Here is a 226,291-nt window from a genome sequence, read left to right as displayed (position 1 = left end):
TTTGGCGCCGTGGCGCGGGCCTTCAACCGCCTGCTGGTGCAGCTGCAAGACTACCGCACCTCCACGCTGGCCCAGCTGCTGGCCGAGCGCAACCGCATGGTTAGCCTCGTGAACAACCTCGACGAAGGCCTGCTGCTAGTGGATGAAAACCGCCGCCTGATTCTGGCCAATCCCGTGGCCCAGCAACTCCTAGCCCTACCCCCGAGCAACTCCTGAACCGCCCCGCCGAGGAAATAGCCCAGCAAAACGACCTGTTCCGGGAGTTGCTGCGCCACCTCGATACGCCCGCCGCCCAGCGCCCCACCGAAGCCGCTCCCGTGCTCACCCTGGCCCAGCACGACGAGGAAGCCTACTACCGCGTCAGCGTGAACGATGTGGTGAGTTTCAACGAAGCCCTGGATAAGATGGAGTTCGTGGGCTCCATTCTGACGCTGCGCAATGTGTCGGAGTACAAGAAGCTGGACCAAGCCAAGTCGAACTTCCTGGCTACGGTATCGCACGAGCTGAAAACGCCCTTGTCGAGCATCAATTTCAGCTTGAAGCTGCTGCAAAACGGCAAGGTCGGCCCCGTGAATGAGGAGCAGCAGAACATTCTGGCCACTATTAAGCAGGAAAACCAGCGCCTACTGCGGCTGGTAGGGGAGTTGATTGATGTGTCAAGGCTGGAGTCGGGCAATATCCAGCTCAACTTTCAGGCGGCCCGCGTGACTGAGGTAGTGCAGTTTGCCGCCGCTACCATTCAGCTGCAGCTCCAACCCAAGCAGCTCACCCTCGACATCCAGATTGCCGACACGCTACCTGCCGTGCGCGCCGACATCGAGAAAACGACTTGGGTGCTACTCAACCTGCTGGCCAACGCCATCCGCTACTCCCCGGAGCAGGCGCAAATTCATATTCGGGCGGCTCTTACCACCGAGGCCCAGCCCCAGGTCCGCATCAGCGTGCAGGACCACGGCCCCGGCATTGCCCCGCAGTATCAGGAGAAGATATTCCAGCGCTTCGTCCAGATTCCCGACAAAAACGGCTACAAAGGTGGTTCGGGCCTGGGTCTGAGCATCGCCCGCGAGTTTATCGGGAGCCAGGGCGGGCAGCTGTGGGTAGAAAGTGAGCTGGGCAGCGGCAGCACCTTCAGCTTCACACTACCGCTAGCACGGCCAGAGTAATCCAGGCTTCTTAAATAGCCATTCATTTACAAGTCAAGTCATAAAAAAAGCCCCATGCTAGTAGAAGCAAGGGGCTTTTTTATGAGCGGGAAACGAGGCTCGAACTCGCGACCCTCAGCTTGGGAAGCTTTGGGTTGTCTTATAAAAATGGCTTTAAATAGCGTTTTAGGCTGTTTTATGTTGCTAAAATGGCCTGTTTAACTACTTTTGTTTAAACCAACGTTTAAACCGGCGCTGGTTTAAACTGTATGGCAAGAACAACTGATTTCAAAGAAGGAAAAGCAACGGTTAAAGCCGTCTACTACACTAGCAAGACCTTAGCTGATGGTTCACACCCTTTTATGGTTCGGATTACCAAGGACCGTAAACTGAAATACATTGCCACTGGCCTTTCACTTCACCCTAAGTACTGGAATGAAAAGAAAGGAGAAATTCGGAAGAGCTACCCTGGCGACAGCAAAGCGTTGTGGAAAAAGCTGAAAGCCCAGGAAGCCAAATTTGAAGCAGCAGCGGAGGCGTTAGCCGAGGACGATAGAGTTCATGACCCTGAAATAGTAGCTGTAAAAGCAAACGAGTTACGAAAGAAGCTACGCCGAGTCGGAATACTAGCCTACACAGAAGAGTTAGCGCAAAGTATGTCAGCAGCCGGTCAAATTGGTAACGCTGGCGTATATCGTGACCTTGCGAACCAGTTAGCGAAATTTATTGCGTCTGAATGTGGCGCTTCGGAACCGCCAACTGGAAAGGGTAAAGAAAAAGACTGGCTCGAATGGGTGAAGCTCTACGACATTCCTTTCGATAGGGCAGACGTCGCCTTTTGTAACGAGTGGGAAATGGCACTTCGGGCTACTGGTGCAGCTGAAATTACCCTCTCACTTCGCTTTCGTACACTTCGGGCAGTTTTAAATAAAGCTATTGCTAATGGAGTAGCTAAAGCTAGTACTTATCCTTTCGCTCGTAATGTGGCAGAAAGACATAAGTTTAGCGTAGGCAAATTTGACGTTACCACTAGCAAAAGGGCCATTACCAGAGAAGATATTAGGCTCTTAGAGGATTCGCTACCCGATACGGATAGAATGCGTCTCGCCAAAAATGTGTTCTTATTCTCCTTTTACTGTGGCGGAATCAACTTTGTGGACTTAGCTCAACTTCGCTGGCGTGACTTACATGGTAGTGAAAATGGTTTACCACAGCGTTTACAGTACACTCGCCAGAAGACCAGGGGTAAGTTTTCCCTTCGGCTGTTGGCTCCTGCCCTCAACATAGTTGCAGCATACGAAGGGTTGACCCGCACTACTCAGGATAGCTACATATTCCCTGTTCTTAACTCTAATCTGCACCAAACGCCAACGCAGATAAAGAATAGACTGCACAAAGTGTTGGGGCAAGTGAACAAGGACCTAAAGGTGTTGGGGGAATCGGTAGGAATAACTACTCCTATTACTACTTATGTAGCCCGTCATTCATTTGCGACCAATTTGAAGCAATTTGGGGTAGCTACTGCTGTAATCAGTGAGGCAATGGGCCATAAGTCCGAGGCAGTTACCGCCGTGTACTTGGATTCTTTTGCCTCAAATACAGTTGACTCGGCTTTTGAACACTTGCTGTAAGATACCAGGTGGTAAACTCTACTTCTTTACATACGGCTACTGACTCCTAAGTTTGATTCGGCCTTAGATATGTCGGACACGAACCCCGACAACTAGCCTTCAAAAGTGTTAGAAGGACTAGTTATAGAAACTACTCTCTCAACTACTGGCCTTTTCTTTGCGCATATATAGAGCAGAACAATAGAAAAGTGCCTCTCTCCTTAAATATGTGTCATTTGTGCAGATTACTTTGTCTTAGAACAGCAATTATGCAAAGACCCTTATACGTGAGGCACATATCTAAGGAACGCCATACTATGCTGCTTGCTGGGTAGAACCTAAAGCATCGACTTTGTAGCGAACATTCATAACTACTCCCTTATTCCGAAGCACCTCAATCATCAACTTTTGGATGGCTTGCGCGTCGGAGGCTGGCACGAGGAACGAGTCATGCTTACTGAATAATACGTACCCCTTTTCCTTTGCTATCGGGTAAATGTGGTTAATCATCAAGTCGGCTTCAAACCGTTGCAGGTACACAGCTAAATTGAGCTTTTGGTCTTCTCCTTTCTTCATTTTGAGAATCTTTTTGACCTGCTTCACCCACTTGACTACGTCCTCGTACCGTTTGTACAGAGCAGAGTCTCGCTTAGGGTTGTATCCAGCACCACTAAAAAGCCAAAGAATGATTTCAGCTTTGGCAGCGTCACGGTCATTGCCAAAAATGAGGCTAGCTAGTTTATCGTAAATGACCCCTCTTCTAGCTTCACTTTGAAACCGGGCAGTGGACATTGTCTCCGGTACGGACGGGAGTTCAAACCCAAGACCAAGTACGTCTCCATGTTGCATGACGTGGGCTAACAAAGCTACCTGACTGTTGGAAATGTCTACCTCTACCAGTGGTTCACCATTCAATGTGACGAATGGTAAGAGCTTTTTTGGCAGTTCGGTCAGATTATGGTGTAGGCGGTTGTTCGTGGTTGATTGCCTAGTCCAGTACTCTTTGTTTTCCAGCTTCCGAATGACATGGTTGTAATGGAAGAGGATAGTCTTCCTCTTTCGCATTAGAAATTCTTTGGGGTAGCCACTACGTACCCTTTGCTTAATTTAAATAATTCCTTGCCGGGGTGGAGGCGTCGCAGTTCGTCAACGAGGTATTTCGCTCGGTTAATTTCTCTTTCATTAAATGATTTAACGCTGTCGAGATTTTGACGTACATTTTTTAAGCGAATATTATTCCGGTATTCGGGGAAGTTTTATTGATTATCCACTCCGAAATATCAAGGTTTTCAACGTGCCATTCTAACCATTGCTGCGCACCAATACTATCAACTTCAATATAGCGAAGGTCTGTTATAGTATGATTGTTGTGGAATTCGGAAGTTGTGACCTTGTTGAGTACACTTTTCATTACGTTAACTTCAACATGGCTGTATCCACCTTCCAATAAAATAGGATTGAAGCAGTACGCTTTACATTCTCTTCGTTTGATACTGAATGCCGGTTTTCCGTCGCCGTTGAGAACCGGATAAAGGACCTCAGCAGCAATTAACTTATTTAATGACTTGCTATAATTTTTATCTAGTTTCCGGAAGTAGTTGCTCGGTATCTGAACAGGGCATGAAGTAGCCCCACCTTACGCACCAAAGAAGTTAGGATGCGTTCACAGATGAGGACGGCAACAGCGTATTGCTTGTCGGAGAGTCTTAGGTGCGGTGCCAGAGACTGTTTTAGGGCCAGAAGCCGGGTAAGTAATGGAGTAGGTAGTTCGGTGGTGTAGAGTATGCGAGGGGAGGGTGTCATGGTGTGCTGAAAGAAGCAGTGGAAGTATCTTTTGTTCTGCAAATTTCAGTTCAAACCCTGCAAATGAAAGAAGGATTTTGAATGTTTTTTTAAATATTTTGGCGCGAATAATGATTAAATTATTTAATGTATAAAAAGACATATGTGGTTGATTAAATAATTTAATGGCAAGACTTGTTTTCGGTTCTTATGAGGGCCAATATCAGGTAATTTGGGATGCCAAGAATGATTAAATGATTTTTTTATGGATAGGTTGAGCTTGATGGGCCTTTTTTAGAAATATTGATGGTTCAAAGCTTTTTTTTAGACTAGCCGTTAAAAGTTGACTCCGTCAACTACTGCTTCGCAGATTATTTTTTTTATCTGAATTGAATGTTTAACCAGTCTTATCAAAAAGTCATGTTGAAAAGACTTATTGAAAAGGATATGTTGTCCTATGATATCCGTAAGGAATAGTGCAAGAGTGTATTGGATATATTAAAATAATAGGGTCTTTCAAAACCTTACAGGTAGGAGTAATGCCTACTTAGGCAGAGGCCATATACTTTCAGAGCAAGCCTGTGGTATTACTATCTCAGGTAAGCTCCTAAATATGCCAATTTAGGGAGCTTTGAGGTAGCTAAATTCTCTGAAACAGCCCTTTGAAGCTAAGCAAAGGGGTAAAGTGGTGTTCAGCTATTCTGAAAGATAGAAGTGCGTGTAGCAGGGCTAAAATCGTGGATATTTGAAAGCTGGTTAGCCGCATACTGTCGCCATTGTGGTGGACAGAGTAGCCCCTATCCAAAATTGCCCTCAACTAGTCTGTATTGTCCTTAACTATGCCCGAAGCCTTAACATTATTTAGCGCCGTCAAAGGTCTGGTAGGTCCCTTCGGCTCTATCGGAAAGGAAATCATAAAACGATTTAATCAGCCAAAGCTTGCCTGTTGGATGCCCCTCACAACTGGCCGTCATATGCCAGCGGGAGACATTCCACCGGACCAAGGCTTTAGTCGTGCTTATCGGGTAGAAGATGAAATCCTCTGGCAATACAAGCTAACTATTACCAACAACTCGCTTCATACGGCTTACAAGCTCCGGTTAGTTGAACCTGAGTCTACCCACTTGGAGCAGATAATGGATTATACAGTCCCGTTAGAGGGTCATAAGAGCGTGACGTATGCCTTTACTGTTATAGGGGCCTTTGACAGCTCCGAAGAAGCAGGAATAGCACAGTTCGATTACTGCCCTTATGAAGAATTTAGAATTGAATACGAAAATGCAAGCGGGCGACGCTTTTACACATTGTTTAAGCCAAATGAATTTAAGATAGAGCTGCGTAATGAATATGGAAGCGTAAAATAGACTTTGATTAAATAATTTAATTAAAAATAAGAAAGCCAATCTCATGTGAGGCTGGCTTTCTTCATTATACAAGATTGTTATACTTCGTCTAGTTTTTCGAGGTCTGGAATATCTACCAAGTCTCGCACAGTGACATTTAGCCCCCTTGCTAATGAAACGAGTAAGTCTAAAGTAGGGGTGGCTTTTGCTGTCTCTACTCGAAAGAGAGTCGGTTTAGCCACATTTGATTCATCTGCAAGCATTTGAAGGCTTAGGCCACGGTCTTCACGCAGCTTCCGTAGATGCTGCCCAAACGCGCTAATGCTTGCCGGGTTCTTCACAGCGGCAAGCTCAGACAGCTTAAAAAAAATATTGTTATCGTATACGATTACAATGGCGTTTATTTTCTATAATTGTACGGAATAAATTGTTGTGCCCATGAAAATAAAATTGTCTCTACTCCTTCTTGTGTCATTAACCTTAGTAAGCTGCGAAGAATTTAAGCGCAAGATATTCGGAGACACTATTGAAGGTATATATCGTAGTAAGGATAATCAGCAGGTAGAAATTACCGCTAGTAAGGTAATTATGACTGATGTTAGTGAAGATAAAGTTAAAACTCCGCCTTTGATATTTGATTATAAGCACGAGGGAAGCCACGTTTTTCTTGAAAATCGCTCAAATGTAGGTGGCTTACAGTCCATGATTATGTCCGTTACCAGTATAGAGTTTCAAGTAATAGACGATAACACTGTAAAAATGGTATCAACCGGTCTTCTCGGTGGAAAGACAAACACCTTCAGGCGAGTTGCTCAACAGTAGCTCTGCATATACCCACTCAGTCCATTCACTCCTTTCAAGCTTCGTCGTATGATACGCGTTGACCCGTTAAGAATCAGGTTTTAGTGTCAGTCAGTCAACAAGAGCCAGCTTACACAATTGATTTGGCCTCTTTAGGAGACGTTATTGATTGGCCAGTATTTGGGCCGTGGTTTGACATTGTCTTCCCCGAGTTTCACGTTGGGTACAGCATTTAGAATCAACTAGACCCGTAACACCAGCATTGATGAAAGAGCTAGTCACTGTCATTCAAAAACACGCACCACAAAGCGCTATTGATTGGGACGCAACAAACAAAGCCGTCGAACTCTACCGTGAATACATGAACTTAACACATCCAGCTGAAGAGCAGGAACCATACACCGCAATATCAAAAGGTATGGATGCTAGAATGAAAAGGAGGGAAGCGGCTGTGCAGGTTTTGATTGAGAAATACAGTTTAGATGCTTAGTAAAAAGACGCCTCACAGGGCGTCTTTTTGTTTATGCCTATGGTTCTCCTTGCCTAGTTGCAGAAGTGAGCGTGACGGGGCTAAAATCGTAATAAAAGGAGTTGTAAGCTGTTACTACGAAGTCGTAGTAGAAGCTACCCACCAGGTAAAAAATAAGCTGCCTAGAAAAGCGCAGGCTAAGTGTACAGCGAGGGAGAGCTTCAACACGTTTAACGGCTCTGCCCATGTTGCTGCTCTGTTCCACAATTTGATTCCTAGACTTAGCAGCACAATGCCTAGGGTTAGCACACTACCGAATAGGGCAAAGCCAACAAAACGTCGTAGGCAAATACCAATTAGCCCTTCTTCCCGAATCATGTTCTGTGCTGATTCTTCGGAGCCAATGTAGAAAACGCTTGCACAGAGTAGCGTGAATACACCACTTACCCCAATAAGCAGCCAGTAGCCGGAATGCAGCTGATACTTACTGTTTGCAGTAGACATAGACAAACGGATTTTTTGCGCTCACTATTAAGAGTTTATGCGCCGCTACTTGGTAGTTATGAATTTTATGTATTCCCTCATTGTCTCTCCGATAGTACCTGCCCTTGCCTTGAACACTTCCTGTCGATTAGCTAACCAAGCTAACAGAAGTTCCTTATCCTGAAGGCTGACAGTTGACTGCTGATAAGAGAGTGAGTACACGAAAAACTCTGCAGGCTCTTCCAGAATACGTCCAGTGAAATATAGGTGTCGCTTGTATATCTGGTCCATAAAGTCTCGCAACACCTTACTTAATTGTGTTGAGTCGAGTTCTTTGTCAAATACAACTTCAAATAGCACGCCCTTTGAGAGTTGTAACGGGTTTTATGGCTCTGTTTTATAAACCGTAACAGCTTTGGCATAATGAGGAATTCATAACGACGCAGAGGTACAGAGAGGTAGATTCCTTGCCTACTTGCCGAAGTGCCTGTGACGGGCTTAAAATTAAAGCGTAATGAACTTCTGTTATCCTGTTTGGCAACTGTGTACACACTCCAGTATTCAGAATACTGGACCGTAATAATTAATGGTATGCGACACTGGTTCCCCTTTAATGGCATCAATTATGACTACGTCTACTTCTCCTTGGGGCAACTTCCCATAGTATGAGGTGACGGTCAGGTAGCTGTGAACGGTCCAGAGAAAAGTCTTCGATTCTGGATTGTACTCCAAGTAAGCCGTGACTGGCTTGTACCCCGGTTTGATACCTGCTGCTTTGGCAATGGCAATAGCCTGTGCCTGTGACATGATACCACAAGTCTGTTTTTGCCAGTAGAAATCAGGTACAAAATCCAAATACGGGGGTTCTACTAGTCGCAGATACTGGTTGAATTTAAAAGAACTCTGGCCACTTATTGTATCGTACGCTGGACAGGCAGCGTATGGAATAGCTACGACATAACGCATATCAATTTTTACAAATCGACCCTTCGTCCGCTTGCCTTTGTTCAAACGCTGCCACCGTGTGCGTCCGAATAGATTGACGTACTCGTAGTAGGTATGCGGTTCGTAGGAACAATATTTGAAAGCGTCGGCTCCGATATGACTTTTCAGGACACTATCTGCTTTTGACCTGATACTGGCCGTGGTATAACGCTGGCCCACACAAATATTCGGAGCAATCAAAAGGGCAAAGGCTGTAAGTGCTATACCTACCCCAATGAGTTGTTGCTTCCGAGGAATCTTGGTGGGTAGTACAAATAATAGGTAGTAGTAAGTGAAAGCAAAAAGGCAGAAAAACAACAGGTTCATACAAGGATAAGGCCAATAGAGTAAGGATAGTAAGGTATGTCTTTCCGCGCCGCTACTTGGCTGTTATGAGCGAAGGGCAAGAGCTAATTGGTTACTGGACTTTGCGGGTGGACCTTTTCAGATTATGCAGCAGCTCAAGGGAAAGTCATAACAACGTCCTATGTTGTTCAGCCGCATACCCGCTCCCCGCTAATCAGGTGCTTGGCCCACCCATTCCCAACCAAAATGCACGAGAATGCAGGGCTCGCCTTCTTCCGTCATTCCACGCGTATAGGGTCTGTTTGCCACCCATGTAGCAGCCTGCTCAAACTCTTCGGGCGTGTAAGAACCTAACCGGGGGTACGCTCGCCAGGTGAGAGTTTCAATTCCAGGCACTGTCATGTATTCCAGGGGCAACGGAATATCGTGGGCCACCCCGAACCTGTTCTCGTAAAGCTGCCGCCGCTCATTTACAGCAACCATTAGTCGGGAGTGACAAAAATCATCGGCTGTAGGCTCATACAGCCAAACAGCTAGGTAAAAGGTCGGATACCGACTCTTCAACTGCGCGTACCAATGCGGAAAGGTGCGTACAAAACGCTCCACCCAGAGGGTTCGAAACTCCTGCTTGTGAGGCACGTCTTTACAGCAGGCCCAGGGTCGGCAATTACCTTGTGGTAGGTCTGTTGATAGCGGGCGAGCCAAGTTAAATCTACCAGCCGCATCAGGCTTGGCCTCTTCGCCTGTTGCCGCAAACTGCGGTAATGTCGCCGTAGGCCCCGAATTCGTTTACGTCCCCACTTCATGTATGACTTAATAATAGACCTTGCACTACGTGGTGAGGCATTCTACAAACTAGCAGGTGGATAATGTCTCACCTCCTGAATTCGGATAGAGGTCAGTCAGGCACCGTAGCGCACTATAAGCTTATTTCCACTGAGCGCTGCAAGATAAAGTAGTAGACAGTTAGTAGTCTGAAAAGCATCTTTTATATCAAATAGGGGCTTGCAGCAGTGACTTGACTTTGCATATCAGGTAGTAGCAAGTATAAGTCCCCTTTAAGCTGGCACCTTGCTCACTTACTGCTATCCGTGAAGCTTGAATAGTGGTCCCCCAATTTCAGCCAATAGGCCCCGGTGAACTTCACCACGCCCGCTAGGAAAGCGTTTTGAATTCTTAATAGGGCATGGTGGCTCATATAATAGCTCACGCTGGAAGAAGGACCATTTGTTACTTCCTCCAAGGACATGTTCAAGTAGCAGAAGCAGGGTAGGTCCTCCTTGTCAATGTACTGCGTCAACTCATTCAGATTCAGGCAGGAAATGGTAATGCGTTCCTCTTAGGTTGTCGCCGAAGGCCGGTACTTGTCGAAGTGCCCTTTTTAAATTTAAAGTTTGGCTTGACGGAGGCTGGTGTAGTTAGTCACTTTGCAAATGGTCGTTTTTAAAACGACTAACTAAGTCAATAAGCCGGACCAATAATGACGAAGCCACCTGAGCCGCAAAAAGGGTCGTAGAAGCTACTAGCAAGGTTTGGTGCATATTTGCAACAAATTCTTGTAGCGGTTAACCAAATTTTACGTAGAATTGGTTAACCATAAAAACAAAGAACCCCGCCTTCCGAGGGCGAGGTCCTTTGCTTTCGAGACTAGTTTAGTCGTTCCAGTCGTGAAAGATACGGACGACGTTAACTAGGAAATTAAGGGCGGAGAAGACTTTTGACCAGTTGTCTCCGGAAGGTTTTTGTTTCATACAATCTGCGCTGTACGCCGCGCCTGCGTTGGAGAAATGATGGCCGTAGAATGAGGGGAGGCTGTTTCCGAGGCAGCGTCCCTTTTTCTTTGGCCTTAATTTGAGGTTAGAAGTAAGGCACTGTTTTACATTGGAGTCGGACGGTTTAGAAGTAAGATATTGGTTGGTGGAGACAAAGCTCCGAAGTGGTGTTAGTTTATTTCTTTGATAGCGACATGCCAGTACGTAGTGCTGGCTTTTCTACTCCTATCACGGGCGTACCCCCGTTTCGTCCCACTGCGCAAGCAAGGCCCTCTCTATAAAATACAACAAGTTCGGTAGAAGTCCTAGTCCTTATAGGAGTAAATACGCGCTCAGGTAGTGGGCTTGAAGTCATTGGGGCTAGTTAAGAGAAGTTTCTCATGGGTTTGTCTGAACTATGAGGAAGTTGTGTCTATGTGTATAAATACGCTGCCCAACGTCGAGCTGGAAAAGCAAAGAGCAGGTTGGAGAGGTGGTAAAGCATATCCTTTACCCATAATCGGTAGAACCCCGATTTTGTCCCAAACTATTTCGAGCACATACCCAAAGTATCCTCTACCTAACCTAGTGTTGCAGTTAGGGGAAGACGAATTCCCCTGAGGCTAAGGGGCAAGATTAGAGTGTCCAAAAAGGTGGTGTGAAGTGTACATACTCTTAAAAGGTAAAAGGTCGGTTTTGTGACACGCTACGAAGTTCATAGCCTATAGATATTTCGTAAAGAACAGAAAGAAGCCCTCGTTCAGACCCCAGTAAGTAGTGCAGCTAATGCAGTCCAACACGAATTGTCAGCGACCAAGCAGAATATTTTTCAAGGCTGCTTGAGCAGGGCGGAAGGCGAGACGATAAACTTCATGTTGGAAGGCCGTTTGAGGAAGTGTAGGTGGTACCCACAAGTTACGGCGACCTAGTGAGGCCATTATTCATTTCAAAGAGCTTTCGGGTATGTAGACAGGGAATTTGAATAAGGTAAGCCTCGGACCCCGGATTTGTTACTATGGGGTAAAGCAGGTAAAGGCATTCTGCCTATTGTATTACTATTAAGAGGAATTGCTACCTATCTGGACAAAAAAGCCCACCTATACAAGTGAGCTTTCCTTACATATTTTAATAATTTGAAGTTATAGTGGGTAAAAGTGCATACTACTTCGGTTATAGTAACCCTTGCTGTTAATTGTCTATAAATCATGGCATTATATAATATGAGTTGTCACTTCTAGTACTATTGCCAGTCAGCTTAGGAATAAAGTCATAAAGTGTTGTTTATCTACACTTTGTATTTTGTTTGGTTAAATTTTTTAGTAATTATACGCTCAATGCACGAGGTTGTGCAGTAATCCTAACGCTCTTAGCCTCATGGCAAAGAACCTAACCCCCGGTATCCCGGCTCCAAAGAGCGGGCAATACCAAATTGTAGGCCCTCGGGGAGGCCAAGGCCCTGAAAGGACTTCTACAAAGGGCAATCCTTTACCACCAACCCCTAAACCAGGCTCAACTTATAAATTGGTTGATGCTACAAAGACTAAATAAGCCTATGTGAAGAAGAGAATTGCATTGCAATTCTCTTCTTTTTTTATGCTTGTACATTGATTGCGAAGGTTATGTAACTTGGTCCTTGCTGCAATAGAGGTGACTAGAATATATTATCTGTCAACTCATTGAACAATTGCTAAAAAATTGAGTATATTTAAAATAGCTTCCAAAATGAGTAGTAAAGGTGTATCCACCAAGGACGTGTTACAGGACCACTCACAAGCGAAAGTCAAGCTATACACTGACTACCTGTCATTGTATTTGAGCATTCTTGGCAATACACCTCACTTAGAGAGAATATGGTTGTTTGACGTGCTTTGTGGAGAAGGTAAATATAAAGATGGTGCAGAGGGAAGCGCACTAAGAGGGTTACGAACGGTTCTAGCTTATTTCACCTCGACACCGAGAACTAAGGTAAAGCTGAATGTTCGCCTCAATGATTGGGGCCAGTCGGACGTAGACCCGAAGCAGAAAAAAATCCAAAGAGTAGAAGAATATGCTTCTACTATTCCTCTACCACAGGACAAAGTGACTGTGCGGTATTCATGCTCCGAGTATGACACAATGCTTGAAGAGGTATGTACCACATTAAAATCTATAAAGTCCACCGAAAAATCGTTAGTTTTTATAGACCCTTGGGGTTATAAATCCATTAAGCCACAAAAGCTTATGGATTTGTTTTCTTGCAATCGTTGCGAAATCCTTTTGTTCTTACCGACTACGCATATGTATCGGTTCGCTAATGCCGCTACTATAGATATTGCAGAGGAAAAGGTGCCAGCCTGTTTCCTTCCCTTAAAGTCTCTTCTGCAAGAATTATTCGACAATGCGGTGCCTCGTTTCCAACGGTTCGAAGAATTTGAATCAGAACTTTTACAGCGACTACAAGAAAAGATTGGAGCAGGGTATAAATCTTCCTTTATGCTGGAGACAGCAAGTCGAAATAAGTATTCACTATTCTTTTTTACTCCACATGTGAAAGGCTTAGATGCTTTCAATCAAGCTTGCTGGAACTTGGATAAGGAGGCAGGCAAAGGTCATATACACCGCAAGAACCCAGGGCAGCTAACTTTGTCGTTCAATGGCTCAGAGGTTGAGCATATCAATCAACTTAGGTCATTCATCAAGTTAGGTCAAGCAACGAACCGGCAGATATACGAGTTCGGTGTGGTGAATAGACGTTTGACAAAATCAACGCACGCTGCCTTAAATCATTTAAGAGAAAGGGGAGAGGTTACTGTCGAAGCCCAAGATGGAAAACCTGTCCCGAAAAACGCGAACTACTTGGACTACAAGCCCAAGAGAGAAGTGTTATTTAAGTACACTGGATAATGGCACAGTCAAGTATTGAATGGACAGAAATGACTTGGAACCCTACTACAGGGTGCGACAAGCTTTCTGCGGGCTGTAAGTTCTGCTATGCTGAAGTAATGTCTAAACGACTTAAAGCTATGGGTATTGAGAAATACGCTGACGGCTTCAAAGTCATTAGAACACATGAATCAGAGCTCTCTCGCCCTTTTACGTGGAAAAAGCCAACTACTGTATTCGTCAATTCAATGAGTGACTTGTTCCATGTAAACGTGCCTTTAGTCTTTATTAAGAAGGTATTTGCTACTATGAATCAGTGCCCTCAACACAAGTTCCAAGTACTTACTAAACGTGCGGAACTGTTGGAGAACTTCTCTACAGAACTCACTTGGACTGACAATATTTGGATGGGAGTGTCAGTTGAAGACAGTCGGGTGCGTCATAGAATAGAGGGACTACGTAATAGTGGGGCAAAAACTAAGTTTCTTTCTTTAGAACCATTACTAGGACCTCTACCAGATTTAGACCTGACTGGTATTCACTGGGTAATAGTAGGGGGAGAATCAGGGCAAAATCCTCGTCCAATGAAAGAAGAATGGGTACAAGATATCCTACGGCAATGTGAAGCCGCTGGTGTAGCCTTCTTCTTTAAACAATGGGGTGGGAAGAATAAAAAGGCCGCTGGACGTCAACTTAATGGACGCACTTACGACGAAATGCCTGCTGAGCCAAGCATGAGGCAAGAACAGGTATTGGTATAAGTAGTCTCCTTTTGGAGTTTCTGATTCTTTATTTAAGCGCTGCTAGAATTGTTGTAACAGCCTTACACACAGCTTTTTAAAAGGTATAATATAGGTGGCTGTCCGCAATAACAGGTGGTAAGTGTGTTAGGAGACGTAATAGTTCAATGCTGGTGAATATCCTTTGTATAGGGCATCACAGTATTTTGGCTCAACCACTAACGCCTTCTGTCAATAACTTTTACCTAGGCCGCAATGAGAAATGAGTAGAAATCGGCCGACTGGAAAAGGCTGCTAAGTCGTTTTTTACTTAACTAAAACTTAATTCTTGCACTCATAAACTCAATTTGCAATGTTATTAGCAGCCATAAAGTCTTTAACTGCCAAAACCTTTGATTAATAATTCGTTAGGCATGTCTCTATAGCCTTGAACGCATCCACAGGTGCAAGGCCGACTGTGAAAAGATATTCCCGAGCCGTGGAGTTTCCCGGCACGAAGGGCATTGTTAAGGGCACCAACTGCTTCACTAAACATATCAATACTAGGCGCATTTGGTCTTTGCCGTTTAGGGTTGTCAATAACTATTTTTTTCAGATAAGGAAGAATCCTAACGCTTCCTCCGACATTTCTCAGTACAGCATGTTGCCTAAAGGCGAAGCGGTCATATTGACTAGACAATTCATCCATTGAATTGAACCACCGCTCATTAGAAGGGGTAGTGGCAGTCCAGCGTATGGGGTTATCTTTTGTCACCCAAATTGTTGGGGCCCAATCTTGTTCTAGTATTTCTAGGTCAAAGCACAGTAATACAGGGCCATATTTATTGTAACTGCTGCTCCTTTCATGAATGTCGCACGAATCAAAAAACAAGTCGTACCAAATACCAAGCTTTCTGTCAAGTCTATCCGACGACTGAGAAGTTTGGTCGAGTTCTCTTTCATGGGCTGATCCGCGAGCCAAGAGGTGGCCTGTTCGGAAGAAGGTACATGCTGTACGAACAGTATTAGCATGATATAAATATTCTACGCCCTTCTCACGCATCAACGCTACCACTTCTTTGCTTGGCAGTTCCATTAGCTTAAATTCTAGTTGTAATATTGAACGCCCTAATATCCAGATTGTTAGGCAGGGAATTAGTATGATTTAAAGGCTATTACTTAGGGCTATAAACTAGAAAACTTACAAGTCGCTGATTGCCTTTTGCATTGCGGCTTTTCGGTTCTCAACCCTATCCATTTTAGAACGAGCAATTTGTGGCTTGCTTACAATTGTGAGTGTAAGGACTGGTTCTTTGGACCCCTCTTCCTTTTTTACCTCTGCACTCATTTTTACTCGTTCTCCATTCCATTCAGCTTCATTCACTCCTTCATAAGGACGCTTTCCAGTCCCATAGGCCGCATATAGAGTTTCCGAGAAGCTAATGATATTCTCGCGTCCCTTAACAGTTACAGTAATAACTGCTAATGCGTCTTTGTAGAAAGTATACTGAATCTTGTCTAATGAGGCTGTTCCCACTTTTAACACATCAGTAGTACGGGTATAGCATTTAACACCAGCTTCAGAGCTCCCGCAGTATTCGTCAACTAAATGGCCGAATGAACTGACATTGCTTTCGAGCTTTGCGTCTTTGAAACCGTTCTTTTCATCCAGCTTAGCAATTGAGCCCTGAGCCAACGTAGGTAGATAAAAACTCAATGAGAAGAGGATAGTGAGAGTAGTGCGAGTTACGAGGCCTAGCATCCGAAATTAGTCTTAGAGGTATTTTAACCCGGCGCTGTGTTAGAGCCCGAGCTTGTCAGTTGTAAAGCTAAGCACGACATATGTAGCTATCCACCTGTTTAAACCAACGTTTAAACCAAAAGCAAAACAGCCACCCGTCTCTAAAGACAAGTGGCTGATTTACAATGAGCGGGAAACGAGGCTCGAACTCGCGACCCTCAGCTTGGGAAGCTGATGCTCTACCAACTGAGCTACTCCCGCGTGGTAAAGCAAAAGTACGCGGGGAAAATCAAATTCCAACTGCCTGCGTATCCTTCAGCTCCCTCCATTTGGTATTGTTTTTATTAGCGGCGCCCGGGCGCCGGATTCAACTGCTGCTTGCTTATGTCCTGGCCTCTTCCGCCTACTACCCGCCGCCTGGTTGGCTGGCTGTTCCTGATTGCTGGCTTTTTGCTGCTACTTGGTGTTGGCCTACGGCTCGGGGTGGTCTACTACGAATATGAGCGGCTGGGCCCGGATGTCCTGAGTTCAGGTCGGATTGTGATAAGCCTGACGATGCTGGTAGCGGCTGTAATGATGCTGCGCTACGGCTGGCGCGAACGGCGCGGCAACGATACCGTGGATTAGGAGCCTTACCTTTGCCGCTCTTCTTTGATCTGGTTTCCCTATTATGACCTCTCCGCTCCGTATTCTGGTAGCCAAGCGCAATGCGGCTACGGCTGCCCAATTAGCTGAGCTAGGCCAGCGCCTGTTTCATGAAACGTACGTGGCCCACAATACCCCCGAGGATATGGCAGCTTACGAGGCCGCTACCTTCGGCCCGGAGCAGCAATTACGTGAGCTACAGGACCCTGATACCGTTTTTCTGTTGGCTCAGCTGGTGCAGGAAGTCGTAGGCTACGCGAAGCTGAAGCTGCACTCAACCCTGGGCCTCGACCCTGAGAAAACACCCGAAGACCGGTTGGAAGTTGAGCGGTTGTACGTGAGCGAGGATTGGATTAGTACGGGGCTGGGCGCGGCCCTTATGCGCCGCGCTATTGAGGAGGCTCGTCAGCAAGGAAGCCGGGCCGTTGTGCTGGGAGTTTGGGAGAAAAATACCCGGGCCCTGGAGTTCTACCGCCGCTTCGGGTTCCGACAGATTGGCACTCACCTGTTTACGGTAGGCTCCGACGAGCAGACCGACCTGATTCTGCGTAAAGGATTACAGTAAACAGTGCCTGTATTCGCTCTTGCGTGGGGTTCAAGGTAGAGAAGAGTTGTCCCGCCTATCTTCTAACCATGTCCGCGTACCTTTAGCTTGTCGTCTACCTATCCTGCTTCCGTTGAAACTACTACGGCCTGTTTGTTCTCTTGCCTCTGCTGCGGTGTGGAGCCTTCCGCTGCTGCTGGCCGCGTGCTCCAGTGATGCGGGCGGAAACGAACAAGCCCAAGTGTCGCTGCCCACCGGCCACTACGAGGGGCCGGTTAGCTACCAGGGCAGCGAGTTGCGGGTAAGCCTAGATTTGCGCGAAGTTGCTCCGGGTAAGCTCCAGGCCGATATAAGCTTTCCGCAGCTGCCAGGGCTGGAGTTTGAAGCTGGCCGTCTGGCATACCAGGAGCCGCAGTTGCGGCTGGAGCAACAAGCCGGGCAAGCAGGCGGCATAAGTATTCAGGCCGTGCGAGAAGGCGACTTTCTGCGCGGTTTGTTGACTATAGACAGTGTGCGGGCTGATTTTGTCTGGGTGCGCCGGGGCGAGGCGGCCCCGCGGGGCTTCCGGGAGCAGGGCCTGACTGTTCGTTACGCCGGCCGCGCCCAGGCTGCGCGCCTCCTCCTCCCCGACGATACCCTGCGGCTACATCCTGCCATAGCACTGCTGGCCGTACCCCGCACGCAGGCCGCTGCCCAAACCCGAGCAGCTTACCTGGCCCGCCGCGGCTTCGTTACCCTGGTCCTAACCGCTCCGGCCCCGACTGATGCCGCAGACTCCAGCGCGTATTATGCCACGGCGGCGGCTTTAAGCACGTTGCGCCACCAGGCTGCGGTTGATTCCGGGCGGGTAGGGTGCTGGGGCCGCGGCTCCGTGGGGCCGCAGGTAGCCGGGGCCGCCGCCCGCGCCCGGCCGGCCGCTGCTTTTGTTGTCTTGGAATCGGTGGCGGCCGCTACCCGTGACGAAGCCAGCCATTACCAACCGCTCAGCCAGCAGCGCATTCCGGTGCTGGCGCTGTACGCCGGCCTCGATACAAGCGTGAACGTGCGCGAAAGTGCCCGACGCTTGCGCCTCGTACTTGGAAATCGTCGCGGAACGCAGATTCGCACGTATCCGCAAGCCGCCGCCGACTTTGTTCAGCCCGGCCGCTTAAGCGCCGATGGTCAGTGGCAGTGGCCCAAGCCAGCGGCCGGTTACTGGGAAGGCCTCACTGAATGGCTGCGTGAAGTCACAAAGTAGTTTTGACAAGTAGAATCCTCGGGGTTCGGTGTCGAAGGAAATGACTCTACTTATTCGGCAGTTAGGCTGCGTTAGTCAAGAATAAGCACGGCTAAGCCCCACTCAAGGCCTGCAAAAGGCTGCACGCTTAGTTATCGCCGGCAAGCTTTGAGGTGCCTTATTACAGTACCAATAACCCCTTTTCGCGCAGCAGCTGCCAACCCGGTGACAACAGAAACTGCTCCCAAGGTTGGCTGGCTGCGGCGGGGTAGGAGGTAGCCGCGTCTTTCAGCAGAATCTTGGTATCGTAGTCGGTAGCCAGGGTAGTGAGCAGCTCGAGTAACCAAGGGCCCAGTACTGCCGGTACGGTTACCTCAAAATCCTCGGCCTGTTCGTAGAAAGTCAGAATGGCCCGCTGTCCTTTTTTGGCCGGCTCATACCGCAGCTCCGGCGCATTGCCTAGCCAAAATAGGCGGTTGTTGGGCCGGGCGCCGTCGGGTTTGGCGGGCTCCTGCAGGGCCTGCTGAATCAGGTGGCGCGGCACGGTGGGCTTCGGTGTCCGGAAGTCAAACCAGAAGCTAAGCGGCTCGGTCAGGGCTACCCCGTGCAGGTAGTTGTACAAGGCCTTGGCCAGGCCCGGCCCGAAGGCCTCGTGGTCGGTGCCGGTGGGGTCTTCGTGCCACAGGTCGTTCCAGGCAAAGGCACCTTGCTCCGGTCCAATAGCTGCTACCTTATACTTCGCCGGGTTTTTACCCACGGGCGAGTGAGCCGTCATGGAGAAGCGGTGCCAGTAGCCACTCTGCACGATGCCTGCCTGAAACAGCTGCCGCACCACTTCCAGGGAGTCCACAGTTTCCTGGGTGGTTTGGGTTGGGAAGCCGTACATGAGGTAGGCGTGCACCATAATGCCCGCCTGCGTGAAGCCATCCGTCACGCGGGCCACTTGGGCAATGGTCACACCCTTCTCCATGAGAGCCAGCAGGCGGTCCGAAGCCACCTCTAGGCCCCGCTCACGGCTATGCAGCCGCTGGCGGCCAGGAGGCGACACAGGTCGGGGGTAAAGGTCTTTTCGAAGCGAATGTTGCCCCACCACGTAATGCTTACGCGCCGCTTGAGTAGCTCAATGGCTAAGTCGCGCAGGGCCAGGGGCGGGGCCGCCTCATCCACAAAATGGAAGCCGGTTTGGCCAGTCTGGGCAATGATTTGCTCGATTCGGTCCACGAGTAGGGTGCTCGGGGCGGTTTCGTAGCGCGAGATGTAGTCCAGGGTTACGTCGCAGAAAGAGCAGCGCTTCCAGTAGCAGCCGTGGGCTACTGTCAGCTTGTTCCAGCGTCCGTCGCTCCAGAGCCGGTGCATGGGATTGAGCACCTCGATTACGGAGAGATACTCCGTGAGTGGTAAATCGGAATAGTCGGGCGTGCCTACTTCAGGGTGGGGTACATCCGGAAATGGCTGATTGATGTATTCCACTTCGCCCGCCACATTCCGCAGGAAAGTGCGCTGAAATGGTAAATTTTGCGCTTCCACCGCGCCTTGCAGCACGGAGTGCACCATCTCAACCGCTGCCGCGCTACTGCCACTACCTACTCCCGTGGCGAGATATTCCGCCTCAACTGCTGCCTGATGCTCCACGAACTCAGCAGCCCTATTGCCCTTACCCAGCCATTCCAGTAGCCGCAGCCAGGGCCCTTCGCCGTCGTCCAGGGTCAGGAAGTCGATGTAGTCGAAGAAGCGCGGCTCGCGCAGATTGCGTAACTCGGTGTTGGGGTAGCCGCCGCCCATCAGCGTTTTAGTAGCCGGACTGATCTGCTTAACACGACCCGCCAAGCGTAGGGCCCCGTACAAGTTGCCCGGAAACGGCACCGTAAAACCCACCACATTGGGCTGTACCCGCGCTACTAACTCATCCAGCAGCTCCACTAGCATCTGGTCGAGCAGGTTGGGAGCCGCTTGCAGAGCCTCGTGCAATCCGTCGAAGGAGGTAGCCGACATGGCTAGCTTTTCGGCGTAGCGCGAAAAGCCAAACTGGGGCCCCACCGTTTCCTTGATTAGGTCGCCGAGGTCTTCTAGGTAGAGGGTGGCTAGGTGGCGGGCCTGGTCGGTGAGGCCCATGGTACCGAAAGCTGTTTCCAGGTCGGCAATATTGTCGAAGCGGCTGGCTTCGGGCAAGAACCGCGAGTGGCAAATGCGCGGGGCCAGCGTGTTGTCCTTGTTTTGCAGGAAGCGAATGACCGGCCCGATGGTGCTCAGGTAGCTCTGCTTCAGGCGCAGCATGCGACGGGCGTTGTCGGTGAGCGAGTAAGCGCCAGCCTCAATTTCGGCGAATACCCGGCCCAAGCCCTCTTTCGAGAACAGCTTCAGCACCAGCTCTAGCCCCAGGTCGGCCTGAGTTACCTGGTAGCCGCGCCCGCCCAGAAAACCCTTGAGGTAGGCCGTAGCCGGGTAGGGCGTGTTGAGCTGGGTGAGCGGCGGGGTAATGAGCAGGATGCGAAGCGAAGCGGACACGGCAGCACGGGGTCAGAAGCGGACAACAAAGATACGATGCCAGAGGTGCCCGTAACCGCCTTCACCCTACCCCTAGTTCCGGAGAGGTAATGCTACAAAAGCGCAGGCCGCTCCTTTTTCCCTGATAGGAAAAGTGAGCGGCCTGCACTTTTGCTTGTGCCTGGAGGTAGCCTACGCCAGCTGATCCAGCGAGAGACGCTTGGGCATCAAGTCGCGGCGGAATTCACTGACGGAACGGCCGGTTACCTGACGGAATTGATTGCTTAGATGCTGCCCGGAGCTGTAACGCATCTGCTCAGCAATTTCGCTGAGGGTCATTTCATTATAGCTCAGCATTTCCTTTACCCGTTCAATTTTCAGGCGGATCAGGTATTTCTCAATGGTGAGGTTGGCCGTGCGCGAGAATACCTTGCTCAGGTGAGAGTAGGTAGCCGCAAACCGGTCGGTGAGGAAGGCCGAGGTAGTTAGGGGCATGCGGGCAGTGCGCAAATGCTCCAGGTACTCTACCAGGGCGCTTTTGATTTGCTCGGTTAGCTGATCGGCGCGGCCCATCAGCACATCGAAACCCGCCTCGCGCAGCATGGGCGCCACGGAAGCCGGATCAGCCGGCGTGCTTTGATCAAGTTGCGCCTGGCCCAGCGTTACGTCGGTAGGATGGTAGCCAGCTTGTTCGAGAAGGCTGCGCACGGCTTCGATGCAACGTGGGCAAACCATGTTCTTGATGTGGAGAAGCGTCGTTTTCACGGATGTTGGGTTGAGTTCAGCCGCGTTGCGGTCCGCGTGGGTTTACGAGTAGTAGCCGCCTTTGGATTAGGCCGAGGGCGCCGCGTGGGTTCCGTCGGCGCTTCGGCCCATTCCTGACCAAACCAGTTGGCAGCCGCCCAGTTTACAAAGGGCACTACACCCAGGAACGTTACGGCCAGTAGCCAGAAAAATACGAAAAAAGCACTGAACAGCCGGCCAAAGAAGTGGTCCTGCACCCCAAACAAATAGCCTACCAGCGCCAGCGCCAGTAGAAAGCTAATTCCCGCCAGCATGGCGGCCCGCCGCAGGAGGGGAGTAGAGGCAAAAGCAGGAAGCGTTGGACGGGTCATGGCAGCGGCAAAAGGTAGACAAAGATACACGTCCGTCCTATTCAGTAGCCAGTAGCGGCCGGCGTAGGGTAGCCGTCAGGTGTAACAACAAGACATGGGAGAGGCGGGTTTTGGCGGTGGAACAAGGGTAGCAAGCGTAGGAAATACTCATACGCAAAAACTAGTGGCTCGGTCAGCCGTACAGGCCAAAATAGTATACGTCTTACTTCTCTTCCTAACCTGACCCATGAAAACCGCTGCTTTCCTCCGTGCAATGGCCGCTGCTGTGCTGCTCACTACTTCCCTCACTGCCTGTAATACCGGCGACAAAGCCGGGGATACCAACGTTGAGCGCAGCGAGGCTAAGGATCCGGGAATGGATACCAACATGCCCAGCCAAAACCCCGGTGCCGACTCCGCTACCTCGGGCACAGACCGAAATACCAAGAAAACCCCCACGGGCCGCGAGGTGTACGAAGATGGCGCCAACCGCAAAGACAGAAACAACGACGGCCTCGCCGACTAAGCTCAGGCCATTCTGAAGCCCTTAAACACAACAGCGCCGGCTCTCCTTGAGGAGGCCCGGCGCTGTTGTATTGGGTAGAATCCGTCTGCTAGAACTCTCGGTTAAGAGCCCAGAGCCAGGTTAGTAGAACACGAATCCGTTGGGGCCGATGCCGACCGTGAACGAGTCAATGGCGGCACCGGTGCTGCGGTAGCGGATTACCTTATCGGCGGCCGTGAAGGAGCCGATGCCGCCGTAAATCGTATTATCCTGCGGATCAACGCCGAGCCCGTAAAAGCTGCGCCGGATAAGCGGGGTAGTCGGCAGCTTGTCGTCGCCGATGGCCAGGGTGTACACGCCGCCCCGGTAAACGTAGTACAGCTGGTCGCGGCGACCATTAATGGTCAGGCGGCCCGGGGAGCTGGTATTGACCTCCACTTCCCGGGTTTTGGCCGTGAGTTGGCCGGGCGTAATCTGCGAGAGGCTGCCCTTGGTAGTGCGGGTAAAGTCGATGGTGTAGTTGGGGTTATATACCACCTTGCCTCCGCTCAGCACCCATACGTTGTTGTTGCGGTCCACCACCACGCTGTTCGGCGAGTCGCCTACCGGAATAGTGCCTTCCACGGCATCGGTGGTAGTGTTGATGACGGTAACGGTGTTTTCGCCGCTGTTGGTCACGTAAAGGCGGTTGCCAACTACGGCTAGCCGCTCGGGCTGGATGCCCACCGGAATGGTTTTGGTAACCGTGTTGGTCTTCAGGTTGATAACCGAAACCTGACCAGCGCTACCATACGCCACCGTTTCGGTAACGTACCCTTTCTCAGCGGAAGCGGCCGCGAAGTAACGGGGCAGTTTCAGGCTGCTGATGGTTGCTTTCGAGCGGAAGCTAGCCAGCGAGACGACCTCCAGCTTGTTGCTGTTGTTGACCACAATGTAGCCCAGCGAGTCCTGAATGGCCATGCTTTGGGCCACGTCGCCCAAGGCGCGTTTGTTGACGGTAGTAAACAGCAGAGGGTTCTTGATGGAGTTGCTCTCCTTGCTGAACAGGCTGATGTCAGAGTTCGACCGCAGGAAGTTTCCCTCGTTTACCACGAATACGCTCTTGGTAATGATTGGCGCTTCCGTGGGCGTTGGGTCGTTGTTGGGGTCGCAGGCCAGCAGGCTCAGCGTGGCGGCACTACCCAGCAGCATCCGGCTAGGTAAGCTGCTGAGGGCGGAAAATGGCTTCATAAAAAGGAGTTAAGGAAAAGATGACGGGTTAGTGCCACAGCACGCGCAGGCTCAGGGCCCCGTGCCGCAGGGGCATGGCGCGATTCTGGTAGCTCTGGTAGCTGCGGTTGGTGAGGTTGTAGCCCTGGGCCAGCACCAGCAGTTTCCAGCTTGGGCCCACGGCCAGCGTGCGGCCCGCAGTGGCGTTTAGCAGCAGGTAGGAGGGCAAAAAGCTGGTAGCCGAGGCATCGGTATAGCGGTAGCCAGTGAAGGTGAGCGTGGTGGTAAGCTGCCAGCCCCGCCACTGCTGATCGGCACTCAGGGCGGCCGTGTGCAGGGGCACGAACGGTAGTTGCCGGCCCACGGGGTCGGAGTCGGAGGCCGCACCCTGGGTTTTCTGCGAGTGGGTGAAGGCGTAAGAAGCCCGAGCTGCCAGCTGATAGGCTCCCGGCTGCCAGCTAAGCTGACTGCTGGCCTCCAGGCCCTGGGCCCGCACCTGCCGCAGGTTGCGCGGCGACCAGTACGAGGCGCCCGGCGTCCATTGCACCCAGTTGTCTACCAGCTGGTGGTAGGCCGTGAGTTCGGTTTGTAGGCGCAAGTGAGCTGCTGGCTTGGATAGCGTGTGCACTACCCCGCCTTCGTAGCCAAACCCTTGTTCGGGTAGCAGATTGGGGTTGCCGCCGGGGCGCCAGTATCGCTCGTTGAGGGTAGGGGCGCGGTAGCTGCGAGAGGCGCTGGCTTTCAGGCTGAGCGCTTGGGCGCCCAGTTGCACTACTTCCCATTCTGCCCCGGCCGTGGGCGTGAGTGGGGGCTGCTGGCCCGGCAATACGGCCTGGCGCACATTCAGGGACAAGCGCAGGCGGGACCGCGGGTCGTAGCGGAGCAGGGCAAAGCCGGAAAAGCGGTTTTCGGTGCGGGGCTGAGTGCCGTAGCCATCTACCTGGGCCGCAAAGTGCTGGGCCTCGGCCCCTACCCGTAAGGAGGCGTTAGGTGCGAAGGTCCAGGTATGCTCGGCTTGGGCCTGGGTAGTGCGCACCGTTGATTCGCTCAGGCCGCTCACGTCGTCGCGGTAGTTGATGACGTCCTCAAACCAGGCCACCCGGCCGGCCCACTCGTGGCGGGTGCTTACGTGGCGGTAACCGGCCATGAGGCGGCGACTTTGGTCCCGCTCCTGGGCGTTAGTATTATTGGTGCCAATGCCAGGCTGAATCTGGCGGTCGGCGTCGGTCAGCCATGCGGCGGCCGTTAGCTCCCCATGCTGCCCCAGGCGCAGGGTTAGGTCTTGGGTGAAGCTGGCTTGCTGCAGGGCCGCGTTTTCCTGCTCCCGGCGGACACGCCCGGTGGCTACCTGCTCGAAGTACGGGAAGTTATTGTCGGCCTGGCGGTAGAGCAAACTGGTGCGCACGGCTAGCTTCTCGTTGCTGAACCCCACTTCCAAGGTGCCGGCTCGCAGCCCAAAGCTGCCTGCTTCTACCTGCCCCACGGCCCGCCAGCCTACTCCCCAACGTACCGGCGAGGAAAGCAACACTGTGCCCCCACGGCTCCGTTGCCATAGGTGGCGCTGGCTGGCCCCGGCTGAATATCTACTTGCGTAGCGCCAGCAGTCGGCAGCAAGGCAAAGTCGGCTTCGCCTAGGGAAGGCAGGTTGATGTTGAAACCGTTCCAGAGCACCGCCGTGTGCCGGGCCGAGGTGCCCCGCATGGTAATGGACGCGAGTTGCCCGGGCCCGTAATTCTTGAGGTACAGGGCCGTGCGGGCGCTCAACACCTCTGCTAGCGTGCTGGTGCGGTAGTTGGCCAGCGCCAATGAATCTAGGGTGAGCCGGCGGCTTCCTACGGCAAATCGGTCGGGCCGAACGCCCGCCACGCGCACGGTAGGCAAACGCTGGGTGCGCGCCGTGTCAGGAGGTAAGGCCGATTGGGCCGCCAGGGGCTGCGCCACGGCCAGCAGGCTCGCGCAGCCGAGGAATGGGCCTAGCTGCTTTAGGGGCAGCCACTTCAGAAAATGCATCTTCCGAACCAAATTTTCGCAATCGAAAAATTCAGTTCAAAACCCCAGGGTTGCGCGGGCAGCAAAGCCACTCGCGGCTTCCTCGGAGCCGAGGCCGAAAACAGACGAAAATCTAGCCGCGCTGAAACGCCGCCACTGCATTCATTCTCCGCCCTTCCTCCGCAGGCGCTGAACATGGGAAATGCAGAGGCAGGTCTCCTGGCTTGCTCCGGGCGCGTCGCCTTCCCATTTCGGCGGCTTTCCAAGGAAAGTGCCTGTGAAACAGTGGCCGGTGATGACGCGCCGACTCGTGAAGCGTACAGTTGCGGGGACAGCTCCGGAATTAAACCGGATTCCCTTTTCAGCCTCGCCCCCAATCGGGGTCCGGCCACCTCTACGCTGCAAAGGTAACAGCAAAGTCAGAAAGAAGCTAGGAGAGCAATCAGATCAGCTGGGCCAGTAAAGAGAAGCTATTGGGTAGAGGACAAGAAAGCTCGGCTTTGTAACCTTTATGCAAACAGCCGGTACCACTAGCTCCTCCCTACCCAGTTATCCAGTCATGAAGCTGACCGCTGAGTTTTATCGTCGCCCCGATCCTGTGCTTATTGCCCGCGAAATGCTCGGTAAATATCTATTCACGCGCATTAACGGGGTGCTTACCGGCGGCCGCATCGTGGAAACAGAAGCCTACGCCCATATCAACGACCAAGCCTGCCACTCTCACCTGGGCCGCTACACAGCGCGCACCCGCGTGATGTACGAACCTGGCGGCGTGGCCTACACCTACCTGATCTACGGGCGTTACGTCCTTTTCAACATCATTACCAACGAAGCCGGTAAAGCCGACGCCGTACTGATTCGGGGCTGGAGCCTACGGAAGGCATTCCGGAAATGCTACTGCGCCGGGGCATGACGGAGGTACGCCGCAACCTCACGGGCGGCCCCGGCCTGCTCACCCAAGCCCTCGGCCTTACCACTGCTCACTACAGCCTGCCCGTAACCGGCGACGTCGTTTGGCTGGAAGACCGCGGCGACGTAGTGCCCGAGGACAGCATTGTGGCCTCGCCCCGAGTAGGCATCGACTACGCCGGCGAAGATGCCACTCTACCCTGGCGCTTCCGCCTCAAAGGCAACCCCTGGACTAGCCCGGCACGGTGAGTGAGTTGAAGTAGCATAACAACAGCCCGTCATCCTGAGCGCCGCGAAGGACCTTGTCACGCAGGAATAATGAACGTAACAACGTCTCGTTCTTGCGTGACAAGGTCCTTCGCGGCGCTCAGGATGACGGGCTTTTTCAAACTCACTAGGTCACCAACTCACCATTTCACTCATTTACCGCTTAGAGCTTCTCGCAGACCAGGACCATAAGTTTGCCTTCCAGATTGGTGGTAGCAAATAGGTACAGGTCGCCGCCCTCGCGGATGCCGGTGCGGTGGCGGAACTCGGCCACGGTATCGGGGAAGTTGCGGGTAGTGACGTGGGCGCGGGCCTCGGGGCCGAGGTGGGTGCGCAGGGCCTGGCCGTCGTATTTCTCCACCGCCTTGATGCGGAAGATGCGGCCGGGAAACTCCGGGCGCAGTACATCAGAAGTGTAGAGGTGGCTGTGCTGGTGCAGCTTGAGCATCTCGTAGGCCGTCCCGATGCTGCGGAACGCGCCGGCCTTGAGTACGGCCACGTTGGGTTCATACAGGTACTGCTGCGGCTCGGCGTAGCGGGCAATGGCGCGGGCTTCGCGCGCCCGGTTCAGCCGAAACTCCTGCTGCTGCCCGTTGCGTAGCAGGTTCACGGTGTAGCGTTCTGGGTCTACGGCTGGCTCTGGGCTTAGCTCGTATAGTACCTCCTTGCACTCATTGTCCACGGCTAGTACCCACAGCCGCCGCACGTGGCGCAGCTCCTGAATGGCCTGCTCAATGTCGAGCATGGGGAGGTTTTGAGCAGTACGCTCCGACCCTTGTGCAGGAGCAGGGGCATAATGCGCAGTACGTCCGGCTCGCAGTCTTGGAGGCGGAAAATCTTTTTGGCGGCCGTGTCCCGGCGGGCGGGGTCCAGGTACAGCCAGTCGAACGTATCGGGCGTGTTGCGCAGGAAATGTACGGCGTCCTCGGCGTGGCACTGCACGTTCTGAATACCTAGCTGCGCCAAATTATACCGCACCACATCGGCCAAAGCCGCGTTGCGCTCCACGTAGTGCACCTCGGCTACGCTAGCGGCAAAGTGGGCGGAGTCTACCCCGAAACCACCCGTGAGGTCAGCGAGGCGCTGGCCTTGCACCAGGGAGGCCTTGAACGCGGCCGTACGAGCCGAAGAGGCTTGCTCAACCGAGAGAGTAGGCGGAAAAATTAGGTCGGGGTTTTCAGCCCAAGTTGGGAGCTTGGTGCGGGCTTTCTGGCGGGCCTGAATCTGCCGGACTAGGTCCGGAACGGGGAGGCCGGGGTAGCGGCGGGCCTGCAACGCAAGCTGGGCGGGGTCGTCGTGCAAATGCTCCGCAACGTATTGCCGAGCCGCTGCCGGCAAGGGGTATTCCATGTAGGCTTCCTACGAAAATAGAGCCGGCCCGGACGCGCAGCGCCCGCACCAACCCCGAACAACAGATACTCAAACGTAAGCAGGATTCTGGCAATGCCGAACGGCCCGACGCTACGTTAGGAAGGGTACTAGTGAAAACAACCATTCCGGACCAGACATTGCCACGGAGGCAACACCTAATCCGGAATGGTTGTAAACGTGAAGCAGACTAGCGCAGGTTCCAGGTCAGAGCCACCATTGGGCGACCGGTACGGCTGGCGGCCAAGCCCACGGCGCTGGGCCGCAGCTGAACAGACCCCGTACGCGCGGCTGGCAGTCCGGCGTTGTTAGCTTCCACGGCCCGCTGAAAGTGGGAATTCGTGTTGCGGGAAATAAAGATGTTGCTGAGCAAGCTGGCTATGGCCACGCCGGCCGCTACCTGCTGCGTGCCATTGAAATACTGCTGCTTCTCATCCAGAGCCAGTACCTGCTGGCTGTAGAGGCCTACTGCTCCAACAAACGTGGCGCGTTCAGCTAAGTACAGCCACTTCTGCCGGCGGTAGCGGTTCAAGTTGTCTAGGGCTTCCTCGTTGCCAGCAAGGTAGGGGCGCAGGCGTTGCCCAAAGAAGCCGGCATTCTGATATTCGCCTTCTGTAGTACCCAGGCCCGTGGTAAAGAAGAAGTTCTTCTGCACCCCATTAAAGCCCCGCGCCTTGTCCTCCGGGCTTAGGCGAATAATGGTGTTGGCCTGTTGCGCCTGGGCCGTTAGGCTCAGCCCTAGGGCGCAGGAGGCAGCAAGCACGGAGCGGCGCAGGGCGCCGGAAAAGCGAGTTGGAAACAGCTGATGCATGAGTACAAATCTAGAGTACAATCATTCAGGGACCTAAGCGCTTTGGCGAGAAAAAAGTGCAATTCATCGAGGGAAATTTCGTGCTCCACTCAACAAAAGCCCAAGGCCCTTCGTTCTGACGGTCAGTTCACTAATTTGCTCTCTATGAAAACGCTGACTTCCTTCCTGCGTCCGGCCTTACTCCTGGCTACCTTGCCGGCGGCACTTACTTTCTCGGCCTGCTCCGATGACGACGATAACAACGTGGCAACTCCCGACCAAGGCAACGTTCTGATTTCTCACGCCGCGGCCTCGTCTAACGTGCAGGTAACCGCCCTGGCCGATGACAAGCAGATAGGACAGCTCAACTATGGCCAGAGCAGCGGCTACCTGAAAGTGAATGCGGGCACGCCCACCCTAAAAATCAATAACGGCAGCCAAACGGTTGTTACGCAGGGGGTAACGGTTGCCAAAGACCAGAATTACTCAGTGTTCGTGTACTCGCCGACTGCCACGATTGGTAGCGCGGCCCTGTTGCCGGTTTCTGATGATCTGTCGGCGCCGGCTGCCAACCAGGCCAAAGTTCGGTTGGTGCATTTGGCCGTAGGGGCGCCCTCTCCCGTTCGGCTCAGCGTGCCGTCACCGGTGCCCGGCGGCGCGGCCACTGACCTTACCACGGATGTCGCCTTTGGTGCAGCGTCTGGCTTTGTGGCGGTTAATGCTGCCTCGCTTGGCTTGAGCGTTACTGCTGCTGGCACGGGCACGACCCGCACGCAAGTGCTGGCCGTAGGCGATGGTAGCGGCTCCGGAACGGGTACCAAGAACTTTGAAGCCGGCAAAATTTACACCATTGTAGTGCGAGGCATTTCTGGGGCTGGGGTGCCAGCGGCTCAGCAAGCGCAGGCTGTCATCATCCAGAATAACTAAGCCACATTTACTGCCAGCTAAGCAAGGCCTGCTCCAATTAGGGGTGGGCTTTGTTGCTTTCGGGCCTACTAACAATTTGGCTATCTTTGTGGTTGAAAAGCGACAACGCATTCCAGCTACTACCATCATGGTTGATACCAAGACCACGGCTTACGTTCCGTACAAAGTAAAAGACATGTCTCTGGCCGAATGGGGCCGGAAAGAAATCCGCTTAGCCGAAGCCGAAATGCCCGGCCTGATGGCTCTGCGCGAGGAGTACGGCAACAGCAAGCCCTTGCAAGGTGCGCGTATTGCTGGCTGCCTGCACATGACCATTCAAACGGCCGTGCTGATTGAAACGCTGATTGCGCTGGGTGCCGACGTAACGTGGTCTTCCTGCAATATCTTCTCTACCCAGGATCATGCCGCCGCTGCTATTGCGGCCGCTGGCATTCCGGTATATGCCTGGAAAGGCATGAACGAGGAGGAGTTCAACTGGTGCATCGAGCAGACCCTGTTCTTTGGTGAGGAGCGTCAGCCCCTGAATATGATTCTGGACGACGGCGGCGACCTGACCAACATGGTGCTGGACCAGTTCCCGGAGCTAGCCGCGGGCATCAAAGGCCTGTCAGAAGAAACCACCACGGGCGTGCTGCGCCTCCTGGACCGGGTGAAAAACGGCACCCTGCCCATGCCCGCCTTCAACATCAACGACTCGGTTACCAAGTCGAAGTTCGATAACAAGTACGGCTGCAAAGAGTCGGCTGTGGATGCTATCCGCCGCGCTACTGACGTGATGATGGCCGGCAAGATTGCCGTGGTAGCTGGGTACGGCGACGTAGGAAAAGGTACGGCTGCCTCGCTGCGCGGCGCTGGTGCCCGCGTGATTGTAACCGAAATTGACCCCATCTGTGCCCTGCAGGCTGCCATGGACGGCTACGCAGTGAAGAAGATGGAAAACGCCATCAAAGAGGCCGACATCGTGGTAACGGCCACCGGCAACTGCGACATTATCACGGAGCAGCATTTCCGCGCCCTTAAGGATAAAGCCATTGTCTGCAACATCGGGCACTTCGACGATGAAATTGACATGGCCTGGCTGAACAAGAACTACGGCCACACCAAGGACACGGTGAAGCCTCAGGTAGACTTGTACAATATTGAAGGCAAAGAGGTAATCATCCTTGCTGAAGGTCGCCTCGTAAACCTGGGCTGCGCTACCGGTCACCCGTCGTTCGTAATGTCGAACTCGTTCACGAACCAGACGCTGGCCCAGCTGGAACTGTGGCAGAACGCCGACCAGTACGAAAATAAAGTGTACACCCTGCCCAAGCACCTCGATGAGAAGGTAGCTCGCCTGCACCTCGCCAAAATCGGCGTAGAGCTGGATGAGCTAAAGCCCAAGCAGGCGGACTACATCAACGTACCCGTGGAAGGCCCGTTCAAGTCGGACTTGTACCGCTACTAAGAGGTAGTTATTTCATGTGAAAAGCCCCGCTTCTGTGAAAGGAGCGGGGCTTTTTTGTGCCGACAGTTTATCAGTGGACGTTGTTGAGGCGGCCAGCGTATTCTTCAGAACTTGTGTATATACCTGCTCCCAGCAATTTCCACTCATGTAGCAGATGGATTTGGTAAGTGAGGCCCGTGTTGCTGGTGTTTACAATGCCGCCCAAATGCTTCCACTCGTGGCCCAGCATAAGGCCGGATATAGTAGTGTATAAGCCTAGCGCCCGCAGGGTAGAATCAGTGCGTAGGGCTACTACCCGAAGGTGAAGCGTGTTGTTGGCGTTAAGCGGGACAGTGGCGTTAGTGCTCCAATTGCCGATGGCTTCGCGGGCCCCGTCAGGTGACAGTAGGTTTTTAGCCTGCCTCGTGCTTTCCGACGAGCTTCCTCTAAAGGCCGTCAAACTAAGTAGGAAGAGTAGAGCCAGGCCTACCCCGATTTCTCGCCGGAGTACCTTGAATACCCGTACCCAAGCGTAGATAATCAACACTAAAAGCACAATATTCAGGCAAGTCCAGGCTAACGCTACCATTTCGACGCGGTATAAGGTAGAAGCTCAATCTAGAAAGAAGTTACGCTTTACCAGCCGCTCCGATTCTTGCCAGAGCTGCTGAGCGTTGGCCGGCGTGTTGAAAGGGTGCTTCACCGCCTCGGCCTTCTTCTTGATGTAGAACCCGCCACTCACCTGCCCGACTTCTGGGGCGGTTGCTAGGTAGAGGGTGGTTTCGGCGCCCTTTTGGGGCGAAATCATGAAAGGGCGCAATAGGGAGGTAGCCTTAGCCAGCCAACCTTTGGCATTAGAGCCGAAATTGCTGGCTATTACGCCGGGGTGTAAGCTGTTGGTAACTACGTTGGTAATGTTTCGTTCGCGCAGTTGTCGGGCCAGCTCCTGCGTGAACATAATGTTGTAGAGCTTCGTGTTGCCGTATTGTTGCAAAGGGCTGTAGCTGCGTTCTTGGCCTAAATCGTTGAGGCGGGGCTGGGCCATCTTGTAAGCCATAGAGGCCACGTTGATGATGCGCGCCGCGGGGCTCAGGAGCAGCTTGTCTAGCAGCAAAGCGGTTAGTAAAAATGGGCCGAGGTGGTTGGTGACCAGGGTCATTTCCAGCCCATCGACGGAAACCTGGCGAGGCTTGCCAAACAGCAACCCCGCATTATTTACCAGTAGGTCGAGCTGGGGTAGCGTTGGTTGAACTCGGCGGCTGCCCGCTGAATCTGGCTAATGTCGGCTAGGTCGCAAAGCAGCACATCTACTCGGTGCCCCAGGCCCACTGCATCTTGGATTTGTTGCCGGGTGCGGGCGGCTTTTTCGGCGCTACGGGCTAGCAGCACTACGTGGTAACCTTGTTGGGCCAGTTCCAGGGCAGTTACCTCACCAATACCAGAAGTGGCGCCCGTAACCAGGGCAATGGGCTGCACAGCTGTGGCCATACGAAGGAAGTGAGTGAGCTCCTCTATACGCAAATCTGCTCGTAAAGAGGTAAGAATTACGCAACTATCGGCTACGCACCGCTAGGGGCTGCACGTCTGCTGCATGGCATTCTCGAAGCTGCGCCCAAATAGAGCCCCGTAGCGAAACCTCCGGTAAGTCGAGTATCTAGAGGCAGGCTAGGGTAGGGGTACTTGGCGTACGAATGTCATGCGTGCTTCCGGCTCCGACTTGTAGCCTGTACAAATTGCGGATATTTGCGCCGCTATGCCCACCGTTCTCTTGTCCGTCGTCATCATTACCTATAACGAAGAGCGCAACATTGGCCGCTGCCTGGACGCTGTGCGTGCCATAGCCGACGACATTGTGGTGGTTGACAGCTTCTCGACGGATGCTACCGTTGCCATCTGCCAGGAGCATGGGGTCCGGGTAGTGCAGCACGCCTTCGAGGGCTACGTGCAACAGAAAAACTTTGCCACCGCGCAAGCCTACCACGACTACGTCCTGCAGCTAGATGCCGACGAAGTGCTGACGGATGAGCTACGCCAAAGCATTCAGGCGGCCAAGCAGAACTGGCAGGGGGGCGGCTACACTTTGGCCCGCTTAACCAACTACTGCGGCTCCTGGGTGCGCCACGGCGGTTGGTACCCCGACCGTAAGCTCCGGCTCTACGACCGGCGCCGGGGCCAGTGGGAGGGGCTCTTATTACATGAGCGATACGAACTGCAGCCCGGTCAGCCCGCGCCGCTACCCCTCACCGGCGACGCCTTGCACTATTCCTACGATTCCGTGGAGCAGCACGTCAGCCAACTCAACCGCTTCACCAGCATTGCGGCCGATGAGCTGTGGCTGCGGGGCCGACGGCGGGTGTCCTGGTTTCATCTGCTGCTCAAGCCCTGGTGGAAGTTCACCCATGGCTACTTCCTGCGACTAGGGTTTCTGGATGGGTTTGCGGGGCTAAGCATTGCCGTTATTTCTGCCTGGGGCGTATTTCTGAAATTTGCCAAGCTGAAAACGAAAGAAGCTGCATGACCACCTTTCTCCTCAGCCGCACCGATGCCATCGGCGACGTGGTACTTACCCTACCCGTAGCCGGTCGGCTAAAACAGCTTTTTCCGGACTGCCGAGTAGTGTTGCTAGGCCGCACCTACACCCAAGCCGTAGCCGAAGCGTGCCCCTGGATAGATGGGTTTCTCAACTTCGATGAGTTGCTGAAGCTGTCAACACCTGAGCAGGTAGTCACGCTGCAAGCTCAGCAGGCCGACGTTATTCTGCACGTTTTCCCGAATAAGCACTTGGCTCGCTTGGCCCGGCAGGCTCGTATTCCGGTGCGCGTTGGCACCCGCAACCGGTGGTTTCACTGGCTGACTTGTAACCGGCTGGTAGCCCTGAGCCGCAAGAACTCGCTCCTGCACGAAGCCCAACTAAACTTGCAACTGCTGGAGCCGCTACTCCAAACTGCGGCTTCCCTACCCCTGGCGGAGGTAGCACCCTTGGTCCGGTTGGTTTCCACGGTTGCCGTGAAGCCCGCCCATCAGGAACTATTGACCGCCCGCCGCCCCGGCCAGCTCAACATCATCCTGCACCCCCGCAGCCGGGGTAGCGCCCGTGAGTGGGGGCTGGCGCATTTCGGTAATCTGGCGCGCCTACTGCACCAAGCCGGCCACCGGGTATTTGTGACCGGCACGGCCGCTGAAGGAGAGGAACTGCGCGAATGGCTAGCGGAACACCGGTCCTACCTTGCCGCGGAGCTTACGGGCCAACTTAGTTTGCCGGAATTACTAGCCTTCATTGGGGCCTCCGATGGGTTGGTAGCCGGTAGCACGGGGCCGCTGCACGTAGCGGCAGCGTTAGGCCGTTATGCTCTGGGGCTGTACCCGCCTATTCGGCCCATGCATCCTGGCCGCTGGGCACCGCTGGGCCAGCACGCGGAGTACCTCGTTTTCGACCGGCCCGATTGCCAAGATTGCCGAACTCAGCCTGCCGCCTGTAGCTGTATTAAGGCGTTGGAGCCGGTGGAGGCGCTGGCCCGTATTCAGCAGTGGCAGCCTTTGCCGTCTGCGGCTTTCTGACCTACTTGCCTCCTCGAATGAGCCCGCTAACTACCCCTACAACTACCCTAGAGCCTGTGTGGCAGGCGTGGTGGCGCTCCGGCCGCCTGTCGCAGTACCTGCTGCTGCTGGCCTGTGTAGCTGGAGTAGTTGGGCTGCTGACTTCCCGCGCCCTAATAGCGCTCAGCCCAGTAGTAGGCGTATTAGCTGCTCTTGCCAACCCAGGAATTGCTCGTCAGGTACCTAGTTGGCTACGGTTGCGCACCGTGTGGGGGCCCGCCGCCCTGTACGGACTCCTATTGCTAAGCGCCCTCTACACCCAAGATTGGCCTACGTGGCGGCACGAGGCATTTCGGTTATTGCCGTGGCTGGGTGTGCCGCTGGCTTTTGGGCTGGCCGTACCTCTGAGTGGCCGCCAGCGCTGCGGAGTTGGAGTGCTCTATGTCGTCGGAGTGGCACTGGTGGGAGCGGCTACGGTAGGGCAGTACCTGCTAGATCCTACTGCTGCCAACATTGCCTTTGGTTCGGGCCAGAGCATGCCGTCCATCACCCGCATCTTCCACATTCACTTTGGGTTAATGCTGGCACTGGCAACTTTTTTTGGTCTGTCGTTGCGGCGCGAGCCTGTTGCTACTTCTCTGTTGCGAGGGCGTTGCTGCTGGCCGTAGCTATCTGCGTGCTGACCTTGCACGTGTTAGCCTACCGGACGGGCCTGATGGCGCTTTACGGCATGCTCCTGATCGACGCGCTACTACTGCTTTTGGTGCGGCGGCGGTGGTGGCTGGGCGGAGCGCTGCTCGTGGCTTTAGTAGCGGGGCCGTGGCTGGCGTATCAGTCCTTGGAGTCTGTGCGGCAGCGGGTAGAAGCCACCAGCTACGACATCGAGCAGTTTGAGCGCAACAACGATATCAACGAGTATTCCTGGTCGCGGCGGCTGGCAGCTTGGCAAACTGCTACCATTGTAGCCCGCCAGCACCCGTGGCTGGGGTTGGGCCGGCCGATGCCTACCGAGCCATGATGGAGCAGTACGACTGGCAGAACCACGGCCTGCGGCCAGAAAACCGCGTCATGATTCACAACCAGTATCTGCACCAACTGGTAGGGGCGGAATTGTGGGGCTGCTGCTCTGGCTACTCGTGTTATTCGGGCCTCTTGTGCAACCCGCACAGCGGCGTAACCCGTACGTGTATCGGTTCCTGCTGCTACAAGCGCTGGCCATGTCCGCTGATTCGCTGCTCGAATTACAAACCAGCTTCAACCTGTTCGTATTCCTGTATGGATTTCTGGTAGTGGCTACGGAACGAAGAAACAGCACCCCCAAAACCTTCCTTTCCGCGGATGGTATAAGTTCTACATTTGTCTAACGGCGGTATTTTTCCAATATTCAGCCGAATTTTTTTTGTGTCCATGAGCGACTCCCCGAACGAGTACCAAAACTGAGTAAAGAGGAAAAAGACCGGCGTTTTCAGGCCGAACTGATGCCTGTGCTCGATTCTCTGTACAACTTCGCCTTCCGCCTTACCCTCGATGAAGATGATGCAAATGACCTTGTGCAGGAAACTTATCTGAAAGCATATCGCTTCTTTGAGTACTTCGAGCAAGGAACAAACGCCAAAGCGTGGCTGTTTCGCATCCTGAAAAATTCGTTCATCAACGATTTTCGCAAAAAAAGTAAGCAGCCTGCCAAGGTTGATTACAGCGAAATCGAAGGGTACTACAACTCGGAAGATGTGGAGGCCGATGGCGACGCCGGCAGCACCTCAACCGACATGCGGCAGCAAGCCGTGCGTGACCTCATCGGCGACGAGGTGGCTAGCGCACTCAACTCGCTACCCGTGGATTTCCGTACCGTCATTATCCTCTGCGACCTGGAAGGGTTCACCTACGAGGAAATGGCCAAGGTGCTGGATATCCCCATCGGAACGGTGCGCTCTCGTTTGCACCGGGCACGCAATTTCTTGAAAGATAAACTCGAACGTTACGCTAAGTCAATGGGTTATGGCTCGGAAGGCGAAGGTGACGACGAATTGATTAGCGACGAAAACGAATAACTCCCTCCTGTTAGGTCCCCGTTATGGAAACCACTTCTACAAAGCAAACCAACCAAAGCGCGGTGCCCACCAACGGCCCCGACTGTGAACGCGTGAACACAATTCTTGACCAGATTATCGTCGGGCATGAGCCCACGGCGGAGGATGAGGATTACTTCATCAACCACGCCGAAGATTGTTCCCCGTGCTTTGACAGCATTGAGAAGCAACACATTTTCGTGGATTTCCTCGCCCAGCATGTTGGCCGGAAAGGAGCGCCTTCTTCTTTGTCAAACTCAATTCTTGCGAGAGTTAAAGCAGAAATGGCCTAATTTTGCCCGATGCAGGGTAAAATCATCGCCTTTTCGGCTCCTTCCGGCGCCGGTAAGACAACTATCGTCCATCGGCTTTTGGAACGGATTCCGGAGCTAAGCTTCTCTATTTCAGCGTGTACCCGCGACAAGCGTGGCCGCACCGAAGCCAACGGCAAGGATTATTACTTCATCTCCGTTCAGGAGTTTCAGGAGAAAATCCGGCACGATGACTTTGTGGAGTGGGAAGAGGTGTATGAAGGAGCCTTTTATGGCACGCTGAAATCAGAGGTTGAGCGCATCTGGCAAAACGGACAGCATGCTGTGCTGGATGTGGATGTAAAAGGTGGCCTCAGTATCAAAGAGTTTTACAAAGACCGCGCCCTTGCGGTTTTCGTGAAGCCTCCGTCGTTGCAGGTTTTGGAGCAGCGTCTACGCAACCGTGCCACTGATTCTGATGCTAGCATCTCGGCCCGTCTTTACAAGGCCAACTTCGAGCTGACTTTTGAAGACCGTTTTGATGTCACCATCGTGAATGACGACTTGGAACGGGCCATCGACGAGGCGGAAAGACTAGTACGCAATTTCATTACGGCTGAATCTGCCATTTTGTGAGCAGCCCTGCTTCCGCCCCAAACGGCCGGAAAGTAGGGCTGCTTTTTGGTTCGTTTAACCCCATTCATACCGGGCACCTGATTCTGGCTCACTCCATGGCCACCCACACTGACTTGGATGAGGTCTGGCTGGTTGTATCACCACAGAGCCCATTTAAGGTAGGCCAAGAGTTATTGCCCGAAGAAGCGCGGTTACGCTTAGTGCAACTTGCTATTGCTGGTAACGACCGATTACGGGCCCTCGATGTGGAATTTAGCATGCCCAAGCCTAGCTACACCATAGATACTTTGGATGAGCTGCGCCGTCGTCACCCGGGCTACCACTTTGTGCTCCTGATGGGAGAGGATAACCTGCCGGGTTTGTCGCGCTGGAAGGACGCTGACCGTATTCTGGCTGAGAATGAGGTGTATGTGTATCCCCGCCCAGGTGTAACGCCTACCGACAGCAAACCGCAGCCGGGAGTGCAGGTTGTAGATGCCCCCTTGCTCGATATATCGGCCACGTTTATACGCAGTTGTGTGCGCGCGGGCAAGTCGATTCGCTACCTCGTGCCGGAACCGGTGGAACAACAAATTCTGGCAGCTGGCTACTGGCGCACATAAGCAGTAGCGTAGATTCTTCACTCACAGAAAAGCCCCAGCTGATACCAATCGGCTGGGGCTTTTCTGTGAGTGAAGCCGAAATCAGATGGTCATGATTTCGGTTTCTTTCTTGCTCAGCAGTTCATCAACCTTGCTGATGTAGCTGTCCGTGAACTTCTGCACTTTCGCCTCGGCATCCTTAACGGCATCCTCGGCGGCACCTTCCTTCTGCAGCTTCCGGAGCGCTTCATTCACGTCCTTGCGAATGCCGCGGATACGAACCTTGCCACTTTCGGACTCATTCTTGGCCTGCTTTACCAGGTCGCGGCGGCGCTCCTCCGTCATGGGCGGAATGTTGAGGCGCACACCTTCGGCATCTGACTGCGGATTCAAGCCCAAGTCGCTATTCTTGATGGCCTTGGCAATTTCGCTGATCATGTTCTTTTCCCAGGGCTTGATGAACAGCGTCCGGGCGTCGGGAGCGGCTACGTTAGCTACCTGCGCTACCGGGGTAGGCGTGCCGTAATAGTCAACTCGCAAAGAATCGAGCATGGCCGGGGTAGCCTTACCCGCGCGGATTCGGGCAAACTCAACCTGCGTGTGCTGCAGGGCTTTGCCCATCGATTCCTCCGCCTCGTCCAGATAAAACTTAATTTCTTCGTCCACTTCTGAAATGTTAAGTGTTGAAAGGTGAATATAAAAGTGAAGAAATGCTGGGCTTGACTGCTAATGTACTACTACCAGTCCGCCGCCGCATGTGATTCTGCTCATGCCTGTTCGCCCGGAGTCTGCTTTAGCGCGGGTTGCAGGCTACTGTGGTGAGCATCAGCCGACTCCGTAGGTGCTGCGCCGTGCATACTTACCAACGTGCCTACACTTTCGCCGTCGAGCAAACGTTGCAGGTTGCCTTCCTTGTTCATGTCGAACACAATAATAGGCAGGTTATTTTCCTTGCACAGGGTAAAGGCCGTCATGTCCATGACGTTGAGTTTTTTCGCCATTACCTCATCAAACGTAATTTGGGGTAGCGCACGGCGGTAGGGTCCTTCTCAGGGTCGGCGGTATAAATGCCATCCACGCGGGTGCCCTTCAGTACCACGTCGGCCTCAATCTCAATGGCCCGCAATGAAGCCGCCGAGTCGGTAGTGAAGTAGGGGGAGCCGATACCAGCCCCGAAAATAACCACGCGTCCTTTCTCTAGGTGGCGCAGAGCCCGCCGGCGGATATACGGCTCGCATACCCGCTGAATGGTTACCCCGGACAGCAGGCGCGTGTTCACATCCAATTTCTCTAGGGCACTTTGCAGGGCCATGGAGTTGATAACCGTGGCCAGCATGCCCATGTAGTCGCCCTGCACCCGGTCGAGCCCGAACGCTTCGGCCTGCACCCCCCGGAAAATGTTGCCGCCCCCGATAACTACGGCTACCTGCGTACCCGTAGCGGCTACTTTCTTGATTTCTTCGGCGTACTGCATGAGCCGGGTGGCATCGATGCCGTACTGTTGCTGACCCATCAGGGCCTCGCCGCTCAGCTTCAGCAGGATTCGGTTGTACTTCAAAACGAGAGAGGTTAAGCGTGGAACGCGGATGTACGTAGGAAGGCCATAAGCAGTACCCTTGGCAGAAGCCCGTGGTAGCCGTTCTGGCTCAATAAATAGGAAAAAGGCAGGTTAGCTGAACTGAATCAGCACCTGCCCTTTGGTTACGTTGTCGCGCAAATTGACTTTAATGGCAGCTACTGTGCCTTCGCCCGGCGCCTTCAGGATGTTTTCCATCTTCATAGCCTCCAGTACCAGCAGCGGGTCGCCTTTCTGAACGGTCTGGCCGGGTTCCACCCGAATATCGACAATCAGACCGGGCATAGGCGCCTTCAGCTCGTTTACCTTGCTGGCGGCCGTGTTGCTCATGCCTAGCTTATCAAGCAGCAAATCAAAACGGTCCTTGGCTTGCAGTTGCAGTTGCTGCCCGTTCAGCTTGAGCACTACCGTTTTGGTGGTGTAATCGGCTGTAATCAACTCGGCGCTGTAGGAGCGGTTGTTGTAAAGCAGATGGTAACGGCCCTGGCCCAGAGGCGTCAAGTCCCATTCAAAAGGCTGCCCATTGACGGTAGTAAGACCATTGGGGCGGTAATCAACCTCCCAAGTTTGGTCGGGGGTGGCGTCGGTGCGTACCTGTAGCATAAGAAGAGGGCGGGAATGGGGCGGAAAAGGGCTTAAAGATAGGCCAATTCTGAAATAAATTCGGAACTTGACCCTCCAATACCCTAGTGCCTTTCCGCATGAAATACCCGGTCCTCGGTGCCTTTATCCTGACGCTTCTGTGCCAGTTTACGGCTTCCGCTCAGGCAGTTAAATCCAGTCGTCCGGCCTCGAGTGTTAGCCATCCGGCTCGCAAGAAAACTCCCGTGTCCGTTGCGCCCACCCCCGCGCCGGCCCAGCAACCCGTGCCGAACTGGCTGCCCTCCACCAACCCTGTGCAGCCCGCTGCCACCATCCTCCATGACCTGGTCGATACCAAGCTGGACGTGCGTTTCGACTGGGCCAAGCAGTGGCTCTTGGGTACGGCTACCCTCACCCTGCACCCACACTTCTACCCCCAAAACCAGTTGGTGCTCGATGCCAAGGGGTTCGACGTGAAAAGCGTGGAGCTTCTCAACGGTGTTAAAAAAGGCCGGGACCTGAAGTACAGCTACGATAAGAAGAAGCTAACCATTACGCTGGACCGCCAGTATCCGCGCACCGAGCAGTATCAGGTCCGAATTCAGTACGTGGCCAAGCCTAATGAGCTGCCTAAGGGTGGGAGCGAAGCTATTACCGAAGACAAGGGTCTGTACTTTATTAATCCTCTCGGCACGAACAAGGACAAGCCCCGCCAGGTATGGACCCAGGGTGAGACGGAGGGTAGCTCCTGCTGGTTCCCAACCATTGATAAGCCCAACCAGCGCATGACTCAGGAAATCAGCCTGACGGTTGAGAATGGGTTTAAAACCTTATCGAATGGCTTGTTGGTATCCTCCCGCCGTAACTCGGACGGCACCCGTACGGATGTCTGGAAGCAAAACCTACCCCACGCGCCCTACCTAACCATGCTGGCCGCCGGTAACTTTGCAGTGGTGACAGACACGTGGCGCGGCAAACCCATTGAGTATTATGTCGATCCGCCCTACCAGTACACGGCCAAGCAAGTGTTCGGCAATACGCCCGAAATGCTGGATTTTTTCTCCAAAAAGCTGGGGGTGGACTACCCCTGGGAGAAGTACGCGCAGGTAGCCGTGCACGATTTTGTGTCAGGGGCCATGGAAAATACCTCGGCCTCCACGTTCCAGCAGCAGTTAGTGCAATTCAACTCCCGGGAGCTAGCCGACATATCCTACGAGCCCGAGTCCGTTATCGCGCACGAGCTATTCCACCAGTGGTTCGGCGACTACGTAACTACGGAGTCTTGGTCTAACCTGCCCTCAACGAGTCCTTTGCCGATTACTCCGAACTGCTGTGGGCCGAACAGAAATACGGGGCAGATGCCGCCGCGCTGGTGCAGCAAACCAAGCTCCGCAACTACCTAGAGGAAGCGCAGATGAAGCGCGAGCCATTGATTCGCTACCGCTACGCTAACCGGGAGGACATGTTCGACCGGCACTCCTACGACAAGGGTGGGCGCGTGCTGCACATGCTACGCAAGTACGTAGGCAATGATGCCTTCTTTACTTCCCTAAACCGCTACCTCACCCAGAATAAGCTATCCAGCACGGAGCTTGCCAAGCTGCGCATTGCATTCGAGGAAACGACTGGAGAGGACTTGATGTGGTTTTTCGATCAGTGGTTTTTGCAGCGCGGCCACCCAGAGCTGCGCGTTACCCACTCTTTCGAGAATAGCCAAGTAGTGTTGCACGTGCAGCAGGTGCAGGATACCCTGTACCAGCCCGTCTACCGCCTACCAGTTACGGTGGCTACCTGGAACGGCGGGCAACCCACAGAACATCGGATTCTCATCACCAAAGCCGACCAAACCTTTCACCTGCCCGTCAATCAGCGGCCTAACCTCGTCAAGTTCGACCACGAAGGAACGTTGCTGGCGCAGGTTGATGAGACCCAAACGCAGGAGGAACTATTGTATCAGCTGAGCCACGCCCGCGGCTACCTACAAAAATACGCCGCCATTCAAGGCCTACGCAGCAAAACCGCTGACCTCACAGTTAGCTCTGCCTTTCGGAATGCCTTATCAGACCCGTTCTGGGCTACCCGGGTAGCCGCACTAGATGGACTACGGCGGTACCGGGGCGCCGAGGGCAGCGCAGTTCGTAAGGATTTGCAGCGCGTGGCCCTGAATGAGAAAAAAGGGGTAGTAAGAGCTGCGGCTATCAGCGTTTTATCCTCCTTCCAGAATGAGGACTTCAGCGAAGTGTACGCCGCTGCCCTAAAGGACAGTTCGTATCTGGTGGTAGGGGCAGCCGTTGATGCCTTGTCTAAAGCTCCTACTGCCGCCACTCGTACTCAGGTAGCCGCCCTGCAAGAAACCAAAAATTCCGCCCTACTTACAGCTTTGTCGAATTACTACGGGCTCAATGGTACCCTCGACGACTACTCGTGGTTTCTACGGCGCAGTCAGGATGCCCCCGCGGAGGTACTGTATGTGATGCTTGAAAACTTCGGCACACTCATGCAGCGCATGCCCCCATTGAGCGGGAGAAAGGTATCCAGCGCTTAGAGACTTTAGCTCGGACGCATCCACAGATGTACGTGCGGCTCGGAGCATACAAGGGTTTGCATCAGCTTACAACCAGCATGCCCACGCTCAAACCTATCTTGCAAGACATCCGCAACAAAGAGAAAGACGACAGCCTAAAGTCGATGTACAGCCTTATTCAATAAAAAAAACCAATTTTTTTCAGGCACGATGAGCCCAAGCGGGCTGATCGTTTTTGTTAGGTAGTCAATTGGTTAGGTAATGATAACGCGAGAGTAGGAGCTAGTCAGCAGAAAAAAGTTAAAACCTTTTTTTACGGTAGACTTGACTTACACCAGAAAGCCTCTAATTTTGCAACTCCAATCGACACAGTAACCGTAGCGGCTACTACCAGAACGGAGGGCTTCTTTCTTACAAGCGGTAAGAAAGCAGATAATTGGGGGGGTTCCAGAGTGGCCAAATGGGACAGACTGTAACTCTGTTAGCGCAAGCTTTCGAAGGTTCGAATCCTTCTCCCCCCACAATAGTGAAAAGAGCAACTGGTAGATTCGTTTTACTAGTTACTCTTCTTTCACACACGCGGGAGTAGCTCAGTTGGTAGAGCGGCAGCCTTCCAAGCTGCAGGTCGCGGGTTCGAACCTCGTCTCCCGCTCGGTGCCCAAGGCGGCAGTGAGAAATAACAACCCATAGCGTCGGCTGGCAAATGTTCTTCTCCTGTTGTATCTTTGCCAAACCTAAAATAAGCCGTTTTAGCTCAGTGGTAGAGCACTTCCTTGGTAAGGAAGAGGTCATGGGTTCAAATCCCATAAATGGCTCAGAATTTACGAGTACCAACGGGGCAGCGCGACTGCACCGTTTGGCTCTGTCAGCAAGTAAAGCGACGTGCAGTCCCGACTAAGCGGAGCTGTGTTTCGCTTTCTTACTGTATAGACTAGTCGCGTTTTCCCCCTCTTTACCTCAAAATTCCTCTTAATCTCTTTACAATGGCTAAAGAAAATTTTGACCGGTCCAAGCCGCACGTAAACATCGGCACGATTGGTCACGTGGACCACGGCAAAACCACCCTGACGGCTGCTATCACCATGGTGTTGGCTAACAAAGGTCTGGCTGCCAAGCGCGACTTCTCTTCGATCGACAATGCTCCCGAAGAAAAAGAGCGTGGTATCACGATCAACACGTCGCACGTAGAATACGCTACCGAAAACCGTCACTACGCTCACGTTGACTGCCCTGGTCACGCTGACTATGTGAAGAACATGGTAACGGGTGCTGCTCAGATGGACGGTGCTATCCTCGTGGTAGCTGCTACCGACGGCCCAATGCCCCAGACTCGTGAGCACATCCTGCTCGCCCGTCAGGTAGGTGTTCCTCAGCTGGTAGTGTTCATGAACAAAGTGGACATGGTGGATGACCCCGAGCTGCTCGAGCTGGTGGAAATGGAAATCCGCGAACTGCTCTCGTTCTATGACTTCGACGGTGACAACATTCCGGTTATCCAGGGCTCGGCTCTGGGCGGCCTGAACGGCGACGCTGCTTGGGTTCCCAAGATTGAGGAGCTGATGGCTGCTGTTGACAGCTACATTCCAATTCCTGCTCGTCTGACCGACCTGCCCTTCCTGATGCCCGTAGAGGACGTATTCTCTATCACGGGTCGTGGAACGGTTGCTACCGGCCGTATCGAGCGTGGTATCATCAACTCGGGTGAGCAAGTTGAAATCCTGGGCATGGGTGCTGAGAACCTCAAGTCGACCGTAACGGGCGTTGAGATGTTCCGCAAAATCCTTGACCGTGGTGAAGCTGGTGACAACGTAGGTCTGCTGCTCCGCGGTATTGAAAAAGAAGCCATCCGTCGTGGTATGGTTATCTGCAAGCCCGGTTCGGTTAAGCCTCACACCAAGTTCAAGGCTGAAGTGTACGTACTGTCGAAAGAGGAAGGTGGTCGTCACACTCCGTTCTTCAACAACTACCGTCCTCAGTTCTATTTCCGCACCACCGACGTAACCGGTATCATCTCGCTGGGCGAGGGTGTAGAGATGGTAATGCCTGGTGACAACGTAACCATCTCGGTTGAGCTGATCAACTCGGTAGCTATGGAAAAAGGTCTGCGTTTCGCTATCCGCGAAGGTGGCCGTACTGTAGGTGCTGGTCAGGTAACTGAAATCACAGAATAGTTTCGACCTTCCCTGGTGAAATAATGCAAATCCGCTCTCGATTTTTTCGGGGGCGGATTTGTTTTGTTTAAAGAGTTCCATACATTTGCAGTCCCAATCCAGCACCTTGACTGGATAGGACGCATACACGGGCGTAGTTCAAGGGTAGAATAGAGGTCTCCAAAACCTTTGATGGGAGTTCGAATCTCTCCGCCCGTGCCACTAAGAACTACGGCTGCTTCGGCAGCCGTAGCTTTAAACACCAAACTGGTGCCGCTATCATGAGCAAGCTAACAAACTACTTCCGGGAAACCTCCGAAGAGATGCGCTACAAAGTGACGTGGCCTTCATTGGAGGAACTGCAGAAAAGTGCCGGTCTGGTGCTGATTGGTTCGTTGCTGTTTGCCGGGGTAGTGGGCTTAATGGATGTTGCTTTTAGCAAAAGCTTAGAAGCATTTTACCAATCGTTCCGTTAATCGGTAGAGTATACGACAATGGGCGAGTTGAAGTGGTACGTAGTCCGCTCGGTAAGCGGACAAGAGAAAAAAGCCAAGACCTATCTGGAAACTGAGATTGGCCGTCACGGGCTTTCTGACTTAGTACCCCAGGTATTGATTCCGGTGGAGAAGGTGTTCGAGATGCGCAACGGCAAAAAGCGCGTGCGTGAGCGGAACCTGTACCCCGGATACATCATTATCCACGCTGACCTGACTCACGGAGAGGTAGACCACATTATTACTAGCACGCCTGGAGTAATTGGCTTCCTAAGTGATAAAGAAGGGAAAGCTGCTAATCAGAACACGAAGCCAGTTCCGCTGCATATTTCGGAAGTAAACCGCATTCTTGGGATTGTGGATGAAGCGGAAGAGCAGACCGCTACCCTGGAGACGCCTTTTGTAGTTGGTGAGTTGGTAAAGATTGTGGATGGCGGTTTCGCGGGTATGTCGGGTACAGTATCGGAGGTGTTCGAGGAACGGAAGAAACTGAATGTTATCGTCAAAATTTTCGGCCGTAGCACTCCTATGGAGTTGAGCTACACCCAGGTCGAGAAGGAAGCGTAGCTCATATAACGTCACCGGTTATCCGCTCCGGATCGGTGGTGCTTCCACTAGGAGCAAGTAAAAACTGAGGAAGCTGCGTGTTACGATGCAGATTTCGAAGCCTTTCAAACCAAATGGCCAAAGAAATTAGAGGTTATCTGAAGCTTCAGATAAAGGGAGGTGCCGCAAACCCTGCGCCGCCGGTTGGACCTGCACTTGGTAGCAAAGGCCTTAATATCATGGAGTTCTGCAAGCAGTTCAATGCTCGCACCCAGGATAAGGCCGGCCAAGTTTGTCCTGTACTCATCACCATGTACACCGACAAGTCGTTTGACTTCGTGGTGAAGACTCCTCCGGTGCCGGTTCTCCTGATGGAGGCTGCCAAGCTCCAGAGCGGTTCGAAAGAGCCCAACCGTAACAAGGTTGGCTCGGTGTCATGGGACCAGGTACGCACCATCGCCGAGACGAAGATGCCAGACCTGAATGCTTTCAAAGTGGAGTCGGCAATGTTGCAAGTAGCCGGTACGGCTCGTAGCATGGGCATCACTGTGTCGGGCACTTCTCCTTTCGCTGAATAATTTAACGACGGAGTAAGACATGGCACAAGTAAGCAAAAAGCGCAAGGAAGCCCTTGCCAAGCACGACCTGACCGAAGTTCGGAATCTGGTAGAAGCCGCCAAAGTGGTAAAGGATATCACCTATACCAAGTTTGACGCTTCCGTGGATATCGACGTTCGTCTGGGCGTTGACCCCCGCAAAGCTGACCAGATGGTACGTGGCGTAGCCACGTTGCCCCACGGTACCGGCAAAACTGTTCGCGTTCTGGCCTTGGTTACCGCCGACAAAGAAGCTGAAGCTACTGCAGCTGGTGCTGACTACGTTGGTTTAGATGACTATATCTCGAAAATCGAGAAAGGTTGGACCGATATCGACGTAATCATCACGATGCCGTCGGTAATGGCTAAGGTTGGCCGTCTGGGTCGCGTACTGGGTCCTCGTGGCCTAATGCCAAACCCCAAGTCGGGCACGGTTACAACTGACGTAGCTAAAGCTGTACAGGAAGTGAAGGCTGGTAAAATCGACTTTAAAGTTGACAAGACCGGTATCATTCACTGCTCAGTAGGCAAGGTGTCGTTCGACGAGCAGAAGCTCGCTGAAAACGCCATCGAAGTAATCCAGACGCTTCAGCGTTTGAAGCCTTCGTCAGCTAAGGGCACTTATATCAAGAGCATCACGCTTTCGAGCACGATGTCGCCTGCCGTTCCGGTTGACACCCAGGTAACTTCCGCTTAATTTTAATCAACACGACGATATGATCCGGGAAGAAAAACAAGCCCTCGTCGACGAGTTGAGCGAGAAGTTTCAATCGCACAACGCGTTCTACATTGCCGATGCTTCGGGAATGTCGGTGGCGAAAATCAACGAATTCCGTCGCCTGTGCTTTAACCGCGGCATGGAGTTCAAAGTGTACAAGAACACCTTCATCCGTAAGGCTCTCGACACCCTGGGTGGCGACACTTCGGAGATGGACGCAGCGCTGAAAGGCCAGTCGGGCATCCTGTTCTCGAAAGAGTCGGGCAATGCTCCCGCCAAACTGCTTCAGGACTTTTACAAGGCACAGAACTACGGTAAGAACGTAGAGCCCCGTCCCGCGCTGAAAGGTGCCTATGTTGATGCTAGCATTTACATCGGCGCCAACCAGCTCAGCAGCCTCAGCACGCTGAAAGGCAAAAACGAGCTTATCGGTGATGTTATCGGTCTGCTCCAGTCGCCCGCCAAAAACGTTATCTCTGCTCTATCGAGCGGTGGCAACATCTTGGCTGGTCTTATCAAAACGCTTTCCGAAAAAGAAGAGGTTGCAGGCTAACCGCTGCTCATCTTTTTCACTTTCAATTTCCTTCAACAACCCCCTTTTTAACAATCTACAGAAATGGCAGATTTGAAAGCATTCGCCGAGCAGCTCGTTAGCCTGACGGTAAAAGAAGTAAACGAACTGGCTACTATCCTGAAAGACGAGTATGGCATTGAGCCTGCTGCTGCTGCTCCAGTAATGGTAGCTGGTGGTGCTGGCGCTGGTGCTGCTGAAGCCGCTGAGGAGAAGACTTCGTTCGACGTAATCCTGAAGGCTGCCGGTGGCCAGAAGCTGGCTGTTGTAAAGCTGGTGAAAGACCTGACCGGCCTGGGCCTGAAAGAAGCCAAAGAACTGGTTGACGGTGCTCCTAAGCCCCTGAAAGAAGGTGTTGCTAAAGACGAAGCTGAGTCGCTGAAGAAGCAACTGGAAGAAGCTGGCGCTGAAGTAGAAGTTAAGTAATTTCTGCTGCCTGCTCGTAAAACCAGCAAATATGGAGAGGCCTGGCAACTAAGCCAGGTCTTTTCCTGTTTGTAGGCAACAAACTAGTCGGAAGTCCGTTTGCACGCCGCTTTGCGGCTTTTCGTGCCTACGGCTGCCAGAAGCGCGAGGTTCTGCTTTGCGCTTTCGTGCGCCCAAAACTTCCGTTCTCCTCAGGTTTCTGGCCTTGCTAGTTACTTGAGTTGGATTCTCTCAGTATCCATTTCCTAACCCCACATACATTGGCTACACCGAAAGCACAGACAGGCCTGCAAAAACTGCAGGCGGCTGACGAGCGGATCAACTTCGCCAAGATTAAAAAGGTTATTGAGTACCCGGATTTCCTGGACGTGCAGGTTCGCTCGTTCATGGATTTCTTCCAGTTGGAAACGGCTGCCGAGAACCGTACCGATGAGGGTCTTTTCAAAGTATTCGCCGAGAACTTCCCGATTTCGGACTCGCGTGAAAACTTCGTGCTGACCTTCATCGACTACCACGTTGACCCGCCCAAGTACTCTGTTGACGAGTGCATTGACCGGGGCTTGACGTACTCGGTGCCGCTGAAAGCTAAGTTGCGCCTCGTCTGCAACGACACGGACAACGAAGATTTCGAAACGATTGAGCAGGAAGTGTTCCTCGGGAACATTCCCTACATGACCGAAAAGGGCTCTTTCGTGATTAACGGGGCAGAGCGCGTTATCGTTTCGCAGCTGCACCGTTCGCCCGGAGTGTTCTTTGCCCAGAGCAAGCACACCAATGGCACGAAACTGTATTCGGCCCGTATCATTCCGTTCAAAGGTTCGTGGATTGAATTCGCCACGGACGTGAACAACGTGATGTATGCGTACATCGACCGGAAGAAGAAATTTCCGGTTACGACGCTGCTGCGTGCTATCGGCTACGGCACCGATAAAGACATTCTCGACCTGTTCGGGCTGTCAGAAGAGGTGAAGGCCGATAAGAAAAATCTCAAGAAAGCAGTAGGTCGCAAGTTAGCTGCCCGGGTACTCCGCACCTGGACGGAAGACTTCGTGGACGAGGATACCGGTGAAGTGGTGTCCATCGACCGGAACGAGGTTTTGCTGGAGCGTGACTCGACCATCGAGGAGGAGGACATCGACGTAATCCTGAATGCCGGGGCCAAGTCGGTGATTCTGCACCGTGAGAACGTAAACATTGCCGACTACGCAATTATTTACAACACTCTGCAGAAGGACAACTCCAACTCGGAGAAAGAAGCCGTGGAGCAAATCTACCGTCAGCTCCGGAACACGGAGGCTCCTGACGAAGAGACAGCCCGCGACATTATCCAAAAGCTATTCTTCTCGGACAAGCGCTACGACCTCGGGGATGTAGGCCGCTACCGTATTAATAAGAAGCTGGGTATTGACACGAACTGGGAGGCTCGCGTGCTAACCAATGAGGACATTGTTCTCATCGTGAAATACCTGATTGGTTTGATCAACTCGAAGGCCATTGTCGATGACATTGACCACTTGTCGAACCGCCGGGTACGTACGGTAGGGGAGCAGCTTTACGCTCAATTTGGCGTAGGTCTGGCCCGTATGGCGCGTACCATCAAGGAGCGCATGAACGTGCGCGACAACGAGGACTTCAAGCCGGTTGACCTGATCAACGCCCGTACGCTGTCGTCGGTAATCAACTCCTTCTTCGGTACTAACCAGTTGTCGCAGTTCATGGACCAGACGAACCCGCTGGCCGAGGTGACGCACAAGCGTCGCGTATCGGCACTGGGGCCAGGAGGTCTGTCGCGCGAGCGGGCTGGTTTTGAAGTACGTGACGTTCACTACACGCACTACGGCCGCTTGTGCACCATCGAAACGCCGGAAGGACCGAACATCGGTCTGATTTCGTCGCTGTGCGTGCACGCCCGGGTAAACTCGATGGGCTTTATCGAAACTCCCTACCGTACGGTAGAGAACGGTAAGGTCGACATCACCGAGAACGTGAAGTACCTGACGGCCGAGGAGGAAGATACTCACCACATCGCGCAGGCCAACGCCCGCATCGATGAACAGGGTAACTTCATCAACGAGCTGGTAAAAGGCCGTTTCGAAGGTGACTTCCCGGTAGTAGGTCCGGATGAGTACAGTTACATGGACGTAGCCCCGAACCAGATTGTATCGGTGGCTGCTTCACTGATTCCGTTTCTGGAGCACGACGACGCTAACCGTGCCCTGATGGGTTCGAACATGCAACGTCAGGCGGTTCCGCTCTTGAAGGCTGAGGCTCCCATCGTGGGCACTGGCCTGGAAGGCCGCGTAGCCATCGACTCCCGCACGCTGGTAGTAGCCGAAGGCGACGGTGTAATTGACTACGTAGATGCTAACCGCATTGTAGTGAAGTACGACCTGACGGAAGACGACATCCTCGTAAGCTTCGACGCTGAGAAGATTTCGTACGACCTGATCAAGTTCCGTCGTACCAACCAGGATACCTGCATCAACCTGACACCCCTCGTGAAGAAGGGTGAGCGGGTAACCAAAGGACAGCCCCTCTGCGAAGGCTACGGCACGAACAAAGGTGAGCTAGCTCTGGGCCGCAATATGCAGGTGGCCTTTATGCCGTGGCAGGGCTACAACTTCGAAGATGCTATTGTCATCTCGGAGAAAGTAGTGCGCGACGACATCTTCACCTCGATTCACATTGAGGAGTTTGAGTTGGAAGTGCGCGAAACCAAGCGCGGCGAAGAAGAGCTGACCTCGGAAATTCCGAACGTGAGCGAAGAAGCCGTGCGCAACCTCGACGACAACGGTATCATCCGTCTAGGCGCTGAGGTTCGCGAAGGTGACATTCTCATCGGCAAGATCACGCCGAAAGGCGAAACCGATCCGACCCCGGAAGAGAAGCTGCTCCGCGCCATCTTTGGTGACAAAGCCGGCGACGTGAAAGACGCCTCCCTTAAGGCGCCACCGTCCCTGAATGGGGTAGTAATTGGCACTAAGCTGTTCTCGCGTCCGAAGAAAGACAAAAACCTGCGGGCCAAGTCGAAGAAGGAAGTAGAAGAACTGAAGGAGTCGTACGCTCGGGAACTGCGCGGCATCAAAGCCGTGATGATCGAGAAGCTGGTGCAGCTGCTGGAAGGCAAAACCTCCCAGGGCGTGAAGCACAAGTTTGGCGACGAAATCCTGACCAAGGGTGTGAAATTTGGGAAGAAGAACATCACGGAAGCGTTGTTCCCCGAAAAGAACCCCTATAAGGATGAGAGCAACTACGCCGTGCCGGAAGAGGTGAACATGTTCAAAGACCTCATTCTGGAGAACTGGACCGCTGATGCGCGTGTGAATGGTATGCTGCTCGACTTGGTGAAAAACTATGCCAAGAAGCGCAACACCATCACGGCCCGCTTCAAGCGCGACCGGTTCACGCTGGAAGTAGGCGACGAGCTCCCCGCCGGCATTGTGCAGCTGGCCAAAGTATACATCGCCAAGAAGCGTAAGCTGAAGGTGGGTGATAAAATGGCCGGCCGTCACGGTAACAAAGGGGTAGTAGCCCGCATCGTGCGCGATGAGGACATGCCTTTCCTGCCTGACGGTACTCCGATGGACATCGTGCTCAACCCGCTTGGTGTACCGAGCCGGATGAACATTGGTCAGATTTACGAAACCGTACTGGGTTGGGCCGGCCTGAAGCTGGGCCGCACCTACGCTACCCCAATTTTCGATGGTGCTACCGAAGAGGAAGTATCGCGCGAGTTGACGGAAGCGGGTCTGCCAACCTTCGGCCGGGCGTACCTGCACGACGGTTTAACCGGTCAGCGTTTCGACCAGCCGGTAACCGTAGGTGTGATTTACATGCTGAAGCTGGGTCACTTGGTTGATGACAAGATGCACGCCCGTTCTATCGGACCGTACTCGCTCATCACCCAGCAGCCCCTCGGCGGTAAAGCCCAGTTCGGTGGTCAGCGCTTCGGCGAAATGGAAGTGTGGGCTCTCGAAGCCTTCGGTGCTTCCAACGTCCTCCAGGAAATCCTGACGGTGAAGTCGGATGACGTGGTAGGCCGTGCTAAAGCGTACGAAGCCATTGTAAAAGGCGACGTACTGCCCAAGCCGAATATCCCCGAGTCATTCAACGTACTCATTCACGAGTTACGCGGTCTGGCCCTGGAAATTACGCTTGACTAGGGTTTGAAAGAAGTGGCTGCTGACGCACATGTGTCGGCAGCCACTTTTCAAGTCTTATTATATAGAGTACCCGCGGTTCGGGAAATCGATAACAGCCGCTGCCGGCGTCGTTCCGAGATATGGTCAGAACGACATCAACCTTCGGTAGTAGTTGGCCGCAACTTGATTCAGGTTCTGAATCACCCAATTACTAGACCTGGCGGAAACCTACTGCGTGGCGTACCTATCCGACCCGCAGAGCACTTTTCGCAGAGTCGAACTGTTACGTTCTTTCCGACTACTCTTAAGATTAGCGGAACCAATGAACAGATAAAAGCCACCAGCTAACAACAGCTACTCTACATGGCGTTTGCAAAAAACAAGAAACTGGTACAGGACTTCTCGAAAGTTACTATTTCGCTGGCCTCGCCCGAATCCATTCTGGAGCGGTCAAACGGTGAGGTAGTAAAGCCCGAGACGATCAACTACCGGACGTACAAGCCCGAGATGGGCGGCCTGTTTTGCGAGCGGATTTTCGGTCCGGTAAAGGACTGGGAATGCCACTGCGGCAAATACAAGCGGATTCGCTACAAAGGCATCATCTGCGACCGTTGCGGCGTGGAGGTGACCGAGAAGAAAGTGCGTCGGGAGCGGATGGGCCACATCGAACTGGTGGTGCCCGTTGCGCACATCTGGTACTTTAAGTCGTTGCCCAACAAAATCGGCTACCTGCTGGGCCTGCCCACCAAGAAGCTCGACCAGATTATCTATTACGAGCGGTACGTAGTCGTGCAGCCCGGTGTACTTGCCGAAGAAGGCGTACAGCAGTTGGACTTCCTGACCGAAGACGAATACCTCGACATCATCGACAAGCTCCCCCGCGAGAACCAGATGCTGCCGAATGAGGACCCGAACAAATTCATTGCCCGGATGGGAGCTGATGCGCTGCAACTCCTGCTGGAGCGCACCAACCTCGACGAGCTGTCCTATAGCCTTCGTGACTCGGCTGCCCACGAGACTTCGCAGCAGCGTAAGGCTGAGGCGTTGAAGCGTCTGCGCGTGGTAGAAGCGTTCCGCGACGCGGCTACCCGCATCGAGAACAAGCCTGAGTGGATGGTAATCCGCATGGTGCCGGTGATTCCGCCGGAACTACGCCCGCTCGTGCCGTTGGACGGTGGCCGTTTCGCCACTTCCGACTTGAACGACCTGTACCGTCGCGTTATTATCCGCAACAACCGCCTCAAGCGCCTAATCGAAATCAAGGCTCCCGAGGTGATTCTGCGGAACGAGAAGCGCATGCTGCAGGAAGCTGTTGACTCGCTCTTCGACAACTCGCGTAAGGTGAATGCCGTGCGCGCCGAAGGTAACCGGGCCCTGAAGTCGCTGTCTGATATGCTGAAAGGCAAGCAGGGCCGCTTCCGTCAGAACTTGCTCGGTAAGCGTGTGGACTACTCTGGCCGTTCGGTTATTGTAGTAGGCCCCGAGCTGAAGCTGCACGAGTGCGGTCTGCCCAAGAACATGGCGGCCGAGCTGTTCAAGCCGTTCATCATCCGTAAGCTCATTGAGCGCGGTATCGTGAAGACGGTGAAATCAGCGAAGAAAATCGTTGACCGCAAGGACGCTGTGGTATGGGACATCCTGGAGAACGTGCTGAAAGGCCACCCAGTGCTCCTGAACCGGGCTCCTACCTTGCACCGCTTGGGTATCCAGGCGTTCCAGCCCCGCCTCATTGAGGGCAAGGCTATTCAGCTGCACCCGCTAGTGTGTACGGCCTTCAACGCTGACTTTGACGGTGACCAGATGGCTGTGCACGTTCCCCTGGGACCGGCTGCTATTCTGGAAGCCTCCATGCTCATGCTGGCGTCGCACAATATCCTGAACCCGGCCAACGGCGCGCCCATTGCGGTACCGTCGCAGGACATGGTTCTGGGCTTGTACTACGTGACCAAAGGCAAGCGCAGCACCGACGATGAGCAGATCCAGGGCGAAGGCCGCATGTTCTACTCGGACGAGGAGGTAGTAATTGCCCTGAACGAAGGTCAGCTCTCGAAGCACGCCTATATTAAGGTGCGCACGCAGGTTCGCGACGAAGAAGATAACCTCGTTACGAAGATCATCGAGACCGTAGCTGGCCGCGTGCTGTTCAACCAGCTCGTGCCCACCGAAGTAGGTTTTGTGGATGAACTGCTGACCAAGAAAAAGCTGCAGCAGATCATTTCGATGGTGTTCAAGCGGACCGGCATGGCCCGCACCGCACAGTTCCTCGACGACATCAAGACGCTGGGTTTCCAGTCGGCTTACAAAGGTGGTCTGTCGATGGGTCTGGGCGACATCCAGATTCCGAAAGAGAAGGATGCCCTGGTTCTGCAAGCGCAGAACGACGTGAAGGCCGTTACTCAGAACTACCAGATGGGTCTGATTACCGACAACGAGCGTTACAACCAGGTTATCGATATCTGGACCCGCATCAACAACCAAATCACTGAAACCCTCATGGGTCGCCTCGAAAAGGAGAACCAGGGCTTCAACTCGATTTACATGATGATGCACTCCGGTGCTCGTGGCTCGCGCGAGCAGATTCGTCAGCTCGGCGGTATGCGGGGTCTGATGGCTAAGCCGCAAAAGTCGCTACAGGGTTCAGTTGGTGAGATTATCGAAAACCCGATTCTGTCTAACTTCAAAGAAGGCCTGGACGTAATCGAGTACTTCATTTCGACCCACGGTGCTCGTAAGGGTCTGGCTGACACCGCTCTGAAGACGGCTGACGCCGGCTACCTGACGCGTCGTCTGGTAGACGTATCGCAAGACGTCATCGTGAACGAGGTGGATTGCGGTACCCTGCGTGGCATAGAAACCTTCGCCCTGAAGGATAACGAGGACGTAGTGGAGCCGCTGGCTGAGCGTATCCTGGGCCGCGTGGCCGTTCACGACATCGTGGACCCGCTGACGGACGAGGTTATTCTGGCAGCTGGTGAGGAAATCACCGAGGAAATTACGCGTCGTATCGACAACACCAGCATCGAATCGGTGGAAATCCGCTCGGTACTGACCTGCGAATCGAAGCGTGGTATCTGCGGCAAGTGCTACGGCCGTAACCTGTCGTCGGGCCGCATGGTCCAGAAGGGCGAAGCGGTTGGCGTAATTGCTGCCCAGTCCATCGGTGAGCCTGGTACCCAGCTGACCCTGCGTACTTTCCACGTAGGTGGTACAGCTTCTAACATTGCCGTTGAAGCTAGCCTGCGCGCCAAGTTCGCCGGGGTGGTTGAGTTCGAAGATATCCGGACTGTAGAAACCGCAAACGCCGATGGCGAGCCGGTGAAAGTAGTGATGGGTCGCTCGGGCGAAATCCGCATCGTAGAGAAAGGCACCGGCAAAGTGTTCATCTCGAACCACGTTCCCTACGGCTCTTTCCTGCTCGTTGACGAAGGTCAGGAGGTAGAGAAAGGTCAGGAGCTCAACAACTGGGACCCTTACAATGCCGTTATTCTGGCCGAGTTCGACGGTACCATCCAGTACGACGCCATCACGGAAGGCATTACCTACCGCGAGGAGTCGGATGAGCAGACGGGTCACCGCGAGAAAGTAATCATCGAATCGAAGGCGAAGGACCAGAACCCCGCCATCATCGTGCGCCCCGGCAAAAAGGGCGACATGGAAGGTTCGAAAGGCTACTCTATCCCGGTAGGTTCGCACTTGAACGTCGAGAACGGCGAGAAAATCAAGGCTGGTCAGATTCTGGCCAAGATTCCGCGTGCCGTGGGCAAAACCCGCGACATTACCGGTGGTCTGCCCCGTGTTACGGAACTCTTCGAAGCGCGTAACCCCTCGAACCCGGCCGTTGTGTCGGAAATCGACGGTGTGGTAACCTACGGTACGGTGAAGCGTGGTAACCGTGAAATCTTCGTGGAGTCGAAAGACGGCGTCAAGAAGAAATACATGGTGCCGCTGTCCAAGCACATTCTGGTGCAGGACAACGACTTCATCCGCGCGGGTGCTCCGCTTTCCGACGGTGCTATTACGCCTTCGGACATCCTGAGCATCCAGGGCCCCGGTGCCGTGCAGGAATACCTCGTGAACGAGATTCAGGAAGTATACCGCTTGCAGGGTGTGAAAATCAACGATAAGCACATCGAGGTGGTAGTTCGCCAGATGATGCAGAAAGTTGTGATTCTCGACGCTGGCGACACGTCGTTCCTCGAACACCAGGTAATCGACAAGATTATCTTTATGGAGGAAAACGATACCATCATCGACATGAAGGTGGTAACCAACGCCGGCGACTCGACGAACCTGAAGCCCGGTCAGATTGTGACGGCTCGCCGCCTGCGCGACGAGAACAGCAGCCTGCGCCGCCGCGACCTGCAGCTGGTAGAAGTACGCGACGCCCAGCCGTCCGTATCCCGCCCGACCCTGCAGGGTATCACCCAGGCGTCGTTGGGTACCCAGTCGTTCATCTCGGCCGCTTCCTTCCAGGAAACGACCAAGGTGCTGTCGGAAGCTGCCATCCGTGGCAAGGCCGACGAACTGCTGGGCCTGAAGGAGAACGTAATCGTAGGTCACCTCATCCCGGCCGGTACCGGTCTGCGCGAGTACACGCGTCAGATCGTTGGCTCGAAGGAGGAACTGGAAGCCCAACAGGCCGCCAAGACCGAGGAAGCCGCGGCTCCTACCAAGCGTCCCGCCCGCGCCTCGCGCCGCGAGTCGGTGTCGGAGTAAGCTAGGAAATTGAGTAAATGAAGAAAGCCGGCTGGGGAAACCCGGCCGGCTTTTTCTTATCTAACTTCACTTAAAGGTGATGCTCGCTATTGAGACTACTATTATGCAGAAGAACCGTTTTTGGGTGGCAATATTTTTTATTCTACAAGCAATAAGCAGGATTATCGTTCTAATTGAAAGTCTAAAGAGTTTTAGAGTATATAGTAAAGTCGAACGTGTAATGAGTCGAGCACGACTATTTGCACGTTTACTGCCTGGGATATGGGCGACTTTATTCGTCTTATGGTTTATTATGATGGGTTTCGGATACAATGCCAACTTTAGACCTAATAGTTTATGGGATGATATATCCAATGTGATAATCCTTCCTATAGTATTCCTTTATGCATGGCCAATGGGTATCTTAATCTTGCTTGGGCTTATTATTGCTGCTTATCTAATTGGCTACGAAACCCTAAAAAAGCTTGTCCAAAAACGGTCGTGACATTGCCCAAAATAAACAGTATGGTAATATGAACCAACCAACGAAACCGGAAGGCGACGCGCCCCAGACCCAAGACCCCAACGCCATCAGCATCGAATTGTCGGAAGAAATTGCCGAGGGCGAATACGCTAACCTTGCCATGATTGCGCACAGCAACAGCGAGTTTGTCATTGACTTTATCCGGCTGATGCCGGGCTTGCCCAAAGCCAAGGTAAAGTCTCGCATCATTCTCACGCCCGAGCACGCTAAACGCCTCGTGGCCGCCCTAACCGAAAACATCGAACGGTTCGAGCAAGCTAATGGCGCGATTAAGGAACAACTCAATGACGGTCCGCTGTACCCAATGGGTTTCGGCGGTAAGGTAGGAGAGGCGTAGACCTGAAGATAATCATACGTCAGCAAAGGCTTTTACCGGGTTGGTAGAAGCCTTTGCTTATTTATGTCCAATTTCAAGCTTACCTGCTCCATCCTGGCTAGGCCGTTATCTTTGCGCTATGAACTCTCTGATTTATCTGGCTTTTGGCTCCGTTGATATTCGAAACGAGGCGCTCTACAGCATCTTGTCTTATTACCAGCAAGAGCCTACCCCCAGCCGGAGACGCAGATTCTGGTGTACACGGATGACGCTACCGCGTTCCGGCAAGTGCTCGGCGACCGGCCGGCTATTCAGTATCCAACCGTAGCGTCCGAGCAGTGGCAGACGTGGCGCGGCGCGGCTAATAAGGTTTACCTACTCAAAATTGGCGTACTGGAACACGCTGCTGCGCATTATCCCGGCAATCTGCTTTTCCTGGACACAGACACTATCTGGCGCCAAAGTCCTATCCCTTTGTTCGCTGCCATAGAGGCCGGACAGTTCTTTATGCACCAGAACGAAGGACGTTTGATTACTGGCAACACGCTAAGCCGTAAAGTGTACCGGCACCTGCGAGGGCACCAGTGGGAGGTAGGCGGCAAGGCGTTCCGAGTAACTCCCGAAACCGAGCTGTTCAACTCCGGCGTTATTGCCTTGCGCAGTGACAAGGCCTACCTCTTGCGGGAGGTGATGACACTGGCCGAGCAGCTCTACGCCACTTACAACAAACACATGATGGAGCAGCTGGCCTTCAGCCTGCGCTTGGCCGCCGAAGGGCCCATTGCCGATGTGCCCGCCTTTTTATGGCACTATTGGAATCTGAAAGAAGCTCGGCCCGCCATTACTCATGTCTTCGCCACGTATGCCGGTCAAGGCTCGGACGAGTTGCTGCGGCGACTACACCAGTTGAACCTACCCGCGCTACATGAGCAAGAGTTGGCCTATCGCAACCTGCCGGGCTGGCAGCGCACCCTGCGCAAGCTCACGGGGCGCCGGTGGCAGCTGCCGGCATTGGAAGTATAGTGGGAAGTAGGAAAGGTAAGGGCCTTGGCCGCAAAGCTCCGGGCTCGGCGCTAGTGGTTACCAAAAGTAGGTTTCAAAGCGAGAGAAAACCCGGCAGTGGTTTCCCTAAAATTAACTCTTTCAACCCGTTTGCTATTTCCGGGCAACTTCTATACCTTTGCAAGCCTAATTTTTGGGAGAGAACCCTCCTTGACAAAACATACCGTAGATGCCTACTATCAACCAGTTAGTACGAAAAGGCCGCGAGAAGCTGACGACCAAGTCGAAGTCGCCGGCCCTTGACTCGTGCCCGCAGCGCCGTGGCGTTTGCACCCGTGTGTACACCACCACGCCTAAGAAGCCGAACTCGGCTATGCGTAAAGTTGCCCGCGTGCGCCTGACCAACGGCAAAGAAGTTAACGCCTACATCCCTGGTGAAGGCCACAACCTGCAGGAGCACAGCATCGTGCTGATCCGTGGTGGTCGCGTGAAAGACCTTCCCGGTGTGCGTTACCACATTATCCGTGGCGCTCTTGACACCGCCGGTGTAAACGGCCGTCTGCAGCGCCGCTCCAAGTACGGCGCCAAGCGTCCGAAGCCCGGCCAGGCTGCCGCAGCAGGCAAAGGTGGCAAACCCGCACCCGGCAAGAAAAAGTAATTGAATACGAGTACGGTAGTGCCCAGTGCCGGATAGCACATGGTTCTTATCCCACTGCTCGCTACCCACGCTCATTTCTACACCCATGAGAAAGTCAAAACCGAAAAAGCGCATCCTCCTGCCCGACCCTAAGTTCAAGGAGACGCTGGTAACCCGTTTCGTCAACTACATGATGTACGACGGGAAGAAAAACCTGGCCTACACCATTTTCTACGATGCCTGCGAACTGGTTGAGCAGCGCACCAAGGAAAGCGGCCTGGAGATGTGGCGCAAAGCCCTCAACAACGTAATGCCGACCGTGGAGGTGAAGAGCCGCCGCGTAGGTGGTGCTACCTTCCAGGTGCCCACCGAGGTTCGTCCGGACCGTCGTATTGCTGTTGGCTCGAAGTGGCTGATTCAATATGCTCGTCGTCGTGGTGAGAAAACCATGAAGGACAAGCTGGCTGGCGAAATCATTGCCGCCGCCAAAGGTGAAGGTGCTGCCGTGAAGAAAAAGGACGACACGCACCGGATGGCAGAAGCCAACAAGGCTTTCTCGCACTTCCGCTTCTAATTAGTTGTTGGGGTCTTAGGGTCTTAGGGTCTTGGTTTTTTGTTCAAGAGTTTGAATAAGCTAGCTGAACGATAACCAAGACCCTAAGACCCTAAGACCCTAAGACCCCAACACAAAAACATGGCTGTTAATAAAGATCTGCAATACCTCCGGAACATCGGGATTATGGCGCACATCGACGCCGGTAAGACCACCACGTCGGAGCGCATTCTCTACTACACCGGTAAAACCCACAAAATCGGGAAGTGCACGAAGGTGCTGCCACGATGGACTGGATGGAGCAGGAGCAGGAGCGTGGTATCACCATCACGTCGGCTGCTACTACTACCTTCTGGAACTACCCCACGGTACAGGGCGACCCGACTCCGGAGACCAAGCAATACAAAATCAACCTGATCGACACTCCCGGTCACGTGGACTTCACCGTAGAGGTGGAACGTTCGCTGCGTGTTCTGGACGGTGCCGTAGCTCTGTTCTGCGCCGTTTCGGGCGTGGAGCCGCAGTCGGAAACCGTTTGGCGTCAGGCTGACAAATACAAAGTGCCCCGCATCTGCTTCGTCAATAAGATGGACCGTGCCGGCGCTGACTTCTTCAAAGCCGTTAATGAGATTAAGGAGAAGCTGGGTGCTACGCCCGTGCCGCTGCAAATCCCAATTGGCGCTGAAGACACCTTCAAAGGTGTAGTTGACCTGCTGACGGGCAAAGCCATTGTGTGGGACGACGAAACCCAGGGCAAAACCTACAAGGAAATCCCGGTTCCCGAAGACCTCGTGGACACGGTAGCCGAGTGGCGTGAGAAGCTCGTGGAAAGCGTAGCTGAGTACGACGATACGTTGATGGAAAAATTCTTCGACGATCCGGACTCCATCACCCGCGAAGAAATGATGGTGGTAATCCGCAAAGCGGTTATCGACATGAAGTTCTCGCCGGTAATGTGCGGCTCAGCCTTCAAAAACAAGGGTGTGCAGTCGATGCTGGATGCCGTTATGGCCTACCTGCCGTCGCCGCTGGATATGCCCGCCGTAGTGGGTACTAACCCCGACACTGGCGAGGAAATCGAGCGTCACCCCGACAACGACGAGCCTTTCACCGCGCTGGCGTTCAAAATTGCTACTGACCCGTTCGTAGGCCGTCTGTGCTTCTTCCGTTGCTACAGCGGTCAGCTCGACGCTGGTTCGTACGTGTTCAACAACCGCACCGGCAAGAAGGAGCGTATCTCGCGCCTGATGCAGATGCACTCCAACAAGCAGAACCCCATCGACAAAATCCAGGCTGGTGACATTGCTGCCGGCGTGGGCTTCAAAGACATCAAGACCGGTGACACGCTGACCGACGAGAAGTCGCGCGTAGTACTGGAGTCGATGTCCTTCCCCGAGCCCGTTATCGGTTACGCTATTGAGCCCAAAACTCAGGCTGACGTAGATAAGATGGGTATGGCTATTGCCAAGCTTGTGGAAGAAGATCCTACCCTGGTGGTGCAGACTGACCCCGAGACGGGCCAGACCGTACTGAAAGGCATGGGTGAGCTTCACCTCGAAATCATCATCGACCGGATGCGTCGGGAGTTCAAGGTTGAAATCAACCAGGGTGCTCCGCAGGTAGCGTACAAAGAAGTGCTGACCAAAACGGTCGAGCACCGCGAAACCTACAAGAAGCAGACGGGTGGTCGTGGTAAATTCGGTGACATCGTATTCGAACTCGGTCCGAAACTAACCGATCCAGAGAAACCCGGCTTGGAGTTCGTGAATGACATCACCGGTGGTGTTATTCCTCGCGAATTCATTGCCCCGGTTCAGAAAGGTTTCGAAGAAGCTATGAAGAACGGTCCGCTGGCAGGCTTCCCCATTGAGGGTATGCGTGTGCGTCTGTTTTTCGGTTCCTACCACGACGTTGACTCGGATGCCCTGTCGTTCGAACTCGCTGCCCGTGGTGGTTTCCGCGAAGCTGGCAAGCAAGCCGGTCCGAAGCTGCTCGAGCCCATCATGGCCGTAGAGGTAGTTTCGCCGGATGAGTACACCGGCTCGGTAACGGGTGACCTGAACCGTCGTCGTGGCATCATGAAGGGCATGGACACAAAAGGTGGTGCCAACGTTATCAAGGCTGACGTTCCGCTGTCGGAGCTGTTTGGCTACGTAACGTCGCTGCGTACCATCTCGTCGGGCCGTGCTTCTGCCTCGCTGACGTTCTCGCACTACGACCAGGTGCCTACTAACCTTGCTGAAGGCATCATTGCCAAGCAAAAGGGTAACGCCATTCGCTAATACCGCTTTCATTCAATAGACATGAACCAGAAGATTCGCATCAAACTCAAATCCTACGACCACAACTTGGTGGACAAATCGTCGGAGAAGATTGTGAAGGCGGTGAAGGCTACGGGCGCTATCGTAAGCGGCCCCATTCCATTGCCGACCGACAAGGAAAAATTCACTGTTCTTCGTTCGCCCCACGTGAACAAGAAGTCGCGTGAGCAATTCCAGCTCTGCACCTACAAGCGCCTCGTAGACATCTACTCGACTTCGTCGAAGACGGTAGACGCCCTGATGAAGCTGGAACTGCCCAGCGGCGTTGACGTTGAAATCAAAGTCTGAGGACTGATTTCCTAGCTGCTTAAACAAAACACCCCACTGGTTTTTGAAGCCAGTGGGGTGTTTTGTTTTTTATCGATGCAACTTGTGCCTACGGTAAAAGCTCCGCTGTATGGCGGAGCTTGCTCTATTTTTGCAAATAGAGCCCCCTGTGTTCAGTATTGTGTTGCATGACTTCTTCCCTGGGATCTGTCCTAACCCTTCACCGGCTACTGATAGCTGCTACCTTCTTTTGCGCTTGCATCATTGTAGGGCTGTTTACGAGTACCTTCTTTCGTATTCTGCCCAGCATTGGGATGGCTGGCATTCTACTGACTGGGCTTCTATGCTATGGCCTGCATAGAACAGAATATAGCCGAAGTAACACCGGCGCATACGGGGCCTTTCTGCTGGTTTATGTGGTTCATCTGGGCTCTGGCTGGCTGACTTCCCCAGACAATATGGGCGACTACCAGCGTGACTTGGTTTTGCAGTTACCCTTCCTGATTCTACCTATTGGTTTTTGGCTGTTACCTCCCTTGCCAGCAAGCTACCTGCGCAAGCTGTGGCTAACTTTCATTGTTGTAACGCTAGTGGCTGCGCTGTTGAGCACTGGTAACTACTTAGCGCATTTTGAGCAGATCAACGAGTTATATCTGCACTCCAAGGTGATGCCCACGGAACCTGACCACATTAGGTTTAGTCTTATCATTACCCTTGCTATTGCAGCCGGGGCAGGATTGATAGTTCATGGAAGCCTAAAGCGTACGGCTCGCGTAGGCCTGATTACTGCTCTAGTAGCCTTAGCGCTGTACCAGCACATGCTAGCCGTGCGTAGCGGACTGATAACCTTTTACTTCCTGGGAGGGGTAGTCTGCTTGTGGTTGATTATTCAACGAAAGAAGTACCGGCAAGCGGCAGCAGTAGCAATAGGTCTTATCCTGCTACCCGTTATCAGCTACATCTGCTTTCCGACCTTCCGGAATAAGTCTACCAATACTAAAGAGGATGTGGGACGGGTTGAGAATACGGCTTCTGCCAACAATTACTCCTTGGTGGGGCGGGTGTATTCCTATAAGGTAGCGCTGAAAGTAATTCAGGATAACTTATGGGTAGGAGTGGGAAAGGCCGATATAGCAGATGAGATGGCAACCCGGTACCAGCAAGAGTTTCCCACGATTCAAGCTGCTTCGTATATCCAGCCCCATAATCAATACTTGTACTCAACAGTTGCTTTTGGGGTGGTTGGGCTACTACTATTCATAATTGGGTTCTATTATGCGGGCTTGTGCATTTGGCCTCGTTATGCCCCACTTCTATTAGCGCAGTATCTTATTGTAACCTTGTCTTTTCTGGTCGAATACACACTGGAAACTCAGATAGGGCTTGCATTCGCCTTATTCTTCTTGTTGCTAGCCTTGGAAGGCAGCAAGCCCATTGCAACCCAGGAAAGCGAATGGAGACCTGCTTAGCTAGCTAATGTTACCAGACTTTAAGTGTTTTTGGATTATACCGCAGCTCAAGCTTTACGCTATAAGTTTATAGTGACGTGTAAAGGCAACTGCCGTTTGATACTCAATGTAGATAGTCCTTTCAAAACTCATTGAAGATCAGGACAACCCAATAGGAGGGAGGCTAACTACGTGGTACTGAAAATATTTCAGAACGGGGTTAGATTATCAGATAACAATTTCCTAGCTTTGCACTCCATTTCCGAAAACGCCACTTGGGCGTTTTCAAGTGTGTCTTTTTTAAAAACCAACAGAATGCCTGGCATCATCGGTAAGAAAATCGGTATGACAAGCCTCTTCACTCCGGACGGGAAGAACATTCCCTGCACGCTCATTGAGGCGGGTCCGTGCGTAGTGACGCAGGTTAAGACCATCGAAACGGACGGCTACACGGCCATCCAGCTCGGCTACGGCGAGAAAAAGGCGAAGAATACCACCAAAGCACTGGCTGGTCACTTCGCGAAAGCCGGAACCACCCCAAGAAAAAACTCGTTGAGTTCCGCACCGACGAGGCTGGCACCTTTGCTGCCGGCGCTACCATCGACGCTACCCTCTTCGAGGAAGGCGAATTCGTTGACGTAGTAGGTACCTCAAAAGGTAAAGGTTTCCAGGGCGTTGTAAAGCGCTACAACTTTGCTGGTGTTGGTGGCCAAACGCACGGCCAGCACAACCGTGGTCGTCACCCCGGTTCTATCGGTGCTTGCTCCTGGCCTTCGCGCGTATTCAAAGGAATGCGCATGGGTGGCCGCATGGGCAACGACCGGGTGAAAGTGCAGAACCTGAAGGTAATGCGCATTGTAGCCGACAAGAACCTCATCGTGGTGAGCGGCTCGGTTCCCGGTGCCAAGAACTCTTTCGTGGTCCTGGAAAAATAACCTAGCAAATGGAACTGTCAGTATATAACATCAAAGGCGAAGACACCGGCCGCAAGGTTACCCTGTCTGACGCCATCTTCGGTCTGGAGCCGAACGAGCACGTGATGTACCTCGACGTGAAGCAGTACTTGGCTAACCAGCGCCAGGGCACGCACAAGTCGAAACAGCGTAACGAAGTGCACGGCACTACCAAGAAGCTGAAGAAGCAAAAAGGCACCGGTGGTGCTCGTGCCGGCTCCATGAAGTCGGGTGTATTCGTGGGTGGTGGCCGTATTTTCGGTCCTGAGCCTCGCGACTACGGCTTCAAGCTGAACAAGAAAACCAAGCGTCTTGCTCGTCTGTCGGCTCTTTCGAGCCTGGCCAAAGATGGCAAGGTAGCCCTGGTAGAGAACATCAGCCTATCGGCTCCAAAGACCAAGGAGTTTCTAAACATCCTGAACGGTCTGAAGCTGAACAACGGCAAGAAGACTCTGCTGGTAACCGGTTCGGTTGATAAAAACGTGGTGCTGTCGGCCCGCAACATCCAGCGCGTGAGCGTAGCTACCCCGGTGGCTCTCAACACCCACGACCTGCTGAACACCGACACGCTGCTGCTGTCGGAGGATGGCCTGACGGCATTGGAACAACTCTATACCACTGCTGAGTAATGAGCATCCTGAAGAAGCCCATCGTGACCGAGAAGGCCACGGCTCTGAACGAAAAAGGCCAGTATGCCTTTGAAGTTACGCGCGAAGCGAACAAGGTTCAGATCAAAAAAGAGATTGAGCAACTGTACGGGGTAACGGTAACGGGCATCAGCACGATCCGCACCATCGGCAAAGTGAAATCGAAGTTCACGAAAGGCGGCGCCGTTTCCGGCCGTCGCGCTCATGGCAAGAAAGCCATCGTGACCGTGAAAGAAGGCGACGTTATCGACTTCTACAGCAGCCTCTAAGTCTGCCTCCTGCCAAGCATTTTCCTTAAACAAGAGTAATGGCACTCAAGAAACTAAGACCAACATCACCGGGTCAGCGCTTCCGCATCGCCCCGGCCTTCGACGAAATTACCGCGTCGACGCCGGAGAAGTCGCTGTTGGCACCCCTCAAAAACTCCGGTGGCCGTAACAACTCGGGCAAAATGTCCAACCGCTACATCGGCGGTGGTCACAAAGCCAAGTACCGTATCATCGACTTCAAGCGTGACAAGGCTGTTGTGCCCGCCACGGTGAAGACGATTGAGTACGACCCCAACCGCACCGCCCGTATTGCTTTGCTGCAGTACGCTGACGGCGAGAAGCGCTACATCATTGCTCCTGCTGGCTTGACCGTAGGTGCTACTGTAGTATCGGGTACGGGTGTAGCTCCGGAAGTAGGCAACGCCCTTCCCCTGCGCGAGATTCCGCTGGGTACTATCGTCCACAACATTGAGCTGATGCCCGGCAACGGTGCTGCTATGGCTCGTTCGGCTGGTACGTACGCTCAGCTGGTTGCCCGCGAAGACAAGTACGCCACCCTGAAATTGCCCTCCGGCGAAATGCGCATGGTACTGGTTACCTGCATGGCTACGGTTGGTACCGTTTCGAATGGTGACCACATGAACGTACGCCTCGGCAAAGCTGGTCGTAACCGTTGGTTGGGTCGTCGTCCGCGCGTTCGTGGTGTCGCTATGAACCCTGTCGATCACCCCATGGGTGGTGGTGAAGGTAAGTCGTCGGGTGGTCACCCACGCAGCCGTAACGGTATCTTCTCGAAAGGCCAGAAGACCCGGAACAAGAACAAGTACTCCGAGCAGCTCATCGTTAACCGCAAAGGCAAGAAGTAAGCAATGGCACGTTCACTAAAAAAAGGGCCGTACATTGACTTCCGGCTCGAGAAGAAAGTAACGGCAATGGATGAGTCCGGCAAAAAGTCGGTGGTGAAGACCTGGTCGCGCCGCTCGATGATTTCGCCTGATTTCGTTGGCCACACCTTCGCCGTTCACAACGGCAATAAGTTCATCCCGGTATATGTGACGGAGAACATGGTAGGACACAAACTCGGTGAGTTTGCTCCGACCCGTAACTTCCGCGGCCACATTGCCAAGAAAGATAAAGGCAAGCGCTAAGATGGAAGCAGTAGCTAAACTCCGTAATGTGCCCACCTCGCCGCGCAAAATGCGCTTGGTGGCCAACCTGGTGCGCGGTCAGAAAGTAACCCGTGCCCTCGGCCTGCTGAAATTCGAGGCTAACTCCGGTGCTGCCCGCGTTGAAAAACTGCTCCTGTCGGCTCTGGCCAACTGGCAGCAGAAGAACGAGGACGAGCGCATTGAAGATGCTAATCTCTATATCAAGGAGATTTTCGTGGACGAAGGACGTCAGCTGAAGCGCCTGCGCCCTGCCCCCAGGGCCGTGGCCACCGCATCCGCAAGCGTAGCAACCACGTGACGCTGGTGATTGATTCGAAAGTAGAACCGCTGGGTAGCAAAGCTGCCGCCAAGCAGGCTGCTGAAACGAAAAGCACCGATGCTAACGTTGAAGCCAAACCTAAGACTACCCGTCGTAGCTCGGCTAAGAAATCCACCGAAACCACGGCTCAGGCCACCGCATAAGCACTATGGGACAGAAAGTAAATCCGGTTGGCTTCCGTCTGGGCGTCATCAAAGGATGGGACTCGAACTGGTACGGTGGCAAGGACTTTGCCGACAAGCTGGTTGAGGACGAAAAAATCCGCAAATACATCAACGCTCGTATCCCGAAAGGTGGCATCAGCCGCATCGTAATCGAGCGCACGCTGAAGCGCGTAACTATTACCATCAACACGGCCCGTCCGGGTGTAGTAATTGGTAAAGGTGGCGCTGAGGTTGATAAGATCAAGGACGAACTGAAGCAGATTACTGGCAAAGACGTTCAGATCAACATCTTCGAGATTAAGCGTCCGGAACTCGACGCTAAGCTGGTGGGTGAGAGCATTGCTCAGCAGCTCCAGGCTCGTATCTCGTTCCGTCGCGCTATGAAAATGGCAATTCAGGCTGCTCTGCGCGTTGGTGCCGAAGGCATCAAGATTCAGTGCGGTGGCCGTCTGGGCGGCGCTGAAATTGCTCGCTCCGAGCAGTACAAAGAAGGCCGTACCCCGCTGCACACCCTGCGCGCTGACATTGACTATGCTTTGTCTGAAGCTCAGACGGTGTATGGCAAAATCGGCATCAAAGTATGGGTAATGCGTGGTGAAGTGTTCGGCAAGCCCGACCTCTCTCCAAACCAGCAGCCCGCTGGTGGTCAGGGTGGCGAGAGCCGTGGCAACGACCGTGGCCCACGCGGTGAGCGTGGCGACCGTGGCGGTGACCGTGGCCCGCGTCGTGACCGGAATGACCGTGGTGGCGAAGGCCGTGGCGGTGACAACCGGGGTGGCGGTCAGGGTGCTGGTGGCCAGCGTCGTGGTGGTGGCCCAGGTGGTCAGAACCGCGGTGGCCAGGGCGGTGGTGCTCCCCGTCGCTAGCCTTTTTCTTTTCTCTCGAATTTCAATTCTAGATAACTCATGTTACAACCGAAAAGGACCAAGTATCGCAAGATGCAAAAGGGTCGCGTGCATGGCTTAGCCCACCGCGGCAGCTCCATTGACTTCGGTTCGTTCGCTATCAAGTCGCTGGAACAGGCATGGATTACGGCTCGCCAGATTGAGGCTGCTCGTATCGCCATGACCCGCGCCATGAAACGCGAAGGTCAAGTATGGATCCGCATTTTCCCGGATAAGCCAATCACCAAGAAGCCCGCTGAGGTTCGGATGGGTAAGGGTAAAGGTTCACCCGAATATTGGGTAGCCGTAGTGAAGCCCGGTACCATTCTGTTCGAATCCGACGGCGTTTCGCTGGAAGTAGCGCAGGAGTCGCTGCGTCTGGCGGCTCAGAAGCTGCCAGTACGTACCTCGTTTGTTGTTCGTCGCGACTATCAAGAAGCTTAAAAGATGAAGAACGCCGATATCCGCGCCCTCTCTATTGAGGACCTCAAAAACCAAATCAAGACGGAGCAGACCAACGGTCAGAACATGCGTTTCGCGCATGCCATCTCGCCTCTGGAAAACCCGATTCGTCTGAAGCAAGCCCGCAAAAATGTCGCCCGTCTGCTGACCGAGTTGAAGCGTCGCGAGAACGAGCAGGCTACTAACTCTGCTAACTAACGATGGCAAGCAACGAAGAACAGCAGGCAACGGCCGCCACGGAGCGGAACCTGCGCAAAGAAATCATCGGGCGCGTTACCTCCTCCAAAATGGACAAGTCCATTACGGTGATGGTAGAAAGCAAAATGAAGCACCCAATCTACGGTAAGTTCGTTACCAAGTCGACCAAGTTTATGGCTCACGACGAAAATAACGAATGCGGCGAAGGTGATACGGTTCGTATCATGTCGACCCGTCCGTTGAGCAAGAACAAACGCTGGAGACTGGTAGAAATCGTAGAACGCGCCAAGTAAGATGATACAGCAAGAATCCCGTCTGACCGTCGCTGATAACAGCGGCGCCAAAGAAGTTCTCTGCATTCGTGTCCTCGGTGGCACGGGCAAGAAATACGCCAGTGTAGGCGACAAGATTGTAGTGGCAATTAAGTCGGCTATTCCTTCCGGCAACGCCAAGAAAGGTGCTGTTTCGAAGGCAGTAGTAGTTCGCACGAAGAAGGAAATCCGTCGTAAGGACGGTTCGTATATCCGCTTCGATGACAACGCCGCTGTACTGCTCAACAATAACGACGAGCCCCGCGGTACTCGCATCTTCGGCCCCGTGGCCCGCGAACTGCGCGAAAAGCAGTTCATGAAGATTGTTTCGCTAGCTCCTGAAGTTCTCTAAGCAATGGCAACGAAAACGAAAGAAACGCCCGCGAAACTGCACGTGAAAACTGGTGACACCGTTCTGGTGATTTCCGGCGACGAGAAAGGCAAAACCGGTGTAATTAAATCGGTGAACCGTTCGACGCAGCGTGTTATCGTGGAAGGCCTGAACTTGGCAACCAAGCACAACAAACCTAGTGCGAAGAACCCCCAGGGCGGCATCACCAAGATCGAGGCACCGATTCACGTGAGCAACGTGAAGCGCGTTGAATCGACCAACGCCTAATCTGCTCTACGACCATGGCTCGACTGAAAGATAAATATCAAAAAGAAGTAGTACCGGCGCTCCAGGAGAAATTCCAGTTCAAGAGCATCATGCAGGTACCGCGCATTACCAAGATCTGCATCAACCGTGGCATTGGTTCAGCAGTAGCTGACAAGAAGCTGGTGGATAACGGTGTAGATGAGCTGACGACCATCACTGGTCAGAAAGCCGTTGCTACCATTGCTAAGCGTTCTGTATCGAACTTCAAGCTACGCGAAGGTATGCCTATTGGCGCCCGTGTTACCCTGCGTGGCAACCAGATGTACGAATTCCTGGATCGTCTGCTGACCGTGGCTCTGCCCCGCGTTCGTGACTTCAAAGGCATCAACGACAAAGGCTTCGATGGCCGTGGTAACTATACCCTGGGCATCAAGGAGCAGATTATCTTCCCCGAAATTTCGATTGACAAAATCAAATCGATTTCCGGTATGGATATTACCTTCGTAACGACGGCTGAAAACGACGAGCAGAGCTACGAGCTGTTGCGCGCCTTCGGAATGCCGTTCGCTAACGCCAAGAAACAGAACAATGGCTAAGGAATCAATGAAAGCACGGGAGCGGAAGCGTATTGCTACCGTGGCCCGTTACGCCGAGAAGCGCAAGGCTCTAAAAGAGGCTGGCGACTACGAAGGTTTGGACAAGCTGCCCCGCAATGCCTCGCCCGTGCGTCTGCACAACCGCGACAAAATTGATGGCCGTCCCCGTGGTTATATGCGTAAGTTCGGCATCAGCCGCGTACGTTTCCGCGAAATGGCCCTCGCCGGCAAAATTCCCGGCGTGACTAAGTCCAGCTGGTAGTACCGCTGTTCCCACCGCCAAACCAGAGCTTTCTGTAAGGCATTATTATTTGGCAGGTTGCCGAAAGAAACCATTGGCCGAGCCTCAATAAGCCGAGCCGAGTAGTCTTAACCGAAAATTTCGTCGCCTCTTTCCGTGGCGGCGAAATTTTCATATCTTTGCGGCTCCCTAAAAATGGGCGCTTCATTTTCATAATCGAATGAACACAGATCCAATTGCCGACTACCTGACCCGGGTGCGCAATGCCATCAAGGCAAACCACCGGGTAGTAGAAATCCCGGCCAGCAACATCAAAAAGGAGATAACGAAAGTGCTCTACAAAAAGGGCTACATTCAGAGCTACCGTTTTGATGATGCCGCAGTACAAGGCACGATCAAAATCGCGCTGAAGTACAATCCGGCTACCAAAAAGCCCGCCATCACGAAGTTGGAGCGCATCAGCACACCGGGTCTGCGTCAGTACGCCCATGTGGAGAACCTGCCCCGTGTATTGAGCGGTTTGGGTATTGCGATTCTGTCGACGTCGAAGGGCGTAATGACGGAGAAAGAGGCGAAAGCCGAGAACGTGGGCGGCGAAGTGCTGTGCTACGTCTACTAATCTGAAAGGAAAACGAGACTATGTCACGCATTGGTAAACTGCCCATCAGCCTGCCCGCCAACGTGCAGGTTGAAGTGAGCAACGAAAACACGGTAACCGTGAAGGGCCCTAAGGGTACCCTGACTGTTCCGGTTGACCGCGACATTACCGTAGCTACCGAAGATGGTCAGCTGGTAGTGACCCGCCCCACTGAACAGAAGCGTCACAAGGCCATGCACGGCCTCTACCGCTCTTTGCTGAATAACGCTGTTAACGGTGTTAGCAACGGTTTAGAAGAGAAGTTGGAGCTAGTAGGTGTAGGTTACAAAGCCGCTATGGCTGGTACTACCCTCGAACTGTCGCTGGGTTACTCGCACAATATCTTCCTGGCTCTGCCCAAGGAGGTAACAGCTACGGCTGTAACTGAGAAGGGTAAGAACCCTATCGTTACGCTGACCAGCATTGACAAGCAACTGCTGGGCCAAGTAGCCGCTAAGATTCGCTCGTTGCGCAAAGTTGAGCCCTACAAAGGCAAAGGCGTGCGCTTCGTGGGTGAGCAGATTCGTCGTAAGGCTGGTAAAACAGCTTCGAAATAACATCACACCATGGCTTTCGATAAAGCAACTAGAAGAAAACGGATCCAGCGCATCATCCGCACTAAAGTGTCTGGCACGTCCGAGCGTCCGCGTTTGTCGGTATTTCGTAGCAATACGGGCATTTATGCTCAGATTATTGACGATACAACTGGTCACACGCTGGCGTCTGCTTCCTCGAAGCACGTATCGGTGGAAGGGGGCAACGGAGTCGCCCTCGCTGCCGCAGTCGGCAAAGAACTTGCTGCCCGTGCTACAGGAAAAGGAATTTCGAAAGTGGTATTTGACCGTTCCGGTTACCTCTACCACGGCCGCGTAAAATCATTGGCAGAAGGAGCCCGCGAAGGCGGCCTCAATTTCTAAATCATCATGGCAGAATTTAACAACGGCCCTCGTGGTGGTAGCGGCGATAACCGCGGCGGTGGCAATGACCGTCGTGGTGGTGGCAATGACCGTCGCGGCAATGATCGTAACAACGAACAGCAGTCCCGCACCGGCGACTCTGATCTGAAAGAGAAAGTGGTTGCTATCAACCGCGTAGCCAAAGTAGTGAAAGGCGGTCGTCGCTTTAGCTTCTCAGCCATCGTGGTAGTAGGCGACGGCAATGGCACCGTAGGCTATGGCTTAGGTAAAGCCAACGAAGTAACTGACGCCATTGCCAAAGGCATTGACGACGCGAAGAAAAACCTGGTGAAGGTTCCGCTGTATAAGCACACGGTTCCTCACGTAATGGAAGGTAAGTACTCGGGTGGTTTCGTGCTGGTACAGCCAGCTGCTGCTGGTACGGGTGTAATTGCAGGCGGTGCTATGCGCGCCGTGTTCGAAAGCGCCGGTATCAAAGACGTACTCGCTAAGTCGAAAGGTTCGTCTAACCCCCACAACGTGGTAAAGGCTACTTTTGACGCCCTGTTGAAAATGCGTGACCCCATGCAGATTGCTCAGCAGCGTGGCATTACTCTCTCCCAAGTTTTTAACGGCTAAGAGCAGATGGCACAGATCCAAATCAAACTTGTAAAGAGCGTTATTGACCGCCCCGAGCGTCAAAAGCGCACTGTAAAGGCCCTGGGCCTTGGCAAGATCGGCAGCACCAAGGCAGTAGAAAATACGCCCCAGGTAGCTGGCATGATTCACGCCGTACAGCACCTGTTGGAAGTAACCGAACTCTAGGAATCTCCCGAAAATGAATCTCAGCAATCTCCAACCCGCCGCTGGCTCCACACGCAATGTAAAGCGTATCGGTCGTGGTACGGGTTCCGGCCGTGGCGGCACCTCGACGCGCGGTCACAAAGGTGCCAAGTCCCGTTCGGGTTACTCTAAAAAATCGGGCTTTGAAGGCGGTCAAATGCCTTTGCAGCGCCGGGTACCGAAGTTCGGTTTCAAGAACATCAACCGTGTTGAGTACAAAGCCGTCAACCTTGACGTGCTGGCTGCCCTCACTGAGAATGGCATTACTACTTTGGATGCTGCTTTCTTTGTGAATGCTGGTTTGGCTTCGAAAAACGCCAAGATCAAAGTTCTGGGCCGTGGTGAAATCACCCAGGCTTTGGAAGTCCATGCTCATGCTTTCTCTAAGTCGGCTGTTGAAGCCATTGAGAAGGCTGGTGGCAAAGCTGTAACGCTGTAGCGTTTAAGAAGCAATGAAAAAACTTATCGAGTCGATAAAGGAAGTTTTTAAAATTGAAGATCTGCGCACGCGGATCTTCAATACGCTTTTTTTCATTGCCATCTACCGGCTGGGTTCTTATGTGGTGCTACCCGGCGTCGATCCGACTCGGCTTACCCAAGGAGGCGCTACCGGAGTATTGGGTATTTTAGATACCCTGCTCGGGGCGCCTTCAGCCATGCGTCAATTTTCGCGCTGGGCATTATGCCCTATATTTCGGCGTCAATTGTACTGCAATTGCTAACTATTGCCGTGCCTTACTTCCAGAAACTACAGAAGGAAGGCGAGTCCGGACGTAAGAAGATCAACCAGTACACGCGCATTCTTACTATCCCTATTGTAGCCCTACAGTCAGTTGGCTTTATTGCTACGATCAATGCAGAGGCCATCGTAAATCCCGGTGTCTTCTTTACCGTCTCTACAGCCATGATTGTGACAGCAGGTACGCTGTTTTGCATGTGGCTTGGTGAGAAAATTACCGATAAGGGAATAGGCAACGGTATTTCCATGATCATTATGATCGGGATTGTATCGCGGCTTCCAGGCGCTCTGATCGGTGAAGCTACGGCTCGCACCATGCGGGGTTCACTAGTTTTCCTGATCGAGCTAGTAGTGCTGTTCCTAGTCGTTATGGCGGTTATCATCCTCACGCAGGCTGTACGCCAAATACCAGTTCAGTATGCCAAACAGGTAGGCGGTGCGGCTACACTTAGCTCACAACGCCAGTATATTCCGATGAAGGTAAATGCAGCCGGAGTAATGCCAATCATCTTTGCTCAGTCGCTGATGTTTGTGCCTGCTATTGCTGCTTCTGCTTGGAATAAGAACAGTGATACGGCTACCCTCATTGGTACTTGGTTTCAGCCGAATCACTGGGTATACAACGTAGTATTCGGCTTGCTCATCATCATCTTCACGTATTTCTACACTGCTATCAGCGTTAACCCCAATCAAATTGCGGATGATCTGAAGCGCAGTGGCGGTTTCATTCCGGGGGTTAAGCCTGGTCGTGATACTTCAGAGTACATTGATGAGGTGCTAACTCGAATTACCTTGCCTGGTGCAGTGGCGCTAGCGGTTATTGCTATTCTGCCTTCGTTGGCTACTGTAGCAGGCGTAACGCGTCCTTTTGCTCAGTTCTATGGTGGTACCTCACTCATCATTATGGTAGGTGTAGTGCTGGATACTATGAACCAAGTGAAAAGTTATCTGCTCATGCGTCATTATGACGGCATGATGAAAACCGGTAAGGTTCGGGGCCGCTCGCAAAATATTGCCCTCGCTTCGTAAGATGATCTTTTACAAGACTGAGGAAGAAATTGAGTTCATGCGAGCTAGTGCGAAAGTGCTGGCTCAGGCCCACGGAGAAGTGGCCAGTATGATCCAGGAAGGAATTACAACACGTCAGCTGGATCAGCGCGCGGAGGAATTCATTCGGGACCATGGCGGACATCCTTCCTTCAAAGGGTATAATGGATTTGAGTACAGCCTTTGTATCTCGCCTAACTCGGTAGTAGTGCATGGTTTTCCAGGCGACTACATGCTGAAAAGCGGGGATGTCGTGTCGATTGACTGCGGAGTCTTGCTTAACGGGTACCACGCGGATAGTGCATATACTTACCCAATCGGGGAGGTAGCGCCGGAAGTAACTAAGCTGTTGGAGGAAACCAAAAAGTCATTGTATCTCGGTATCGAGCAAGCAGTGGCTGGTAACCGAATGGGTGACGTCAGCTACGCAATTCAGAGCCACGTTGAGAAACAGGGCTATGGCGTTGTACGAGAACTAGTCGGTCATGGCATTGGCAAGAAGCTACACGAGCGGCCTGATGTTCCGAACTATGGTAAGCGTGGATCAGGACTGAAGCTGCAAACGGGCTTGGTTATGGCCATTGAACCAATGGTGAATTTAGGTACGAAGAGCATAATTCAGGAGAAGGATGGCTGGACTATCCGGACCAAGGATTTGAAACCATCGGCCCATTTTGAGCATACCGTGGTTGTTCGTAAAGACAAGGCGGAAATACTTACCTCCTTCGAATACATAGAAAAAGCCTTACAGTAGCCTTATGGCAAAACAAACTTCCATTGAGCAGGACGGTGTTATCCTGGAAGCCCTATCCAATGCCATGTTCCGTGTGGAGCTGGAGAACGGTCACCAGTTGATTGCCCATATTTCGGGCAAGATGCGGATGCACTACATCAAGATTCTGCCGGGAGATAAGGTAAAGTTGGAAATGTCGCCCTACGATTTATCGAAGGGACGAATTGTGTACCGTTACAAATAACCCGACGACATGAAAGTCAAAACTTCGGTTAAAAAGCGTAGCGTTGATTGCAAAATCATCCGCCGCAAAGGCAAGCTCTACGTGATCAACAAAAAGAACCCACGCTATAAGCAGCGTCAGGGCTAGTAGCACCAGACTTTTTAAGAAAGCACATGGCTCGTATTGCAGGGGTAGACATCCCAGACAACAAGCGCGGCGAAATCGCGCTGACCTACATTTTCGGCATTGGCCGCCCTTCTGCTCAGCAGATCCTCACCAAAGCAGGCGTTGACCTGAATAAAAAGGTGAAAGATTGGACTGAAGCTGAGGCGGGCGAAATCCGCGGCGTGATTGCCGCTGAGTATAAGACCGAAGGTGTGCTGCGCTCAGAAGTGCAGTTGAACATTAAGCGCCTGATGGACATCGGTTGCTACCGGGGTTTGCGTCACCGCAAAGGTCTGCCGGTTCGTGGTCAGCGTACCAAGAACAACTCCCGTACCCGCAAGGGTAAGCGGAAGACCGTTGCTGGCAAGAAAAAGGCTACTAAATAATCTGTAGCGGGAATCGAAGCCCAGCTTCTTTTGTTAGAGGCGGGCTTCAACACCTTCCGCAGTATTTCGCGATAACCAAATGGCACAAAAAAGAAAAGACAAAGCCAAAAAGCGCGTTGTCGTTGTAGAACCCGTAGGTCAGGTACACATCAAGGCCTCGTTCAACAACATCATCATCTCCATTACCAACAACAACGGCCAGGTCATTTCCTGGGCTTCGGCTGGTAAAATGGGTTTCCGGGGTTCTAAGAAGAACACCCCTTACGCAGCTCAGATGGCTGCTACGGACTGCGGAAAAGTTGCGCACGACCTAGGTCTGCGCAAAGCTGAAGTGTTCGTGAAGGGTCCGGGCGCTGGCCGTGAGTCGGCTATTCGTACGCTGGGTAACGTGGGTATTGAAGTGACGACCATTAAGGACGTGACGCCGCTGCCCCACAATGGCTGCCGTCCTCCCAAACGTCGTCGCGTTTAATTACTTGGACAGGCTGGCGTAAGCTAGCCACCGGTGTCGGGTTTCTGATGCGCCTTTACTCCCCTGCAAGGAGCGCCTCCGAAGCCCGACACGCGCAGTTCAACCCCCACTCAACTCAACAAACCTGAAATGGCACGTTATACTGGTCCTAAAACCAAGATTGCCCGTCGCTTCAATGAGCCGATCTTCGGCCCGAGCAAGGCACTCACCAAGAAAGCATACCCCCCGGCCAGCATGGCCGTGGTCGTCGTAAGAAGCAAAGCGAGTACGCTGTCCAGCTGATGGAGAAGCAGAAAGTGAAGTACATGTACGGCGTACTGGAAAAGCAATTCGAGAACTTGTTCCACAAAGCAGCTACCCTGCCCGGTATCACCGGTGACAACCTGCTGGCTTTGCTGGAGTCGCGTTTGGATAACACGGTATACCGTCTGGGCATTGCCCCTACGCGCCGTGCTGCTCGTCAGCTCGTTCTGCATAAGCACATCACTGTTAACGGAGAGGTAGTGAACATCGCTTCGTACCGTCTGCGTGCTGGCGACGTTGTTGCCGTGCGTGAAAAATCTAAGTCGCTGGAGGCTATTACGACGAGCCTGAGCGCCCGCAACGCCCGCGCTTTCTCGTGGCTGGAGTGGGATGGCAAGGAACTGGTGGGCAAGTTCATCAGCGCCCCTTCGCGCGAACTGATTCCGGAGAAAATCACGGAACAGCTCATCGTCGAGTTGTACTCGAAGTAATTTTTGGAACGGCCCGGCAGTCCGGGCCGTTTCTCTGCTTCGACTTTTTTCCTTGTTATAACTGGAACTGGGTAGCAGGCGGTAAGAAATTAGGCTATTTTGGCCGCGTTCTTACTGCCTGCTATTCACTACTTCAAACGCCCCACTTATGTCAATCTTAGCTTTTCAAATGCCGGAGAAGGTAGTAATGGAGAAATCCGACGACTTCTACGGAACGTTTGAATTCAAACCGCTGGAGAAAGGCTACGGCGTCACGATCGGCAACGCTCTGCGCCGCATCCTGCTGTCGTCGCTGGAGGGCTATGCCATCACGTCGGTTCGCACCAACAGCGTACTGCACGAGTTCATGACCATTGAAGGGGTGATTGAGGACATGTCCGAAATCATTCTGAACCTGAAGCAGGTTCGCTTCAAGAAAGTGAGCGACGCCATCGAGGACAAAATCACGGTGCGCGTTAAAGGTCAGGACACGTTCTCGGCTGGTGACATCAACAAGTTCACCAACGGTTTCCAGGTATTGAACCCGGACTTGGTTATCTGCAACGTGGACCCTAGCGTAGAGCTGGAGTTTGAGTTCACAATCCAGAAAGGCCGTGGCTACGTTCCCGCTGAGGAGAACAAGCCCGCTGACCAGGTTTTCGGTCAAATTGCCATTGATGCCATCTTCACGCCCATCAAGAACGTGAAGTATAGCATTGAGAATACCCGTGTTGAGCAGAAGACCGACTACGAGAAGCTCCTCATCGAGATTCACACCGACGGTTCAATTCACCCGGAGGACGCGCTGAAGGGTGCGGCCAACATCCTAATTCAACACTTCATGCTGTTCTCGGACAGCACCATGACCTTCGAAACGGCGAAAGCTGAAGAAGAGGAGACCGTGGACGAGGAGACGCTGCACATGCGCAAAGTTCTGAAGACGCCGCTGGCGGACATGGACCTGAGCGTGCGTGCGTACAACTGCCTAAAGGCCGCCGATATCAAAACCCTCGGCGACCTGGTGCAGCTCGACATGGCCGACATGATGAAGTTCCGCAACTTCGGCAAGAAGTCGCTGACCGAGCTGGAAAACCTCGTTGAGGAAAAGGGCCTGACCTTCGGGATGGACCTGGGCAAGTACAAGCTCGACGAAGAATAGGCTACTGACTAATGAGAATGCGCTGACAGTGAGAAATGTGCGATAAGCATATTTTCACTTCAGCGCATTTTTCATGTCGGCATATTTCCTACCTTTGCACTCCATTTTCACACTTTCATAACTAGTGGGCCCCAAGGGACGACGGTTCTAATGTGAAGAACTTAGTAAGTGTTCTTCCGCCGTGGTCGTCGTTCGCAAGCTCACACCTTTTTTCATTTTATGCGTCACGGTAAAACCATCAACCACCTCGGCCGCACGGCCTCGCACCGCAATGCCATGCTTTCGAACATGGCCTCGTCGCTGATCCTGCACAAGCGTATCACGACTACGGTTGCCAAAGCCAAAGCACTGCGCAAGTTTGTAGAGCCTCTGCTCACCAAGTCGAAAAATGACACCACGCACTCACGTCGTCTGGTGTTCTCGGTTCTGGAGAACAAGGAGACTTTGAAGGAGCTGTTCGGCACAGTCGCTTCTAAAATTGCTACCCGCCCCGGTGGTTACACCCGCATCATTAAGCTGAGCGACGTACGTCTGGGTGACAACGCTGAGATGTGCATCATCGAGTTGGTTGACTTCAATGAGACTCTGCTGGAAGCTAAGACTGCTGGCGAAGCCAAAGCTGCTGCTCCCACTACCCGTCGTTCGCGCAGCAAGAAAAAAGCTGACGCTCCTGCCGCTGGGGAAGCCGTTGCTCCCGCTGCCGTAGTTGAAACGGCTGCTCCTGCTGACACTGCTACCACCACGGTTCAGGAAGGCGAGACCCGCGACGAGGCCAAAGCTGACGAGGAAGCTGCTTCGTAAGCTCAGCTGATTCTGCTTTTCAAAGGGGATGTTCCTAATAGGAGCATCCCCTTTTCTTTTAGAGGTCTTGGCGGGCGTACTGTGAAAGGAGACGACCATGTCAACCGCCTTTATCAATGCACATCGAGGTTTGGCCAGCGGAAGTTTGCTGCTAGCTGGAAGGGTAGGGGAGTACTCAGTTGAAAGCTTTGTAGGAAGGCTAAATTCTGAGGGTGAAAGGTCGGGGCTAATTTTTACCTTGCGGCGCAATGGCCAGGCAGGCTGTTGCTAGCTTTGATCTTCGTTTAATTCAACCCCTTTCCTCATGAGCATTATCACCGAAATTCACGCTCGTCAGATTTTCGACTCTCGCGGCAACCCGACTGTTGAGGTGGATGTAACCACCGAGAACGGTACCGTAGGCCGTGCCGCTGTGCCTTCGGGTGCTTCGACTGGTAAGCACGAAGCCGTGGAACTGCGCGACAACGACGAGTCGAAGTACATGGGCAAGGGCGTGCTGCAAGCGGTGGAAAACGTGAACAGCAAAATTGCCGAAGAGCTGATCGGCTTCTCGGTATTCGAGCAGGGCTTGCTTGACAAGATTATGCTGGAGCTGGACGGAACGCCGAACAAGGCGAATTTGGGCGCCAACGCTATACTGGGCGCTTCGCTGGCTATTGCCCGTGCGGCGGCTTCTGAGGCTGGTATGCCGCTGTACCGGTACGTAGGCGGGGTAAACGCTACCACGCTGCCCGTCCCGATGATGAACATCCTGAACGGTGGCTCGCACGCCGACAACAGCATCGACTTCCAGGAGTTTATGATTATGCCGGTGGGTGCTCCTTCCTTCTCGGAGGCACTGCGTTGGGGCACTGAAATCTTCCACCACCTGAAAAGTGTGCTGAAAAAGCAGGGCTTAAGCACGAACGTAGGCGATGAAGGTGGTTTTGCACCGAACATCAAGTCGAACGAGGATGCCATTAAAGTGGTGTTGCAAGCCATCGAAACGGCTGGCTACAAGCCCGGCGATGATGTGATGATTGCTCTGGACGCCGCCGCCTCAGAGTTCTACTCCGACGGGCATTACCACTTTAAGAAAAGCACCGGCGACAAGCTGACGTCTTCGGAGATGGTAGCGTACTGGACTGATTGGACCAAGAAGTACCCCATCATCAGCATTGAAGATGGCATGGATGAGGACGACTGGACGGGCTGGAAAAACCTGACCGACAGCATCGGCTCGACTACCCAACTGGTCGGCGACGACCTGTTCGTGACCAACGTAAACCGCCTGCAGCGTGGTATTGATGAGAAGATTGCCAATGCCATCCTCATCAAGGTAAACCAGATTGGTACGCTTTCTGAAACGATTGACGCTATTAATTTGGGCCGCCGCCATGGTTACAAGAGCATCATGTCACACCGTTCGGGCGAAACCGAAGACAACACGATTTCTGACCTAGCTGTGGCGTTGAATACGGGCCAAATTAAAACGGGCTCGGCCTCGCGCTCCGACCGGATGGCGAAATACAACCAACTGTTGCGCATTGAGGAAGAGTTGGGCGAAACGGCCTACTTCCCTGGTCGCAAGATGTAATTGATTCCTGTCAAATAGTACTTTAGAAAGCCGCCGGATGCACTTGCATTCGGCGGCTTTCTTCTATATTTGGCTGTCATAAGCTATTCGCTACCAAGCGCTACTCGGATATCCGTAGTTGAGTAAGCTGCAGGTGAAGTGCCCAAACCTCCTCTACATATACCTCCGCTACTATTCTTGTACAACCATCAGGGGCAAGCACGCCCTCTTATCTACGCTAACGGGTAGCTGATGTTGTTTAGTTGGCCACTTCTGACCTCACTGCGTTGCTTTCTCTTGCCTACCCTTTGGTGGGCAGCTTGCTTACGAAGCGCCTTGCGAATACGTGGCTCCGCCATCGGTGCCGGACTTTCTTTGCTTTTCACATTCTAGTTACTCTATGATGCAACTCTATTCTCGTTTTCTGCAGGGCCTAACGGGTCGGCGCCTTGGCTTGCTGGCGCTCCTGCTCTGGTGGGGACAACTGGCGGCCTCGGCCCAAACCTACCTGATGCCGGCTAGTGGCTCCGCCAGCTATACTACCTGCAGTGGTACCTTATATGATGATGGTGGCCCCAACGGGGTGTACTCCGCGTACGCCAACGGCACAGTAACCCTAACGCCGGCCGTGGCAGGTAACAAAATCAAGCTGGAATTTTCTTCCATGATGGTGGAGTCGAGCTACGACCGACTCACGATTTACGATGGTGCCAGCACGGCTGCTCCCGTTATCGGCATCTTCGATTACAACCCGGGCACGGTGTACGCTACTACTAGCAACGGCTCGCTTACGCTTCGCTTTACCAGTGACAGTTACGGGCAGTACGGCGGTTTTGCGGCCAACGTATCGTGCGTGACGACTGTGCCACAGGCCGATTTGGCAGTGCAGGCCGCTGCGGTGCAGCCCCTGGCAGCCGTGGCTGGCGGCAACCTGCAACTGAGCTGCTCGGTGTATAACCTGGCTGCGGCTTCCGCTGTGAGTAGCACGGTGGGCTATTACCTTTCCACGGATGCTACCCTGGACGCGGCCGATGTGTTGCTGAGTAGTTCTCAAGGTGGGCCGCTGCCTTCCAACCAAAGCTCCTACCGGACGGCTTCGGCTACCTTGTCCAGCAACATCATGCCCGGCAACTACTACGTGCTTTTCGCGGCCGACCATTTAAACACGGTATCAGAAAGCAACGAGGCCAACAACGTAGCAGCTGTTTCGCTGAATATTTTGCCGCCTTCTGTGGACCTACTGATTCAGCAAGCAGCCATAAATAACACAACCACGTCGCCTGGCAGCGTGCTGAACCTTTCCTGCACTATTCAAAATCAGGGCAATACTATTGCGTCTAACAGCAGCGTAGGCTTTTACTTGTCCAGCAACACTACCCTAGATGCTGCCGACCAGCTGTTGACTTCTTCCTTCGGTAGCCAGCTTTCCCCTAACTACCCTCAGTACCGGAGCTCTTCCACGAACCTGCCCGCCAATACCCAGCCGGGTAATTACTACATCCTGTTCGTGGCTGATTACCAGAGCGTAGTTACGGAAAGCAACGAAACCAACAACGTATCGGCGGTTGCCCTTACGGTGGTGCCGCCCAGCCTGGATTTGGTTGTTAACCAAGCCCAGTTGAGCCAAACCACTCCCGTAGCTGGCGCCTACATCAACTATAGTTCCAACGTGTACAACCAGGGCAATACCGCGGCGCAGACTTCGGGCCAGGGGGTATACTTGTCGACGGATGCCGTGTGGAGCGCTAATGACGTGTCGCTGACCAGCAACCAGGTGCCCGGATTAGGGGGTAGCCAAGGATATTCGATATACGGGGCCTTCACGCTTCCCTCGCCGCTGGCTGCGGGCACCTACTACGTGCTGTTCGTGGCCGATTACCTCAACCAGGTAACGGAAACCAACGAAGCCAATAACGTGCGGGCCGTGGCCCTGCAGGTAGTCGTGCCTACTATCGACTTGACCATACAGCAGCCTTACCTGGGTAATTCCAACGTAGCGCCCGGCAACACGTTCACGGTGAGCAGCTACATAACGAACACCGGCAACGCGGTGGCTACCAATGCTACGGTTGGCTACTACCTGTCCAGTAACACCGTACTCGACGCCAGTGACGTTCTGATCGGGAACAGCCCGGGCAGCAGCCTGAGTGGCAATGCATCCAGCAACAGGTACGGCTCGCTTACCGTGCCCGCTAACACGGCTGTGGGTACCTACTACCTGCTGTTCGTGGCCGATTACCTGAGTCAGGAAACAGAAACCAACGAAACCAACAACGTAGCCTCCGCTATCCTGCGCGTGGTGCCGGCCGGGGTCGACTTAATTGTCAGCCAGACCTCGATGTCGCGGACTACCGGGGCGCCGGGCACGGGAGTGAACGTTTACTCCACCGTCGTTAACCAGGGCACTACAGCGGCCAGCACCAGCAGCGTCGGCTTTTATCTGTCGACGGACGCCGTGTTCAACACCACCGATGTGCTGCTGGGCTCCGCTACGGGCGGATATCTGCCGGCTAATGACTACTCCGGCCGCTCCAGCTTCCTGACTATTCCGGCAACTACCGCGGCGGGCAACTACTACATCTTGTTCGTGGCCGACCACCTAAGCCAGGAAACAGAAACCATTGAAACCAACAACGTAGCCTCAGTGAGTTTCATAGTCACGGCGCCTTTCAGCGGAATAGTAGTACCGCAGTTCGGCACGAATAGCATAACTGCCTGCAGCGGAACCATCTATGACAACGGGGGCACGGGTAACTACGTCAATAACTCCAACGGCGCCCTGACCATCCTCCCGGGTACTACCGGCGGGCGGGTGCAGCTCACATTCAGCTACCTGAACCTGGAAACCTGCTGCGACCGGCTGATTGTGTACGATGGCCCCAACACTAGCTCACCCATGCTGGGCTACTACAGCAGCAACCCCGGTACCGTGGTAGCCTCTCCCTCCATTAACAACAACACCGGTGCCTTGACTGTTGCCTTCCTCAGCGACGGAAGCTACACCTCGGATGGCTTCGAGGCTACCATATCGTGCGTGGGCGGCACTACCGGCCCCGTTGATTTGGTACCGCAGCAGCCTACCGCAACGCCTACGGCGGCCACTGCCGGCGGCACCGTTGTGATGAGCACCGTAGTAAACAACACGGGTACCGGCGTGGCCGGCAGCAGCGCCGTGGGGTACTACCTCTCCACTGACAACTCTTTCAGCACTAATGATGTATCGTTGGGGCTACCGGTGGTGTTTCCATCAGCGGTGGGCAAAGCGCCACGCGCGGGTTGTCGGTAACCATTCCGGCTAGCACCGCTACCGGACAGTACTACGTGCTACACGTGGTAGACCCGCTAAATGCCGTAGCGGAAACCAACGAAACCAACAACGTAACCAGTTCCGCCGTGAGCGTGGGCGCGGCCCGCCCCGACTTGGTCATTCTGCAGCCGGCTCTGCAAAGCGCCAGCATTGTCGCCGGCAACAATCTGGGCATTAGCTGCCTGCTGGCTAATCAGGGCTCCGCTGCCGCTACGGCTAGCACGACGGGTTACTACTTATCAACGGACAATGTACTGAGCAGCAACGACGTGCTGTTGGGTACGGCAGCGGCCGGCGGCATGGTAGCGGGTAGTGCTACCCCTTCCTTGGCGCTGGTACTTATTCCGGCCGGCACCGCAACGGGTAGCTACCACGTGCTCTTCGTGGCCGACCAGGCCTCGGCTGTAACTGAGGCCAGCGAAACCAATAACGTAGTTTCTCAGCCCTGAGCGTCACCATTGTGCAGGGCACTCCCGACGAGCAGCTGCAGGGCTTTACGCTCCAGGTATATCCTAACCCGGTGGGAACAGAGGCGCAGCTGCGCGTTAAGTTGACCGGTACGCCAAACGGCAAAACTGCCCAGGCCACGCTGATTAACTCTATCGGCCAGGAAGTAGCCCGGCGCGACGTACCGCTGACCGGAGCCTTAGCGCCAGTTAGCTTCGATACCCGCCCGCTAAGCCCGGGAGTGTACCTGTTGCGCTTGAGCGGAGCTGGCCTGCACGCCACCCGTCGGATCGTGATAGAGTAGCACTGAGGTTAATTAATCAGCTAAGCAAAACGCCCACCCAACGTGCTGTTGGGTGGGCGTTTTGCTTGGGTGTAGAAGTAAAGGCGCGGTAGTAGCCCGCCATACAACCGGCCGCGTTTGTTCAGTATATTTGAGCTATGGGCTTCTCTGATATTCTTGAGCGTGTGCCGCGCTTTCTGCGCAGCTTTTACTTTCTGGCGGGCCTGAGCTTCCTGGTCTGGATGTTTCTATTCGATGCCAACGACTTCCTGAAGCAGTACGATATGTACGCCAAGTGGCAGGAGCTGCAGAACGACAAGGAGTACTACCTGCGGGAAATTGATATGGTGAAGAAAGACCGGGCCGAGCTGCTCAGCAGCCCGGAGCTGCTGGAGAAATTTGCCCGCGAGAAATACATTATGAAGCGTCCGGGCGAGGATGTATTTGTACTGGTTCCGCAGGCCAAGGAGCCGGAATAGACAGCAGTTGTGGCGTGGTAGTTGCCACGGGTCAGGCAATGAAGAACGACCAGACTATAGCCTTGGTCCTGCGCCGGGCACTGCTGTTTGTGTTGCTGCTGGCCTGCCCGCTGCTAGCCACATCAAGCCAAACTCTACCCTCGCAGATACAGGTAGCCCGCCGGTTTCTGGTAGCCATCGTGCGGGGCGAGTGGGCTACCGCCTACCAATGCCTGGCGCCCGAAACCCGACAGGGCCTCTCGGTAGAACAGTTTCGAGCCGCTGCCCAGCCCTTCGTTGCCCAAAGCCAGCACTACGGACCGGTTATCGACCTTTACAAGCTGGGCTACCGGCTGCGCGGGGCCGAAACGCCCCAGCCCTTCGTGGCTTTTTCTTTCCGGGCCGATACGCTCCGGCGCCTGCCCCACTTCCAGCTCGACGTTACCTTCCGCGACTCTACCGCCCGGCAGGTGCAGGGGTTCGGCCTGATACCCTTGCAACCCGTTACCAACCAATAGCGCCGCTGCTACCGCAGTGGTAGTCTCTTGGGCGCGTGCTGTTGTGCAGTGCTGCTCTAGCGCAGCGAAGAGCTTTCGTTACCCTGGTAGCGAAATCTTCCCCATACTAACGGCCGGTACCCGCTGCCGGCCCGCGCCTAGGCTAACAGGCTGACCAGCTACGGCCTCATTGGCCAGCACCGCAAACAGAATAGCTTCCTTGGCATCTGGTAACATGCCCAGCGCCTGGGTGGTAGCCAGACGGCAGCCCGGCAAGTGCCGCTGCAAGGCCGCCCGCAAGGCCGGGTTATGCGCCCCGCCGCCGCTCATATACACCGCTAGTTCTGGCCGGTCTCCAAACGCCTGCGTAACTGCGCGCGCTACTCCCAGCGCACTACATTCCGTGAGAGTCGCCAGTGTGTCTTCCAAGCCTAGGGCAGTGGTAGCAGTAAGCTGTTGGGCCCGGTACAAGTAGGCGGGCTGAAAAGCTCCGGGCCCGTGGTTTTAGGTACCGGAGCCGAGAAGAAAGGATGCTCTAGCAACGCGGCCAGCAGACCTGCGTGCACGTGCCCAGCAGCGGCCAGGCGCCCATCCTCGTCGTAAGCCAGAGCTGGCCGATGGGCCCGCACGGTGGCATCAAGTAGGGTATTGCCGGGGCCAGTATCGGTGCTGAATGCCGTGCTGGCATCCTGACCAGTGCGGGGCAGGTAGGTGAAGTTTGCAATGCCGCCTAGGTTTAGTAACAGCCGTTCCTCAGCGGCACTGCTCAGCAGCAGATAGTCTCCATAAGCTGCCAGCGGGCACCTTCACCACCGCCGGCAATATGCTTCTGCCGAAAGTCGCTGAGCGTGATAATGCCCGTCAGCACGGCTACATGGTCGCCGTCACCTAGTTGCAAGGTGGCGTTTAGCGGAAAGTCGGGGCGTTGGTGCTGGTGTTGGGGGGCGTGGTAGATAGTTTGGCCGTGGCTGGCTATCAAGTCTACTTCACCCGCGGGCACGTGCCATTCCCGTAGGCATTCTAGCACTAGGTGGGCGTGCAGGCGGCCCAGCCAGGGGTGCAGCAGCGTTAGGTACTCCAAGCTAACCTGCTCCCGCGCAAATACCTCTCGTATTCGTCCACGCACCTCATCTGAATACGGCACCGTCGTAAACTGCTCCAGTTCCAGTTGAGTACCTGGCCCATGCCCCTGCACCCGACAGAGCGCTACGTCTAACCCATCCAGGGAAGTTCCCGACATTAAACCAATGATACGGCGGCTAGGCTGTTGGCCAATCTGGGCAAGGCGGATGAGGTGGGGATTCATGTACGAGAGGAAAAGTATGTACTATCTACTACTGCTTAAGCGAGGCTAAAACAATTTTTATACTGCCTATTACTGAATCACAGGGAAGAGTCAACTTCGCGCAACGATAAAGATAGCGGCAAACAACACAAAAATGCCCCACTGAAAGCCAGCAGGGCAGTTTCGCTTACTCAGCTAGGTGTAGTGGATAGTGTGCCTCTTAGTTGGCCTCGATATACTAGGAGCATTGGTGCTCTGGCCTATTCGATTTTTTTGCCAGCCATAGCTTGGCTGATGGAGATGTTCATCACCCGCTCAGCGAAGGGGCGGGTAAGTTCTTCGAGCTCATCCACGGCCTTTAGAATCGTGTCCTTGTCTTGGGTATGCAGAGCAGTTTTCAACTGCTCTACCCCAGCGTTGGTTTGGGTAGTTTCTTCCGGGGTGAGGTGTTGTCCGTTTTTAGCCACGAAGCGCTCTACTTGATACAGCATCTGCTCGGCCACGGTGCGGGCCTCAATGACCATGCGGGCGGCAATGTCCTCGCGGGCGTGGGTCATGGAATCCATCAGCATCTGCTCTACCTGCTCGTCGGTAAGGCCGTACTGCGGCTTGATTTCCACGGCCTGTCGGGTGTTGGAGCGCAGTTCGATGGCCTCTACTTTCAGGATGCCGTCAGCATTCAGAATAAAATTAACATCGACCTTAGGCAAGCCGGCCGGCATAGCCGGAATACCGCGCAAGTCAAATTCAGCCAGCTTACGGTTTTCCTTAACTAGGTCCCGCTCCCCTTGGTACACCGAAATCTTCAGGTTTACCTGCCCATCCACGGAGGTAGTGTACTGGCGGCCGGCTTTGGTCGGAATCTTGGAATTACGCGGGATAATGGGGTCCATCAGGCCACCCAAGGTTTCGATGCCCAACGTAAGCGGGGTCACGTCCAGCAGCAGCACGTCGCGACGGTTGCCACCCAGAATATCAGCCTGAATGGCAGCGCCCAAGGCTACTACTTCGTCGGGGTTCAGCGAGTTATTGGCCGGCTGCTGGAAAAACTCCGACACGGCATCGTACACCAGCGGCACGCGGGTAGAGCCGCCCACCAGCAGCACCGCATCCAGGGCCTGGGGCGTGAGCTTGGCATCGGTGAGGGCCTGGCGGCAGGAGGTAATAGTGCGCTCCACCAGGGGCCGAATCAGGTCGTTGAATTCAGCCTTGGTGAGGCGCAGCACGAGGTCATTGAAGTTGGCCGCAAAGTCCTCGTGCTGGCTGAGGTAGCGCTTGGCGGCCTCGGCAAGCAAGCGCAACTCCTGCTGCAGCGAGCCGCTGGCGGCTACCGCATCGGCCAGCGCATACTGCTGCGTCCAGTGGTTGATGATGGCGCGGTCCAGGTCGTCGCCGCCTAGGTACGTGTCGCCGTTGGTGCTCAGCACCTCAAAAATGCCCTGCTGGATGCGCAGGATGCTCACGTCGAAGGTACCGCCGCCCAAATCGTACACGGCCACGGTTTTTTCCTCGTCCGGTGAGAGGCCGATACCGTAGGCTAGGGCTGCCGCCGTGGGCTCATTCACGATGCGCAGCACTTCCAGCCCTGCCAAGCGGCCGGCGTCGCGGGTGGCCTGGCGCTGGGAATCGTTGAAGTAAGCCGGCACCGTGATAACGGCCTTGTTCACCGGCGTTTTAAGGGCGTGTTCAGCGCGCAGCCGCAACTCCTTTAGAATCTCGGCCGACAACTCAATGGGGGAGTAGAACGTGTCGCCTACCCGGATTTTGACCAGTCCTTCTGAGTTGTCATCAATAACTTTGTAGCCAAGCTCCTGGGCGTGCTGCCCCAGGTCCTGGTACGACTTGCCTAGCAGGCGTTTCACGGAATAAATCGTGTTCTGCGGCTCCGTAAGCAAGTATTCTTTAGCATCGGTGCCCACAATGGGTGAGTCGCCGCCCCAGGAAAGTGCACTACCGACGGCACAATGGTGCCGCGGCCCTGGTCGTTGATGGCCACGGGGTGGCGACCATCGGGGTGGATGTAGGCTACCAAAGAGTTGGTTGTGCCCAAATCGATGCCGACGATGATTTCTTCCTGCTGAATACTCCCGGTAGAGAGGTTGATTGCAACTTTGGCCATAAGCAAAAAGCGCGCTGCGGCGCGCCGGAAAAGTGCGAGTACGTGAGCGGTGGCTACTATAACCGGCCTGCGCCCTGAAAGGCACAAAAGTACAGAACAAAAGCGCGGAAAGCAGGGCCTGGTCAACGGCCCAGCGGCAGTGAGAGGGCACACCACTCCGCCACAAACCACCTGGGGTCAAATGATGCTCAGGGTAGGACGGAAGCGGCGGTTATACCTGTAACCAGCGTTGCCAATCCAGTATGGATAAATAGAAAAATACTTGTAAAAGATTCTGGCTAATCAAATCCAGTGACCAGCTTATAAGCGTAAGGCAATAGTATACTTTTTCTGTGCTGCACTACTCTGCTTACGCTGGGTATTAACTCGCTTTGAGTATGCTAATAGCACTACATATCAGCAAAATACTGCTCATGAGGCTGACTTTTCAGGCTTGAATTACGCGCTAGCGTATTGTTTCTCTCGCTAGAAAGCGTGTGCAAGGCGCCTTGTATTTTACTGGCCTTTTACTTTACTGACGAAATATGAATAAATCACTTACTCTTTAGCCTCTTATAGCACTCGCTAACCCCGGAGGCTTCCTAAGAGCCAGCAGATTCAGCTTGGTGCTAGTGGCTTCACCTAACCATTCGGGCTTGCTTTGGCCGAACAACCGTAAAGCTCGATAGTGGTGTGAGTTTGCCGTCCCTGCAAATTTTAGCGGTACTACCCCTCTAAAAACACCCATAGTAAAACCAATTAGTCGGGTCACCCATGACCGGCCAGTTGGCTACTGCGGGTGGATAGCCGGACCCTGGGTGAGTTCGGCTATCTTTTTCACTGGCGAGAACTGGAGCCAGCAGCATACGCTGCTGGCTCCAGTTCTCAGCTTCAAGCCCACGTGGAACGGAACCCTACTTTAAGGCTGAATCCAGAATCCAATCAGTTGGCGCAAAGAAAATGAGCAATTCGCAGTACGCTTCGCTTGTATGCCGCGGTGCAAATGCGGATTTTTCGGCTTCTTATCCCGTCTGTCTCCGTGAAGAAGCTGTTCTCTTACCTCGCTACCCTGGGCCCGCCTACACTGTGGGGCCGGCTGCGGCACTACGTAGTACCAATGATGCTGAGTGGGGTAGGAGTAGGCTGCCAGTCGTCGGTGGGCGAGGCCGTAACAGCGCGCCTGCCTCCTGCGCCGAGAGTACAAGTTCCAGCACCAGACGATTCAGCCCGGGCGGTTCTGGCCGTAGGATCCGATTCGATGCGGCTGAATCTCTTGGCTCCTTTACCAGACCTGCCCGACTCCTTGCGCCGTGCCGTACAGGTGTTGCACGCTCAGTTGGGCCCCGCAGCTCACGACCTGCGCCTGGAAGTGCTGGAAAGGGCGTGCGTAGGTTACCTCAACCTGCGTCAGGAGGGCTTGGTGCGCCAGGCTGGGGTGCTAACGGTGGCCGACATGGATTTGCCTTCATCCAAGCAGCGCCTGTGGGTTCTGGATCTGGCCGCCCGGCGCGTGCTTCACCACAGCCACGTAGCTCACGGCCGAGGCTCAGGCCAACTGCGGGCCCGTCGTTTCTCCAACGTTATGAAGTCGGCTTGTACGGCTTTGGGCTTCTACTGCACCCAGGATACATACCAAGGTCGGCACGGGCTTTCGCGCCGGCTGCGGGCCTTGACGCCAACCAGAATGATAATGCCCTGCGCCGCTACGTGGTGCTGCACGCCGCCGATTACGTCAGCCAAAACTACATAGCGCAAAATGGGCAGGTGGGCTACAGCCGGGGGTGCCCGGCACTACCCCCAGAACAGTACAAGGCCATTATTCACGCGGTAGGGGAAGGCAGCTGCTTGTACCTGAGTGGGCCGGGAGCTACCTCCAAGTGGCTGAATGGAGCCGGTGCCGCGCAACGCCTAGCGGCACACGGATGGAGGTAGAGAAAACATGCTTCTACCTGAGCTTAACACTAGTACAGCTACGGTTGAGCTTGTTATAGCATTTAGATTATTTATTGAGTATTTCTCACCTATGTTGCTACCTTAATAGGTGTAATAGTACCTGAAAAACACTTATACTCGGAGCATAACTGACTAGCTTACAACATTATAATATTGGTGTTATAAATAAAGTTAAAATAATAGTGGAAATAAGTAAAAATATAACTTTTCATTTTGACCGTGACACAGTCATATTTCATCGGGCAATTCATATGGTTCGGCTAAAAGGTAGCAGGCAATTGAAAATATGGGGGGCAAACCGCGTAGTTTTGAGTAGCATAATGGGAAATAAGTTCCCAATATGAGTGATGATTGCTGGGTTGTCTCACTTGCTGCGGGTATGAAGCTGTAAAACACTTGTTGCGACGTAAAAGCCTGATGTTGTGTGGTAAGCATAGAATTAATAACTTTCGCCTCTTTGTTACTGCCTACCAACACAATATTATCCAACGACTTTATTTTTCCAATAATGAAACAAAACGCTTTTTCGCTAGTATGTAGTCGCGGCTATATAGTGCATGCTGCCCTACGCTTAGCTAAGCAATTTTAGGTCTACGCTTTCCTAAGCGAGCCTAGGCATCGAGCCTTACTTCCTCCTGACTCTCAGGCTATTCAAGTAGTAGCCTCCCCATCTTACATCACTTACTTGGGTAAGTCCGCGCTGATATATACAGCTTAAACTACCCCTGCACCCCGATTCAATGATTAAACTCTCTACTATTTTTTGTGCGCTGCTGACGCTTCTTCTCGGCAGTTGCGCTTACGATAAAGCAGATGAAATTGCGGGCCCTAAGGTGCCGTGCACTACCCCGGAGGTAGTTTCGTACAGCGTATCTATCTCGCCCTTGCTTACCAAGAACTGCCGCACCTGCCACAACGCAGTGCTGGTAACGGGCAGCGTGAATCTGGAGGACTTTTCTGTGATTCAGAAGTACATCCGCTCCGGCGAGCTGATGGGAAACGTGAAGCACCTGCCTGGCTATAATCCCATGCCGCAGGGTGGAAACAAGCTGTCGGACTGTGATATTGAGCTGTTGCAAAAATGGGCTGACGCTGGAGCACCTAACAACTAACCTAGGATGCACAGTCTGGTCCGTTACCTGCGTTTACCTCTTTGTAGCCTTATGCTGTTGGTTGGTGGCATTACCACTAGCCAGGCCCAAGGCAAGTATATGACCCAGAAAGGGGTGGTCAGCTTCTTTTCCAGTAGCATCCTGGAGGATATTGAAGCTCATACTGATCAGGCCGCCGCGGTGGTTGATCTGCAAAGTCAGCAAATAGCCTTTATCATTCCTATCAAGTCGTTTCAGTTCAAGCGCACCCTCATGCAGGAGCACTTCAACGAAAACTACATGGAGTCCGACAGGCTGCCCAAATCAACCTTTAAAGGCAAGATTCTGGACCTGAATGCAGATGCCCTAGCCAAAGGTCAGTCGCAACGGGTAACGGTGGAGGGCGACCTAACGATTCATGGCGTAACCAAGCACTTGACGGTTGCTGGCGCGTTGGAGCAGCAAAAGGGCACCCTATTGGTAAATGCCTATTTCAGTGTGGCTCCTGCTGACTACGGCATTGAAGTTCCGCTGCTGGTGCGCGAGAACATTGCCAAAATTGTGGGCATTAAAGTGGTGCTGACCTGCGAGGCAGTTTCCCAGCTCACTGTTAAATAAATACTACTACGTGCAGGTGGCGCCGCTCGCGCGGGCCTCTGTTCCACTCCGCTTTTGCTTTTTTCTATGCAAACAACTTTTCCTCACTACCGAGGCCGCTTGGCCTCTTTCCTGGTGGTTCTGTTAAGTGCCTGGGCCGCGCCGGCCTGGGCTCAGGACGACCTGCTCGGGCAGCTAGAAAACCAGAAACCGGCAGCTACTGCTCCCGAACCCGTAGCAGCTACCTTTAAAAGCACCCGCCTGATTAGCGGGCACACCATAGAAACGCCGGGCCAGGGCACGCTGGTGTTCCTGATTTCCCACCGCTTTGGCACCATCAACAGTGGCGCTTATAACTTTTTCGGGTTAGACCAGGCCGCCCTGCGCCTAGGCTTAGAGTATGCCGTTACGGATAAGTTGGAAGTAGGTATCGGGCGGAGCAACATCGAGAAAACCCTGGATGGCTTCGTGAAATACCGCGCCATTCGCCAAACCACGGGTAGCAAAGTGATGCCGGTAAGCGTAACGCTGTTTGCCAACTCGGCCATGAACATGCTGCGCGACGACCGGACTTGGTACACGGTGCCGCGGCGCATGACTTTCTCCTACCAGGCCCTGATTGCGCGGAAGTTCAGCCCCAACCTGTCGTTGCAACTCATGCCCACCCTGATTCACCGCAATATGGTGCAGGATAATACGCAGTCGAATGACGTGTACGCCGTTGGATTTGGCGGCCGACAGAAACTTACTAAGCGCACTTCCCTCAACGCCGAGTACTTCTACTTGGTACCGCGCACCAAGCCAACCGGCGCGCGGAACGCCCTGGCCCTGGGCTTCGATATTGAAACCGGTGGCCACGTTTTTCAGCTGCACCTGACTAACTCCCAGGGCATGATTGAAAACCACTTCGTGGCTAATACCCGCGGCGACTTCTTTAATGGGGACATCTACTTCGGGTTCAACGTGAACCGGAACTTCACCGTCCGGGCCAAAGAAGGCTTTCGCAAATAGTTTGTTTTCCTCCATCATTCACCTCTCAGCTCATTACGCATGAACTTGAAAACTACTGCGCTTTTCCTGCTTCTGACCGGCTCGGCCTCTCTGGTAGCCTGCAAGAAGGATGACGTAACTACCCCTGCCACCGACACCGTGCAGCTGACCGGTACGCTGGATGGCAAGCAGGAAGTGGGCCCGAACAACTCCACGGCCACGGGTAACATGACGGGCAACTACAATAAAACCACCCGGGTGCTCACGTACACGGTTACCTACCAGGGTGTTACCCCCACCATGGGCCACATTCACCGCGGGGCGGCCGGCACCACCGGCGACCCGTTCCTGGCGTTTTCCAACGTTACGACCTCGCCCATCACGGGTACTTCCACGCTGTCGGAGTCTGACGCGGCCCTGCTGCTGAGTGGCCAAACCTACGTGAATCTGCACACCAGCGCCTTCCCCGGCGGCGAAATCCGCGGCAAAGTCACGCTGAAATAAGTGGGCCTGGTTCAGAGGAAAAGCATATTGGCTATACGGTAACAAGTACAGTGAAAGGCAAACGTTTGATACAGGCCAGCCTGGGTCTGCTGGGGTTACTGCTCGTGTGGGGAAGTTGGGAAGATCCAAATCTTCATCAGTATGTACAACCTATTAAAGTGCTGCAGCTGCAGGTAGAGGGGTTGCATACGCCCGCCCAGGTAGCCACCTCGCAGCAGCAGGTAGCCGCCGTGCCGGGCGTAGCCGCGTGCGTAATCAACGCCAACACCCAGGTTGCTACCGTGCTTTTCCACGAAGACGATGTCTCGGAGCGGGAAATAGAGCGGGTGCTGTCCGTGGGCGGAACCTTCCCCGTGAATCGGCCGGTGATGGTGGCCGCGGCCCCCACTGGGCGCGAGTGCCCGGTGCCCGCCAGCTACCTCGAAACCCTGGACCAAATTCGGTTTGCGTTTAATCTGCGCCGTCTCTTCATCAACATCTGAGCCGCTTGGGCGGGCCACCCGGCTGGCGTTGCTACAGTGCTCCTTACCATTTTTCTTTTCACATACCCCTTACTCCCTACTCTATGCACCAACCCCGACTCAAGTTTGCTGCTGCTCTGCTCCTGAGCGGCAGCCTGTTCTTCACTACGGCCTGCGGCGCGAAGGAAGACGAGCCAGAGCCTACCCTGTATGAGCGCATGGGCGGCCTGAAAGGCGTAGAGGGTTTTGTTGACGTGCTGATGGCCAACGTGGCCGCCGAAACCAGCGTGCAAAACTCTTCCATGCTGCGCACCCACACTCCCCTGCTGAACGACCCCGACAAGCCAGCCCGCCTGGCCCGCCTGCGGAACAACTTCATCAACCAGATGGGCGAAGCCACCGGTGGCCCCTGAAGTACACTGGCATGACCATGCTTTCGGCCCACAAAGGCATGATGATTACCGAGAAAGAATGGTCGGTATGGCGCCAAGCTGCTGATGCTTCTATGGCCACGAACAACATCGGTGCCAAGGAAAGAGCTGAACTGGCTAAAATCCTGGACGATATGAAGGACGCCACGGTAGGCCACTAAGCAGCCTCCCGCTAGCGAAGAAAAAATCAAAAAAGCCCCGCCGAATTTTCGGCGGGGCTTTTTGCTGTGCAGAAGCAGAGGTAGGCGACTACCGCACTACTACCTTCCGACTGAGGCCTAGCTCCGGCACGTGCAACTGGTACACGCCGGCTGGCAGCGCGCGGCCTACGGTGAGGCGCTGCTCCGTAGTGCCCGGGTACAGCCGCACCGACTGCTCATGCACCAAGCGGCCAGTCAGATCCAGCAGGCGTAGCGTGGCCGTCACATCCTGCTCCGACTGCAGCACCACCTCAATTCGGTCAGCGCTGGTGGGGTTGGGGTACACCAGTAGGTCGGTGCCGGTGGGGGTAGCGGCCGGGGCCGCCGTTACCGTGCTTTCGCGCAGGGCCGTGCTGCTAAGTACAGTTGGGGCCGTGTAGGTAGCCTTCACAAAGGCCCGCTGACCAGGGTTGGTGGCCACCGCGTTCTTAGCCCGCAGCGTAATCCAGCCGGTGGCAGTGGGAGTGTAGGTACCGGTAAGGTTGCCCGTTCCGGTTTTGCTGCTCAGCACCGTGCCGCTGCTGTTGATTAGCTCCACGGCTAGGCTGCGGGTGGCATCTGTAGGAAACAGGGTGTAGCTGACGGCTTTGCCCGAAGCCACATAAATGCGGCCGGCCGTGCGGTACGCCGTAGAGGAAGCCGGCAGCTGCCCGCCCTGCTTCAGCGAGGAAGCGTGCGAGTCGCCCAGGTCATCGGCTAGTTCCCACTCCTGGGTGGTAGCCATGGCCGCGCGAGTATAGTTGGTGCCAATGCCCGTGGGGGCCCACACCGAGTAGCCCCGACGGCCGGCGCTAGCCGTGCCGTTGCAGGGTGGCGTATTGATGGTCACAGTCTGGGTGCTGCTCACCGTAACGGTAGCCGTGCCATTAGCCCCGGAATAATCTTTGAGCACCGTGCCGGGGGCAAAGTCACAGGCAACGGTATTGTTCTGCCAGGCCGAGAAGTTGTCGTTGATACCGATAATGGCCTTGGCGCCGCGCTCAATTACGAGGTGGTCGGGGGCTTGGTAGCGTACTTTGTAGGCTCCGTCCTTGAAGCGCAGATTCTGGTGGCACCAAATCAGGTTCTCGATGTCGGCGCGCAGGGGCAAATCAGTAGTGCTGGTGGGCTGGTGCGAGTAGCGCTTGCTGGTGCTGCCCACGTTAAACAAATCCTCGAAAAAGATCTGCGGGGAACCGTCCAGGGCCAGGGCCGCTGCATACGTAGCCGACAGGCGCGGGTCAAACGGATCGATGTGGGGGGCTAGTTCCGAGCCAGTGTTCCAGCCGATGTAGTTGCCGTTGGCGTCTACCTGGGGCCGGAACGTGTCGTGGTTGTTTACGAACGGCACGGTGCGGTGCACGTACTGCCCGTTGATGTTTACTACCCGCGCGCCCTGCTGGTACCCTGGCAACGAGCCTATGTCGAAGTTGCCGCCCCGCTCACAATGCTGTAAAGGCCATTGCGTAAGGAAAAATCGAAGGTGCCGGCCCGGTTCTGTACGTTGGCCACCCAGCCGTCCATCTGGCCCGCGGAGCCTACCCATTCGCCCACGGCGTACATGGTAGCGCTACCCGAGGCCCAGCCCGCGTTGCTTTGCAGGTTGTAGAGGAAATCCTCGGAGGCAGCATCGGGGAAGTGTTTTACGGCATCCATCCGGACGCCATCAAAGCCTACTTGCTTCTTGTACCACACCAGCCAGTTGCGCACGTTGGTGCGCATGTAGTCAGCCGATTGGGCGGGGTTAAAGGTAGCGTTGGAGCTCTGACCGTAGGAGCCGTTGTAGTAGCTTACGTCGGGCCCGAAGTACACGGCGTTCCAGTCGCCGGAGGTAGAGTTGTTGCCCGGGTTGGGGTTGAAGTTCTGCCAGTTTTTAGGAAAGCGGCCGTTGCGGGCCAGGTAGTTCGCCGCATCTTCCGCGGTAGCGGGCTTGCTGTAGCTCACGTAGCGGAAGTTCTTGTACTTGCTGGTGGAGCCATCCTCCCAGGCCGCCGGGTCCTGCCCGCCGGCACCGGTCTGGGAGCCCGCGCCATCGTTGTGGTTCAGCACGATGTCCTGCACTACTTCAATACCGTTGGCGTGCAGCACAGCCACGGCCCGCAGCAGCTCATCCTTGGTACCCAGACGGGTAGCCGTGAAGCCTTTCTGGTACTTGTCGCCCAGGTCGTAGTTGTCGAAGGGCGAGTAGCCGTTGCCTTGGTTACCGTTTTTGATGCTTGGGGGCAGCCACACGGCATCAATGCCCATGGCTTTCAGCCGCGGAGCCAGCAAGGCAACGTAGTTAGCCCAGCCATTCGGGTAATTGCTGTTCCAGTAGTCCCACCAGTAGCCCTGCAGGACTACTTTCTGGGCCTTAGCGGGTTGCCCGCCCAGCGCCAGCAGTGCCGCGGCGGCTAGGGTGAGCTTGCGCATCCAATGTGTACATGTGTGCATGTGAGAAATGTGGGAATTGGTTGGTGGGAAAAAGAAACGACGCGCATTGCGCCGATAAGAGCGGATTTGGGGCCTCTAATGTGGAAAATTGGGTAGTGAGAAGCTGGTGTTGTATTGCTGAATGTTAATGTTCTTTTTGCCGTTTTTCACCGAATGGGAATCTATCTGCTGAATTGCGCCTTTAAATAGAGGGGTACAGATTTCGGGGCCTGTTTATGTATCTGCAATGGGCTCTGTTTCGTAAAACCCGTAATGTCTGTTTCGTGCAGAAACAAGCACTTTACTGAAAACCCGAAACTGAACTGTGTCGATGGAAAATCAGAGTGTAGTTCGCCGCCAGCGCCTGAAGCGCCGCACCCGTCGGATGGCTCGCCGCGTGCTGCCGTTTGTAGCCTCTCTGTTCCTGGCTACTCCGTTGGCCGCTCCCGTGACCAAATCGAAAGCTGCTACCACCGGCTCGGAGTTGCGCTCCATTTCGCCGGAGGCCATGAAAGCTGTGCTGTTTGACCAGCGTATGCAGAGCCTGTATCAAGAGTTGGGCGTGGAACAGCAGGGCCTACGCTATGAGGTGTTCCAGAAGGCGATGACGGGCTACCTCAACCTGGAGCAGGAAGGTAAGCTTAGTAATAAGCAGTTACTAACCGTAGTCGACTTCGGTTTGCCTTCCACGCAAAAGCGCCTGTGGGTGCTGGACCTGGCCAACAAGCAGGTTAAGTTCCACACGCTGGTAGCGCACGGCCACAACTCCGGTGAAAACATGGCGACCAACTTCTCCAACGAGAACGAGTCGAACATGAGCAGCCTGGGTTTCTATGTAACCCAAGGCGAGTATACCGGTAAGCACGGCCTGTCTTTGAAATTGCAAGGCGTAGATGAGGGCTACAACACCAACGCCTTGTTGCGCTCAGTGGTCATGCACGGCGCTGAGTATGTGAGCGAAGACTTTATCCGGCAGTACGGCCGCCTGGGCCGTAGCCTTGGCTGCCCAGCTTTGCCCATGGATCAGAAAGACGCCATTATTGAGGCTGTAGGTGGCCAGACGTGCCTGTTCTTGAACGGCCCCGATACCCAGTACTCGTCGAAGTACTTAAATGAAGAAGTGGCTATGAGCAAATTGCTCAGCGACGCCCACCTAATCTAGCACGTTGTTATTCGTAAGAAAGCCCGCCTGGTATTCCAGGCGGGCTTTTTTTATGATAGACAAGGTAAAACCCTCTTACAGCTTTACTCCAAACTTAGCGCCGACGGTTTCCAGGTCCTGAACAACGGGGTCCAGCAGCGGAATTCCGTCTAGCAGACGGTGCGCCGATATTTCCCGCTCCGGGTCGCCGGGAATACGCACGTGCTGGCCTTCCGTGGCGCGGGCCTGGCGAAAAGTGGTAATCCAGTTATCCATGTGGGCCTTGAACTCGGCGGCCGGCCGAAAGGCATCGACTCGCATAGCCCCAAAGAAATGGCCCAGGCCCTCGCCCACGGGATTGGCCGAAGGTTGCAGGAAGGCCACGAACGGTGGCACCCACGGCCCGTAGTTGGCGCCGCTGAGCACAGCCGAGAAAATATCTACCACGGCTCCCAACCCGTACCCCTTGTGCGAGCCAGTAGCACCACCCAACGGAAGCAGGGCCCCGCCGTTTTTTACGGCATTCGGATCCGTGGAGCCCACGCCGTGCGCATCTTGGGCCCAGCCTTCGGGAATGGGCAGGTTCTTGCGTTGGGCAATTTCTAGCTTGCCGTTAGCGGCGGTGGTCGTGGCCATGTCCAGCACAAAATCGGGCTGGTCGCCGGCGGGCACGGCCACGGCAATGGGGTTAGTGCCCAGTAGGCGTTCCAGCGAATACGTGGGGGCTACCAGGGGGGAGGCGTTGGTCATGGCTACCCCAATCATGTCGTGGGCCAGGGCCTTCATGGCGTGGTAGCCGGCAATACCGAAGTGGTTGGAGTTCTTTACTGATACCCAGCCCGTGCCTACCTGCCGGGCCTTTTCCAGAGCTACCTGCATGGCTTTAGGCCCAACTACCAGCCCCAGGCCACCGTCGCCATCTACTACGGCAGTGCTAGGCGTTTCGTACGTGACGCCTACCCGGGGCGTGGCGTTGATGCGGCCGGCTTCCCAAAGCCGAACGTAACCCACGAGGCGGGCCACGCCGTGCGAGTCGATGCCGCGCAAATCGGCGGAAAGCAGGGTTTCGGTGGCTAGAGTAGCGTCTTCGTCGGAGCAGCCGATACCTTTAAAAACAGACTCTGTGAAGGCAAAGAGCTGGGTATAGGGAAAAGTCGTTGGCATGAGGCAGGGTAGGGGGAAGGATGGCGGGAGGCCGCATTAACCGATTACTGCTCCAGCATTTCGGCTAGCAGGCCTTCCTTGAGGGCGTAGGCGGAAGTGTGGATGCTGGTTGCGCCGGTCATGTTCAGCACCAGGGCAATCAGCACACTGGCTACCACTAGCATATCGGCGCGCATGGGCAAGATGCCGGGCAGCGCTACCCGCTGCTCGTGGGTTAGGCTGAGCAGTTGCTGGTAGCTGGCCTGGAAGCTGCTAATGGCTAATTCGGTGCGGGGCGGTAACTCGGCTTCGGTCCGGAGTCGGCCCAATTGCATGTCCGCCAGACTATCGAAGCTGCCCGAGGCCCCGACAATGCCTACCGGCTGGTACTGCTGCACTGCTGCGGCCAGTGGGGCCAGTACGGCCGTTAGGTACTCCTGCTCGGCCGCTACCGCCTCGGGAGGAAACACGCCGCTGGGGTCAGGGAAAAACTTGTCGAGTAGGCGCTGGGCCCCAATTTCAAAGCTCTGCTTCCAGAAAATAGTTGTGGCATCAGCAATGATAAACTCCACCGAGCCGCCGCCGATGTCCATGATTAAATGGGGCTGGGTGCCCAAGGGCACGGCCCAGCGCACGCCTTTGGCAATCAGCTCGGCCTCCCGCTCGCCCGGAATAACCTCTACCCGAATGCCGGTTTGCTCGAAGATGGCCTGGGCCAGGGCCGGCCCATTGCGGGTCACGCGCATGGCGCTGGTGGCCGTGGCCCGCACTTCTGTTACTTGGTGCAGCTCAATTTCCTCCTTGAAGCCAACCAGCGTATGCAGGGCCCGCTCAAAGGCGGCTGGGGCAATTTCGCCCTTGCTGATGCCGCCCTCGCCCAGCCGCACGCCCACCTTGGTGCGCAGCAGCGTAACGGGCTGCTGGTGGCTAGGCTCGGGCAGCTCCACAATGAGCAAGTGAAACGTATTCGTGCCCATGTCAATCAGGGCCAGACGGCGGTGGCGCATAGGGGAAGGGTAGGAGGGTGTGAAGAAAGGAGGGTAGGGGAGGTAAGCTAAAGGAGCATCATTTCATCAGAACGTCATTTCGAGCGTAGCCGAGGAATGACATTCATCTGTCTTACCTCTTTACCGCCTACTAGGTAGCAAACCGGCAGAAGGTGCCGAGCGGCAGCTTACGGGCGGCCGCGTCGTGCAGATAAATTTCCCCGATTTCGCGGGTGTGGCGGGCCTCCGGGAAAATTTCGTGCACCAGGTTTTCCAGAATCAGGGCCGAGAAGCCCAGGGAGTACAAGTTCACCAGGAAAAAGTGGTCCTGAGGGTCTAGCAGCTCCTTACACAGCTTGAGCATCTCGTTCAGTTCGTCTTCCAGCTGCCACTTCTCGCCGTTGGGGCCACGGCCGTAAGCAGGTGGGTCCAGAATCAGGCCCTGGTACTTGCTGCCACGTTTCACCTCGCGCCGCACGTACTTCATGGCGTCTTCCACCAGCCAGCGCACCCCATCTAGGCTCGAAGCTTCCATGTTGTCGCGGGCCCAGAAGTTCACCTGCTTCACCGAGTCGAGGTGAGTGACGTCGGCGCCAGCGGCGCGGGCGGCCAGGGTAGCGGCCCCGGTGTACGCAAACAGGTTAAGCACCCGGGGCTGGGCAGCCTGGCGCTTGCGCGTTTGCTGGTAAATGAACTGCCAGTTGGGGTCCTGCTCCGGAAACAGCCCGACGTGCTTAAACGACGACATACCCAGCCGAAACCGCAGCTTCAGCCCATCGGGCCGCTCATACCCGATAATCCACTGCTCGGGCGTGCCCGGCTTTATTTTCCACTGGCCCCGCTCCTGGCTGCCTTTTTCGCGGGTGAAGATGGCATTGGCGCGCTGCCATTCCGAAGCCGGCAGGTGGGGGTCCCAGATGGCCTGGGGTTCGGGGCGAGCCAGGATGTGTTTGCCGAAGCGCTCCAGCTTCTCAAAGTTGCCGGCGTCAATCAGCTCGTAGTCGGCCCAGGGGCTGGTGGTGAGGAACGTGTACATAGAACTACCTTTACGCTGCCCGCGGGGCAGGCTGGCAAAGGTACGGCATGGCGCAGCATTGGCCGGCACGAAACAGGGTAGGAAACGTAGCAGAAGAGGAAGCATGCGGGAAGTAGCCCGAATCACGGAACAATTGCAGCGGGCTTTCGACGGCGACGCCTGGTCGGGACCGTCGTTGCAGGCAACCCTGGCCGGCCTGACGGCAGCCCAGGCCGCGGCGCGACCACTAGCGCAGGCGCACAGCATTGGCGAGTTAGTTTGCCACCTGACTACCTGGACGCTAACCGTGGCGCAACGCCTAGAGCAGCGGACTCTAACGCCGCTCGCCGCTCCCGACTGGCCTCCGTTTCCTGCCACCCCCGATGAGGCGGCTTGGCAGCAGGCCCGGCAGGAACTCGTGCGGGCTCATCAGCGGTTACTAGCCGCCGTGCAGCGGCTGCCAGATGCCGACCTGGATATCGTGCCTGATTCCGGCCGCTACCCCGCCACCGGCTCCTCAGATTCCTGGTACGTGCTGCTGCATGGTACCGCCCAGCATTATCTTTACCACGCCGGCCAGGTAGCCCTGCTGCGCAAATCTTTCTGACTCTTTTTTGCTTTTCCCGTGACGTTATCCTTTTTCAAATACCAGGGCACCGGCAATGACTTCGTGATGGTGGACGACCGTTCCCGCCAGTTCGACGAAACCAATTCTCACTTAGTGCGCTTCCTCTGCGACCGGCGCCGCGGCATCGGGGCCGATGGGCTGATTCTGCTTCGCCAGCACGCCCAGTACGATTTCGAGATGGTGTACTTTAACGCCGATGGCTACTTGGGCTCCATGTGCGGCAACGGGGGGCGCTGCACAGTGGCCTTCGCCAAACAGCTCGGCGTCATCGAAACCCAAACCCGGTTTCTGGCCGCCGATGGCCCCCACGATGGCCGGGTAGATGCCGACGGCACCGTGCACCTGCGCATGCAGGACGTAATTGGCCAGCAGGAGGTAGAAGAGTACGGCGTGTTTCTGGATACTGGCTCCCCTCATCTGGTCCGCTTTCTGCCCGCCAGCACTCTGGCCGAGCTGAACGTGTACACCGAGGGCCGCGCCTACCGCTACAATGAGCGGTTCCGGGAGAAAGGCACCAACGTCAACTTTGTAGAATCGCCGGCTACCCCGGCCAGCCCTGGCAGGTGCGCACCTATGAGCGAGGCGTAGAAGACGAAACCCTGAGCTGCGGCACCGGTGTCACGGCCGTGGCCCTGGCCGCATCCCGGCGCGGTGCTACCAGCCCCGTGCACCTGCGCACTCCCGGCGGCGACCTACGCGTGGCCTTCGACGCCAAACCCGACGGCTCCTTCACCAACATCTACCTCAGCGGCCCCGCTACCCGCGTCTTCGATGGCAAGCTTGAGGTAGCCGACAGACAGAAATAGCCGCCCCGTTGTCTCATTTAAACACAACGACCTCTCCGACCAGGGAGGTCGTTGTGTTTAGTGGTAATTATAGTCGAACTATTAGGCTGATTGCCTGGCCGGCCTGGGTGCTCACGTATACTGCGCTCTGCATGACGGTCTTTCGATTTAACGACCACATGACCATCACGTAACCAAGCTTGAAAGGCCATAACAGAAGCCTTTAGCCTCGTTTTAAGCCCCGATGCGTAGGTTTACCGGGCACCTGCCGACTACCTCCCTACCTATGCTCTCCTCCGACCTGATTTTTCTGCGCCCTCTTGAAGCCGAAGACCTCGATTTCCTGTACGCGCTGGAAAATGATCCGAGCGTTTGGGAGTATCGGACACGTTGGTGCCGGTTTCGCGGCATGTGCTGCGGCAGTACCTGGATAATGCCGCCGCCGATTTTTTTGAGGTGCGGCAGATGCGGCTGATTATTTCCGACACTGGCAGCGGTGCGGCAGTTGGCGCTTTGGACATATTCGGGTTTGAACCCCTGCACCAGCGGGCCGCCGTGGGCATTACCGTGCAAGGCGAGTATAGGCGCCGTGGCTACGCTAGGGCAGCGTTAGAATTAGTTATACCGTACGCTCGGCAGGTATTACGGCTGCATCAGGTGTATTGTACTATTTCGGCGACTAACCAGGCTAGTATTCGCCTGTTCGCGGCGGCGGGCTTTACGGAAGTTGGCGTACGCAAAGAATGGTTGCGCACGGCGCAGGGCTGGCAAAATGCCGTTGAAATGCAACTAATACTACAGCAAGGCACGTAAGGCCTTTTGAGTCAGGCTCAACTGTCTAACGCTCTTAGTTGAAGCTCAGCCATACCCTTTTTCCGGGGGTAGCGTATGATAGGTAAACAGCGGCCGGCCGTCTTGGTTTCCGGGCGGGTAGTGAAGCTGCTGTTCTAACGTATTATCTCGCTTCTATGTCGCTGTCTCCACCAGCGGAGCCGCCAGTGCGCGCCTCCGAACCTGCTCTCTCCTCCAAACCTGCTGCCCCTGCCGTAACCCTACCCTATAACCTGCCCGACCTGGTTTGCTTTGCGCATTTACACTGGGATTTTGTGTGGCAGCGTCCGCAACACCTAATGTCGCGCTTTGCGCAGCATGGCCGGGTGTTTTACGTGGAAGATGCCTTCTACCACGCCGACAATCTGATTGAGCCGCACATTGAAGTAAAAGAGCGGCAGAACGGCCTGAAAGTACTGGTCGTGCATTTGCCGGACCAACTGCGCCACCAGGAGCAGAACTCGGAGCAGGCGCAATACGAAGTGCTCCGTCGGTATTTTGAGGAGCAAGGAGTTCAAGACTTTATTGCCTGGTATTATACCCCGATGGCAATTGGTAAATCGCGCGGCTTTCAGCCGGTGCTTACCATTTATGATTGCATGGATGAGCTGGCGGCCTTCAAGTTTGCGCCCCCAGCCTTGCGCGAGCGGGAGCAGGAGCTATTTCAAAAAGCCGACTACGTCTTCACGGGCGGGCACACCCTGTACGAGGCCAAAAGCCAGCAGCACGCTGATGCGCACCCTTTCCCCAGCAGCATCGACAAGGCCCACTTCGGCCAAGCCCGCCAAGAGATGCCCGAACCCGCTGACCAAGCCGGCATTGCGCATCCCCGCGTTGGTTTCTTCGGGGTGGTAGATGAGCGCCTCGACATTGAGCTACTGCGCCAACTGGCCGATGCTCACCCAGAATGGCAGTTCGTCATTATTGGTCCGGTAGTCAAGATTGACCCCGCTCAACTGCCGCGCCAGCAGAATATTCACTACCTCGGTAGCAAAGATTATCAAGAGCTGCCCGCCTACCTGCGCGGCTGGGACGTGGCTACGTTGCTTTTCGCTGATAACGAAAGCACCAAGTTTATCTCGCCCACAAAAACGCCGGAATATTTGGCCGCCGGCCGCCCGGTGGTTAGCACTCCCATCCGCGACGTAGTGCGGCCGTACGGTGACCTGAACCTAGTACAGATTGCGGCTACCGCTGACGAGTTTGGGCAAGCCATTGCCAAAGCGCTGCTCCAACACCAGGATGCAGATTGGCGCCAGCGTACCGATGACTACCTCGCCACCATTAGCTGGGACCAGACCTGGCAGCAGATGGTTGAGTTGATGCAGAAGAAACTACCCTCCGCTACTACCAGTACTTCCACTGCCAATTCGGCCACGGCGTAACTGGTAAGGCGCTACTTCTTCACTGGTTGGCGCAAGCCCAGGGGCCGGAAGGCCACCTTGCTTCCCACCAAACGTTGTTTCTCGCTCCTTACTGCACACCGCCCTCCTTTCCCCCTCATTCTTCCCTAAAAAACCGCTTTGCTATGTTCGATTATCTCATCGTCGGAGCCGGGTTTGCCGGCAGTGTATTGGCCGAGCGGCTCGCTACGCGCTCCAATAAAAAAGTACTCATTGTAGATAAGCGCAGCCATATTGCTGGCAACGCCTACGACCACTACAACGAAGAAGGTATCCTGGTCCACAAGTACGGTCCGCACATCTTCCATACTAACTCGAAAGACGTATTCGAGTACCTGTCCAATTTCACCGATTGGCGCCCTTATGAGCACCGCGTACTAGCTTCCGTTGATGGCCAGCTGGTGCCCATGCCCATTAACCTGGATACCATTAACAAGCTCTACGGTTTGTCGCTGAACAGCTTCGAGGTAGAGCAATTCCTGGAGTCGTTGGCCGAGCAGGTGCCGGTTATCAAGACGTCGGAAGACGTAGTAGTAAGCAAAGTAGGCCGCGAGCTGTACGAAAAGTTTTTCCGCAACTACACCCGCAAGCAGTGGGGCATGGATCCTTCGGAGCTGGATAAATCGGTGACTTCGCGCGTGCCTACCCGCACCAACCGCGACGACCGGTATTTCACCGATACCTATCAGGCCATGCCGCTGCACGGCTACACCCGCATGTTTGAGCGCATGCTAGACCACCCCAACATTAAGGTGATGCTCAACACCGACTACCACGACATCGTCGACTTCATCCCGTTCAAGGAAATGATTTTCACGGGCCCGGTAGACGAATACTTCGACTTCAAGTACGGCAAGCTGCCTTACCGCTCCCTGGAGTTCAAGCACGAGACCCTGAACCAGGAAAACTACTTGGCTGCACCGGTAGTAAACTACCCCAACGACAACCTGTACACGCGCATTACGGAGTTCAAAGCCCTGACCGGCCAGAAGCACCCGAAAACCAGCATCGTGTACGAGTATCCGAAGGCTGAAGGTGACCCGTACTACCCCGTGCCACGCCTCGAAAACGCTGAACTGTACAACAAGTACAAGAAACTGGCCGACGAAACCCCGAATGTGCACTTTGTAGGCCGCCTAGCTACCTACAAGTACTACAACATGGACCAGGTGGTAGCGCAGGCCCTGACCCTCTACAAGAAACTCACCGAGAAGCCCGAGGAGGCTCAGAAAGTAGCAAAGCCAACCATTATCGGTTCGGCATCCATCATGGAAAAGCTCGTGCCGCGCGACCCCGCTAAGGAATAGCGCAGATACGCACCGGTTGCCAAGCGTCTGTCACGCTGAGCTGGTAGTAAGCAATGTTGCTCAGTAAACGCCCCTGGCTGCTACTGTAGCGCTGCTTACTGCCGACTCAGCGTGACAGAGTTGTTTTCAGCTACCTGTAACTCGACACTGGTAGAACGGAGCAACCTGTTTTAAATCCTGAAGAATATGGAAAAAGTAGAAATGTGGGGTGGTATTGAGTGCACCATTCGGCGAGTTGGCAACGGCTATTCCGACCAGCTCGTGAGCAGTGGACACCGCACCCGGCTCGAAGACTTGGACCGCTTCGCTGAGTTGGGCATCCGCAAGCTGCGCTACCCCATTTTGTGGGAGCAAGTAGCCCCGGAAAGCCTCGATACCCCCGACTGGACCTGGACCGACGAGCGAATGAACCGCCTCCGGGAGTTAGGCATCGACCCCATTGTAACGCTGCTGCACCACGGTAGCGGCCCCCATTACACGGCCCTGCACAAAAAGAACTTTGTATCGGGGCTGGCGCGCTTTGCGGGTATGGTAGCCGAACGCTACCCTGGATCAAGCACTATACTCCCGTTAACGAGCCCCTGACTACGGCGCGCTTCAGCGGCCTCTACGGTATCTGGTACCCCCACGGCCTCGACGACAAAACGTTCGTACGCATTCAGCTCAACCATATCAAGGGAGTGAAGGAAGCCATGAAGGCTATTCGGCAGGTCACCCCCGATGCCCAGCTAGTACAAACTGAGGACCTGGGTAAAACCCACTGCACGCCCAAGCTGGCGGCGCAGGCCGAATACGAAAACAACCGCCGCTGGCTCACCTTCGACCTGCTTTGCGGCCGCCTCGACGAGCACCACCCACTGTGGAAATATCTGCGCCAAAACGGTGCTTCCCAGGTCGAGCTGCTGGAAATGGTGCAACATCCGCTACCTCCTGATGTGCTGGGCATCAATCACTACATCACCAGTGAGCGGTTTCTGGACGAGAACCACCAGTATTTTCCCCACCAGCACCTGTGCCAAAGCGAGGCCCGTGTGGATTATGCTGATGTAGAAGCCGTGCGTGTGCGCCTAGTGCAGATGACCGGTATTCATGATTTGCTGCTGGAAGCCTGGGAGCGGTACCAGCTACCCATTGCCGTGACAGAGGTGCATCTAGACTGTACCCGGGAAGAGCAAATGCGCTGGGTAAAGTACATCTGGGACGCGGCCAACCAGCTGAAGCAGGAAGGAGTAGACCTGCGCGCCATTACCATCTGGTCGTTGCTGGGTGCGTATGATTGGAACACGCTGCTCACCCGGGAAGGAGCATTTTACGAAAGTGGCGTGTTCGACCTGCGCGGCGGTACTCCCCGCCCCACGGCCCTGTTCAAGATGGTGAAGAGCCTGGCCACCGAAGGAGAATACAACCACCCCGTACTCCGCAACAAAGGATGGTGGGAGCGAGACGACCGATTTCTCTACCATCACCATTGTCCTACCTCCAAAACCACCTGAGCTATGCAAATTATTGACCTTAACGACCAAGCCGTGGGAGCCATCCTGCCGCCCGTGCAGCCCCTGTTGATTACTGGCGGCAATGGAACCCTGGGCCGGGCCTTTCAGCGTCTGTGTGCCATCCGTGGCATTGACTTTATTGCCCTGGGCCGCAATGAGCTGGATATATCCGACCCGCTGTCCGTGGAAAAAGCCCTGGTGCAGCACAACCCCTGGGCCGTGGTTAACACCGCTGGCTACGTGCGGGTAGACGAAGCGGAAAACGACTTCAAGCGCTGCTACCGTGAAAACACCCAGGGCCCGGCCGTGCTAGCCGCCGCCTGCGCCTACCGTGAACTGCCCTTTCTGACGTTTTCCTCGGATCTGGTGTTCGACGGCAACAAGTCGGCGGCCTACGTGGAAAGCGACATGCCCTGCCCCCTGAACGTGTACGGCAACAGCAAGCGCCTGGCGGAACGCGACGTACTACGCCACATGCCCCAAGCCTTGGTGGTGCGCACCAGTGCGTTCTTTAGTCCCTGGGACGAGTACAACTTCGTGTATGCCGCCCTGCGGGCTGCTCATACCAAGCAGGCATTTGAGGCCGCCGATGACGTGCTTATCTCGCCTACCTACGTCCCGGACCTGGTAAACGTAGCCCTGGATCTACTCATCGACGAGGAGCGCGGCGTGTGGCACCTAGCTAACCAAGGCGCCTATACTTGGGCCGATTTGGCTCGTCTCACCGCCGACATGGCCAGTCTGGATACGTCCTTTGTGGTACCCCGGTCCATGCAGGCTCTGGGGCTAGCAGCGGCCCGTCCTGCGTACAGCGTACTGGGTAGCCGCCAGGGCAACTTGCTGCCTTCCACGGAGGAGCGCCTGCATACGTGCATTCCAGAAATGCTGGCCGCTATAACCAACTCGGTGGAAGAGCCGATGGCCGTTGCCTCTTAACCGCTTTTTAGTGCTGGTTTCAGTTGAGTAAACAAATACCCCGCCCTTAAGCACGTACACCTTCCTTTCGTGAAAACCCCGCAGCCTGATACAGGAGTGGGGTTTCCTCGTTTTTGGGCTAGGTGGCGCTTAGAAGGCCGGAAGTTTTCGCGCTGGTGTAATTTGCGAGTCCTCTCTGGCCCGACTGCTGCCCATGCAAAATAACTTCGATGCCGTGCGGCTGGCCCTGGCCCTAACAGTGGTACTGTGCCACCTGGCCGTACTGTCGGAACTGCCGGCTTTTCAGCCTTTCCTGGCCGTTTTATCGGCTGATTTCGCGGTGAAAGGCTTCTTCGTTATCAGTGGCTGCTTAGTTACGCGCAGTTACTTAAGTAGCTCCTCCGTACTAGAGTACGCTCAAAAGCGCATCCGCCGAATTTACCCGGCTTACCTGGGCGTCATCGGGCTGGCCTGGCTGATTGGACTGGTAGCCACTACGCTGCCCACCGCTGATTTTGTGCGCCACCCGGCCGCTTACCGTTACCTGGCGGCCAATGCTACCTTCCTAAACTTTCTGCAACCTACCCTGCCCGGCGTGTTTGAGCGCCACCCAGTTTCGGTGCTGAACGGCTCGCTTTGGACGATTAAGGTGGAGCTGTGTTTGTACTGCTGCGTGCCCGTGCTGGTGTGGCTGTTTCGGCGCCTTGGGCCGTACCGCACCACTGCGCTGGCCTATGCTGGGGCCTTGGCCTGGAGCTGGCTGCTACCCCGCGTGCCGGGGCTAAGCCCTAAAGTAGTTACGGAGCTGGCGCGGCAGTTTCCGGGCATACTGCATTTTTTTGCCCTAGGTGCCTTGTTCACGGCCGAGGAGCGCCGCCTTGGGCCCTGCTGGGCTGGGTAGCCCTGGTTACCGGAGTGGCCTTCCTACTGGTTCGTCATCATGGTTTGCGTGAGGTTGTCGAGCCCGTGTTTTATGCGGCGGCAGTGCTCTGGCTGGCTACCCGGCTGCCCGTGCAGCTACCCGCCGGCAAGTGGGGCGACTTATCGTATGGTACTTACTTGGTGCACTTTCCGCTCATTCAATTGTTTATCCATCTCGGAGCGTTCCAGACGGCTCCGTGGTTGAGCTTTGCTGGGGTGTTGCTTACTGTGCTGGGGCTGGCGTTCTTATGCTGGCATGGGCTGGAAAAGCGCTGGCTAAAACGCAGTGCGCAACGGGCAATTATCAGTTCCGATAACCTGGCTGTGAGCAAGCGCTGAGCAGGGAAGAAGCCCCGCCATGAGTACCCTTACGAAGCCGCCCGCCGCCCCGAAATCCGTCAGATTGTCTGTTCATTACGATATGGGGCGATTTTGGCTAGAAATCCTGTAAATTTGGGATGCGCCCCGGCGTTTCAATTAAGGTAAACCAGCATGTTTGATTTTCTAGGGAAAACCGTCGCCAAGATTTTCGGTTCTAAGTCGGACCGGGATTTGAAGGAGATTGTTCCGTACGTGGCGCTCGTAAACGCCGAATATGCCAAACTGGCACAACTCAGCGACGATGAGCTGCGCGCCCGTACCGACGAGGTTCGGGCCCGGATCGACGCCTACCTGAAAGCCATCGACGACCAAATTGCGGCCCTGCACCAGCGCATCAACGACGATGCTTCCCTGGACGCCGTGCAGAAAGAACAGCTCTTCGACCAGATTGATACGCTGGAAAAGCAGCGCAACAAGGAGTTGGAAGTAGTACTGATGGAAGTGCTGCCCGTAGCCTTCGCCATTGCCAAGGAAACGGCCCGCCGCTACACCCAGAACGGCCAGCTGGTAGTAACTGCCACCGATTACGACCGGGAGTACGCCCAGCGCAAGCCCAACGTGACTATTCAGGGCGACAAAGCCATCTGGAGCAACAAGTGGAAGGCCGCCGGGGCCGACGTTACCTGGGACATGATTCACTACGACGTGCAGATTATCGGCGGCGTGGTGTTGCACCAGGGCAAGATTTCCGAAATGGCGACGGGCGAGGGCAAAACCCTGGTTTCGACGCTGCCTGCCTTCCTGAATGCCTTGGCCCGCCGCGGCGTGCACCTGGTAACGGTAAACGACTACCTGGCCAAGCGCGACTCAGAGTGGAATGCGCCGTTGTTTGAGTTTCACGGCATCACCGTGGACTGCATCGATAAGCACCAGCCCAACACGGATGCCCGCCGGCAGGCTTACCTGGCCGACATTACCTACGGCACCAACAACGAGTTTGGCTTCGACTACCTGCGCGACAACATGGCCCGCGACCCGCAGGAGCTGGTGCAGCGCCGCCACCACTACGCCATGGTCGACGAAGTGGACTCCGTACTGATTGACGACGCCCGGACCCCGCTCATCATTTCCGGTCCCGTGCCCCGCGGTGATGTGCACGAGTTCTACCAGCTCAAGCCCCGCATTCAGATGCTGGTGGACGCCCAGAAAAAGCAGGTGCAGAACTACCTCGTGGAGGCCCGCAAGCTGATCAAAGAAGGTAAAGACGGCCCTAAGGAAGGCGAGGGCGGCCTGATGCTGTTCCGCGCCTACCGCGGCCTACCCAAGAGCAAGCCCCTGATCAAGTTCCTGTCGGAAACCGGCATGCGCGCCGTGCTGCAGAAAACGGAGAACCACTACCTGCAGGACAACCAGCGCCAGATGCCCAAGGCCGATGAGCCGCTGTTCTTCACCATCGACGAGAAAAACAACCAGATCGAGCTGACCGAAAAAGGCATCGACCTAATTACCGGCCAAGGCGAAGACCACAACTTCTTCATCATGCCCGATATTGGCACTGAGCTAGCCAACATCGAGAAAGACCCCAGCCTGAGCGGGGAGGAGAAGCTACACACCAAGGAAAAGCTCATGGACGACTTCCAGGAGAAGTCGGAGCGTATCCACACTATCAACCAGCTGCTGAAAGCCTACACCCTGTTCGAGAAGGATGACCAGTACATTCTCACCGACGACGGTAAGGTGAAGATTGTGGATGAGCAGACCGGCCGCGTGATGGAAGGCCGCCGCTACTCCGATGGTTTGCACCAAGCTATTGAGGCCAAGGAAAACGTGCGCGTGGAAGACGCTACCCAGACCTACGCCACGGTAACCTTGCAGAACTACTTCCGCATGTACCACAAGCTGGGTGGCATGACGGGTACGGCCGAAACCGAAGCCGGCGAGTTCTGGGAAATCTACAAGCTCGACGTGGTGGTAATCCCCACCAACCGCGGCATTGCCCGCAAAGACGAGCACGACAAGGTATATAAAACGGTACGCGAGAAGTACAACGCCGTAGCCGAAGAAATCCAGACCCTGGTGCAAGCCGGCCGCCCGGTGCTGGTAGGTACTACCTCCGTAGAAATTTCGGAGCTGGTAAGCCGTATGCTGAAGCTGCGCGGTATTCCTCACCAGGTTCTGAACGCCAAGCAAAACCAGCGTGAGGCCGAAATCGTGGCTGGCGCGGGCTACCCTGGCACCGTGACCATTGCCACCAACATGGCCGGCCGTGGTACCGACATCAAGCTCAAGGAAACCTCCAAAGAATCGGGTGGTCTGGCCATTATCGGCACGGAGCGCCACGAGTCGCGCCGCGTGGACCGCCAGTTGCGGGGCCGCGCCGGCCGCCAGGGCGACCCAGGCTCCTCGCAGTTCTTCGTGAGCCTGGAAGACAACCTGATGCGCTTGTTCGGCTCGGACCGCATTGCCAAGCTCATGGACCGCATGGGTCTGGAGGAAGGCGAAGTGATTCAGCACTCCATGATTACCTCTTCCATTGAGCGCGCCCAGAAGAAGGTGGAAGAAAATAACTTCGGCATCCGCAAGCGCCTGCTCGAGTACGACGACGTGATGAACGCCCAGCGCGAGGTAGTGTACAAGCGCCGCCGCAATGCCCTGCACGGCGAGCGTCTGGAGCTGGACATCTGGAACATGATCTACGACGTCTGCGAGGACATTGTGGTGGGCCACAAAGGCAATAACGATTACGAAGACTTTAAGCTGGCCATCATTCGCGTGTTCGGTTACGACACCCACCTAACGGCCCAGGATTTGGGCGGCATGCAGGCCGGGCAGCTTACTCAGAAGCTCTACGATGAAGCCTTAGGCTATTACCACAGCAAGAACGAGTTCATTGCTGGCAACTCCCTGCCCTGATCAACGACCTGCTGAGCCAGAACTCGCCCTACGAGAACATTGCCATTCCCTTCACCGATGGCCGCAAGCAGATTCAGGCCGTTGCCAACCTGCGTCGCGCTCAGGCTACCGGCGGCCACGACGTAATTCGGGGCATGGAAAAGGTAGTAGTGCTGTCGGTTATCGACGAGGCCTGGACCAAGCACCTGCGCGCCATGGACGACCTGAAGCAGGTAGTGCAGAACGCCGTGTACGAGCAGAAAGACCCGTTGCTGGTCTATAAGTTCGAGTCATTCGAGCTGTTCAAGCGGATGATTGGCAAGGTGAACGAGGATACTATTCAGTTCCTGTTCCGCGCCGACGTGCCCATGCAGCCCGGCCAGGATGGCTACGACGAGCCCGAGTATTTTACCGAAGACGAGCTGCCCGTAGCGCCGCCCCAGCCCAAGCTGAAGGCCGAGAAAGAAATATCGTCGGTCTCGCTCGGAGCAGGCCCGGAAGATCTGGAGCAGGACGGTGCCCAGGTGCTGGAAAAGCAACAGCCAGCCAAGTCGCAGAAGGTTGCCAACCGTAACGAGAAGGTGAGCGTGCAGTACATGGACGGCCGCATCGTGCGCGACGTGAAGTTCAAGTCCGTTGAAGACGACCTGCTGAATGACCGCGCCGTGCTGATCGACTAACCATCAGCCGGTAAATTACGGGCGGGCCGCGTTTCCAGTTGGAAGCGCGGCCCGTTTGTTGTAGCATGCGGGGCCGTCTAGGCTACCGTTTCCGTCTGTTACCTTTGCCTTCCTATGTCGCAGAAGATTGCCGCTACCATCGACCACACGCTGCTCCGGCAGGATGCTACCCCCGATCAGATTACGCAACTCTGCCAGGAAGCAGCCGCGCACCATTTTGCTAGTGTATGCGTGCCGCCGTGCTACGTGCGCTTTGCCGTGGGGCAGCTGCTGAATACGGGCGTGCCCGTGTGCACAGTAATCGGGTTTCCGCTGGGGTATTCTTCCTCGAAAGTCAAATTCTTTGAGGCGCATCAGGCCCTGGCGGAAGGTGCTACCGAGCTGGATATGGTCATTAATGTAGGCGCGCTTAAGGCCGGCCGGCTGGCAGAGGTGGAAGAAGAAATTGGGCAGCTAGCGGAGTTGTGTCACCTGCGCGGGCCATTCTGAAGGTGATTATTGAAACGGCCCTGCTCACCGAGGACGAAATCATAACGGCCTGCCAGCTCTGCCAGGAGGCGGGCGCCGACTTCGTGAAAACGTCCACCGGCTTTGCCAGCCGCGGCGCCTCTGTGGCGGACATCATGCTGATGCGCCGCTCTCTTCCCGGCAGCATCCGGATCAAGGCTTCAGGCGGCATCCGCACCCGCACGGCCGCCCTGGCCCTGCTGGCCGCCGGCGCCGACCGGATTGGCTCCTCCAACAGCCTGACTTTGCTGCAAGAAAACTCCCATGAAACATCCGCTACGTAACGTGTTGCTGCTGTCTGCTTTATTTTCCCTGGGAGCCTGTGCTTCCTCCGGCCCCGGCGCACCCGCCAGTACGAGTGCGGCGGATACCACGCGCCGGGCTCCCACCACTGCCGCCCAGGCCCCACTGTCCCCGCCGAAGACTTGAGCCGCTACCGGCCAGTTTTTGCGGCTCCGAAAGCGCCCGTTGCCGCGCCCGCCGGGCCCGCCCGCGTGGTGGCGCCCACCAACCACGTAACCCCCAGATTGAGCAGCGCCTGCGCGACCAGGCCTTCACCAACCAGAACGTGAAGTATGCCCAGGGCTACCGCATTCTGGCGTACGTGGGCTTGCAGAAGGAGCAGGCCATGGCCGTGCGCCGGGCCGTTATCAGCCGCTGCCCGAGGAAACCGATTACCTGGGCTACAAGCAGCCCATTTTCCGCCTCTGGATTGGCGACTACCTTACCCGCCTGGAGGCCGAGCAGGCCCTGTTGCGCATCCGGCCGCTGGCTCCCAAGGCCGAGCTAGAGTCGGCCCAGGTGATTATCAACAAGACCACTTTCTAGCCGTGGCGCTGGTCCGGGAGCTGCACTGGGACGAGCTGGACCTGCTGCAGGGGCTAGAGGTGGTGCCCACGGAGGGTAGTGGGGGCGGCATTCATTCTCAAGTTGAGCAGGACGGGCTGCGCCTATTGGTAACTCTCTGGCCCCACGCTGGGGTAGTAGACGTGACGCTGCTGCAGGTGAATACGAAAGCAGTTTTGCTTGATTTTACGGTGGCCGTGCGCGGGCGAATTCGCTACAACAACGACCAGCGTGGCCACTACCTGGAGTTTCCGGACTGCGTGTTGGTGAGCCGAATTTCTTTCTCCATTGAGCAGGATGAAGCCGCGTTCAACCCCAATACCGTGGGCCGTTCCATGCTCCTGACGGTGCGCCCGCACCTGAGCGTTTTATTTGAATAGACCTGTTTCCCATTCCTGGCATATGCTGCACCTGATTCCGCGCATCAAAACCCTGGCGGCCGAAATGGCGGCCGAAACCGTCGCCCTGCGCGAGCACCTGCACGCCCACCCCGAGCTGTCGTTCCAGGAGCACCAGACGGTAGCTTTCGTGACCGAGCAGCTCCGCCAATTGGGCCTGCCCACCCAACCCATTGCCAATACGGGCGTAGTGGCGCTCATTGAAGGGCGCAACCCCGGCTCCCGCACCGTGGCCCTGCGCGCCGACATGGATGCCCTACCCATTACGGAGCAAAATGAGGTAGCCTACAAATCGACGAATCCGGGCGTGATGCACGCCTGTGGCCACGATGTGCACACCTCGTCCCTGCTGGGGGTAGCCCGCATTCTGGTGCAGCTCCGCGAGGAGTTCGAGGGCACGGTGAAGCTGATGTTTCAGCCCGGCGAGGAAGTGCTACCCGGCGGCGCTTCGCTTATGATTCAGGAAGGTGTATTGGAAACCCCCGGCCGGCCAGCGTGCTGGGTCAGCACGTATTTCCGCGTCTGCCGGCCGGCAAAATTGGCTTGCGTGCCGGCCGCTACATGGCCAGCACCGACGAGCTGTACCTGACCGTGCGCGGTAAGGGCGGCCACGGAGCCATGCCGGAACAAAATATTGACCCCGTGCTGGTAGCGGCCCACCTTATTGTGGCCGCCCAGCAGATTGTGAGCCGCCGAGCCAACCCCAAGCTGCCTTCGGTACTGTCGTTTGGGAAGGTCATTGCCCAGGGTGCTACCAACGTCATTCCCAACGAAGTATACCTGGAAGGCACTTTCCGGACGCTGAATGAGGAATGGCGCAACGAGGCCCACGAGCATCTGCGCCGCCTGTGCGAAGGACTGGCCGAAAGCATGGGCGCCAGCTGCGAGCTAGAAATCCGTAGGGGCTACCCCTACTTGGAAAACGAGCCCGCCCTCACGGCCCGCACTGAGCAGGCCGCCGTGGAGTACCTGGGCCGCGAAAACGTGGTGGAGCTGGACCAGTGGATGGCCGCTGAAGACTTCGCCTACTTCAGTCAGGCCACCAGCGCCTGTTTCTACCGTTTGGGCACGGCCGCCGTAGATGGTAGCAGCCGCTACACCTCTTCAGTCCACACCCCAACATTTGATATTGACCCCCAGGCCCTGGAAACTGGCCCGGCCTCATGGCCTGGCTAGCTGTGCGTGAATTGGCTGAAAAGTAGTAGCCTGTGTAAGATACAATAACTAATCTCCTTCCATCTGGGGCACAGCGAACGGCCTCTACCAAGATTAACCCAAAGAATTAATCTTGGTGGAGGCCGTTCGCTGTGCCCGCCTATATGGTCTGACATGCAAATCAAGGTGGTAGTATATTGCTAACCAAGGCATTAATTTATTCTATGTATTAAGAGCTGATGGTAGCAGATACAACACTAATCTGGAAGGTTAAAAAAACTAAGTTGGGGCTTGAATCTACCGTGGATGGCTGCAGTAGTTGGATGCGTTACATGGTGTCAATGTCAAAAAGGCATAGCATCGGTCAGGTAATAAATTGCGTTTGGATGCTTGTAAAGCCGATAGTGGCTTTGATCTGATAAAGATGTCATTTGCCTCTATTGTGAAATAAGACAAGTTGTCATAATAATTTAGCTTTTAGCGTTTGGTATAGATTTTATAGAAGTAGGGTGTGTCCGACTAGACACTAGAACACATTACCACTAACGCTAACTTCTATTTTACCATGGCAACGCTTCTGTATAACAATCTGCCCGCTTTGCGTCCTACCCGTGCTATTAGCTCGGTATTAAATGAAATGCTGCGTGATACGCTGCCTACGCAAGCGGCTCCTTCCCAGAGCTTTATTCCCCAGGCCGACATTGTAGAGTCGGAGCAGGGCTTTGAATTGCACCTGATGCTGCCCGGCGTAGCGAAGGAAAACGTGAAAATCGACTTCCAGGAAGGTAAGCTAACCGTAACGGGTGAGCGGAAAGCCCCGGAGGCAGCTGAAACCGGTCCTAAGTTCCGCCGCGTTGAGTCCGGCTACGGCACCTTTACCCGTACGTTCCGCCTGCCTGATACGGTTGACGTAACCGCTATTGAAGCCCAGCTTCAGGACGGAGTACTCCGCCTGACCATCCCTTCGACAACAAAAAGGTGACCAAGCACCACATTGAAGTACGCTAACTGCGGCATCAGGAAAAAAGGCACCGCGCATTGGTGCCTTTTTTCTTGCCCTCCGTGTTACTACATTAACCGCCGGGCGGTAACCGCATCCTGAGGCAGAAATAATCTACCAACGGGTCGTTTTTATCCTCCAACAGACATGCAACCGGACACCATCTGCCGGGCATCTAGCGTTAAGTAGCAACCAGTAATTGCCCTGCCTACCTCGGAGCCGCTAGGTTATGGTTCGCTCACGATTCTGTTGTATTTTCAACTCGACATCTTTCATCTCACCTCTTTCTTACCCATGCAAGCAAAACAAATGATGCTCGGTCTGCTCGGTTCCGCCATTTTGGGCGGAGGCGTGGCTGTGGGTGGGTACAAGCTGCTGGAGCCGGAGCGTGGCCTTGCGCCCCAGGCCGTAGCCGCCGACCCGAACGTTCGCTATACCAGCGAGTTGCGTAACAGCACGTATACGGTACCCGAGGGCTTAAATTTTACCGCCGCGGCGGCTTCCGTGACGCCGGCCGTTGTGCACGTCATGACGGAGTACGCGCCTAAGGCTTCTGGCCAGGGTGATATGTCGCGCATGGACCCCTTCCTGCGGCAGTTCTTCGGCGACGATTTAGAGCAATATCATGGTCGGGGCCGCCAGCAGGGGCCACAGCAGGGCTCTGGCTCGGGCGTTATCATTGCCGCGAACGGCTACATCGTCACGAACAACCACGTGATTGAAAAGGCTGATAAGATTGAGGTGGTGATGGACGACAAGCGCAAGTTCCAGGCGGAGCTAGTAGGCGCCGACCCCAACACTGACCTGGCCCTGCTGAAAGTAAAGGCTGATAACCTGCCCTTCGTGCGCTACGGCAACTCCGACAACGTGAAAGTAGGGGAGTGGGTACTGGCCGTGGGCAACCCGTTCAACCTGAACTCTACCGTTACGGCCGGCATTATCTCGGCTAAAGGACGGAACATCAACATCCTGCGCCGCGAGGATAACATGGGCATCGAGTCGTTCCTGCAAACGGACGCAGTGGTAAATCCCGGTAACTCGGGTGGTGCCTTGGTTAACCTGAACGGCGACCTGATCGGCATTAACTCTGCCATTGCCTCGCACACGGGTTCGTTTGAAGGCTATTCGTTTGCCGTACCCAGTTCCATTGTGAGCAAGGTGATTGACGACCTGCTGAAATACAAGACGGTGCAGCGGGCTTTGCTCGGCGTACAGATTCGGGAGGTAGATGCCCAATTGGCCTCCGAGAAGAAGTTAGCCTCCTTGAACGGCGTGTATGTAATGAGCCTGGGCAAGAACAGCTCAGCTGCTGACGCCGGCTTGCAGGAAGGCGACATCATCACGGAAATCAACGGAGTGAAAGTGAATACCTCCTCGCAGCTGCAGGAGCAAGTAGCCCGCTTCCGTCCCGGCGACAAAATCAAGGTTAGCTACCTGCGCGGTACTGATGCTCGCGTATCTACTGCTACGTTGCGCAACTCCACCGGCACCACCGACATTGTGCGGGAAGAAGTAGCTACGGCGCTGAAGTACGAAGGCGCTACCCTGGCCCCCGTAACCCGCCAAGAGCAAAGCAAGCTGGGCATTGATGGCGGCGCGAAGATCAACGGCGTGAAAAGCTCCAACTTCCGGGAAACTGGCATTGCTGATGGCTTCATCATCACCCGTATTGACAAGAACAAGGTGTCTAAGCCCCAGGACGTGCAGCGCTACCTCGAAGCCGCCAAAGAAACGGACGGCGCCCTGGTGGAAGGTGTGTACCCCGACGGCCGCAAAGCCTATTACCCCATCGGTCAGGCGCAATAACCTGCTCGTTGCTATTCCGTAAAAAGCCCCTCCGCTGCGTAGCGGAGGGGCTTTTTCGATTTTATCAACCTACTGAAGCAACCTAGTTGGTTGCATTGCTAGGGCGAGCATCTACGCTGGTTCTTTTACCCAAGCTATGGCCTGGCCTTCATCGATGAACAGCCGCAACTGGTAAGGACGCTCAGCGGCCAAGCCAAAGGCCAAGAACTGCTGCTGCGTGGGGTCAACTTCGTAGACGCTGAGCCGGGCCGGGGAACACAGAACGGCAATGCGCAGAAGCTGCGGGGCCAGTTGGGCGGCGGCTTGCAGATAGAACTCGTGCGTTGTCCAGTGTCCGATTTCAGGGTCAAGCTGGTCACGGCGGCGCACATCCAGCAGCCAGCGGCCTAGCTGGTGCTGAGACGCCGCGGCTAGAACCGCGAAATAGTCGGCCCGCAGTTGCGAAGGCGGGCATCAGCGGCCCACCGAGCCACCAGGATGCCCAAATCGGGGCGCGGGTGATGGTACAAACGGTAGTAGGCATGCGTGAAAGATAGGCTGTCTATGGCCGAGCGGCAGCAGGAACGATGCTTGTTAAGCAGGGTGTAACCACTGGATGGCGTCGGCCTCGTTTAAAAACACCCGCAGCCGATACGGTTGCGCGGGGTCCTGGGAACGGATAATAGCCGCATGCTTAGCCGCCGGCTCCAGTTTGATAGCTTCGAGGCGAGTTGGCGAAATAAGGTAGGCCACCAACAGCTGGGCAGGTAGCAGGGCGGTAGCTGCCGCGGGCAAAAATGTATCGGCCATCCAAGCAGAGTTTTCGGCCTGCACGGCCACGCGCCGGCGCACATCCACCAGCCAGTGCGCTGCGCCCTGCTGCTGGGCTAGCTCAAGTGCGGCCTGGCAGCCTATTTGAACTTCCGGAAGAGTAGCGTCGCGCAGCCAGCGCAACGTAAGAAGGCGTAAGTCGGGGCGGTGGGCAAGTTGTAGATAATCGGAATAGGGGGCAGACATGGAGGGCAGGCAAGGTAGCGCGGGTCAAAAATACATACTGCCCGGTTATGGCGGTAATTGGCGCGGCCGGGTACAGGAGGTGTGGGCGCGCCGGGCCGGTGGCCGCGGTAATAGCACCACGCGGGTGTTAGTTTTTATACCTTGTTTTGCAAAGTAAGCCGCTGCTTTAGGCCAAGTAACAGCTACCAAGCCCTGAGCCAAGCGCCAGCTTTCCACCGCACCTTCCCCCCAACCCTTACATATTCCACATGAAACAAGCCCTCGAAGAAGCTCTGGCTACCGGCACCGACGTGCAGGAACACGACCCCACGGTATTCAGCAAGTTCTGCGCGAGCTGGGCGTGGAAGCTCGCAATGCAGCCTGGAGTACGGGCCTGCAGTGGGGCGGCGCCAGCAATGAGCACACCCGCACCATTCACTCGCCCACGGATGGCCACCCGATTGGAACGGTAGCTTTTGCCACCCCCAGGAGTACAACACGGTAGTAGAGCAAGCCCAGGAAGCGTTTAAAACTTGGCGCTTGGTGCCAGCCCCCAAGCGTGGGGAAATCGTGCGGCAAATTGGCAACAAGCTGCGCGAAAACAAGGAGGCCCTGGGCAAGCTGGTCAGCTACGAAATGGGCAAAATCCTGCAGGAAGGCCTGGGCGAAGTGCAGGAAATGATTGACATCTGCGACTTTGCCGTGGGCCTCTCCCGGCAGCTGCACGGCTTTACCATGCACTCGGAGCGGCCGGCCCACCGCATGTACGAGCAGTATCACCCGCTGGGGGTAGTCGGCATTATTTCGGCCTTCAACTTTCCGGTGGCCGTGTGGAGCTGGAACGCCATGCTAGCTGCCGTGTGCGGCGACGTGTGCATCTGGAAGCCCTCCGAAAAAACTCCGCTGGTAGCGGTAGCCGTGCAGCACATCCTCAAGGATGTACTCCGGGAAAATGAGCTGCCCGAGGGAATCTTCAACCTCATCATTGGCGATGCGGAAATTGGAGCCGCCATGGCCGCCGATACCCGCGTGCCCCTGGTGTCGGCTACGGGTAGCACGCGCATGGGTAAGAAGGTAGGCGAGGTGGTGGGCGGCCGCCTGGGCCGGGCCCTGTTGGAGCTGGGCGGTAATAACGCCATCATCCTTACGGAGCACGCCGACCTGGACATGGCCATGCGGGCTGTGGTGTTCGGGGCCGTGGGCACGGCCGGGCAGCGCTGCACTACCACCCGCCGCCTCATCATCCACGAGCGTATTTTCGAGGACGTAAAAGCGCGCCTACTCAAGATTTACCCCAACTTGCCCATCGGCCACCCCTTGCAGGACGGCAACCTGGTCGGCCCCCTGATTGACAAGGCCGCTGTTGAATCATTTAGTCAGGCGCTGGCTGCGGTGCAGCAGGAGGGTGGCACGCTGCTGATAGGGGGCGAAGTGCTGGCAGGAGCTGGCTACGAAACCGGCACCTACGTGAAGCCCGCACTGGTAGAAGCCTGCAACGAGTACCACACGGTGCAGGAAGAAACCTTCGCCCCAATTCTCTACCTAATTAAGTACAGCGGCGAGGTAGAAGAGGCCATTGCCATCCAGAACGGGGTGCGCCAAGGGCTGTCTTCCAGCATCTTCTCCCTGAACATGCGCGAAACGGAAACCTACCTCAGCCACGCCGGCTCCGACTGCGGCATTGCCAACGTCAACATCGGCACCAGCGGGGCTGAAATCGGGGGAGCTTTCGGGGGCGAGAAGGAAACTGGCGGCGGCCGCGAGTCCGGCTCCGACGCCTGGCGCATCTACATGCGCCGCCAAACCAACACCATCAACTACAGCACGCAGCTACCCCTGGCCCAGGGTATCAAGTTCGACGTGTAGGTATCGTGCGGACCGCTTGAAAAGCCTGCTCAGCACTACACTGAGCAGGCTTTTTTTATTAATCGGCTATTTCAATGTCGCCGTGGCCTTTTCCCAGGAAGGCGAGCTGTTCTGGTTCGTACAGAACGTAGTACATGCGGTAGGTCTCCCCTTTTTTGTACTTGTCATCTGTGAAGCTTACACTGAACCCGCTCAAGCCAGTTTGAGGATTCCACGGTGTATTGCGAGAAGCAATGTTGCCTTCCTGCATCACTTTATATTTCCGGTTCACAATGACAAAGCGGATTTGGGTTCCCACGCTTACCTGACTTGCCAAATCAAAACTATAACCAAAGGTGCTGAATTGCTTTACTGGATTAGGATAAAATCCAAACTGTTGATTGGTCACAAGTCGGGATTTAGTACCATCAATGCCCACCGGTAGGTCTTTGAATAAGTCCTTTTCCTTGTCATTCCATTTGTCATCAAGCTTCCAGTCCGACTCATCAACATGCCCATTCGGAACGTTGGCAATGGTCTTCTCCGTTACACCGCTTTCATCTCCAAAATCTATCTTCTCGCAGGATGATGTTAAGCCGACAGTGAGTAGCAAACCCAGGCTGATATGATGCAGGCGCATACTAATAGTGAAATAATAGATGAGCAAAAACAAATGGAGCTCCAAGATAAGCTATGAGCAGTGAGATGGCAACCCGGTGCAACCCTGCCCGCGGCCCACTGTCTTTCACTTGCTTACCTGAAGAGCACCTGTCGTTTTTGCCCGGAAAGTTGGATATTTACGATTCTTCCGTTTCCGAACTCCCGCCAACCCAGCCGCACCCTATGGAGGCATTTTCGTATACCGATATCAACGCCCCGCTAGTTGAGCGGTGCCGCCTAGGCGACCGGCGGGCTCAGGCCGAAATTTACAAGCGCTACTCCAAAGCCATGTTCAACGCCTCTTTGCGCATCACCGGCGACTATGCCGAGGCCGAGGATGTGTTGCAGGAGTCGTTTCTGAGTGCCTTCCGGGAGCTGCACAGCTATAAAGGCGACTCCTCGTTCGGCTCTTGGCTGAAGCGCATCGTCATCAACAAAAGCATTAACTGCCTGCGCAACCGGCGCCTGCAGTTGGTGCCCCTGGGCGACCAGCACGACGGGGCCGCCCCAGACCACGACGACCATGGTCCCGACATGGAAGACTTAGGCTGGCGCGCCGACGTAGTGCGGCGTTGCGTGCAAGAGCTGCCCGATGGCTACCGGGTGGTGCTCTCCTTGTACTTGCTGGAAGGGTACGACCACGCTGAAATTGCCGGTATTCTCAACATCACTGAATCCACTTCGAAGTCGCAGTACAGCCGCGCCCGTAAGAAGCTCCTGGAGCTAGCTCGCCAGCACGGATTGTAGTACTAGCGCCCCGATTTATCCCCGACCTGATGCTGCCACTGTTGTTGGTCGCGCTGGCCCACCCCCATTCAAGACCAGCTCGCCGCGCTAAACAGCAGCCTGCCCATTACCACCTGACATGAACGAGAAGAAAACCGGACTGGAAGCCTTTGTTGAGCGCCACCGCGCCGACTTCGATGTGTTCGAGCCGCGCCCGAATCTGTGGGACGACATTGAGCTGGAACTAACCCTTCCGGAAGCTGCTGAGCAAGTAGCTCCCCTAAAAGTTGTGCCCCTGTACGCTCCCCAGCCCACGGAAACCACCGCCGCTTCGCTGGCCCCGGATACCGCCGTGCGTTCGGCTCGCCCCTATGGTATTGCAGCGGCTGTTGCGGCCCTGCTCATGGTGGGCGGTTGGTTCTGGCAGCATAGCTCTGAGGCTACCCACTGGACGCGAAACAACCAGGTAACTGTAGCCCGCCCCGCCACAGCAGCTTCTGAAGAGCCGCCGCTGGCAGCATCCTCGGCTGGGCTGCTGGCCACGCCCGCCACCGCTGGGCCAGAGCAGCGACTGGCCGGTGCCGTGCATCGCATGGAAACGTACTACGCTACCCAAATTACGGAACGCCAGCAGGAACTACAGGCTTTAGACAAGGAGGCGCCGGCCACGGCCCCGCGGGCCGATTGGCAGCAGGAGCTCAAAGGCCTCGACTCTACCTACCAGCAGTTGCGCGCTGAGCTGTACCGCAACCCGGAGCCGGAAGTGGTGCTGGACGCCATGGACCGCAACCTGCAAATCCGGCTGGATTTGCTGAATCAGCAGCTACGCACCCGGGAGCAGATCCGCGACTATCATTCCCAACCCTTTATAGCGACGGAGAGCCGCCGAACTCCCTAGGTTATGCACCGTTCTTTGCTTTCCGCTAGCCACGTAGGGCGCCTGTTGGCCCTCACTGGGGTATTGGGTGTGGCCGGCGGCCCTGCCTGGGCTCAGCTATCAGCAACTCCCGACCATACCACGGTACATTACGAGCAGCCTACTGTAACGACTTCGCTTGGCGCTGCTGAGCAGGGTAGCCCGCTAGACGCGCGGCAGAGCAGCGGTCAAGGGCCCCAAGATGAGGCGCAGCCTACTCCAGCGGTGGAAAAAGTGCGCAAACTTAGCCGAACGTTTCCGGCCAGTGCCACCAAGCTCTACACCCTGGATACCCGTTACGGTCGGGTGCAGGTGAACGTGTGGAACCGGGCTGAAATCCGCACCGACGTGGACATCATTACCCGCGCTGAAACGGAAGAGAAAGCCCAGCAGCTGCAGGATATGATTCAGGTGCAGCTCCAGGACCAAGACCCCGCCACCGGGGGCATCACGGCCCGTTCCCGCTTCGGAGCCATGCCCCGGGAGTGTTGGAGCCGCACCAAGCTCTACGAGGTGAATTACACCGTGTGGGTGCCCAAGGATACGCCCCTGGCCCTGCACAACACGTTCGGCGAAATCAGTCTGACCAGTGACCTGACCGGGGCCACGGAGCTAGCCATTGAGTACGGCAGCCTGCGCACGGCCCGTTTGGAGGGACCCCGCAACTCCATCCGGGTCGGTAACGCTCAGTGCGCCGTGCCCTACGCCCGCCGCGTCACCGTAGATGCGTCATACTCCAAGCTGCGCCTGGCGGAAGGCGGCACCGTGGAGCTGCGCAACAATTACTCCGATATCGACATTGGCTCGGTGCAGGACCTGACGGTGCACAGCAAGTACGGCGACGTAGTGCTGGGTACAGTACGCAACCTGCGGGGTAGCTCGGGCTTCTCTAAGTTCAGCATTGATAAGCTCAGCAACCAGCTAGACATGAAGCTCCAGTACTGCCCCAGCTTTGAAGTGCGTAGCACCGGCAAAAACTTTCGGCAGATCAACGTGGACGGGGGCTACAGCACCATTCTGCTCAACTTCCCGGACGGAGCCGGCTTTAACTTTGATGTCAATACCGACCACGGCAAGCTGTTGGTAGACAAACGGTTGGTGAGAGTTGATTCTGAGGAAAGCAGCCCCTCTACTACCGATATGCAAGGCAGCTTCGGAGCCGTACAAACTCGCAGGGCAGGCAACGTCAATATCAAAGTGCGCTACGGCAACGTGAGCTTCCGGCGCTAGGCGTTTACGCTCACGAAACACAACGTCCAAAAGCCAGGAGGCGAACGGTAAACTTATTTACTGTTCGCCTCCTGGCTTTTGGGCGTGTCACGGGCGGGCAGCGGCTGGCAATGTGGCGTACACCACTGCCGCGCTGGTTATTGGTGAGCTGCCGGAGTTGGAGCTCCGCCGCAAAAGCCTTACCTACGAGTACTAGCGCTAACCATGAACTCAGTTTTCGAGGCCGCTACCTGAAAGGGCAAGGCTTCCCTAAAAGGCCCTAACTTCCGCCCAACTCATCCTCAAGGCCATGACTACCCAACCCCTTGCGCCCGACACTGGTCGGATGGAAAAATTCTGCCGCGACATCAGCAACCCCCTGAAGCTGCGGCTTTTTATGCTGCGGCGCCTGCCCATGGCTTACTTGGCCGGGCTGCGGGTAGCGGAGCTGACGCCGGAACGAGCTACCGTCACGGTGCCGTATAAGTATCTTACCCAGAACCCGTTCCGAAGCATCTATTTTGCCTGCCTGAGCATGGCTGCCGAAATGGCCAGTGGCCTGCTAGCCATGATGCACGTGCAAAGCGGCTCACCGGTTTCTATGTTGGTAGTAGGGCTGGAGGCCGAATTCAACAAAAAGGCCGTGGGCCTCATCCGCTTCACCAGCGCAGACGGGGCCGCCATTGGCCAGGCCATTGCTGAAAGCCGCGCGACTGGCGAGGGCCGGACGGTCGTATGCACCAGCACTGGCCTAGACCAAGCCGGCGACGTAGTGGCCACGTTTCGCATCACTTGGTCGTTCCGGGCAAAACTAAAGTAAAGTTGAGGTGCGAGGGTAGCAGGTAGTAATCAGTAACTATACCTGATTCTTTTAGCTGGCGAAGGAAAAATTATGGGCGGCCGATGTGGAATAGAGTACTGGTTAGCATCCAGTAGCAAAGCCTTCCTCCCGCAACCGTTTCTGCGTACTTCTTTTCCCCAGAGGAGGTGCATGCGGGTAGGTAGAAGACGGACCATAACCTCCCTTCTAGTATGAAGATCATTCTAATGCTTGTGCTACTGCTGCTTATTCAAGCATCCGGCGCGAAAGCCTGCTCCTGCGTTGACAGGGGCGGTTCTGAGAAGCAGAAAATTGCGGCGGCCTACCAGCAGGATGCCCTGATATTCGTGGGACGGGTAACGGGCGTGGAAACCATTGTAACAACCGACACGGTGCAAGTATCGGACCGGGGGCCGGTTGAGCAGCGCATACGCCTGATCCGGCGCGAAACGTTACGCTATACCTTGGCCGTGGCGCGGCAGTTCAAAGGCCAACCTAGCGGACCCATCGTTTTTGTATCCACTGAAACGCAGGGCTCCGCGTGTGGCATACGGTTCAACGTGGGCTCCACGCAGTTGGTGTATGCATTCCAGGTCAGCGAAAAAGCTTCGCTGTATGGGGGGCGCCCACACCTATTGCCCCTTATTTTGCTACCAGCATCTGCAACCGCAGCCAAGAACTCCGAAGCGTCAGATCTGCCGAGTTGAAGCAATTGGCCAAGTTGGCAAAAGCCGATTAACGCCCGTTTTGCTTACTCTTCCCGCAGGCTTTCCTTGGTGATGACGTCGACTAGGCCGTCTTCGCTGACTACGATGGCTAGGCAGGGGTAGGGGGAGCTGTCGACGTAGCGAATGGCGGAGTTGTAGCGGGCCCCGCGGGTGCTGGTGCCGTGGCCAGAAGCCTTGCCATCGAGAATGACGCCGATGGAGTAACAGTAGCCTTCCGGGTCGAGGAGCACGGCTCCGTCGATGGCCGTGACCAGGCGCGTGATTAAGGGCGTCAGCGGCACGGGCTCAATCAGGGTGCATTGTAGCTTGAGGCGGTCGGCTTCGGCCAGGGCTTCGGTGGTAATAACGAGCAGGGTGCCGTGCTTCTGGCGGCTGGCTTCTACTACCACGTCCCAGAGTCGCTCTATTTTGACGGGGTCGGTGAGCTGGAATATGTGCTTTAAGTCGCGGCGGAAGCGGGCCCGGTGCAGGCGGGTGCGCGGCAGGCTGGGCATGCCGTAGTGGGCGCGCATGAGCACTTGCCCCCCGTGCTGAAACTCCCAGGCGTAGTGGTTCACAAAGTTGATAACAAACAGGTCTTCCCGGCTGGCATCGTACTGGCCCACTTGGCGACCCAGGGCGTACACATTTTCGCCATCGGCTAGCAAACTCACGTCGGGGGTAGTCATTTCGAGCAGCTTACGCACGGCCCGGTAGTCGGTGAGCGGGGTAGGGCAGGTGAGGGCGAATACCTCCGAGAGGTTGGGGTGGCCGCGCCGGGCCAGCACCACCTTGCCTACCCCTTCGGCCCCCTCGTAACGCAGGGAGGAAATGGTATTGCAGGTGGTGAACAGCTTGGCCGCGGCCGGGTTGGTGCCCAGGTCCTGGGCCGGCGTATCCATAAACAGCTTGCCGGCCGAGCGAATAATCTCGTCGGTGTCGCGGGGGCGCACCAGCAGGCCGGAGCCGGGCTCGGGCTCGGTCAACGATTTCAAGCATTCCTCGTGAAAGCGCAGCACCGCCGCCATCAGCAGGGAGTGCGAAAGCAGGCGGCCATCGGTGTAGTACCGGTTTTTCTGGAGGGTAGGGTAGGCCTGCATGGCCTTGCGGTTGAGGCGCAGCACCGGCACCACGGAGTGCTGGTTGATGGGTACGGGCGCCCCGGCAAAGTACAGGTAACGGGAGCCAATGGCCAGCTCATCCAGTACTTCCTGCACGGCCTGACGCAGCCCCAGGGCCGTTTGCTTGCGCTGAATCATTTCCTCGCTCATCAGCTCCCGGTCGGGTGAGTTCCAGGGCTGCAGGTAGCGGTAGTACCGGCCGCGGGCCTGGGCCTCGGCAAAAGCCTCCGAGTTCAGTCCGCAGTCGATGGGCTCCAGGCACACCGGCACGGCTTCCACGGCCTCGTCTACTTCGGCCGGCAGGGCCAGCAGCATCACGTAGGGAGCCAGGTCCTCGTCCAGGGCATCGAATATGCCTTGCGCCACGGTTTGCGCCGCCTGCCGGAAGCGCGTTTGGTAGGGCCAGATAGAAAAGCTGGTGGGCAAGGGTAGCGGCGTGCCAAAGGCAACGGGCGGGGCGGAAAGCAGCGGCAGGGGGGAAAGCATAACGGAAAGAGAAAGTCAGTTCTACGCCAGGGCCAGACCTGAACTTGCCAGCCTGGGTACTCTAGGCTGACGCACACAAGGAGAAACTACTTTAAAGAGACCAATAACCGCCCCAACGTTGCCTGCAAACGCGCAGCCGATAGGCTATATTCTGCGGAAGCACCAGAAATAGGGTCGCGGCAACGAGTAAAGGGTAAGTACCGAAAGGGCTAATAGAAAATCGTTATTCGGCCGCAGGTATGGCCACGTGTTCCGCCGAAGTACTCCCGGCCCCGTGTCGCGCTTACCACGAAAGCCCAAGCGGATAACCTGGCCGGCGCATGGTATAACCGCTGAAAAGTTAAAATGCTTTCTGACCTGCTAGCTGCTACCTAGCTCAAGCAAGACAAACCGCTTCGCCCTTCATATGCAGGGCCCTTATGCAGAGGCTACGCCAGAGCAGCTCTAGCGTCGCCTCTGCATAACGCGCGAGGTACTTTTCAAACCAGCCTTTTACCTGAAGTTCACAGATTCTAAAGCGTGTGGATAGTAGGGTAGTACCTAGAAACCATCAGGCAGAGCGTGGCTAGGGCATGACGGGCTTCTACGTATTACCCGCGCCCGCTAAAGCGTGAATACGATCGGCAGCACCATTTTCTGCTTTAGGGGCTGGCCTTTGTAAGAAGCGGGCTGCCACTTGGGGGCAGCTTTAATTAGCCGGATGGCCTCTTCATCAAGGCCCGAGCCCAGGCGCTTCACTGGCTTGATTTCCGTCAGGGAGCCGTCTTTTTCCACTACAAACTCCATCATCACGCGTCCTTGCACCTTGCGTTGGCGGGCTAGGGCCGGGTACTTCTGGTTTTGCTGAATCCACTCGAAAAACGCATCGGTGCCACCCACGGGCCGGGCCGGCGAATCGGGCGCTACCACCTGGGTAGTAACGCCGGCCGGGGCGGGCGCGCCGCCAGCCGCCGTAGCAGCCCCCGCCTCCCCCGGAATCTGGAAGCTGATGGGCACCGACACCCGCTGGCGCACCACGCCTCCGCGGTGCTGGGCGGGTGTCCAGCGCGGGCCGCCCTTAATCAGCCGGATGGCCTCCGCATCCAGGGCCGGGTTAACGGGTTGGGCTACGGCCACGTTGGAAATCGAGCCGGTTTTCTCTACCACGAACGTTACCGTAACGGTGCCTTGTACGCCGGCTTGCAGGGCCGCCGTGGGGTACTGCTGCTTGTCGGCCAGGTACTGGGCGTAGGCCTCTAGCCCGCCCAGGGGCACGGCCGGCTGGGCCACGGCATCATAAATTTCGTTGGCCGCGGGCTGCTTAGGGTATTTTAACTTCTGCTGAGCAACCGCGGGGGCCGCCATGGCCAATACACCGGCCAGCAGCAAGGGGCGAAAAGCGTGTTTCATGGAAAGAAGCAAGGGAACAGAAACCCAGTTGGCACAACAACCGCACCAGCCTAAGGCGGAGTTTCGGCTATCTACGAAAAGCGGCGCTTTTCGGTAGCTTTGGCCTGATGGCACCTGACTTAACTTCCGCTCCCCATAACTCCCTGCGGGCTCCCGAGCCGGTGGGCCTGTACCCCCACGCCCGCCGCGCCGGCAACCTGCTGTTCTTGTCGGGGGTAGGCCCGCGCCAGCGCGGCCAGGCGCAGGTGCCCGGCGTAGAGCTGAACGAGGACGGCACCATCCGGCGCTACGACTTCGAGAGCCAGTGCCATGCCGTGTTCCAAAATGTGCGCTACATCCTGGAAGAAGCCGGAGCCCGGTGGGAAGACCTCGTGGACGTTACCGTGTTCCTGACCAACATGCAGGCCGACTTTGCCACCTACAACCGCCTCTACGCCCAGTATTTCCAAAGTAACCAGCCCTGCCGCACCACCGTCGAAATCAACCGCCTACCCACGCCCATTGCCATTGAGCTCAAGTGCATTGCCGTGGTGGCGGGGTAGGAACCTGATATGGATACAGCAACGTGAACAACTACTTTATAACAAGTTTTCTGGCTCTTATACTGTCGGCCGGAACGGGTAGTGCGCAGCCCAGTTCCGGGGCCCAACCCGCCTTGAAACCTACAGCTTGGGCTGCCGCCGCGGCTGTGGCAGGTGATTATGAAGGGACCTTAGGGGGCAAATACCCGTTTCGACTGTCCATTACTACCCAGCAGGGCCGCCAGCAGGTAGCCGGCTGGTATTACTACCTAAGTCAGCAAAAACCTATCTGGCTGGATGGATATGTAACGCCCGCCGGCGACCTGTGGCTAGGCGAGGTAAACCTGGACCGCCCCGAACTGACGGAGCGTTGGGATGGGAGCCGCCAGCCCCGGCAGCCATTCGCGTATTTCCATTTGCGTCGGGCGGCTGCGGGCACGCTGGCCGGCACTTGGCGGGCGGCCAAATCGGAACGGCAGCTGCCCGCCCAACTGACGAGCTACCGCAGCACCGGTTTTGCCGAGAAAGCGCACGTAGCAGAGCAAACCTATTTTGGGGAGTATACCGAGCCTGTATTTACCGTGCCTGATTTCCGCGTGTCAGAGAAGTTGTGGGCCGCTTTTAATGTAGTGGACATGGCCAATATGACCTGGGAGGAGCTGCAGGAAGAAGCGAAAGCGCGAAGGGCAGGGGAAATACGCGGTTACCTGGGTACTGATGCAACAGTGACCTACAACGACTTGGGCCTGCTGAGCGTGTGGCTACGAAGTGAGCAAATAACGGGGGAGGGCAGCTGTTTGCCCGAATGTGGTCGGTGGTGATGGACCTGCGAACCGGTGAGCAGCTGACCGATGAAATTGACCCTGGCAAACAGACCGCGTTTCTGGCCATCTGTGAGCAGAAGCTGCAACGAGAAATCAGCCGCTACCTGCACGAAAACCCGCAGGACTCCACTGATACCGCCGGGCTGCGCAATCAGCATATCGATGCGCAGCATCCACCCACTGACCTGCACATAACCGCTGACAGCGTAACCTTCCACCACGCAGTAGACTACGATGGCATGACCCACTTCGTGCGAAGAGATATGGAGTATGAATTTCGGCTGGCTTTTAGCTTTGCTGAATTGGCGCCGTTTCTGAAACCCGCCAGCCCCTTGCACCGGCTGCGCAAGCCCTAGCCCTACCTCCTCTCGGGCCTGCGTACCTTCGCCGCCTCACCCGATCCTGTTGCTGTGCCTGCTTCTACTGCTTTCCGTTCGCTTTCTATTCCGCCCGCCGAGCTATTCCAGGAAAACCTGACTCACTACACCGAGCGCGAAAACTACTTTGCCGGCCGGCACCGGCTGGTAGCCCTGGTGCGGCTGCTGGTGTTTGTGGGGCCGCCGCGGGCGTGTGGGCGTTGTTTAGCCAAGGCAAGGTAGGGGCCGGCTTTGTGGTTATTCTGGTGGCCTATCTCGTATTTCTGGGACTGGTGCGCTGGCACAATACCGTAGGCTATCAGCGGGAACACCAGCGCCTGCTGGCCCAACTCAACCGCGACGAAATAGCTCGGCTGGAAGGCAAGCTGGCTGGCTTCGACCCCGGCCTGCGCTACCTGGATGCCCAGCACGCCTACGCCGCCGACCTGGACGTATTCGGGGCCCACTCCTTGTTTCAGCTCCTGAACCGCAGCACCTCCCGCCTGGGTCAGGACTGGCTGGCCGGCTGGCTGCTGGCGCCTGGTCAGGCCGCGGTGCTGGGGGAGCGGCAGCAGGCCACCACCGAGCTGGCCCCCGATGTGGCTTGGCAGCAGGAGTGGCAGGCCCGGGCCCGGCACTACCCCCGCCAGGAATCGGACCCGCGGCAGTTTGCGGCTTGGCTTCGGGAACCAGATTTCTTCACTGGTAAAAGCTGGTTGCTGCCCTTGTTGGTGCTATTGCCGGTAGTAGCCGTGGCCGCCATCGTCGTCGCCCTGAACGGCCTGGGCACTTGGCCGCTGCTGGTGCTACTGCTAACCACGGCCCTGAATGCCCGTTTCAGCAGCCTCCGCGCCGAATACTACCAGCACGTAACCACCATGCGCGACGCCCTGCGTGCAGCCCACGACCAACTGTCCTTGTTCGAGGCCGGGCAGTGGCAGAGCCCGGCCCTGCGCCGCCTGCACCGCACCCTGCACGCCACGGGTGGGGTAGCAGCGGCCCGGTTGCTGGAGCGGCTGTCGGGGGTGGCGGGCTGGTTTTCGGCCCGGCAAAATCCGGCGGTGGCGGGCCTGCTGAATACGGTGCTGCTCTGGGATTTGTGGGGCATGTGGCAGCTAGAGCGTTGGAAGCGGCAGCTGCAGCATGGCCTGGAGCCCCTGCTAGAGGCTGCCGCCGAGCTGGACGCCCTCGTGAGTTTGGCCGCTTTCCGGGCCGCCAACCCAACCTTTGCCCAGCCCGAGGTAGCGGCCGCACCCCTGACGGTAGTAGCCGAGGCCATGGGCCACCCGCTGCTGTTCGCCGAAACGGGTGTACGCAACGACTTTCGCACGGAAGGCGCGGGCCAGACGGTGGTTGTGACGGGTTCCAATATGGCCGGTAAAAGCACGTTTCTGCGCACGGTGGGCCTGAATTTGGTGCTGGCCCAGGCAGGCGCGGTGGTGCCAGCACACACCTTTACCTGCGGACCCGCCCAAGTGTACACCGCCATGCGTACCAACGATAACCTGGCCGAAAGCACTTCCTCGTTCTACGCTGAGCTCAAGCGCCTGCGCCTACTCCTGGACCTGACCGCGCCCACTAGCCAAACCACTGCGCCGAGCGGGCTGCCGGTTTTCTACCTGCTCGATGAAATTCTAAAGGGCACTAACTCCGAAGACCGTCACCGCGGCGCACGGGCCCTGGTGCACCAGCTGCGGCAGCGCGCCGCCAGCGGCCTTATCAGCACCCACGACCTGGAACTGGCGGCTCTGGAAGAGGAACTGCCCGGACACGTGCGTAACGTGAGCTTCAACAGCTTCCTGAACCCCGACGGTACCCTGCGCTTCGATTACCACCTGACGCCCGGCGTGTGCCGCTCGTTTAACGCCAGCCAGCTCATGCGCCTGATGGGTATTATGCTGGATTGAAAAGCGTAATGGGCAAAATCACTGATTTAAAACAGGCCGTTAGGGCAGGGCAAGATGGCCTCTTAACCGATTACCCTACTACCCCAGTCCGGGCTAAATAGTGGAGCTGCGGATAGCTGCAAGAGCGCCTGAATTCGTAGAAGGCCGCGAAGACCCCGCGTTTAACATGAGGTTAATGCGCGGTTTCTACCTTCCGTTTCATTTGCGTTAGCCCTAACTCCTTCTGCGTGTACATTCGCGAAAACCTCCGCCTACACATTATCTGGAAGCTCGGCTGGAAGTCGGTCACGATTTTTACCGTGTACAGCCTGCTGGTATGCCTGGTGTACGGGCCACTGAACTTCCATTCCGTGGCCATTCCGTGGCAGCCGGTAGCTACCCTAGGTACGGCCGTTGCCTTCTACATCGGCTTTAAAAACAACGGCTCCTACGACCGATTCTGGGAGGGCCGTCAACTCTGGGGTGGCATCGTGAACAGCAGCCGCACCACGGCCGTCCAGATTCTGGAGTTTATTACCTCCGTGGTTGATGCACCCGGCCTGGACATGCCCCCGCCTCCGCCGAGGAGCTGACCGGCCGCCACCGCCGCATGGTGTACCGGCAAATTGCCTGGTGCAATGCCTTGCGCATTCATCTGCGCCGCCAGCCGGAGCAGTGGGACACCGCCGTAGCTCCTTTCCTGGAAGAAGAAGAATCAGAATACCTGCGCGCCACGGCCAACCCACCCGCTCAAATTGTGCGCCAGCAGGCCGCCGAGCTGCGGCGGCTACGCGAGGAGCGGGGCCTGCTCAACGACTTCCAGCACGTGACCATGATGAACACGCTGGAAACGCTCTACAACCTGCAAGGCGGCTGCGAAAGAATCAAGAACACGCCCTTCCCGCGCCAGTACGCCTTCTTTAGCATGGTGTTCGTGTACTTGTTCACGGCCTTGATGCCGCTGGGCCTGGTGATGGAATTTGCCAAGCTTGGCCCGGACCACATCTGGCTGACGGTGCCGTTTTCGGTGATGGTGTCCTGGGTATTTGCTACCATCGAAACGGTGGGCCACAACAGCGAAAATCCCTTCGAAAACAACATGAACGACGTGCCGATGACGGCCATCTGCCGCTCCATCGAAATTGACCTGCGCCAGATGCTCGGCGAAACCGAAGTGCCGGCCAAGCTGGAGCCGGTAGAAGATATTCTGTACTAAGGGCCGCGTCCACGCGTGTCATGCCGAGCCCAAGCGAGGAATCTGTAGTTACCATGCAACGGTTTACCTCAGATTCCTCGCTTGGGCTCGGCATAACACGTTTTTATCCAAGCTCAACCTTAACCCCAGCCCAAGCCCCGGCGTACCTGTGGAGGACTTCCATCCTGAACCAGACCCCACGCCGCTATGCCTACGCCCAACCCTACCCAGACTTCCGGTGCTACCATTTCCTCCTGGTTTGGTACTGCCGCCCCACTGCCATCGTTTGAGCCCCTGCGGGAAAACCTGACGACCGATGTAGTGGTAGTAGGTGGTGGTATTGCCGGCCTCACCCAGGCTTATTTGCTGGGGTTGGAAGGCAAAAAAGTGGTGCTCCTGGAAGACGGTGAGTTGGCCAGCGGTGAAACCGGTCGGACTACGGCCCACCTCAGTTTCGCCCTCGACGACCGGTATACAACCCTGGAGGACCTGTTCGGCAAAGACGGGGCTCGCCTGGCCGCCGACAGCCACCGCGCCGCCGTGGACCGCATCGAGCAGATTGTTAAAAAGGAAAAGATTGACTGCGACTTTACGCGTCTGCCGGGCTACCTGTTCCTGCCCCAAAGCGGAACTCCTAAGGAGCTAGATGATGAGCTGGAAGCGGCCCACCGCGCCGGCCTTACCGATGTAAAGCGCCTACCCGATGCTGGGACCCAGGGTTTCCAAACAGGCGAGTGTCTGGTATTTCCTAACCAGGGGCAGTTTCACATTTTGAAGTACCTGCGCGGGGTAGCGCAAGCCATTGAAAAGCAGGGTGGTCGGATCTTTACCCGCACCCACGTGACGGAAGTGCACGGCGGCTCCCAAGCCCGGGTGGTGACTACCGGCGGCCACGAAGTGCGGGCCCAGGCCATTGTAATTGCCACGAATACACCCTTCAACGACCGGGTAGTGATGCACACCAAGCAGCACCCCTACCGCACCTACGTTATTGGGGCGCGGGTGCCCAAGGGCTCCGTCACGAAGGCGTTGTACTGGGACACTGCCGACCCCTACCACTACATCCGCCTGCAAGAAGTTGAAAACGAGGACTACGACCTCCTCATCGTAGGCGGCGAGGACCACAAAACCGGCCAGGAGCCCGACCCGAGGAGCACCTGCGCTGCCTGGAGTTCTGGACCAAAGCCAACTTCCCCACCGCCGGGCAAGTGGACTACCGCTGGTCGGGGCAGGTGATGGAGCCGGTGGACGGGCTGGCCTACGCCGGCCGCAATCCGCTCGATGAGGACAACGTCTACATCATCACCGGCGACTCGGGCCACGGCATGACCCACGGCACCCTGGGCCCCATCATCATCACCGATCTAATTGTGGGCCGAGAAAACCCCTGGGCCTCGCTCTACGACCCCGGCCGCGTGACCGTAAAGTTTGAGTCGGTGAAGGAGTACGTGAAGGAAAACGTGCAGGTAGCCGCCGATTATGCAGAGCTGCTAACCGGCGGCGACGTGAAAACGGCCGAGGAGGTAACGCCCGGCTCCGGGGCTATTATTGGCCGGGGCCCGCTAAAAGTTGCCGTTTACAAAGACCCCCAGGGCCAAGTGCACGAGTGCTCGGCCGTGTGCCCGCACCTGGGCTGTATTGTGCACTGGAACAAGCTGGAAACGAGCTGGGACTGTCCCTGCCACGGCTCCCGCTTTGATGCCTACGGCAAGCTCATGAACGGCCCGGCCAATTCCGATTTGGCACCCGCGGAGTAGGGCCCATGTCGTACCTTGCACCCCTGAACCGAAGCTGGTGCGTATAAGCCGGGTGTAACTTTCGGGGTAGCCACCATGGATGAACGGATCCGTTCCTTTCAATACTTTTTCACTAGTCAGGAATTTTCGGATGGTCTGCGGACCACGCTTTCCATTCTGCTGCCCGGCCTGGTGCTGGGTCTGTACGGCGACTTAGTTGACGGGCTAACGGTGTCGTTGGGGGCCGTGTGCGTAAGCCTCACCGATACGCCGGGCCCGATGGTGCACAAGCGCAACGGCATGCTGGCTGCCACCGCCCTGATTGGGATTATGGCATTGGTGACGGGGTTTCTCCACTCTTACCCGGCCTTGCTGGGGTAGAGGTTGTGGTCTGTAGCTTTATTTTTACCATGCTGCTGGTGTACGGCAACCGGGCCGGCGCCGTGGGCACGGCCGGGCTGCTCATCATCATTCTGATGCTGGACCGGCCCCTGAAACCGGCGGAAATACTACCCTACGCGGGCATGGTAGTGGCCGGCGGGCTGTGGTACCTGAGCGTGACCATGCTGCTCTACACTTTGCGCCCGTACCGGCCCGCCCAGCAAGCCCTCGGCGACTGTATTCGGGCCATTGCGGATTTCCTGCGCCTCAAGGCTGAGTTTTACCGCACCGGCACCAACCTGGAAGCCGACTACCGCCGCCTGGTAGCCCAGCAGGTGACGGTCAGTGAAAAGCAGGATGCTGTGCGGGAGTTACTGTTCAAAACCCGGCAGTTGGTCAAGGAAACTACCGGCACCGGCCGCCGCCTCGTGCTCACGTTCGTGGACGTAATAGACCTCTACGAGCAAATTACCATCACCTACCACGACTACGCGGCCCTGCATCAGCGCTTCGAGGCTACCGGCGTGCTCGACGATATTGCCCGCGAAATTGAGGAGCATGCCGCCGAGCTAGAAAACATCGGGTTTGCTATTCAGGCCAACCACGGCTACTCGGCTCAGCGCAACCTGCTGGCAGGCTTGGAAAAGCTCAAAGCACAGATTGACGCCCTCGATGACCCCAAGCGCCCGGGGCACACGCTCATGCTCAAGAAAATTCTGGTGAACCTGCGCAACCTCAGCCAGCGCCTCCAGGATATTCTGGCCTACTTCGATGCCAACGCCCCCGCGCCTTCCGGCCGGGAGCTGGAGTTTGGCCGCTTCGTAGCCCACCAGAGCTTCGACCTGAAGCAGCTCCGCGACCATCTGACGTTGCAGTCCAGCATTTTCCGCCACTCAGCGCGCATGTTTGTGGCCTGCCTAGTAGGTTTTCTGGTAACCAAAGTGCTACCTGGCCACCACAGCTACTGGGTGATTATGACCATTACCTACATGCTTAAGCCTGCCTTCAGCCTCACCAAGGAGCGCAACGTGCAGCGCGTGCTTGGTACGTTGGGTGGGGCGCCATTGGGGCCTTGGTGCTCTGGCTGATTCCCGACCGCACGGTGCTACTGGTGCTGCTGGTGCTGTTCATGCTGGTGTCCTACAGCTTCGTGCGCATCAACTACCTGGTCACCGTCACCTTCATGACGCCCTTCATCCTGATTCTGTTCAGTTTTCTGGGTTGGGCTACGTGCAGGTAGTGGAGGAGCGGGTATTTGATACGGTGCTGGGCTGCCTGATTGCCTTTCTGACTGGCTACTTGCTGTTTCCCAACTGGGAGTCGGGCCAATTGCACGACCACCTCAAGGCCGTGCTGCGCGCCAATCTTCACTACCTCCGTACCCTGCAGGAAGCCTTGGTCGGCTCGCCCGTGGCCCTGGTCGACTACAAACTGGCCCGCAAGGATGTGTACGTCAGCTCGGCCAACCTGGGAGCGGCCTTCCAGCGCATGATGTCCGAGCCGCGCGGCAAGCAGCACCGGCCTACGGAAGTCCACGAATTTGTGGTGCTCAACCACATTCTCTCCTCCAACGTGGCCTCGATTAGCTCCGCCATGCTGGCCGGAGAAATGCGCCCAGGCCTACCTGCTGCCAGCCTTAAAGCCCTGCGCCAGGCCCAGCAGGCCCTGCACCGCAGCCTCCGCCGCCTCGACCCCCAGGAGCCCGAAGTTGTGCCCACCGAACCTGCCACCCCCACGCCGCCCGCCATGCCCGACGCCCAGCTCAACGAGCAGCTGGAGTTTATCCAGAAAGTCAGCAGCGACATTAGTAAGGTAACGGAGTCGGTACTACGGTAACGTATGTTGTTCTATGACAGCTACGAGTTACGACCCTCCGGTAGAGCCAACCCCTCTGGAAAAATCTATTCTAGAGTGGCTAGTTGATTTTCACGCAGTACCCGGTCTTTCAGAGCAGGTTGGCCTTTGCCGGGTAAGCGTCCGCGAAGACAGCGGTGTAGGGTTCTTCACGACGCTAGTACTCCCCCCGTTCACCCCTTTATTGGACTTACCCCACAGCAGCCAAGTGTATTTAGATGGGTGCGTGGTGGTTGCTCCTGAACTCACGCATGGCGCCGACTGCCTGTTGTTTATGCAGCACGGAAAAATTGCTCTTCTGGAAGTAGTTGCTTTCGACGAAGGAAATCCTAGCTACCTGTCGAAGTGGAAAGTGCTTCCACGGAAGCGCGGGTAGGAGGTGGCAAGATGACGGCTTGGCTATGCCGGAATTAGTTAGATTGGTGGGCTACCTTACTAACGATCAACTCGTGACCCACCTTGTCCTGCGCGAGAGTACCGGCCTGCGGTACTTCACTTTCTTCTACCTGTATGTAATGCAGGGCATTCCGGCGGGCTTCGGGCTAACGGCCATCGTCAACTACCTGACCGGGCGCGGGCTAGATGCAACAACGGTCGCTTCTTTCTCGGCGGCCATTGGGCTACCCTGGACCCTGCAGTTCGTGTGGGGGCCACTCATTGACAAGTACCAGGAATCGGTGATTGGGCAGCGTAAGCAGTGGGTAGTCCTCACGCAGTTGGTGGCGGCGCTGGCCTCCCTGGTGCTGCTGCTGGTCCGCGACCCGGTTGCCCAGCTTAAGCTGACGATGCTGGCCTTTGTGGTGCACAGCGTGTTTGCTTCCATTCAGGATGCCAGCGTCGATGCTATTGCCATTGCCGTGGTGCCCGAGGCGGAGCGGGGCCGGGCTAATGCCTTTATGCGCGGGGGCTTCTTGCTGGGCTCGGCGCTGGGGGCCGCGGGTTTGTCGTGGATGCTGCACCGCTACGGCTTTTTCTCGGCGGCGCTGGCACAGTCGGTGGTTCTACTGGCCCTGACGGTGCTCACGTTTTTCATCCGCCTGGAGCGCACCGATCAGCTGCTGCCGCGCTTTGGGTCGCTGCCCGCTACCGCCCGCCGCAACGCCGATAACCCGCCGGTGGGCTGGCTGTTTCGGGAGCTGTACCGCGCCATTACCGAGCCTCGCACCTTGCGTCTGTTTGGTGTCATTGCCGTTACTTACCTGTGCTTCGGCGCGTTTGGCTGGGCCTATTCCTACCACCTGATTCATGAGCTGCACTGGGCCGATAGTGACGTTTCTATTCTGCAGGGTAGCTGGGGGAGTGCCGCCACTTTGTGCCTGATAGTGGCCGGCGGCATCCTGGCCGACCGAATTGGGGCGGCGCGGCTACAGCGCCGAGTCATGCTGGTGCTGGGCTTGTTCCTGCTAGTTTTCTGCAGCCTAAGCTTCCTGTGGCACTATGAGCCGGTAGCTACCCTGGGCCTGCTCGTTTGGAACATGGCCGACCCCAGCCTGAGCGTAGCGGCGCTACCGCTACTCATGGCCCTGTGCCGGCCCCGCATCGAAGGCTCCCAATTTACTACCTACATGGCCCTAGTGAACCTGTGCGGGGTAAGCGGCTCCCTCCTGACGGGCTGGGCGCTACGCATAATGTCGGCGCCGGTATTGGGGCTGGTGTGCGCGGTAGTGGTGCTTGGCCTATGGTTGCTGCAGCGCCGGGAAGGACGGACTACGGCGGCGGCTCCAGCAGAAGCCGTAGCCGCTGCGCAGTAACAGGCGGGCCTTTCAATAGCGGTAACCTGACAGCCCGTGGTTCTGGCCTGCCTTAGGCTAACCGGTAAATAAACTCCTCTATTTCGGTTTGGGGTGCAGTGGCAAAGCCTTTGTCCGTGCCGATTTTTACAAAGTCGCATCTTTCCAGCACCTTCTGCGAGCCGACATTATCAAACGCTACCCGCCCGAAAACGGGTCTTGCGCTTTCCAGGCGCAGAAACTGCTCCAGGGCCGCTGCTGCAACGCCCCGGCCCCAGAAAGTTCGGTCTATCCAATACGTAATTTCAGTTCTCCCACCTGCTACAAACGTTGCCATACTGCCGACAATGGTTTTCCCAACCAGGATGGTCTGCATGTGAATAGTGGGGTCGGCGAGGTGCCGGGTGAATTTTGCCAAATAGGCTTCTCTATTGGTGTGGTCCTGGGGTAAAGGCGGCTACGTAATTGGCTTTCTCATCAAGCTGAAACTGAAAGAAGAATTCCAGGTCGGCTGGTTTGGTTGGGCGGAGGCGTACGGGGGTAGGTAGCATGCGAAAAAGGAGTAGCCGGAGGTAAACTTACTTGCCGTCGTACTGCTGGGCCATCTGGCGGTAGTAGGTTTGGAGCACGTAGAAAGCTTTCTTCTTGACGCCGGTGCTAGATATTAGGCCCTTGCGGTTGAAGCCGTTCTGGTACACCGGGTGCTGGCGGCGGGTAGCCCGGAAGTCGGCCAGAATCCAGGGCGTCATGCCACGCAGGCCCCGGATGGTACTGAGCATCTTGAGCTGGTTTTGGTAGAGCGCCTCCTGATATTCCTCGCTCCAGCGGGTATCGGCGTCGGCGTGGTAGCCGGCCAGGGCGTCGCCGCCAAACTCACTGATAATAACGGGCTTGTTGTATTTGATGTCGAAGGTGTACTGGGTGATTTCGCTCGGCTTACCGCCCACGTACCAGCCCATGTACTCATTGAAACTGGTCAGGTCCAGCTCGGCGCCCAGTGGGTCGTCCACGGTCACCTTGAACCCGTCGCGGTGCAGCTCCAGGGCGGCGGCAAGCAGGCGGGTATCATCCAGGGCGCGAGCTTTGCGCACTAGGCTGGTCATGAACCTGAGGCGCGCCTCGCCGGGCGGGGTCTCGTTGCCCACCGACCATACTGCCACACTAGCGCGGTTCTTTCCCACCGAAATTAGGTCGGAAAGCTGGGCTTCAGCGTTTTGATAGGTAGCGGGATTTTCCCAGGCTATGGTCCAGTACACCGGCACTTCGGCCCACACCAGCAAACCCATTTCGTCGGCTAGCCGGAGCATGGTTTCGTTGTGAGGGTAGTGGGCCAGGCGCACGTAGTTGCAGCCTAGCTCCTTGGCCCAGGTCAGCAGCATGCGCAGGTCGCCCTCGCCCCGGGCCCGGCCCGGAATCAGTGGGTTTTCGTCGTGCATGGAAATGCCGCGCAGGTACACGCTCTTGCCGTTAAGCAGAATGTCCTGACCGCGGGTTTCAATCGTGCGGAAGCCAATCTGGTCCTGCACTACATCGGCGCCGCTGCTTACCCTCACCGCGTACAGCTTCGGGCTCTGCGGCGACCATACCTTCAGCTTCCGGGCCGGCAGCCGGAAGGTGGCGCGGCCCTCAGCGTCCGTTTTTAGGGTGTGCCGAAGGCCCGCTTCGGCAATGCTGAGCGTCACCGCCTGGCCGGCCTTGCCTTCACCGCTGAGCTGCACGTAGCCCGTTAGGGTGCCCGGCTCATTTTTGGCCAGCTGCACTTTGTAGTCGGTGATAAAGGTGGCAGGCGTTTCAGCAATGAACACGTCGCGGGTAATGCCGCCGTAGTTCCACCAGTCGGTGTTGATGGTGGGCACGGCGTCGGGGCGGCGGGTGTTGTCGGCTTTCACTACCACGAAGTTGTCGCCGCTGGGACTGAGCTGGTTGGTGATGTCGTACTGAATCGGGGTGAAGCCGCCCTGATGCTTGCCCAGCTTCTTGCCGTTCAAGTAGATATGCGACTCGTAGTTAATAGCCCCGAAATACAAAAAGTAGCGCTTTCCGGTTTTAGGTGTTAGGGTGAAACTCTTCTTGTACCAGATGGTACCCTCGTAATAGAGCAGCTTGGGGTCCTGGGAGTTCCAGTCGCCGGGCACCTGCAGAGCCGCCGATTTATCGAAGTCGTACTCAATTAGCTCGGTTTCCTGGTGGGAGCTGGGCTTCTGGTTGTCGTAGTAGCCGCCCTTACCGGTTTTCGACTGGTCGAAGGCCTCGCGGCGGTAGTCATAGAAGCCATTTTCGTAGGGGTCGATGATGTAGTTCCAGCTACCGTTCAGGCTTAGTACTTTCCGCCCCGGCGCGTTCTGCAGCAATGTAGCCTGGGCCAGCAGCGGCCGGCTGCCGAAGGTGGTAGCTAGCAGCAGAACCGCCGCCGTCAGGGCCTTTATCCGGTTTCGTGAAATCATAACTTGGGTAGGAAGAGGTAGGATAGGAAGGTCGGAATGGCCGCAGCCGAAGTATCTACTAAAGATTAGGAAAGCCGCCTGGAAAAGACAGCGTGCTGGTCAATTTATCTGTCAACCTGTTTAGGAAGTCATCAGACCGTCACGCCGAGGCGGAGCCGAAGCATTTCGCTCGAATCATTGGGTGGCATTACAACCTCAGCACGCCAGATGCTCCGCCTCGGCATGACAGTTACGGGTATCCCAGCCACAAATGGTGTTCCTACCCAAACAAAACCGGGATACTCCGGCCAGTTGGTAGCGGCGGAGTATCCCGGTGAGTGTAGGTTAGGAAAGCTGGTTACTTAGCGGCCTGCGCTTCCGGCTTGAGCGTGCGGGCCAGCCAGTCGAAGAACACGCGGTTCCAGAGTACCGAGTTCTGGGGCTTGGAAATCCAGTGGCCTTCATTGGGGAAGTAGAGGAAGCGGCTCGGGATGCCGCGCAGCTGAGCCGTGCCGAAGGCTTCCATGCCCTGGCCCTCAGGCACCCGGAAATCCTTACCCCCGTGGATGACTAGGATGGGCGTGTCCCAGTTTTTGGCGAAAAGCTGAGGATTGAAGTCGGTGTAGCTTTTGTGCAGTGTGGCATCCCAGGGCGCGCCACCCATGTCGTGCTTGGCGAAGAACATTTCCTCGGTGCTAGGGTACCAACTCGTCAGGTTGTAGAGGCCGGCGTGGGCAATGAAGGTTTTGAAGCGGCCCTCGTGCTTGCCCGCCAGTTGGTACACCGAGTAGCCCCGTAGGAGGCGCCCACGCAGCCGCGCCGGTCCTTGTCTACGTAGGGCTCCTGGCTTACGGCGTCAATGGCGGAGAGGTAGTCGCGGATGGGCTGGCCGCCCCAGTCGCCCGAGATGCTATTGTTCCATTCGGTGCCGAAGCCGGGTAGGCCGCGGCGGTTCGGGGCCACCACAATGTACCCGTTGGCGGCCAGCAGCTGGAAATTCCAGCGGTAGGAGAAGCTCTGCGTAATCGGGCTTTGCGGGCCGCCCTGGCAGTAGAGCAGGGTAGGGTACTTCTTGCCCGGGTCGAAGTCGGGCGGATAGATAACGTAGACCTGCATCTGCTTGCCATCGGTGGTGCGTACCCAGCGGGCTTCGGTTTTACCGGTTTTTACGCCGGCCAGCTCCGGCTCATTGATGCGGGTAAGCGGGGTTTCGCGGCCGGTTCTTAGGTCGATGCGCACGAGGTCGGCGGGCTGGGCCTGGGTGGTTTTGTTGGCAATGGCCACGTCATTACCCGCCAACTCGAAGGCGTTGTAGTTGTGCGCGCCCTTGGTCAGCTGCTTGATTTTACCGCCCTTGCTCGGAATGGAAAACAATTGCTCGGTGCCTTCCAGCACGCTTACAAAGTAAATCGTCTTAGCATCGGGGCTCCAGCGGATGTTGGCCGCCGCCTGCTCCGAGCCGTTGGTAATGTCCTCGCGCTTCTTGGTCTTGAAGTCGTAGACCACAATGCCGTTGCGGTCCGACTCGAAGCCGGGCGTCGCCATGCTCAGCCAGGCTACTTTCGAGCCATCGGGCGAGAAGCTTGGCTCCGTGTCGTAGCCGCCGAGGCCTTCCGAGAGGTTCTGGGTTTTGCCTTCCCGGATGTCGTAGAGGTAAATATCGGAGTTAGTGCTTTCGGCTTCGGCCTTGCCGTAGAGCTTGCGTGAGGTGTAGGCCAGGCGGTAGCCGTCGGGCGAAAACGCCAGCTGTTCGGAGCCACCCAGCGGAGCCAATGGGGCGTCGAATTTCTCGCCGGGCATTACGTCCTTGCCATAGCCGGTGGGCTTGCCATCATCCCCCACGGGCTGGAAAAAGACGTGGCTGGATTTAAAGTCGTCCCACACGTTCCAGTGGCGGTAGTTCAAATCGTCGATCAGCTTGGCATCGGCCTTGGGAAGGTCGGGGTACCAATCCTGCACCGATTTGCCGGTTTTCACGTCCTGAGTATACAGGATGAACTTGCCGGTGGGCGCGTACTTCAGGTTGGCTAGGCCCTCATCGGCAAACTCGCTGAGCTTCTGCTTGCCCGAGCCGTCGGCATTCATTACGTAAAGCTGGTCGGTGCCGCCTTCGCCGGAAAGAAAGGTCAGCTTACCATCGGACCGCCAGTTCAAGGTGCTTTCGGAGGTAGGCGTGGTAGTGAGTTGCCGGGCCGCGCCACCAGCTACGGGAACCACCCAAATGTCGGTGTTGCCTTTGTTCTCGCTTAAGCTATAGCGCGTCACGGTGTAGGCCACCGTGCGGCGGTCTGGCGACACCTGCATTTCGCCCAGGCGACCCAACTTCCAGAGCAGCTCGGGCGTGTACACGGTTTGTTGGGCTGAAACGGCCAGCGGCAGCAGCGCCAGCGCGGTCAGAAAAGGTTTTTTCATGAGATGAAGTAGCAAAAAGGGGAGGAGCAAGTTAGGCAGAAGCCGCCTAGCAGGAAATAAGGCCAGTGGGCTAGGCAGCCAGCTCTGCTTCTACCTCATCCGGCCGCCGCGTACCTTGCATGCATGCCCGACTTTCGTTTGCGCGTTTTTCAGTCCGTTGCCCGCCACCTGAGCTTCACCAAGGCGGCCCAGGAACTCTACATCAGTCAGCCTGCCATTACCAAGCACATCCGGGAGCTGGAGCAGAGCTACGGGCAGCGCCTGTTTGAGCGCCGCGGCAACCGCGTCAGCCTCACGCCAGCCGGCACCTTGCTGCTGGCCCACGCCGATGCCGTAGCCCAGCTTCACCAGGAGCTAACCGAGCAACTGCACAATCTGCACGGCGAAGCGGCGGGGCGTTTGCGCCTGGGGGCCAGCACTACCCTTACGCAGTACGTGCTACCTGGTATCCTACCCGGCTTCCAGAAGCGCTACCCCCAAGTGGAGCTAACCCTACTGAACGGCAACTCCGAGCAGATTGCCGAGGCCATCCTCAGCGGGCAACTCGACCTAGGTTTCGTGGAAGGCCGCGCCAAAAACCGCGACCTGCACTACGAACCCCTACTGGCCGATGAGTTGGTAGCCGTGCGCCGCGCCACGCCCGCCGGGCCGCCGCCCGAGCCCATGCTGTTAACCGAAGCGCTAACCCATCCGCTGGTGCTGCGCGAGCGGGGCTCTGGTACGCTGGAGGTACTGGAGTTTGCCCTGCGGGAGCAGAAAATCAAGCTTACTGACTTGCGGGTGGCATTCTACTTCGATAACACCGAAGCCATTAAGTCCTACCTCGAAGCGGCTCCCGAAGCCCTAGGTTTCGTTTCCCGCCGGGCCCTGACGCGGGAGCTGGCCGCGGGCCTACTGGAGATTGTGCCGGTGCAGCACCTGCAGTTGCCCCGCAACTTCGAGGCCCTGTGGGTGCAGGGGCAGCCCTTGTCTCGCCCAGCGGAACGCTTTCTGCGCTACGCCCAGCGTCAGTATAACCTATAGTTATTGCCGATAACCTTTTAAGATTATCGGGAGGGCAGGGGCCAGCGTACTTTTGGGGAGTTGATTGCTCGTTTCCCACCCATGAAAGTTACCCCACCCGTTGCCGCTCCTCCCGTGCTGGTCGATGCGCCCGAGCCCCACCCCTGGGCCGCCAAAATTCGCACTGCAGCAACTACACTTCCACCGCTAGCACCTAGCGCAGGGCAAGAGAAAACCCGGCCGGCTTGGGTAGCTCGTGCAGTGTTTGGGGTGCTGCTCGTGTTTTGCCTAACACCCTGGGCATCTCCGCCGCTGGCCTTGGCCCTGGGGTTGGTGCTGGCGCAAACGGTAGGAAATCCTTTTCTGGCGCAAACTCGCAAGCTTACCCCCAAACTGCTGCAGTACTCGGTTATCGGGTTGGGCTTTGGCATGAACGCCCACGCGGCGGTGCAAGCCGGGCAGGAGGGCGTGCTGTTCACGGTGGCTTCCATTGCCGGCACGCTGGCGCTAGGCTACGGGTTGGGCCGCTGGCTGGGGCTAGGCCGCCACGTAACGCACCTAATTTCTTGCGGCACTGCCATTTGCGGAGGCTCCGCTATTGCGGCGGTGGGCCCGGTATTGAAGGCCAAAGAGGAAGAAATGTCCGTGGCGTTGGCTACGGTATTCGTACTGAACGCCGTGGCCCTGTTTGCCTTTCCGGCCATCGGTCATGCCCTGGCCATGACCCAAAACCAATTCGGCCTCTGGTGCGCCATTGCCATTCATGATACCAGCTCCGTGGTGGGCGCAGCCACCGCCTACGGCGACCAAGCCCTGCAGGTGGCTACTACCGTGAAGCTGGCTCGCGCCCTCTGGATTATTCCCGTGTCCGTCGGTACGGCGTTGCTGTTCAAGCAGAAGGGCGTCAAAATCAAAGTGCCCTACTTTATTCTGGGATTCATTGGGGCCATGCTGCTCAACACCTACCTGCCCGCGCTGCAGGCTGGTGGGGCCTGGCAGGAAGTCGGGCCGCTGCTGGTACAGCTCGCTAAAATGGGCCTGACGGTGACGCTATTTTTCATTGGGGCTGGGCTGTCGATGCAGGCGGTGAAATCGGTGGGTCCCAAGCCCTTCGTGCTCGGCGTGGCGCTTTGGCTGCTCATCTCTACGGTCTCGCTCTACGTGATTCTGCACCGCTAAGACAGCCTTGCTCAACCGGCGCAACACAGTAGCGGCCCGACTTCCGGTGGAGTCGGGCCGCTACTGTATAGGCTGCTGCTAAAAAAACTACTCGCCGGACTTTTTGCGACCGGAACCGCTTTTTTTGCCTCCGCCATCCTGCTTGTTCACGGTGGCCCAGGCCCGCTTTTCGGCTTCTTCTTCCGAAAGGCCGCGCTTCTCGTAGCTTTCTTCGATGTGCTCTGCCTGCCGCTTTTGCTTGTCGGTGTAGGCCGATTTGTCTCCTTGTGGCATGATGCAAGTATCTTGAGGGTGAGGTGATTAAGTTGGCGCTGTTACTAAAATATACGCGCCGGCAGGGGCCTGGTTATGTTGAGCTACTGCCCCGGGTTACTCGCCCCTGCCTATCTTCGTCCCGCCCATCTACGTACTGTTTGCCATGCGCCAGCTCGCCATTATTCCGCATCCCGCCGCCAAAATCACCCTGTTCAGCTGGAACGGTAAATACCTGATTAAGCTGGAAAAGGGCCCCTAGAGCAAACCTATAAGGTAAGCGAGCTGGACCTGACCAGCGAAGCGGATATACATCTGCTCCTGGATGATGAATTCGTGCAGGCTGCCGTGCAGCGCTTCAGCGCCATGCAGCAAGATTTGCAGGCTGCCTTCGACCGGCACGGTATCTGATACCCGGCTCCGGGCCGGTTTCTCGGTCATCTTGTTTCTTCCCTACCCCTTGCTTTGCTTCTTATGAAACAATTTTTCGGCTTATACCTCCTGCTGGCGGTGCTGCTGGCCCCGGCCGCTACCCACGCCCAGCTCTACGACGCGCGTACTAGCAGCGTCAACTACGACAAGCGGGAGCGGGACGCGGTAAAGGTGCAAGTAGAAGGCACCGCCCAGTGGACCCGCGACTACTGGCAGGCCTGGCTGAAGGATACTTACAACATTAAGCTGAAAGGCTCCGGCGTGTTTGGCGTAGGCAAAAAAGACGTGCTCGAAGCCAAGCAAGTGCCCATGTCCAGCGTCACGGGTAAGCTACTGGACCTGTATTCCACCGTCACTTCACCCTCCGACACGGTGTCGGAGTTGTCGGTGTGGGCCGCCATGGGGCCCGATTCGTTTTTGTCGGCTACTGGTACTCCCTCCGAGTTCAGTTCCCTGCGCAACATGACCCAGAGCTTTGCAGCCGCCGCGCGCACCAAAGCCTACCGCGAACAGATTGCCGAAGCGGAGAAGCAGCTGACCGCCGCCGAGAAGGATAAGGAAAAGCTTGAAAAGGAGCGCGCGAGCCTGGCTAACAATACCAAGTCGAATCTGGAAAAGATTGAGCAGCTCAACAAGCAAAATGCTGACAACAAGCTCAAGTCGGCCGAGGACTCCGTGAAGCTCATCGACAACGTTCGGCTCACTGAATTGCGTAAAGCGCAATTGGAGCGTCGCCGCGCCCGCCTCACCAACCTCGACCGGAAGTAGGAGCCTTTGCTGCCGCCTGCTACCTTTCTTCTGCCATGGAAAAAGACCCTTCTCCCCTCGACACCCTGCGCCAGCTAAAGGAGTGGCTCGATGCGGGTACCATTACGCCCCAGGAGTTCGAAACCCTGAAAAAGAAGCTGCTGTTCAGTGAATCGGCGGGTGTTACTGCCAGCTCGGCAGCTCCACCTGCCGCGCCTGCTCCGCCCACTACCCCCGCCCCCCGGTGGTACCCATGACGCCGGTGCCGCCCGCGCCTCCGGTTGCTACCCCGGCTCCTTCGGTAGCGCCGCCTACCCCGCCCGCTACGTTTAGCCAAGCCGTGCCCATGACGCCGGTAGGGGGCCCGCCGCCCGCCTCAACAGCCAGTACGGGTGGCAGCCCCGTGGAAGATCCGCTGCTGCCCCCGTTACGACCTCACGGCCTTTGCACGCTGCCTACGTAGCGGAGCCGCCCACGCCCCCCACTACTACTCCCGGCCTGTCGCACCCTCTCGAAGCCGGCCGGCCCGGTTCTTCTCCTACCCGCGACGACGCGTTTATGCCTCCGGCCGCGGCAGTAGGAGAGAGCGAGCTAGTGGAGGATGAGTCGTACGTTGCGCCGCCCAAAAGTCCGCTCGGCACCATCCTGATTGTGGGCGGAATTTTGGCCCTCCTGGCCTTGGTTGCCTACCTAATGCTGGGCAATCAGGATTCGGAGCGCCTAACCAGCACCACCCTAACCGCCGCCGATTCGTTGGCAACTCGGCCGGAAGAAGGCCCCCAATCGGAGCAGATTGACTTGCCGCCCGCTGCCGCACCCGAAACTGTCCGGGTAGCTCCCGTAGCTCCGCCCGTAACTACCCCCGCCCCCGATTCGGTAGCGCAACCGGCAACTGCCCCCACCGAGGCGACGGCCCCGCCCGCCGCCCCCGCCGTGGACGAAGGTGCAGCCCAGGCGCGGATTGAAGGCGTGCTGCAGAATTACTACGCCGATTTGCAGGCGGCGCCTTTCTCGGCAGCAGCCTACTTCGCGCCGCGGGTAGAGCGTTTCTATCTGCAGCAAAACACAACCCCCGCTGCCATTTCGGCTGAGCTGGAAAAATCGCACTTTCCGGAGTTTCTGGAGGGGCAAACCACCATTGAGCCCGGCAGCCTAAAGGTGAGCCCACCCGTCAACGATGGCTCCCGGGTAGTGACTTTTATTGAAAAAAGCTCAGCCCTGCGCCAGTCGCTGCAGAAGCGGCAGCAAACCACAGCGCAGGTGCGGGTGCGCTTCGATAAGAACTTCAAAATCGTTTATCTGCGCCAGGAGCGGCTGCTAGAGAATACGTTTAGCGAGTAGATGCGCCAGGTTTCGCAACGGCAACCACCTGGGCAAGCGGCTTTTTCCTGCTTATTTTTGCCCCTCCAACGCGCGCTTTCTGCAACGGGAAGCGCGCGTTGGTGTTTTTACCGCCCCGGATTCTCTTGCTACCCAATGCTTACCCCCCTGTCTCGCTTAGCAACGCTGGCCGTTTTACTGACTTTCGCTTCCTGTATTACCGTTATTAAGCCCGGCAAAGATTTCGCCCGCAACCCTGAGCCGGAAGCGCCTGATTACCGCATGGAGGACAACTGGGCCGCGCTGCCCGACCGCCGCGACTCCGCTGACCTCGTACCACGCCACACTTTACTGCACGACCAGCAGCGCGACGCGCCCGCCGACGTCTTCTTCGTGCATCCTACTACCTATTTCAGCCGGTCTCAGTGGAACGCCAGCCTGACCGATGCGCGCGTGAACCGCTTCACCGATGCCAGCACGATCCGCAAGCAAGCCTCCGTATTTAACAGCACGGCCCGCGTGTACGCCCCGCGTTACCGGCAGGCCACGCTGTTTTCCTTTTTCGACGAGAAAAGCACGAACGGTAAAGAAGCCCTAGACCTGGCGTACAGCGACGTAAAAACCGCTTTTCAATACTACCTCGACCACTACAACCAGGGCCGGCCCGTCATTATTGCTGGTCACAGCCAAGGCACGTTTCACGCCACGCGGCTGCTACGAGAGTTTTTCGACCAGAACCCCAAGCTGCGCAAGCAGTTGGTGGCAGCCTACCTGATTGGCTACAAAGTAAAACCCGAGGAATACCAGGTCCTGCGTCCCTGCGACGACTCCACCCAAACCGGCTGCTACGTGGGCTGGAACACCGTGGAGTGGGGCCACGAGTACCCACCTTTTCAAGGCGGCGTGGCCGTAAACCCGCTCACCTGGACCCGGGACACAACTACTGCCCCCGCCCGCTTAAACCTGGGTGGCGTGCCCTATACCTTCAGCGGGGTTGATAAGCGCGTGGTTGACGCCAAAGTCCACAACGGCCTTGTCTGGATTCACCCAACCGTGCGCCCCGGCTACCCCCGTTTCCTGCTGCCCGGCCGCTCCGAGCTGCGCCACTCTTTCCACATCGCCGACTACTCCTTGTTCTATTACAACATCCGTCAGAACGCTGAAGCGCGCGTCCGGGCCTACCGTATGTTTATGCACGGGGGGTAGTTGATCAACCGTTCAAAAAAGGTTGAACGAGATGATATGTTTATATTTAGCGACATAACAAGTGCACATCACTATGAAGATTTATCCTTGGTTCCTGGTCGCCATGACTGTCAACTTCGCAGCCGCAGCCCAAACTAAGCCGGTTCTGTACCCGAAGCTGAGTAAAACGCTGGATAGCTTGGCATACGTGGACCAGTGGCCGATGCAGCGACTGTTTCAGCAGCTTCCTGATAGCGCCGGCCGAAACCTGGTAGATGTAGAAAAAGAAAACTACGCCCGCCACCAGCCCGTCCTGGAAAAAATTGTGCGGCAGGTTGGCTACCCCGGCTTCCGGCAGGTCGGCGAAAAAAGCGCCGGCAACTTCTGGCTACTGGTGCAGCACGCCGACGCCCACCCCGACTTCCAGCGCCGCATGCTCAAGCTAATGTTGCCCGAGGTGAAGCGCCAAAACGCCAGTCCGGTCAACTACGCCTACCTCACCGACCGTGTAGCTACCAATGCTGGCCAGCCACAAGAGTATGGAACCCAAGTCACGTATGAAGGGGTGGGTACGCCCGCAGCCAAAGCCGTGCCCAGGTCTCTGCGCGACCCAGCCCACGTCAACCAGCGCCGCGCCGCCATCCGCATGGAGCCGCTAGAAAAGTACCTGGACATGATGACGAAGACGCACATTGAGATGAACAAACCGGCGTCAGCCGTGCAATAGCGTCAGACGCAAAAAAGCCCCGCCGGAAGTAAACGACGGGGCTTTTTGCTTTTAAACTTCCGCGAAGCTTAGCCTACAATGGCTACGCGCTTAAAGTCCGAAATGGTCAGGCCTTTTTGCGTTTTGTCGAGCAGTTGGGCGATGGTTACCGAGTTGTCCTTCACGAATTCCTGGTTGAGCAGGGTGTTCTCCTTGTAGAACTTGTTCAGCTTGCCCTGAGCAATCTTCTCCAGCATCGCCTCGGGCTTGCCTTCCGAACGAGCCTGCTCTTTGCCGATTTCGATTTCGCGCTCAATGGTAGCAGCGTCAACGCCATCTTTGTCGAGAGCAACCGGGCGCATGGCCACGATTTGCATGGCTACGTCGCGGCCTACGGCGGCTACGTCGGCGCCACCTACGTTCTTCATGGCTACCAGAACGCCCTTCTTATTGTCCGAGTGGATGTAGGAAGCTACTTTCTCAGCCGTTACGTTCTCGTACGCTACCACGTCCAGCTTCTCCCCGATTTTGCCCATCAGGTCGGTGATGTGCTCCTGCAGGGAGCGGCCATCTTCCTGGGCCGAAGCCAGCAGCTCTTCTTTCGAAGCGGCGTTGCTTTTCACGGCCGTAGCCAGAATTTGCTGGGCCAGGTTTTTGAAGTCTTCCACTTTGGCAACGGGCTCGGTTTCGCAAGCCAGCGCTACCAGTTTGCCGTTGGTGCCATCTTCGCTAACGGCCGCCAGCACGAGGCCTTCGGAGGTAGCATTTTCTGAACGCTTGTCGGCAATTTTCTGGCCCTGCTTGCGCAGAATGTCGCGAGCAGCTTCGAAGTCGCCATCGGCTTCGGTCAGCGCTTTTTTGCAATCCATCATGCCCGCACCCGTCATGGTGCGCAGCTTGTTCACGTCTGCGGCGGTAATTGCTGCCATTTCTTTGGGAGTTAGTAGCTAGAAGCTAGTAGTTAGAATGAAATGAGAGGGTAGGAGGGAACGTAAAGAAGCTAGGAGCCAAAAGTCAGAACTGAATGGGCAAGTGGCCGGCATCACAGATTCTAACTTCTAGCTCCTAGCTTCTACTTCCTCCAAGACTATTCGTCGGCGTTCTGCTTCTCCTGGATGCCTTCTTCTTCGGCTTGCTTCTTGTCGGCATCTTCCTTGTCGACTTTCCGCTCCGACAGACCATCCTCAATAGCCTTACCCATTACGCTCACGATGAGCTGGATAGACTTCGAAGCGTCGTCGTTGGCCGGGATGGGGAACTGAACCAGCTCGGGGTTCGAGTTCGTATCGCAGATAGCGAAAACCGGGATGCCCAGTTTCTGCGCTTCTTTCACGGCAATGTGCTCGCGCTTAACGTCTACTACGAACAGAGCAGCGGGCAGGCGGCTCAGGTCGGCGATGCCGCCCAGAACACGCTCCAGCTTCTCCCGCTCACGCGACAGCATGAGACGCTCGCGCTTTGCAAGAGCAGCGTAAGCGGTGTTTTCCTTCACCATCTTGTCGATGGTGCTCATTTTCTTCAGCGACTTGCGAACGGTAGTGAAGTTGGTGAGCATGCCGCCCAACCACCGGTCCGTTACGAAAGGCATTTTCAGGCGCTTAGCCTCTTCCGTTACAATTTCCTGCGCCTGCTTCTTCGTTGCCACGAACATCACCTTGCGGCCGCTCTTGGCAATGTTGCGGATAGCGGCCGAAGCCTGCTCCAGCGAAACCAGCGTTTTGTTCAGGTCAATGATATGGATGCCGTTCTTCTCCATGAAGATGTACGGCGCCATTTTCGGGTCCCACTTGCGCGTAAGGTGACCAAAGTGGGCACCGGCATCAAGCAGTTCTTTATATGTGGTGGACTGAGCCATGATAGATTTCCTCTGGGATTAGCGTTTCGAGAACTGGAACGAGCGACGAGCCTTACGCTTGCCGAATTTCTTGCGTTCCACCATGCGCGGGTCACGGGTCAGGAAGCCTTCTTTTTTCAGCGCGGGGCGAACCTCCGCGTTGTCGCCCACGAGGGCTTTCGAGATGGCCAGACGGATAGCCTCGGCCTGGGCCGAAATGCCACCACCGCGCACGTTTACCTTGATGTCGTACTGGCCGACTTGCTCGACCGTCGCCAAGGGCTGGTTCACGATGTTTTCCAGGAGCTCGTTAGCGAAGTACGCCTTGATGTCCCGGCCGTTGATAGTGATATTCCCTTGCCCGGCCTGCATGTAGATGCGGGCCACCGAGGTTTTTCTTCTACCAGAGGTATTGGAGATTTCCATTAAGTGAAGAAGTTAAGAGAGGCCGAAATCGGCTTAGAGATTCGTGAGAGAAACAGCTTTGGGCTGCTGAGCTTCGTGGGGGTGGCTGGTGCCGGCGTACACGAACAGGTTGCGGAACTGCTCCGCGCCCAGCTTGTTGCCCTGCAGCATGCCCGAACAGCGTGCTCAATCACACGGGTCGAGTCCTTGGCTTTCTTGTCGCGCAGGTTAATGCGCTTCTGACCGCCGGGGTAGCCCGAGTGGGTGATGTAAATTTTGTCGGTCATCTTTTTGCCAGTCACGCGGAGGTTGTCGGCGTTGATGACGATGACGTTGTCGCCACAATCCGAGTTGGGCGTGAAGGAGGGCTTGTGCTTGCCACGCAGCATGTTGGCAATTTGGCTGGCCAGACGACCCAGGGTAGCGTCGGCGGCGTCAACCACAACCCAGCCCTTGTTGGCGTTGGCTTTGTTGACGGATACCGTCTTGAAGCTCAGATGATCCATTGGGGAGGAGGATAAGCGTTTGAAAATGAAGAAGAAGCCGAACAGGGTTCGGGGAAAACGGACACAAAGTTACCGTCTTTCCCCGAATATTCAAGCGGGGGGCTAATTATTGTCTCTGAAACACTTGCAGAGTGGCCTCCCCAGTACGGCTGTGTACTTTTACGGCCATTATGCTACCCTCTACCTCTCCTTCGGCACCGGCCGTTGCCTTACCCTCCAGCCGCCGGGCGTACGCCCTCCTGCTTGCCTTGCTGCTCGTGTCGTTGCTTACAGCCTTTATCACGGAAGGCACCTACGATTCCGGCGACAGCATCAACCACTACCTCTACGCCCGCTACGCCTTTCAGCACCCCATTAACTTCTTGGAGTCGTGGTCTAAGCCTTTGGTAGTGGAGTTGATGGCGGTTCCGGCGCAGGCAGGGCTCCGTGGGGTGATGGTGCTGCAGTGCCTGCTGGTGGCTGCGTCGGCCTGGTTTGCGTACGGAGCCGCCCGCGCGTTGCGTCTGCCGTGGCCCTGGCTTGCCATTCTGTTTTGCTACGCTTCCCCGATTACTTCCGCATTCAATTTTCGGGGCTGACGGAGCCGCTTTTTAGCCTGGTGCTGATAGCCAGCGTGGCCCTGGCCCTGCGAGGGCAAGCTCGGTGGGGAGCGGCTGTAATTTCCCTGTTGCCGTTCGCCCGGTCAGAAGGTTTTATCCTATTGGGAGTGTACGGCTTCTATTTGCTGGTAACTCGCAACTGGCGGGCGCTGCCGTGGCTAGGGCTGGGCTTTGTGGTGTACGGGGTGGCTGGATTGTTCGTGTACCAGGACTTTCTGTGGGTGTTTACGCACAATGCCTACCCCGTCCGGAATGAAAGCTACGGGCAGGGGCAATGGAATCACTTCATCATCAGCCTGCCAAATACGGTAGGATGGGTGCTGTACGGCTTGTTTTGGCTAGGAGGCCTGCGCATGCTCTGGGAATGGGTGAAACCAGCGACGCGGCTGCGGCCGGAAAAGTTCACGGCCGAATTGCTGCTGGTGTATGGCAGCGTGGTGGTCTTTATCGGAGCCCACACTATTTTCTGGACGTTCGGGATTTTTGGTTCGTTTGGGCTTACCCGGGTGCTGTGCTGCATAGTACCCTTGGTAAGCCTGATTGCCTTGCGTGGGGTAGGCGTTATTACTAGCATGGGCCGCACGGAGGTAGCACGGCAACGGATTCGGGTGGGCCTAGTCGTAGCCGTGGTGGGCTTTCTGTTCTGCGGGGCTCGGGCAGCTTTTCGGTGGGAGCGAGACTTTGGCCGTCCCTCCGACCAGTTGCTGGCCGACGCTGCGGCCCGCTGGACCCGGCGTCAGGGTGCATTGCCGCACGTCGTGTTTCAGCATCCCTACCTAGCGTTGCCCTTGCAAACCGATCCATTCGGGCCCGGTCATAGTTTGATGCCCGCCGTGCGCGAGCAGAGCTGGCCGCTCCCCAGCGGCACGTTGGTAATCTGGGACGACTGGTACGCAGTGATGGAAGGCCAGGTGCCGTTCGAGACGCTACGCAATGACCCGCACTACCGGCTACGGTGGCTGGCCGCCATGCCCCGCAACCGCCGCAAACCTACCGCCGACTCCGTGCGCATTGCCATTTTCCAGAAGTTGTAGGGCTACCAGCCAACAAGTAAAAAGAGCGGCCCCAATTACGGGGCCGCTCTTTTTCAACTAGCTAGTACCACGAGACTACTGATATTGCCGAAGCGTATCGACTAGCACCCGAAAATCCTTGGGGTAGGGGGCCTCAATGGTTACTTGCTCACCATCCATTTTGGCGAAGGTAAGCTGGGCGGCGTGCAGGGCAAACCGCTTGATAAACGGCTGCTCATCCTCGCCCTGCTTCATGTTAAACTTCTTCTTGAGCGACGACAAGTAGAAATCGTCCCCGCCGTACATGCCGTCGCCCACGATGGGAGCCTGCAGGTACGCCAGGTGCAGCCGGATTTGGTGCATGCGGCCGGTAATGGGCTGGCATTCTAGCAACGTGTGGCGGGCGTAGGCTTCCAGCGTGCGCACCAGCGTTACGGCCGGCTTGCCCTTGTACGCCAGGCGCGCCTTGCCCTTGGTGGTGGTTTCAATGCTGCGGTCCACGCGTAGGCCATTGTAGTCGTGCACGCCCCAGGCTACGGCGTGGTACACTTTTTTTACCTCGCGGTTTTCGAACTGCATGGCCAGGTGGCGGTAGGCCGCCGGGTTTTTGGCCAGGGCCAAGGCCCCGCTGGTTTCTTTATCGAGGCGGTGGCAGGCCTGAATATCGTCGTAGTGCTCCCGCGCTAGGCGTAGGATGTTCTGTGCCCCGCCGAACCGCTCGTCGAGCGTGGCCAAGAAAGGGGGCTTGTTGATGATGACGAAGTCCTCGTCCTCAAACAGAATCAGGTCAGTGAAATGGGGCAGCTTCATATAAGAGCTCCAAAGGTACTTACTTCTTAGGTGGCATTTGCAGCCAGCGCCGCAGCCGCGGCCCGGGGCTTGGGCAGCTTGAACTCTAGGGTAGTACCTTGGCCTACCTCGCTGTGCACCCGGATGGTGGAGCGGTGCGCCTCCACAATGTGCTTACTGATGGCTAGGCCCAGACCTGAGCCGCCCGCCTCCCGCGACTCGCGGCTGCGGCTCTTGTCGATGCGGTAGAAGCGCTCGAAAATGCGGTTATGGTGCTGCTTCGGAATACCTTCGCCGTCGTCCTGCACGCTAATACGTACCCCTTTGCCGCTTTCCGCTACGGCTACCGTGACGTGGCCATTTTCGCGGCCGTACTTAATGGCGTTGTCAATCAGGTTAATCAGAACCTGCCGAATACGGTTCCGGTCGGCCAATACGCGAGTTTCGGCGTTCGGCAGCTGCGATGGCGCCAGCGCCAGCGTAACGTTGCGCCGGGCGGCCTTCAGTTCCAGCTGCTCAAAAATGTCGCGCACTAGCTGCGAAATATCGAACACCTGGCGGCGCATGCGCACCACCCCTTTCTCAAGCTGGGAAATAGTGACTAAGTCCTGCACCAGAGAATCTAGGGCGTCGAGGCTGGTGGCGGCTTTCTGGAGAAATTTCTTGCGGGTGTGCTCGTCAATATCCTCGTCATCAAGAATAGTATGCACAAAGCCCTGGGCCGCAAAAATTGGGGTTTTCAGCTCGTGCGATACATCGGCCAGGAACTCTCGCCGTAGCACTTGCAGGCGCTTGAGTTCGTCAATTTCCTGCTGCTTGCGCTGGGCCATGTCCAGAATCTCGTCGCGCATGCGCTTGAGTGGTTCCGGCCGAAACAGAAACTTGTTCGACATGCGTCGAAATTCCTTGCGCTTGATATGCTCCAGCCCTTCGTACAGGGTGTTGATTTCCCGAAAAATTAGGGCCTCAAACATTAAGTACAGCAGTAGAAAGCACGCTGCTATAGTAACGCCCGCTGCTAAAACTCCTTCGCGCATGGGCAGGGTAGGCGCCACCCATACCAAGGTGGTCAGCACGGCCGCTACCAGCAAGGACAGGATAACAGCAATAGCGCGCGAGGAAATCGTAAACCGCATGGGGTGAAGTGGTGAGCGAGTGAGCTGGTGAAATGGTGAGGTTGATGTTCTACCTGCGCACACTGCGCTAGTGGGCTAGCGGAACATCAACCTCACCATTTCATCATTTCACCAACTCACTTAGTTGTCCGTATTAAACTTGTAGCCGACGCCTTTGATGGTTTGAATATGATGGTCGCCGACTTTCTCCCGGACTTTGCGCACGTGCACGTCCACGGTGCGGGCTAGCACGAATACGTCGTTACCCCAAATGTTCTGGAGCAGCTCGTCGCGGCCGAATACTTTGTGGGGTGAAGCGGCCAAAAACGCCAGTAATTCAAACTCCTTTTTGGGCAGCGTAATCTTCCGGCCCTCCTGGAAAACGGCAAAACCCGTGCGGTCAATCTTGAGCCCGTTGATTTCGATGGTATCCAGCTGCACTTGCGGGTCTTTGTCGCGGCGCACGAAGGCGGCTAAGCGGCTGAGCAGGGCCCGGGGCTTAATGGGCTTAGCAATAAAGTCGTCGGCGCCGGCCTCAAACGCGGCCACCTCCGAAAACTCCTCGGCCCGGGCCGTTAGGAAGATAATGTAGGTATCCTTGAAGCGGGGTAGCTCCCGGAGCTGGCGGCAGGCGGCAATGCCATCCAGGTGGGGCATCATCACGTCTAGCAGAATAATGTCGGGGCCGAATTGCGGGGCTACTTCCAGGGCCTTGCGGCCGTCGGGGGCGCTGGCTACCTCGTAGCCTTCCTTGCGCAGGTTGTACTCCAGCAGTTCCACGATGTCCGGATCGTCATCGACTACCAGGATTTTGTACGCGTTGGGGGTGACGGTTGGCTGCACAGGACGAGGTGGTTTGGGGTAAAACAGAATGCGCGAAGACAAAAGTACCGCCGGCCGCCGGGCCCGGCGTATTACGTTTTCATTACCAGCGGCCCGGGGTGACGAGGGCGCCGGCAGCGGAATCGGCCACACGAAGTCGACCAGGGAAACCGCCGGCTTGGGAGCAACCGGGGAAGCAACCGGCCGGGGCGGCAGCAAGGTAGGACGACGTCGGGAAGCTAAGGTAGTCTGCATCAGGTAGAAAGAAGTCGGACTGAGAAGAGCACTAAAAAAGAAAAGCGGCCCCCAACGGGAGCCGCTTCACAAAAGCATCAGTTTGTTGCCACCAGATTCAGCCGGTTTCGGAGGCCTTTGTACTTGTACATGTCCACCTTTACGGAGCCCACGAACATTTCCGCCTGAATCAGTACCGGCACTTTGTTCCGGTCGTCGGAGAGATACACCGAAATGGCGTTTTCTCCTTTAAAGAGCTTGTTGCTGGGCATTTTCGGGACCAGGCGAATGGCGCGGATGACGCCCGCTTTGGTTTCCACCGTTTCCCGGCCCTTGTAGATGACATCCATGTTAAAGACGTCGTTGTCGAAGAACCCCTGAACCTTGATTACTTCCCCGGGCCGGCGCTGGTCGTAGTTGAGCGTGCGCAGGAAGTAAAAGCCGCTGACTAGGTCCTGGACGTTATTAGGCGTTTTGAACGTGCCCTTCTTTACGTCGTTCTTGTCCTTCTTATGACTTTCCACGTTAGCAATGTCGCGCTGGTGGTCGAAGTCTATGGTCTCGCGCTTGCGGTAACTCTTCTCCTCAATGTTGCGGAAGAAGCGCTGAGGTAGAATACTGGTAGTATCGATGTAGGAGCGCCAAGTATCCCGAATCCGCAGGAAATAATCGAAAGAGCCCAGGGTGCGGCCAGTAACGGTAGCCCGGTAGCAGGGCCGCTCATTAATGCGGTGCACGGCGTCGTCTACCTCAATCGTGGCCTCGGCCGCGTTGATGAGCCCATAGTGCACTTTATATTGAAGTACTTCCCCGCGCTCAAAGCTAGAGTTTGGGACCGTGCGCGTCGGTTCGGAAGAAGGGCCAAAAGCAGTCAGGACCGCTGCCAACGGCAGCGCAAGTACAGGAAACAAAAGCCAGCGGCGAATCATGTAAAAGCGGCGAATAAGGGTGTAGCCGGTGCCTACTCAAATGGGGTGCCAGCAAAGATAATCGGATTATAACAGCACAAGAAATAGCCAGTATGAAAACAGTAGCTCATCTGAGTAGGTAGCCGCCGGCCTTGCTTTCGTCGGCTTCATAGCCGCGCTACAGTCCAGCCTAGCACCCTGACTGCCAAGCCATAAAAAAAGCCCCGCCAGAAATGGCGGGGCTTTTCAAAAACAGACTTCAAGGAAGTCTTACAGGTCAGCGGCATCATCGTCCTCATCCGTGGAGCGGTCTTCCGGAATAGCGGCCAAAGCAACTTCCGGCTCCCCTTTCACCATGGCCCGGATCTGAGCCTCGATTTTGTCGGCTAGGTCGGGGTTGTCCTGGAGGATGGTTTTCACACCCTCGCGGCCCTGGCCCAGGCGGTTGCCATCGTAGGAGAACCAGGAGCCTGACTTGGCAATAATGCCCATGTCAACGCCCAGGTCGAGAATCTCGCCTACTTTGGAAATGCCTTCGTTGTAGATAATGTCGAACTCAATCACCTTGAAGGGCGGCGCTACCTTGTTTTTTACCACCTTCACTTTGGTGCGGTTACCAGTCACGTTGTCCTTGTCTTCCTTGATCTGGCCGATCCGACGGATGTCGAGACGAACCGAGGCGTAGAACTTCAGGGCGTTACCACCGGTAGTCGTTTCGGGCGAGCCGAACATAACCCCGATTTTTTCCCGCAGCTGGTTGATGAAAATGCACAGGCAGTTGGTCTTGTTGATGGTGCCGGTAAGCTTACGCAGAGCCTGCGACATCAGACGGGCGTGCAGACCTACCTTGGAGTCACCCATGTCGCCTTCCAACTCGCCTTTCGGTACCAGAGCCGCTACCGAGTCAATAACGATGATGTCGATGGCACCCGAGGAAATCAGCTGATCGGCAATTTCCAGGGCTTGCTCCCCGTTGTCGGGCTGGGCGATGAGCAGGTTTTCGGTGTCGATGCCGAGCTTCTTGGCGTACAGCGGATCGAAGGCGTGTTCGGCGTCGATGAAGGCCGCAATGCCACCCTTTTTCTGGGCTTCGGCAATGGCGTGCATCGTTAGCGTGGTTTTACCCGACGATTCTGGGCCGTAGATTTCTACGACGCGGCCTTTAGGCAAGCCGCCTACACCCAGGGCAATATCCAAACCCAGCGAACCGGTGCTGATGACCTCGACGTCCATCACCTTGTTGTCGCTGAGCTTCATTACGGTGCCTTTGCCGTAGTTCTTGTCTAGCTTATCCAGGGTCAGCTGGAGAGCTTTCATTTTCTCGGCATTGGCGTTGACGGCCTTGTCAGTGGTTGCAGCCATACTATAGGAGGGGTTGTTTGGAAATGCTTAGGTTTGGTGAATGTAGCCCTTTTTGGCCGGCTCACATAAGTGCGCAGCAGGCCGGCTCAGGCTACCGTGCCGGGCCCTTTTCAGGTCGGCTAATAGTAACGCGGCTGGGCTATATTTTGTGCCCACAATGCTAAAAAAATTCGTTGAGTTTAGGTGAATTTTCCGGTGCTAAAATTTTTGGGAAACACGCGCTTTTCTACCATCCTGATACTGACGTTGGTAGCCGGGCTAGGCAACATTTCCGTGGGGTGGGCCCAGCTCGACAACCGGGCATTTCAGTACACGTTGCCCGTGGGGCCCGCCTACGAGCGGCAGCTGCGCCTCGATGTGCAAGGGTTTCTATTCAACAAGGACAACGAGTACTTCAACAAAATTGATCCGGGTCTTACCTATTTCGGGGCCCAGCTGGCGCCCCGGCTGGTGTATTTTCCGTCGGCCAATCTGCGACTGGAGGCCGGGGTGTTCCTGTGGAAAGACTACGGCACGCCCCGGCTTCGGCAGGTACGGCCCCTGTTCACGCTCAAGTACCGGCAGGGCTACCACAACCTGATTTTCGGTAACCTGGAAGGGCATCTGAATCATGGCTACATCGAGCCGATGTTTGACTTTGAGCGAGTAATAACGAACCGCTTGGAAGAAGGCGTGCAGTACCAGTACCAAACGCCCCGGTCGCGCCTTGATGCCTGGGTGAACTGGGAGCGGCAGCAATACCGGTTCAGCAACTTTCAGGAAGAAGTAGCCGGCGGCCTCAGTGCTGAGCGCACCCTGCTAGGAGACTCGACCGGTTGGTTACTAAAGCTGCCGTTTCAGTTCACAGCCACCCACCGCGGTGGCCAGCTCGATACCATCGATAAGCCCTTGCAAACCCTGTTCAACCTGGCAACTGGGGTACGGGTCCGGCGGGCATTGCCTTACCATTTGGTGCAAGCCGCGCATTTCGATGGGTACGTTACCTACTTCACTGATTACTCTTTTACCCGAGTACTCCCATTTGCAAGCGGCACCGGCCTGTACCTGAACGCCGGGCTCGATACGCGCCTCTCCAACCTGCAGCTCGCGTACTGGCAGGGTAGCGGCTACATTTCCCCCATAGGTGGGCGGCTGTATCAATCTGTCTCAGTATCCGTGGCCGACCCCGACTACATCGAAAAACAGCGGCAACTGCTGATTCTGCGGGTGCTGCGCGACTACCGCCTGCCGGGGAACGTGACGCTGACTACGCGCTTCGAGCCGCTGTATGACCTGAACAACGGGTTGTTCGACTTCTCCTTTGCGCTCTACCTGAACTTCAACCAGAGCTTTCTGCTAACCACGCTCAAGCGCGCGAACGATTAGCCAGCTAAGCCTCAAAGCTGGACCATTGCCTGCTAATTTCCTGCGTTACTGCTCGCGCTTTAGGTAGTAATATAGAATATCGGAGGAAGCCAGGGCCCGCAGTGGCCAGGGGCGCGGCCGAGGAGCCAAGGGCTGAAACCCCACGGCCTCGGCCACAGCGCAGCTGCGCGGGTTGGTGGCGCGGCAGCGAATAAGCAGACGAGCCGCTCGCAAGGGGCCAAACCCAAATTCCACGACCGCCGCTAGCGCCTCCCGGGCGTAACCGTGGCCTTCGGCGGCGGCGGCGAGGTAGTACCCAATTTCCAGCGTGACGGGAGCCGTCCAGTTGGGTTTCAGGCTGATGTCGCCGAGGTAGTGGCCAGTAGCGGTGTGCCAGATGCCTAGCACGTAGAGCCGGCCCGCGGCCCAATCCTGCCGGAACTGCGCCAGCACCTGCCCGGCATCGGCGGGCGTTTGCACGCTGGCCTCCCGGGCCGGAAAGGCGGGTCGGAGGCGAAACCGGTTATCCTGAATCAGCTGGTAAAAGGCTGAAGCATCGGAGGGGAGGTAGGGCCGTAGGGTAAGCCGCGCTGCCAGCAAGGGCGCGCCGGAAGGGCTAGGCAGGGGCAGGGCAGCGTCGTACATGATTTGGGGCAATATGGCCGGAAGTACTACGACGGACACCCCAGCAGCGGCCAAACCGCTACCCCCAACCCGTTGTTCCGGAAACCCCGAGGCCGGTCTGTCGTTCAAAATGCAACCTAACTACCTGCAAATGAACTGCTGCAGCTAAACCAGGTACCTGCATTCTATTTTTCAACCTTTTCTTCTTTCCTATTATGTTCGGCAGACTCGCAAATAAGGTAGCCATTGTAACGGGCGGCGGCGCAGGCATAGGCGAAGCCATCAGCAAAAAATTTGCCCGGGAGGGGGCTGCTGTAGTTGTCGTTGGCCTCGGCGACGACCCGGTGCGCGACGTGGTGGACGAAATTCTGGCGGAAGGCGGCCGGGCCATCGGCTACCTCGGCGACATTTCCTACGAAGAAACCGCCAAAGCCTGCGTGAAAGCAGCCATTGATGAGTTCGGCAAACTAGATATTCTGGTTAATAATGCCGGCGCCTTCCCCACCGTCTCCACCATCGACAAATACCCTACGGAGGCGTTCGAGTACATGATTAAGAATAATATTTATTCCAACTTCATGATGACCCGGGCCGCCATTCCCTACCTGCAAAAGACCCACGGTAACATTGTGTCGGCGGGTTCCGAAGCGGGCCACATGGGCGAGCCGCAGAACACCCCTTACGGTGGTACCAAGGGCTTCGTGCACGCTTTCCAGCGGGGCGTGGCCGTGGAGCAGGCCAAGTTTGGAGTGCGCTCCAACATTGTGGGGCCCGGCCCCATTGATACCGCCTGGACCCATAAGGAAACCGGCCCGATGAATGCCAAAATGGAGAAGCTGACGGTGCAGGGCGTACCTCTTGGCCGCCGCGGAACGCCCGAGGAAGTGGCAAACGTGTACCTGTTCTTGGCCTCCGATGAGGCTAGCTACGTTACCGGCGCTACCTACTACGTCGATGGCGGCGTTACAATTTCCAAGGGCCCGCACGGCGACGAAGTGCCCAGCCACCTAAAGCAGGAGCCTGCCGGCGAGCTAAATCTTAAGCACTCTAAAGAAGGCAACACCAAGGTACGGAAGGACGCAATGGCCTCGATGAGCTAAATCACGGACTGAGGCGGATTCTTCAGGTTACACGGACACCGGTTTCGACTTCTTTCTGGCCACACGTTGTATCACGAAAACAAAAAAGACGCTCCCGTCAAGGGGCGTCTTTTTTGTTGAGCCGATAACTGGCTCAAAAGCAGGACAGAAGCTGTGTAACCCGAAGAATCCGGCTCAGTCCGTGAGTTATTTTTGCAGTTCAAGACCTACACCCGAGCGAGACTGAGGTGGGCTGCCCAAGGCGTGTTGGTTGCGCATTACGTTTACTTGGCGGGCAGCTTCGTTGAAGTACTCTAGTCGGCGAATGAGCATTTCCTTGGTGAGCAAGCGACCTTCTGGCGTGCGCATTACGGCTTTCTTATCGGCCAGAATACGCTGCATGAGGGCTTCCGTGTCAGCTTCATTCTGGCGGAACTGGGTGTAGAACTCGCGCAGGCGCTCTAGGGCACTTTCCGTGGTGAGGCGGAACTGGCCGCCGCCTTGGTTCAGCACCTCGCTCAGCACATACACCTCCAGCGGCAACGACGTGCCGAGTGCCGTCGGGCGAATATCCAAGCCAGCCTCCAGGCCGCTCAAAATGATGTCGAGGTTGCGCTCAAATTGCTGGTAGTACCCGGCTGCTTCCACTAGTGAAAAGTTGAATGTTGAAAGGTAAACGTGAATGGCTGTAGAGCGGATGCTGTTCGGCGTCCGCCTCAGGGCCGTTCATCTGGCTAAAGAAGTTCTTTTACGATTTGCTCCACAGTAACGCCCTCGGCCTCGGCTTTAAAGTTGCGCACCAAGCGGTGACGTAGGATGGGCAGGGCCACGGCTTTTACATCTTCAATATCAGGCGAGTATTTGCCGTGGAGCAGGGCGTGGCACTTGGCCCCAACAATCAGGTGCTGGGAGGCCCGGGGCCGGCGCCCCACTCCAGGAGCTGTGAAGCTCGGGCTGCGGCCCGGCCCGTATTTGGGCGGGTCTTGTGCACCAAGCTCACGGCGTATTCTATCACGTTGTCGGCTACTGGTACGCGCCGCACCAGCTGTTGGTAAGCCTGGATTTCGGCGGCGTGCAGGATTTTACCGACCGTGGGCTTGGTGTCGGAAGTCGTGTTTTTTACGATTTGCAGTTCCGCCTCGTAGCTAGGGTAGCCCAGCTCAATGTTGAACATGAAGCGGTCTAGCTGAGCTTCGGGCAGGGGGTATGTTCCTTCCTGCTCAATGGGGTTCTGGGTGGCCAGCACGAAGAACGGTCGCTGCAGGGGGTAGCGCTTGCCCGCTACCGTTACGGCGTATTCCTGCATACTTTCTAGCAGGGCCGCTTGGGTTTTGGGTGGGGTCCGGTTGATTTCGTCGGCCAGCACAATGTTGGCGAAGATAGGCCCCGGTACAAAGTGGAAGTCGCGCTGCTGATTGAGGGTTTCCGAGCCTACAATGTCGGAGGGCATCAGGTCGGGCGTGAACTGCACCCGGTTAAAGGAAAGGTCCAGCGAATCAGCAATAGTCTGGATGAGCAAGGTTTTGGCCAGGCCCGGCACACCCACCAACAGGCAGTGGCCCTGCGAAAAGACGGCCGTCAGCACCAGTTCTACTACCTCTTCCTGCCCGATAATAACCTTGCCGATTTCCTGGCGCAACTTCTGGTAGGACTGGGCCAGCGCGTCGGCGGCTTCTTTATCGGAGGCGAATGTCATATGTAGGAGAAGAAGCTAGAAGTAAGGAGCTAGGAGTGCAAAGCCCGGAGCGAAAGAATGACGATTCTAGCTCCTGACTTTGCACTCCTAGCTCCTATAACGAAGAATTCAGCAGCCGGCAGCCGGAGTACTCCGGGTCCACTTCGAGATATACGGTGCCGCGGTTCTGGGCAAACCAGGCATCCAGGGCTTTGTTTTTCTTTTCGTTGAGGGCTGCCGCGGCAATCTTCTGGTAGTCGTCGGTGAGGTTGGCTTGGTGCGGGGCCGTGTTCGACTTCAGCCACAGAATCCGCACGGCTTCCTTACCATCATCGGTACGATAGGGTAGGGGCGGCGTAATGCTGCCCACTTTCATCGTATCGATGGTGAAGAAAATGGCCGGATCAACCTGGTCTAGGGGTAGATAGGTGCTGGCGTCGCGGCGGTTCTGGAGCAGGCCTCCGTTACCGCTGGTTAGCTTGTCATCGGAGTTGTCCTTGGCTGCTTTAGCAAAGGTGATGGTGTCGCCGAGGATGCGGCGGCGCAATTTGGCTAGCTCCTGGGCGGCTTCGTTTGTGTCGGCCGCGCCGGTTTCGGGCTTGAGCAGAATGTGCCGGGTGCTAAACGAGTCGCCTTTGCGCTCAATTAGTTGAATCAGGTGAAAGCCAAACTGCGACTCTACGATGGGCGACAACCCACCGGGCTCTAGGCGCAGGGCCGCTGCTTCGTACTCTGGCACCAACTCCCGGCGCTTAAAAAAGCCGAGGTAGCCGCCTTCGGCCGCCGATCCGGGGTCTTGGGAGAATTGCTTGGCCAACGTAGCGAAGTCTTCACCAGCCACAATACGGGCACGCAACTCATTGAGCTTGGCTTGGGTTTGCTGCTTGGCCTTGGAGTTGGTTTTCGCCAGCTTCACAATCTGGCCTACCTCTACTTCCGTGGAGTAATAGGGGAGACTGTCCTTGGGCATGCGCGCGAAAAACTGACGCACCTCCCGCGGTGTTACCAATACTTTGCCCGCAATCTGTTCCTGCATTTTCTGCTGAATCAGCTGCTCTTTCACCTGAATGCGCAACTCCTCTTTAAGCTGCTTTACAGGCTTGTTATAGTACTCTTCAAGCTTTTTCTCGGAGCCAATCTGCTGGATGAAGTACGCCATCCGGCGGTCTAGCTCGCCCTTTACCTGCGCGTCTTCTACCACAACCGAATCGGTTTCGGCCTTGGCGAGCAGTAGCTTATTTAGAGCTAGGCTCTGCAGAATGCGGCATTTGGTATCGGGCGGCAGGGGCTTTCCTTCGGCACGGGCTTCTTCCTGGGCGTAAATGGCCTCCAGGTCGGAACGGAGAACAATCTGGTTATCAACTTTGGCAATGATGCCGTCAACTACGCGTAGCCCTACCGGCCGGCCGATGCCCAGTTGGGCGTAGCTGGCCGTGGCAGAAGCGGCCAATAGGGCCGCACTGAGCAGCACCTTCCGGGCCGATACTTGCAAAAAATGAATCATGGAGTAGTTCCGTAATGCCCTGGGCGTAACCTCACGCACGCAAAGGCCAGACAGCAGGCAAAACGCCAAAAGCCGCCCGTAAATTTCATCATAAATCCTTTCTCCGGCAAAAACAACGGGTAGGCCCTTTTGGTGCTACCACAATCCAGAGAGCGGGCTTTAGTTCTGGAGGTTGCATAAAGACGTAGTGCCCTTTTACTGAATAATTGAAAAACATCATCCTGAGCGCGGCGAAGGACTTTTCCTACTACTGAACGAGTCGTTGCTACGATACTCGTTCAGCGGTAGAAAAAGTCCTTCGCCGCGCTCAGGATGATGTTACTTGAATTATCGTGGCTTTTATTTAGTCACCAGCTTGTCAACTTCAGCCTGGTTGACTTTTACCGGGTACTGGGCGCGCAACTGGTTGAGCCACTCTTTCTCCAGGTAGTTTTGGTAGTCGGAAGTGGCTTGGCCGCGAGCCTCAGCCAGGGTTTTGGGCCCGGCCGGCAGCTGCTTCTCAACCCTGATGGCGTAGTAGCGGCCGTCTTGCTGAGCGGTATATGTGCCGGGGGCGCTAGTCAGGAACTGGTCCACGGCTTTGTTATCACCCTTTTGGAAGCTGCGTTGCTGCACCTGCACGGCCAGAGGATTCTGCCCGTTCATCATTTCCTCCAAGGCCGCGGGATTGGTTGTCGTCAGTTCGAATGCTACCTGGGCGGCGGCCGGTTTGCTTTCGGCAGTGGTGCGCAGGCGCTCGGCCGTTACCCCTTTACCTCGCAGATAGGCAGTTACTCGGTCGGCGCGGCGGCGGGCTAGGGCGGCTGTTTCGCCCCGCTTCACTCGGCCCACCACGTTTACGCTCAGGGTCGGGTCAGAAGTAAGGCGAGCTGCTACATCGTCTAGGGCAGGTACAGTAGCTGGCAATTCGGCCGAATTGGTGCGGAAGGGTAGCGGAGCCGGCAGCCCATTCTTCAGCTGGTAACGACCTGCTTTCTGATACTGCTGAGCTCTGGCCAGCAGTTCTGGGCTGGCCGCGCTGATGACGGTGGCCTGCACGCGAGGCTCCCACTGATACTTGGCCTGGTTTTCCGTGAAGAATTTCTGTAGGCCTACTGTGTCCTCAATGGCCTTGCTCCACACCTTCTCATCCATGAGTTGGAACAGCAGAATACCGTCGCGGTACTCTTTCACCAGCATGCGGTAGTCCTCATACTTCGTCTCCAGGTTGGCCTTCTCGTACTCGGTCAGGCTCTGGTCCACGTACTGGTCGTAGAGCTGCTGCATGGCAAAACGGGCGTCGGCGCCGGCGCGGGGCTTCTGGTTTTGCTGGGCGTAAGTCAGGAAGTCGGATACTAGGTAGGGTTTGCCGCCGATGGTGAACAGTGTCTGGGCGTCGCCAGTGGGCTTTTTACCTTTGGCGGGGGTAGCGGCCGGAGCCGTGTACTGGAAGCGGCCCGCTACCAAGGCAGTATCGGCCTTGGCGAAGGCGTACTCTTTGCCAGCTTGATTTTCAGTGAAGTTATTTTCGGTGCGTACGCGCTTGAGGAAGGCGGTGCGGTTCAGCTCCGAGCGAGAATCTTTGGCCACCTTGCTTTTGAGCGTGGGTTCCATAGCCTCAAAGGAAGGCACAGGCTGCTTTTCCATCAGCTTGATGATGTGCCAGCCGTAGGGCGTCTGTACGGGCTGGGAAATGTCGCCGGGCTTCTGCAGCTTAAACGCTACTTCTTCGAAGCTCGGAATCATGCGGCCAGTACCAAAGGGCGGCAATTCCCCCCCATTGGCCGCCGAGCCAGCATCTTCCGAGAACTGCCCAACGAGCTTTTCCCAGTTTTCGCCCCGGCGGGCCAAGCGGTTATACAACTCATCCACCTTCTTGCGGGCCGTCGCCGAATCAGCGGCGGGCATACCGGGGGTAGCCCGAATCATAAGGTGAGCTACTTTGATTTCGCCCTGGGCCGGCCGCACATCGTTCACCTTGATAATGTGGTAGCCAAAGCGCGTGCGCACCGGCTGCGACACCTGGCCCGCCGGCGTGGCATAAGCCACCGACTCAAACGGATACACCATTTGCATGGCGGTGAAGTAGCCCAACTTGCCCCCGTTTTCGCGGGCCGAGGGGTCCTCGGACGTTTCGCGGGCTACCTTGCCGAAGTCTTCGCCCCCGTAACGCGCTGGCGCAGAGCCGTAATTTTTTGGTAGGCGGCTAGCGTATCCTTAGGGGCCGCATCGGGCTGCACGCGCACCAGAATATGAGCGGCGTTTACCTCCTTGCTGAGGCGGTCATAAGCCTCGCGCACCAGCTTATCCGTTACGCTTTTCTCCGTGAGGTAGGGCTGGGCCAACTGCTGCTTATAGCCCTCCAACTCCCGCTTGAAGGCCTGGGTAGTGTCCAGGCCCCGCTGCTCGGCGGCTAGTACTTTCAGCTTGAAGTTGGTATAAAGGTCGAGGTATTCCTGTACGCTGGCCTTGGTGCCGTATTCCGGGGCCGAGCTATTGTTCTTGCGGTAGACGTAGGCAAATTCCGAGGCCGGCACTTCCGTGCTGCCCAGCGTTTCCAGCGTCGGCGACTTGGCCGCAGTGGTAGGTTTGGAGGCTTGGCACCCGGCCAGTAAAGCGGCCGCGGCGGTGCTGGCAAACAAAATGCGTTTATGCATACAGAGAATAAGGAATCGGCAAAGCGGGAAATCTGGCCGGCAACGGCCCGGGTAGGGAAAAGCTACTGTTGCAATTTTACGGATTTTTTCGCGTAGCCGGAGCGGAAACTAACCGAACACTACCGCCCGGATGGGCCATAAAAAAAGCACTCCGCGCACGGAGTGCTTTTCTGATTACTAGACTCTAACGAGTCCTTAACCAAGTTTCTTGTACAGCCGGCACAGATTATGACCGGCGTGGGTGGTAAACTCCACCCGGTCCATAATGCGGTTAACCAACATCATACCTACTCCGCCTTTTTTGCCAATACGCACGTACTCCTGCAAATCGGGTTCGTGGTAGCTGGCGGGGGAGTATGACGTCAGATTTGTGTCCTCGATTTCGATGCCAAACTCTTTATTTACTACCGCAATGCGTACATCCAAAAACTGCGACTCGTCTTCGCCATTGCCGTGAATAATCAGGTTGGCTACTACCTCATCCACGGCCAGAATAATCTGGTTGACCAGCAAGTCAGAGAGATGGTAACGGAGTAAAAAGTCGCTCACGAAATCACGCACCACCTTAAGGTTGCGGCGTGTGCAGCTGATTCGGATTGCGTGTTCCATTCCCCTCGGTTGCTCAGATGAGCGACTAAATAGCAGTAGCTTCAGCCTCCGACGGTACAATCGTCATCAGCGAATCAAGTCCCAGAATTTCAAAAACGTTGTGCACCTTCTCCTGCATGTTGAAAAACACCAGCTTGACGCCTGCATCTTGGAAACGCTGCAGATGAGAAATAAACACGCCTAAACCGGCCGAGGAAATGTAGTTGAGCCGGCGGCAGTCAATCAGTACTTTCTGGTTGTCCAGAATTTCAGCCTTATTAAGCTCAGTATCAAGAACTACGGACGAGCTGGCATCCAACTCCCCGTCCAGGCTCAGGGTAAGAGTATTTTCGGTTGATTGTTGAGTTATTTTCATACCTCCGTGCTACGTTAAAGGCTGGGTTCGGGTTGGGACGCTTTGAACTTAATAACCAATAAGGTTTGGTCGTCGTGCATGGGTTGGCCCCGGCTGAACTCGTTTAAATCGGTGAGGATCTGTTCCTTAATCTGGTCGGCATCCAGGTAGTAGGTGCGCTCTAACATTTGCTGTAACCGCTCCTCTCCATACTCCTCTTGGTCGTTGCCCCGGGCTTCCACAATCCCGTCGGTGTAAATGACCATGACGTCGCCGGGGTTGTAGTCGTAAAACTGGTTTTTGATGTACTTCTCGTACCCGTCGTGCCGGATAATGCCTAAGCCCAGACCGGCCGTACGGAAGTAGGAAACCTCTTCCTTAATGGAGTGGTAGTACAACGTGTGGCAGTGGCCAGCTCGTGCAAACACAAAGCCACCGTGCTCATAGTCAATGATGTAGAGCGAGGCCGTGATGAAGGCTGCCTTCTCTAGGCAGCGGGCCAGGGCATTGTTAGCCTGGGCCATGAATTTGCTCGGCACCGGAAATTTCTCCCGCTCGTTGCGGGCCAAAGGGTTTTCCTGCATGAGGGCATGGAAAATACCTTTCATCTGGGCCACGTGGAAAGCAGCCGTTACCCCTTTGCCAGATACGTCGCCGATAAGCACGGCCAAACGCCGACCAGGTAAGTGCAAGAAATCGTAGAAGTCGCCGCCTACTTCCGTGGCCGCTAAGGCGTGGGAACTGATTTCAAACCAGTTGTCAATCGGTAAGTTTTTCGGTATCAGGCTGTCCTGTACCGCCGAAGCAATCTTCAACTCATCCTGTACCCGTTGGGTGTCCAAGGAAGCTTGCACCAGCTGCAAGTTCTCAATGCTGAGTACGGTCTGGCTGGCAAAGGTTTGCAGGATGCTCTGGTTTTCCCGGTCGAAGCCTTGAGTAGAAGACTTCAGCATGTACAAGGAGCCGTACTGCCGCTTGCTGGAGCGCAGGGGCATCACAATGAGAGAACCGAAGGGTAGCTCCAGATTCCGGAAGCCACTGCTGTTGGGCAGATCATTGTTGAGGTACTCAATGTGCCCTAGGTTGTAATCGATAAGCAGGTGGCGAATGCCCTGGGCCTGCTCAGGGGCAATGTGGTAGTGCTGACCCACGTATTCCTCCTCGGTGCTGTCCAGCTCCAGCCACGCAGCATCGGCTTCCACCGTTTGGATAGCTGAATCAAAGAACATGCGGTACACTTCCTCGGCATTCTGTCCGCGCTGAATCAGTTGGGTGAGGCGTTGCAGGCTTAGGATTTCTTCCCGCTTCTGCTCAAATACGCCCGCCGTGGGCAGGTTAAAAAACGTAACCAGCAGGCCCATTATGGCAAAGAAGCTGGCAGAAAAGGCATTGAGAATCAGAAACTCGTGCTGGGTGCCGGGCGCAATCAGCTGCGGATCTTGCAGGGTGTGCAAGAAATAAAACACAAACACCCCATGCTCAGAATAACGGCCAGTTGCAGCAGCACAGCCTCTAGCTTCTGGCGGCGACTGAGGTAGGCTACCCATTTCTGGTGGCTGCTAATGTAGGCGCCAAACGCGGCCATAACGCCCAGTAGCGCTGTGTCGAGCCCAAAAGGCGGGGTCCAGGTGAACAGCCGCAGCAGCAACGTGGCACCCAGCAAAACTTCAAACCAGGTCCAGAGCGTCCGAAGCCGGGCCGAGGAACGGAACAGCACCAAGGAGCGCCAGACGTAATTCGTGCGGGCCAGTAATACCACGAACAAGCCAATGTTCACGGTATAAATTGCCGTGAAGGCTAAGGAACTGGTGTTGGGTAGGTTCTGACGGATAAGCTGCTGGAGCAAGTGCAGGCCCACGCAGGCCGTAGCCAGCAACCCCGGACCTAGCACTAAACGGCGCAACAGCCCAATAAAGTCGAGGCCCCGGAGGCGGTCAGTTACTGCCCGCTCCTGCAGGAAAATGGCGGCCGTGAAGATGGCTTGCAGCAGCAGCAGCAGCCAGCCAGGTAGTGCCACCGCCTGCCCCAACAAGGTTGGATGCGCGTACAGCAGCGCGCAAGCCAACAGCCCTAGCCAGCTCAGAATAGAAAAGGGTAGCAGAAGAGAATTCAGCTTCCGGGCAAACGACATGTAGGTGGGAGTACTAGTATTCAGGGGCCGGAGAGGAAAGCAAATGGATGCCCAAGATACGCGGTGCGCTTGAAAAGATACGCTTGCCCGCTGCATTTAGCCAATGGCCCCTCTTACGGAACCGCGCAAAAAAAGCCGACTGCTACCAGGCGGCCGGCTTCTTTCGTGCGGTCTTAAAGGGGCAAACGTAAGGAAAACTTACCGGCTGCTATAGTTAGGAGCCTCACGGGTAATCTGCACGTCGTGGGGGTGCGACTCGCGGAGGCCCGCCCGGTAATACGCACGAAGCGAGCGGTTTGCAGGGCCTCAATGGTGGCAGCGCCGCAGTAACCCATGCCGGCGCGCAGGCCGCCGGCCAGCTGGTAGAGCACCTCAGCGGCGAGTCCTTTGTACGGCACGCGGCCCACAATGCCTTCCGGCACCAGCTTTTTTACGTCGTCTTCAGCATCCTGGAAGTAACGGTCCTTGGAGCCTTCTTCCATGGCTTCTACCGAGCCCATACCGCGGTAGCTCTTGTACTTGCGACCCTCAAACAGGGTAACCTCACCGGGGGCTTCTTCGGTGCCAGCCAGCAGGGAGCCAATCATGATGGTGCCGGCGCCGGCCGCCAGGGCCTTCACTACGTCGCCGGAGTACTTGATGCCGCCGTCAGCAATGAGCGGCACGCCGGTACCTTCCAGGCCGCGGGCCGCTTCCAGCACGGCCGACAGCTGGGGCACTCCAATGCCGGCAATGATGCGGGTGGTGCAGATAGAGCCGGGACCCACGCCTACTTTCACGGCATCAGCGCCGGCGTCGGCCAGGGCACGGGCACCTTCGGCGGTGGCTACGTTGCCGGCAATAACTTCGAGCTTCGGAAACTTAGCTTTGATGCTGCGCACGGCATCCAGTACGCCCTTGCTGTGGCCATGGGCGGTATCCACGCTTACTACGTCTACGCCGGCTTCTACTAAGGCGGCAATGCGGTCCAGCAAATCCGGCGTCACGCCTACGGCGGCGCCCACGCGCAGGCGGCCGAACTCGTCCTTGCAGGCATTGGGCGTGCGGCGGCGCTTCCGAATGTCTTTATAGGTAATGAGACCTACCAAGCGCCCTTCGGTGTCAACTACCGGCAGCTTCTCCACTTTGGAATCCTGCAGAATATCTTCGGCCAGGGCCTGGTCGGTGCCGGCGTTGGCCGTTACCAGGTTGTCGCGGGTCATGACCTCGGAGACGGAGCGGGTCATGTCTTTCTCGAAGCGCAGGTCGCGGTTGGTCAGGATGCCCTTCAGGCGGCGCTGGTCGTCCACAATCGGAATGCCGCCAATGTTGTTGTGGCGCATTAGCTGCTTGGCGTCGGCCAGGGTAGCGTGCTCTTCCAGCGTGAACGGGTCCAGGATCATGCCGCTCTCGGAACGCTTCACGCGCCGTACCAACTCGGCCTGAGCCTTGATGCTCATGTTCTTATGAATCATGCCGATGCCCCCTTCCTGGGCCATGGCAATGGCCATTTCGGCCTCCGTCACGGTGTCCATGGCCGCCGAAACGAACGGCAGCTTGAGGCGGATGTTGCGGGTGAGCTGGGAGCTGGGGTCGGCGTCGCGGGGCAGGGTTTCGGAGTACCCGGGCAGGAGCAGGACGTCGTCGTAGGTAAGCGCCTCGAAGGCAATTTTGGCAGCGTAGTCGGCCATGGCAACAAGAAGGTTAGGTTCCGCTTATTGCCAGGTAAAATTACGGCGAATAATTGAGTTTCCGGTTTTTACCTGCTCTTTTCGTGTTGCCGTTCTGTTACGATCCGTTTCGGGCCGGGCGCCGGAACAGGGGCCATTCGGCAAAACCCCACGGCCACTTTCAGGGTTACACCAGCTAGCTGGCCTGTTTCGGGGCCAGCATCCTTCACCATTCCTCCCTATCCATGGCAACCACCAAAACCTGGTTTATTACCGGCGTCAGCACCGGTTTCGGCAAAGAACTGGCCGATTACTGCCTCAGCCAAGGCGACAACGTAGCCGCTACCTTCCGCCAGCAGGCCCAGGCCGATGAATTCACCAAAAAGGCTGGCGCAAACGGCCGCGGCTTTATCTGCGACGTGGTAAATGAGCAACAGGTGCAGCAGGCCGTGCAGGCTGCCATTCAGCACTTCGGCCAGCTTGATGTGGTAGTGAACAACGCGGGTTACGGCTCCTTGGGCAGCATCGAGGAAATTGACGATGCCGAGGTGCAGCGCCAGTTTGAGGTCAATGTATTCGGGCCCCTGCGGGTGCTGCGGGCGGTGTTGCCCCACCTGCGCGAGTGGAAAAGCGGCCACATTCTTAACATCACCAGCATTGGCGGCTTGAAGACCTTCCCGGGGTAGGCGTGTACAACGCCAGCAAGTTTGCCCTGGAGGCGCTGGGCGAAAGCCTGGCCCAGCAGGTAGGCCCGCTGGGTATTAAGGTAACCAACATTGAGCCCAGCGGCTTCCGCACCGACTGGGCCGGTCGCTCCGCCTCCTTCGTTGACACGGCCATTGAGGACTACCGCGCCACCGTGGGCGAGAATCTGAAGGGCATCCAGAGCTACAGCGGCCGCCAGCCCGGCGACCCCCAGCGCGCCGCCCGCATCATGTTCGACCTCGTGCGCCAGGAAAACCCGCCCTTGCATCTGCCTCTGGGCAAAGCCGCCGTGAAAGGTGCCCGCGACAAGTTTACCACCCTAGTGAAAGAGCTGGAGCAAGTTGCCGACCTCGGCGACTCCGCCGACTACCCGGCTGGGGAATAGCCCCGTGAACAACGCAGTAAAACAAAAGGCCGACTACCCCAGGGTAGCCGGCCTTTTAAGTAGAAGAGGGGAGGAGCTAAAATTTCGCCCCGACGCTAAACTGCAACTCCCGCACCCGGAATTCCGATTCGCTGCTGATGGCCCTACCCCGGTAGGTGCTCTCGAACTTGGAGGCTTCCGGAACCAGCACGTTGTAGGGCGTGTCGGAAGCGGTGAAAGACAGTAGGAGCCGGTCGTTGGTGAAGTACAGGCCGGGTTGGATAAAGCTGTAGCTGTAGCCGTTTTTGCTGAGGTTAATCATTTGGCCGAAGGAAACACCCGGCAGCAGATGACCCGATTCACCTAAATTAAACTGGTAATGGATGCCCCAATCGAGGCGGGCCCGGGTGAGCAGGCGGCTGATGTGTTCCCGGGAGTAGCTGGTGATGCCGGGAGCCGGGAAGCTTTCCTGGTACCCAGTGCGAAAGTTCAGCAGCTGCATATCCACGCCCACAGTGCCGGACAGCACCACGCGGTTGGAAAGCGGCTTAAAGGCTTTCACATCAACGAAGCCGGAGTACGTGTCCCGCATCTCGGGTTGGGCATCCTCGCTGCCGGAGTACGACATGGTGCGGAACTGGGTGATTTTGGGTCCGGCCTCCACGTATACTCGCCAGTTGGTGGTGTCCTGCGCCGCGCCCACGTGCGCCGACAAACAGGCCCAAGCACTCAAGGCGGCTAGGGTAACTTTTTTCTGCATGCTATAAAAAAGAAGGGGTGGCTACGAAAGAACCGGCCACGAAGGCCAGTGCCCACAAGACAACTCAGGGCGCCGCACCCCTTAACCGCCTCCCCGATAAACAGGGCGTAGCAGCTGGTGCTTTACTCTCGATTCCAGCCCCTTATTTAGGCGCAACGAAACGTCCGGCCTACAGCCCGTTCTGCTTTTTCGTGCCCCGAATGGCCTGGGCTTCCAAGGGATTTTCAGGCCAGTAGTGCTTAGGGTAGCGGCCGCGCAGTTCCTTGCGCACCTCGAAGTAGCTGCTGGTCCAGAAGCTGCGCAAATCGCGCGTGACCTGGGCGGGGCGGTAGCCGGGAGAAAGCAGGTGCAAGGTGAGAGGTACGCGCCCGCCCGCCACCGTAGGCGTGTCCAGCAGCCCGAATACCTCCTGCAAGCGCACCGCCAGTACCGGCGCGGCGGGGTCGGCATAGTCTAGGCGGATGCGGGAACCGGTGGGTACTTCCAGGTGGGCGGGAGCCAGCCGTTCCAGCTCCTGACGCTGGCCCCAGCCGCCGGGTAGCAAACCCAGCAGGGCCTCCCCGAAGTCAACGCGGCCTAACTCCGCCCAGCTTTTTACCCCCGTCAGGTAAGGCCCCAGCCACTCTTCCAGGCTTTCCAGCAGCGCGGCATCCGAAACGTCGGGCCAGTTTTCGGGAAAGATATGGTGCAGAAAAGCCAGCCGTTCCCGCAGCTGAGCGGCGGCTTCGCTCCAGGGCAGGCGCGCCACCCCGCCTTCCCGAATGGCACCTAGCAGAGCGGCCGTAAGCAACTCGGGCGCGGGGTTGGGAAGGGTCGTATCGGCTAGCACTAGGGCTCCCAGCCGCCGCAGCCGCCGCGCCGTGACGCGGCCCGCTGCTTCGTCCCAGCGTACTTCCTCGCGCGTGTCTATCTGCGGCTCGAAATACTGTTCCAGCTCGGCTTTGCTCAAGGGGCAGCTAGGCTGGCCCGGGGCTGGGCAGCAACCCCGTCAAGGGCCGCCACGGCAAAAAACACGTCCTGCTGCCCGAAAAACTCAGCCGGTAACGTAGCCCGCTGCCCACTGAGTAGGCGCACCCGCTCGGGCGTTTCGCGTTGGGCGAGGCGGTCGGGGTAGGCGAAGGCTGCCAGCAGCCCGGCTGCATCCGGCTGAATTTCACCTTTGGCTCCCGCGCGGTGGCGCAGTACGGCCGCTGCTTCCCGCACCCGCCGCACGGCCGCCGCATCTGGCACCAAGCCCGGAAGTGGAGCCCGGCCCGTTGCCAACGCTTCGAGGCGCAGGCGTAAATCAGGCGGACCAAACGTGCCGTCGGCGGGGCGCAGAATGTCGCGCTCCGTCAGCAAAGCAGCCAGGGCGCAAGCCGTAGCTCCGTGCCCGACTTCTTGCCCCCGTACCACCAAGTGAGCCAAACGCGGAGCTAGGCCTAGGCCCGCCAGCGCGCGCCCGTGGGCTGTTGGGTAACCCTCAGCCGTTAAAGCTTGCAACCGTGTTAGCAGGTCGCGGGCCTGGGCTAAAGCCGGGGCGGGCGGCGCATCCAGCCACCGCAGGGCCGTAGCGTCGCGGGCACCCCAAAGCGCCAGTTCCAAAGCGAGGGGGCTGAGGTCGGCGGTGAGGATTTCGGGGGCCAAGTGGTGGGGTAGTTCCCGGTACTCAGCTTCGGTCCAGAGGCGGTAGCAGGTGCCCGGACCCAAGCGGCCGGCTCGCCCCCGGCGCTGGTCGGCGGCGGCTTGGCTTACGGGCTCGGTGCCGAGGGTAGTGAGGCCGGTGCGCGGCTCGAAGCGGGGCACCCGGGCGTAGCCCCCATCCACTACAATCGTAACGCCTTCTATGGTCAGACTGGTTTCGGCAATGCTGGTGGCCAGCACTACTTTGCGCCGACCAGCCGGGGCCGGGCGCAGGGCGGCGTCCTGCTGCTCAGCGGGCAGCTCGCCGTGCAGCATGTGCACGTCTATGTGCTCGGGTAAGGAAGCCAGCTTGTCGGCTACCCGGCGCTGGTCAGCTAGGCCGGGCAGAAACACGAGCACGTCGCCGGTAGCGTGTTGCTGCAAGGCTTCCCGGATGATGGCCGGCGTTAGGTCCTGGAGCTTCTCGTGGGGCCGGCGCGACACGGTAGCCGCGCGTTGCGGACTCAGGTAGTGGGTGTCAACGGGAAACATGCGGCCCAAACTGCGCACTACCGGGGCGCCTAGCCAAGCACCTAGCCGGTCGGCGTCCAGCGTAGCCGACATCACCAGAATCCGCAGGTCTGGGCGCAGCACGCTTTGGGCGTCCAGGGCCAGGGCTAGGCCTAAGTCAGCCTGCAGGCTGCGTTCGTGAAACTCATCAAACAGCACGGCGGCTACGCCTTCCAGGGCTGGGTCGTCCTGGAGCTGGCGGGTCAGAATCACTTCCGTTACTACCTCAATTCGCGTCCGGGCCGATACTTTGCTTTCCAACCGCATGCGGTAGCCCACGGTTTGGCCCACCGGCTCGCCCAATAGCTGCGCCATGCGGGTAGCGGCCGCCCGCGCCGCCAGCCGCCGCGGTTCTAGCACCAGGATGCGGCCGTCTTCGCGCCACGCGGCTTCTAGTAAAGCCAGGGGCACCAGGGTGGTTTTGCCGGCTCCGGGCGGGGCCTGCAATACGGCTACGCTGGAGCTGTCAAGCGTGCGAAGCAGCTCAGGCAGGGCATCCAGAATGGGAAGGGTGGGGAAGTGCACGGTGGGCGGTTGCTATTGGCTTCGGATGATTAGTACACGGCCACCGTGGGGTCTACCCGCTGGCTCCAGGCGTGAATGCCGCCACGCAGGTTCAGTAGGTTGGTAAGCTCGTGGCGGTGTTGCAGGTAGGCTAGGGCCTGCATGGAGCGCACGCCGTGGTGGCAAATCAGCACGGTGGGCCGGTCGGGGTCAATTTCCTCGGCCCGGCTGGCCAGCTCGCCCAGCGGAATTAATACGCTGCCCTCAATGCGGCAATACGTAAACTCTTCCGGCTGGCGCACATCAATCAGCTGCACATCCTGGCCGCCCTGGAGGCGGGCTTGTAGGTCTTCGGGGTAATTTCGGGCAGCATAACAACCGGTCGTAAGGAGAGAAAATGCCTGACAAGCCACAAAATTACCCTAATGCTCGTTAGCTTTGGCCGTTTCCGTCGGGCGGCTACCCGGCGCGGCCATAACCCCTTCTTTCCGTTGTCTTTCTGTGTTGGAGCCCTTATATGAGTTCTGGACCGCCGCTGCCGGCGGTAGTCCGCTGGAATGGGTTGCCGTGCTTACGGGCTTCGCGTGTGTATGGCTGGCGGCCCGGGAGGTTATCTGGAATTTCCCCGTTGCCATCTTCAGCTGCGCGCTCTACATCGTAGTCTACTACCGCCAGGACCTGTACGCCGACAGTCTGCTGCAGATTATGTTCATTGGGCTGAGCGTATACGGGTGGTACGAGTGGCTGTACGGGGGCCGTAGCCGGACCGAGCTGCACGTCTCGCGCACTACCCGGCCCGAGTGGCTGCTGTGCGCCGTGTTCATCCCGGCATTCACCGCGGGCTTTGGCTACTACCTGGCCCACTACACCAAGGACTCCGTGCCGTATTGGGACAGTCTGACTACTGCCGGCAGCCTGGCCGCGCAATTTTTACTGATGCGTAAGCGGCTTGAAAACTGGTGGTTGTGGGTAGTAGTGGATATTATCTACGTGCCCATTCTGTGGTCTAAACAGCTTTATCCCACTAGCGCCCTGTATGCGCTGTACTTGGGGCTGGCTGTGTACGGCTACCTGCAATGGCACCGCGCCTACCAGCGCCAGCAGGCTGCCGAACTTCAAGCCGCCTGATCATGCTGCGAGTTGCGCTGACCGGCCCCGAATCGACGGGAAAAACTACCCTGAGCCGCCTGCTGGCTGAACACTACCACACGGTATGGGTCCCGGAGTATGCCCGCCACTACCTAGAAGAGCGCGGGCCGAACTACACCCTGACCGACCTGGAGGAAATAGCCCGCGGCCAGTTGGCAGCGGAGGCCGCTGCCGCCGCTGCCGCCGCCCGCTTAGGCCAGCCCATTATCTTTTGTGACACCGATTTGCTGGTGATAAAAATCTGGTCAGAGCACGCCTTTGGGCATTGCCCCGATTGGATTCAGCGGCAGGTGCAAGTGCAGCAGTACGGCTTGGTGTTGCTGCTAGGCGTGGATTTGCCCTGGGAGCCGGACCCGTTGCGGGAGCACCCCAACCACCGCCAGTACTTCTACGACCTCTACCAGCGGGAACTCCGCGAGCAATTTTCGAACTTTGCCGAAATCAGCGGTACGCCCAGTCAGCGGTTGGAAGCGGCCTGTTTTCACGTCGATGCGCTGCTGGCCCACCGCCGGCCGGCGGCGGCCGACTCGGCCTACCTGGCCGGCCCGCCCCCGACGAAACGATACCCTTTCTCTGAAAATTTCGTTGTGCTACCTCGTTCCCTCTCCGGTATCCCGCGATTCGTATTTGCATGACGTATTACCTTGAAAACGAGCAGTGCCGTGTGGGCCTCAACGCCCACGGCGCCGAGCTCAGCAGCTTTGTTCGGAAAGATCTGGCGAATCTGGAGTATATCTGGCCGGCTGACCCAGCCTTCTGGAACCGCCACGCCCCGGTGCTTTTCCCCATCGTCGGGCGCCTACCCCAGGACGAGTACACCCACCAGGGAAGCCGCTACAGCCTCAGTCAGCACGGTTTCGCCCGCGACCAGGAGTTTCGGGTGCAGCAGCACTCGGGTACGGCCGTTGCCTTTGAGCTGCACGCTACCGAGGAAAGCAAAACGCGCTTTCCCTTCGATTTTGTGCTGCGCATTACCTACCGGCTGGCTGGCTCCCAACTGACCGTGGGCTGGGAAGTCGAAAACCCCAGTCACGAGGAAATGCTCTTTAGTATAGGGGCCCACCCAGCCTTCCGGTGCCCGCTAGTAGAGGGAGAAAGCTTCGAGGACTACGACTTCGTGTTCGACCAGCCAACCACCGCCGAGCGCTACCTTCTGGATGGGGGCCTGCTAACGGGACAGAGTGAGCCCCTGTTGCAACACCAGCAAGTGCTGCCGCTCAGTTACGAGCTATTCGCCCAGGATGCGCTGGTGCTCAAGCACTTCGACTTTTCTCACCTTACCCTGCGCAGCCGCCGCTCCGGTCGCGCCGTGCGGGTCCGCTTCGAAGGGTTTCCCTACCTCGGTCTCTGGACCAAAGGTCCCGGGGCACCCTTCGTGTGCATCGAGCCCTGGCAGGGCATTGCCAGCTCCACCACCGGCTCCCCGGAGCTGGCCGATAAAGAAGGCATCCTGACTTTGCGGCCCGGCCAGCAGTTTTCAACCTCCTACAGCATCACCGTTGAGTAACCTAAGCATGACCTCCGAGATTACCATCCGCCCCATTCAGGCGGCCGATACCTACCCGCTTCGCCACACCGTGCTGTGGCCCCAAGAGTCCATCGACTACGTAAAGCTGAACCAGGACGAGCAGGGCCACCACTACGGGGCCTTCCGCAACGGCAAGCTGGTTTCCGTCATTTCCCTGTTCATTGACGGCAACGTGGCCCGCTTCCGCAAATTCGCTACCCGCCCCGACTGCCAGGGCCAGGGCATTGGCTCCCAGCTGCTGCGCCGCGTGCTAGATGAAGCCCGCGAGAAAGGGGCTCAGCGCATCTGGTGCGACGCCCGCGCCGTGAACGAGAACTTTTATCGGGCCTTTGGCCTAGAACCCGAAGGCAACCGTTTCTACCGCGGCACCATTCCGTACGTGCGTATGGCCAAGAGCCTGTAGCCGCTCGATAACCATACACTAACAGCCGGGCCCCGTGACCAGATAGTGTCACGGGGCCCGGCTGTTTTGTGAGCGGCAAGCTAGAATTCCAGGGGTACCCGGGGCGGTTGTAGTCTGGCTCCCAGTCATTGATAGGACGGGAAATGCCGGGAGGCAGGTCGAAATCAGGTAGTCCGTCGTCGAGCGGTTCGCCACCGTCATCGTCATTGTCGGGGCCGGGGGTGCCGGGTGCGGCGGCGGGGTAGTACCAACAAAAGCCCGGTGAACACAAGTACCACGAGCAGGTAAAGGAGGCTGGTGATGGTCATGGCGGAGAGAGCAAAAGTTCAACAACGGGACTCACGAAAACGGCAGCAGCTACAACAGAAACGGAGGTGCGGGGCGGGTTGTTTTCCCAAGCCATCATTTTGTGAGGCCTAGCATGCTACCATCTAATTTACTTGATTGTCAAGAGATAAAGTACTGTTTGGCTCTTGATTTATAACTAGATTGTCTGGGCGTAGCGCAAAACTCAAAACTTCCGGTGTACCTTTGGCCCAGAAGTTTTAGGGGTGCCACGCTAGTAGCGCGCGGCTGAGATCATACCCATTGAACCTGCCCGGGTAATGCCGGCGAAGGGAACAAACGATCCGCGAACGAAAAACCTGAGGTGCCGACCCCTGGCACCGGGTCCGTTCCATTTTTTCCATTTTTCACCGTTGAAAAATTCTTTACTCACCGGAGCAGCGCTGCTGGCGCTATCCGGTACGGCATGGGCGCAAGGCCCCGTGTCCGGCACCGTTACAGATGCGCGCACCGGCACGCCCCTGCCCGGCGCTACCATCCTGCTGGATGGCACCCCAGCGCCGCTACCACTGCGGCCGGCACTTTCACCCTGCCCACTGTGCCCGCCGGCCTCCACGAGCTGCGCGTAACCTACCTGGGCTACGAGGCCCTAGTGCAAAACCTGCAGGGGCAAGCAGCGGAACAGCGCTTGGCGCCGGCCCTGCAACCGGGGGCGTGGCCATTGGTGAGGCCCTCGTAACGGCCTCCCGTGCCAACGACCGTACCGCCACCGCCTACACCAACTTGGGCCGCCAGGACCTGCAGAAACGCAATTTCGGGCAGGATTTACCTTACCTACTGGACCAGACCCCTCGGTGGTCGTGACTTCCGACGCCGGGGCGGGGTAGGCTACACCGACATTCGCATCCGGGGCACCAGCAACACGGGCATCAACATGACCATCAACGGCGTGCCCCTGAACGATGCCGAGTCGCATGGCTCGTTTTTAGTGAACCTGCCGGATCTGGCTTCATCTATCAGTAGCATTCAGGTGCAGCGGGGGTAGGTACCAGCCAGAATGGCGGGGCAGCTTTCGGGGCCAGCCTCAACATCTCTACCCTCGATAACCGCCGCGAAGCCTACGCCGAAACCCAGAACACGTTTGGCTCCTTTAACACCTGGCGCAACAACGTATCGTTCGGTACGGGCCTGCTCGGCGGGCATTTCACCGTCGATGGCCGCCTCTCGCGCATAGCCTCTGATGGCTACGTGAAGCGCGGCGCCTCCGACATGAAGTCGTACTACCTCTCGGCCGGCTACCAGGGCAAAAGCACGTTGCTCAAGTTCATTACTTTCTCGGGCCGCGAGAAAACTTACCAGGCCTGGAACGGCGTGCCCGAGCCCGCCATTACCGGCGACCGGGCCCTGCTGCAGCAGTACATTGATAACGGGGAACTGAGCACCGCCGACGCGGAGCGAGTCCTGCGTGAAGGCCGCCGCTACAGCTACTACACCTACGACAACCAGACCGATAATTACCAGCAGAACCACTACCAGCTCCATCTTTCCCAGGGCTTGGGTGAAGACTGGAACCTGGGCGCGGCCCTGCACCTAACGCGGGGCTTCGGCTACTACGAAAGCTACCGCGCCAACCGCAAGCTAGTCGACTATGGCCTGCAAAACGTGGTGCTGGGCGATACCACCATCAAACGCAGCAACCTAGTGGACCGCAAGTGGCTGGATAACTACTTCTACGGCGGCACCTTCGCCCTGAACTATCAGCCCCGCGAAGGCAAGCTGCAGGCTACCCTGGGCGGGGCCTGGAACCGTTTCACCAACGACCATTACGGCGAAGTTATCTGGGCGCAGTACGCCTCCAACGGCAGCATTCGCCAGCGCTACTACTTCAACGACGCCGTTAAAACGGACTACAACGCCTACGCCCGCGCTACCTGGCAGGTGCTACCCATCCTGGGCGTGTACGGCGACCTGCAGGTGCGGCGCATCCGGTATACTATTGATGGGGTAGAGGACGACCAGAACGACGTGACTACCCGCGCCAAGTACCTGTTCTTCAACCCTAAATTGGGTGCCACAGTTACCCTGGCTGCGGGGCAGCAGCTCTACGCTAGCTACGCCGTGGGCCAGCGCGAGCCCGTCCGCTCCGACTTTACGGACCGCCCGGCCGGCGACCAAAGCGCCAAGGCCGAGTACCTGCAGGATGTCGAAGGGGGCTACCGGCTCACGTTGCCGGCTACCTCCTTATTTGGTCCGGTCACGGCCCTGCGCTTTGAGGCCAACTACTTCTACATGAAGTACCGCGACCAGCTGGTTGCCACCGGCCAGCTCAACGATGTGGGCACGGCTCTGCGCACCAATGCCCCGCGCAGTTACCGCACCGGCGTGGAACTGACCGGCTTTGCCTCCGCCAACGACAAGCTCAGCCTGAGCAGCACCCTCACGCTCAGCCGCAACCGCATCCAGAATTTTCGGGAGGTAACCTACGATGCCAACTACAACCCCGTGACGGCCGCCGAAGGGCGCAGCACTACCATTTCCTACTCGCCCTCCGTAGTGTCGGCGCACACCCTGGAGGGGCAGCCAGTGCGGGGGCTGCGCCTGGCCCTGCTCTACAAAACCGTGAGCCGCCAGTACCTCGATAACTCCACCAGCGAAGACCGGCGCATCAAGCCCTACCAAGTGCTGGATTTTCGGGCCCGCTACACCGTTCGGCCGCAGTTCATGAAGGAAATCGAGCTGGGCTTGTTGCTCAACAATGTGCTCAACCGCTGCTACGTGGCCAACGGCTACACCTATGGCTACCCCGGCCCGATGGCCAGCAACAGACCTTCAACTGGTACTTCCCCCAGGCTACCCGTAACTTCCTGGCCTCGGTAGGGTTAAAGTTCTAGCCAACCTGAACAGTAAGGCGCTTAAATAGCTGGTAAAAGCTGGGTGGAAAGCGCTGTTATACAGATCAATTTTCATACTTTCGGCACAGGCTTTGCACGAGGCCGAGTAGTAAATTTCCCGATCAGGAATCTGCCTCCTGGTCGTTTTTCGGTGCCTGAGTTGGGGTGGGTCTTTGGCATTCCCAACCTCGCCTCCCGGTACCCCAAAACCCTGACCAGTCCCCTATCTGGTCAGGGTTTTTCGTTTTTCAGCCTTCCCAGAAACTGCCCGGCGGTCCGTAGCGAAATACGTATCTTTGGCAGTAAACCCACCCCCTTTCTACTATGTCTTCCCAAGCTGACGTTCTCTCGACCAAGGCCCAGGTGCAGCGCAACAAAGGCTCGCTTAACGCCGCAGGTTTCACGGATTACTATGACATCGACGGGCTGCTGACGGAGGAGCACAAGCTCATCCGCCAGAGCATCCGCGACTTTGTGAAAAAGGAAATTTCGCCCAACGTGGAGCAGTGGGCCCAGCAGGCGCACTTCCCCTCGGAAATCGTGCGCAAGTTTGGGGAGGTAGGAGCTTTTGGGCCCACCATTCCCACGGAATACGGCGGGGGCGGGCTGGACTACATCAGCTACGGCCTGATTATGCAGGAAATCGAGCGCGGCGATTCCGGCATGCGCTCCACGGCCTCGGTGCAGGGTTCCCTGGTGATGTTCCCGATTTACCAGTACGGCTCGGAAGAACAGCGCCGCAAGTTCCTGCCCAAGCTGGCCTCGGGCGAGTGGCTGGGCTGCTTCGGCCTCACCGAGCCCGACCACGGCTCCAACCCCGGCGGCATGACCACCACCATCAAGGACATGGGGGATTACTACCTGCTCAACGGCGCCAAGCTTTGGATTTCCAACTCGCCCGAGTCTCAGGTAGCCGTGGTGTGGGCCAAAGACGATAACGGCCGCATCCGGGGCGTTATCGTGGAGCGGGGCATGGAAGGCTTTTCTACCCCCGAAATCCACAACAAGTGGAGCTTGCGCGCCAGCATCACCGGCGAACTGGTGTTCGAGGACGTAAAAATTCCCAAGGAGAATATTCTACCCAACATCGACGGCCTCAAAGGTCCGCTCAGCTGCCTCGACTCAGCCCGCTACGGCATTGCCTGGGGCGCTTTAGGGGCGGCTATTGACTGCTACGAGTCGGCCCTGAAGTATTCCCTGCAGCGCGAGCAGTTTGGTAAGCCCATTGCTTCCTTCCAGCTCCAGCAGCGCAAGCTGGCCGAAATGATTACTGAAATCACGAAGGCTCAACTGATGGTGTGGCGCCTAGGCATGCTCAAGAATGAAGGCAAAGCTACCTCGGCGCAGATTTCCATGGCCAAGCGTAACTCCGTAGAAATTGCCCTGGAAATCGCCCGCGAAGCCCGCCAGATCCACGGCGGCATGGGCATTACGGGCGAGTACCCCATCATGCGCCACATGATGAACCTAGAATCAGTAGTAACCTACGAAGGCACCCACGACATCCACCTGCTCATCACCGGCGCCGACATCACCGGCATACAGGCGTTCAAGTAATACTACGATTGACTTAAAAAGAACAGCGCCGCCCTCTGCAACAGAGGGCGGCGCTGTTCTTTTCAATGGTATGTTGCTGCAACTGCTACGAAGCAGCAGCCACCCAACGGGCTACTTTTTTTCCAGATAGTAAATCGTTTGGCTGAAGACGGTGTTGCCGCCGCTTGCCACGTCGCTGGGAGCCACGCTTACCAACCGCCAGCCGTCAGCAGTATACTGGTTTACCGCGGCCATAGCGGCTTTGTGAACTTCCGTCATGTTGCTGGCCATTTGCTTGGCGCTGAAACGGCTGAAGTCGATTTCTCTGACTTGCTCTTTGCCCTCGGGGAAATAGTGACGATGCTAGCCTGGGCATTAAACCCCAACGAAACCCGCGAAATAATCATCATATATCCGCCGGGGCAACCTGAGAGGAGGCAGGCACGAGTGGCGCCACCGCAAGGGCAGAACCTAAGGAACAGGTGCTAAGAACAAGGGCCGCTAGAAGTACACGAGTTTTCATCAGAGGTAAAAAATGTAGAAGAATAAGAAAGGGGAACTGCTGAGCCGTAAAGTACAGACTTGTCAGCCAAAGTGCAGCAGTGACTATTAGTCTAGGCCTGGTAGATTTCTGCCACCGGCCTCAGCCATCCGGTGAGGAGTGCTTCGGGTGGGTCGTTAAAAGCTCAGGAGGCCGTATTGTAAGTCAGGTAAGTTCTGGTTGGGCTGGCCTAAACCCGTTCCAGAGTGTATGTTTACGCCGCTACACTCCACTTACTACCCATGTCAACTGCTTCTCAACCGCTGGTACTTCTTGAATGCCTTGTGGCCGGTACTACCCACCGCGACGGTCTGCGGGCTTTTGAGCCGCGCCTGCAGCCGGGGCAGCAACTGGCCCTGGCGCGCGAGGCCGATAGTGTGTATGATGATTGGGCCGTGCGCGTGCTAACCACCGGCATCGACGCCTTTTGGCTGGGCTACCTGCCCGAGGGGCGCAACGAAACAGTGGCCCGCCTGCTGGATGCCGGCTACCCCCTCAGCGCCCGCCTAACTCACAAAGCCTGGGAAGAAGACTGGCTGCACCTGGAAATTGAAGTGCTGCTGGTAAACTAGTTCACCACCTCGTCCAATCACTATTTTACAGCGTATCGGCGAGGGCCAAAATTTCCTGGCGGGCCTGCTGAATTTCTGACGATTCGGGGAAGGTTTGCTGCACCCACAGCGTGAAGCCGCTGACCATTTCGCCCACGGCCTGCCGGTTGCTGACGGGCTCGGCCTCCACGGTGGCTGCCTCGGCTTCAGAAAGCGTGGGAAAGGCGTCTTCCAGCCCCAGCCGGCTCATTACATCCGACACGAAAATCATCCCGCACACCTGCATACCCTGGTAGAGCTGCACTAGCTCCGGCATGGTGAGGGTAAGCTGTTCCCGCGCCCGCACGCGGCTCAGGTGTTCAATCAGCGGCTCCAGGGCGGGTGGTTGCAGGTGGGGAAGCTCCCCTACGGCTCGCAGAAACGGATGGTCGGCGGTGGCGGGCAGGCTGTGCACGAGCAGCAAGGCCAGCCGCAACATCTGCAGTTGGGGCTCCGATAGGCGCAGATTGGCTGCCGGCGGGGTAGGGGAGGGCTGGGTTGTCAGCAGCTTGGTAAAAGCCTCCTCAATCTGAAGCCGGTGCAGGCCCAACGAGGCCGTGCCGGCGGGTGCTGCTACGTGTTCTTCCAGCGTGTTCAGAAAGGCGGCGCTCAGCTCCAGGCAGTAGGTTTTCAGGTATTCCAACTGGGGTTCATCTATCTGCATTTGCTCCCGCACGTAGGCCAGCACGGGCGTAGCCAAGGACGTTTCCAGCGTCAGCCGGCCCAGCAGGAGCAGGTGGTATAGGTCTAGGGGTTCCGCCTGCAGGCTGGCTAGTAGCTCCTGGTGGTTCTGAATCTGGTTCAGCTCCTGTACTTTTCGGCCATCGAGGGTAGTAAGCGCGGTTAAGCGTTGCGTTTCCGGCTGGCTGAGCAGCTCCGCCGCTGCCATGCCGTGCAGGCTTAGGCAGTGAGCCAGCTGGTCGTAAAAGTCAGTGGGAAGGGCATCAAGCCAGGAAGCAGCGGACATGAGAAGCAGAGCGGGTGAAGCGGCAAGATACGGGTCAGGGAGAACCTGAAAAGGGGTACGAGCAAATCCGGTAACAAGATTTTACTAACCTGATTAGTTAAATAGGAATACGTGGATATTTTTTGCTAAAAAAGGCACCAACCCAACTCGCCAACTGTTACCTTTCCACACGCTGAACTACATTGTACGCTTATGCGCGAACCGTATATGACTGGTGGCAACGACCACATGGATGCCACTGAAAAGGACATCGACAAGGCCCTGCGGCCCCTTTCCTTCGATGATTTCACCGGCCAGGGCAAGGTAGTCGAAAACCTAAAAGTATTCGTGGCTGCCGCCAAGCACCGCGGCGAGGCCCTCGACCACGTACTGCTGCACGGCCCGCCCGGCCTAGGTAAAACTACTCTTTCGCACATCATTGCCAACGAGCTGGAATCGGGCATCAAGATGACGAGCGGCCCGGTGCTGGACAAGCCTTCCGACCTGGCTGGCCTGCTCACGAACCTGGAGCCGAACGACGTGCTCTTCATTGATGAGATTCACCGCCTGAACCCGGTAGTAGAGGAATACCTGTACTCGGCCATGGAGGATTACCGCATCGACATCATGCTCGATTCGGGTCCGAATGCGCGTTCGGTGCAGATTTCTTTGTCGCCGTTTACGCTGATTGGTGCCACTACCCGCTCGGGTATGCTGACCTCGCCGTTGCGGGCCCGTTTCGGCATCAGCGCCCGCCTAGAGTACTACGATTCAGCCTTGCTGACCACGATTGTGCAACGCTCGGCCGAAATTCTGGGCACGCCTATTTATGAGGATGCAGCCTTCGAAATTGCTCGTCGCTCCCGCGGTACGCCCCGGATTGCCAATAACCTGCTGCGCCGCACCCGCGACTTCGCCCAGATTAAAGGCACCGGCACTATCACCCGCGAAATTGCTCAGTTTGCCCTCAACGCCCTCGACGTAGACCAGAACGGCCTCGACGAAATGGACATCCGCATCTTGAGCACCATCATTGACAAATTCAAGGGTGGCCCCGTTGGCCTAGGCACCATTGCCACTGCCTGCGGCGACGAAGCCGAAACCATTGAGGAAGTGTACGAGCCCTTCCTCATTCAAGAAGGCTTCATCAAGCGTACCTCCCGGGGCCGCGAAGCCACCGAGCTGGCCTACCAGCACCTGGGCCGCCAGATGCCCCAGCACCTGCGCGGCAACACCGGCACGCCGGGGGAGTTGTTTAGTTAAGTTATAGGACGTTTTGCCAAGCGGCGGAAAGCACCAAGTTGGGTAGTTTTCCGCCGCTTTTTTGCGCGATAAGTTAGGCGCTTATGGGCAGCAGTAGTTGTGGGAATAGCACAAGTAGCAATTACTAGATGAATACCAGGAAATTTGCAGCTGAGCTTCAGTTGATTGGTGTTAACCCTTTTGTGGACGTGCCCCTTGAGGTACTGGCTTTTCTCTTTGAGCAGGCTGGAAAAGCCAAAGGGCCTATTCCGGTGCGAGGTACCGTCAATCAGCTGCCGTATCAGCAAACACTGGTAAGATTTAGTGGGGCGTGGAGGCTGTACATCAATCTGTCGATGCTAAAGAACTCGCCCAAGCGGATTGGCGAAACTATTCAGGTAACTATTGCATTTGATCCGCGAGAACGGGCCTTGCCCGTGCACCCGCAGCTAGCTGAAGCACTGGATAAAGTCAGGGAGGCGCAACAGGTTTTCAATCGGCTAACTCCTTCCCGGCAGCAAGAAATAATCCGCTACATCACCCGCTTGAAAACCGATGAAAGCCGGGCCCGCGCTGTAGGCAGAGCAATTGATTTTCTGTTGGGTAAAGGTCGGTTTATCGGGCGCGATACTCCATAGTGTTAATGCAAACGAGCCAGATAACGCCGCTGGCTGAACGGGGCAACCCGGGATAGAATGCTGTAGCTTTGTAATTCGTCGCCTCCCTTTTCATGCTACCCACCGCCCACTATACTGCCTTTATTAAACGCCGGGCGGCGGAGCTGGGCTTTATGTACTGCGGCATTTCCAAGGCCGAGTTTCTGGAGGAGGAGGCGCCGCGCCTGGAAAACTGGCTAAACCGCCACATGAACGGGCAGATGGCCTACATGGCCAACCACTTCGATAAGCGCCTCGACCCGCGCCTACTGGTGGACGGGGCCAAGTCGGTGATTTCCCTGCTGCTGAATTACTACCCCCCGAGGAAGCCCAACAGCCCGAAGACACGCTCAAAGTCAGCAAGTACGCCTACGGCCGCGACTACCATTTCGTCATCAAAGACAAGCTTAAAACCCTGCTGCAGGATATGCAGGAGGAAATAGGAGAGGTAGGCGGCCGTTGCTTCGTTGATTCAGCGCCGGTGATGGACAAGGCCTGGGCTAAGAAGAGCGGCTTGGGCTGGGTAGGAAAAAACTCCAACCTGATTACGCCCGGCGTGGGCTCGTTCTACTTCATTGCCGAGCTGATTGTAGACGTGGAGCTAGCCTACGATGGCCCCATTAAAGACTACTGCGGCTCCTGCCGGAAGTGCCTCGATGCCTGCCCTACTCAGGCCATTACGGAGCCCTACGTGGTAGATGGCAGCAAGTGCATCAGCTACTTTACCATTGAGCTGAAAGACCAGATTCCGCGGGAAGTAGAGGGTAAATTTGGCAACTGGGTGTTCGGCTGCGACATCTGCCAGGACGTGTGCCCCTGGAACCGCTTTGCCAAGCCGCACCAAGAGCCGCAGTTCAACCCCCACCCCGGCCTGAAGGACCTCACACCCGGCGACTGGCAGGAAATCACCCATGAGTTGTTTTCGGAACTGTTTCGGCAGTCGGCGGTAAAACGCACGGGTTACGCGGGGCTGCAGCGCAACATCCGGTTTGTGTTGGGCGAGGAGCCGGCCCCGCTACCGCCCGTTGTTGCCAATTCAACGGAGCCGAAAATGTAAGCAGCTAGTTAGGCCCTAAACACGCCGGAGCCGGAAGCAGGCCTGCCCATAGGCAAGCGACTTCCGGCTCCGGCGTGTGGAAAGAAATGGGTTGGTTAGGCGGCAACCGTCGGCTGGGTGAACACACGGTTCAGGATGCGGCGGTACAGGGCGGAGAACTGCTGGTAGCACCAAGCTTTCAACTCCGAAAGCTCTGCCGGCACCAAGGTGCGGAGGGCTTTGCGTAGCTCCTTCTCGAAGAGAATCTTGTCGAAGCTCACTTTGAGCAGAATGGTTTTAGCGTACTCGAGCATGGGTGAAGTTGGTTTTCACTAAATGGTAAAAGAGCGGTTCATTAGGTGGGTCGGGGCAGTGTACGAAAGCAGTTAAAAAAAGCTTAACTGTACCGGGGCTCTTTTGCGTCTTTTGTCGAAAGATACAAAAAAATAAATCCTGAGTGCAAGTGTCAGACAGCCGCCTCTACAAATCGGTTCCAGAAGGCCACGAAAAAAGGGACGCCGAGGCGTCCCTTTTTGAGAAGAATTCAGAAAACGAAATATGCAGCCTGTTTTCGCGTGTTTGCTAGTATATAAATAACAGCGCCAGCTCAGTGGCGGTAGTCGCATCCAGGGGCTCGTCAAATGCTTCTGCAACCTTAGCCAGCAGAGCTTCCCGGCTTAATAGTGGGTCGCCCACGTTAATAGGTAGCGTGGTTTCAAAGGGAACGGCACGTGGGCCGGGCGTATACTGTACTACGGCAGCCTCGCCGGCGTACGCCTTGTCGGGGTGGTGCCGGCGGTGGTAATGGCCGCATCAGAGGGGCTTACCCAGCTCTTAACCACGGCCCCACGCTGCCGGCGCATGGTACGGATATGGGAGGCGTGACGAGCTTCCGTGGAGTGTGTGCGCACAAAGGCCTCCAGCAGGTAGTTATCCGATACCAGAAACTCTACCTGTCCTTTGTAGGCCCGCACCCCGGCATCCTCAAGCAGCTGCGCTACCCTCAGGAAAGTATCTAGGTTGGTAAACACATCCGGGTATAAGGCCGGCTGGGCGCCGTTCTTACTGCCAGTAAAGTCGAAGTTAGGCTTGGCGGGAACTACGGCACCAGCCTCGGTGAGCAGGCGCTGCAGCAACGCTACGTGCTGATTTTCGTGGGTGGCAATGGTTTGAATGGCTGTCCGGTTCTCAGTTGAACCGAAGAAGGTAGCCGCATTGGGCAGGGCCAGCGCCCGAGTGTAAAACTCGCTTTCTAAGTATTCCAGGGTAAGCGCCAGCTTTATTACATCCAGAACGGTGGTGTTCAACAGCTTAGCTTCTGCGGGGTAGGCAACGCCGTTACTACCGCTGGTAGCAGGGCGCCTACCTTGCCTAGGCGGGTAAGCGCCACTCGCCGCACCGATATGTCGTCGGTCGGGGTGGTAGTAGCAGGAGAAAGGTCGGCAATTCGAGACAGGAAAGTCAGAAAATCCATAACGGCAGGCGCAGCTTAGATAGTAGGCAATGACGTGGCCACTAGCGTTATGGGCACGTATTTGGCAATGAGGGCGGTTACTTCCACGGGAGTTTTCACGATATCCAGCCCGGCTAGGTCGCCAGTGGCCGTCACTACATCGGCATCGGCAAAGGAAGAGGCCTGAACTTGGTCGCGCACAAAAGCCGCGTGGCGAGCTTCCACCGAAGCCAGCTTTACCAGCAGCTTCAAGTAGGTAAGGTGGCTACCGTCGGGAGCAATTTGAAGCAGCTTGGCAACGCCATTGTACGCCGCTACGCCCACATCCTCCAAGGTACGGGCGGCAGCGTACACCTCGCTCCGGCTGGTAAGAGCAAGAGAAGTGAAGTTGAATACCAATGCGTTGGTGCCAGCATTGGCATCATATGCATTTGAGCCTAGCGCAAACTTCAACGTTTCCCGATGAATTACTTCATGGTCACGCAGATCTATGAAAGCGGCCCGGTCGGCGGCCGTAAAATCGAGGGGGAAACTACTCACCACCTTCTGGTAGAAAGCGGCTTCCAGCTGCTCTAACAGGTACACGTAGTTGAGCAAACCCAGATTGTCGTTGGAAAACGTGAGGGCGCCCGGGGTGGTAGGAGTTGGGGTTTCCGTATCGTCGCTGCCGCAGCCAGCTAGCACCAGGGCAGAAGAAGCGGCAGTAGCACCCGCTACGCGAAGAAAAGAACGGCGGCGCAACGTACGCCCCAAAAAGGAGAAAGCAGAGTCAGACATGCGGTAGTAACTCGGCGGGGAGCAGCCCAACGCAGGCCGCAACTTCCCGATTAACAAAGGTACTCCGATAAACCGGGATGCACCACTACGAAGAGTAACGGCCGCACCGAAAGGTTGCGTGCGGGCAAAAACACAAAAAAGGACGGCCCCGAGAGGGCCGTCCTTAATTAGACGCAAACGGTAGTTTTTAGAACTTAACTACCGACCGTGCGATATTAGTTACCGTCGTGTTATCGAGCGGCTCATCGAAAGCAGCGCTTACATCGGCTTCGGTGTAAGTAGCACCGATACCCGTGGTGAGGGTGAGACCAGCTTGCATGATGTTACTTTCTGCTGGGAAGTTAGCGGCTGGAACTCCAGCACCATAAACCGGAGTAGGAGCACCATTAGACTCAGCACCTACAATCCACGGCATGATAGTGGTCTGAGCACCAGCTGTTGCGCCACGACGCATGTAGCGGATGTGAGCTGCGTGACGAGCTTCTACTGAGTGAATCTGCAACGCTACCGTCAGCAGGTTCACTTGAGTGCCACCTACAGTGGGGTTCAGCGTGCGGGGGATGTTGCCAGCTTGACCTTTGTAAGCTCGTACTCCAGTATCCTCGAAGGCCTGAGCAAACGTCAGGAACGATGCGTAGTTGCTGAAGGCGGTAGTACCAAAATCAAAGGTAGGAGCCGCGGCAGCAGCAGAGCCTAGGGCAGCCGTCAACAAGTTTACGTGTGCCAACTCGTGAGTCCGGATGGTTTCGATGGCTCCGCGAGCGGCCGAGCCGCTAGTCAGGTTAGCCGCCAAGGTAGGGGCCCTTAGTGCCTGATCGTAGAAAGCATACTCCAGGCGCTCCAGCAGCAGCGCGTAGTTCAGGACGTCGTTAACGGCGGTTAGCGTGTTCTGGCCAACAGCCTTGTTGAAGGCAGATCCGATGGCAATGGGGGCAGCAGCCAATGCTACTTTCTTTCCGAAGCTACCTAGCGCGTTCAGGGCGCTACGACGGTGGGTAAGACGATCCGCAATTTCTGGATCAACCTTCTCTAGCTCGGTAATTATTTGAAACAGGTTCATATGATTCAGTGGTCAGATGTGAGAGGAGAAGGTTATTTACCGACGTTGCTGCCGTTGATGGTTTCGCGGATGAACGGCTGAGCAGCGGTAAGTACTTGAGCTACCGTCATGGCCTTATCTAGGCCGTTAGAGTCAACCGTTGTGTTGTCAGCGAAAGTGCCATTGCTGATCAGGTCGCGGATATAAGCAGCGTGGCGTGCCTCTACCGATACGATTTTGCCAGCAACGCCGAGGTAAGCCGGGTTCTGAATAAGAGCACCAGCGCCATTATAAGCAGCTACACCCAAGTCTTCGAACGTTTTGGCGGTAGCCAGTACCGAGCCACGGTCGGAGAAGTTAACGGCGCTGAAGTTAGGTGTCAGACCAGGAATGATCTGTGAGGCGGCCGCCCCCGTAATAGCAGTCTTGAAGAAGTCGCGGTGAATGGCTTCGTGCCGGGCAATGGCCGTTAGGGCAGTGCGCTCATCAGCAGTAAACCCGGATGCGAAGTTGGCTATTACCTGAGCGTAGAAAGCAGCTTCCAACTGCTCCAGGGCGTAAGCGTAGTTCAGCACACCTACGTCACCGGAGCCTAAGTTTACCGTGCTGGTGGTCGTTGGAGTGGTTACATTCTCGTCATCGTCATCGCAGCCCGAGAGCAGCAAAGCGGTAGCACCGGCAGTAGCGCCGGCATACATGAAGAAGGAGCGACGCTTGATGGGCGTATACAGCGGCTTGGCGAATTCCGCTTCGTCGCTGCCTTTTTGCGTGATGTTGGACATAGCAAGGATGGGTTGGGTGAAAAAAGTGAAGGCAATACGAAGCCACCCGCAACGGAGCGGTTTTTTTGCAAGCCCCATAAACTGGGGCAACCAAAAGGTGGAGGGTGGTTTTGAGGGGAATTACGACCTAGGTTCATCTATGGATTTAAAAAAGCCAAAATCTTATAAGCCGAGTTCTGTAACCATGGAAGGGGTACAAGCAAAGCTGAGCAGTGAAGGCCCTTTACCTGGCACTAACACCGGTTTTCTCTAGCTTTGGCAAGTTGACTTGTTGTGAATAGCTCATGCGCTTTTTCTTACTTCTTCTGGGCGTGCTATGGGTAGGGTGTGGTCTGGCCGCTGGGCAGAACCAGCCGCCGACTGCTGACATTGTTCTGGGCAAGTCGGTGTTTCCCATCAACGAGTACTACACCATTAGCTTTCGGCTGCGGGGCGCTCCGCTGGAACGCTATTCCGCCTTTCCAGAAATTGAGGGCTTTAAGAAAAGCGGCAAGTCTAGCACTACTACCACGCGCACAGTAAATGGCCAAAGCTCTACGGAGCTGACCATTACGCAGCGCTACGCCGCTTTTGCGCAGGGCACCTTCACGCTAAAGCCCTTTAGCATGACGGTCAACGGCCTTGCAGTTCGCTCGGAGGGAGCTACCCTGCGCGTTAATCCCCAGCAGGCCGCTACTACGCCCGCCGTGCCCGCACCGCCGGCGCCCGGGGCCAGCCCTTTACAGGGCATTGGGTTGCTGGATAAGCTGTTTGGTAAGCCCAAACCTCAGGAATACGTGGAGCCTCAGGACCAGGCCTTTCTGGCTGTAGTGCCGGATAAAAACAGCGTGTTTGTGGGCGAAGGTGTGCACGTGGGGCTGTACTTCTACTTGGCCCCGCAAGACCAGGCCGTGCTAAACTTCTACAACTTTGCCCAGCAGCTCCCCAGCATCATCCGTCAGCTTCGGCAGCGCACGGTGTGGGAAGAAAGCTTTAATGAGCAAGAAGTGCTGCCTGAAAACGTGACTGTAGGCGGCAAGCCCTTCCTGCGCTACCGGCTGTGGGAGGCTGAGTTGTACCCACTAAATACCCAGCCCCTCACATTTCCGGCCGTGGCCCTGCAAATGGTGAAGTATAAGGTGGCTAAGAAGCCAGCACCGGGCCTTGATAACCGCTTGGCAGGCTATAAAATCTATTACTCATCGGCCCGGACTATTCCAGTGAAGCCCCTGCCTGCTCACCCGCTCCGCGACCAGGTGCCAGTAGGCAGCTACGAGGTAAAGGAGGCCATTGACCGCACCACTTTTCAGACGGGAAAGGCCTTCACATACACCTTCACCGTGGAAGGAGAAGGAAACTTAGCGGCTATTAATTTGGAGGCGCCGCCCGCTTCCGAGGCCCTGGAGGTGTACGGCCCGGAGGTGCAGCAGGAGCTTACCCGCGAGGGCGGGAGGGTAGGGGGGCGCAAGAGCTTCCAGTTCCGGTTGGTGGCTCGTCGGCCCGGCCCCGTAGCCCTCGACACACTGTTTCAGGTGGTCGTGTTTAACCCCGCCACCGCGCGCTATGATACACTGCGGGCCGAGCTACAGCCGGTAGTGCGGGGACCCGTACGTACTGATTCCACCTTCCGCGCGCGGCTAGACGACCCATTTTACCGTACGGCTCTGCCCGAGGCAGATGCTACCCCGCATCCGCGCGACACTTACCGAGACGTGCGCCGATACGCCAATATGGTGGTAGTGGCCCTGCTCATGATGGCCGGCATTGGGTGGTGGCGAGCTAGAAGGTAAAGCGCGGAAATGGTAGCCGGTGAGCTAGTGAAATTGTGAAATGGTGAGTTTGCTGTGCTACTTGCGCCGGTGGTACAGCCTAAATAGCAAACTCACTACCTCATCATTTTACCAGCTTACCAGATGAACACCTTCGGCACCCTATTTCGCATCACTACCTTCGGAGAATCGCACGGGCCGGGAATAGGGGTAGTGCTGGACGGGTGTCCGGCGGGGCTGCCCATAACCGAAGCCGACATTCAGACTGCCCTCGACCGGCGCCGGCCGGGGCAAAGCGACCTGACCACCCCGCGCAAAGAGGCCGACCGGGTCGAAATTCAGTCGGGTATTTTTGAGGGTTACACGACGGGCACGCCCATCAGCCTGTTCATTCGCAACCAGGACCAGCACAGCCACGACTACTCCCACATTGAGCACGCCTACCGTCCTTCCCACGCCGACTACACCTACGACCAGAAGTACGGCCGGCGCGACTACCGCGGCGGCGGCCGCAGCTCGGCCCGCGAAACCGCCGCGCGCGTGGCGGCCGGGGCCGTAGCGCAAAAACTGGTGGAGCAGCACGGCATCCGGGTGAGCAGCTACGTCTCGCAGGTAGGGGCAGTGGCTGTGCCCGTAGGCTACGAGCAGCTAGACCTAAGCCTGATTGAAACCAACGCCGTGCGCTGCCCCCACCCCGAAACCGCCGAGCGCATGGCCGAGCTTATCCGCCAAACCCGCGACCGGCACGATACGGTAGGCGGCCTGGTGACGGGGGTAGTACGCGGGGTGCCGGCCGGGCTGGGCGAGCCAGTGTTCGACAAACTGCACAGCGAATTGGGCCGGGCCATGCTCAGCATCAACGCCGTGAAAGGCTTCGAGTACGGCTCAGGGTTTGCGGGCGTGCTGCTCTTCGGCTCCGAGCACAACGACGCGTTTTATACCGACGAAGCCGGGCAGGTGCGCACCCGCACCAATCATAGCGGCGGCATTCAGGGTGGCATTAGCAACGGGCAGGATATTTACTTCCGCGTGGCATTCAAGCCGGTAGCCACCATTCTGCAGCCCCAAGCCACCATCAACGACCAGGGTGAAGCCATTAGCCTCGCCGGCCGCGGCCGCCACGACCCTTGCGTGCTACCCCGCGCCGTACCCATCGTGGACGCCATGACCAGTCTAGTGCTGGCCGATATGCTGCTACGGGCCCGGGCCAACCGGGTGTAGATTACGGTTGCTCCAAGGAGAGAAACTAGTAATCCGGTTCCAATCTGTGGCCAGAAGGGTAATTTCACCTAGTGTCCGTAGCTGGTGCTGGCTCAATCCACGGATACGGCTTTAGGCTGCGCTTCAAACCCAATAGATTCAGCTGTGGGCTGACTAGCGGGCGGGGCGGGTGTCCGTTCAGGCTCAACCACGAGTCGCAGTAGATGGCAACGGGACGGAGGCCACGGTGCTGGTAGTTGCGGGCCAGCAGGTGGGCAAACTGCAGGATCAGGTCGGGGCTGTGGGTGAGCTTGTTTGCTTGGTTGCGGGTTAAATAGGTAGCGGGAAGTGCTACTTCCTCGCGGCCATCGGGCAGGCGCACCCGGAAAACCGCCGACCCCGACTTCGTGCGCAGCATTAGGTGCCAACTGAAGCGGTGGCCTTCCTCGGTCCAATGAACTTGACCAGGATAAAGCAGGTAGCGCAACGGCAGCGCAAGCTGCACAAGCAGGTAAAAGGTCAGCCCAGCCAGTAGCCAGTGTTGGGAATACTTCGAGTGCGGCAAAACCTGCGTCCCCGCATCAGTTTCCGCGTCAGCAAGCAGGAGGCGCTGCCGAAACCAACGCCCCACGAACCCCGGGAGGTGACGCGGGAAATCGGGGGCAAAAAACAGGCTGGTCAGCAGCAAGGAAAACCAGGGAAACGTACCCAGTCCAAACACTACCACGTTGGTCAGGTGAAAGAACACGGCCAGGCCAAACGCCCACGGCCGGGTCCGGCGGATAAGGAGTAGGGGCACTACCAACGCATCGAATAGTAGCCCGCCGTAGCTCATCAGCCAAGCCGTGGGAGCCGCCGCCAGCACCGGCCCCAGCAAGGGGTAGTGCGCTTTGGCCCCTAGCCAGATGCCCAAGGGCCGGGCCGCTAGCCAATCGGGGTTGAGCTTGGCCAGCGCCGCAAAGAGGTACACCAAACTCACTTGAAACAGCACCACTAGGCGGGTCCAGGCGGGGGTAGTAGCCGCGGGTGCTACCCGCCCGGCCCGTACATCGGCGGAGGCCGCGCGGTGGGCGGGTAGGCAAGCCAGAACGGCCGCCAGCAGGGCGTAGAGGTAGAAGTGGTTGATGTATTCGGTTTCTTCCAGCAGCAGCAAGGCCACGTAGCCCAGGCTTAGCAGCGCGGCCATCAGGCGGTAATGCCAGCCTGCTGCCACGGCCAGGCCGGCTAGTATTACCAGCCCGTACACGGCGTAAATCCCGGGCGCGGGTAGGGCGGGCAGCCATTCCCAACCGAGGTAGCGGAAGTGAAATTGTGGCTCGGTATAGTTGCGCACCCGGCCTATCACCAACCCGCCGGCGTGCTCCAGAGCCATCAGAAAGCCCGCTCCCAGCCGGAAATACACCAGCCAGGCAATAGCAACGGGTCGGAAAAGGGCGAATTTTAGGCGTGCCTGCATACCACCTGCCATACGCGCGTTCAGCGGCTGCGGATTGCCCGCTGCTAGGAGCCCCACAGCAGCCACCCGCTGATAATGCCCAGCACCGGCAGCAGGTAGGGCAGGGCATAGCGGCCAATGTAGCCGAAGAAGCTAGGCATGGGCACGCCTTCCTTCTCCGCAATGGCGCGCACCAGAAAGTTAGGCCCGTTGCCGATATAGGTGAGGGCTCCGAACAGCACGGCCCCACTGGAAATGGCCCGCAGTAACGGCTGCGTGGCCGCGTCGGCGGCAAAGTGCTGCACGGCGCTGGCCTGGGCGAAATCAAGCTGGTGCCCGGCCAAGCTCAGCCCCAGAAAGGAAGCGTAAGTAGGCGCATTATCCAGAAAGGCCGACAGCACGCCCGTCAGCCAGTACAGCGCCGCCGGAGTGAGCCGACTTGCCACGGCCGGATCAGCCGCTACCTGGGCCGCGGTTTGCAGGGCCGGCATCATGGTCAGGAAGATGCCGAAGAAGAGAAACCCTACCTCCCGCATAGGGCCCAGGGTGAAGTGATTCGCTGCCAACGCTTTCGGGTGCGCTGTGCGGTAGCAGCCCCAAGCCGCCAAGAGCTGGATAGTTTCGCGTACAAAGGAGATGTTCAGTCCGGCTATGGGCAAGGTCGGTAACCAAGAAATTTGACTGGGGTTTAGAAAAACAGCCCCCAGCACGAGCAGCAACCACAGGAAATTGTAGCGGCCGTTGAAATCGTAGAGGGGTAGTCCTTTTTTGGAATGGGCCCGCCGTTGCTCACTGCGAGACAGCGGGGCGGGGAAGGCTGTGCGCCGATCCAGCAGCCAGAACAGCAGCAGCAGGAGCCCATTGGCTAGCAGCCAGGGAATAAGCAAATGCTGAGTAGTCCAGAAAAACGGCACCCCGCGCAAGTAGCCAATAAACAGGGGTGGGTCGCCGAGGGCGTGAGCAGGCCGCCTGCATTGCTCACAACGAAGATGAAAAACACGATGTGGTAGGGTCGAATTCGCTGGTCGTTGAGCCGGATAAACGGCCGGATCAGCATCAGCGAAGCGCCCGTAGTGCCCACCACAGATGCCAACAGAGCCCCCACCGCCAGCAGCAGCACGTTGCGGCCCGGCGTACCCGGCACGTTGATGTTCAAGTACAAGGTGCCACCCACCACAAACAAGGCCGTGAGCAACACCACGAAAGAAATATACTCGGCCAGCGTTTCCACGGCCGTGTGCCAATCGTGCCGGACCAAGCCGTAGTAGCCCAACATCAGCAAACCTAGCCCCACGGCTACGTGGGCATACCACCGCTCCCAAAAGTGAGGAAACAATAACGGCCCGGTCGCAATTAGAGCCAGTAACCCGAAGAAAGGCAGCAGTAGCGGCCAGGCCGGTGGCGCAGCAGCAGAGAGAAGAAGCGGATAAGTCATAGACACCGGTAAAGCTACGGGCAACCGGCATCTATGGCTGGAGTAGCCGGGTTTGATTCCGCGAGTTTAGGGCAACCTGACGTAGGCAGCTTGCTAGCGCGGCTACCTACGTCAGGCTACCCAAGACCTACAATGTCAGGGCAACATCTGAAAAGTGCACTTCTGGTCGGCAACTCTTGTTCCTACATTCGGTTACCTTTGTAACCATTGCCGCCCGAGGCGGTTTATCTGGTCCGGCCGTTACTTGTTCGGCCGACTTTCTCCCGCGTGTCTCCAAGTCTTTCAAACATGGCTGAACAACTCACTGCCCCCGCTGCGCCGGTTTCTATCTACGCCGAAGCCAGCCCCAACCCCGAATCCATGAAGTTCGTGCTCAACACCCAGCTGCTAGCAGATGGGGTGAGCGTGGACTATCCGAACCTGGAAGCCGCCGCTAACTCGCCGCTGGCCCAGGAGCTATTCAACTTCGATTATGTGGGCCGCGTGTTCATTGCCCAGAACTTCGTGACCATCACCAAAACCACCGAGCACCAGTGGGCTCAGCTGATTCCGGAGCTGCGCACCTTCCTGAAGTCGTACGTGGAAGCCGGTGGCCCCATTTTTACCGTGGACCCCGCCGCCGAGCAGCGCGCCGCCCAGCAGGCTGCCGCCACCGGCGACGCCTCGGAAGCTGACCAGCAAACCAGCCAGAAAATCATCGACCTGCTCGATAACTACGTGCGCCCCGCCGTGGAGCAAGATGGTGGCAACATCACCTTTAAGAGCTACCACGAAGGCATCGTAACCGTGAACCTGCAAGGCTCATGCTCCGGCTGCCCTTCCGCTACCGTTACCCTGAAATCGGGCATTGAAAACCTGCTCAAGCGCATGGTACCTGAAGTGAAAGAGGTAGTAGCCGAAGGCGTTACCGCCAGCTTCTAAGCTATACTGAGCATTGGGCGCTACCAGTTTCAGCGTCACAGATTCCAAATCACAAAAAAGCCCGGTCTAGTAGGCCGGGCTTTTTTGTGATTTGGTGTTTATGGATGCACCCTATAAGGAGAAGAGTTGTCCTGCAGAGGGAAGCCAAAGCATCTGGCGTGCTGAGGCTGCAATGCTACCCAATGATTCGAGCGAGATGCTTCGACTGCGCCTCTGCAGGACGTTCAGCGTTATGTTGCCTCTCTATTATTTTGCTCTTACTCTTTAGAAATACGGCTCAACCTGTCCTTCCGAGCGGAGCGAGGAATCTGGGTTACTCACGGGAGGCTAACCCAGATTCCTCGCTCCGCTCGGAAGGACAGTTCTTATTTCATTAATAACTGGTACCTAGCGCCTACCCCCACAAGCAGCACTAGGGTTGGAAACGGTTCTTGGTTACTGGATTATACAAAAGAAAAAGCCCGACCATAAGGCCGGGCTTTTTTGTAGTAGCCGTTGGTTGCAACGCTAGCAACCGACAACTATTACCTAACGACAAAGCTACACCTGAGCCGTGCTCAGCTTGGGTGCGTCGGCGTCGGTGGAGGTATTGAGGCGCTCCTTTTCCTTGCGGCCGTAGGTGTCCAGGATGAGCGGCGCGGCAATGAACAGCGAGGAATATGTACCGAAGATGATACCGATAATCATGGCGAAGGAGAACGAGCGAAGCGTTTCGCCGCCGAAGATGTAGAGTACCACCATCACCAAAAATACCGTCGTGAACGTAATCATGGTGCGGGAGAACGTGCTGTTCAGGGCCGGGTTTACTACCTGGGCGAAAGTGAGGTGCTTGTTTTCGCGCAGGTATTCCCTGATTCGGTCGTAGATAACGATGGTATCGTTCATCGAAAAACCGATGGTGGTCAGCACGGCCGCCACGAACACCTGGTCCATTTCGTAGTTCAGGCCCAGGGCCCGCGCAATCGGGAAGGAGGCAATTACAATCAGGGCGTCGTGGAACAGGGCCACTACCGCCGCCATCGAGTACTGCCACTTCTCAAAGCGCAGCAGCACGTACACGAAAATGGCCAGCAAGGTCAGGCCCAGACTCAATACCGAAGTCCGCTTGATGTCATCGGCAATGGTAGCTCCTACCTTCGAGGAGCTCTTGATAGTTGGGTTTTCGGCGCCGTACTTGGCTTTCAGGCCCGTCAGCAGCGCCGACTGCACCTTATTATCGGCTTCCACGCTTTCGTCGTTGGCTAGGTAGCCCGTTGTGATGCGCAGGCGGCTGTCGGCACCAAAGGTTTTGGCTTCCGTGCCAGCGCCCCCGAAATACTGGTTGGTCAGCAGGTCGCGCACGTCGGAAGCAACTACCGGCTTGTTGAAGTCCACGATAAACTCGCGGCCCCCGCGGAAGTCAACGCCCAGGTTGGGGCCGCCCTGCAGGTACATCAGCACGAAACCGATGAGGATAAACACCGTCGAGAAGGCGTAGGCAATCTTGCGCTTGCCCACAATGTCGAGGTTGATGTTCTTGAACAGGTTACGCGAAATCGAAGTGCTGAAGCTCAGGTTGGTGTTGCCGTTCTTCACCATGCGCTCAATGATAAGGCGCGATACGTACACGGCCGCCAGGAAGGAGGTAAACACGCCAATACCCAGGGTAATGGCGAAATTTTGCACCGGACCCGTGCCGAAGAAGCCCAGAATCAGGGCAATAATCAACTGAGTTACGTTGGAGTCGAAGATGGCGGTAGTAGCGCGCGAGTAGCCTTTGTTGATGGCATCGGTGGGTTGCAGGCCGTGGTCCAGTTCTTCCCGGATCCGCTCGAAAATCAGTACGTTGGCGTCAACCGAGGCCGCAATTACCAGCAGCAGGCCCGCAATACCCGGCAGGGTCAGGGCGAAGGACAGCTGGGCCAGCACGCCCATAATCAGGAACAGGTTGAACAGCAGCACGGCGTCGGCTACCAGACCGGCGCGGCCGTAGTACACGGCCATGAACAGCATGATGATAGCCAGACCACCAATCACCGAGAACAGACCCTGGTTGGTAGCTTCGCGACCCAAGGAAGGACCCACAATTGCTTCTTCCACGATGCGGGTAGGAGCGGGCAGCTTACCAGCCTTCAGAATGTTGGCTAGGTCCTGCGCTTCTTCGATGGTGAAGTTGCCGGAAATGCTGGAGTTGCCGCCCGCAATTTCAGCCTGCACTACGGGCGCTGAGTACACGTTGTCATCGAGCACAATGGCTACCTGACGGCCAATGTTGGCCGCGGTGAGGCGCTGCCACTTGCGGGCGCCGCCGGGGTTCATTTGCATCGATACCTCGGCGCGGCCGCTCATCTGGTCGAAGTCGCCGCGGGCGTCGCTGATTACCTCGCCGCCAATCGGGGCTTCAACCTCCCGGCTTTTGCGGATGGCGTAAAGCTGCAAATACTCCTGGCCTTCAATCACATCGGGCTTCACGCCCCACATGAAGGTGAGGTTGGAAGGCAACACGGCGCGAGTATCGGGGCTGCGCAGCACGGCATTCACGCGGGCCGTGTCGCGGATATTGGCGCCCAAGGTGCCGGGCATGGTGAACAGGCTAGCAAGCACACTTTTCGTAGGAGCCGCTGCCGAGTCGGCCTTCGCCGTGGACTTGGTGTTTTTCTTGGCGAGCTGGCTAGCCAGGGAGGTTGTGTCGCCAGCCGTGGTAGCGGCGGCCGTAGCAGTGCTATCAGTGGTGGTAGCGGCGGCCGTAGCGGGGGTAGTGGTGGCCGTGGCTTGCTCTTTGGCGTTCAGCACCTGGTCGAGCTGGTTGAGGTAGGGCGCAAATTCATCTTGACGCCATACTTCCCAGAACTCCAACTTAGCCTGGCCCTGTACCAGCTTCCGCACCCGGTCGGGGTTGTCGACGCCGGGCAGCTCAATCTGGATGCGGCCCGTGCCTTTTACCCGCTGAATGTTGGGCTGGCTGGTACCGAACTTGTCGATACGGGTGCGCAAGATGTTGAAGGAGCGGTCAATGGCTTCTTCCACTTCCTTGTTAATTTCACCAATAACCTTCTCGTTGGTCGAGTTGATGTCGATACCGCGGCTCTTATTGGTGGTGTTAGCAAACACGCGGGCCAGCTTGTCGTTAGGCGCTACATCGCGGAAGGCCTGGGCAAACAGGGTCGTGAAGGGCGTCGACGGGTTAGTCTTGCGCAGTTCCTGAGCCTGGTCGATGGCCTTGTTAAACACGGGGTCTTTGGAGTTGCCGCTCATGGCGCGCACGATTTCCACCGGCGAAACCTCCAGCGTTACGTGCATGCCGCCGTTCAAGTCTAGGCCCAAGCCCAGTTCCGACTGCCGTACATCCTTGTAGGTAAGGGGTCCGAACACGGGCGCCCGCCACACCGAATCGAGGTAGTGCTGACGTGCTTTTTCGTTGATCTGGCCGCTACGCGAGGCGTAGCGCGCCGCATCCTTCTGCACCCCGCGCGACACGAGGGTCAGCGAGAGGAAGTAGATGCACAACGCCGACACCAGAAGCGTCAGCGTAATGATGAGTCCTTTATTACGCATGAAATAAGTAGTTGATGTCTTGTGGGGGAGGCGCTGATGCGCAAAAGCCGGACCCGGAAGAGTAGTGATCAGAAGGCCGCACGGCGGCCTAAAAAGGGCGGGGGCTGCATCAGCAAGAGCACAACCCGCCAGTCATCTACAACAGCACAAAAGGCCCCGGCCGCTAGGGAGCCTGGGGCGAGAGAGCCGCAACCAACAGCCGCACCCGAAACCAGTCCGGCACGGCGCTAGGAGAGGGGCGCGGCCCCGCGAGGCAAGTCGGCAGCCACTGCGCAAAGGGCAGTTCCAGGGGTGCCGGAAGCCACGCATCGGCCGCTGGAGCCACAAAGAACCCAAGCGGCGAAGTAGCTTCGAGCGTGACGCGTTGCTTTACCACCGCCGCCCGCGGGCCTGCCGCTACCCGGGTAGTACCACCCGTAGGCAGCACCCGCAGCGTAGCTACGGCCTGATGGTTCAGCCCCAGCACCATCAGCAAGGTAGCTGTGATGAGGGCGAAACGCAGACGAGGTAAAAGGGCGGAGAAGGAAAGCAACGAGTTCGGGGTAAGAGCTACAAATATAGCTTTTTGCCTCCGGAGCCGCAAAAGCAATATGCCGGAGAAGAACTCTGCACTGAAACCCGTGAAAAGCACGTGTCCTTTCGAGTGGGGCGAGGAATCTGAGTCAGCCGCTAATGAGTAACTCAGATTTCTCGCTCCCGCTCGGAAGGACATAGTAGGTAGCCCGAAACCGTCGCCAATGATTACATCAAGTCCTCCAGGGGGTAGCGGGCCTGGCTCCAGAACTCGTCGAGAGCTATGAGGCGGGGCTTGAAAAAGGAAATCAAGGCGGGCCAGTCCTCCCGGTTCAGGGGCTCACGCCGCGCAGCTCCTGCTGCACGCGGCTCAGAAGTTGCCCGTTTTCTTCGGCCTCGGGCTGCCACTCCCACTCCTGGCCCGGAATAGTGGGTAGCATGTTGTGCAGGGCCTGCAACTGCTCGAATTGTAGGGCCCGGATGTCGGCGTCGGGGTGCAATAGCTCCAGACCCACGGAGGCACGGCGGTCCTCGGTGCGCATGCGCAATTGCACGTGCTTAAGGCCGGTGCGGTAGTTAATCCAGTTGACCGGCTCGCCTTCGGCCGAGGGCACCGGGGCCATGTACTGACCAAATGTGGTCCAGAAGGCGTGGCGCAGTTGGGCGGCTTCGGCTTTGCTGTACATGGGTGGAGGTAAGAAAGGTTACTGCACCGAGCGGCCGATTTCCACCCGGCTGCGCAGGAACGACACCAACACATCCAGGCCTTTGTCGAAGTGGCGGTTGTTGGGGATGATGATGTCGGCGTCGTGCTTGAAAGGTTTGATGTACTTCTCGTAAGTAGGCGCCACGTGGTTGGTGTAGCGGTAGAGCACATCCTCCAAATCATAGCCCCGCTCGTCCCGGTCGCGCACGATGCGGCGCTGCAGCTTCACATGTTCCCGAGCATCGATGTACACTTTCAGGTCGAGCAGCTTGGCAACTTCCTCGAAGTAGAACACGAAAATACCTTCTACCACCACAATAGGCGCGGGCCGAAACACCAGCTCGGCGGGCACTACGTTGGGGTTATTGAAGGTGTACTCTTGGCGGCGCACTTCCAGGCCCTGGCTGATGCGCAGCACATCGGCCGCGTAGGCCTGGGAGTCGATGCTGCTGGGAAGGTCAAAGTTCGTGACGCCCTGGGAGTCAACTTGCTGGCTTTCCCGTGGATGGTAATAATTGTCCTGCGAAATCAGGCAGATTTCTTCTTCGGGAAACGAGGCCAGCAGCCGGCGTAGAAATGTGGTTTTGCCAGAGGCGCTGCCGCCCGTAATTCCGACGATGAAAGGGTGTTGCATGGAGGTGGGAATAGGCCCGTACCGGCGGGGCCAACCCTGCAAAAGTACGAAATCTAGCGGAGGGGTAGAGGTGAAATAGTGAAATGGTGCGTTAGTGAGGTAGTGAATGAGTGAGTTTGCCGGGTGCAAGCGCTTGCCCAGGCTGTCCTGGCGAGCGAAGCGTGGCCATTCTTCCTTACTAGTGTGCTACCCTTACCTCTGGCGCGGAGGTAAGAGCTTGTCATAATAGAGGGCTTCGGGCAAATGAGAAGCAGGATGGCTTCGTCCTGCCTCCTCGCCATGACACACTTCACTCATGCACTACCTCACCGTCTCACTAGTTCACCATCTCACCGTGTAAAAACTGCACCAGCCCGGCTACGGCGCGGGCGCGGTGGCTAATGGCGTTTTTTTCGGCCAGGCTCATTTGGGCGAAAGTGCGGCCGTCGCCTTCCGTTGGCTGGAAGATGGGGTCGTAGCCAAAGCCATCCTGGCCGCGCACCTGCTCGGTAATTACGCCATCAACGGCGCCGGCAAACTCATGCACTTCGCCGCCGGGTAGCACCAACGCCACTACCGTCCGAAACTGCGCGGCACGATTCGAGTGGCCTTGTAGCTCCTGCAGCAGCTTAGCCACGTTGTCGGCGGCCAGGCGCTGGGGGCCAGCGTACCGGGCGGAATACACGCCGGGCTCCCCGTTCAGAGCTGCTACTTCCAGGCCCGTATCATCGGCAAAGCAGGCTACCCCGAAATGGTCCCACACGTACTGGGCCTTCTGGCGGGCGTTGCCTTCGAGCGTGTCCTGGGTTTCGGGTAGTTCGTCCTGGCAGCCAATGTCAGCCAAGCTCAGCAGCTTAACAGAAGGCGGCAATAGGGGGCGGATTTCGTCCAGCTTGTGGGCGTTATTAGAGGCGAAACAGAGGCGCATGTAGGCTGGTAATCGGGTAAACGGTGAAACAAATAGCAGCGGCGAGATAGAATGCGCCGGGTCAGCGCGCCGCACCACAAACGCAAGGTTGTCGGCAAAACGACGAAAACGCAAGCTGGCGTGACTTAGCGAAACATGGTTTTGACCGTTTGCCAAGAGTGCGCCAGTAGGCGGTCAGCTTGAGCCGGACCGGCCGCGACTTTCGGGGGGCGGCCCGGGGAAGCAGCCGGCTCGGCCGGCGCCAGGGAGGTAGCATACACCAGCACGACGCCAGCTAGGAGCAGGAATAAGACGGTAATAATGCGGAGCATAACAGTAGGAGTAGTGGCTAGAATGAAAATGACGCGGTAAGTATAACCAACCCTGGTCGGAAACATAAGGCGCTGGTCATCAAGTCAGCGGGGGCCGGGCGAAAAGATGAAAAGGGCTTTTGAAATCCGGGCGTAACGCGTACTTTTGCAGTCCCTTCCGCAAAATCGGCAGGCAACAAGGTACAAACGGCATCAGACCATGAAAAAAGACATCCACCCCGAGTATCGCGAAGTCGTGTTTCAGGACACTTCCAGCGGCTTCAAATTTGTAACCCGCTCGACGATGGGCTCGAACGAGACCATCACGATGGAAGACGGCAAAACTTACCCCGTTATCAAGGTGGAAGTTAGCTCGGAGTCGCACCCCTTCTACACCGGCAAAAACGTACTGCTCGACACTGCTGGCCGCGTAGAGAAGTTCATGAACCGCTACAAGAAGAAGTAATTCTGCTAGGCAAGCGGCAGTTAGCTGCTCGCCAGTCGTTTTTCTGAGAAACTCCCTTTGTAACCCGAAGGGAGTTTTTTATTTGCCAATTTTGCCCTTGCACGTAGCTCTGGCGGCTGCACTGTTCCTCAGCTCACCGCCCGGCGCCTTCCGCTAACCGCTTTTCTGCCATGCACATCCTGCTCTTCGACGACCCGGCCATTCGCCCCCATCTGCTGCCCTTCACCTTCACGCGACCAATAGCGGCGCTGCGCTGCGGTATCCTGACTCTGGCCGAGAAATGGCAGCATCGCCTGCGAGCCGAGCGGGTAGGTTACCTCACCGAAAGCTATCTGCAGGCCAAGTTTCCGGCCGGCGATACGCAGGGTCCGGCTCTGGTCATCAACGGTGCCGTGTGCCCCGATGAGCTGCTGACCCAACAGGTGCAGGCGCTGGCCCCCGGCGAGGCCTTGTTTGATGAGGAAATGCTGGTAGCAGCTCACCTAGCCGATGCCAGCCAAGTAGCGGAGCTGATTCAGGACGGCTTTCAGAAAACCCGCGAAGTAGCCGAGCCGGTCACGGCTATTAAAGAAGTGTGGCACCTGTTTCTGCGCAATGGGGCCGAGATCCGCCGCGACTTTGACCTGCTGACCAAGGGTAGGGAATCGGCGCCGGTGGGCGATGCGCACACCATTGTGTACGCGCCGGAAAACGTCTTTATCGAGCCGGGCGTGAAGATTCGGGCTGCCATTCTGAACGCCGAAAATGGGCCAATCTACCTGGGCAAGAACTCTCAGGTGCACGAGGGCGCCATTATCAGCGGGCCCTTGGCCTTGTGCGAGGGCAGCCACATCAACGCCGGCGCCAAAATGCGTGGCGACAATACTGTCGGGCCTTATTCTAAAGTTGGTGGTGAGGTAGGCAACAGCATCCTGCTGGGCTACAGCAACAAGGGCCACGACGGCTACCTCGGTAACTCCGTGATTGGCGAGTGGTGCAACCTGGGCGCCGATACCAACACCTCCAACTTAAAGAACAACTACGCCCCAGTTAAAATCTGGAGCCACTCGGCGAGTCGTTTCGTGAACACCGGCCAGCAGTTCTGCGGTCTAATGATGGGCGACCATAGCAAGTGTGGCATTAACACCATGTTCAACACTGGCACGGTGGTCGGGGTAGGCGCCAATATCTTCGGAGCCGGTTTTCCGCGCACCTTTATCCCGAGCTTCAGCTGGGGTGGCGCCGCTGGGTTCGAAACCTTCAAGCTCCCGAAAGTAAACGAGGTAGCGGAGCGCGTTATGGCCCGCCGTCAACTGGCCTACGATGAAACCGAGCAAGCCATCATGCGCCACGTGTACGAGGCCACGGCCAAAGACCGGGTGTGGGAGAAAGCTAATTAAGAATGAGGAGTTAAGAAGGAAGAGCTACACCAGTGTCCGCGCCAAGTAGGTTTGTGGGTGCGAGCCGCTTCATTATCTGCTTCTCAGTTGTTCTTTCCTCATTCTTCATTGCTCATTCCCAATTAAGTCCAGATGCGTTTTTCTGAAATTCCGGGCCAGCAGCAGGTTAAGCAGCTTCTCATTGGGAGCGTGCGGCGCAACCATGTCGCCCACGCTCAGCTGTTTCGCGGGGCGGAGGGCTCGGCGGCGCTGGCTTTGGCCCTAGCGTATGCTACCTTCCTGAACTGCGAAAACCGCACGCCTGAGGCCGAGGACTCGTGCGGGCACTGCCCGAGCTGCCAGAAAACCGACAAGCTCATTCACCCCGATCTGAACTTCATCCTGCCCGTCACGACGACCAAAACCGTGACCAAGGATGCCATCAGCAGCAAGTTCGCGGCGGAATGGCGCGCCTTCGTGCTAGAGAATCCCTACCAGGGCCTCAACGACTGGATGCAGCACATCGGGGCTGAAAACAAGCAGGGCAGTATTTCCAAGGAGGAAAGCCTGCAGTTGCTGAAGCTGGTTTCTTTGAAGGCATTCGAGGCACAGTTCAAGTTGGTCATCATCTGGCTGCCAGAATTAATGCACCCCTCGGCGGCCAACGCCGTGCTGAAGCTGCTGGAAGAACCGCCACCCGCCACCGTATTTCTGCTAGTCAGCTACGCGCCCGAGCAACTGCTGCCCACCATCATCAGCCGGGTGCAGCCGGTAGTGGTGCGGGCCCTTGCTGAGGAAGAGCTGACGGCCTGGCTGCGCGACGAGCAGCAGGTGCCCGAGGTGAAGGCTCGCCAGTTGGCTCAGCTGACCGAAGGCAATATTGGGGCGGCGCTAACAGCCCAGGCAGCCGGCCCCGCCGACACCGATTATTTCGACTTGTTTGCGAAGTGGATGCGCACTTGCTACGGCAACAAGGTGCTGGAAATGCTGGAAAAGGCCGATGAATTTCAGAAGCTGGGGCGCGAAAACCAGAAGGAGTTCCTGCAGTATGCCCTCACACTGCTGCGCAAAGTGCTGCTGTTCGGCCTCGATCCGCAGTTAGTGCCGCACCTGCCCGCCCAGGAGCAACAGTTCGTGCAGGGCTTCAGCCGCTTTGTAACGCCGCGCAACGCCGAGCCCATAACCCAGGAAATCAACGAGGCCCACTACCATGTGGAGCGCAACGCCAACCCCGGATGGTATTCGTGGACGCTTCTCTGCGCGTAGCCGAACTATTGCGGGCTGCCTAGCTAAGGTCGAACCCTCGCCTCGAAAAGGGGCTTTACAAGCTAAAAAGAAGGAAAATACAGCTTGCTAAAAAGCTATAGTAGCTGTTAAATGAGCTATAGCCAGCGTCGGCGTTACTGGCTGGCGTATCTTTGCCGGTGGCTTCTGAGCCACCGCAACGTCCTGTTCTGCTACCGTATGGGTAGTGGCCGCTGGCAAAGAAAGGATTTGCGCTCTACATCTGTACTATCTGCATTCTGATTTTGAAAACGTCCATTCGCATTGGCACCCGAGGCAGTAAGTTGGCCCTATGGCAAGCTAACCATGTAGCCGACCAACTCGCCGCCGCCGGCCTCACCCCGGAAATCGTCATCATCACGACCAAAGGCGACGTGGTGTTGGACCGCTCCTTGGATAAAATTGGGGCCAAAGGCGTGTTTACCGAGGAGCTGGAGGAAGGCCTGCGCACGGGCCACGTTGATATTGCCGTGCACAGCGCCAAAGATGTGCAAAGCAGCATTCCGGCCGATTTGGAGCTGCTTGCCTTCATGGAGCGGGAACGGGTAAACGACGTAATCGTGAGCTTCGACCCGAACCTGGACCTGCAGCGCCCCGATCTGGTGCTGGGCACCAGCAGCACCCGCCGCAAAGCTATGCTGCGCCGCTTTCTGCCCCATGCTACTACCGCCGAGGCCCGCGGCAACCTCCAAACCCGGCTGCGGAAGCTGGAGGAAGGCCAGTACCACGGCCTCGTGCTAGCCTACGCCGGCGTCCACCGCATGGAGTACGACAAGCTGATACGCCACGTGCTGCCTGAAACTCAGTACGTGCCGGCCACCGGACAGGGAAGCGTGGCCATTGAGTGCGCCCGCAGCCTAGACCCGGAGCTGAAAGCCCACCTGCGCCGCAGCCTCGACCACCCCGCTACCCACGCCTGCCTGGCTACGGAGCGGGCTTTCCTGCGCACCATGGAAGGCGGTTGCAGCATTCCGTCCTTTGCCTTGGCTACCCTTTCCGCCGATGGCCAGCACGTGCAGTTGCACGGCGGCCTCATCAGCCTAGATGGGCAGGAGTTTATCGAGGAAGCCCAGACCGCACCGGTTGCGCAGGGAGAAGCGCTGGGAGTTCGTGTGGCTGAAAACGTACTAGCGCGGGGCGGCCAGCAGATTCTGGATAGCATCCGCCGGGAGCGGAGTGAGGCGTAAGCAACTTGCTTCGCCAGTACTTATCCAAGCAAAAGGCCGCCCTACCAAAGAGCGGCCTTTTGCTTGGGTTAGGATTGCAGTTCTACCGGGCGGAGTGGTTGCCGGCCTCGGCCGAATAGCGCGTAGAGAATGAGCGCCAGGATGGCACCACTGGTATCAGCAAGCATGTCCTTTTGAGCATCCCAGATGTCGCCCTGGCTGCCCAGGAAGGCGGCTCCGGCGTCGCCCCCAGCTACCTCGGCGTACACCCATTCAATCAGTTCGTAGCTCATGGCTACCGTCCCAATAACGCAGAGCGGAAATAGGTAGCTGATAACACGGCTGCGGATAAGGTCGCGCTGGTCAGTGTACTCCAGCAAGGCATACGCGTAGAAGCCAACCGAAAAGTGCGCCACCCGGTCGTACATGTTGCGCTTAAAGCCAAACAGGTTGTTAAACCAGTCAAAAGGCACCTTCTCGAAGGTATAATGGCCTCCCACGGTATGCATGAAAATCAGCACACTCATCAGCCCGTACGCAAGGTTTGAGAACCGCACTCCGCGCACGTAGAGCACTACCAAGGCTACTACAATCAGGATAATGGGCAGATTCTCGGCCCACCACGTGCCCCGGTCGGCAGGATGAAGGCCCAGGACCACAAACTCCACCAGGTAGATGACCAGCAGAAGTTTCGAAAACCAGGAAGAGGGAGAGGGGTAGCCGTTGCGTGCATAAGGTTGGCGTGCGAAAGATGAGGTAGGCAGCCCTTACGGCTTCCCCGTGATTTAGCTGTGTTTCCACGGAAAATGTACCTTCCTTGCCGGCCTGCTACCAGCACAAGGTGTCTTGCAGTTAATTGTAGCCGCCAGTTAGCGGGCCAGCTTTTCGGCTCGAAAGCGTGTTGCGGCACAACTTTCGCGGGAAGGCAACAAGGCGGCTATCCGGGCTAGCCACAGACGAGAAGCCGCTGGCAGAATTTGTCGCTGAGCTGGCGTAAACCCCGTAGTTTTGCTTGTATTCTCCGCATCTGTCTTTCGCTATGAAATCTTTCTTCCGTTACACGCTTCTGGTGGGCCTGATAGTTGGACTGGGTGCTCCCGTGGTCAAGGCCGCTAAAGGTCCGCGCAAAAGCAAAAAGGATGAGCTGGTCACCATCAGCACGTCCCAGGGCGACATTCGCCTGATTCTGTTCAATGAGACGCCCCTGCACAAAACCAACTTCCTGAAGCTGGCCCAGAGCGGGTTCTACAATGGCACCACGTTCCACCGCGTGATTCCCAACTTCATGGTGCAGGGCGGCGACCCCAGCTCCAAAGACTCTGACCCGACCAACGACGGTAGCGGCGCGCCCGATGAAAAAATGATTCCGGCCGAAATCCGGCCGGAGCTTACCCACAAGCGCGGGGCCGTGGCCGCCGCCCGCACCCCCGACTTTATAAATCCTCAGCGCCAGAGCAGCGCCTCGCAGTTTTACATCGTCCAGAATCCGCAAGGCACGCCCCATCTGAACGGGCAGTACACCGTATTCGGCCAGGTCATTAGTGGGCAAGACATCGTCGATAAGATAGCCCAGCAGCCCACCGCCGACCGTAACCGTCCCGTTACGGATATCAAGATGACGGTGAAGGTAGAGAAGCTCAGGAAAAAGAAAATTACCGAGCTCTACGGCTACCAGTACTAAGTTTCCGCCGGGAAATTCCACGTGCTTTTCTCCGCTGCTCACCTCACCTGGAGCCCCGAAACCGAATAACCCACCCATGAAAATTCTGATTACGGGCTCTAATGGGCTGCTGGGGCAAAAGCTGGTTGAACTATTGAAGCAGCAGTCCGGCGTGGAGGTAGTTGCTACCTCACGTGGGGCCAACAAACTGGCCGCCGTGCACCCACAGGTTCGGTTTGTACCCCTGGATGTAACGGTGCGCGAGCAGGTACTGGCAGTAATCGGGCGGGAGAAGCCTACCCACCTCGTGCACACGGCCGCCATGACCAATGTGGATGAGTGTGAGCTGCACCAGCAGGCATGCTGGGAGCAAAACGTGACGGCCGTAGCGCATCTGATTGAAGCCTGCGAGCTGCACCAGGTTCACCTCGTGCACGTCAGCACCGATTTCGTTTTCAGCGGGGACGAGGGCCCCTGGCGGAGGAAGCGGCGCCAGCACCCGTCAATTTTTACGGAGAAAGTAAGCTGGCCGCCGAGCGGCTCGTGCAGGCCTGTCGAACGCCCTGGGCCATTCTGCGCACGGCCCTCGTGTATGGGGTAGCCCACGAGTACGGCCGTACCAACATTGTGCTTTGGGTGCGCGACTCGCTACGCGCGGGCAAGGAAATTAAGGTGGTAAACGACCAGTTCCGGACGCCCACCCTGGCCGAAGACCTGGCTCAGGGCTGCTGGCTGGCTGCTAAGTTGCGCGCTACGGGCATTTACCACATCAGCAGCTGCGAGCTGTTTACGCCCTATCAGCTAGCCCAGCAGGTCGCCGCCTTCTACCAGCTCGATGCCGGCTTACTGGTTAAGGTCGACGCCAGCACATTCTCGCAACCTGCCACCCGGCCGTTGCGCACAGGTTTTATCATTGCCAAAGCCGAAGAGCAATTAGGCTTCCGGCCTCATACCTTCCAAGAAGGTATTGCCCTGCTCGCGCGCCAGACAGAACCTGCTGCCTGAGCACCATGAACGAGTAGACCTGAAAACCGGTCCGTCCCGAGGCTCCGATGCAATTGTTGCGTAAAGGGTTAAACGCAAAAAACCCGCAGACAACGCCTGCGGGATTTTCACACACCTATTGCAACAACCTGAAGTAGCGCCGCGCATCACGAGCAGATGTAAGCGCGGCCTACTATAATTATATAATTACCCAAAGCGAGAAAAGGGCCGTAACCGCGTTTCTTCGCCGAAATCGCACGGCTACCACTGAAGTGGCCCGTACAATTTTGGGTATGCTTTCCTAAGTAGTTTAGTTGATGAAGAAGAGTAGTACCTATCGTGCTACCTGTTCCACATGACAATATTAATAGCCAATACTAGGGGCTGTAAAGGACACTTTCGCGTGAACCGTGACTTGTATTCAGGAAATATAAAATAGGTTCTATCAGGTGCTGAACTAGTCAAGATGATTAACTAGCTTCTGAAAATTAACTAGTTGCATTTATTTACTGTAATCAGTAACGACCAGATGCCTGGATTTAGAGGCCTATTTTGTGACATCAGATCGAGTTTCGCCCAACCTAGCCAAGCTGTGCAGGCTTACAATGGTAGCAGCTAATGCCAAGCCAGGCCACAGGGCCAGCCACCACGCGGTAGGCGCCTGACGCACAGTAGATAACAGCTTGCCCCAGCTCGGAATATCAGGGGAAAAGCCAACGCCTAAAAAGGACAAAGTGGTTTCCAAACCAATGAGAGCGGCAACGGTCAGTGGCAGTTGGACGACTAGCAACGGCCATGTATTAGGCCAGATGTGACGCCGGAGCAACTGAGCATTGGTAAGGCCCAGCATGCGAGCAGCTTCTACGTAGGGCCGGGCCGCTACCTGTAGCGTTGCCGCCCGCATGATACGAGCGGGGGTAGTCCAGCAGGTGAGGGTGAGCAAGGCAATTATTCCGGCGGCGGAAGGGCGCTGCACGGCTGCTACTCCAATAACCAGAATCAGAATAGGAATGGAGTCCAGCAAGTTGATGCCTCCCATCAGTAGGGCATCAAGTGGGAAGGTGATGGGACGCCGCGCCCAAGCCGTGTGCCGCAGAAGCAGATACACCAGTCCACTCGCCGCCAGCCAGAGCGTAACTCCGGGAACGGGAGAGGTTAGTAGTTCAGGTAAGAAAAATAGCCCAAACCCTACCCCAAAAACTGTTGCCATTGCCAACGCAACCGAGGTTACAGCCCGATTACTCCAGTAACCAGCTGCGCTACCCAGTACTGCCCCAGCAACAGGGTTAGAACTGTCGCCGGCACGCTGCTAAACACCACGGTCCGGCTACCCTGCAGCAAAGACACGCCCACATCAAGGCCCTGCGGATCGGTTCCTAGCCAATGACCCGCTTGGAAAGGCGCTTGGGTAGTGTGCAGTAAATCGGGAGCGGGAACGGAGGCAGGAGCTAACAACGCGGCAATGGTAACTCCTACCAGCCAGCTGCCAGCCGCAATTTTTCGCCCAGACAGCACCCCCGTCTCCAGTTCATGCGTGCATCCGGATTCGAGGGTCCAGTGCCAGATACAGGGCGTCGGCTAGTACTTGGGCCGCTACGCGCACTAGCGCAACCAGGCCCACGGCCGCCAGCAGCACCGGGTAATCTTGCGCGGCCGCAGAATCAGCCAGTAAGCGGCCCATTCCTGGCAAGGCAAACAGCACTTCTACGATGGTAGCCCCGGCCACCAAGTTGGGAAACAACGCCGAGAGTAGCGCAACGGTAGGCAGCAGGGCGTTGCGCAAGGCGTGGTGGCGGACAACGCGGGAGGAGCTTGCACCTTTGGCACGAGCCGTAGCAATGTAAGGCTGTTGCAGCTCGCGCTGCAAAGTCCCGTTAAGCTGCACTACTAGCCCAGGCACCGTCACCAAAACCAAGCTAAGCGCGGGCAGGGCCAAGAAGTAAAGCAGGCGGCCTGGTTGCTGCCACCACGCCACAGCCTCATATTCAAGCCCTAGGCCAAAAGCCGGAAACCACGCCAAAACATCTGGGTTGGCAAGCAGTAGCAACAAGCCAGTAGCCAGTAGAAATAGGGGCAGAGCCTGTAAGAAATGCAGCCCGCTCAGCCAAATGCTACGCCACCGGGGCGGTAGCTCAGCCACAGCACCAGCCCCAGCGTAAGGCCCGTGCTTACCAAGGCTGCAAGTAGTGTTAAGGGCAAGGTGTAAGACAACGACCGACCTAATATTTCCGTTACCGGCGCGCCGTCGCGGTAGGAGGTGCCCAAGTCGCCGGCCAGCAGCTGCCGAAACCACTGATGATACTGGTTGCGGGTGCCGTGCCAGCGCCAAGCTAAGCGCCCTGCGGCAGCGGCTGAGTCTAGGGTAACGTAGAACAGGGGCATATCCAACCCGTACCGCCGCAGCAACTGTTGGGTGGTGCGGACCTGGTCGGCTGCGGAGAGTAGGCGGCCGTTTCCTTCCGTAGAATTTTGCAGGAAAGTATCCTGGTCAGTGTTGGCGCGACTGAGCAGAAACAAGCTGGATATAAGTAGCCAAGCCGCGAGCAGCGTCCGGATGGTATAGCGCAGCAACGGCCACCCTGCCATAAACCTTTATTGAGCCGGCAGGGGTAGGGCCGAATGCGGGCGGCTTCATAGCCCGGCTTCAACCCCGTGACGGGAATGGGCCCCAAGCGCCGCGAAGCGGCAATCCGGTGTTTCAGAAAGTAAAGCACTGTAAAAGGGCGTTCCTGCGCCAATAAGCGCTGAAATCGGCGTAGCAACACCGTCTTGCGCGCGGGCTGCTGGGTTGCTACCAACTGCTCAATTAGGGCATCGGCAGCGGGGTTAGAAAAGCCTGTGAAGTTGCTCACGCCTACGCTTGAGGAATGCAGTAACGAAGTAAAATCGTAGGAAAAAGGCTGCCCCGACAAGTTACTAATGGTAATATCCGTGTCGCCGGCGCGCACCTGGCGGCTCAGCAAAGAGGGCTCCGTAGGACGAAGCTCAATGGAAATACCCAGGGCGGCCGCAGCGGCTCTGAACTGCAGGGCCGCAGTTTCGAAGCTAGGCTCACCGGCCCGGTAGCTCACCCTGAGCTTAAGCAACACCGGCTGCGCAGTGGTGCCGCGCTGCCAACTGCCCGTGGCTGAGCGTTGCCAGCCGGCTTGCTGCAGCAGCCGAACGGCCTGGGCCGGGTTGAAGTCGGGCAGGGGCAGGCTGTCGTTGTAATAAGGTTTCAGGCGCGGGCTAATCAGGCCTACGCTGGGGTAGGCAGCTCCCTGCTGAGAGGCCTGAATGAGAGCGGGAACATCGAAAAGATGCGTCAGGGCCTGCCGGGTAAGCCGGTCCTGAAGTGCTGGCTGGCGCACGTTGAAGCTCGCCGTCAGAAACTGGTAGGAATCGGTGGTGTAAAACTGCAGCCGCTCCGTATCGGTGGCCGACTGTTGCAGGCGGGCAAATTCGCCGGCCGGCATCATGGCGTATAGCTCCAATTCTCCGCGCCGCAAGGCCAAGGTAGCGGTGCCAGCGTCCGGAATTACCTGAAACGTCAGGCGCTCAGGGTAAGCCTGCAGCACAGCGGGTGGCGTGGAAATCTTGTCGGCCCACCAATTGGCTTTGCGTTGTAACGTAAGGGAACGGCCGCTTTGCCACTTTACCAGCCGGTAGGGCCCACAGCCGGGCGCACGTTCCGGATGGCGAGCCAAGTTCAGAGATTGGTACCGCCGCGCAAACTCGGCGGCCAGGGCCGGTTGCTGCTGCCGGCGTAGTTCCGGCACGGAAACGGCCCGCAGCTTGCCCTGCGGATCAAGGGCGTATTCAGGAAGGATGGAGTAGTCTCCGGAAGTGCCGACGTCTTGGCTGGCAACTACCAGCGTAAAGCGGCGGGAATCTTTGGGGTCCAGGCGAATGTCGCGAATAACCCCGTAATGAGCCTGGGCTATTTCAATGGGCAGCCCTGGGCAGTTCATAACCTTTAGGGTGAAGGCCACATCACGCGCTAGCACGGGCGAGCCATTATCCCAGGTTGCCTCGGGGCGCAGCTGGTAGGTAACCAGTTGCAGGGAGTCGTTCAGGGCTTGGGTGGTAGGCACTGCGGCTGCCAGCCAGGGAGCGAAACCGTGAGCTGCTTCGCTGGTCCGTAAGAGGCTGCAATGCAGAAGGTTAATGGTTTCGTTCGAACTGGGATTATCGACAATAAGCGGATCTAGATTCTCGGGGTCCCGGGCCCATCGGATACGGATAGTAGAGGTAGTATCAGCAGGAGTGGGGGAGCAGGAGGAGCAAAGGCTGGCCCACAACAGCAAAATCAGACCGGGAAGAAGTTGCTTCATGAACGGGTAACCACGCAGAGTATTAGGCCCGGCAAGTTACCACGTTTTAAGAGGAGATATTAGCACACGCTGCTTACAGAAGCGAAATGCTTGTAGCCTTCACCCCATCCATTGGTGCCGTGACCTAAAGCCAAATAACCTTCGCCCCAGCCATTAGTGCCATGGCCTACTGCCAAATAACCTTCACCCCAACCATTAGTACCGTGACCTACTGCCAGGTAGCCTTCGCCCCAACCATTGGTACCATGTCCTACTGCTAGGTAACCTTCGCCCCACCCGTTGGTGCCGTGACCTACGGCTAAGTAGCCTTCGCCCCATCCATTGGTGCCGTGACCTAAAGCCAAATAACCTTCGCCCCATCCATTAGTACCATGCACCGCAACAGGAGCGGAGACTATGGCGGCCGGTTTCTGCTGGGAAGCAGTAGTGATAGTGAGAGCTGAGAAGGGAAGCAGGCCGAGGATGAATACCTTTAACATGATCTGGAATTGTTTGTGGTTCAAGTGATTGACTGACACAAAGGTGGGTTCCAAACCAGCCTGCGTAAAGGAAAGAAAATGCGTAAACGTGACGCTGTTTTAAGCTCAGAATCACGTTATGCTAAACTCGTATTTATGCCTGTTTTGATATATAATTGAATTATTTAAGTAGAAAATCGGCAAAAATGCTGGCCAATTTCAACTGAAATGTGACATGCGAGCTAAGAATTATACAGAAAAACCCAAGTACAAAAGAAGGACAGCACATCGGTTATGCAAAGGCCTTAATTTTCTAAATTGTGACATAGATTTGCAGGCAAGCATGCACTGCATAGCTGCCTAAAAACACTGTATAAGCGCTTTGAGCTATGAATGAATTAGCTACTTTAGTAAAAATTGTGACAGATCGTAGATTGGCGGTATTGCCTTTTCTAGATTTCTCGGCTCGTAGAACGGCGAATAAAGATCTGCAGCTTGTTCGGTTGCTGGAACAAGAGCCTAATATCACCCAAAACAAGCTTGTAAAAACGCTGTATGGCAATGCGGAGGCAAAAAGCCAGACTGCATTTCGGCAGCTTAAGTCGAGAGTACAGCAGAAACTACTGAATCACCTGTACTTTCTTGACCATACCGACATCCGCCACATGGTTGCCCGGCGACACGAGCAGCACTGCCTGGGCCTTTTGCACCAAGCGCGCATCTTGACCGGAGAGGCAGAGTACACTTTGGCGGAGAAGCTATACCGGAAGGCATTGCTAGTAGCCTCTGAAGCGGAGCTAACGCAGTATGCCGTTATGTGCACCCGCATTTTACGCAACATGTACGCTGAAATGCGTAATCCGGTCCGGTTCAAAGCGATGAACCAGCAACTTAGCAAGCTGCAGGAAAGATTAACGCTGGAAGATGAAGCAGAGCAACGGTTTTATGAGGTCAAATTACTCTCCATCTACCGGATTCGGGCCCGGCAGTTTCTGATGCAACAGTTGCCCTTGCACTTGGAACACCTCGAGAATCTGCATAAGAAAGTGAAGAGCTATAACACCTTTTATTACTTGTATGTAACCAAGTTATCCAGGGAAGAAGCAATAGGTAACTACCAAGAGATTATTAAAATAACGGCCGATACGGAGCGAGAGTGGCAGCAGGGCCGCATCAATCAGAAGCGCTTCGACAAGCGCTTTAACAACTATATGAGCGTGTACGCGCACCTGCGCTGCCGCAAGGCAGTAGAGGGGTTAAAATTGGCAGAGGAATACTTTAAAGATTTCCACTACTCATCCGGAAACTGGTTCTATTACCTAGAAACTTACTTCATGCTGGCCGTGCATGCCCGGCAATACGAGCACGCCTTCGACTTACTTTCTCAGGCTCGCAAGAACCCCTATTATGGCAAGCAACGTTCGGCCGCGCAGCAGCGGTGGGAGTTGTATGAGACGTATCTGCTCTTCGTCCGTTCGGAAACTTCGCCGCTTAAAATGCGGCAGTTCGCCCAGTTCGTGCAGACGGTACCCGACTATAGCCGCGATAAGCAAGGCTACAACGTAGCTATTCTAATTCTACAGTTTTTATACTTCCTCCGGCGCCGCGACATTGAGGGCTTGCTGGCGCGTTTGGAAGGGTTGCGCAAGTATGAGCAGCGCCACCTGCGGGACCCCGCTACGCTACGTAGCCAGCTGTTCTTTCGAATGCTGCTGATGACGGTGAAGGAAAACTTCGTGCCGGAAGCCTGCGAGAAAAAAACGGCGCCTCTGCTGGAGCGTCTGCGGGCCGCGCCCCAACCTGGTGAGGCTTACGGCGAAATAGAAATTATTCCTTACGAAGACCTGTGGGAGCTAACGTTAGGAATTCTGCAGCAGTTGGCCGCTACCCAGGTAGCAAACGAACAGGCGGCGCAACGCAGCAGGGTGATGTAAAAGAGAATGCGCGTGTACAGCCTCAGAAGGCACAGAGACGGGCAGCAGTACAGCGTGTAACGTAACGTCTTGCAAGTGCTAGGCCTGGAAGGCCGCAATGCCTAAGGCTACAGAACCAAAGCCTTGAGATATTTATAGTTTGCCTAGCGGCAACACTGGCTAGGGCCAACTTCTGTCATCATCTAAATAGCTGAACGCCCGAATCCTACAGTTGTTTATGCGCAAGTGTTACGGCACTACTACCAGCGTGCGACTCACGCAGTGGCTGCTAGGGCAGGAGTCGGGGCCGTTGCCGCGCAGGCTCATGCGAACCGGATACTGGCCCGGCCGCCGAAAGGCGTGCCGTACCTGCCGGCCGTTAGTCACAAACCCGTCCCGAAAGTCCCATAGCACCACCACGTTCTGGCACAGCGGCAACTGCGAATCTAGAGCATCGAAGACAACGGGCTGGCCTACCCGCACGGTGTCAGTGGAGCCGGCGCGAAAGTTGAGCACAATTTCTTGGGTGAAATCGACGGGAATGAGCCTTTCGGCGCGGCGCACCTCGCCAGTGGCTTCTTCCACCACATCCAGCCGCACGGTATAGAGCTTACGCTCCTGGTAGCAGTGGGAAATAGCTGGGCCAGTGAGCTGCGTGCCGTCGCCCATGTCCCAGCGGAACGTCAAGGGCCGGCGCCGGGGTCAATGGCCCGGCTGGCATCCAACTCCACGCACAGCTCCACTACCCTAGGTGCGGGACAGGCCGCGCTAAGCGTGTCGCCGGCCTGCTGGGCACGGGCCGCAGGCAAAGCCAGCAACCAGCCAAACACCAGCAAGCAGCATGGCAGAAGCCGCCGACGGTAAGTGCGGAAACGGAAAGGTAGGCAGGGGGGAGCAGGCAACGCCGACGAGCTAAAACTTATTAAGACGCTGAAAAACCTCGCGC

226 protein-coding genes, 5 tRNA genes, 24 pseudogenes and 2 riboswitches (2 of these 257 cut by a window edge) are annotated in these 226,291 nt (G+C 56.5%); of the genes and pseudogenes, 165 read left to right on the top strand and 90 right to left on the bottom strand.

The genetic code is table 11. The features are described 5' to 3' along the window. The 3 genes from MUN84_RS08380 to MUN84_RS08370 all read left to right on the top strand — a co-directional run. Window positions 1-216, top strand: partial view of a HAMP domain-containing protein gene (locus MUN84_RS08380; protein ID WP_244697454.1) — the final stretch only. The gene continues 633 nt to the left of window position 1, outside the view; only the last 216 of its 849 coding nucleotides appear in the window; its start codon lies beyond the left edge, outside the window; it ends in the stop codon at window positions 214-216. Window positions 217-263: 47 nt separating this feature from the next. Beyond that, window positions 264-1,163 (top strand): sensor histidine kinase, encoded by a 900-nt coding sequence (locus MUN84_RS08375; protein WP_244697452.1) that lies wholly within the window; start codon window positions 264-266, stop codon window positions 1,161-1,163. 248 nt (window positions 1,164-1,411) lie between these two features. Beyond that, window positions 1,412-2,773, top strand: coding sequence for a site-specific integrase (locus MUN84_RS08370; RefSeq protein ID WP_244697450.1), 1,362 nt, complete (start codon window positions 1,412-1,414; stop codon window positions 2,771-2,773). Window positions 2,774-3,067: 294 nt separating this feature from the next. On the opposite strand, the gene MUN84_RS08365 is transcribed toward MUN84_RS08370, so the two are convergent. Continuing rightward, entirely contained in the window at window positions 3,068-3,544 is a 477-nt protein-coding gene (locus tag MUN84_RS08365; RefSeq protein ID WP_244697448.1) for a hypothetical protein, read from the bottom strand. Window positions 3,545-5,373: 1,829 nt separating this feature from the next. On the opposite strand from MUN84_RS08365, the gene MUN84_RS08360 reads away from it, so the two are divergent. Then, the gene (locus tag MUN84_RS08360) at window positions 5,374-5,898 is read left to right on the top strand and encodes a hypothetical protein (protein ID WP_244697446.1); all 525 of its coding nucleotides are present in this window, start codon (window positions 5,374-5,376) and stop codon (window positions 5,896-5,898) included. A gap of 77 nt (window positions 5,899-5,975) precedes the next feature. Here the strand turns inward: MUN84_RS08360 and MUN84_RS24485 are convergent, their stop codons facing one another. Then, entirely contained in the window at window positions 5,976-6,218 is a 243-nt protein-coding gene (locus tag MUN84_RS24485) for a helix-turn-helix domain-containing protein (RefSeq protein WP_410780078.1), read from the bottom strand. A gap of 127 nt (window positions 6,219-6,345) precedes the next feature. Between MUN84_RS24485 and MUN84_RS08355 the strand changes: the two genes are divergently transcribed. Then, window positions 6,346-6,699 carry a hypothetical protein gene (locus MUN84_RS08355; protein WP_244697444.1) on the top strand — a complete coding sequence of 118 codons (354 nt, stop codon included), beginning with the start codon at window positions 6,346-6,348 and terminating at the stop codon, window positions 6,697-6,699. Between the two features lie 244 nt (window positions 6,700-6,943). After that, window positions 6,944-7,168, top strand: a complete 225-nt coding sequence (locus MUN84_RS08350) for a hypothetical protein (protein ID WP_244697442.1) — start codon at window positions 6,944-6,946, stop codon at window positions 7,166-7,168. 1,023 nt (window positions 7,169-8,191) lie between these two features. Here MUN84_RS08350 and MUN84_RS08345 read toward each other — a convergent pair. Next, on the bottom strand, window positions 8,192-8,941 hold the full coding sequence (locus tag MUN84_RS08345; RefSeq protein ID WP_244697440.1) for a hypothetical protein: 750 nt from the start codon (window positions 8,939-8,941) through the stop codon (window positions 8,192-8,194). Between the two features lie 3,452 nt (window positions 8,942-12,393). On the opposite strand from MUN84_RS08345, the gene tcmP reads away from it, so the two are divergent. Together tcmP and MUN84_RS08335 are read left to right on the top strand one after the other, a co-directional pair. After that, window positions 12,394-13,554 carry a three-Cys-motif partner protein TcmP gene (gene tcmP, locus MUN84_RS08340; protein ID WP_262920676.1) on the top strand — a complete coding sequence of 387 codons (1,161 nt, stop codon included), beginning with the start codon at window positions 12,394-12,396 and terminating at the stop codon, window positions 13,552-13,554. Continuing rightward, entirely contained in the window at window positions 13,554-14,294 is a 741-nt protein-coding gene (locus tag MUN84_RS08335) for a DUF5131 family protein (protein WP_244697438.1), read from the top strand. The genes tcmP and MUN84_RS08335 overlap by 1 nt, the downstream gene beginning before the upstream one ends. Window positions 14,295-14,649: 355 nt before the next feature. Here MUN84_RS08335 and MUN84_RS08330 read toward each other — a convergent pair whose 3' ends face one another. The 3 genes from MUN84_RS08330 to MUN84_RS08320 all read right to left on the bottom strand — a co-directional run bounded on the left by MUN84_RS08330 (window position 14,650) and on the right by MUN84_RS08320 (window position 16,254). Then, entirely contained in the window at window positions 14,650-15,348 is a 699-nt protein-coding gene (locus tag MUN84_RS08330) for a hypothetical protein (protein WP_244697437.1), read from the bottom strand. Between the two features lie 105 nt (window positions 15,349-15,453). Beyond that, window positions 15,454-15,969 carry a hypothetical protein gene (locus MUN84_RS08325; RefSeq protein WP_244697436.1) on the bottom strand — a complete coding sequence of 172 codons (516 nt, stop codon included), beginning with the start codon at window positions 15,967-15,969 and terminating at the stop codon, window positions 15,454-15,456. Window positions 15,970-16,181: 212 nt separating this feature from the next. Then, a tRNA-Gly gene (locus MUN84_RS08320) sits at window positions 16,182-16,254 on the bottom strand. 123 nt (window positions 16,255-16,377) lie between these two features. Here MUN84_RS08320 and MUN84_RS08315 point away from each other — a divergent pair. The 3 genes from MUN84_RS08315 to MUN84_RS08305 all read left to right on the top strand — a co-directional run bounded on the left by MUN84_RS08315 (window position 16,378) and on the right by MUN84_RS08305 (window position 18,419). Beyond that, window positions 16,378-16,620, top strand: coding sequence for a hypothetical protein (locus MUN84_RS08315; RefSeq protein WP_244697435.1), 243 nt, complete (start codon window positions 16,378-16,380; stop codon window positions 16,618-16,620). Between the two features lie 43 nt (window positions 16,621-16,663). Then, on the top strand, window positions 16,664-17,203 hold the full coding sequence (locus tag MUN84_RS08310; RefSeq protein ID WP_244697434.1) for a GNAT family N-acetyltransferase: 540 nt from the start codon (window positions 16,664-16,666) through the stop codon (window positions 17,201-17,203). 154 nt (window positions 17,204-17,357) lie between these two features. Further along, complete coding sequence (locus tag MUN84_RS08305) at window positions 17,358-18,419, top strand: hypothetical protein (RefSeq protein WP_244697433.1); 1,062 nt, start codon at window positions 17,358-17,360, stop codon at window positions 18,417-18,419. A gap of 160 nt (window positions 18,420-18,579) precedes the next feature. Here MUN84_RS08305 and MUN84_RS08300 read toward each other — a convergent pair. The 3 genes and pseudogenes from MUN84_RS08300 to MUN84_RS08290 all read right to left on the bottom strand — a co-directional run bounded on the left by MUN84_RS08300 (window position 18,580) and on the right by MUN84_RS08290 (window position 21,997). After that, a pseudogene (locus MUN84_RS08300) lies at window positions 18,580-20,903 on the bottom strand (B12-binding domain-containing radical SAM protein). A gap of 171 nt (window positions 20,904-21,074) precedes the next feature. Further along, entirely contained in the window at window positions 21,075-21,647 is a 573-nt protein-coding gene (locus MUN84_RS08295) for an AraC family transcriptional regulator (RefSeq protein WP_244697432.1), read from the bottom strand. Further along, entirely contained in the window at window positions 21,644-21,997 is a 354-nt protein-coding gene (locus MUN84_RS08290; RefSeq protein ID WP_244697431.1) for a hypothetical protein, read from the bottom strand. Before MUN84_RS08290 ends, MUN84_RS08295 begins: the two co-directional genes overlap by 4 nt. A 226-nt stretch (window positions 21,998-22,223) precedes the next feature. Between MUN84_RS08290 and MUN84_RS08285 the strand changes: the two genes are divergently transcribed. Next, window positions 22,224-22,502 carry a hypothetical protein gene (locus MUN84_RS08285; protein ID WP_244697430.1) on the top strand — a complete coding sequence of 93 codons (279 nt, stop codon included), beginning with the start codon at window positions 22,224-22,226 and terminating at the stop codon, window positions 22,500-22,502. Between the two features lie 120 nt (window positions 22,503-22,622). Here the strand turns inward: MUN84_RS08285 and MUN84_RS08280 are convergent, their stop codons facing one another. Genes MUN84_RS08280 through MUN84_RS08270 form a run of 3 tightly spaced genes read right to left on the bottom strand, consistent with a single transcriptional unit; the run spans window position 22,623 to window position 25,700 of the window. Further along, on the bottom strand, window positions 22,623-23,711 hold the full coding sequence (locus MUN84_RS08280) for a YncE family protein (protein ID WP_244697427.1): 1,089 nt from the start codon (window positions 23,709-23,711) through the stop codon (window positions 22,623-22,625). 28 nt (window positions 23,712-23,739) lie between these two features. Then, window positions 23,740-25,218, bottom strand: coding sequence for a TonB-dependent receptor (locus tag MUN84_RS08275; RefSeq protein ID WP_244697426.1), 1,479 nt, complete (start codon window positions 25,216-25,218; stop codon window positions 23,740-23,742). Beyond that, complete coding sequence (locus tag MUN84_RS08270) at window positions 25,185-25,700, bottom strand: TonB-dependent receptor (protein WP_244697425.1); 516 nt, start codon at window positions 25,698-25,700, stop codon at window positions 25,185-25,187. Before MUN84_RS08270 ends, MUN84_RS08275 begins: the two co-directional genes overlap by 34 nt. Before the next feature lie 170 nt (window positions 25,701-25,870). Next, window positions 25,871-26,090, bottom strand: a riboswitch (cobalamin riboswitch). 100 nt (window positions 26,091-26,190) lie between these two features. On the opposite strand from MUN84_RS08270, the pseudogene MUN84_RS24480 reads away from it, so the two are divergent. Then, window positions 26,191-26,837 (top strand): annotated as a pseudogene (locus MUN84_RS24480) (DNA-3-methyladenine glycosylase). A gap of 181 nt (window positions 26,838-27,018) precedes the next feature. On the opposite strand, the gene MUN84_RS08255 reads toward MUN84_RS24480, so the two are convergent. The 3 genes from MUN84_RS08255 to MUN84_RS08245 form a co-directional block, all read right to left on the bottom strand. Next, complete coding sequence (locus MUN84_RS08255) at window positions 27,019-27,600, bottom strand: THUMP-like domain-containing protein (RefSeq protein ID WP_244697420.1); 582 nt, start codon at window positions 27,598-27,600, stop codon at window positions 27,019-27,021. After that, window positions 27,540-28,205, bottom strand: coding sequence for an RsmD family RNA methyltransferase (locus MUN84_RS08250; RefSeq protein WP_244697418.1), 666 nt, complete (start codon window positions 28,203-28,205; stop codon window positions 27,540-27,542). The genes MUN84_RS08255 and MUN84_RS08250 overlap by 61 nt, the downstream gene beginning before the upstream one ends. 208 nt (window positions 28,206-28,413) lie before the next feature. Beyond that, on the bottom strand, window positions 28,414-29,034 hold the full coding sequence (locus tag MUN84_RS08245; protein WP_244697417.1) for a hypothetical protein: 621 nt from the start codon (window positions 29,032-29,034) through the stop codon (window positions 28,414-28,416). A gap of 144 nt (window positions 29,035-29,178) precedes the next feature. Here MUN84_RS08245 and MUN84_RS08240 point away from each other — a divergent pair, with 144 nt between their 5' ends. Further along, complete coding sequence (locus MUN84_RS08240; RefSeq protein ID WP_244697415.1) at window positions 29,179-29,940, top strand: DUF4397 domain-containing protein; 762 nt, start codon at window positions 29,179-29,181, stop codon at window positions 29,938-29,940. 127 nt (window positions 29,941-30,067) lie between these two features. Then, a complete protein-coding gene (ahcY, locus tag MUN84_RS08235) occupies window positions 30,068-31,387 on the top strand; it encodes an adenosylhomocysteinase (RefSeq protein WP_244697413.1) in 1,320 nt (439 codons plus the stop codon). Window positions 31,388-31,457: 70 nt separating this feature from the next. Here ahcY and MUN84_RS08230 read toward each other — a convergent pair whose 3' ends face one another. Both MUN84_RS08230 and MUN84_RS08225 read right to left on the bottom strand, forming a co-directional pair. Beyond that, window positions 31,458-31,826 carry a hypothetical protein gene (locus MUN84_RS08230; protein ID WP_244697411.1) on the bottom strand — a complete coding sequence of 123 codons (369 nt, stop codon included), beginning with the start codon at window positions 31,824-31,826 and terminating at the stop codon, window positions 31,458-31,460. A 153-nt stretch (window positions 31,827-31,979) separates the two neighbouring features. Next, window positions 31,980-32,854 (bottom strand): annotated as a pseudogene (locus tag MUN84_RS08225) (SDR family NAD(P)-dependent oxidoreductase). A gap of 265 nt (window positions 32,855-33,119) precedes the next feature. Between MUN84_RS08225 and MUN84_RS08220 the strand changes: the two are divergent. The 9 genes from MUN84_RS08220 to nadD all read left to right on the top strand — a co-directional run bounded on the left by MUN84_RS08220 (window position 33,120) and on the right by nadD (window position 38,461). Next, on the top strand, window positions 33,120-33,884 hold the full coding sequence (locus tag MUN84_RS08220) for a glycosyltransferase family 2 protein (protein WP_244697409.1): 765 nt from the start codon (window positions 33,120-33,122) through the stop codon (window positions 33,882-33,884). After that, window positions 33,881-34,924 carry a glycosyltransferase family 9 protein gene (locus tag MUN84_RS08215; RefSeq protein ID WP_244697408.1) on the top strand — a complete coding sequence of 348 codons (1,044 nt, stop codon included), beginning with the start codon at window positions 33,881-33,883 and terminating at the stop codon, window positions 34,922-34,924. The genes MUN84_RS08220 and MUN84_RS08215 overlap by 4 nt, the downstream gene beginning before the upstream one ends. Window positions 34,925-34,941: 17 nt before the next feature. Beyond that, a complete protein-coding gene (locus tag MUN84_RS08210; RefSeq protein ID WP_244697406.1) occupies window positions 34,942-35,571 on the top strand; it encodes a hypothetical protein in 630 nt (209 codons plus the stop codon). Next, a complete protein-coding gene (locus MUN84_RS08205; RefSeq protein WP_244697405.1) occupies window positions 35,556-35,921 on the top strand; it encodes an O-antigen ligase family protein in 366 nt (121 codons plus the stop codon). Before MUN84_RS08210 ends, MUN84_RS08205 begins: the two co-directional genes overlap by 16 nt. Further along, the gene (locus MUN84_RS08200) at window positions 35,918-36,193 is read left to right on the top strand and encodes a hypothetical protein (RefSeq protein ID WP_244697403.1); all 276 of its coding nucleotides are present in this window, start codon (window positions 35,918-35,920) and stop codon (window positions 36,191-36,193) included. Before MUN84_RS08205 ends, MUN84_RS08200 begins: the two co-directional genes overlap by 4 nt. A 188-nt stretch (window positions 36,194-36,381) precedes the next feature. After that, window positions 36,382-36,954, top strand: coding sequence for a sigma-70 family RNA polymerase sigma factor (locus MUN84_RS08195; protein ID WP_410780077.1), 573 nt, complete (start codon window positions 36,382-36,384; stop codon window positions 36,952-36,954). Between the two features lie 23 nt (window positions 36,955-36,977). Further along, window positions 36,978-37,265 carry a hypothetical protein gene (locus tag MUN84_RS08190; protein WP_188556018.1) on the top strand — a complete coding sequence of 96 codons (288 nt, stop codon included), beginning with the start codon at window positions 36,978-36,980 and terminating at the stop codon, window positions 37,263-37,265. Between the two features lie 9 nt (window positions 37,266-37,274). Further along, window positions 37,275-37,859, top strand: coding sequence for a guanylate kinase (gene gmk, locus MUN84_RS08185; RefSeq protein WP_244697401.1), 585 nt, complete (start codon window positions 37,275-37,277; stop codon window positions 37,857-37,859). Then, entirely contained in the window at window positions 37,856-38,461 is a 606-nt protein-coding gene (gene nadD, locus MUN84_RS08180; RefSeq protein ID WP_244697400.1) for a nicotinate (nicotinamide) nucleotide adenylyltransferase, read from the top strand. The genes gmk and nadD overlap by 4 nt, the downstream gene beginning before the upstream one ends. 81 nt (window positions 38,462-38,542) lie before the next feature. Here nadD and frr read toward each other — a convergent pair whose 3' ends face one another. The 3 genes and pseudogenes from frr to MUN84_RS08165 all read right to left on the bottom strand — a co-directional run bounded on the left by frr (window position 38,543) and on the right by MUN84_RS08165 (window position 40,619). Then, the gene (gene frr, locus MUN84_RS08175; RefSeq protein WP_244697398.1) at window positions 38,543-39,106 is read right to left on the bottom strand and encodes a ribosome recycling factor; all 564 of its coding nucleotides are present in this window, start codon (window positions 39,104-39,106) and stop codon (window positions 38,543-38,545) included. A gap of 101 nt (window positions 39,107-39,207) precedes the next feature. After that, a pseudogene (gene pyrH / locus MUN84_RS08170) lies at window positions 39,208-39,998 on the bottom strand (UMP kinase). A 111-nt stretch (window positions 39,999-40,109) separates the two neighbouring features. Further along, window positions 40,110-40,619, bottom strand: a complete 510-nt coding sequence (locus tag MUN84_RS08165) for a biotin/lipoyl-containing protein (RefSeq protein ID WP_244697394.1) — start codon at window positions 40,617-40,619, stop codon at window positions 40,110-40,112. Window positions 40,620-40,717: 98 nt separating this feature from the next. Between MUN84_RS08165 and MUN84_RS08160 the strand changes: the two genes are divergently transcribed. The 58 genes and pseudogenes from MUN84_RS08160 to MUN84_RS07875 all read left to right on the top strand — a co-directional run bounded on the left by MUN84_RS08160 (window position 40,718) and on the right by MUN84_RS07875 (window position 86,741). Then, complete coding sequence (locus tag MUN84_RS08160) at window positions 40,718-42,001, top strand: M1 family metallopeptidase (protein ID WP_262920674.1); 1,284 nt, start codon at window positions 40,718-40,720, stop codon at window positions 41,999-42,001. Continuing rightward, window positions 41,926-43,143 carry a M1 family aminopeptidase gene (locus MUN84_RS08155; protein WP_317239209.1) on the top strand — a complete coding sequence of 406 codons (1,218 nt, stop codon included), beginning with the start codon at window positions 41,926-41,928 and terminating at the stop codon, window positions 43,141-43,143. Before MUN84_RS08160 ends, MUN84_RS08155 begins: the two co-directional genes overlap by 76 nt. 417 nt (window positions 43,144-43,560) lie before the next feature. Then, window positions 43,561-43,643: transfer RNA gene (locus MUN84_RS08150), tRNA-Tyr, on the top strand. A gap of 58 nt (window positions 43,644-43,701) precedes the next feature. Then, window positions 43,702-43,774, top strand: a tRNA-Gly gene (locus MUN84_RS08145). Between the two features lie 91 nt (window positions 43,775-43,865). Next, a tRNA-Thr gene (locus tag MUN84_RS08140) sits at window positions 43,866-43,937 on the top strand. A gap of 168 nt (window positions 43,938-44,105) precedes the next feature. After that, a complete protein-coding gene (tuf, locus tag MUN84_RS08135) occupies window positions 44,106-45,293 on the top strand; it encodes an elongation factor Tu (protein WP_185888775.1) in 1,188 nt (395 codons plus the stop codon). A gap of 127 nt (window positions 45,294-45,420) precedes the next feature. Next, window positions 45,421-45,494, top strand: a tRNA-Trp gene (locus tag MUN84_RS08130). 59 nt (window positions 45,495-45,553) lie between these two features. Further along, window positions 45,554-45,748 (top strand): preprotein translocase subunit SecE, encoded by a 195-nt coding sequence (gene secE / locus MUN84_RS08125; RefSeq protein ID WP_188556025.1) that lies wholly within the window; start codon window positions 45,554-45,556, stop codon window positions 45,746-45,748. Window positions 45,749-45,766: 18 nt separating this feature from the next. Next, complete coding sequence (gene nusG, locus MUN84_RS08120) at window positions 45,767-46,333, top strand: transcription termination/antitermination protein NusG (RefSeq protein WP_110976696.1); 567 nt, start codon at window positions 45,767-45,769, stop codon at window positions 46,331-46,333. Window positions 46,334-46,446: 113 nt separating this feature from the next. Continuing rightward, window positions 46,447-46,890, top strand: coding sequence for a 50S ribosomal protein L11 (gene rplK, locus MUN84_RS08115; protein WP_022822113.1), 444 nt, complete (start codon window positions 46,447-46,449; stop codon window positions 46,888-46,890). Between the two features lie 19 nt (window positions 46,891-46,909). Further along, the gene (gene rplA / locus MUN84_RS08110; RefSeq protein ID WP_244697393.1) at window positions 46,910-47,605 is read left to right on the top strand and encodes a 50S ribosomal protein L1; all 696 of its coding nucleotides are present in this window, start codon (window positions 46,910-46,912) and stop codon (window positions 47,603-47,605) included. A gap of 19 nt (window positions 47,606-47,624) precedes the next feature. Next, window positions 47,625-48,179, top strand: coding sequence for a 50S ribosomal protein L10 (gene rplJ / locus MUN84_RS08105; RefSeq protein WP_188556028.1), 555 nt, complete (start codon window positions 47,625-47,627; stop codon window positions 48,177-48,179). A gap of 63 nt (window positions 48,180-48,242) precedes the next feature. Beyond that, complete coding sequence (rplL, locus tag MUN84_RS08100) at window positions 48,243-48,623, top strand: 50S ribosomal protein L7/L12 (RefSeq protein WP_045688444.1); 381 nt, start codon at window positions 48,243-48,245, stop codon at window positions 48,621-48,623. 287 nt (window positions 48,624-48,910) lie between these two features. Then, window positions 48,911-52,786 carry a DNA-directed RNA polymerase subunit beta gene (rpoB, locus tag MUN84_RS08095; RefSeq protein WP_244698719.1) on the top strand — a complete coding sequence of 1,292 codons (3,876 nt, stop codon included), beginning with the start codon at window positions 48,911-48,913 and terminating at the stop codon, window positions 52,784-52,786. Window positions 52,787-53,128: 342 nt separating this feature from the next. Beyond that, on the top strand, window positions 53,129-57,481 hold the full coding sequence (gene rpoC / locus MUN84_RS08090; protein WP_244697392.1) for a DNA-directed RNA polymerase subunit beta': 4,353 nt from the start codon (window positions 53,129-53,131) through the stop codon (window positions 57,479-57,481). 512 nt (window positions 57,482-57,993) lie between these two features. Further along, a complete protein-coding gene (locus MUN84_RS08085) occupies window positions 57,994-58,341 on the top strand; it encodes a DUF3467 domain-containing protein (protein WP_244697391.1) in 348 nt (115 codons plus the stop codon). A 234-nt stretch (window positions 58,342-58,575) separates the two neighbouring features. After that, a complete protein-coding gene (locus MUN84_RS08080; RefSeq protein ID WP_244697389.1) occupies window positions 58,576-59,343 on the top strand; it encodes a hypothetical protein in 768 nt (255 codons plus the stop codon). A 208-nt stretch (window positions 59,344-59,551) separates the two neighbouring features. After that, window positions 59,552-59,980 (top strand): 30S ribosomal protein S12, encoded by a 429-nt coding sequence (rpsL, locus tag MUN84_RS08075; RefSeq protein ID WP_045688446.1) that lies wholly within the window; start codon window positions 59,552-59,554, stop codon window positions 59,978-59,980. Window positions 59,981-60,065: 85 nt separating this feature from the next. After that, complete coding sequence (gene rpsG, locus MUN84_RS08070; RefSeq protein ID WP_110976705.1) at window positions 60,066-60,533, top strand: 30S ribosomal protein S7; 468 nt, start codon at window positions 60,066-60,068, stop codon at window positions 60,531-60,533. A 120-nt stretch (window positions 60,534-60,653) separates the two neighbouring features. Continuing rightward, window positions 60,654-62,794, top strand: a pseudogene (gene fusA / locus MUN84_RS08065) (elongation factor G). 21 nt (window positions 62,795-62,815) lie between these two features. After that, window positions 62,816-63,121 carry a 30S ribosomal protein S10 gene (gene rpsJ / locus MUN84_RS08060; protein WP_022822123.1) on the top strand — a complete coding sequence of 102 codons (306 nt, stop codon included), beginning with the start codon at window positions 62,816-62,818 and terminating at the stop codon, window positions 63,119-63,121. A gap of 293 nt (window positions 63,122-63,414) precedes the next feature. After that, window positions 63,415-64,569, top strand: coding sequence for an O-antigen ligase family protein (locus MUN84_RS08055; protein WP_244697388.1), 1,155 nt, complete (start codon window positions 63,415-63,417; stop codon window positions 64,567-64,569). Between the two features lie 294 nt (window positions 64,570-64,863). Continuing rightward, window positions 64,864-65,483: pseudogene (gene rplC, locus MUN84_RS08050) on the top strand (50S ribosomal protein L3). An 8-nt stretch (window positions 65,484-65,491) separates the two neighbouring features. Further along, entirely contained in the window at window positions 65,492-66,130 is a 639-nt protein-coding gene (rplD, locus tag MUN84_RS08045) for a 50S ribosomal protein L4 (protein WP_244697386.1), read from the top strand. Beyond that, on the top strand, window positions 66,130-66,417 hold the full coding sequence (gene rplW, locus MUN84_RS08040; protein WP_188556037.1) for a 50S ribosomal protein L23: 288 nt from the start codon (window positions 66,130-66,132) through the stop codon (window positions 66,415-66,417). The genes rplD and rplW overlap by 1 nt, the downstream gene beginning before the upstream one ends. 38 nt (window positions 66,418-66,455) lie before the next feature. After that, window positions 66,456-67,283, top strand: coding sequence for a 50S ribosomal protein L2 (gene rplB, locus MUN84_RS08035; RefSeq protein WP_244697384.1), 828 nt, complete (start codon window positions 66,456-66,458; stop codon window positions 67,281-67,283). Window positions 67,284-67,286: 3 nt separating this feature from the next. After that, window positions 67,287-67,565: a 30S ribosomal protein S19 gene (rpsS, locus tag MUN84_RS08030; protein ID WP_044003251.1), complete on the top strand. Its 279-nt coding sequence runs from the start codon at window positions 67,287-67,289 to the stop codon at window positions 67,563-67,565. A 1-nt stretch (window position 67,566) separates the two neighbouring features. After that, window positions 67,567-67,904: pseudogene (rplV, locus tag MUN84_RS08025) on the top strand (50S ribosomal protein L22); the annotation flags it as partial. Beyond that, a complete protein-coding gene (locus tag MUN84_RS08020) occupies window positions 67,890-68,048 on the top strand; it encodes a hypothetical protein (RefSeq protein ID WP_244699121.1) in 159 nt (52 codons plus the stop codon). The pseudogene rplV and the gene MUN84_RS08020, both read left to right, overlap by 15 nt. Before the next feature lie 5 nt (window positions 68,049-68,053). Further along, window positions 68,054-68,935, top strand: a complete 882-nt coding sequence (rpsC, locus tag MUN84_RS08015; RefSeq protein ID WP_244697383.1) for a 30S ribosomal protein S3 — start codon at window positions 68,054-68,056, stop codon at window positions 68,933-68,935. Between the two features lie 39 nt (window positions 68,936-68,974). Further along, complete coding sequence (gene rplP, locus MUN84_RS08010; protein WP_045688456.1) at window positions 68,975-69,397, top strand: 50S ribosomal protein L16; 423 nt, start codon at window positions 68,975-68,977, stop codon at window positions 69,395-69,397. Window positions 69,398-69,400: 3 nt separating this feature from the next. Further along, complete coding sequence (gene rpmC, locus MUN84_RS08005; protein WP_244697382.1) at window positions 69,401-69,613, top strand: 50S ribosomal protein L29; 213 nt, start codon at window positions 69,401-69,403, stop codon at window positions 69,611-69,613. Between the two features lie 2 nt (window positions 69,614-69,615). After that, complete coding sequence (rpsQ, locus tag MUN84_RS08000) at window positions 69,616-69,906, top strand: 30S ribosomal protein S17 (protein ID WP_188556042.1); 291 nt, start codon at window positions 69,616-69,618, stop codon at window positions 69,904-69,906. A gap of 1 nt (window position 69,907) precedes the next feature. Beyond that, complete coding sequence (rplN, locus tag MUN84_RS07995; RefSeq protein WP_045688459.1) at window positions 69,908-70,276, top strand: 50S ribosomal protein L14; 369 nt, start codon at window positions 69,908-69,910, stop codon at window positions 70,274-70,276. Between the two features lie 3 nt (window positions 70,277-70,279). Then, on the top strand, window positions 70,280-70,543 hold the full coding sequence (rplX, locus tag MUN84_RS07990; protein WP_244697381.1) for a 50S ribosomal protein L24: 264 nt from the start codon (window positions 70,280-70,282) through the stop codon (window positions 70,541-70,543). A gap of 14 nt (window positions 70,544-70,557) precedes the next feature. Then, window positions 70,558-71,118 carry a 50S ribosomal protein L5 gene (gene rplE / locus MUN84_RS07985; RefSeq protein ID WP_188556043.1) on the top strand — a complete coding sequence of 187 codons (561 nt, stop codon included), beginning with the start codon at window positions 70,558-70,560 and terminating at the stop codon, window positions 71,116-71,118. Beyond that, window positions 71,111-71,380 carry a 30S ribosomal protein S14 gene (rpsN, locus tag MUN84_RS07980; RefSeq protein ID WP_088462455.1) on the top strand — a complete coding sequence of 90 codons (270 nt, stop codon included), beginning with the start codon at window positions 71,111-71,113 and terminating at the stop codon, window positions 71,378-71,380. Before rplE ends, rpsN begins: the two co-directional genes overlap by 8 nt. Window positions 71,381-71,579: 199 nt before the next feature. Beyond that, window positions 71,580-71,978, top strand: coding sequence for a 30S ribosomal protein S8 (gene rpsH / locus MUN84_RS07975; protein ID WP_045688463.1), 399 nt, complete (start codon window positions 71,580-71,582; stop codon window positions 71,976-71,978). Window positions 71,979-71,998: 20 nt separating this feature from the next. Beyond that, window positions 71,999-72,553: a 50S ribosomal protein L6 gene (rplF, locus tag MUN84_RS07970; protein WP_188556044.1), complete on the top strand. Its 555-nt coding sequence runs from the start codon at window positions 71,999-72,001 to the stop codon at window positions 72,551-72,553. A 9-nt stretch (window positions 72,554-72,562) separates the two neighbouring features. Beyond that, window positions 72,563-72,913, top strand: coding sequence for a 50S ribosomal protein L18 (gene rplR / locus MUN84_RS07965; RefSeq protein WP_188556045.1), 351 nt, complete (start codon window positions 72,563-72,565; stop codon window positions 72,911-72,913). A gap of 6 nt (window positions 72,914-72,919) precedes the next feature. After that, window positions 72,920-73,531: a 30S ribosomal protein S5 gene (gene rpsE / locus MUN84_RS07960; RefSeq protein WP_244697379.1), complete on the top strand. Its 612-nt coding sequence runs from the start codon at window positions 72,920-72,922 to the stop codon at window positions 73,529-73,531. A 6-nt stretch (window positions 73,532-73,537) separates the two neighbouring features. Then, window positions 73,538-73,717, top strand: a complete 180-nt coding sequence (rpmD, locus tag MUN84_RS07955; protein ID WP_188556046.1) for a 50S ribosomal protein L30 — start codon at window positions 73,538-73,540, stop codon at window positions 73,715-73,717. A gap of 13 nt (window positions 73,718-73,730) precedes the next feature. After that, window positions 73,731-74,174 carry a 50S ribosomal protein L15 gene (gene rplO / locus MUN84_RS07950; protein ID WP_244697378.1) on the top strand — a complete coding sequence of 148 codons (444 nt, stop codon included), beginning with the start codon at window positions 73,731-73,733 and terminating at the stop codon, window positions 74,172-74,174. A gap of 13 nt (window positions 74,175-74,187) precedes the next feature. Further along, window positions 74,188-75,503: pseudogene (secY, locus tag MUN84_RS07945) on the top strand (preprotein translocase subunit SecY). Between the two features lies 1 nt (window position 75,504). Further along, a complete protein-coding gene (gene map / locus MUN84_RS07940) occupies window positions 75,505-76,275 on the top strand; it encodes a type I methionyl aminopeptidase (RefSeq protein ID WP_244697377.1) in 771 nt (256 codons plus the stop codon). Window positions 76,276-76,279: 4 nt separating this feature from the next. Continuing rightward, entirely contained in the window at window positions 76,280-76,498 is a 219-nt protein-coding gene (gene infA, locus MUN84_RS07935; RefSeq protein ID WP_022822146.1) for a translation initiation factor IF-1, read from the top strand. Between the two features lie 9 nt (window positions 76,499-76,507). Beyond that, window positions 76,508-76,624, top strand: coding sequence for a 50S ribosomal protein L36 (gene rpmJ, locus MUN84_RS07930; protein WP_044003233.1), 117 nt, complete (start codon window positions 76,508-76,510; stop codon window positions 76,622-76,624). A gap of 26 nt (window positions 76,625-76,650) precedes the next feature. Continuing rightward, window positions 76,651-77,028, top strand: a complete 378-nt coding sequence (rpsM, locus tag MUN84_RS07925) for a 30S ribosomal protein S13 (RefSeq protein ID WP_045688471.1) — start codon at window positions 76,651-76,653, stop codon at window positions 77,026-77,028. Between the two features lie 79 nt (window positions 77,029-77,107). Further along, the gene (rpsK, locus tag MUN84_RS07920; protein WP_110977283.1) at window positions 77,108-77,500 is read left to right on the top strand and encodes a 30S ribosomal protein S11; all 393 of its coding nucleotides are present in this window, start codon (window positions 77,108-77,110) and stop codon (window positions 77,498-77,500) included. A 129-nt stretch (window positions 77,501-77,629) separates the two neighbouring features. Then, a pseudogene (rpsD, locus tag MUN84_RS07915) lies at window positions 77,630-78,234 on the top strand (30S ribosomal protein S4). Between the two features lie 148 nt (window positions 78,235-78,382). Further along, window positions 78,383-79,372 carry a DNA-directed RNA polymerase subunit alpha gene (locus MUN84_RS07910; RefSeq protein ID WP_188556051.1) on the top strand — a complete coding sequence of 330 codons (990 nt, stop codon included), beginning with the start codon at window positions 78,383-78,385 and terminating at the stop codon, window positions 79,370-79,372. Between the two features lie 219 nt (window positions 79,373-79,591). Then, window positions 79,592-80,173, top strand: coding sequence for a 50S ribosomal protein L17 (gene rplQ, locus MUN84_RS07905; protein WP_188556052.1), 582 nt, complete (start codon window positions 79,592-79,594; stop codon window positions 80,171-80,173). Window positions 80,174-80,477: 304 nt separating this feature from the next. Next, window positions 80,478-81,749 carry a phosphopyruvate hydratase gene (eno, locus tag MUN84_RS07900; protein ID WP_244697376.1) on the top strand — a complete coding sequence of 424 codons (1,272 nt, stop codon included), beginning with the start codon at window positions 80,478-80,480 and terminating at the stop codon, window positions 81,747-81,749. Window positions 81,750-82,128: 379 nt separating this feature from the next. After that, on the top strand, window positions 82,129-85,014 hold the full coding sequence (locus MUN84_RS07895; protein WP_244697375.1) for a CARDB domain-containing protein: 2,886 nt from the start codon (window positions 82,129-82,131) through the stop codon (window positions 85,012-85,014). Further along, complete coding sequence (locus MUN84_RS07890; protein WP_244697374.1) at window positions 85,005-85,484, top strand: CARDB domain-containing protein; 480 nt, start codon at window positions 85,005-85,007, stop codon at window positions 85,482-85,484. The genes MUN84_RS07895 and MUN84_RS07890 overlap by 10 nt, the downstream gene beginning before the upstream one ends. A gap of 11 nt (window positions 85,485-85,495) precedes the next feature. Beyond that, entirely contained in the window at window positions 85,496-85,786 is a 291-nt protein-coding gene (locus MUN84_RS07885; protein WP_244697373.1) for a T9SS type A sorting domain-containing protein, read from the top strand. 137 nt (window positions 85,787-85,923) lie between these two features. Next, window positions 85,924-86,244 (top strand): FtsB family cell division protein, encoded by a 321-nt coding sequence (locus tag MUN84_RS07880; RefSeq protein WP_244697372.1) that lies wholly within the window; start codon window positions 85,924-85,926, stop codon window positions 86,242-86,244. Window positions 86,245-86,282: 38 nt separating this feature from the next. Next, entirely contained in the window at window positions 86,283-86,741 is a 459-nt protein-coding gene (locus tag MUN84_RS07875; RefSeq protein ID WP_244697371.1) for a hypothetical protein, read from the top strand. Window positions 86,742-86,819: 78 nt separating this feature from the next. On the opposite strand, the pseudogene MUN84_RS07870 reads toward MUN84_RS07875, so the two are convergent. The 3 genes and pseudogenes from MUN84_RS07870 to MUN84_RS22900 all read right to left on the bottom strand — a co-directional run bounded on the left by MUN84_RS07870 (window position 86,820) and on the right by MUN84_RS22900 (window position 90,124). After that, window positions 86,820-87,960: pseudogene (locus tag MUN84_RS07870) on the bottom strand (anhydro-N-acetylmuramic acid kinase). Window positions 87,961-88,265: 305 nt separating this feature from the next. Next, a complete protein-coding gene (gene hscA, locus MUN84_RS07865) occupies window positions 88,266-89,924 on the bottom strand; it encodes a Fe-S protein assembly chaperone HscA (protein WP_262920673.1) in 1,659 nt (552 codons plus the stop codon). After that, window positions 89,864-90,124, bottom strand: a complete 261-nt coding sequence (locus MUN84_RS22900; RefSeq protein ID WP_262920672.1) for an Hsp70 family protein — start codon at window positions 90,122-90,124, stop codon at window positions 89,864-89,866. Before MUN84_RS22900 ends, hscA begins: the two co-directional genes overlap by 61 nt. 982 nt (window positions 90,125-91,106) lie before the next feature. Here MUN84_RS22900 and MUN84_RS07860 point away from each other — a divergent pair. The 8 genes and pseudogenes from MUN84_RS07860 (at window position 91,107) to MUN84_RS07825 (ending at window position 96,291) form a co-directional block, all read left to right on the top strand. Then, window positions 91,107-92,035: pseudogene (locus tag MUN84_RS07860) on the top strand (murein L,D-transpeptidase catalytic domain family protein). Between the two features lie 761 nt (window positions 92,036-92,796). Next, on the top strand, window positions 92,797-93,168 hold the full coding sequence (locus tag MUN84_RS07855) for a hypothetical protein (RefSeq protein ID WP_244697369.1): 372 nt from the start codon (window positions 92,797-92,799) through the stop codon (window positions 93,166-93,168). 51 nt (window positions 93,169-93,219) lie between these two features. Continuing rightward, the gene (locus tag MUN84_RS07850) at window positions 93,220-93,765 is read left to right on the top strand and encodes a YceI family protein (RefSeq protein ID WP_244697368.1); all 546 of its coding nucleotides are present in this window, start codon (window positions 93,220-93,222) and stop codon (window positions 93,763-93,765) included. Window positions 93,766-93,831: 66 nt separating this feature from the next. Continuing rightward, complete coding sequence (locus MUN84_RS07845) at window positions 93,832-94,755, top strand: DUF5777 family beta-barrel protein (protein WP_244697367.1); 924 nt, start codon at window positions 93,832-93,834, stop codon at window positions 94,753-94,755. A 39-nt stretch (window positions 94,756-94,794) separates the two neighbouring features. Then, window positions 94,795-95,238: a CHRD domain-containing protein gene (locus MUN84_RS07840; protein ID WP_244697366.1), complete on the top strand. Its 444-nt coding sequence runs from the start codon at window positions 94,795-94,797 to the stop codon at window positions 95,236-95,238. 158 nt (window positions 95,239-95,396) lie between these two features. After that, the gene (locus MUN84_RS07835) at window positions 95,397-95,720 is read left to right on the top strand and encodes a heavy-metal-associated domain-containing protein (RefSeq protein WP_244697365.1); all 324 of its coding nucleotides are present in this window, start codon (window positions 95,397-95,399) and stop codon (window positions 95,718-95,720) included. Between the two features lie 83 nt (window positions 95,721-95,803). After that, a complete protein-coding gene (locus tag MUN84_RS07830) occupies window positions 95,804-96,112 on the top strand; it encodes a hypothetical protein (protein ID WP_244697364.1) in 309 nt (102 codons plus the stop codon). Window positions 96,113-96,123: 11 nt separating this feature from the next. Beyond that, window positions 96,124-96,291: a hypothetical protein gene (locus MUN84_RS07825; protein ID WP_244697363.1), complete on the top strand. Its 168-nt coding sequence runs from the start codon at window positions 96,124-96,126 to the stop codon at window positions 96,289-96,291. Window positions 96,292-96,379: 88 nt separating this feature from the next. Here the strand turns inward: MUN84_RS07825 and MUN84_RS07820 are convergent, their stop codons facing one another. Together MUN84_RS07820 and MUN84_RS07815 are read right to left on the bottom strand one after the other, a co-directional pair. Next, a complete protein-coding gene (locus MUN84_RS07820) occupies window positions 96,380-97,723 on the bottom strand; it encodes a T9SS type A sorting domain-containing protein (RefSeq protein WP_244697362.1) in 1,344 nt (447 codons plus the stop codon). A gap of 5 nt (window positions 97,724-97,728) precedes the next feature. Continuing rightward, entirely contained in the window at window positions 97,729-98,742 is a 1,014-nt protein-coding gene (locus MUN84_RS07815; RefSeq protein WP_244697361.1) for an alpha-amylase family glycosyl hydrolase, read from the bottom strand. Window positions 98,743-99,052: 310 nt separating this feature from the next. On the opposite strand from MUN84_RS07815, the gene MUN84_RS07810 reads away from it, so the two are divergent. After that, complete coding sequence (locus MUN84_RS07810) at window positions 99,053-99,883, top strand: murein L,D-transpeptidase catalytic domain family protein (RefSeq protein WP_244697360.1); 831 nt, start codon at window positions 99,053-99,055, stop codon at window positions 99,881-99,883. Window positions 99,884-99,958: 75 nt separating this feature from the next. Here the strand turns inward: MUN84_RS07810 and MUN84_RS07805 are convergent, their stop codons facing one another. The 3 genes from MUN84_RS07805 to MUN84_RS07795 all read right to left on the bottom strand — a co-directional run bounded on the left by MUN84_RS07805 (window position 99,959) and on the right by MUN84_RS07795 (window position 103,027). After that, window positions 99,959-101,026: an Ldh family oxidoreductase gene (locus tag MUN84_RS07805; RefSeq protein ID WP_244697359.1), complete on the bottom strand. Its 1,068-nt coding sequence runs from the start codon at window positions 101,024-101,026 to the stop codon at window positions 99,959-99,961. A 44-nt stretch (window positions 101,027-101,070) separates the two neighbouring features. Then, on the bottom strand, window positions 101,071-102,012 hold the full coding sequence (locus MUN84_RS07800; RefSeq protein WP_244697358.1) for a phosphatase: 942 nt from the start codon (window positions 102,010-102,012) through the stop codon (window positions 101,071-101,073). A gap of 130 nt (window positions 102,013-102,142) precedes the next feature. After that, the gene (locus tag MUN84_RS07795; RefSeq protein ID WP_244698717.1) at window positions 102,143-103,027 is read right to left on the bottom strand and encodes a class I SAM-dependent methyltransferase; all 885 of its coding nucleotides are present in this window, start codon (window positions 103,025-103,027) and stop codon (window positions 102,143-102,145) included. A 103-nt stretch (window positions 103,028-103,130) separates the two neighbouring features. Here MUN84_RS07795 and MUN84_RS07790 point away from each other — a divergent pair, with 103 nt between their 5' ends. From MUN84_RS07790 to MUN84_RS07710, 19 genes and pseudogenes are all read left to right on the top strand, one after another. Continuing rightward, complete coding sequence (locus MUN84_RS07790) at window positions 103,131-103,613, top strand: DinB family protein (protein ID WP_244697357.1); 483 nt, start codon at window positions 103,131-103,133, stop codon at window positions 103,611-103,613. 18 nt (window positions 103,614-103,631) lie between these two features. Further along, window positions 103,632-104,222: a diaminopimelate epimerase gene (gene dapF, locus MUN84_RS07785; RefSeq protein WP_317239147.1), complete on the top strand. Its 591-nt coding sequence runs from the start codon at window positions 103,632-103,634 to the stop codon at window positions 104,220-104,222. Continuing rightward, complete coding sequence (locus MUN84_RS23675) at window positions 104,198-104,440, top strand: hypothetical protein (protein ID WP_317239146.1); 243 nt, start codon at window positions 104,198-104,200, stop codon at window positions 104,438-104,440. The genes dapF and MUN84_RS23675 overlap by 25 nt, the downstream gene beginning before the upstream one ends. Before the next feature lie 372 nt (window positions 104,441-104,812). Further along, a complete protein-coding gene (locus MUN84_RS07780; protein WP_244697356.1) occupies window positions 104,813-105,232 on the top strand; it encodes a GNAT family N-acetyltransferase in 420 nt (139 codons plus the stop codon). A 155-nt stretch (window positions 105,233-105,387) separates the two neighbouring features. Next, window positions 105,388-106,635: a glycosyltransferase family 1 protein gene (locus MUN84_RS07775; protein WP_244697355.1), complete on the top strand. Its 1,248-nt coding sequence runs from the start codon at window positions 105,388-105,390 to the stop codon at window positions 106,633-106,635. A 143-nt stretch (window positions 106,636-106,778) separates the two neighbouring features. Continuing rightward, a complete protein-coding gene (gene glf / locus MUN84_RS07770) occupies window positions 106,779-107,960 on the top strand; it encodes a UDP-galactopyranose mutase (RefSeq protein WP_244697354.1) in 1,182 nt (393 codons plus the stop codon). 186 nt (window positions 107,961-108,146) lie between these two features. Then, window positions 108,147-108,545: a hypothetical protein gene (locus MUN84_RS07765; RefSeq protein WP_244697353.1), complete on the top strand. Its 399-nt coding sequence runs from the start codon at window positions 108,147-108,149 to the stop codon at window positions 108,543-108,545. Continuing rightward, complete coding sequence (locus MUN84_RS07760; protein ID WP_317239208.1) at window positions 108,464-109,453, top strand: family 1 glycosylhydrolase; 990 nt, start codon at window positions 108,464-108,466, stop codon at window positions 109,451-109,453. The genes MUN84_RS07765 and MUN84_RS07760 overlap by 82 nt, the downstream gene beginning before the upstream one ends. 3 nt (window positions 109,454-109,456) lie before the next feature. Then, window positions 109,457-110,389: an SDR family oxidoreductase gene (locus MUN84_RS07755; RefSeq protein ID WP_244697352.1), complete on the top strand. Its 933-nt coding sequence runs from the start codon at window positions 109,457-109,459 to the stop codon at window positions 110,387-110,389. A 193-nt stretch (window positions 110,390-110,582) separates the two neighbouring features. Continuing rightward, on the top strand, window positions 110,583-111,269 hold the full coding sequence (locus tag MUN84_RS07750) for an acyltransferase family protein (protein WP_244697351.1): 687 nt from the start codon (window positions 110,583-110,585) through the stop codon (window positions 111,267-111,269). Between the two features lie 14 nt (window positions 111,270-111,283). After that, window positions 111,284-111,628: a hypothetical protein gene (locus MUN84_RS07745; RefSeq protein WP_244697350.1), complete on the top strand. Its 345-nt coding sequence runs from the start codon at window positions 111,284-111,286 to the stop codon at window positions 111,626-111,628. 153 nt (window positions 111,629-111,781) lie between these two features. Then, window positions 111,782-115,182, top strand: a pseudogene (secA, locus tag MUN84_RS07740) (preprotein translocase subunit SecA). Window positions 115,183-115,296: 114 nt separating this feature from the next. Further along, a complete protein-coding gene (gene deoC / locus MUN84_RS22890) occupies window positions 115,297-115,671 on the top strand; it encodes a deoxyribose-phosphate aldolase (RefSeq protein WP_262920669.1) in 375 nt (124 codons plus the stop codon). After that, entirely contained in the window at window positions 115,647-115,973 is a 327-nt protein-coding gene (deoC, locus tag MUN84_RS22885; RefSeq protein ID WP_262920668.1) for a deoxyribose-phosphate aldolase, read from the top strand. The genes deoC (MUN84_RS22890) and deoC (MUN84_RS22885) overlap by 25 nt, the downstream gene beginning before the upstream one ends. A gap of 38 nt (window positions 115,974-116,011) precedes the next feature. Beyond that, window positions 116,012-116,479, top strand: a complete 468-nt coding sequence (locus tag MUN84_RS07730; RefSeq protein WP_244697349.1) for a hypothetical protein — start codon at window positions 116,012-116,014, stop codon at window positions 116,477-116,479. A 40-nt stretch (window positions 116,480-116,519) separates the two neighbouring features. Next, window positions 116,520-116,915 (top strand): hypothetical protein, encoded by a 396-nt coding sequence (locus MUN84_RS07725; protein ID WP_244697348.1) that lies wholly within the window; start codon window positions 116,520-116,522, stop codon window positions 116,913-116,915. A gap of 22 nt (window positions 116,916-116,937) precedes the next feature. Then, a pseudogene (locus MUN84_RS07720) lies at window positions 116,938-118,135 on the top strand (M20 metallopeptidase family protein). Between the two features lie 518 nt (window positions 118,136-118,653). Further along, window positions 118,654-119,070, top strand: a complete 417-nt coding sequence (locus tag MUN84_RS07715) for an Hsp20/alpha crystallin family protein (RefSeq protein ID WP_244697347.1) — start codon at window positions 118,654-118,656, stop codon at window positions 119,068-119,070. 312 nt (window positions 119,071-119,382) lie between these two features. Next, window positions 119,383-120,894 (top strand): Do family serine endopeptidase, encoded by a 1,512-nt coding sequence (locus MUN84_RS07710; RefSeq protein WP_244697346.1) that lies wholly within the window; start codon window positions 119,383-119,385, stop codon window positions 120,892-120,894. 111 nt (window positions 120,895-121,005) lie between these two features. Here MUN84_RS07710 and MUN84_RS07705 read toward each other — a convergent pair whose 3' ends face one another. Together MUN84_RS07705 and MUN84_RS07700 are read right to left on the bottom strand one after the other, a co-directional pair. Continuing rightward, window positions 121,006-121,263, bottom strand: coding sequence for a hypothetical protein (locus MUN84_RS07705; protein WP_244697345.1), 258 nt, complete (start codon window positions 121,261-121,263; stop codon window positions 121,006-121,008). A 204-nt stretch (window positions 121,264-121,467) separates the two neighbouring features. Further along, window positions 121,468-121,890: a hypothetical protein gene (locus MUN84_RS07700; RefSeq protein WP_244697344.1), complete on the bottom strand. Its 423-nt coding sequence runs from the start codon at window positions 121,888-121,890 to the stop codon at window positions 121,468-121,470. A gap of 313 nt (window positions 121,891-122,203) precedes the next feature. On the opposite strand from MUN84_RS07700, the pseudogene MUN84_RS07695 reads away from it, so the two are divergent. Beyond that, window positions 122,204-123,735, top strand: a pseudogene (locus MUN84_RS07695) (aldehyde dehydrogenase family protein). A 58-nt stretch (window positions 123,736-123,793) separates the two neighbouring features. Here the strand turns inward: MUN84_RS07695 and MUN84_RS07690 are convergent. Beyond that, window positions 123,794-124,354, bottom strand: coding sequence for a hypothetical protein (locus MUN84_RS07690; RefSeq protein WP_244697343.1), 561 nt, complete (start codon window positions 124,352-124,354; stop codon window positions 123,794-123,796). Between the two features lie 203 nt (window positions 124,355-124,557). On the opposite strand from MUN84_RS07690, the gene MUN84_RS07685 reads away from it, so the two are divergent. The 5 genes from MUN84_RS07685 (at window position 124,558) to MUN84_RS07665 (ending at window position 128,752) form a co-directional block, all read left to right on the top strand. Next, window positions 124,558-125,121: an RNA polymerase sigma factor gene (locus MUN84_RS07685; protein ID WP_244697342.1), complete on the top strand. Its 564-nt coding sequence runs from the start codon at window positions 124,558-124,560 to the stop codon at window positions 125,119-125,121. Between the two features lie 118 nt (window positions 125,122-125,239). Then, window positions 125,240-125,998 carry a hypothetical protein gene (locus MUN84_RS07680; protein WP_244697341.1) on the top strand — a complete coding sequence of 253 codons (759 nt, stop codon included), beginning with the start codon at window positions 125,240-125,242 and terminating at the stop codon, window positions 125,996-125,998. Window positions 125,999-126,001: 3 nt separating this feature from the next. Beyond that, window positions 126,002-127,246 carry a hypothetical protein gene (locus MUN84_RS07675; RefSeq protein ID WP_244697340.1) on the top strand — a complete coding sequence of 415 codons (1,245 nt, stop codon included), beginning with the start codon at window positions 126,002-126,004 and terminating at the stop codon, window positions 127,244-127,246. Between the two features lie 289 nt (window positions 127,247-127,535). Continuing rightward, window positions 127,536-128,045: a PaaI family thioesterase gene (locus MUN84_RS07670; RefSeq protein WP_244697339.1), complete on the top strand. Its 510-nt coding sequence runs from the start codon at window positions 127,536-127,538 to the stop codon at window positions 128,043-128,045. 212 nt (window positions 128,046-128,257) lie between these two features. Next, entirely contained in the window at window positions 128,258-128,752 is a 495-nt protein-coding gene (locus MUN84_RS07665; RefSeq protein WP_244697338.1) for a hypothetical protein, read from the top strand. 44 nt (window positions 128,753-128,796) lie between these two features. Here MUN84_RS07665 and MUN84_RS07660 read toward each other — a convergent pair whose 3' ends face one another. Both MUN84_RS07660 and MUN84_RS07655 read right to left on the bottom strand, forming a co-directional pair. Then, entirely contained in the window at window positions 128,797-130,359 is a 1,563-nt protein-coding gene (locus MUN84_RS07660) for a DNA integrity scanning protein DisA nucleotide-binding domain protein (RefSeq protein WP_244697337.1), read from the bottom strand. Window positions 130,360-130,962: 603 nt separating this feature from the next. Further along, the gene (locus MUN84_RS07655; RefSeq protein ID WP_244697336.1) at window positions 130,963-131,748 is read right to left on the bottom strand and encodes an energy transducer TonB; all 786 of its coding nucleotides are present in this window, start codon (window positions 131,746-131,748) and stop codon (window positions 130,963-130,965) included. A gap of 107 nt (window positions 131,749-131,855) precedes the next feature. Here MUN84_RS07655 and MUN84_RS07650 point away from each other — a divergent pair, with 107 nt between their 5' ends. The 13 genes and pseudogenes from MUN84_RS07650 (at window position 131,856) to MUN84_RS07590 (ending at window position 142,252) form a co-directional block, all read left to right on the top strand. After that, on the top strand, window positions 131,856-132,290 hold the full coding sequence (locus MUN84_RS07650; RefSeq protein WP_244697335.1) for a RidA family protein: 435 nt from the start codon (window positions 131,856-131,858) through the stop codon (window positions 132,288-132,290). 113 nt (window positions 132,291-132,403) lie between these two features. After that, a complete protein-coding gene (locus MUN84_RS07645; RefSeq protein WP_244697334.1) occupies window positions 132,404-133,090 on the top strand; it encodes a hypothetical protein in 687 nt (228 codons plus the stop codon). Beyond that, on the top strand, window positions 133,087-133,449 hold the full coding sequence (locus MUN84_RS07640; RefSeq protein WP_244697333.1) for a hypothetical protein: 363 nt from the start codon (window positions 133,087-133,089) through the stop codon (window positions 133,447-133,449). Before MUN84_RS07645 ends, MUN84_RS07640 begins: the two co-directional genes overlap by 4 nt. Window positions 133,450-133,503: 54 nt before the next feature. Beyond that, window positions 133,504-133,692: a hypothetical protein gene (locus MUN84_RS07635; protein WP_244697332.1), complete on the top strand. Its 189-nt coding sequence runs from the start codon at window positions 133,504-133,506 to the stop codon at window positions 133,690-133,692. Continuing rightward, the gene (locus MUN84_RS07630; protein WP_244697331.1) at window positions 133,662-135,356 is read left to right on the top strand and encodes a MutS-related protein; all 1,695 of its coding nucleotides are present in this window, start codon (window positions 133,662-133,664) and stop codon (window positions 135,354-135,356) included. Before MUN84_RS07635 ends, MUN84_RS07630 begins: the two co-directional genes overlap by 31 nt. A 227-nt stretch (window positions 135,357-135,583) precedes the next feature. Then, complete coding sequence (locus MUN84_RS22880; protein ID WP_262920666.1) at window positions 135,584-135,928, top strand: bestrophin family protein; 345 nt, start codon at window positions 135,584-135,586, stop codon at window positions 135,926-135,928. Between the two features lie 17 nt (window positions 135,929-135,945). Then, window positions 135,946-136,551 (top strand): bestrophin family protein, encoded by a 606-nt coding sequence (locus tag MUN84_RS07625; RefSeq protein WP_262920665.1) that lies wholly within the window; start codon window positions 135,946-135,948, stop codon window positions 136,549-136,551. Window positions 136,552-136,737: 186 nt separating this feature from the next. Then, a complete protein-coding gene (locus MUN84_RS07620) occupies window positions 136,738-137,766 on the top strand; it encodes an NAD(P)/FAD-dependent oxidoreductase (RefSeq protein WP_244697330.1) in 1,029 nt (342 codons plus the stop codon). After that, on the top strand, window positions 137,739-138,287 hold the full coding sequence (locus MUN84_RS07615) for a (2Fe-2S)-binding protein (protein WP_244697329.1): 549 nt from the start codon (window positions 137,739-137,741) through the stop codon (window positions 138,285-138,287). Before MUN84_RS07620 ends, MUN84_RS07615 begins: the two co-directional genes overlap by 28 nt. Window positions 138,288-138,362: 75 nt before the next feature. Next, window positions 138,363-138,647, top strand: coding sequence for a hypothetical protein (locus tag MUN84_RS07610; protein WP_244697328.1), 285 nt, complete (start codon window positions 138,363-138,365; stop codon window positions 138,645-138,647). Window positions 138,648-138,676: 29 nt separating this feature from the next. Continuing rightward, a pseudogene (locus tag MUN84_RS07605) lies at window positions 138,677-139,887 on the top strand (FUSC family membrane protein). Next, window positions 139,869-140,483, top strand: a complete 615-nt coding sequence (locus tag MUN84_RS07595) for an FUSC family protein (protein WP_244697325.1) — start codon at window positions 139,869-139,871, stop codon at window positions 140,481-140,483. Before MUN84_RS07605 ends, MUN84_RS07595 begins: the two are co-directional and overlap by 19 nt. A 467-nt stretch (window positions 140,484-140,950) precedes the next feature. Then, complete coding sequence (locus MUN84_RS07590) at window positions 140,951-142,252, top strand: MFS transporter (RefSeq protein WP_244697324.1); 1,302 nt, start codon at window positions 140,951-140,953, stop codon at window positions 142,250-142,252. Between the two features lie 52 nt (window positions 142,253-142,304). On the opposite strand, the gene MUN84_RS07585 is transcribed toward MUN84_RS07590, so the two are convergent. The 4 genes and pseudogenes from MUN84_RS07585 to MUN84_RS07575 form a co-directional block, all read right to left on the bottom strand. Continuing rightward, the gene (locus tag MUN84_RS07585) at window positions 142,305-142,649 is read right to left on the bottom strand and encodes a GNAT family N-acetyltransferase (protein ID WP_410780076.1); all 345 of its coding nucleotides are present in this window, start codon (window positions 142,647-142,649) and stop codon (window positions 142,305-142,307) included. A gap of 10 nt (window positions 142,650-142,659) precedes the next feature. Then, window positions 142,660-142,782 (bottom strand): hypothetical protein, encoded by a 123-nt coding sequence (locus tag MUN84_RS22875; RefSeq protein ID WP_262920664.1) that lies wholly within the window; start codon window positions 142,780-142,782, stop codon window positions 142,660-142,662. 27 nt (window positions 142,783-142,809) lie between these two features. Beyond that, complete coding sequence (locus MUN84_RS07580; protein ID WP_244697322.1) at window positions 142,810-144,675, bottom strand: glycoside hydrolase family 2 protein; 1,866 nt, start codon at window positions 144,673-144,675, stop codon at window positions 142,810-142,812. Between the two features lie 337 nt (window positions 144,676-145,012). Continuing rightward, window positions 145,013-145,770, bottom strand: a pseudogene (locus MUN84_RS07575) (alpha/beta hydrolase family protein). A 1,419-nt stretch (window positions 145,771-147,189) separates the two neighbouring features. Between MUN84_RS07575 and MUN84_RS07570 the strand changes: the two are divergent. After that, a complete protein-coding gene (locus tag MUN84_RS07570; protein ID WP_244697321.1) occupies window positions 147,190-148,089 on the top strand; it encodes a LysR substrate-binding domain-containing protein in 900 nt (299 codons plus the stop codon). An 81-nt stretch (window positions 148,090-148,170) separates the two neighbouring features. Beyond that, window positions 148,171-149,247 carry a YeiH family protein gene (locus tag MUN84_RS07565; protein ID WP_244697320.1) on the top strand — a complete coding sequence of 359 codons (1,077 nt, stop codon included), beginning with the start codon at window positions 148,171-148,173 and terminating at the stop codon, window positions 149,245-149,247. 87 nt (window positions 149,248-149,334) lie between these two features. Here MUN84_RS07565 and MUN84_RS07560 read toward each other — a convergent pair whose 3' ends face one another. Together MUN84_RS07560 and MUN84_RS23670 are read right to left on the bottom strand one after the other, a co-directional pair. After that, window positions 149,335-149,520, bottom strand: a complete 186-nt coding sequence (locus MUN84_RS07560; protein ID WP_244697319.1) for a hypothetical protein — start codon at window positions 149,518-149,520, stop codon at window positions 149,335-149,337. 237 nt (window positions 149,521-149,757) lie between these two features. Then, on the bottom strand, window positions 149,758-149,940 hold the full coding sequence (locus tag MUN84_RS23670; protein WP_317239145.1) for a hypothetical protein: 183 nt from the start codon (window positions 149,938-149,940) through the stop codon (window positions 149,758-149,760). A 33-nt stretch (window positions 149,941-149,973) separates the two neighbouring features. Here MUN84_RS23670 and MUN84_RS07550 point away from each other — a divergent pair, with 33 nt between their 5' ends. The 6 genes from MUN84_RS07550 (at window position 149,974) to MUN84_RS07525 (ending at window position 153,910) form a co-directional block, all read left to right on the top strand. After that, a complete protein-coding gene (locus MUN84_RS07550) occupies window positions 149,974-150,699 on the top strand; it encodes a hypothetical protein (protein ID WP_244697318.1) in 726 nt (241 codons plus the stop codon). A 35-nt stretch (window positions 150,700-150,734) separates the two neighbouring features. Further along, window positions 150,735-150,935 carry an SHOCT domain-containing protein gene (locus MUN84_RS07545; RefSeq protein ID WP_244697317.1) on the top strand — a complete coding sequence of 67 codons (201 nt, stop codon included), beginning with the start codon at window positions 150,735-150,737 and terminating at the stop codon, window positions 150,933-150,935. Then, the gene (locus MUN84_RS07540; protein WP_244697316.1) at window positions 150,923-151,141 is read left to right on the top strand and encodes a hypothetical protein; all 219 of its coding nucleotides are present in this window, start codon (window positions 150,923-150,925) and stop codon (window positions 151,139-151,141) included. The genes MUN84_RS07545 and MUN84_RS07540 overlap by 13 nt, the downstream gene beginning before the upstream one ends. After that, a complete protein-coding gene (locus MUN84_RS07535; protein ID WP_244697315.1) occupies window positions 151,123-152,019 on the top strand; it encodes a hypothetical protein in 897 nt (298 codons plus the stop codon). Before MUN84_RS07540 ends, MUN84_RS07535 begins: the two co-directional genes overlap by 19 nt. 135 nt (window positions 152,020-152,154) lie before the next feature. Then, entirely contained in the window at window positions 152,155-153,204 is a 1,050-nt protein-coding gene (locus tag MUN84_RS07530; RefSeq protein WP_244697314.1) for a DUF3089 domain-containing protein, read from the top strand. A gap of 103 nt (window positions 153,205-153,307) precedes the next feature. Next, window positions 153,308-153,910, top strand: coding sequence for a DUF6624 domain-containing protein (locus MUN84_RS07525; RefSeq protein ID WP_244697313.1), 603 nt, complete (start codon window positions 153,308-153,310; stop codon window positions 153,908-153,910). A gap of 68 nt (window positions 153,911-153,978) precedes the next feature. Here the strand turns inward: MUN84_RS07525 and tsf are convergent, their stop codons facing one another. The 4 genes and pseudogenes from tsf to rplM all read right to left on the bottom strand — a co-directional run bounded on the left by tsf (window position 153,979) and on the right by rplM (window position 156,634). Next, on the bottom strand, window positions 153,979-154,818 hold the full coding sequence (tsf, locus tag MUN84_RS07520) for a translation elongation factor Ts (RefSeq protein ID WP_244697312.1): 840 nt from the start codon (window positions 154,816-154,818) through the stop codon (window positions 153,979-153,981). A gap of 158 nt (window positions 154,819-154,976) precedes the next feature. Next, window positions 154,977-155,744, bottom strand: coding sequence for a 30S ribosomal protein S2 (gene rpsB, locus MUN84_RS07515; protein WP_188556111.1), 768 nt, complete (start codon window positions 155,742-155,744; stop codon window positions 154,977-154,979). An 18-nt stretch (window positions 155,745-155,762) separates the two neighbouring features. After that, window positions 155,763-156,149, bottom strand: coding sequence for a 30S ribosomal protein S9 (gene rpsI / locus MUN84_RS07510; protein WP_188556112.1), 387 nt, complete (start codon window positions 156,147-156,149; stop codon window positions 155,763-155,765). Between the two features lie 33 nt (window positions 156,150-156,182). After that, window positions 156,183-156,634: pseudogene (rplM, locus tag MUN84_RS07505) on the bottom strand (50S ribosomal protein L13). Window positions 156,635-156,804: 170 nt separating this feature from the next. On the opposite strand from rplM, the gene MUN84_RS07500 reads away from it, so the two are divergent. Then, window positions 156,805-157,212 (top strand): hypothetical protein, encoded by a 408-nt coding sequence (locus MUN84_RS07500; RefSeq protein ID WP_244697311.1) that lies wholly within the window; start codon window positions 156,805-156,807, stop codon window positions 157,210-157,212. Further along, window positions 157,167-158,267, top strand: coding sequence for a hypothetical protein (locus MUN84_RS07495; protein WP_244697310.1), 1,101 nt, complete (start codon window positions 157,167-157,169; stop codon window positions 158,265-158,267). Before MUN84_RS07500 ends, MUN84_RS07495 begins: the two co-directional genes overlap by 46 nt. 75 nt (window positions 158,268-158,342) lie before the next feature. Here MUN84_RS07495 and MUN84_RS07490 read toward each other — a convergent pair whose 3' ends face one another. From MUN84_RS07490 to recA, 5 genes are all read right to left on the bottom strand, one after another. After that, complete coding sequence (locus MUN84_RS07490) at window positions 158,343-159,056, bottom strand: RluA family pseudouridine synthase (protein WP_244697309.1); 714 nt, start codon at window positions 159,054-159,056, stop codon at window positions 158,343-158,345. A 26-nt stretch (window positions 159,057-159,082) separates the two neighbouring features. Beyond that, window positions 159,083-160,171: a sensor histidine kinase gene (locus MUN84_RS07485; protein ID WP_244697308.1), complete on the bottom strand. Its 1,089-nt coding sequence runs from the start codon at window positions 160,169-160,171 to the stop codon at window positions 159,083-159,085. 120 nt (window positions 160,172-160,291) lie between these two features. After that, window positions 160,292-160,993, bottom strand: a complete 702-nt coding sequence (locus tag MUN84_RS07480; protein WP_244698704.1) for a response regulator transcription factor — start codon at window positions 160,991-160,993, stop codon at window positions 160,292-160,294. A 311-nt stretch (window positions 160,994-161,304) separates the two neighbouring features. Then, entirely contained in the window at window positions 161,305-162,135 is an 831-nt protein-coding gene (locus MUN84_RS07475; RefSeq protein ID WP_244697307.1) for a DUF3108 domain-containing protein, read from the bottom strand. A 249-nt stretch (window positions 162,136-162,384) separates the two neighbouring features. Then, window positions 162,385-163,476, bottom strand: coding sequence for a recombinase RecA (gene recA, locus MUN84_RS07470; RefSeq protein WP_244697306.1), 1,092 nt, complete (start codon window positions 163,474-163,476; stop codon window positions 162,385-162,387). Between the two features lie 207 nt (window positions 163,477-163,683). On the opposite strand from recA, the gene MUN84_RS07465 reads away from it, so the two are divergent. Beyond that, entirely contained in the window at window positions 163,684-164,841 is a 1,158-nt protein-coding gene (locus MUN84_RS07465) for a hypothetical protein (protein WP_244697305.1), read from the top strand. A gap of 45 nt (window positions 164,842-164,886) precedes the next feature. Here MUN84_RS07465 and MUN84_RS07460 read toward each other — a convergent pair whose 3' ends face one another. Beyond that, complete coding sequence (locus MUN84_RS07460) at window positions 164,887-165,465, bottom strand: GNAT family N-acetyltransferase (protein ID WP_244697304.1); 579 nt, start codon at window positions 165,463-165,465, stop codon at window positions 164,887-164,889. A gap of 194 nt (window positions 165,466-165,659) precedes the next feature. On the opposite strand from MUN84_RS07460, the gene MUN84_RS07455 reads away from it, so the two are divergent. Then, window positions 165,660-166,544, top strand: a complete 885-nt coding sequence (locus tag MUN84_RS07455) for an SDR family NAD(P)-dependent oxidoreductase (protein ID WP_244697303.1) — start codon at window positions 165,660-165,662, stop codon at window positions 166,542-166,544. Between the two features lie 186 nt (window positions 166,545-166,730). Here MUN84_RS07455 and MUN84_RS07450 read toward each other — a convergent pair whose 3' ends face one another. The 11 genes and pseudogenes from MUN84_RS07450 to guaB form a co-directional block, all read right to left on the bottom strand. Beyond that, a complete protein-coding gene (locus MUN84_RS07450) occupies window positions 166,731-167,171 on the bottom strand; it encodes a hypothetical protein (protein WP_244697302.1) in 441 nt (146 codons plus the stop codon). 86 nt (window positions 167,172-167,257) lie between these two features. Continuing rightward, window positions 167,258-168,219, bottom strand: a pseudogene (locus tag MUN84_RS07445) (AAA family ATPase). 94 nt (window positions 168,220-168,313) lie between these two features. Next, on the bottom strand, window positions 168,314-169,702 hold the full coding sequence (locus MUN84_RS07440; RefSeq protein ID WP_244697301.1) for a peptidylprolyl isomerase: 1,389 nt from the start codon (window positions 169,700-169,702) through the stop codon (window positions 168,314-168,316). 339 nt (window positions 169,703-170,041) lie between these two features. After that, a complete protein-coding gene (locus MUN84_RS07435; RefSeq protein WP_410780094.1) occupies window positions 170,042-171,649 on the bottom strand; it encodes a peptidylprolyl isomerase in 1,608 nt (535 codons plus the stop codon). 57 nt (window positions 171,650-171,706) lie between these two features. Next, window positions 171,707-171,787: pseudogene (locus MUN84_RS07430) on the bottom strand (hypothetical protein); the annotation flags it as partial. Window positions 171,788-171,822: 35 nt separating this feature from the next. Next, the gene (locus MUN84_RS07425; RefSeq protein WP_244697300.1) at window positions 171,823-172,338 is read right to left on the bottom strand and encodes a hypothetical protein; all 516 of its coding nucleotides are present in this window, start codon (window positions 172,336-172,338) and stop codon (window positions 171,823-171,825) included. A 195-nt stretch (window positions 172,339-172,533) separates the two neighbouring features. Further along, window positions 172,534-172,947 (bottom strand): ATP-binding protein, encoded by a 414-nt coding sequence (locus MUN84_RS07420; protein ID WP_244697299.1) that lies wholly within the window; start codon window positions 172,945-172,947, stop codon window positions 172,534-172,536. Between the two features lie 25 nt (window positions 172,948-172,972). Beyond that, window positions 172,973-173,302, bottom strand: coding sequence for an STAS domain-containing protein (locus MUN84_RS07415; protein ID WP_188556127.1), 330 nt, complete (start codon window positions 173,300-173,302; stop codon window positions 172,973-172,975). Between the two features lie 14 nt (window positions 173,303-173,316). Further along, complete coding sequence (locus MUN84_RS07410) at window positions 173,317-174,747, bottom strand: PP2C family protein-serine/threonine phosphatase (RefSeq protein WP_244697298.1); 1,431 nt, start codon at window positions 174,745-174,747, stop codon at window positions 173,317-173,319. Continuing rightward, the gene (locus tag MUN84_RS07405; protein WP_244697297.1) at window positions 174,708-175,412 is read right to left on the bottom strand and encodes a hypothetical protein; all 705 of its coding nucleotides are present in this window, start codon (window positions 175,410-175,412) and stop codon (window positions 174,708-174,710) included. Before MUN84_RS07405 ends, MUN84_RS07410 begins: the two co-directional genes overlap by 40 nt. A 198-nt stretch (window positions 175,413-175,610) precedes the next feature. After that, window positions 175,611-177,082, bottom strand: a pseudogene (gene guaB, locus MUN84_RS07400) (IMP dehydrogenase). 224 nt (window positions 177,083-177,306) lie between these two features. On the opposite strand from guaB, the pseudogene MUN84_RS24475 reads away from it, so the two are divergent. Further along, window positions 177,307-178,151: pseudogene (locus MUN84_RS24475) on the top strand (oxidoreductase). Window positions 178,152-178,227: 76 nt separating this feature from the next. Here the strand turns inward: MUN84_RS24475 and MUN84_RS07385 are convergent. The 4 genes from MUN84_RS07385 to MUN84_RS07370 all read right to left on the bottom strand — a co-directional run bounded on the left by MUN84_RS07385 (window position 178,228) and on the right by MUN84_RS07370 (window position 181,883). Next, a complete protein-coding gene (locus tag MUN84_RS07385) occupies window positions 178,228-178,890 on the bottom strand; it encodes a hypothetical protein (RefSeq protein WP_244697294.1) in 663 nt (220 codons plus the stop codon). Window positions 178,891-179,059: 169 nt separating this feature from the next. After that, window positions 179,060-179,839, bottom strand: coding sequence for an ATP-dependent helicase C-terminal domain-containing protein (locus MUN84_RS07380; RefSeq protein WP_244697293.1), 780 nt, complete (start codon window positions 179,837-179,839; stop codon window positions 179,060-179,062). Then, window positions 179,836-181,587 carry an ATP-dependent helicase HrpB gene (gene hrpB / locus MUN84_RS07375; protein ID WP_244697292.1) on the bottom strand — a complete coding sequence of 584 codons (1,752 nt, stop codon included), beginning with the start codon at window positions 181,585-181,587 and terminating at the stop codon, window positions 179,836-179,838. The genes MUN84_RS07380 and hrpB overlap by 4 nt, the downstream gene beginning before the upstream one ends. 29 nt (window positions 181,588-181,616) lie before the next feature. Beyond that, the gene (locus tag MUN84_RS07370) at window positions 181,617-181,883 is read right to left on the bottom strand and encodes a rhodanese-like domain-containing protein (protein WP_244697291.1); all 267 of its coding nucleotides are present in this window, start codon (window positions 181,881-181,883) and stop codon (window positions 181,617-181,619) included. A gap of 184 nt (window positions 181,884-182,067) precedes the next feature. Here MUN84_RS07370 and pnuC point away from each other — a divergent pair, with 184 nt between their 5' ends. The 9 genes from pnuC to MUN84_RS07325 all read left to right on the top strand — a co-directional run bounded on the left by pnuC (window position 182,068) and on the right by MUN84_RS07325 (window position 189,379). Next, window positions 182,068-182,694 carry a nicotinamide riboside transporter PnuC gene (pnuC, locus tag MUN84_RS07365; RefSeq protein WP_244697290.1) on the top strand — a complete coding sequence of 209 codons (627 nt, stop codon included), beginning with the start codon at window positions 182,068-182,070 and terminating at the stop codon, window positions 182,692-182,694. A gap of 2 nt (window positions 182,695-182,696) precedes the next feature. Continuing rightward, window positions 182,697-183,350, top strand: a complete 654-nt coding sequence (locus MUN84_RS07360; RefSeq protein ID WP_244697289.1) for an AAA family ATPase — start codon at window positions 182,697-182,699, stop codon at window positions 183,348-183,350. Continuing rightward, entirely contained in the window at window positions 183,347-184,222 is an 876-nt protein-coding gene (locus MUN84_RS07355; protein WP_244697288.1) for an aldose 1-epimerase family protein, read from the top strand. The genes MUN84_RS07360 and MUN84_RS07355 overlap by 4 nt, the downstream gene beginning before the upstream one ends. 7 nt (window positions 184,223-184,229) lie before the next feature. Beyond that, window positions 184,230-184,646: a GNAT family N-acetyltransferase gene (locus tag MUN84_RS07350; RefSeq protein WP_244697287.1), complete on the top strand. Its 417-nt coding sequence runs from the start codon at window positions 184,230-184,232 to the stop codon at window positions 184,644-184,646. A gap of 537 nt (window positions 184,647-185,183) precedes the next feature. Continuing rightward, a riboswitch (TPP riboswitch) is annotated at window positions 185,184-185,284 on the top strand. 60 nt (window positions 185,285-185,344) lie between these two features. Beyond that, window positions 185,345-185,560, top strand: a complete 216-nt coding sequence (locus tag MUN84_RS07345) for a carboxypeptidase-like regulatory domain-containing protein (RefSeq protein WP_244697286.1) — start codon at window positions 185,345-185,347, stop codon at window positions 185,558-185,560. Next, complete coding sequence (locus MUN84_RS07340) at window positions 185,530-185,670, top strand: hypothetical protein (RefSeq protein ID WP_244697285.1); 141 nt, start codon at window positions 185,530-185,532, stop codon at window positions 185,668-185,670. Before MUN84_RS07345 ends, MUN84_RS07340 begins: the two co-directional genes overlap by 31 nt. A gap of 9 nt (window positions 185,671-185,679) precedes the next feature. After that, complete coding sequence (locus MUN84_RS07335) at window positions 185,680-185,976, top strand: TonB-dependent receptor plug domain-containing protein (protein WP_244697284.1); 297 nt, start codon at window positions 185,680-185,682, stop codon at window positions 185,974-185,976. 203 nt (window positions 185,977-186,179) lie between these two features. After that, window positions 186,180-187,808, top strand: a complete 1,629-nt coding sequence (locus MUN84_RS07330; protein ID WP_244697283.1) for a TonB-dependent receptor — start codon at window positions 186,180-186,182, stop codon at window positions 187,806-187,808. A 338-nt stretch (window positions 187,809-188,146) separates the two neighbouring features. Continuing rightward, on the top strand, window positions 188,147-189,379 hold the full coding sequence (locus tag MUN84_RS07325) for an acyl-CoA dehydrogenase family protein (protein WP_244697282.1): 1,233 nt from the start codon (window positions 188,147-188,149) through the stop codon (window positions 189,377-189,379). A gap of 111 nt (window positions 189,380-189,490) precedes the next feature. On the opposite strand, the gene MUN84_RS07320 is transcribed toward MUN84_RS07325, so the two are convergent. After that, window positions 189,491-189,637: a DUF4177 domain-containing protein gene (locus MUN84_RS07320; protein WP_244697281.1), complete on the bottom strand. Its 147-nt coding sequence runs from the start codon at window positions 189,635-189,637 to the stop codon at window positions 189,491-189,493. Window positions 189,638-190,141: 504 nt separating this feature from the next. Between MUN84_RS07320 and MUN84_RS07315 the strand changes: the two genes are divergently transcribed. Further along, window positions 190,142-190,471: an HIRAN domain-containing protein gene (locus tag MUN84_RS07315; RefSeq protein WP_244697280.1), complete on the top strand. Its 330-nt coding sequence runs from the start codon at window positions 190,142-190,144 to the stop codon at window positions 190,469-190,471. A gap of 25 nt (window positions 190,472-190,496) precedes the next feature. Here the strand turns inward: MUN84_RS07315 and MUN84_RS07310 are convergent, their stop codons facing one another. Then, window positions 190,497-191,456 (bottom strand): hypothetical protein, encoded by a 960-nt coding sequence (locus MUN84_RS07310; protein ID WP_244697279.1) that lies wholly within the window; start codon window positions 191,454-191,456, stop codon window positions 190,497-190,499. Between the two features lie 192 nt (window positions 191,457-191,648). Here MUN84_RS07310 and ruvB point away from each other — a divergent pair, with 192 nt between their 5' ends. From ruvB to queG, 3 genes and pseudogenes are all read left to right on the top strand, one after another. Beyond that, window positions 191,649-192,698 carry a Holliday junction branch migration DNA helicase RuvB gene (gene ruvB / locus MUN84_RS07305; RefSeq protein WP_188556143.1) on the top strand — a complete coding sequence of 350 codons (1,050 nt, stop codon included), beginning with the start codon at window positions 191,649-191,651 and terminating at the stop codon, window positions 192,696-192,698. Window positions 192,699-192,826: 128 nt separating this feature from the next. Further along, window positions 192,827-193,315 carry a YdeI/OmpD-associated family protein gene (locus MUN84_RS07300; protein WP_244697278.1) on the top strand — a complete coding sequence of 163 codons (489 nt, stop codon included), beginning with the start codon at window positions 192,827-192,829 and terminating at the stop codon, window positions 193,313-193,315. A 92-nt stretch (window positions 193,316-193,407) separates the two neighbouring features. Then, a pseudogene (gene queG / locus MUN84_RS07295) lies at window positions 193,408-194,390 on the top strand (tRNA epoxyqueuosine(34) reductase QueG). Window positions 194,391-194,485: 95 nt separating this feature from the next. Here queG and MUN84_RS07290 read toward each other — a convergent pair. The 6 genes from MUN84_RS07290 to MUN84_RS07265 form a co-directional block, all read right to left on the bottom strand. Further along, window positions 194,486-194,683 carry a hypothetical protein gene (locus MUN84_RS07290; RefSeq protein WP_188556146.1) on the bottom strand — a complete coding sequence of 66 codons (198 nt, stop codon included), beginning with the start codon at window positions 194,681-194,683 and terminating at the stop codon, window positions 194,486-194,488. A 438-nt stretch (window positions 194,684-195,121) separates the two neighbouring features. Beyond that, the gene (locus MUN84_RS07285; protein ID WP_244697277.1) at window positions 195,122-195,676 is read right to left on the bottom strand and encodes a ferritin-like domain-containing protein; all 555 of its coding nucleotides are present in this window, start codon (window positions 195,674-195,676) and stop codon (window positions 195,122-195,124) included. Next, the gene (locus MUN84_RS07280) at window positions 195,673-195,843 is read right to left on the bottom strand and encodes a hypothetical protein (RefSeq protein ID WP_244697276.1); all 171 of its coding nucleotides are present in this window, start codon (window positions 195,841-195,843) and stop codon (window positions 195,673-195,675) included. The genes MUN84_RS07285 and MUN84_RS07280 overlap by 4 nt, the downstream gene beginning before the upstream one ends. Before the next feature lie 15 nt (window positions 195,844-195,858). Beyond that, window positions 195,859-196,599 (bottom strand): ferritin-like domain-containing protein, encoded by a 741-nt coding sequence (locus MUN84_RS07275; RefSeq protein ID WP_244697275.1) that lies wholly within the window; start codon window positions 196,597-196,599, stop codon window positions 195,859-195,861. A 187-nt stretch (window positions 196,600-196,786) separates the two neighbouring features. Next, complete coding sequence (locus MUN84_RS07270) at window positions 196,787-197,659, bottom strand: ferritin-like domain-containing protein (RefSeq protein WP_244697274.1); 873 nt, start codon at window positions 197,657-197,659, stop codon at window positions 196,787-196,789. A gap of 32 nt (window positions 197,660-197,691) precedes the next feature. Next, window positions 197,692-198,420: a ferritin-like domain-containing protein gene (locus MUN84_RS07265; RefSeq protein WP_244697273.1), complete on the bottom strand. Its 729-nt coding sequence runs from the start codon at window positions 198,418-198,420 to the stop codon at window positions 197,692-197,694. A gap of 284 nt (window positions 198,421-198,704) precedes the next feature. On the opposite strand from MUN84_RS07265, the gene MUN84_RS07260 reads away from it, so the two are divergent. Together MUN84_RS07260 and aroC are read left to right on the top strand one after the other, a co-directional pair. Further along, window positions 198,705-200,189: a BatD family protein gene (locus MUN84_RS07260; RefSeq protein ID WP_244697272.1), complete on the top strand. Its 1,485-nt coding sequence runs from the start codon at window positions 198,705-198,707 to the stop codon at window positions 200,187-200,189. A gap of 123 nt (window positions 200,190-200,312) precedes the next feature. Then, window positions 200,313-201,389: a chorismate synthase gene (aroC, locus tag MUN84_RS07255; RefSeq protein WP_244697271.1), complete on the top strand. Its 1,077-nt coding sequence runs from the start codon at window positions 200,313-200,315 to the stop codon at window positions 201,387-201,389. 64 nt (window positions 201,390-201,453) lie between these two features. Here the strand turns inward: aroC and MUN84_RS07250 are convergent, their stop codons facing one another. Together MUN84_RS07250 and MUN84_RS07245 are read right to left on the bottom strand one after the other, a co-directional pair. After that, entirely contained in the window at window positions 201,454-202,824 is a 1,371-nt protein-coding gene (locus tag MUN84_RS07250; RefSeq protein ID WP_244697270.1) for an HTTM domain-containing protein, read from the bottom strand. Between the two features lie 44 nt (window positions 202,825-202,868). Further along, window positions 202,869-204,238 (bottom strand): annotated as a pseudogene (locus MUN84_RS07245) (sodium:proton antiporter). A gap of 288 nt (window positions 204,239-204,526) precedes the next feature. Between MUN84_RS07245 and MUN84_RS07240 the strand changes: the two are divergent. Next, complete coding sequence (locus MUN84_RS07240; protein WP_244697269.1) at window positions 204,527-205,159, top strand: NifU family protein; 633 nt, start codon at window positions 204,527-204,529, stop codon at window positions 205,157-205,159. Between the two features lie 540 nt (window positions 205,160-205,699). Here the strand turns inward: MUN84_RS07240 and secDF are convergent. The 6 genes from secDF to MUN84_RS07210 form a co-directional block, all read right to left on the bottom strand. Beyond that, a complete protein-coding gene (gene secDF, locus MUN84_RS07235; RefSeq protein ID WP_244697268.1) occupies window positions 205,700-208,693 on the bottom strand; it encodes a protein translocase subunit SecDF in 2,994 nt (997 codons plus the stop codon). 163 nt (window positions 208,694-208,856) lie between these two features. Continuing rightward, window positions 208,857-209,225: a hypothetical protein gene (locus MUN84_RS07230; protein WP_244697267.1), complete on the bottom strand. Its 369-nt coding sequence runs from the start codon at window positions 209,223-209,225 to the stop codon at window positions 208,857-208,859. 313 nt (window positions 209,226-209,538) lie between these two features. Then, window positions 209,539-209,892, bottom strand: coding sequence for a DUF4268 domain-containing protein (locus MUN84_RS07225; protein WP_244697266.1), 354 nt, complete (start codon window positions 209,890-209,892; stop codon window positions 209,539-209,541). A gap of 18 nt (window positions 209,893-209,910) precedes the next feature. Then, entirely contained in the window at window positions 209,911-210,546 is a 636-nt protein-coding gene (locus MUN84_RS07220) for a uridine kinase (protein WP_244697265.1), read from the bottom strand. 316 nt (window positions 210,547-210,862) lie between these two features. Further along, window positions 210,863-211,453 (bottom strand): RdgB/HAM1 family non-canonical purine NTP pyrophosphatase, encoded by a 591-nt coding sequence (gene rdgB, locus MUN84_RS07215; RefSeq protein WP_244697264.1) that lies wholly within the window; start codon window positions 211,451-211,453, stop codon window positions 210,863-210,865. 125 nt (window positions 211,454-211,578) lie between these two features. Further along, a complete protein-coding gene (locus MUN84_RS07210) occupies window positions 211,579-211,764 on the bottom strand; it encodes a hypothetical protein (protein WP_244697263.1) in 186 nt (61 codons plus the stop codon). A 199-nt stretch (window positions 211,765-211,963) separates the two neighbouring features. Here MUN84_RS07210 and MUN84_RS07205 point away from each other — a divergent pair, with 199 nt between their 5' ends. From MUN84_RS07205 to hemC, 4 genes are all read left to right on the top strand, one after another. Next, window positions 211,964-212,209 (top strand): type B 50S ribosomal protein L31, encoded by a 246-nt coding sequence (locus MUN84_RS07205; protein ID WP_188556161.1) that lies wholly within the window; start codon window positions 211,964-211,966, stop codon window positions 212,207-212,209. Window positions 212,210-212,379: 170 nt separating this feature from the next. Then, window positions 212,380-213,588: a GlmU family protein gene (locus MUN84_RS07200; protein WP_244697262.1), complete on the top strand. Its 1,209-nt coding sequence runs from the start codon at window positions 212,380-212,382 to the stop codon at window positions 213,586-213,588. Window positions 213,589-213,720: 132 nt separating this feature from the next. Then, window positions 213,721-214,833: an ATP-binding protein gene (locus MUN84_RS07195; RefSeq protein ID WP_244697261.1), complete on the top strand. Its 1,113-nt coding sequence runs from the start codon at window positions 213,721-213,723 to the stop codon at window positions 214,831-214,833. A 263-nt stretch (window positions 214,834-215,096) separates the two neighbouring features. Beyond that, complete coding sequence (gene hemC, locus MUN84_RS07190) at window positions 215,097-216,038, top strand: hydroxymethylbilane synthase (protein WP_244697260.1); 942 nt, start codon at window positions 215,097-215,099, stop codon at window positions 216,036-216,038. Window positions 216,039-216,106: 68 nt separating this feature from the next. On the opposite strand, the gene MUN84_RS07185 is transcribed toward hemC, so the two are convergent. Beyond that, the gene (locus MUN84_RS07185) at window positions 216,107-216,685 is read right to left on the bottom strand and encodes a DUF2238 domain-containing protein (RefSeq protein WP_244697259.1); all 579 of its coding nucleotides are present in this window, start codon (window positions 216,683-216,685) and stop codon (window positions 216,107-216,109) included. A gap of 371 nt (window positions 216,686-217,056) precedes the next feature. On the opposite strand from MUN84_RS07185, the gene MUN84_RS07180 reads away from it, so the two are divergent. Further along, the gene (locus MUN84_RS07180) at window positions 217,057-217,698 is read left to right on the top strand and encodes a peptidylprolyl isomerase (RefSeq protein WP_244697258.1); all 642 of its coding nucleotides are present in this window, start codon (window positions 217,057-217,059) and stop codon (window positions 217,696-217,698) included. Window positions 217,699-217,774: 76 nt separating this feature from the next. After that, window positions 217,775-218,682, top strand: a pseudogene (locus tag MUN84_RS24470) (SDR family oxidoreductase). A gap of 526 nt (window positions 218,683-219,208) precedes the next feature. Here the strand turns inward: MUN84_RS24470 and MUN84_RS07170 are convergent. The 6 genes from MUN84_RS07170 to MUN84_RS07145 are packed head-to-tail and all read right to left on the bottom strand — an operon-like array spanning window position 219,209 to window position 223,507. Further along, complete coding sequence (locus tag MUN84_RS07170; protein WP_244697257.1) at window positions 219,209-219,871, bottom strand: ABC transporter permease; 663 nt, start codon at window positions 219,869-219,871, stop codon at window positions 219,209-219,211. A 17-nt stretch (window positions 219,872-219,888) separates the two neighbouring features. After that, window positions 219,889-220,176, bottom strand: coding sequence for a hypothetical protein (locus MUN84_RS07165; RefSeq protein ID WP_244697256.1), 288 nt, complete (start codon window positions 220,174-220,176; stop codon window positions 219,889-219,891). Between the two features lie 13 nt (window positions 220,177-220,189). Then, window positions 220,190-220,801, bottom strand: coding sequence for an ABC transporter permease (locus MUN84_RS07160; RefSeq protein ID WP_244697255.1), 612 nt, complete (start codon window positions 220,799-220,801; stop codon window positions 220,190-220,192). Next, window positions 220,762-221,043, bottom strand: coding sequence for a hypothetical protein (locus MUN84_RS07155; protein WP_244697254.1), 282 nt, complete (start codon window positions 221,041-221,043; stop codon window positions 220,762-220,764). The genes MUN84_RS07160 and MUN84_RS07155 overlap by 40 nt, the downstream gene beginning before the upstream one ends. Continuing rightward, a complete protein-coding gene (locus tag MUN84_RS07150) occupies window positions 221,019-222,974 on the bottom strand; it encodes an ABC transporter substrate-binding protein (protein WP_244697253.1) in 1,956 nt (651 codons plus the stop codon). The genes MUN84_RS07155 and MUN84_RS07150 overlap by 25 nt, the downstream gene beginning before the upstream one ends. 59 nt (window positions 222,975-223,033) lie before the next feature. Continuing rightward, window positions 223,034-223,507, bottom strand: a complete 474-nt coding sequence (locus tag MUN84_RS07145; protein ID WP_244697252.1) for a hypothetical protein — start codon at window positions 223,505-223,507, stop codon at window positions 223,034-223,036. A gap of 740 nt (window positions 223,508-224,247) precedes the next feature. Here MUN84_RS07145 and MUN84_RS07140 point away from each other — a divergent pair. Beyond that, the gene (locus MUN84_RS07140) at window positions 224,248-225,366 is read left to right on the top strand and encodes a hypothetical protein (protein ID WP_244697251.1); all 1,119 of its coding nucleotides are present in this window, start codon (window positions 224,248-224,250) and stop codon (window positions 225,364-225,366) included. A 228-nt stretch (window positions 225,367-225,594) separates the two neighbouring features. On the opposite strand, the gene MUN84_RS07135 is transcribed toward MUN84_RS07140, so the two are convergent. From MUN84_RS07135 to MUN84_RS07125, 3 genes are all read right to left on the bottom strand, one after another. Next, window positions 225,595-226,032, bottom strand: coding sequence for a PKD domain-containing protein (locus MUN84_RS07135; protein WP_244697250.1), 438 nt, complete (start codon window positions 226,030-226,032; stop codon window positions 225,595-225,597). Next, a complete protein-coding gene (locus MUN84_RS07130; protein ID WP_244697249.1) occupies window positions 226,029-226,181 on the bottom strand; it encodes a hypothetical protein in 153 nt (50 codons plus the stop codon). Before MUN84_RS07130 ends, MUN84_RS07135 begins: the two co-directional genes overlap by 4 nt. 76 nt (window positions 226,182-226,257) lie before the next feature. Continuing rightward, window positions 226,258-226,291 carry the 3' end of a LytR/AlgR family response regulator transcription factor gene (locus MUN84_RS07125; RefSeq protein WP_244697248.1) on the bottom strand. The gene runs 695 nt beyond the window's last position, so the window shows 34 of its 729 coding nt (coding positions 696-729); its start codon lies beyond the right edge, outside the window; its stop codon occupies window positions 226,258-226,260.

The sequence above is a fragment of the Hymenobacter sp. 5516J-16 genome, assembly GCF_022919335.1.
GTDB lineage: Bacteria > Bacteroidota > Bacteroidia > Cytophagales > Hymenobacteraceae > Hymenobacter > Hymenobacter sublimis.
The sequence above is the reverse complement of the archived record's forward strand: the minus strand, read 5'-3'. Positions and strand labels throughout refer to the sequence as shown.

Bases quoted from the DNA above. Each gene is read 5' to 3' on its own strand.
- MUN84_RS08210 (WP_244697406.1), top strand. From the start codon at position 34,942: ATGAGCCCGCTAACTACCCCTACAACTACCCTAGAGCCTGTGTGGCAG.
- MUN84_RS07325 (WP_244697282.1), top strand. From the start codon at position 188,147: ATGTCTTCCCAAGCTGACGTTCTCTCGACCAAGGCCCAGGTGCAGCGC.
- rpsS (WP_044003251.1), top strand. From the start codon at position 67,287: ATGGCACGTTCACTAAAAAAAGGGCCGTACATTGACTTCCGGCTCGAG.
- MUN84_RS07815 (WP_244697361.1), bottom strand. From the start codon at position 98,742: ATGCACACATGTACACATTGGATGCGCAAGCTCACCCTAGCCGCCGCG.
- MUN84_RS07350 (WP_244697287.1), top strand. From the start codon at position 184,230: ATGACCTCCGAGATTACCATCCGCCCCATTCAGGCGGCCGATACCTAC.
- MUN84_RS23670 (WP_317239145.1), bottom strand. From the start codon at position 149,940: ATGACCGAGAAACCGGCCCGGAGCCGGGTATCAGATACCGTGCCGGTC.
- MUN84_RS08160 (WP_262920674.1), top strand. From the start codon at position 40,718: ATGAAATACCCGGTCCTCGGTGCCTTTATCCTGACGCTTCTGTGCCAG.
- MUN84_RS07315 (WP_244697280.1), top strand. From the start codon at position 190,142: ATGTCAACTGCTTCTCAACCGCTGGTACTTCTTGAATGCCTTGTGGCC.
- MUN84_RS07530 (WP_244697314.1), top strand. From the start codon at position 152,155: ATGCTTACCCCCCTGTCTCGCTTAGCAACGCTGGCCGTTTTACTGACT.
- rpsB (WP_188556111.1), bottom strand. From the start codon at position 155,744: ATGGCTCAGTCCACCACATATAAAGAACTGCTTGATGCCGGTGCCCAC.
- map (WP_244697377.1), top strand. From the start codon at position 75,505: ATGATCTTTTACAAGACTGAGGAAGAAATTGAGTTCATGCGAGCTAGT.
- MUN84_RS07415 (WP_188556127.1), bottom strand. From the start codon at position 173,302: ATGAAAATAACTCAACAATCAACCGAAAATACTCTTACCCTGAGCCTG.
- rplP (WP_045688456.1), top strand. From the start codon at position 68,975: ATGTTACAACCGAAAAGGACCAAGTATCGCAAGATGCAAAAGGGTCGC.
- secDF (WP_244697268.1), bottom strand. From the start codon at position 208,693: ATGCGTAATAAAGGACTCATCATTACGCTGACGCTTCTGGTGTCGGCG.
- rpsH (WP_045688463.1), top strand. From the start codon at position 71,580: ATGAACACAGATCCAATTGCCGACTACCTGACCCGGGTGCGCAATGCC.
- rplE (WP_188556043.1), top strand. From the start codon at position 70,558: ATGGCTCGACTGAAAGATAAATATCAAAAAGAAGTAGTACCGGCGCTC.
- rdgB (WP_244697264.1), bottom strand. From the start codon at position 211,453: ATGCGCCTCTGTTTCGCCTCTAATAACGCCCACAAGCTGGACGAAATC.
- MUN84_RS07240 (WP_244697269.1), top strand. From the start codon at position 204,527: ATGGCTGAACAACTCACTGCCCCCGCTGCGCCGGTTTCTATCTACGCC.
- rpsC (WP_244697383.1), top strand. From the start codon at position 68,054: ATGGGACAGAAAGTAAATCCGGTTGGCTTCCGTCTGGGCGTCATCAAA.
- MUN84_RS08270 (WP_244697425.1), bottom strand. From the start codon at position 25,700: ATGCATTTTCTGAAGTGGCTGCCCCTAAAGCAGCTAGGCCCATTCCTC.
- MUN84_RS08370 (WP_244697450.1), top strand. From the start codon at position 1,412: ATGGCAAGAACAACTGATTTCAAAGAAGGAAAAGCAACGGTTAAAGCC.
- secE (WP_188556025.1), top strand. From the start codon at position 45,554: ATGAGCAAGCTAACAAACTACTTCCGGGAAACCTCCGAAGAGATGCGC.
- MUN84_RS08200 (WP_244697403.1), top strand. From the start codon at position 35,918: ATGATGGAGCAGTACGACTGGCAGAACCACGGCCTGCGGCCAGAAAAC.
- MUN84_RS07180 (WP_244697258.1), top strand. From the start codon at position 217,057: ATGAAATCTTTCTTCCGTTACACGCTTCTGGTGGGCCTGATAGTTGGA.
- rplF (WP_188556044.1), top strand. From the start codon at position 71,999: ATGTCACGCATTGGTAAACTGCCCATCAGCCTGCCCGCCAACGTGCAG.
- MUN84_RS08215 (WP_244697408.1), top strand. From the start codon at position 33,881: ATGACCACCTTTCTCCTCAGCCGCACCGATGCCATCGGCGACGTGGTA.
- tcmP (WP_262920676.1), top strand. From the start codon at position 12,394: ATGAGTAGTAAAGGTGTATCCACCAAGGACGTGTTACAGGACCACTCA.
- MUN84_RS08240 (WP_244697415.1), top strand. From the start codon at position 29,179: ATGAAAACGCTGACTTCCTTCCTGCGTCCGGCCTTACTCCTGGCTACC.
- MUN84_RS07685 (WP_244697342.1), top strand. From the start codon at position 124,558: ATGGAGGCATTTTCGTATACCGATATCAACGCCCCGCTAGTTGAGCGG.
- MUN84_RS07660 (WP_244697337.1), bottom strand. From the start codon at position 130,359: ATGCTTTCCCCCCTGCCGCTGCTTTCCGCCCCGCCCGTTGCCTTTGGC.
- MUN84_RS07425 (WP_244697300.1), bottom strand. From the start codon at position 172,338: ATGCATAAACGCATTTTGTTTGCCAGCACCGCCGCGGCCGCTTTACTG.
- MUN84_RS07670 (WP_244697339.1), top strand. From the start codon at position 127,536: ATGACTACCCAACCCCTTGCGCCCGACACTGGTCGGATGGAAAAATTC.
- MUN84_RS07790 (WP_244697357.1), top strand. From the start codon at position 103,131: ATGCGGGAAGTAGCCCGAATCACGGAACAATTGCAGCGGGCTTTCGAC.
- gmk (WP_244697401.1), top strand. From the start codon at position 37,275: ATGCAGGGTAAAATCATCGCCTTTTCGGCTCCTTCCGGCGCCGGTAAG.
- rplL (WP_045688444.1), top strand. From the start codon at position 48,243: ATGGCAGATTTGAAAGCATTCGCCGAGCAGCTCGTTAGCCTGACGGTA.
- MUN84_RS07580 (WP_244697322.1), bottom strand. From the start codon at position 144,675: ATGATTTCACGAAACCGGATAAAGGCCCTGACGGCGGCGGTTCTGCTG.
- MUN84_RS07420 (WP_244697299.1), bottom strand. From the start codon at position 172,947: ATGGAACACGCAATCCGAATCAGCTGCACACGCCGCAACCTTAAGGTG.
- MUN84_RS08365 (WP_244697448.1), bottom strand. From the start codon at position 3,544: ATGTCCACTGCCCGGTTTCAAAGTGAAGCTAGAAGAGGGGTCATTTAC.
- rpsG (WP_110976705.1), top strand. From the start codon at position 60,066: ATGAGAAAGTCAAAACCGAAAAAGCGCATCCTCCTGCCCGACCCTAAG.
- MUN84_RS08310 (WP_244697434.1), top strand. From the start codon at position 16,664: ATGACCTCTCCGCTCCGTATTCTGGTAGCCAAGCGCAATGCGGCTACG.
- aroC (WP_244697271.1), top strand. From the start codon at position 200,313: ATGAACACCTTCGGCACCCTATTTCGCATCACTACCTTCGGAGAATCG.
- MUN84_RS07205 (WP_188556161.1), top strand. From the start codon at position 211,964: ATGAAAAAAGACATCCACCCCGAGTATCGCGAAGTCGTGTTTCAGGAC.
- MUN84_RS07545 (WP_244697317.1), top strand. From the start codon at position 150,735: ATGGAAAAAGACCCTTCTCCCCTCGACACCCTGCGCCAGCTAAAGGAG.
- MUN84_RS07550 (WP_244697318.1), top strand. From the start codon at position 149,974: ATGAAACAATTTTTCGGCTTATACCTCCTGCTGGCGGTGCTGCTGGCC.
- MUN84_RS08250 (WP_244697418.1), bottom strand. From the start codon at position 28,205: ATGGAATACCCCTTGCCGGCAGCGGCTCGGCAATACGTTGCGGAGCAT.
- MUN84_RS08255 (WP_244697420.1), bottom strand. From the start codon at position 27,600: ATGCTCGACATTGAGCAGGCCATTCAGGAGCTGCGCCACGTGCGGCGG.
- MUN84_RS08290 (WP_244697431.1), bottom strand. From the start codon at position 21,997: ATGACCCGTCCAACGCTTCCTGCTTTTGCCTCTACTCCCCTCCTGCGG.
- MUN84_RS07560 (WP_244697319.1), bottom strand. From the start codon at position 149,520: ATGCCACAAGGAGACAAATCGGCCTACACCGACAAGCAAAAGCGGCAG.
- rpsL (WP_045688446.1), top strand. From the start codon at position 59,552: ATGCCTACTATCAACCAGTTAGTACGAAAAGGCCGCGAGAAGCTGACG.
- MUN84_RS08220 (WP_244697409.1), top strand. From the start codon at position 33,120: ATGCCCACCGTTCTCTTGTCCGTCGTCATCATTACCTATAACGAAGAG.
- MUN84_RS07270 (WP_244697274.1), bottom strand. From the start codon at position 197,659: ATGAACCTGTTTCAAATAATTACCGAGCTAGAGAAGGTTGATCCAGAA.
- MUN84_RS07610 (WP_244697328.1), top strand. From the start codon at position 138,363: ATGGATGAACGGATCCGTTCCTTTCAATACTTTTTCACTAGTCAGGAA.
- MUN84_RS07675 (WP_244697340.1), top strand. From the start codon at position 126,002: ATGCACCGTTCTTTGCTTTCCGCTAGCCACGTAGGGCGCCTGTTGGCC.
- rplW (WP_188556037.1), top strand. From the start codon at position 66,130: ATGAGCATCCTGAAGAAGCCCATCGTGACCGAGAAGGCCACGGCTCTG.
- MUN84_RS07385 (WP_244697294.1), bottom strand. From the start codon at position 178,890: ATGCAGAAAAAAGTTACCCTAGCCGCCTTGAGTGCTTGGGCCTGTTTG.
- MUN84_RS07690 (WP_244697343.1), bottom strand. From the start codon at position 124,354: ATGCGCCTGCATCATATCAGCCTGGGTTTGCTACTCACTGTCGGCTTA.
- MUN84_RS08055 (WP_244697388.1), top strand. From the start codon at position 63,415: ATGGCTGGCATTCTACTGACTGGGCTTCTATGCTATGGCCTGCATAGA.
- deoC (WP_262920669.1), top strand. From the start codon at position 115,297: ATGTCGCAGAAGATTGCCGCTACCATCGACCACACGCTGCTCCGGCAG.
- MUN84_RS07655 (WP_244697336.1), bottom strand. From the start codon at position 131,748: ATGAAACACGCTTTTCGCCCCTTGCTGCTGGCCGGTGTATTGGCCATG.
- MUN84_RS08165 (WP_244697394.1), bottom strand. From the start codon at position 40,619: ATGCTACAGGTACGCACCGACGCCACCCCCGACCAAACTTGGGAGGTT.
- rplJ (WP_188556028.1), top strand. From the start codon at position 47,625: ATGATCCGGGAAGAAAAACAAGCCCTCGTCGACGAGTTGAGCGAGAAG.
- rplA (WP_244697393.1), top strand. From the start codon at position 46,910: ATGGCACAAGTAAGCAAAAAGCGCAAGGAAGCCCTTGCCAAGCACGAC.
- MUN84_RS07225 (WP_244697266.1), bottom strand. From the start codon at position 209,892: ATGTACAGCAAAGCCGAAGCCGCCCAACTGCGCCACGCCTTCTGGACC.
- MUN84_RS07795 (WP_244698717.1), bottom strand. From the start codon at position 103,027: ATGTACACGTTCCTCACCACCAGCCCCTGGGCCGACTACGAGCTGATT.
- rplN (WP_045688459.1), top strand. From the start codon at position 69,908: ATGATACAGCAAGAATCCCGTCTGACCGTCGCTGATAACAGCGGCGCC.
- MUN84_RS08190 (WP_188556018.1), top strand. From the start codon at position 36,978: ATGGAAACCACTTCTACAAAGCAAACCAACCAAAGCGCGGTGCCCACC.
- rplO (WP_244697378.1), top strand. From the start codon at position 73,731: ATGAATCTCAGCAATCTCCAACCCGCCGCTGGCTCCACACGCAATGTA.
- rplQ (WP_188556052.1), top strand. From the start codon at position 79,592: ATGCGTCACGGTAAAACCATCAACCACCTCGGCCGCACGGCCTCGCAC.
- MUN84_RS07200 (WP_244697262.1), top strand. From the start codon at position 212,380: ATGCACATCCTGCTCTTCGACGACCCGGCCATTCGCCCCCATCTGCTG.
- MUN84_RS08245 (WP_244697417.1), bottom strand. From the start codon at position 29,034: ATGCATCAGCTGTTTCCAACTCGCTTTTCCGGCGCCCTGCGCCGCTCC.
- MUN84_RS07715 (WP_244697347.1), top strand. From the start codon at position 118,654: ATGGCAACGCTTCTGTATAACAATCTGCCCGCTTTGCGTCCTACCCGT.
- MUN84_RS07840 (WP_244697366.1), top strand. From the start codon at position 94,795: ATGAACTTGAAAACTACTGCGCTTTTCCTGCTTCTGACCGGCTCGGCC.
- MUN84_RS08280 (WP_244697427.1), bottom strand. From the start codon at position 23,711: ATGAAGCCATTTTCCGCCCTCAGCAGCTTACCTAGCCGGATGCTGCTG.
- MUN84_RS07260 (WP_244697272.1), top strand. From the start codon at position 198,705: ATGCGCTTTTTCTTACTTCTTCTGGGCGTGCTATGGGTAGGGTGTGGT.
- MUN84_RS07765 (WP_244697353.1), top strand. From the start codon at position 108,147: ATGGAAAAAGTAGAAATGTGGGGTGGTATTGAGTGCACCATTCGGCGA.
- MUN84_RS08360 (WP_244697446.1), top strand. From the start codon at position 5,374: ATGCCCGAAGCCTTAACATTATTTAGCGCCGTCAAAGGTCTGGTAGGT.
- rpmJ (WP_044003233.1), top strand. From the start codon at position 76,508: ATGAAAGTCAAAACTTCGGTTAAAAAGCGTAGCGTTGATTGCAAAATC.
- MUN84_RS22875 (WP_262920664.1), bottom strand. From the start codon at position 142,782: ATGCTACCTACCCCCGTACGCCTCCGCCCAACCAAACCAGCCGACCTG.
- MUN84_RS07300 (WP_244697278.1), top strand. From the start codon at position 192,827: ATGAATACCAGGAAATTTGCAGCTGAGCTTCAGTTGATTGGTGTTAAC.
- MUN84_RS07855 (WP_244697369.1), top strand. From the start codon at position 92,797: ATGATTAAACTCTCTACTATTTTTTGTGCGCTGCTGACGCTTCTTCTC.
- MUN84_RS07355 (WP_244697288.1), top strand. From the start codon at position 183,347: ATGACGTATTACCTTGAAAACGAGCAGTGCCGTGTGGGCCTCAACGCC.
- MUN84_RS07750 (WP_244697351.1), top strand. From the start codon at position 110,583: ATGCAAAATAACTTCGATGCCGTGCGGCTGGCCCTGGCCCTAACAGTG.
- MUN84_RS08085 (WP_244697391.1), top strand. From the start codon at position 57,994: ATGAACCAACCAACGAAACCGGAAGGCGACGCGCCCCAGACCCAAGAC.
- rpsI (WP_188556112.1), bottom strand. From the start codon at position 156,149: ATGGAAATCTCCAATACCTCTGGTAGAAGAAAAACCTCGGTGGCCCGC.
- eno (WP_244697376.1), top strand. From the start codon at position 80,478: ATGAGCATTATCACCGAAATTCACGCTCGTCAGATTTTCGACTCTCGC.
- MUN84_RS07570 (WP_244697321.1), top strand. From the start codon at position 147,190: ATGCCCGACTTTCGTTTGCGCGTTTTTCAGTCCGTTGCCCGCCACCTG.
- MUN84_RS07460 (WP_244697304.1), bottom strand. From the start codon at position 165,465: ATGTACGACGCTGCCCTGCCCCTGCCTAGCCCTTCCGGCGCGCCCTTG.
- rpsJ (WP_022822123.1), top strand. From the start codon at position 62,816: ATGAACCAGAAGATTCGCATCAAACTCAAATCCTACGACCACAACTTG.
- rplD (WP_244697386.1), top strand. From the start codon at position 65,492: ATGGAACTGTCAGTATATAACATCAAAGGCGAAGACACCGGCCGCAAG.
- MUN84_RS07320 (WP_244697281.1), bottom strand. From the start codon at position 189,637: ATGACGGAAGTTCACAAAGCCGCTATGGCCGCGGTAAACCAGTATACT.
- nusG (WP_110976696.1), top strand. From the start codon at position 45,767: ATGGGCGAGTTGAAGTGGTACGTAGTCCGCTCGGTAAGCGGACAAGAG.
- MUN84_RS07475 (WP_244697307.1), bottom strand. From the start codon at position 162,135: ATGATTCGCCGCTGGCTTTTGTTTCCTGTACTTGCGCTGCCGTTGGCA.
- MUN84_RS07220 (WP_244697265.1), bottom strand. From the start codon at position 210,546: ATGCAACACCCTTTCATCGTCGGAATTACGGGCGGCAGCGCCTCTGGC.
- MUN84_RS07485 (WP_244697308.1), bottom strand. From the start codon at position 160,171: ATGCGGTTTACGATTTCCTCGCGCGCTATTGCTGTTATCCTGTCCTTG.
- MUN84_RS08285 (WP_244697430.1), top strand. From the start codon at position 22,224: ATGAAAACCGCTGCTTTCCTCCGTGCAATGGCCGCTGCTGTGCTGCTC.
- MUN84_RS07880 (WP_244697372.1), top strand. From the start codon at position 85,924: ATGGGCTTCTCTGATATTCTTGAGCGTGTGCCGCGCTTTCTGCGCAGC.
- ahcY (WP_244697413.1), top strand. From the start codon at position 30,068: ATGGTTGATACCAAGACCACGGCTTACGTTCCGTACAAAGTAAAAGAC.
- MUN84_RS07825 (WP_244697363.1), top strand. From the start codon at position 96,124: ATGACCATGCTTTCGGCCCACAAAGGCATGATGATTACCGAGAAAGAA.
- MUN84_RS07700 (WP_244697344.1), bottom strand. From the start codon at position 121,890: ATGTCTGCCCCCTATTCCGATTATCTACAACTTGCCCACCGCCCCGAC.
- MUN84_RS07845 (WP_244697367.1), top strand. From the start codon at position 93,832: ATGCAAACAACTTTTCCTCACTACCGAGGCCGCTTGGCCTCTTTCCTG.
- MUN84_RS07500 (WP_244697311.1), top strand. From the start codon at position 156,805: ATGCTACCCTCTACCTCTCCTTCGGCACCGGCCGTTGCCTTACCCTCC.
- rpsM (WP_045688471.1), top strand. From the start codon at position 76,651: ATGGCTCGTATTGCAGGGGTAGACATCCCAGACAACAAGCGCGGCGAA.
- rpsE (WP_244697379.1), top strand. From the start codon at position 72,920: ATGGCAGAATTTAACAACGGCCCTCGTGGTGGTAGCGGCGATAACCGC.
- recA (WP_244697306.1), bottom strand. From the start codon at position 163,476: ATGGCTGCAACCACTGACAAGGCCGTCAACGCCAATGCCGAGAAAATG.
- MUN84_RS07455 (WP_244697303.1), top strand. From the start codon at position 165,660: ATGTTCGGCAGACTCGCAAATAAGGTAGCCATTGTAACGGGCGGCGGC.
- rplR (WP_188556045.1), top strand. From the start codon at position 72,563: ATGGCTTTCGATAAAGCAACTAGAAGAAAACGGATCCAGCGCATCATC.
- MUN84_RS07800 (WP_244697358.1), bottom strand. From the start codon at position 102,012: ATGCGCCACCGCCGTCTGGCCCTGATTGACATGGGCACGAATACGTTT.
- MUN84_RS07650 (WP_244697335.1), top strand. From the start codon at position 131,856: ATGGCACCTGACTTAACTTCCGCTCCCCATAACTCCCTGCGGGCTCCC.
- rpsN (WP_088462455.1), top strand. From the start codon at position 71,111: ATGGCTAAGGAATCAATGAAAGCACGGGAGCGGAAGCGTATTGCTACC.
- MUN84_RS07155 (WP_244697254.1), bottom strand. From the start codon at position 221,043: ATGCCCCTGTTCTACGTTACCCTAGACTCAGCCGCTGCCGCAGGGCGC.
- MUN84_RS22900 (WP_262920672.1), bottom strand. From the start codon at position 90,124: ATGGCCAAAGTTGCAATCAACCTCTCTACCGGGAGTATTCAGCAGGAA.
- infA (WP_022822146.1), top strand. From the start codon at position 76,280: ATGGCAAAACAAACTTCCATTGAGCAGGACGGTGTTATCCTGGAAGCC.
- MUN84_RS07525 (WP_244697313.1), top strand. From the start codon at position 153,308: ATGACTGTCAACTTCGCAGCCGCAGCCCAAACTAAGCCGGTTCTGTAC.
- rpsK (WP_110977283.1), top strand. From the start codon at position 77,108: ATGGCACAAAAAAGAAAAGACAAAGCCAAAAAGCGCGTTGTCGTTGTA.
- MUN84_RS07805 (WP_244697359.1), bottom strand. From the start codon at position 101,026: ATGCCAACGACTTTTCCCTATACCCAGCTCTTTGCCTTCACAGAGTCT.
- MUN84_RS07310 (WP_244697279.1), bottom strand. From the start codon at position 191,456: ATGTCCGCTGCTTCCTGGCTTGATGCCCTTCCCACTGACTTTTACGAC.
- tuf (WP_185888775.1), top strand. From the start codon at position 44,106: ATGGCTAAAGAAAATTTTGACCGGTCCAAGCCGCACGTAAACATCGGC.
- rpsQ (WP_188556042.1), top strand. From the start codon at position 69,616: ATGGCAAGCAACGAAGAACAGCAGGCAACGGCCGCCACGGAGCGGAAC.
- MUN84_RS07755 (WP_244697352.1), top strand. From the start codon at position 109,457: ATGCAAATTATTGACCTTAACGACCAAGCCGTGGGAGCCATCCTGCCG.
- rpmD (WP_188556046.1), top strand. From the start codon at position 73,538: ATGGCACAGATCCAAATCAAACTTGTAAAGAGCGTTATTGACCGCCCC.
- MUN84_RS08350 (WP_244697442.1), top strand. From the start codon at position 6,944: ATGAAAGAGCTAGTCACTGTCATTCAAAAACACGCACCACAAAGCGCT.
- MUN84_RS07490 (WP_244697309.1), bottom strand. From the start codon at position 159,056: ATGAAGCTGCCCCATTTCACTGACCTGATTCTGTTTGAGGACGAGGAC.
- MUN84_RS07620 (WP_244697330.1), top strand. From the start codon at position 136,738: ATGCCTACGCCCAACCCTACCCAGACTTCCGGTGCTACCATTTCCTCC.
- MUN84_RS07265 (WP_244697273.1), bottom strand. From the start codon at position 198,420: ATGTCCAACATCACGCAAAAAGGCAGCGACGAAGCGGAATTCGCCAAG.
- MUN84_RS08330 (WP_244697437.1), bottom strand. From the start codon at position 15,348: ATGGAACTGCCAAGCAAAGAAGTGGTAGCGTTGATGCGTGAGAAGGGC.
- MUN84_RS07775 (WP_244697355.1), top strand. From the start codon at position 105,388: ATGTCGCTGTCTCCACCAGCGGAGCCGCCAGTGCGCGCCTCCGAACCT.
- MUN84_RS07195 (WP_244697261.1), top strand. From the start codon at position 213,721: ATGCGTTTTTCTGAAATTCCGGGCCAGCAGCAGGTTAAGCAGCTTCTC.
- MUN84_RS07875 (WP_244697371.1), top strand. From the start codon at position 86,283: ATGAAGAACGACCAGACTATAGCCTTGGTCCTGCGCCGGGCACTGCTG.
- MUN84_RS07275 (WP_244697275.1), bottom strand. From the start codon at position 196,599: ATGTCTGACTCTGCTTTCTCCTTTTTGGGGCGTACGTTGCGCCGCCGT.
- glf (WP_244697354.1), top strand. From the start codon at position 106,779: ATGTTCGATTATCTCATCGTCGGAGCCGGGTTTGCCGGCAGTGTATTG.
- MUN84_RS07710 (WP_244697346.1), top strand. From the start codon at position 119,383: ATGCAAGCAAAACAAATGATGCTCGGTCTGCTCGGTTCCGCCATTTTG.
- rpmC (WP_244697382.1), top strand. From the start codon at position 69,401: ATGAAGAACGCCGATATCCGCGCCCTCTCTATTGAGGACCTCAAAAAC.
- rplK (WP_022822113.1), top strand. From the start codon at position 46,447: ATGGCCAAAGAAATTAGAGGTTATCTGAAGCTTCAGATAAAGGGAGGT.
- MUN84_RS07150 (WP_244697253.1), bottom strand. From the start codon at position 222,974: ATGAAGCAACTTCTTCCCGGTCTGATTTTGCTGTTGTGGGCCAGCCTT.
- MUN84_RS08335 (WP_244697438.1), top strand. From the start codon at position 13,554: ATGGCACAGTCAAGTATTGAATGGACAGAAATGACTTGGAACCCTACT.
- MUN84_RS07170 (WP_244697257.1), bottom strand. From the start codon at position 219,871: ATGGCAACAGTTTTTGGGGTAGGGTTTGGGCTATTTTTCTTACCTGAA.
- rplX (WP_244697381.1), top strand. From the start codon at position 70,280: ATGGCAACGAAAACGAAAGAAACGCCCGCGAAACTGCACGTGAAAACT.
- MUN84_RS07665 (WP_244697338.1), top strand. From the start codon at position 128,258: ATGAAGATCATTCTAATGCTTGTGCTACTGCTGCTTATTCAAGCATCC.
- tsf (WP_244697312.1), bottom strand. From the start codon at position 154,818: ATGGCAGCAATTACCGCCGCAGACGTGAACAAGCTGCGCACCATGACG.
- MUN84_RS07850 (WP_244697368.1), top strand. From the start codon at position 93,220: ATGCTGTTGGTTGGTGGCATTACCACTAGCCAGGCCCAAGGCAAGTAT.
- MUN84_RS07290 (WP_188556146.1), bottom strand. From the start codon at position 194,683: ATGCTCGAGTACGCTAAAACCATTCTGCTCAAAGTGAGCTTCGACAAG.
- MUN84_RS07405 (WP_244697297.1), bottom strand. From the start codon at position 175,412: ATGTCGTTTGCCCGGAAGCTGAATTCTCTTCTGCTACCCTTTTCTATT.
- MUN84_RS07360 (WP_244697289.1), top strand. From the start codon at position 182,697: ATGCTGCGAGTTGCGCTGACCGGCCCCGAATCGACGGGAAAAACTACC.
- MUN84_RS08195 (WP_410780077.1), top strand. From the start codon at position 36,382: ATGCCTGTGCTCGATTCTCTGTACAACTTCGCCTTCCGCCTTACCCTC.
- ruvB (WP_188556143.1), top strand. From the start codon at position 191,649: ATGCGCGAACCGTATATGACTGGTGGCAACGACCACATGGATGCCACT.
- MUN84_RS07565 (WP_244697320.1), top strand. From the start codon at position 148,171: ATGAAAGTTACCCCACCCGTTGCCGCTCCTCCCGTGCTGGTCGATGCG.
- MUN84_RS08315 (WP_244697435.1), top strand. From the start codon at position 16,378: ATGTCCTGGCCTCTTCCGCCTACTACCCGCCGCCTGGTTGGCTGGCTG.
- MUN84_RS07250 (WP_244697270.1), bottom strand. From the start codon at position 202,824: ATGCAGGCACGCCTAAAATTCGCCCTTTTCCGACCCGTTGCTATTGCC.
- MUN84_RS07210 (WP_244697263.1), bottom strand. From the start codon at position 211,764: ATGCTCCGCATTATTACCGTCTTATTCCTGCTCCTAGCTGGCGTCGTG.
- MUN84_RS07140 (WP_244697251.1), top strand. From the start codon at position 224,248: ATGTGCACCCGCATTTTACGCAACATGTACGCTGAAATGCGTAATCCG.
- MUN84_RS07910 (WP_188556051.1), top strand. From the start codon at position 78,383: ATGTCAATCTTAGCTTTTCAAATGCCGGAGAAGGTAGTAATGGAGAAA.
- MUN84_RS07625 (WP_262920665.1), top strand. From the start codon at position 135,946: ATGGTGTACCGGCAAATTGCCTGGTGCAATGCCTTGCGCATTCATCTG.
- MUN84_RS08345 (WP_244697440.1), bottom strand. From the start codon at position 8,941: ATGAACCTGTTGTTTTTCTGCCTTTTTGCTTTCACTTACTACTACCTA.
- MUN84_RS07280 (WP_244697276.1), bottom strand. From the start codon at position 195,843: ATGGATTTTCTGACTTTCCTGTCTCGAATTGCCGACCTTTCTCCTGCT.
- MUN84_RS07830 (WP_244697364.1), top strand. From the start codon at position 95,804: ATGCACCAACCCCGACTCAAGTTTGCTGCTGCTCTGCTCCTGAGCGGC.
- rplB (WP_244697384.1), top strand. From the start codon at position 66,456: ATGGCACTCAAGAAACTAAGACCAACATCACCGGGTCAGCGCTTCCGC.
- MUN84_RS07895 (WP_244697375.1), top strand. From the start codon at position 82,129: ATGATGCAACTCTATTCTCGTTTTCTGCAGGGCCTAACGGGTCGGCGC.
- rpoC (WP_244697392.1), top strand. From the start codon at position 53,129: ATGGCGTTTGCAAAAAACAAGAAACTGGTACAGGACTTCTCGAAAGTT.
- MUN84_RS07440 (WP_244697301.1), bottom strand. From the start codon at position 169,702: ATGATTCATTTTTTGCAAGTATCGGCCCGGAAGGTGCTGCTCAGTGCG.
- MUN84_RS07680 (WP_244697341.1), top strand. From the start codon at position 125,240: ATGAACGAGAAGAAAACCGGACTGGAAGCCTTTGTTGAGCGCCACCGC.
- MUN84_RS07810 (WP_244697360.1), top strand. From the start codon at position 99,053: ATGGAAAATCAGAGTGTAGTTCGCCGCCAGCGCCTGAAGCGCCGCACC.